Below are 225,563 nucleotides of genomic sequence, written 5' to 3' on the forward strand. Positions count from 1 at the left end.
GCCCCACTGAAGGGCCGGTTGGGCGAGCGTGCTGAACCACAGGTTTGGGGCAGGCGGCTCGGATGGTGTCGGCAGGACGGTTGCCGCGCGGGTGATGTCGTCGGCAGCGAGTACGGCGATGTCGATGTCGCCCGGGACGATCGCGACTCCGCGAAGTGCCGTCGCCGCGCTGCCGATGAGCATCCAGTCGACGTGGACGTTGTTCAGCCGCGCGGCGACGGTCGCCAACGTTGTCGTCCACATGCTTGGCGAAGCTAGCTGCCGCCACCGACATTCTCGGGCCGGGCGGACATCGACGTACCTGCCGACAGGATCGACGACGTGCGTGCTGCCCGCCAGCACCCAGGTCCCATCGAGCCCCGCCCGTTCCTTCGTCGTGGGGTGGTGTGCTCGGTAGCCTCGCGGGGTGAACAGTCGTTGGTGGTGGCTGGTGAGGGGCGGGTGGTTGCGGGTTCGGGGGTTGACGGGGGACTTCAGGCGCGCGGAGGACAGTGAGCGGGCTCGGCGGTTCAGTGCGGAGTGGGAGCGGGTTTGGCCGGGGTGTCAGCCGATGGTGGAGTCGTTTCGAGGGTGGGAGCGGTTTTACAGCTTGCCTCGGGGGAAGCGGTATGCGGATACGGCTGAGGAGTACGACGAGATTGTTCGGCGGCACCGCGCCGTACTGGAGGCTGTTTCGGGTGGGCTGCGGAGTGAGCAGTTGGTGGTGATCGGGCGGGACTACGGGCCGCGGGATCTGGCGACCGGGTGGACGCGGCGGTATCTGCCGGGGGCCTGGCCGTGGCGGCGGTGGTTTGGGGGCGAGAGTTGGAGCTTCTTCTGGGTGAAATCCGGGCTGACGGATGCCGAGTTGGATCGGCTGCTCGTCGCGACTGCGGATGACCAGACCGATCTGATCGTGGTCGGGCCGGGGCTCGGGTGGATCTACGCGCCGTACGACGGCGGTGGTGATGTGCTCGCGCCTGATCAGGACGTGCTGCGGGAGAGGTTCTCCGAGTGGCTGCCGGATTGATAGATGGCGAGCGCGGCTTCGTGGACCAGCGTGATTAGTTCGGGTGGGTCTAGGACGATGGCGGCGCCGGCTTGGGCTAGGACGGCGGCGCGGGCTTCGTGGGGGGATTCCAGGTCGGTGTGGAGGATCCACCAGCCGTTGTCGGCGGGGACCATTGGGTGGGTGGGGCGGAAGCGGCGTACTGCGTGGTCGCGGACTTTGAGGGTGATGGGGTAGGAGGGGCGGGAGGCCTGGAGTTCCCGTTGGGATTGGGTCCAGTAGGTGGCCAGGTCGAAGTCGGCTGGTCTGGTGAAGGGGGTGTTGGTGAGGGTTGCCGACGTGAGGCGGGAGAGGCGGTAGGTGCGGAGGCGTCCGTCGGTGCGGGCTGCGACCAGGTACCAGGTGCGGGCCTTCGCGACCAGGCCTAAGGGCGAGACCTCGAATGCGTCGGTGCCGTCCGCGTAGATGATCGCCAGCCGCCGTTCTTCCCACAGGGCCTCGCGGCACAGGTCCAGCCAGCGTGGGGTTTCGCGGCGGTCGTCCCAGCCGGCGTGGTCGATGAGGAGGCGCTGGCGGGCGTACTCGGCTTCGCGGCGCGTCCCTTCGGGAAGTGACGCGATCAGCTTGGTGACGGCCTGATCGCTGGAGGCGTCGAGGCCGAGGTCGGCCAGTACGTGCGCGGTCGCGCCGACGAAGACGGACATGACTTCCGACGGCGTGAGCCCGGTGATCCGCGTGCGGTAGTCGGGCAGGAGCGTCCATCCACCACCACGCCCGCGGATCGAATACACGGGAACGCCGGCGAGACTCAGTACTTCGAGATCGCGCTGGATCGTGCGCGGCGAGACTCCCAGCGCGGCGGAGAGTTGCGCGACCGTCGACTGCCCGCGGGTCTGCAGGTGCAGGAGCAGGCGAAGGAGCCGTTCGGCACGCATGCACCGATCATCGCAGGAAAATAAGCCATCAATGGGCGTCTTTTCTTCCTACCGTCAGGTTCATGTCTGCCGTCGAAGTCGAAAACCTCTCGATGTCCTACCGGGCTCCGGTTCGCAAAGGCGGTCTCCGCGCCGCGCTCGGCTCGCTGGTCAAGCGCGAGTACAAGACCGTCCAGGCCCTAGACCAGATCTCGTTCACGATCGCGCCGGGCCAGGTGTCCGGCTTCATCGGCCCGAACGGCGCCGGCAAGACCACGACGATGAAGATCCTCTCCGGGATCCTGCACCCGACCGGCGGGGACGTCCGGGTCCTCGGCACGATCCCGTGGCAACGCCGCTCAACCTTCCTCAAGCGGATCGCGTTCGTCCGCGGCAGCCAACCCGTTGGCGGATCGCAGGAGCTGACCGTGATGGACTCCCTCGAATACCAGCGCCTGCTGTACGACGTCCCGCGCCCCACGTTCCGTCGTACGCTCGCCGACCTCGAAGCCCTCCTCGACCTCGAACCCCTGCTGGAACGACAACTCCGCGCGCTCAGCCTCGGCGAACGCATGCGCGTCGGCCTGGCGATGGCGCTGATCTACCGCCCCGAGGTCTTGTTCCTCGACGAGCCGACGATCGGCCTCGACGTCAGCGCCGCGAGCCAGATCCGCGAGTTCGTCTCGGAGTACGTTGAGCAGACCGGCGCGACCGTACTCCTGACCAGCCACTACATGGCCGACGTCGCCTCCCTCTGCCCGCGCCTGATCCTGATCGACCACGGCAACGTCCAGTACGACGGACCGCTCGCCGAACTGTCCGCCCGGTTGTCGCCGTACAAGCTGATCCGGATCTCCACCCAAGGCGATCCGACCGCGTTCGGCGAGGTGATCGAGAAGGCCGACGGGCAATGGGTACTGCGGGTGCCGCGGGACGAGGTGGCGGCGACGACAGGACGGTTGCTGCAGGCAATGGAAATCATGGATCTCGCCGTCGAGGAGCCGCCGTTGGAGAAGGTCATCGACCAGGCGTACCGCGAGGGGCTGCGATGAGAACCGCGGTACTACTGGGATTCCGGCTTCGCCAAGAGGTGCTGGAGTGGTCCGGCGCGTGGTGGTTCCTGCTGACGCTCGTGGTACAGGCGGTGGTCGCGCCGCTGATCGGGTTGTTCGTGTGGTCGGCCGTCTACCCTGACGATCCGTCCATTGGGCGGTACTACGTGGCAGTCATCCTGGTGACGTTGATGACGGAGTCGTTCGAGCAGCACACGTTCTCCGAGCGGATCTACGACGGGACGCTGAGCCACGAACTGCTCCGTCCGCAGCCGGTCGTGATCGGCGTCATCGGAATGAACCTCGCCATCCGCGCGTGGCTGACGTTGCTCGGGGCACCGATCGTGCTGCTCGCCGGGATCGCGCTGCAGGTCGGCTTCGACTGGTCGGCGGTGTTGCGCAGTACGCCGTACGTCGCGCTCGCCGCGGTCCTGGTTTTCCTGTGGACGTTCCTGCTCGCGCTGACCGCGTTCTGGACCGATCGCGTGCATGCGATCGTCGGCTTCGGCGGTCAGCTGACGTTCCTGCTCGGCGGTACGGCGGCGCCGATCGCGCTGCTGCCGGATACGTGGCGCCGGGTCGCCGAGGTGCTGCCGTTCTACGGCATGAACGGTCTGCCCGCGGAGATCGCCTCTGGGGGCAAGGGTTCGCTGGGATATCAACTGGTCTGGGTGGTGGTGCTGGTGGCTGTGGTGACGGTCGTGTGGCGGATCGGCGTACGGCGGTACACGGCGGTGGGATCGTGAAGCTGCTCCGACTGGTGGGTGTCGGTTTCTCGATGGCGTTGCGGCGGAGCGTGGCGTTCCGGGTCAACCTGCTGTTCGACGTACTGCTGGCATTCACAGGCCTCGGTACGGCCGTGGCGGCCGTGCTGATCGTGTTCACGCGTGCGGACAGTCTGGCGGGTTGGTCGAAGGCGGAGTTCCTGGTGTTGATCGGGACGTATCAGCTGATCACCGGATTGCGGGCGACGTTCATCGATCCGAACCTGTCGTGGTTCCCGGAGACCGGCATCCGGAACGGGAAGCTCGATGGGTATTTGCTGCAGCCGGCCTCGAGTCTGTTCCTGGCCAGCCTGTCGTTGTCCTCGCCGCTCGCGCTGATCCAGTTCGTGCTGGGCCTCGGGGTGCTCGGGTGGGGGATCGCTGGACAGTCGCTGAGCGTCGCTGGGGTGCTCAGTTGGTTGGTGCTCGTCGTCGCGGGGCTGGTCGTGACGTGGGCCCTGAGTGTGCTGCTCGCGTGCCTGGCGTTCTGGGCGCCGAAGCTGCAGTTGGACGTGTTCTTCCACTCCGCGTGGCAGCTGGGCCGCTACCCGACCGACGTCTTCGCGCGTCCGATTCGCGTCATCCTCACCTATGTGTTCCCGATGGCGCTGATCGCCTCGGTCCCATCGGCCGCGTTGCTGCGCGGGCCGCGGCTGGGAGTGCTGGTGGGTGGGGTGTTGGCGGCGGTCGCCGCAGCCGGGTTGGCGGGATTGGCGTGGCAACGGGGGCTGCGGCGCTATACCGGTGCGACGTCGTGAGCGTGCCTAAGAACAGGTAGTGGTCCCTCGCCGGCAGCGATTCTGCCGCGGCTCACGCGGGGATTGGCCTATACGTAGATATCTACGTCCTGTCGTTAGGTACGCGAAATGCGGTCGCCGGGCAGCGGCTGGTCGGGTTAGCGTCGCGGGCATGGTTGATGCCTTGTTCGGGGTGCCTCGGTTGGTGGCGATGTACGACGTGCTGGAATCCGGGCGGGGCGATCTGGAGCATTACGTCGCGATGGTGGGGGAGTTCGAGGCGCGGCAAGTGCTGGATGTGGGGTGCGGGACGGGGGAGCTGGCGTGTTGGCTGGCTCGCATCGGCGTGGAGGTCGTCGGGGTGGATCCAGCCGAGGCCTCGCTGGAGGTTGCTCGGGGCAAGGAGTTTGCGGACCGGGTGCGGTGGATCCACGGGGATGCGACGACGTTGCCCCCGCTGCAGGTGGATCTGGCAGTGATGACGGGGAACGTGGCGCAGGTGTTCCTGACCGATGAGGAGTGGGCCGCGACGCTCGACGGCGTCCATGCGGCGCTCAAGCCGGACGGACGGTTCGTGTTCGAGACGCGGGATCCGGCGCGGCGGCAGTGGGAGGAGTGGACGCGGGAGCCCACGCATCAGGTGCGGCCGGTCCCGGGCGGTGGGACGGTGGAGTGCTGGAGCGAGCTGGTCAGCGTCGAGCTGCCGTTCGTGACGTTCCGGGGGACGTACGTGTTCTCGTCGGATGGCGCCGTGCTCACATCTGACTCGACGTTGCGGTTCCGGGAGCGGGCCGAGGTCGAGGATTCGCTGGCCGCGGCCGGGTTCGCGGTGGACGACATACGAGAGGCTCCGGACCGGCCGGGCAAGGAGTGGGTCTTCGTGGCTAGGCGGCGGTGAGCAGCGCCGTCAGGGTGTGGTGAGCGGTACGGGACATGACCGGGTTGGTCTCGACGTAGTACCACAGGCAACCGATGGCCTGCGCGAACGACCAGCCCATCCCCCGACGCCATTCGTCATCGTCACTGCCCAGCGCGGTACGGAAGGCGGCGCGCGCCGTCGGGTCGAGCAGGTTCCACGCTGGCTGGAGATCCATCGCGGGGTCGGAGACCGTGAACGTGCCGACATCGATCACGCCCGCGAGCCGGCCGTCCTTGACCAGGAGGTTGCCCGGCATCAGATCGCGATGCGTCCAGGCGTCAGGCTCGGTGCGGGGCGTCGTACGGAGGTCGGCCCACAACCGGGCGAGTGCGTCGACGTCGATCAGGCCGCGGCTGCGCTCCAGCCCATCTGCGACGTACTCGTCCTGCGAGGTGAGTACGCCGCCACGCCACGAGCTGGCGAAGACCCGCCCCTCGGTCGGCTCCGCGCGCAACGCCAGTACGAATCGCGCCAGATCCTCGGCGAAGGCAGCCGATCCGGCGACGTCCGCGTCGTACGCGATCGTCCCGTCGATCCAGCTGTAGACGCTCCAGGGCTGCGGATAGTCGAGGCCCGGCGCACCGATCGCGATCGGCTCCGGCGTCGGGTACGGCGAGATGCGGCGCAACCGCCGCGCTGCCTCGGCCTCGTCCTCGAGCTCAGCACGCATCGTCGCGACGTCACCGGGCAGGATCGGTAGTCGCGCCACGAGGTCGTCGCCGATGCGGAAGAGCGCGTTCACCGTCCCGTGTGAGGACACCGAGCGGACCGCGAGCCCGCTCCACTCCGGGAACTGTTCGCGTACCAGTCCCTCGACCAGCTCGACTGTCACGCTCAGCTGACCCGCATGCATCACCACGCGCAGCAGTATCCGGGACGCCTCCTGCTACTGCACATCAATTAGCAAGGCCGGTGCCACCCGTGCCGATCCGATCCCGCGGTCCGGTCTACCGAGCCGGAATCGCACCTTGCCCTTCAACACCGTCCCGGACTCGGCCTGCCCGTCGACCAACTCCTCGCCGGGGAACAGCGTGAACGTCCACCGCTCGTTGTGCTCACAGTCCGGCGGCGTCGCACCACACTGCAACACGCGCGCACCCCACACCTGCCGAGTCATCCACTGTCGCGTGTCTTGCCCGAGTACGACGAAGTCCTCGGAGGCAATCACGTCGTTGTAGCTACCGACCGAGGGCCCGTAAGCCCCGATGACGGTCACGACCAGCTGCCACGGCCGCTTCGCCGGCAGCGCGACGCCCGCTGGTAGACGCTCATCGAAGACGTCGCCGGTGGCTACGCCGATCCGTGCCTCGATCGGGAGCGGGCGGCGGGTGTCGAGCAAGCGCGGGTCCGGCACGAGCAGTACGCCGTACTCGACCTCGTCGGCGAAGCGGGCGCCGGCGAAGTGCTCGGTGAGCGCGTGCGTTGCCTGTTCGGCACGCTTCCAGGTGTCAGGTGGGAACTCCGCAAGCAAGAACTCGCGGGTGATCGCGGGCAGGCCGCGGTTGTGGACGAGGTCGGCACTTTGGGCGGACGAGTTCCAGGCTGCGACCAGCCGATCGATGTTCATCCCGGGTCACGCTAACGGCCGGGTCGGACAGTCGTCAGTGCGAGGCGAGTGGCCGGGCGCGATCGGTGGCCAGGCGGACGGCGAAGACGGCGAGCGCGGTGCCCGTGACGTACCGGTGGATGCGCATCCAGGTCGGGCGGCGGGAGAGGAACACGGCGACGGAGCCGGCGGTGATCACGAAGACGGCGTTCATGACGACGCCGACCGTGAGTTGCGTGAGGCCGAGGACCAGGCTCTGCAGACCGAGATGCCCGCGGGAAGGGTCGAGGAACTGCGGGAGCAGCGAGATGTAGAGGATCGCGATCTTCGGGTTGAGCAGGCAGGTCAGCAGACCCATGCCGAACAGCTTGCGCGGACGGTCGGGCTCCAGCTCCTGGGTAGCGAAAACCGACGTACCGCCGGGGCGGAGTGCGTTCCAGGCGAGCCAGAGCAGGTACGCCGCGCCGGCGAGCTTCAGCGTCAGGTAGATCTCGGGGACGAGCGCGAACAGTGTGGCGAGCCCGGCGCTCGCGGCGAGCAGGTACACGAGGAAGCCGATTCCGACCCCGGCGAGCGAGATCAGACCGGCGCGGCGGCCCTGGGCGATCGAGCGGGACACCAGGTAGATCATGTTCGGCCCAGGCACGATCACCAGGCCGAGCTCGACCAGCGCGATCCCCAGCAATGCCTCGTTGCTCACCAGCATTCCGTGTCCCTCCGTCGGCGTACACCGAACCTAACAGCGGGGCTCGGAGCGCGGCCGGAGTTTTCCACAGGTGAGATCGCCGGTATTCCACTCGCGGTTCGTCTTCACCCTCGGTTAGCGTGGGGTGCGTACGCCTGACGGTTTGTGAAGGAGACGGTATGAGCGACAAGTCCAGCGAGCCGGCGGACGATCTGCAGAAGAAGTTCCGGGAAGCGCTCGAGAAGAAGAACGCCGGGAAGCACTCGCATCCGGGATCCGGGGTGCGCGGGCAGGGCGTCGGCGACGCGCACAACGACAAGCAGAAGCGCCAGTTCAGGCGCAAGTCCGGCAGCTGAAGACCGCCACTGTCCATCCATCCTCATGAGCCCCGGGTTGCCGCCCGGGGCTCGACCTTTGTCACGGCCGGGAGTGGAACTGGAGCTCGACTACAGTCGGTTGGGTGAGTGTTCCGCTGCATTACGTGGTGAAGACCCGGCTGGTTGAAGTGGTCGAGGGTCTGGGCGAGGGGGCGGCATTGCCGCCGGAGCGGGTGCTTGCGAAGGAGTTCGGGGTCTCCCGGTGGACGATGCGGCAGGCGATCCGCGAGCTGATCGCGGACGGGCGGCTGCGGGCTCGGCAGGGGCAGGGCACGTTCGTCGCGACACCGAAGCTCGTGCAGCCGCTCGCGCTGGTGAGCTACACGGAGGCGCTCCGGGCTCAGGGTCACACACCGGCGCGTGAGGTCGTGGAGTTCGATGAGCTCCCCGCCGACGCCGTACTCGCGGACCGGCTCGGCATCGCCGAGGGGGAGCCGGTTCACCGGCTGGAGCGGGTTCTGTTCGCGGACGGGCAGCCGATCGGGCTCGAGACGACGTATCTCGCCGTTGAACGCTTCCCGACCTTGAAAGCGGTGCTGGACCCGACCGGCTCGCTGTACCGGTGCCTGACCGATCAGCTCGGTGTGCGGTTCGGCGAAGGTGAGGAGCTCGTCGAGACCGTGATCGCCACCCCACGCGAAGCCGAACTCCTGAAGGCCACCCAGTCCCTCCCCATGCTCCTGCTCCACCGCACCAGCCGAGACACCGCCGGTCGCCCCATTGAAGCCGTCCGCTCCCTCTACCGAGGCGACCGAGTAGGCTTCCGCGCCACCCTCCGCCCCTAACCCACCGGCGCCCGGCCGCCCGGGTGATGCGGATCTCCAGGCCATCACAATCGCAATCCGGGCCGGCCACAGGCGGTGGACCGGCGCGTCAGGCGGATTGTGATGGCCCGGGGATCCGGATAGCTGTTCGCCGACGATTCACCGGATTGTTGATCTCCCCGCACGCGCTCTTCATTGGTCCGGACCAATCTGTGACCCGACGAGAGGAGCGGGTGTGCGGGTGGTTGTGGTCGGTGGAGGTGTCCTGGGCACGTTTCACGCCTGGGAAGCGGTACGGAGGGGCCACGAGGTGGTCCAGGTAGAGCGCGAGCTCGAGGCCCGCGGTGCCAGCGTGCGGAACTTCGGGCTGGTCTGGGTCAGCGGACGGGCTGACGGCGCCGAGGTGGAGTTGGCACAGCGGGCGCGGGATCTGTGGGCGGAGCTGCCGGCGATCGGCGTACGGGCGTCCGGCTCGCTGACCGTCTGCCGGAGCAAGGCCGAGCTGGCGGTTGCCAAGGAGGCGGCGGCCCGGCCGGATGCTGCGGCGCGCGGGTTTCAGGTGCTCGACGCGGAACAGACCCGCGAACGCAACCCGGCGTTGAAGGGCGACCTGCAAGGTGCGCTGTGGTGCGCGCGGGATGCGATCGTCGAGCCGCGTGAGGTGTTGCCGGCGCTGCGTACCGAGCTGATGAAGTCGAACCGCTACCAGTTCCTCGGGGGACGGGAAGTGCGCAACGTCCAGGACGGCCGGATCGTCGACGACCACGGTGCGACGCATGAGGGCGACCTCGTCTTCCTCTGCACCGGCGCGTGGCACCGCGGGCTGATCCGCGAGCTGACCGACGACCTTCCGGTACGCCGGGTGCGCCTGCAGATGATGCAGACGGCTCCACTCGACGACACGCTCACCACCGCGGTCGCCGACGCAGACAGTTTCCGCTACTACCCGGCGTACAAGGCCGACGAGCTGCCGCCGCAGGCTCCCGTTGCCGAGGAGCACAAGATGCAGCTGTTGATGGTCCAGCGCGCCCACGGTGGCCTGACCATTGGCGACACCCATGAGTACGACGAGCCGTTCTCGTTCGATGTGCGCAGCGAGCCGTACGAGTACCTGCGGGACACGGTCGAAAGCATTCTCGGGCGCGAGCTGCCTGCGATCACCCAGCGATGGGCAGGGGTGTATTCGCAGGCCACCAGTGACGAGGTGGTTGTACGGCGGGAAGTTGCTCGCGGCGTGCACCTGGTGACGGGACCGGGCGGGCGCGGGATGACGATGTCGCCGGCGATCGCCGAGGCGAGTTTCGAAGGGATCGGCGCATGATCCAGCTCGCGGTACTCGACATGGCTGGTACGACGGTCGCGGACGACGGCATGGTGGAACAGGCGTTCACCGCCGCGATCGGTGCCCAGGGCATCCAGCCCGGGACACCGCAGTACGAACGGATGATCGAGCATGTCCGGGCGACGATGGGTGAATCGAAGATCACCGTCTTCCGCGCACTACTCGAGCGCGAGGACGTCGCGCAGGAAGCGAACAAGGCGTTCGAGGATGCCTACAGCAACCTGATTGACGGGCTCGAGCCGATCGCCGGGGCTGAAGAGGCGATCCGGCAACTCCAGGACGCCGGGGTCAAGGTCTGCCTGACCACCGGCTTTGCCGAGACCACTCAACACCGAATCCTGACCGCACTCGGCTGGCAGACGCTGGCCGACCTCACTCTCTGTCCGGCTCAGGCGGGCCGTGGCAGACCGTATCCCGACATGGTGCTCAAGGCGCTGCTCGAGCTGAAGGCCGACAGCGTGACGAACGTTGCCGTGGCCGGAGACACCGCCTACGACATGACGACGGGGATCCGGGCCGGTGCCGGGATCGTGGCCGGCGTCCTGACAGGTGCCCACGGCAAACAACAGCTCGATGCCGCGGGTGCGACCCACGTACTCGAGTCGGTCCGGGAACTGCCCGGCCTGCTCCTCGATCGAAGGCTGGACAAGTGAAGGCACTCAAGACCCTGCTCGCCGCCACTGTGTTGCTCACGGCAACCATAAACCTGACAGCTTGTGGCGGAACCGGAGTCGCGTCGACCGGTGACGGCGCCAAGAAGACTGTCACCGTGTACACCGCGGACGGCTTGGCCGACTGGTACAAGACCCGGTTCGCCGCGTTCACCCAGAAGACCGGGATCAAGGTGCAGACCGTCGAGGCCGGCTCCGGTGAGGTGGTGTCGCGGCTGCAGAAGGAGAAGTCGAACCCGCAGGCCGACGTCGTCGTGACGCTGCCGCCGTTCATCCAGAAGGCGTCGAAGGACGGTCTGCTGCAGAAGTACGACGTACCCGGCGCCGACCAGGTGAAGGGCGTCAAGGGCGACGACTACGTCGCCGTGGTCGACAACGACCTGTGCTTCATCGCGAACCAGCAGGCGGGGACGCCGAAGACGTTCGACGATCTGCTCGACCCGAAGTTCAAGGGCAAGCTGCAGTACTCGACGCCGGGGCAGGCCGGTGACGGCACCGCCGTACTGCTGCTGCTCCAGCACCTGCTCGGCAGGCAGGGCGCGCTCGACTACCTGAAGAAGCTCGAGGCGAACAACGTCGGCCCGTCCGCATCAACCGGGAAGCTGCAGCCGAAGGTCAGCAAGGGCGAGCTGCTGGTCGCGAACGGCGACGTACAGATGAACGCGGCGTCGATCGCGAACGACAAGTCAGCGTTCAGCATCTTCTTCCCGGCGGGTGCCGACGGGAAGCGGACCACGCTCGCGCTGCCGTACGTCATGGGTCTCGGGGCTGGTGCGCCGAACGCGGACGGCGGGAAGCAGTTGATGGACTACCTGCTCTCGACAGACGCGCAGCAGACGGTCTCGAAGGACGCCTTCGGGATTCCGGCGCGGGACGACGTGAAGCCGACCGACGCGAACTTCCAGACGGTCGAGAAGGTGACGGACGGTGTCGAGGTCTGGCAGCCCGACTGGTCCACCGTGCTGAGCGACCTGGACGGCGACGTCGCGGCGTACACCAAGGCTGTGGGATGACGGTTCAGCTCGAGGACGTCACGGTTCACTTCGGCCGGACGTGCGCGCTGGAGGGGTTCGACCTGAGCGTCGCGGCCCGTGAAACGGTCGCGCTGCTCGGGCCGTCCGGGTCGGGGAAGTCGACCGCGTTGAAGGCGGTGGCCGGGTTCGTCCGGCCGACGCGCGGGCGGATCCGGCTGGGTGGGAACGACGTCACCGATCTTCCGCCTGCTCGGCGGGGGATCGGGGTGGTCGTGCAGCAGTACGCGTTGTTCCCGCATCTGCGGGTTGCGGACAACGTGGCGTTCGGGCTGCGCGCTGCACGCAAGCCGAAGGCCGAAGTGACGCGGCGGGTCGGCGAGATGCTCGAGATGGTCGGGATGGCGTCGTACGGGCGTCGGTTTCCGCGCGAGTTGTCCGGTGGGCAGCAACAGCGGGTTGCCATCGCGCGGGCGCTGGCGATCCAGCCGTCGGTGTTGCTGCTGGACGAGCCGCTTGCGGCGCTTGACGCGCAGTTGCGTGCGGACATGCTCGGCGAGCTGCAGAAGTTGCGTCGTGAGGTGCCGGAGATTGCGATCGTTTACGTCACCCACGATCAGTCGGAGGCGTTGGCGCTGGCCGACCGGATCGCGGTGATGCGCGATGCTCGACTTGTCGACATTGCGCCGGCCGCCGAGTTGTACGCCGCTCCGCCGTCGGCCTTCACCGCGTCGTTCCTGGGCGGGGCGAACCTGCTGCCCGTGGCGATGGACGAAGGCGGCGTGACGGTGGCAGGCGCCGTGATCCCGGGCCTGAAACCAGAGGAGGGCAAGAGCCTGCTGTGCATCCGGCCGCATGCAATCCGCCTGGAGCCGCCGGCGGCCGCTAGCGCGGCCGCGGCGGGTGGTGAGGGCGTGCTGGGTAGCGAAGCCCTGGGTGGTGCGGGCGCGCTGGGTGGTGCAGAGCTGGGTGGTGCGGAGCTGGGTAGCGAAGCGCTGGGTGGTGCGGCGATGGGGGGTGCGGGGGCGCGGGGGGCGGTGGAGGACGCGGTGGAGGATGCGGTGAGGTTGGTGGGGCGGGTTGTGGCGGCGCAGTGGCGCGGGGCTTCCAGTCAGGTGACCTGTTTGGTTGACGGGCTTGCGGAGGTGTCGGTGCGGGTTGATGTGCCGGCTGGTCGGCGGGTGCCGGAGTTCGGGGCGGGTGTGGTGATGGTGTTGCCGGTCGAGGCGTGCAGTTTGGTGCCGGCGGGGGTGGGCTGATGGCTGTCGAGGCGTTGGGAGCCACCGTTGTCGTGAGCACTCCGAGGCGGCGGGATGGTCGGTGGTTGTGGGTGTTGCCGCCGTTGGTGCTGATTGGCGTACTCGTCGTCTATCCGCTGGTGTTGGTGGCGATCGAGTCGATTCCCGCGTGGGGTGATGTGGTCGGGTCGGCGGAGTTCCGGGATGCGCTGGTGCGGACCGTGCAGATCGCCGTGAGTTCGACGGTTGGGTGCCTCGTCGTCGGAACGTTCCTCGCTGTGGTGATCAGCTTCGTGCCGTTCCCGGGCGCGCGCGTGGTTGCCGGACTTGTCGACACCATGCTTGCGTTGCCGTCGTTCCTGGTCGCGTTGTCGTTCACGTTCATCTACGGCACGACGGGGATCCTCCGCGCGGGCGGGTTCCTTACCTCGCCGTGGGCCGTCGTACTGGCCGAGGTCACGTTCTACACCCCGTTCGTGATGCGGCCGTTGCTGGCAGCAATGAGTCGGTTGCCGCGGGCACAGCTCGACGTGGCGGCCAGTCTCGGTGCCGGCCCGTGGCGGGTACTGCGCCAGGTCGTGCTGCCCGAAGTACGCCCGGCGCTCGTCGCGGGGGGCGGCCTGACCTTGCTGCTGACGCTGAACGAGTTCGGCATCGTCCTGTTCCTCGGTGCGAAGGGCACGACGACGTTGCCGATGCTCGTGCACACCAAGGGCATCGTGATGTTCGACTATCCCGGCGCGTGCGCGATCGCGGTCGTCCAGATCGCCTTGTCGCTCGGGCTGTACGCCGTACTGCGGATGGCACTGGGAGGTCGTCGTGCTCGTCTGGACTAGAAGTGGGAAGGCAATCGTCTGGACGGCGTTTGCCGTCGTGTTCGGGCTGCTCGTGCTGCTGCCGTTCCTGGTGGTGATCGCGGCCGCGTTCGCCGGCTCGTGGAACGGCGTACTGCCGTCGGACCTGACCGGCGAGCATCTGCGTCAGGCGTTGTCGGGCGACGAGCTGGCCTCGTTGTCCGTGAGCTTGCAGACCGCGTTCATGGGTGGATTGCTCGCGGTGCTCTTCGGGACCTGGGGTGCGATGGCGGCTCACGGGTCCCGGTTCGCCCGGGCCGCGGATGCGATGCATCATCTGCCCATTGCAGTGCCCTCGGTGGTGGTCGGGCTCGGCCTGCTGGTCGCGTTCTCGCGGCAGCCTGTGCTGCTCAACGGGACCAAATGGATCGTGGTGATCGCGCACCTCGTGCTGATGGTTGCCTTCAGCTACGGAACGGTTGCCGCGGCGCTGCAACGGGTCGATCCGTCGTACGCCGACGTCGCCGCGTCGCTCGGTGCGTCGCCGGCCCGGGTGCTGTGGCGGGTCCGGCTGCCGATGCTGCTGCCCGCGATCTCCTCGGCGGCCGGACTGTCCGTCGCGTTGTCGATGGGTGAGGTCGGCGCCACGATCATGGTGTACCCGGCGTCGTGGCGGACGTTGCCGGTGAGCATCTTCGCACTGACCGACCGCGGTCAGACGTTCGTCGCCGCGGCCGAGGCCGTGGTGCTGCTCGCGACGACCGTCGTCCTCGTCCTCATCCTCGATCGGCTGCGGGGTCGGGCTGCCGAGCGGTAACCGGCTCGAGCAGCTCGGCCAGGCGGCGCAGCTCAGGCGCCCAGGCCAGCTGGTGGTTGGCGGCGTCCTCGGCGTCGGCGAAGCCGGTGTGGCTGAGCACCATCCGGGTGCCATCGGCAACTTCCGTCAGTTCTACTTCGACCCGGGTCGGCTCGTCCTCGGTGCCGTCCCATTTCCAGCTGAAGACCAGGCGGCGCGGCGGCTGCACCTCGAGGTAACTCCCGCGCACCACGTGCGGTCCCATCTCGACGACGTACTCGCCACCGACGCGGACGTCGGCCTGGACCTTCAGGTCGAGCTCGGGATTCGGGCAGTACCACCGGGCCAGCAGTTCGACCCGCGTCCAGGCGTCGTACACCCGGCCGATCGTTGCCGGAAGCACCCTTTCGATCCGGATCTCAGCGTCCATCGTCGTCCCCTCGCAGGAGTTCTTCCAACCGGTCAACGGTGCTGTTCCAGTACGTCGTGAGGTCGCCGAGCCACTGCTCCACCTCGGAGAGCGCCTCCGGCCGGAGCGTGCACACCACCGTCCGCCCGACCCGGCGCCGACGCACCAGACCCGCGTCCACCAGCACGCCGACGTGCTTGGTGATCGCGGGTGGGGTGATCCGGTGCGGCTCGGCGAGCTCGCCCATAGTCGCGTCACCCCGACTCAGCCGGCTCACGATCGCCAGCCGAGTCGGGTCCGCGAGCGCTCCGAACGTCTTCGCCAACACACCTGACACTTCACCAGATGGTGAACTAATCCGTCAAGGGCGCACCTCGAACACCAGGTTGAACGGCGTCTGCGCCACCGTCCGGAACCGGTTGAACCCGGCCGCCTTCGTCACGTCCTTGATCCGGGCCGGACCGGCCTGCGTACCGAGCGCGAGCCCCACCGGCTGGGACAGCGATGCCGGCGTGCAGAGCAACGTGGAGAAGCCGTAGTACGCCCGCCCGACCGGGTTGAGGTTGTCCTCGACGTGGTCGCCGGCCATCGGCTCGACCAGCATCCAGGTGCCGTCGGGCGCCAGCGCCTCCCGTACATGCCGGGCCGCGCCGACCGGATCACCCATGTCGTGCAGAGCATCGAACGTCGTCACCAGGTCGAACCCGGACCCGCTGAAGCTGTCGGCCGGTGAGACCTCGAACGACACCCGGTCGGCGACACCTGCCTCCGCCGCACGCAGCCGGGCCGTCTCGATCGATGCCTGGTGGTAGTCCGAGCCGATGAACGTCGACCGCGGGAATGCCTCGGCCATCAGGATGGTCGACGAGCCGTGCCCGCAGCCGATGTCGGCCACCGTCGCGCCCCGCTGCAGCTTCTCCACCACGCCGTCGAGCGCAGGCAGCCAGCTGGGCAGGAGGTTGGCGTTGTACGACGGCCGGAAGAACCGCTCACACCCGACGTGCACGTCCGTCGTGTGCTCGTGCCACCCGACCCCAGCACCGCTGCGTGCGGCCTCGATGGTGTCCGTGGTGTGCTGCAGCGTGCCCAGTGCGATCTGGAAGAACCCAGGCAGGTACGCCGGGCTGCTCGGATCGGTCATGGCGACGGCGTGCTCTGGTGGCAACGTGTAGCGACCGGTGCTCGCGTCGTACTCGACGATTCCGCCCGCGGCCTGGGCGTTCAGCCACTCGCGGGTGTAGTGCTCGTCGGTGCTGGTCCACTCGGCGAGCTCGGACGGTGTGGCCGGGCCTTGATCGCTGAGCGCCTGGTAGTACCCGAGGCGATCGCCCATCACCACCAGCGCCGCGTTCAGCGTCGCCCCTACCTCGTCCACGGCCTTGAACACGAAGCCCATCAGTTTGTCGGCGTCGATTGCAACAGTCATTTGCTTTGCCCCCTAGTGGTTTGCGTACCCGAGAGAACGTAGGCAGCGCGGACAGCACGTCGCATCAGGTGGGGTTACTGGTGCACACTGCGAGACATGCTCATCGGGCGGGAGGCGGAGCGCCGGGTGATCGAGCAACTGGTCGCGGGGGCGCGGGTCGGAGCCGCTGGGGTGCTGCTCGTCACCGGCGAGCCCGGCATCGGCAAAACCAGCCTGCTGGACGAAGCCGCCGCGCTGGCAGGCGGACTACGCATCCTGCGCGCTCGCGGCGCCGAAGCCGAACGTGAGGTGCCCTTCGCGGCACTGCTCCAGCTACTACGGCCAGCCCTCTCCAGCCTCGACCGCATCCCCGGTCCGCAGCAGTCCGCACTCGCATCGGCGCTGGCGTTAAGGCCTGACACCGGTACTCCGGCGGATCGCTTCGCGGTCGGCGCCGCAACCCTCAGTCTGATCTGCCGGTACGCCGAAGACGCCCCGCTCGCACTGATCATCGACGACGCCCACCTGCTCGATCGTCCGTCCGCAGAAGCGTTGCTGTTCGCCGCCCGACGCCTGGTGGCCGATCCGATCGTCATGCTGATCGCAGCCCGCGCCCACGAACCGCATCCGCTAGAGGCCGACCTCCCGAGGCTGCACCTGGACGGCATCACGCTCGAGGCCGCGCAGCAACTCGTGCAGCACCTGCCGGGCGATCTCGTCGAGCAGCTCTACCAAACCGTGGCAGGTAACCCGCTAGCCCTGCTCGAGCTCGCAGACGACCCGGATCGCCTGCACCGTACGCCGCCCGGCCTACCACTCGCAGTGCCGACGATGCTCGCAGAAGCCTTCGTCAGCAGGGCAAACCGACTCAGCCCGGATGCACGCACCGCACTGCTGGTCTCCGCGATCGACGACTGTGAACTCGGATCCGTGGCGCGAGCCTGCGCAGAGCTGGGCGTCGATGTTGCGGCACTTGAGGAAGCCGAAGCGGCCGGGCTGGTCGCGATCCGCGACGGTGAGGTCGTCTGGCGGCATCCCCTGGTCCGCTCCGCCATCTACACGAGTGCTGACCCAGCAGAGCGACGTACTGCGCATCGAGCAGTCGCCCGCACCACACCGGACGAGGACCGGCGTGCCTGGCATCTGTCAGAGGCAGTACTAGGCGCTGACGATGACGTGGCGGCCGGCCTGGTCGCCGCGGCCGAGCACGCTGCTGCTCGTGGGGCGCACGCCGTCGCTGCGACCGCCTACGAACGTGCTGGGCGACTGAGTCGTGGGCTCCAGGACCGTGCACTGAGGTTGGTGTCAGCTGGGGAGGCGGCGTGGTCGGCTGGACTTGCTGAGCGGGCAGACGCGTTGCTCGCTGACGCCTTGATGCTGCAGCCACCGCTGTCGGTGAAGCTCCGGGCACAGGAGATTCGTGGTGACGTCGAGGTGAAGTGTGGCTCGCCACGCCGGGCGCGCGACATCCTCGTGGCTGCGGCGGCCGAGTGCACAGATCCGGAGGTCGCCACCGGGATGCTGGCCGATGCTGTCGCCGCGTGCTTTCGCCTCTGTGACGCCGCAGCAGGGCTGGAGGTCGCGCACGAGCTGGATCGCCTCCGCCCGGCACTCGAGCGGCCCGGGCCACGGATCATGGGCATGCTGGCGAGCGGTGTGGCGAAGGTGCTCGCCGGGGACGGCGGAATGGATCAGATCCGGGCGGCGATCGGGTTGGAGCCGTCGGACGAGCTGGACCGCGACCGCCGCCGCCAGGTCTGGATGGTGCTCGCCGCGCTGTTCCTCCGCGAGACCGGTACCGGCCGGGCGATGCTGCAGCAGGCGATGCTCGAACGGCGGGAGCAGGTCGCTCTCGGGACCCTGCCCGGCCTCCTGTTCGTCCTGGCCCGCGATGACGCGACGACAGATCGCTGGGCCGACGCGGAGACGTCGTACGACGAGGGGATCCGGCTGTCGCGTGAGACCGGGCAGACGACCGAACTGGCGATGAACCTGGCCGGTCTGGCGTGGCTGTGGTCGCACGAGGGGAGAGCGGAGTGTCAGGAGGTCGCTGCGGAGTGCCTGCGGATCTGTGCGGAGCATGAGATCCACCTGGGCACGCTGTGGTCCTTGTTCGCACTGGGCGACCTGGAGCTCGGGCGCGGTGATCCGGCGGCGGCATTGCCGCAGTACGAGCGACTGGTCGACGTACTGGCCGAGTATGGGTTGAAGGACCCGGACCTGTCGCCGGCGCCGGAGTTGGTCGAGGTGTATCTGCGGCTGGGGCGTGTTGACGATGCGCAGCGGCTGGCTGAGGAGCACTCCGCTCTGGCTGAGGCGAAGGGGCAGCCGTGGTCGTTGGCCCGCGCAGCGCGGGCGCGTGGTGTGGCCGGTGACAGCGAGGGGGACTTCCTGCTGGCGCTCAGTCGGCACGAGGTGACGCTGGACGCCTTCGAGCTCGCCAGGACGCGTCTTGCGTACGGTGCGTGGCTGCGGCGAATACGGCGGCGTGTCGACGCACGTACGCAGCTCCGGCTCGCAGTGGAGGGCTTTGATGCGCTCGGTGCGCGCGGGTGGGCTGACCAGGCCGCTGCGGAGCTCAAGGCGACCGGTGAGACCGCACGGCGTCGCGTGCCGAGCACGGCCGACGACTTGACTCCGCAAGAGCGGCAGATCGCCGTACTGCTCGCGGACGGGCACAGCATCCGGGAGGCGGCGGCCCGGCTCTTCCTGAGTCCGAAGACCGTCGAGTACCACCTCCGCAAGGTCTACACGAAGCTGGGCATCCACTCCCGCACCGAACTCGCTGAGCATCTGGAACGGCGAACGTAGGCTGGCCCGCATGAGGCAGCCGTTCACGGAGACCAGCGGAATCGCCCGGCACTGGGGCTTCGAGGATCTCGCGGCCGAAGGACCCGTGCAGCGGCTCACGCTGTTCACCGGCGTCCCGGTCTGCCTGATCACCGGGTACGCCGAGACGCGCGAGCTGCTCGCTCATCCGGACGTGGTGCGCTCCCCGCTCGACGGGCCGCACCGCGACACGATGATGGACGACCTGATCAACCGCACCGAGCGGCACATGCTCGGTGCGAACCCGCCCGACCACACCCGGCTCCGCAAACTCGTCACGGCCGCGTTCACCCGCCGCCGGATCGACGCGCTGGAGCCGCGGATCCGCGAGATCGCGACCGGCCTGCTCGACGAGATGGCCGCTGCGGGAGATCGCGTCGATCTGGTCGATGCGTACAGCTACCCGCTGCCGATCACGGTGATCTGCGAGCTGATCGGCATCCCCGCGGTCCGCCGCGAGGACTTCCGCCAGTGGTCATCGGTGTTCGTGAACGCGACCATGCACACTGCCGAGGAGTACATCGAGGCGACGACGCTGATGCTCGACTTCGTGCACGAGCTGATCGTGCAGAAGCAGGCTGCGCCGACCGACGACCTGCTGTCCGGCCTGATCGCGGCCCGCGACGGCGGCGACCGGCTGAGCGAGGACGAACTGACCTCGATGATCTTCCTGCTGCTCGCGGCCGGCCACGAGACCACGGTCAGCCTGATCACGAACGGCGTACACGCCTTGCTCCGGCACCCTGACCAGCTGGAGCTGTTGAAGGCCGAGCCGGACCGGCTGCCGGCGGCGGTCGAGGAGCTACTCAGGTACGACGGCCCGCTGCAGGCGGCGATCCCGTACATCGCCCAGGCGCCGATCGACATCGCCGGGAGCCGGATCGAGGCCGGCGAGGTGATCGTGTTCGCGCTGCTGCCGGCGAACCGCGACCCGCGGAAGGTCGAGCGGCCGGACGAGCTGGACATCACCCGGCCGGACTCCGCGCACCTGGCCTTCGGGCACGGGATCCACCACTGTCTCGGCGCGCCCCTGGCCCGGCTCGAGGGCCGGATCGCGCTCGGCCTGCTGTTCGAGCGCTTCCCCGGCCTTCGCCTGGCCGAGCCGGAACGCGACCCGGTCCGCACGCCCGGACTGCTGATGAATGCGATCCGCGAACTGCCCGTACAGCTCTGAACATCGGGTGAACCGCAGCTGAATCACATCGATGGGATTGCGGCGATGTTGGCAAGGGATGGCATCCTTTCCGGGTGACAGAGTTGATGGAGGTTGCGCGACACCTGCTCGGCATCGCGATGGCCTCGCACTGGCTGCTGCTCATCCTGTTCATCGCCGCGGCGGTCGACGCGGTGTTCCCGGTAGTTCCGAGCGAGGGCATGGTCATCACCGCCGGCATGGCCGCGGCCGCCGGCCACCAGAACCTGCTGCTCGTCATCGCGGTCGCGATGGTGGGCTCGGTCATCGGTGAGTCCACCTGCTATCTGATGGGCCGTGGTTCCGGTCCCGCGCTGCATCGCTGGATGAAGCGCCAGGAGCGCCGACAGCAGGTCTACGAGCGAGTCTCGTCCGCTCTGCACTCGCGCGGCGGACTGATCCTGATGACGGTCCGCTACATCCCCGGCGCCCGGATGGTCGCCACGCTGACCGCGGGCGCGACGCGGTACTCGTTCAAGAAGTTCATCGTGTTCACGTTCTTCGGCGTCACGATCGCCTACACGTACGTGGCCCTGCTCGGCTACCTGGGCGGTGACGCGTTCGCGCACGACCAGTTGAAGGGCCTCGCGTTCAGCCTCGGCCTGGCCGCCACGGTCGGCCTGGTCGTCGAGACGACGCGCCGGATCGTGGTGAAGCGCCGCGCCGTGAAGATCACGAGCGCTTAACGATCCCTGCCCCGGTTTCCCGCCGGGCGCGTGTCCCGGACCAACCTTGAGGGCGTCGTATGCGTCAGTAGAGGCGTGGTGAGGCCTGGGGCGAACCTCGTGGGCGTCGCGCTCGTTGTCGCGGCGGTCCTGGCCGGATGCGCCGACGTACCGCTGGAAGGTGCTCCATCGACCAGTACGTCGCCCTCGCACAGGCCGAGGCCGAAGCCCACGGCGAGGCCCACGCCGACCGCCAAGCCAACGCCTACACCCAAGCCAACGCCGAGCGGTAGGCCGACCTCGACGTTGCCGGCCGCGGCGCCCGTTCTTCGGTCGTTCCCCGCGCGCCTGCCGAACGGCAAGCCGCCACTCTTCGTGGTTGTCTCGTTCGACGGCGCCGGCGACCTGGCCCTCTGGGCTCGGTGGCGCGCCGTAGCGAAGCAGGTCAACGCGCGGATGACCTTCTTCCTCTCCGGCCCGTACCTCTACCCGGGAGATCACCGCGCCGACTACAGGCCGCCGTACCACCAGCCCGGAGCCTCGGAGATCGGCTGGGGCGACGCCGCCAACGTGCTCGCTCGTACGAAGGTACTGCGGGAGGCGATCGCCGAGGGCCACGAGATCGGCACCCACGCGAACGGTCACTTCTGCGGCAAGAACGGCATCGGCCGCTGGACCACCGCGCAGTGGACCGCCGAGCTGAGCGCGTTCGATCGGATGGTGCGGACAGGGCCCACGCTGGCAGCAGGAAAGACCGTGGCACCGCCGTTCGACCCATCGACGATCAAAGGCATGCGGACACCCTGCCTGGAGGGCAACCGGCCGGCGTACCGGCAGGCGATGGTCCAGCGCGGCATGTTGTACGACGCCTCCGCGCCCGGCTACATCTCTTGGCCGAAGAAGCAGAACGGCCTGTGGGACTTCCCGCTCGAGTCGGTGACCCTGGCCGGCACCAGTAAGAAGACTCTGACGATGGACTACAACCTGTGGTTCGCGCAGACCCAGGCGCGCAAGGCTCCGCTCGCCCAGGCGCCCACGCTGAAAGCACAGGTGCTGGCGACGTACCAGCAGGCGCTGGCGAAGTCCCGAGCGAGCGGCAACCCGCCATTGTTCCTCGGCAACCACTTCAACCGCTGGAACAACAGCGTGTACTCCGATGCCTTGACCGACTTCGTCAAACAGACGTGCACGCAGCCCGACGTACGGTGCGTGTCCAACATGGAGCTGGCGAGCTGGCTGGCGAAGTACGGCGTACCGAGCAACCAGACCCGGCCGTCATAACTTCAGGTAGCCGTAGGCGCTCTGCCAGGTGCCGCCGTCCTTGATGCGGCCGACGACGAGCCGCTGCAGGCGGGTGTCCTGCGGGAGCTCGTCGAGGTGGTCGGTGCCGTGGGTGCGGAAGGTGAAGAAGATCGCGCTGTCCTGGCTGTCGTTCGGCGTCCCGTACGGCGTGAAGCGGCGGCCGAACTTCACGATGTTCGAGTCCTGCGGCAGGTTGTCAAGCAGGTACGGGTCGAGCAACCAGGACCACAGGTTCGCAGTCTTGACCGGGTACTCCGGGAAGTACTGCGGGAAGAACTCACGCGCCTGCTGGAGACTGTCGTCGACCAGCTCCGGGGTCAGTGGGCCGGTCTCCGGGATGTGTACGCCGATGATCCACTCACCGGTCTCGGTGCCTGGGACGGGCTGGTCGGCCGTGACCTGGAACAGCATGTACTGCAGCCGTCCCAGCGTGTAGAGGTTGCCGACCCAGAAGTTCGTCAGCCACCAATGCGTCTCCAGGCTGTACTCGCCGTGGGTACGGCGGCTGACCTTGAGCTGTTGTCCGAGGTCGGCCAGCGAGGCCCAGCTGATGTCGTCGGGGATGCCGCGGCCGGAGTGGTACGCGCGGATGTCCGGCACGGTGTCCAGGAACGCCTGGACCGAGTTCCGCGGGTCCTCCGGCATCCGGAACTCGGGCTCACTCCCGAGCTTCCCGATCGCGGCCCGGATCTGGTCGGCCAGGTCCTTCACCACCGCCGCATCCGGCGTGAACGCCTCGGCCGCCTCCCGGTCGGCATCGGCGAAACCCAGCAGGCGGTACTCCTCGGCAGTCGTCACTTCTCAACGGTAACCGATGTAAACGGGCCAGAGACTTACGCGTCGCGTCGTGAGCAGGAGGGGCGCGCGGGCGGCGCGTGATGTCGTGCGCGGTCCGTCGGTGCGAGACGGTGGGGTATGGCGTACGAGCGGTTCTCTCCGGCTGGGTACCTGCGTGAGGTGATCGACCATGTGTGGCTGGTCGACTCCGGGGTGTTGCCGGAGGTTCGTCGGGAGATTCTGATTCCCAATGGGCGGGCCGGTCTGGCGGTTGCGTTAGGTGATGCGGGGACTCGGCATGATCCGGTGAGTGGGGCCGAGTGGCCGAACGCGGCGTCGGTGTTCGGCATCATGACCCGGCCGCAGGTGATCGGCCAGGTTGGTGTGTCGAGTTATGCCGGCGTCGAGTTCACGCCCTGGGGGCTTGCCGCGCTGGGTCTGCCCGCTCTCGTTGACGAGGTGCGGCAGCTCGCGGACTGGGTCGGGCGGGAGACCACTGCTGGGCTGGTGGCGGAGTTGCGATCGGAGCCGTTCGGCCAGGCACGGGCTGACCGGTTGGCGGGCTTCCTCGCCGCGAGGATGACGACCGCGGCCGCTCCGCCGATCGTCGCCGAGGCGGTACGGGCGATCGACGAGTTACGCGGCCAGGTCGCCGTCGCCGACGTCGTACGCCGGTGCGCGACGTCGTACAGCACCTTGTACCGGGTGTTCCGGCAGAACGTCGGAATCGGGCCGAAGCAGTACGCCGAGATCATCCGGTACTACCACTTCGTCGGCGGGCTGCTCGGTGGTCCCGCGGATGCGGCCGCGACGTTGTCGGCGCTGCACGGGTACTACGACCAGGCGCACGCGGCACGTGATTTCAAGCGGTACACCGGCGTGAGCGCGACGTCGTTCCTCGCCGTACAGAACGGGATCGCCGCGTTGATGCACGGAAGATCTGTCCAAGACGCGGCCGATCCCGATGCGTGAGGATCGCAGGCATGGGACGCATAGTGCATGTCGAGATCGTTGCCGAGGACCACAATCGGGCCGCGGAGTTCTACAGCAAGGTGTTCGGCTGGCAGGTGACACCGGCGCCGATGCCGGACGGCTACCTGCTCGCGGAGACCGGGCCCGGGGAGGGAATCGACGGCGCGATCATGAGCCGCCGGTACCAATCGCAGCCGACGATCGCGTGGATCGAGGTCGACGATCTCGAGGCGACACTCGAGGCCGCCCGCGGCGCTGGCGGCGCGCCCGCGGGTGAGATCCAGGAGCTACCCGGCATCGGCCGCCTCAGCTACCTCCGGGACAGCGAAGGAGTGCTGATCGGCCTCCGCCAAAGCTCTTCCGCCACCCCCAGGTAGAGACGGCGGTGCTTTCGTTCGATCGGGTGTGCGAGGCCATCGGTCCGTGCTAAATTCATCCGAAAGCGCGAGGGCTGGTCTCCAGTCCGGGGCGCAGCGGCGTACGACGCCGAAAGGGCAAGGCCCACCACTCCAGCTCAACCCTGGGAGGGTCGCTATGCCCACACTCGAAACGTACAAGAAGCAAGCCAAGCAACTCCAGCGCTGGCAGCGCGACGGCAACCACTCGGTCGGTGGCCGGATCCGCCAGCTGCCGCGATACCGCGATGTGACGGATCCCGAACTGCTCGCGCTGAACTTCAAGCTTGCGGAGGCGCAGGAGATCATTGCGCTAGAGGCGGGCTACGAGAGTTGGGCCGCGCTGAGGGCGGCCGTCGAGGATGCCTCGCCGCGACCACCAGAGGCTCCGAAGCCCGCCCTGCTCGACGCCGCGCGGCCGGTCCTGTTCGTTCGCGATGTCCGGGCGGCCGCCGAGTTCTATCGCGATCGCCTCGGATTCGGTGTCGACTTTCTGCACGGGCACCCGCCGTTCTACGGCTCGGTGTCGCGCGACGACGCGACCTTGCACTTGCGGCTCGTGCATGAGCCGGTGCTCGTTGCAGACGCCGCGCGCGAGGAAGGGCTCATCATGGCCTTCATAGAAACTCGAAACGTCAAGGAGTTGTACGCCGAGTATCTCGCGGCAGGCGTGGAGCCGGCCCAGAAGCTCACCAAACAAGCCTGGGGCGGCACGGACTTCATCGTGCGCGACCTGGACGGCAACACAGTCGCCTTCGTCGGCTGAGCTTTCCTCTTCGTTGAATTCGGTCGGTCAGCGGCGTACCTGGTAGCGCAGGTGAAGCACTCGGTTGCCTTGGATCAGCTCGGCCGGATCGTCCAACAGGTGTTGCGCGGCGACCGAGCCGAAGTAGCGCTTGCCGGAACCGAACACCACGGGGACGACGTCCATGCGCACCTCGTCGACCAGGCCCGCGGCAAGGGCCTGGGCGCCGACGTCGCCGGCGGCGACCTCGACGACGCGGTCACCGGCAAGCTCCTGCGCCTTGGCCACGGCAGCCTCGACGCCCTCGACGAAGTGGAACGGAGCCCGGGGGTCCCAGCCCTCGGGCTCCGGCCGGTGCGTCACGACGACCACGTGGTCGATCCCGCTCGGAGGTTTCCCGTCCCAGCCGTCGGTCAGGTCGAAGACGCGGCGGCCGACGACGGTCACCCCGATCTGGTCCCAGTACGGCCGGGTGTAGTCGTACGACGTCTGTGACACCTTCAGCACGCCGCTGTCGTCCAACGGGACGTCACCGCTGGTCAGCCAGTCGAACAGCGGTCCGGGCTGGTCGTTCTCGTCCGCGACGAAGCCGTCCACCGACACCGAGCTGTACATGACCACCTTGCCCACTGGGCCCTCCTCTGCTTTTGGGTGGCCTCAAATTAGCGTGTCGTGAGCTGTCGGTCTTGTAAGAAATCAATCGGCCGGCAGCGACCAACCGTCCAGCACGCTGCCGGGATGTTCGCGCAGGAACCGCTGCCGGACTTCGATGTACCGGGTCGGCGTGAGCCCGGTGAACTCCCGGAACTCATGGCCGAAGTGGGCCTGGTCGAAGTAGCCTGCGCGAGCGGTGACGTCGCCCCAGTCGATCGGTTCGGCGGGGTCGATCGCAAGCATGGTCGAGGCAAAGCGTTGGGAGCGGGCCAGCCGTTTCGGCGTGACGCCGATGAGCGCCTTGAACTGCTGTGCCAGATGAGTGTTGCTGACACCGGCTGCCGCGCTCAGATCGCCGACCGGCACCGCACCGCTGGTAGCCGTGATGACGCTGCTCGTGCGGCGGACCAGCCCCAGGCCGGCGGTCTCGCGCAGCCGTCGCATCAGCTCCTCTTCGAACAGCGTCAGCATCTCGTGCGGTCCGTCCGCCGTGGCCAGCCGGTCTCGCAGCCCAGCAACGGCGGCCCGGCCCCACACCTGCTCTACCGTCACCGGCCGGTCACACAGCTCGGCCGCGGGCATCGGCAGGAACGGCGCCAGCCCCCACGGCTTGGCGTGCACGCCGACGGACCGGGTCCGCAGTGGGTAGCCGAACTCCCACGCGCGGGTGGGCACGGTGACCACGCAGCCGTCGGCGTACTCGGCCGTCTCGATGCCGGCGCCGGCGCGAATGCGGAACGGCGCCCCGAGGTTGACGATGAGCAGCGCCGCCGGCGCCGGCGGCAGCATCAACCGGGCGTACGGCGGCGCACCCTCCAGGTAGTAGAGGTCGTCGATCAGCCCGTCCAGCGGCGGCCGCGGCACTCTGGACACATACTCCACGCCCACAGCATCGCCGACCTCCCGCCCGCATCGCACGCCGGGACGCTGGTTTTGCTGAAGATCGTGTCAGCGTTCTTCCGCGAGGCCGAGGTAGAGGATCTTCGGGTCGGAGGGGTTGAAGGCCAGGGACGGGATGCCGTCGTGGCGGTTGTGGTGTTTGGTGAGTTCGCCGGTGGACGGACGGAAGCGGTAGAGGTCGGCGCCGAAGTTGGCGAAGGACGTGCCGTAGCTGAAGTAGATGAGGTCCGGGTCAACCGGCGACGCCCACATCTTGTTGCCGTTGATCAGATCGGCCCGGCTCTGGTCCAGGACCTCGCGGAACTTCAGTCCGCCATCGGTCGATTCCCAGATGAACCGCGTCGCTCGGTCCCCGTCATATCCCTCCATCCAGACCTTCGACGGATCCGCCGGCGAGATCGTCAGACTGAACGCATTCACCTGCTCCAGCGCGCGCGGCCGGCTCCAGCTGCGCCCGCCGGCGTACGTGACATAGACGCCGTCGGACATCACGCCGATGACGATGTGGTCCGGGTTCCGCGGGTCCACGACAGCGTCGTACACGAAGAGATCGCGAGCAGGCAGTACGCCGGTGCGCTGCCACGTCACGCCGTCGTCCGACGAGTCGTACAGCTGGCCGTCGCCGGCAACGACGCGCAGCCGACCGGCCCGTGCGTCCAGCGCAGCCAGACCGCCTCCGTCGACCGGTCCGAGCACGGTGCTGACCTTCGACCCGTGCACGCGATGGATCGGCTGGTCGTTGACGCTGTAGATGTACGCCGAGTCGCCCGGCCCGGGCTGTACGTCGTACGTGCTGAGGTCGTCGGGGGCCTTGTCGAGCAGCTGCCAGCTGCAGCCGGCGTCGCTGGAGCGCTGGATGGACTTCTGGCCGATGGTGATCAGCGTGTTCGGCTCTTCGAGGGTGGCGACCTTCGCGTACGTGACGGCGCGCAGCTTGCCGGTGGTCGGCGCGAGGGTCTCGCCGTCGGACTGGGTGATCGTCACGGAGCCGTCGCCGTACACGGTGTCGCAGTGCGGAGCGTTCCAGAACCAGCCGGGGTCCGCCTGGGACGGGACGAGTGCAAGCAGGACGGTGAGAGCACTACCTAGGGCGGTCATGCCTTAGATTGAAGGCGTTTCCAGGCATGCCGGACCAGCGCTTGTCCTGGCGGACAAGCGTCATGACGGGAACAAGTCAGCCGGCGGCGGTGTCGATGTGCCGGGCCAGCACCAGGTCGTCGTCGGTGATGCCACCCGCGTCGTGGGTGGTGACCCGGAACGTGATCGTCGTGTAGCGGATGTCGATGTCCGGGTGGTGGTTCATCGACTCGGCCAACTGCGCGACGGTCGCCACCAGCCGGATGCCGTCGAGAAAGGCAGGCGCCTTGACCTCGCGGACCAGTTCCTTGTCCACGACCTTCCACTGCGGCAGGTGGTCGCGGATCGCCAGATCGATCTGGTCGTCGGTCAGGAGCTCAGCCATGCGCTCACTCTAGCCCTGCCCGACCGCACTGGAACTGCTGGACTCCAGGGCTCGGTCGCGGCGGCACCGCGGCGCAGCCAGGAAGCCGAGCAGCGCCAGTACGCCGCCGGCGGTGACGATCGAGCCGAAGACCCACGGGCGCGGGTTGTCGGAGTTGAACGCCAGCAGCGTCCCGCTGATGGCCAGTCCGGTCGCGATGCTCATCGTCGCGGCCATCTGGCCGGCACTGCTGTTGCGGCCTGAATTGCTGTGGTCGGACAGGTCCAGCGTGAGGACGGACAGGCTGGACGAGCTGAGGCCCATGCCGATGCCCGCGAGTCCCCAGCCGATCAGACCGATCCAGGTCGTCCCGTCCGTCCAGGCCAGCAACGAGGTGACGAGCAGTCCGATCGCCATGAAGGCCAGTCCGGTCCGCAGTACGGTGACTCGCTCGATCCCATGCTCACGACCCTGCAGCCACGAACCGAATGCCCAGCACACTCCGGTGATCGACAACGTCACGCCGGCCTTGGATGGGCTGAAGTGGTGCTGCAGCGTCAGCAACAGCGGAAGATACGCGCCGGAGACGGCGAAGGCGGCCCCTCCCAGTGCGCGTACTGCGACCACGGCAGGGAACCCGCGCCGCGCGACGAACGTGCCCGCGGGCATCACGCGGACGGCGGCTCGTGCGAGAACGGCGAGCGCTACGACGACCGTCGTACCGCAAATGATCGGATGGGCTTGCAGGTGGTCACCGGCCAGCGTCATGGAGAAGAGCGCAACGGACGCGGCGAGCGCCCAGGGGAGAGCGGCCCGCCACGCTTCGAGCTCGGCGACGTCCTCGGCGCTGCGTTCGGGTGCCTCTGCGGTCGCCGACTGGCGCATGGCCGGGCCGAGCAGCAACCAGCTCGGAACGAGCAGGACGATCGCGCCGAGGAAGACCCACCGCCAACCGAACTGCTCCGTGACCACGCCGGTCAGCACAGGTCCGAGCACGGACGGCAGGATCCACATCGCGGCGAACAACGAGAACATGCGCGGCCGCAGTACGGCGGGAAGCGCGCGGGCCACGAGCACGACCAGCGACACGTCGAGCAGCCCCTCGGCCAGGCCGCTGAGCAGCCGGCCGGCGATGACCATCGGCATCGCGGTCGCGGTCCCGACCAGGATCTGGGCGAGCGCGAACGAGATCGCGCCGGCGCGCAGGGTCGGGATCGGTCCGCGACGGTCGGACCAGAGACCTGCGATCGCGAGCGAGATCAGGTAGCTCGCGTTCGGCGCCGCGTTCGCGAGACCGAAGCTGCCGAGCGCATCGAACTCGCGAACCATCGTCGGCAGCGCCGTGCCGACGGCGCGGTTCTCGAACGCGCCGAGCGTGACCAGTCCGATCACGCCGAGCACCAACGGCAGGTGCTGTCCGGTGAACAGCCTGGGGCGGGACGCAGTGGTGGAGGGCATGAAGGATATGGTCGAAGTTCAAGTTTGGTTTAAGTCAAGTGGCGAGGCAGGCGGAAGATCAGCACCAGCACGCGGAGCACGAGGACCGCACAGATCACCAGCAGGTTGTAGCCGATGAGTTGGTAGAGCGTCATCGACGCCGTGACCTGCGGCCCGCCCGGCGTACCGAGCAGCAGCACCGCCATCAGACCGGCAGTCGCGCCGAGGATCGCCAGCAGGGCCTGGTGGAGCAGGCCGGTGATGTGCCGGCGGTCGCGGTCGTCGGCGAGGAGCCGGACATTCACGCCCAGCCGTCCGCTCTCCGCGGCGGCCGCGATCCGGTCGATCCGTCGCGGCAGCCGTCGCAACATCGGCAACAACGTCGCCAGCTCCTCGGTCGCCGTACGCCGCAATGCGTCCGGCGCAAGCCGGTCCGTGACGTGGGCCGCGGCGAACTGGCGCGACGCGGCAACCAGATCGAACCCGGGCGAGATGCGCGAGATCGTCCCCTCGATCGTCGCCAGCGCCCGGAACACGGCGGCGACCTCAGGCGGTACGCCGAGATCGTGCGACGTGATGATCCTGAACAGGTCGTTGAACATGGCCGGCCCGAGCGTGACCCCGGCCGCGAGGTGCCGAGTCATGAACTGGCCGACGGCACGCTCGAGTGCGCGCTCGTCGATGACGTCGGGCCGGTAGACGATCTCCAGCAGCGCATCGGTCGCGGAGACCGGGTCGCCGTGGTCGATCGCCAGCAGGAAGCGCTGCAAGGCATCGCGCGTGGCAGGGTCGAGACGGCCGACCGAGCCGAGATCGAGCATGCCGATCCGGCCGTCGGTGAGCAGCAGGAAGTTGCCGGGGTGCGGGTCGGCGTGGAAGACACCGTCGATCGCCACCTGCCCGAGCAGGCAGTCGAAGAGCGCGCGGCCGAGACGGACCGGATCGAGACCACGATCCGCGATCGCCTGCCGGGCGTTGCCGAGACCGATACCGTCCAGCCGCTCCATCGTGAGGACGCGCCGGGTCGACCGGTCGGGGTACAACTGCGGTACGACGAGGTCGTTGCTAGATGCAACGGAACGACCGGCCGCGACCGTCGTCATGTTGCCGGCCTCGACGGTGAAGTCGAGCTCCTCGCGCATCGCATCGGCGAACCCGTCGGCGAGAGCGCGGACGCCCATCGAACGGCCCCAGTCGGTGTTCCGCTCGAGCAGGCGGGCCAGGCGGCGGACGATGTCGAGATCCCGGTCGACGATGCCGGCGATGCCGGGGCGCTGGACCTTCACCACCACGCGCGGGCCGTCAGGTAGGCGTGCGGTGTAGACCTGCGCGACCGACGCGGCGGCCAGCGGTTCGCTGTCGAAGTCGGCGTACAACTGGCGCGGTGGGGCGCCGAGCTCCTCGGTGAGGACCTGCTCGATCTCCGGCCAGGGAGCAGGGGAGACCTGGTCCTGAAGCCGGCTGAGCTCGGTGGCGACCGCGCTGGGAATGATGTCGCTGCGGGTGGACAGCACCTGGCCGAGCTTCACGAACGTGACGCCGGCCTCGTCGAGCGCCAGCCGCAGCGAACGGGCCAGATCGGCCTGCCCGGCGGCGTTCCCGGCCGGGGCGCCGGCGGCCACGGAGGTACGGCGCGAGGCCGTGCTTGATCGCGATCCGCAGGATCTGCAGGTAGCGCCGGGTGCGGGCGATCCGGCCGCTCGGGTCCCGGCGCAGATCGCGGGCGCGAGGCAACGACCCGGTCGGCACCAGCGCTTCTGCCAGGACCAGGAACACCAGCCCGGCCAGCATCGAGAACAGCGTCGTCAACACCAGGAACGCGATCGCCACCCCGTTCGAGCCGGTGTACGGCGGTTTGCCGACCAGCGCGTTGGCGATCGGGCTGAACAGGCTCAACGTGATGGCGGCGGCCAGCACCATCCGCACCACCCCGAACCGCACCCCCAGCAACCGCTGTGCGACCGGCACGAAGATCACCAGGAACACACCCAGGCTGAACAACCCCGCAACCACAACGTCCATGCCGGGAACGATAGGGGCTGGACCAGGGCGCCCGGCTCCCCCGCACGAGTGACCCACCCCCGACCCACGGCGGACGTCTCAGGGGTCAACCCCTGACGTTGCCGGTTATCCCGGGTGTAGGACGCCGGCTAACCGGCAAGGTCAGGGGTTGACCCCTGAAACGTCCAGCGCGAACGGGCGAGCCCCTGGCTCCGGGGGAGGGGCCAGGGGCTCGGGTGCTGCGGATGTTGCCCGTACTGCGGGTCAGGCCGGGCGGCGGCGGATCTTGTTGCCGAGCCAGACGATCGGGTCGTACTTGCGGTCGGCGACGCGCTCCTTCATCGGGATCAGCGCGTTGTCGGTGATCTTGATGTGCTCGGGGCACACCTCGGTGCAGCACTTGGTGATGTTGCAGAAGCCGAGGCCGTGCTGGTCCTGGGCCGCGTGCTGCCGGTCGGCCGCGTCAAGCGGGTGCATGTCCAGCTCGGCGACCCTCATCAGGAACCGGGGACCGGAGAACGACTCCTTGTTCTCCTCGTGGTCCCGGATCACGTGGCAGGTGTCCTGGCACAGGAAGCACTCGATGCACTTGCGGAACTCCTGCGAGCGCTCCACGTCGACCTGCTGCATCCGGTACTCGCCCGGCTTCAGGTCCGCCGGCGGCTTGAAGGCCGGGACTTCCCGGGCCTTCTGGTAGTTGAACGAGACGTCGGTGACCAGGTCCCGGATCACCGGGAACGTGCGCATCGGCGTGACCGTGACGACCTCGTCCTCGGCGAACGTGTTCATCCGGCACATGCACATCAGCTTCGGCATGCCGTTGATCTCGGCGCTGCAGGAGCCGCACTTGCCGGCCTTGCAGTTCCACCGGACCGCCATGTCCGGCGTCTGGGTCGCCTGCAGCCGGTGGATGACGTCGAGGACGACCTCGCCCTCGTTCACCTCGACCTCGTAGTCCTTGAGCTCGCCGCCCTCGGAGTCCCCGCGCCAGACGCGGAATTTGCCCTGGTAACTCATGCGGTCGGCAGCTCCTCATCCGTCAGGTACTTCTTCAGTTCGTCGATCTCGAACAGCTCGAGCAGGTCCTCGCGCATCGGGATCTGCTGCTTCTCGGTCACGTTCACATGGCCCTCGGCGTCGAGCTTGCAGACCAGCAGCTTCTTGCGCCACTCCGGCGACATCTCCGGGAAGTCGTCGCGGGTGTGACCGCCGCGCGACTCCTGCCGCAGCAGCGCCGCACCGGCCACGCACTCGGACACGGTCAGCATGTTCCGCAGGTCGAGCGCCAGGTGCCAGCCCGGGTTGAACTGCCGGTGACCCTCCACCGTCATCTTCGCGATCCGGCCGCGGAACTCGGCCAGCCGGCCGAGCGCGCGCTCCATCTCTTCTTCCTTGCGGATGATGCCGACCAGGTCGTTCATCGACTGCTGCAGGTCCTGGTGGATCGAGTACGGGTTCTCGCCGCCCTCGAGCTCGAACGGCGCCAGCGCCTCGGTCGCGGCCGCGTCCACGTCGGCCTCGTCGACCTTCGGCCGCTCCTGCAGCTGGTCGACGTACGTCGCGGCGCCCATGCCGGCCCGGCGTCCGAACACGAGCAGGTCGGACAGCGAGTTGCCGCCGAGCCGGTTCGAGCCGTGCATGCCGCCGGCCACCTCACCGGCCGCGAACAGACCGGGAACCGTCGACGACGCGGTGTCCGGGTCGACCTCGACGCCGCCCATCACGTAGTGGCAGGTCGGACCGACCTCCATCGGCTCCTTGGTGATGTCGACGTCGGCCAGCTCCTTGAACTGGTGGTGCATCGACGGCAGCCGCCGGGTGATCTCCTCGGCCGGCAGCCGGGACGACACGTCCAGGAACACGCCGCCGTGCGGCGTACCCCGACCGGCCTTGACCTCGGAGTTGATCGCGCGCGCGACCTCGTCCCGCGGCAGCAGCTCCGGTGGGCGCCGGTTGTTGTCGGCGTCCTTGTACCAGCGGTCGGCCTCTTCCTCGTTGTCCGCGTACTGCGCCCGGAACACGTCCGGCACGTAGTCGAACATGAACCGCTTGCCCTCGGAGTTCTTCAGTACGCCGCCGTCGCCGCGGACCGACTCCGTGACCAGGATCCCCTTCACCGACGGCGGCCAGACCATGCCGGTCGGGTGGAACTGGATGAACTCCATGTTGATCAGCGTCGCGCCGGCCCGCATCGCCAGCGCGTGCCCGTCACCGGTGTACTCCCAGGAGTTCGAGGTGACCTTGAAGGACTTGCCGACACCGCCGGTCGCCAGGACGACGGCCGGCGCGTCGAACAGGATGAACCGGCCGGACTCACGCCAGTACCCGAAGGCACCGGAGATCGCATCGCCGTCCTTCATCAGCTCGGTGATCGTGCACTCGGCGTACACCTTGAGGTTGGCCTCGTAGTCGCCGGTGGCCTCGAAGTCCTCCTGCTGCAGCGAGACGATCTTCTGCTGCAGGGTGCGGATCAGTTCCAGGCCGGTGCGGTCGCCGACGTGCGCGAGTCGCGGGTAGGTGTGGCCGCCGAAGTTGCGCTGGCTGATCCGGCCGTCCGGCGTGCGGTCGAACAGCGCGCCGTAGGTCTCCAGCTCCCAGACCCGGTCGGGAGCCTCCTGCGCGTGCAGCTCGGCCATCCGCCAGTTGTTCAGGAACTTCCCGCCGCGCATCGTGTCGCGGTAGTGGACCTGCCAGTTGTCGTTGGAGTTCGCGTTGCCCATCGCGGCCGCGCAACCGCCCTCGGCCATCACCGTGTGCGCCTTGCCGAACAGCGACTTGCAGATGATCGCGGTCTTCTTGCCCTGTTCACGGGCCTCGATCGCCGCGCGCAGGCCGGCGCCGCCGGCCCCGATCACGACGACGTCGTAGGAGTGTCGTTCCAGCTCAGTCATATCCAGAAATCCCGGTCAGTTGATGATGCGCAGGTCGGAGAACCATCCGGCCGCGAGGGCCATGATGTAGAAGTCGGTCAGGATCACGGTGAACAGCGACGTCATCGCGAACGTGCCGTGCTTCGGGTTCAGCTTGGACACGAAGGTCCAGTACCGGTACCGCATCGGGTGCTTGGAGAAGTTCTTCAGGCGTCCGCCGACGATGTGCCGGCAGGCGTGGCAGGACAGCGTGTACAGCCACAGGCAGACCAGGTTGACCCAGATGATCACGGTGCCGAGGCCGATACCGAAACCGCCGTCCTTGCCGTGGAAGGCCTGGACGCCGTCGTAGACGTTGAGCAGGCCGAAGACCAGCGCGCCGTAGAAGAAGTAGCGGTGCAGGTTCAGCGCGACCAGCGGGAACTTGGTCTCACCGGTGTAGGTCTTGTGCGGCTCGGGCACCGCGCACGCGGCCGGCGCGAAGAACAGCGACCGGTAGCCCGCCTTGCGGTAGTAGTAGCAGGTGCCGCGGAAGCCGGCCAGGATCACGAACGTGATCAGGCTGAACGGCAGGAACCGCGGGAAGGCGCCGAACCAGGTGCCGAGATGGCTGGAGCCTTCGACACAGCTGCTGGTGAGACAGGGCGAGTACAGCGGTGTCAGGTAGTGGAACTCACCGACCCAGTACCACTTGTTCATGAAGATCCGGATCGTCGCGTAGACGATGAAGAACACCAGGATCACGCCGATGCGCAACGGCGCGAGCCACCATCGATCCGATCTCGCGGTCTTGAGGCCGATCTGTGCGCGGCCAGGGCTGTCTACTCCGGTAGCCATCAGGGAGCGTGCCTGTCGGGCGCGCCGAAGCCTTCATGCTCCGCGTCTGTCCACATGGACGCGTCATACTCCACGTCGGGAATCTCCTCGAGTTCCTCCGGAACGGGTCCGGGCCTGTGCCTGGGGTCGGGCGGGCCGAGCTCTGCGAGATCGTCGTTCAGCCGGGCCACGTCGGACACCAGGCGGCGAATGCCGAGGGTGTCACCGTACTCCTGGCTCAATTTGCCGACGGCACCGTGTAGCCCCTCGAGCGCGCGAGCGACTGCGGCGGTAGCATCACGGCCGCTGTTGCCTTCACTCATGCCGACTCCAGTGATGGTTATGTAGCTGTCAGTATGGGCACACTTTGCCCCCGCGAAGCGCCCAACGGAAGACCCATCGGTACGGCGTGTTTCCGGTTAGGGTCACCTCAGTTGCGACCGTGCCGACGGGTGGAGTAATGGAGCGAATCCGGCCTTCAGCACAAGAAGATTCGCCGGGGGAGTAAGCGTCTCGACCTGCGCCAGTCCAGCTGGTCGCCGCGGCTGTTCGTACCCCTCCCAGGTCCACGGCAGCACGTGCTGCTCGAGCACCAGCGCCGGGCGGCCGTCGAACCGGACCATTGCCCCGTCCGGCAGCTCGGCGAGGTCTTGGACGGTGGTTCGCTGCCGCCGGGTCCGCGATTCGACCCGTTCGCTGTGCAGTACTGCGTCCAGCTCCGCAGCCCGTGGACGCTCGGGCAGGTCGCGTCCGCGCGCCCACGCTCCGGCGTACAGCAGGAAATCCCTGCGTCGGCAGTAATGACATGGTCGATGCCCGGCGGCGAGAGCGACGGCTTCGTCGAAGAAGAACAGTGCGGTCCAGCGTCCCGGCGGCATCGGATCGCGCCGGATCCCCTTCCAGTCAAGGACGCAGCAGATCCACGCCTTCGAGCGCCAGCGGGTGGTGCCCAGGCGGCGATCGGGCGAGTGCAGGCTGCCGCGGTTGCCCATCAGCAGACCGCGGCCCGGGTCGGCGACGATCTCCTGGGTGGGCAGAACCCTGTTCTGCAACGGCATACGGGCATCATGTCGGACTCGGCGGACAGTTTCTGGCAGAGTCGCGACAATGCAGACAGTTGTTGGAGTCGCGGTCGTACGGGACGGTCTGGTGCTGGCGGCGTACCGGGTGGGTGGCGGCTGGGAGTTCCCGGGCGGGAAGGTCGAGCCGGGGGAGACCGACGAACAGGCGGCGGTGCGGGAGATCCGCGAGGAGCTCGACCTGGAGATCAAGGTCGGCGACTCGCTCGGGCCGGGCGTGGACATCTCGCCGGACTACCGGCTGCACGTCTATCTGGCCACGGCTGTCGCCGGAGATCCGGTCCTGCGGGAGCACTCGGAACTGCGCTGGTTCGGGCCGGCCGAGCTCGACGAGAAGGACTGGCTGGAGCCGGATCGACCGTTCGTCCGGGCGCTGCGCGACCGATTCTGAGTGGCAGAAGTCACACCGCTGTCCGCCACCGGAGCCTCACGCACCGGAACTGTATGGGTGGTTTGTATGGGTTGTACCTGGTGAGTGGTCTGATCCGGCAACGAGAATCCTTCCCTGAGGACTTCTGGGGAGGAGTGACGTATGTCGGTGTTTCCGGCAGTTCCGGTGGTGCGGAGAGAGGACATCTTCGATCCATCCGGCGCGCCCGAGGTCGTGTGCGAGGTGTACGAGCTCGGGTCGCACCGGCGGACGCCGGTGGTCGTCAGGGAGCTGACCAGCCGGCAGGTCACGATCGGCCGGATGATGTCGACCGGGGCGAAGGACGCCGCGATCGCCCGCGACCTGGGTCTGTCGCTGCGGACGGTGCGCGCCGAGATCAGCTCACTGATCGCCGGGCTCGGCGCGAAGTCCCGTTTCCAGGCGGGTTGCCTGCTCGTCCGCCGGTTCGGCTGACCGAACTGACCGAACTGTCCGAGGGCCGACGTAGGCTTTCGGCATGGTTGAGCTTGCTGAGCGCCGGCTGATGCTGGTGCACGCGCACCCGGACGACGAAACCATCAACAACGGTGCCACGATGGCGCGCTACGTGGCCGAAGGCGCCCACGTCACGCTGATCACGTGCACGCTCGGTGAGGAGGGTGAGGTCCTCGTCCCCGAGCTCGCCCACCTGGCCTCCGACCAGGACGACGCCCTCGGCGAGCACCGGATCGGTGAGCTCGCCAACGCGATGGCCGAGCTCGGAGTCACCGACCACCGCTTCCTCGGCGGCGCGGGCAAGTACCGCGACACCGGCATGATCTACAACGACGAGGGCAACGCCGACGTCCCGCACGAGACCCGCAAGGACAGCTTCTGGCAGGCCGACCTGGTCACCGCGGCGAACGATCTGGTCCCGCTGATCCGTGAGCTCCGTCCGCAGGTCCTGGTGACCTACGACCAGTGGGGCAACTACGGCCACCCCGATCACATCAAGGCACACCGCGTCGCGACGTACGCCGCCGACCTCGCCGCCGCGCGCTCGTACCGGGAGGACTTCGGCCCGGCCTGGGACATCCCGAAGATCTACTGGACCGCGATGGCCGAGTCCCGGATGCGCTCGCAGCTGCGGCTGCTCCGCGAAGCCGGCGACACCACCACGTTCGAGGGGATGGACCCCGACGGGCCGATGCCGCCGATGATCACCCCCGACCGGCTGATCGACTGCATCATCGACGGCGAGCAGTTCGTCGACCGCAAGATGAACGCGATGAAGGCGCACGCCACCCAGATCACCGTCGACGGGCCGTTCTTCGCCCTGTCGAACAACGTCGGCAACCAGATCTGGAGCTCCGAGCCGTACCGCCTGGTCAAGGGCACTCCCGCTCCGGACGCCGACGGTCTGGAGCACGACCTGTTCGCCGGCCTCTGAGCCGGTTCCCGGAGAGATACGCGCCGACCAGGATCAGCACGCACCCCGACAGTTGGAGCAAGGTCGGCCGCTCGTGCAGCACCACAGAGCTCAGCACGAGCGCGCCGACCGGCGTCAGCATCAACAGTGCGGCGCCGACGTGGCTCGGCAGGTGCGGTGAGTACGTCGCCACCAGCAGCCAGCCCACCACCGTCCCCGCGAGAGCAACTCCGATCAGCCATCCGATCACGCGGAACCCGGGCGCGAGGTCGACCCCTCGCCACAGCCAGCCGGCGATGAGCGAGACGACGCCGGCCGAGGCGATCACGACGAAGTAGTTCTGGAGCGGTCGCCCGCCCATCCCTGTCCGGCGGAGCAGGTAGAGGAACACCGAGTAGCAAGCAGCCGCCAGGACAGCGTGGATGGTGCCCCAGACGGGATCCGTGCCGGCCGCACCGCCGTCGACCAGGCCCGCGGTCAGCGCGACGCCGAGGATCATCACCGGCACCCAGGCGAGGAAGCGCCGTGGGACGGTCTCACGGTCGATTGCCCAGGCCAGCAGCGGGACGCCGATGACCTGCACGTTCACCACCACCGTCGAAAGCCCGGCGCCTACCTCCTCGATCGCCCGCGTCCACAGCAGCATGTCGCCGGCGAAGAACGCTCCGGCCAGCAGACCGAGGAGGAGTTCGTCCCGCCGCAAGGTGCGGCGACGGCGGCGCTCGAGGTAGGCGGCGACGGCGAGAAACGGGACGGAGAGCACGCAGCGGTAGAAGCTCGCGGTGCCGGGCGTCGTACCCGCGAGGTCGAGGAGGACCGAGGAGACCGAGACGAACAGGGCTCCGGCCGCGAGCCAGGCGGCCGCTCTGGGTGGCGCGTTGTCAGCTGTCATCGGCCGTCCGGTACCCAGCAGCGTGACGGGACCCACACGCTCGGTTGAGGCATCAACCTTGCCGCAGGCATAACCTGCTGAGGTGTCCTCATCCGAGCCGAGTGGGAGCGTCCCGCCTGCGGAGTTCCGTACTGCGCTCGGCCGGTTCGCGTCGGGGATCACGATCATGAGCACGCTGCAGGACGGCGTGGCGCATGCGATGACCGCGAACGCGTTCACCTCGGTGTCGCTCGATCCGCCGCTGGTGCTGGTCTGCGTGGACAAGGGTGTGCGGATGCATGCCGCCGTACTCGACTGCGGGTATTGGGCGGCGTCGGTGCTGTCCGGCGCGCAGCGGGAGATCGCGGAGCGGTTCGCGCGGTCCGGCCGGGACCTCTACAGCCAGTTCGACGGCATCGGTACGACGGCCGGCCCGAAGACGGGATGCCCGGTGGTCGACGACGCGCTGTCCTGGCTCGAGTGCCGCACCTGGGCGACGTACGACGGAGGCGACCACACGATCGTGGTGGGTGAGGTGCTGAGCCTCGGCGTCGGCGAGCCGGCCGACCCGAGCGCGCTGATCTACCACTCCGGTCACTACCGGAATCTCCCGGGAAACTGAGCGTTACCGCGGGGCATTCAGGGGCTGCCCCGGCGGTCGGAAGACCCTTCCGCGTCCCGTAAGATGTGCGCTTGTGCCTTGACCACGGCTCGAGCAGGAGGACTCTGTCCGGTGGGGAGAAAGCAGCTCGCGGGGATCATCGCCGCCGCGGGGCTCGGTGTGCTCGTCGTGGGGTACGGAGCGGCGTTCGCGTTCGCCGGAGACAAGATTCCCGGTGACACGACCGTGCTCGGGATCCCGATCGGCGGTCTCTCGAAGGACGACGCGAAGTCCAAGCTGGACGCCGGTCTCAAGGACCGGATCGCGGCCCCGATCGCGCTGAAGGCGGGCGAGTCGAAGTTCACCGTGGCGCCGGCCGATGCCGGGCTGACGATCGACGTGGATGCCACCGTCGCCGCCGCGGGAGCGGGCCGCAGCCTGTCCCCGGCGCGGATCTGGCACGCGCTCACCGGTGGGGACGCGGTCAAGCCGGTCGTCGAGAAGGACGACGCGAGACTCAAGGCCGCCATCGACAAGCTTTCCGCCCAGGTGAACCGGCCGGCCACCGAGGGCACGATCACGTTCAAGGGCACCACGCCGGTCACGCATCAGCCGGCCCCCGGGCTGCAGCTGGACGCCGCGAAGGCGCCGGCGGCCGTGATCGCGGCGTACCCCTCGGACGGGAACCCGAAGGACCTTCCGGTCGGCGTGACCCAGCCGAAGGCCGGGACCGACGCGATCAAGAAGGCGCTCACGGACTTCGCCGAGCCGGCCATGTCCGGCCCGGTCCGGCTCTCGGTCGGCTCCAAGTCGGTCGAGCTGGAGCCCGCCGAGATCGCCCCGGCGCTGACGCTGACCGCCCAGGAGGGCCAGGTCATCCCGAGCCTGCGGACGAAGTCGCTGGAGCCGTTGTTCCAGCAGCGGTTCAAGACCCTCGAGACGCTGCCCAAGGACGCGACGGTGCAGATCGTCGGCGCCGGGCCGAAGGTGATACCGGCGATCGACGGCATGGTCGTCGACAGGGCGAAGGTCGGGGCGGCGATCCTGGAGATCCTGCCGAAGCCGACCGGTGAGCGGCGGGCCGCCGTACCGCTGACGCCGGTCAAGGCGGCGTTCACCACCGAGCAGGCGACGGCGCTCGGGATCACCGAGAAGATGGGCGATTTCAGCACCCAGTTCCCGCACGCGCCGTACCGCAACACCAACATCGGGACGGCCGCGCGCAAGATCAACGGGACGCTGCTGAAGCCGAACGAGACGTTCAGCCTGAACAAGATCGTCGGCGAGCGGACCAAGGAGAACGGCTTCACCGAGGGCTACATCATCAGCGGCGGGAAGTTCGAGAAGGACCTCGGCGGCGGTGTCTCGCAGTCGGCGACCACCACCTTCAACGCGGCCTTCTTCGCCGGACTGAAGATCCTCGAGCACAAGGCGCACAGCGTCTACATCTCGCGCTACCCGGTCGGGCGGGAGGCGACGGTCGCGTGGCCGAGCGTCGACCTGAAGTTCCTGAACGACTCGGGCCACGGCGTACTGGTGCAGACGATCTTCAAGCCGTCCACCCCGGGAAACTCGGGCAGCATCAGGGTGATCATCTGGGGCACCAAGGTCTGGGACGTCACCGCCGGGCAGTCGGAGAAGTCGAACTTCAAGCAGCCGGTCGTCCAGTACAACCCGGCCCCGGGCTGCGAGGCCCAGGCGCCGACCCCCGGCTTCGACATCACCATCTACCGGTACTTCGCGAAGAACGGCGCACGGGTCAAGACCGAGCAGTTCACCACGAAGTACAACGCCGCCAACGACATCCGCTGCGGCCCGAAGCCCGGCACCACCCCCACGCCACCTCCGGGCGGCACGACGACTCCACCGGGCCGCGTGAAGCCCCCGACCCGCCCGGCGAGCTAGCTCCGGTGCAGTTGGTGGAGCTCGGCGGCCACTTGGTTGAAGAGCTCCTCGTCGATCGCGGCGCCTTCGCGGCGTACCTGGTGCGGGTCGATGCGTAGCACCCGGTCGAGACGGACCTCGCTGCGCCGGTGCTCCTTGTCCCAGGATCCGCTGCCGATGTCCAGCCAGACCCGGCCCCAGCGCGCCTCGTCGGCGGCGTCGCGGTCGTGGTCCTTGCTGGTCAGGATCAGCGCCAGCAGGTAGGCATCGTCGGAGCCGACCACGAGCACGGGCCGGTCCTTGCCCCGGTGGTAGTCCTCCTCGAACGGCACCCAGGTCCAGACGATCTCACCCGGGTCAGCCACCCCGTCGTCCGGGTGCGGCTTGTACTCCACGTGCACGGTCCCCTCGAAGTCCCCGGGGTACTCCGGACGCTCCACCACGTGATCCGCCATGGCACGGGAGCCTAGAGCATGCCTCCCTCACATCACGGTGGTCTCGCAGCGTTCCAGCATCGTGCTCACCACAGAGACCCGAACCGTCAACCGCGGCGCGATCCTCGCCGTGCTGCTCACCGGCCAGTTCATGGCCAATATCGACACTGCGGTCGCTAACGTCGCCGGACCGTCGATCGGCGCCGATCTGCACGCGTCCGAGGGCGCGGTCGGCCTGGTCGTCTCCGGGTACGTCGTCGCGTTCGCCGTACTGCTGATCACCGGTGCGCGCCTCGGCTCGTCGCTCGGGTACCGGCGGACGTTCCTGCTCGGCCTGACCGTCTTCACCGTGGCATCGGCTCTGTGCGGCCTCGCTCCCGGCATCGCGACGTTGGTGGTTGCTCGCTTCGTCCAGGGGGCCGGTGCGGCGCTGATGGTGCCGCAGGTGCTCAGCGGCATCCAGCTGCATTTCCAGGGCCGCGATCGGCTCAAGGCGCTCGGCTACTTCTCGATCGCGTTGTCCGGTGGCGCAGTGGCCGGCCAGCTGCTCGGCGGTGTGCTGATCGCCGCGGACATCCTCGGCACTGGCTGGCGGCCGATCTTCCTGGTCAACGTGCCCATCGGCATCGCTCTGGCTGTGGCAGGTCGTCGCCTGCTGCCTGCCGATTCTGTTGCTCGCCGCGACCGCTTGGACCTGTCCGGCGTACTCGCGTTGTCCACAACGGTTCTGCTTGTCATCGTGCCGCTCCTGCTCGGCTCCGAGCGCGGCTGGCCCACGTGGTCCTGGCTGTGCCTCCTGCTCAGCCTGCCTGCTCTAGGGCTCTTCGAGTACGGCGAACGGCGTACGGCTGCTCGTGGCGGCCGGCCGCTCGTCGCGCGACAGGTACTGGCCGATCGCTCCGTCCGCGCCGGCCTGCTCGCCCACGGGTGCACCAGCGGCACGTACTTCGCTCTGCTATTCGTGCTGGCCCTCTACCTCCAGGGCGGTCTGCACAAGGGTCCGGCGTACTCCGGCTTCGCCATGGTGGTCTGGGTCGCTGCGTTCGGTCTGGCCGGACCGATCCTGCCGAGGCTGCGCAGGGGAGTGCGCTGGATGCCAGTGGTCGGCTGCCTCGTACTGACTGCCGGCTACGTGTCTGTGCTGGCCTACCTATTCCTGGGCGGCCACACCGGTCCGCTCCTGTTCGCTCTGCTGGGAATTGGCGGGCTAGGGCTCGGTATCAGCGCCAACACGCTCATCGGTGCCGTCACGTCGCGCATGTCCTCGGAGTACGCCGCTGATCTGTCCGGAGTGGTCGCGACGAACGCACAGCTCTCCGGGGCGCTAGGTGTCGCGCTGGCCGGCTCTACCTACGCCGCGCTGGCTGCGGACCCCAGCCGGGCGCTGGAGGTTGTGCTGGCAGGTTTCGTCGTACTGACGCTCATCGGGGGCACTGCGGCTCATCGACTGGTCAGATAGCGGTACCGGTACGCCTCGCGGTACCCGAGCCGCGTGTACGTCGCCATGGCGGCGGCGTTCTCGAGTAGCACCTCGAGGTAGGTACGCCGCCCGCCGTCCGGCCCCGCCCAGCGTGCGAGCCCCTGCACGATCGCCGTACCGAGTCCTCGGCGCCGATAGCCTTCGCAGACGCGGATCGCGTCCACACCGAGCCAGTGTCCTGTCATGGACCCGCGCCCGACCGCCACGACCTGTCCATCGAGCGTGACCGATGCAAACCTCGCCTTCGCGGCTCCCTCGAGAACCTTCGGGGCTACCTCCGGCACCGGGCCGTCGAACGCAGCCGCATACCACTGGGCGTTCGGCCGCTCAGCCAGCTCTACGGCGTATCGGGGCTCGGGGTTCACGTGATCGAGCGTGGTGTGCATGACCAGGACGTCGGACTGCTCCGGCCGGGCGTCGACCCACCCGCAGGCACGAATCTCCTCGTCTTCTGGACTGCCGAGGCGGACTTGAGCCTGTGGGGGAAGGCCGCGTTCGTCGTAGAAGTTCTCCGCTTGTCTGAGGACATCGGAGACGGGCATCCCGGGGCTTCCCGTCGGGAGAAGCGAATTGGCCCGGCCGGTCCAGCCCGAGGATGCCCGCAGCAACCAGTGACCGACGTACGCGGTCTCCGCCGCCGGGCGACCCAGCGCCGCGGTCAGGAATAGCTGGTCGACGTCCACCGGGCGCAGCGGCATCTCAGGGATGGTCTTGGCCGCCGTGATGTCGCCGGTGGCGATCTCGTGCACGGTGCTGTCCACGTGCCGGACGGCCAGCCCGTGAGGGTCCCAGGCCTGCAGTACGCCGATCACATCGGTCAGGCCGCCCGGTATCCGGTGCCGGACGACGACACGGTGGCCGATATCACGGGCGCCGAGGCCTGACACGATCCGGACTCCTGGCAAAGTGGGCGAAGTACTACCGTGATACTAGAGACACGAGCATCACCGCATCGCAGCACCCCGAATCCGACGCTGCGCTTGCCTGCCATAGGAGGAGTAGCAGTGACCTACGTCATCGCGCAGCCGTGTGTTGACCTGAAGGACCTCGCGTGTGTCGAGGAGTGCCCCGTCGACTGCATCTACGAGGGCAACCGGATGCTGTACATCCACCCCGACGAGTGCGTCGACTGCGGAGCCTGCGAGCCGGTCTGCCCGGTAGAGGCGATCTACTACGAAGACGACACCCCGGAGCAGTGGAAGGACTACTACACCGCGAACGTCGACTTCTTCAACGACCTCGGCTCGCCCGGCGGTGCGTCCAAGCTCGGCAAGATCGACAAGGACCACCCGTTCATCGCCGCCCTGCCGCCGCAGGAACACGACGAGTAAAGCGAAAAGAAGAAGCGGGAGTGGTCGCCGCGCTGCGCCCGCGGGAACACGACGAGTGATCAGCTGAATACGGAAAAGGGACGTCCCGAGCGGGGCGTCCCCTTTCTATTGGTCCAGCACGTCCACGTGGACGTGGTCGAGGTGGCGGAGGATCTTGGGGTCGCCGGAGCGCTCCGGTGGCGTGTAGTCCCGCCAGCCGCTGTCCGACCGCCCGCCGGCGGTCCAGATCTTGTCACTGAAGATCACCGTCTCGATCTTCAGCAGATCGGCCCGCGCGACCAGGTACTGCGCCATCGCCCAGCCCTTGGTCGTGTTCGCCGTCGAGATCGGCCGGACGAACACGTCCACGGCCCGCCCGTCGTAGTGCGCCGACCCCTCCATGTGCCCGGTCGAGACCCCGCCCGCGGCGTACCCACCGGTCGACAGCTTCCCGAACGTCCGCACCAGATCCTTCCGTACGGCGTCCGCGCGCGGCGTCAGCCCGTTGGCGCCGATCTTCTCCGCAGGCACCGAGTCGGTGTTCACAGTGCAGCTGAACACGCTCTTCGACTGCCCGGTCAGCGCGGACGCCAGGACGCGAGCGTCCGCCTCGTGATCGGCGTACGCGGTCGGGAACGCGCTGCGCTGCACCTTGTCCGCGGCGACCGTGATCGCGAGCTTCTGGTAGTTCTTGATCTTCACCAGCGCGTCGTAGAACTTCCCGGTCGCGTAGTACGGGTCCTGGACCTGCGTCGCCGTACCCCAGCCCTGGGACGGACGCTGCTGGAACAGTCCGAGCGAGTCGCGGTCGCCGTGCGCCAGGTTGCGCAGGTCCGACTCCTGGTACGCCGTAGCCAGCGCGATCGTCGCCGCGCGTGCCGGCAGACCGCGCCGTACGGCGGTGCCCGCGATGATCGCCGCCGACTCGGCTTGCTCGAAGTCGAGCACGACCATCTGGCCGTTCACCGTGGCCGTGCACTGCTCGCGCGGCGGCAGGAGGTTGCCCACGTGCTTGCCGCCGAGCCAGGCGATGCCGACGCCGATGGCAAGGCTGAGCACGCCAATGGCGCCCACGGCCACGAGGGCACCACGCTTCACCGGCATACCGCTCCCAACGTCCGAGGGCGGGGGACAGGTTCCAGTTCGCCCATCACGAACTGGTTGACGTGTGCAGCCTCACGTTTGTTGGCAAAGTCATACTTTCGTACAGGTCAGGCGTTGGCGTGCAGCGCCTCGTTGAGCGTGATGCCCTCGCCCTTGCGCGGCCGGGCCTCGACGGCGCCGGTGACCGAGTTGCGGATGAAGAGCAGACCGGGCTGGCCGGACAGGTCGCGGGCCTTCACCGTGCTGCCGTCCGGGAGCGTGACCTTGGTGCCGGCGGTCACGTACAGACCTGCCTCGACCACGCAGTCGTCGCCGAGCGAGATGCCGGTCCCGCCGTTCGCGCCGAGCAGGCAGCGCTTGCCGATCGAGATGACCTGCTTGCCGCCGCCGGACAGCGTGCCCATGATCGACGCACCCGCACCGATGTCGCTGCCGTCGTCGACCACGACCCCGGCCACGATCCGGCCCTCGACCATCGACGTACCGAGCGTGCCGGCGTTGAAGTTCACGAAGCCCTCGTGCATGACCGTGGTGCCTTCCGCGAGGTGTGCACCCAGCCGGACGCGGTCCGCGTCGCCGATCCGGACACCGGACGGTACGACGTAGTCCGTCATCCGCGGGAACTTGTCCACGCTGGTCACGCCGAGGTGCTGGCCCGCGGCGCGCGCCCGCAGCCGGACGTTCTCGATCTCGTCGACCGGGACCGGGCCGAGAGACGTCCAGGCGTTGTTGGGGAGGGCCGCGAAGATGCCGTCCAGGTTGACGCCGTGCGGGCGGACCAGGCGGTGGCTGAGCAGGTGCAGGCGGAGATACGCGTCCGCAGTACCGTTCGGTGCCTCGTCCAGGACGATCTGGATCGCCACGACCTCACGCCGCACCTGGCGCAGGTCGTCGTGGCCCTCGGCGGCGATCAGCTCGGCCGGCGCCTTGGTGTCCTCGGGCCGCGCTCCCAGCGCGGGCGCCGGATACCAGACGTCGAGGACGTCTCCAGCAGTCGTCACGGTCGCAAGGCCGTAGCCCCAGGCATGCACGGCGTTCTCGGTCATGGCTACACCCTAATTCGGCGGCGGCCTGGCGCGTGGCGTGGTCTACTCTTCGGATGCTTCCAGACTGGCTTGAGGTCGTGTCGGATCCGGTTCTCGAGGCTACGAAGGCGCCTGGCACCGGCGAGCTGCACGGCGAGTTGCTGCGGCAGTGGGGGTCGTCCGAGGTGTGGCGGTTGTCGTACGGGCTTCGCAGCGTGATCGTGAAGAGAGGGACCGACGGGCAGGCCGACGAGGCAGCGGCGTACGAGCGATTCGTCGTACCGCTGGAGTTGCCGGCGCCTGCGTTGCTGCACCGGTATCGCTCGGCAGAGGCAGGTGTGCTGGTCCTGGCCGACGTCGGGAGGGTGACGTTGGAGCAGGAGCCGAGTGCTTCCGGTTTCCTTGCCGCCGCTGAGTTGGCTGCGGCGATCCGGTCGCGAGAGGTGTCGCAAGGCAGTGAGTTCCCGCCGGAGCGCGTGAAGGAGATGGCGGACCGAATCGGACGGATCGACTTCGATCTGAGCCCGCTGACGGAGGCCCTGGCCGCACTGCATCGGGACGCTCCAGTGGGGGTCGTACATGGTGACTTCGTGCCGAAGAACCTGGTCACCGATGGGGTGCGCTGGACCGCGATCGACTGGCCTGGGGCTTATCTGGCACCGCATCTCAGCGACCTCTACACACTGCTCCGCGACGCCGAGTCCCTCGGTCACGACCGCGCTCCGATCGTTGCCCACTACATCGATGCTGCAGGCACCAATCTGGCGTTGGTCGAACGTCAGCTCCTCGTCGGCGGAGGATGCTTCTACCTGGTGGCGTTGCGGTTCATCGTCGAGGAGGGTTTGCGGACGATCCCTGACTCGGTGAACTGGATCGACGGTCTGCTCGCCGAACTCGCGGACATCGTCGGAGGCTTGTCGTGAAACTCCTCGTCCTGGGTGGCACGAAGAACCTCGGCCGCCACGTCGTTGAGGCAGCCCTTGCCTCCGGCCACGAGGTGACGCTGTTCAACCGCGGTCGGACGAATCCGGAACTGTTTCCTTCTGTACGCCGCCTGGTCGGCGAACGCGCGGCGCCCGGTGTGCTGGCGACGGGCGAGTGGGACGGCGTGATCGACATGTCCGGCTTCCTGGTCCGCGCCGTTTCACTGAGCGCTTCGGTACTGCGGGATCGCTGCGGTTTCTACACGTTCATGTCGTCGATCGCGGTCTATGCCAGCAAGACGACGGCCGGGATGACGGAGTACGCCGACCTGTTGCCGTGGCCGGAGGGTGCGCCGGAGGACGAGTTCACGATGGATCTTTACGGTCCGTCGAAGGTCCGCTGCGAATCGTTGCTCACAGCCACCTTCGGCGACCGGACGGCCGCAGTACGCTCCGGCTTCGTCGTCGGTCCCTACAACCCCGACTTCGGCAACTGGGGCTGGGCGCTCGCCCACGGACTTCCGATGGAATGCGCGGCCCGCCCCGACCAGCCCATCCAGTACATCGACGCCCGCGACCTGGCCGCGTTCCTCCTCCACCTCACCATCTCCCGCTCGAGCGGCCCGTACAACGCGGTCGGCCCCACCCACACGATGACGGACCTCGCCGACACCTGGCGCTCCGCCGTACCCACGCGCCCACCCGTCAATTGGCACCCCACCGAAGACCACTTCCACCTCCCCCACGACGGCACCAACGACGGCACCTTCCAACTAACCAACACCCGAGCCCTAACCGCCGGCCTCCACCTCCGCCCACCCATCGAAACCGCCCGCGACTACATCACCTGGGTCCACAATGGAAACGTTCCTCCCGCGCCGCCGCACTGATACGGGGCATCCAGGGGCATCCGGGGGCAGATATCCACAGGCTCGAGTCGGAGCCCTCCGCGACGGTTTTACGGCACCTAAGGTGTCGCTCCATGTACTTCGAGCGACCGCTGGTGCGTGCCTACGTGGACGAAACCGGCGACCGCGGTCTCACACCGAGATCGTCGCGGTACTTCGGCATGGTTGCGCTGCTCCTCGCCGACGAGGATGACGCGGGTATGCGGCGTGCGATCGCCGAGTGCCGCCGGCGACTATCCGTGCCCGCGAACCTTGGCGTGGTTCGAGAAGCTGCGGGTGAGTGGCTCGGCCGACCGGCCCTGGGAGCTCCCGCGAGGTAGACCTGCGTTCCTAGGACCGGGCCAGCTCGATGGTCTGCAGGCGGCGGATCAGTACTGCGGCATGCTGCGCGCTGCCCTGGAAGCCGACGAATTCGGTGGGTTCGAGGCTCATCGCCTGCTGGCGGTGCGGCCGCAGATCCGGTACCCCGACGGGTTCGAAGGGATCGTGCTCCCCGGCACGATGGCGGCGTACCCGTGGTGGCCGAAGGACGGGTTGTGATAGCAACGAGGCCTTCGATGGTCCGGAGCGCCGCACCTGACAGGCGGGTCTGACAGCAGACCTGGCGTTCTCTCCGCGGCCATCGAAGGCCTCGTGCTGACGAGAATAGCAGGTGGTCCACGATGGAAACATGTCGTCAGACGGGCGCACCTGGTCCGTAACATTGCGCCGTGATCATTGAGACCGGTGATGGACCAGGTGGACCTACCAGTGTGCGGGCTGGGTTCAGCAGTGTGGAGGGGACTCGGTACTCCGGGACTTCCGGCGGGAGGCTGGAGGTCGGGCTGCCGGGGGTTGGGGGAGTGGTCCAGGCCGGTGATCGGTTGCGGTACAAGGTTTATCCGGAGCTTGATGCGGGGCTGAGCTACTCGGCTACGTATGTGGCGGTGGAGCTGGTTTTCTCTGACGATGCGCGGTCGGCGGGGGTTGATCAGTACGGGAAGCCGGCCGATGCGGCGGGGCAGGGTGCGGCGAAGATTCTGTACGCCGACCAGTGGAACGACGTCCAGGTCGATCTGACCGCGTACGCGGGGAAGACGATTGCGGACGTCCTGCTCGTGGTGGACGCGCCTGACGCGGGACATGCGTTCGTCGGGTGGATCGACGACGTGGAGGTCGGCCCGGCCCCGGCGGAGCCGGACGGCTCGGACCTCGCGGCGTACGTCGACACCCGTCGCGGTACGAACGCCAGCCACGACTTCTCGCGCGGTAACACGCTGCCCATCACCGCCTGGCCGAACGGGTTCAACTTCCTCACCCCGGTGACCAACGCGTCGACGTACCGCTGGCCGTACGAGTACCACCGCGCCAACAACGCGGACAACCGCCCCGAGCTGCAGGGTCTCACGTTCTCGCACCAGCCGAGTCCGTGGATGGGCGATCGCGATCAGCTGACGATCATGCCGGTCGCGGCGGCCTCGCCGCTGGGGGATCCGGCTGAGCGCGCGGTTGCCTTCAGCCATGACGACGAGGTCGCGCGGCCCGATCTCTATGCGGTTGCGCTCGCGAACGGCGTACGCGCGGAGCTCGCTCCGACCGACCACGGCGCGATCTTCCGCTTCACATTCCCGGCAGACGCTGCAGGCCGGCACCTGGTCTTCGACACGATCGACGAGAACGGAGCCTTCTCGTACGACGGGACCGCGCTCACGGGCTGGGTCGAGAACGGGGCCGAGTTCGGGCGGACGCGGATGTTCTGCTACGGCGAGTTCTCGGCTGCACCGATCGGTTTCGGTCCTGCGTCCGGTGGTCGCGAGAACGCGCGGGCGGCGAGCTTCGACGTACCTGAGGTGACGTTGCGGATGGCAACGTCCTTCATCGGGGTCGACCAGGCGCGGCACAACCTGTCGCTGGAGCTGGGCGGGACGTTCGAGGAGATCCAGGCCGCGGCCAACGCCGCGTGGAACGAGCGCCTCGCGGTCATCCGGCCGGAAGGCGCGACGCCGCCGCAGCTGCGGACCGTGTACGGCAACCTCTACCGGCTCAACCTCTACCCGAACTCGCACTTCGAGAACGCGGGGACCGCCGCCGAGCCGTCGTACGTGTATGCGAGCCCGGTGCTTCCTGTGGACGGTGAAGCGACCGACAGCCTGACCAACGCGGTCGTGAAGCCGGGGAAGATGTACGTGAACAGTGGGTTCTGGGACACGTACCGGACCGCGTGGCCGGCGTACGCGTTCTTCTATCCCGCGTTGACCGGCGAGCTGATCGACGGGTTCGTGCAGCAGTACCGCGACGGCGGCTGGATCGCGCGGTGGTCCTCGCCGGGGTACGCCGACTGCATGACCGGGACGAGCTCGGACGTGTCGTTCGCCGATGCCTATCTGAAGGGCGTCGAGCTGCCGGACCCGCTGGCGACGTACGACGCCGGGCTCCGGAACGCGACCGTCGCACCAGAGGCGACCGAGGTCGGGCGGAAGGGCGTGGAGACTGGGTTCTTCGCCGGGTACGTGAGCACGGACACCGAGGAGAGCGTGTCGTGGTCACTCGAGGCGTATCTGAACGACTTCGGGCTCGCGGCGATGGCTACGCAGCTGGCCTCTGCGGCTTCGGGGGAACGTCGGGCGCAGCTGCTGGAGGAGGCGGAGTACCTGCGCCGGCGCTCACTGAACTATGTCCTGCTCTTCGACCCAGCGGTCAACTTCTTCCAGGGTCGATTGGCGGATGGGACCTTCGCCAAGCGGCCTGCCGAGTTCGACCCGGAGGAGTGGGGCGGCGACTTCACCGAGACCGACGGGTGGAACTTCGCGTTCCACGTCGCCCACGATCCACGCGGTCTGGCCAACCTGTATGGCGGTCCGGGCGGCCTCGAGGCCAAACTCGACGCGTTCTTCTCCACGCCCGAGCTGGCTGTGAAAAAGGGCACGTACTCGATCGTCATTCACGAGATGCTCGAGGCGCAGGCGGTCCGGATGGGCCAGTTCGGCTTCAGCAACCAGCCCGCCCACCACATCGCCTGGATGTACAACTACGCCGGCGCCCCGCACAAGACTCAAGCCATCGTGCGCGAGGTGCTGGAACGGTTGTACGTCGGCGAACAGATCGGCCAGGGCTATCCCGGCGACGAGGACAACGGCGAGATGTCCGCCTGGTACCTCTTCGCTGCCCTAGGCATCTATCCGCTGCGCGTCGGCGCTCCGGAGTACGCCATCGGCTCACCGCTCTTCCCCCGCGTCGTCGTCACGCCTCTGGGTGGGGAGCCGCTGGTGGTGACCGCCTCAGACGTTGGTCACCCCTACGTTCAGGATGTTCTCGTCGATGGCAAACCGTTGCCTACAGCATCCATAACCGCTGCCGACCTTCGCGCTGCCCACCAACTCGACTTCACCCTCGGCGCGGAACCATCCGACTGGGCCACCCTCGACTCCCCACCCGCCCTGACCCTCGACGACGCCGTCCCCACCCCGCTCGTCGACCTGATCCCACGCCAACCCGACAACCCCCTCTTCGACGACACCTCCACCACCGAGACCGTCGTACACGGCGCAGTCACGTGGTCCCTCCCGACCCCGGCCACCCCAACCCTCTACACCCTCACCTCCTCCCGCTCCGAACCCGGCCCCACCTCCTGGCGCCTCGAAGGCTCGACCGACGGCTCCACCTGGACCCTCCTCGACGAACGCACCGACCAGACCTTCCGCTGGCCCCGCCAAACCCGCCCCTTCACGATCCCAACCCCAACAGCCTTCCAGCACTACCGCCTGACTCTCGCCCAAGAAGCCACCCTCGCCCAGGTCGAACTCCTGTCCTAACCCGGCCACCCATTCGCCGAGTCGTGGAATGTGGCTCCCAAAATCGACCCCGTTCCACGACTGGCGATTCAAGCGCCGAGCCATTTGCCACGACTCGATGCGCGCGGACGTCGGATCCAGCCGCTGGCCGCGGGGTCCGCCTGATGGTGCGGTCCTGCGCGCCAAATGGGCGGCCGCCGCGAAGCGGTGTCAGATCCGTGGTTCTCGCGTCACCACAGATTGCTAGCGGCGGGGGCCGAGGCCCGGGGTGTGATCCCGTACGCCGCCGGAGGCGGCCAAAAGGACAGTCGCCGCGAAGCGGTGTCCGATCTGGGTCGTCGCGTCACCACGGTCGCTGGCCACGGGGGTCCGGCCCGTGGTGCGGTCCTGCGCGCGCCGAAGGTGCCAAATGGGCAGTCGCTGCGAAGCGGTGTCCGATTTGTGGGTGCTCGTTCGCCGCTGGTGTGGGCGGCAGGGCATTCGCTCGATGGGCGATCCTGCACGCCGCCGGAGGCGGCCGGAAGAGCGGTCGCCGCGAAGCGGTGTCCTTTGGGTGGTGTCCGCTACTTCTTCTTGGGGGCTGAGGTGGCGCGGATGTGGAGTTCGGTGCGGAGGGTGACTGTGGAGGGTGGGCGGCCGGGGGAGGTGGTGCGGTCTTTGAGGAGTTGGCCGGCGGTGCGGCCTAGTTCGTAGGTGGGTTGGGCGACGGTGGTGAGGCTGGGGACTACGAGGTCGGCCCAGGGGATGTCGTCGAAGCCGACGACGGCGATGTCGTCGGGGGCTCGGAGGCCTTTGCGGGCCAGGCATTCGAGGGCGCCGACGGTCATCAGGTTGTTGGTGGCGAAGAGCGCCTCGGGTGGGTCGGCCAGTTCGAGAAGGCTCTCCATAGCGGCGTACCCGCCGGCCTCGCGGAAGTCCGCGTGCCGCACAAGATCCTTGTCGTACCGGATCCCGCCGGCACGCAGCGCCGACCGATACCCAGCAAGCCGATCCATAGCAGTCGATACCTTGCGCGGACCGGTGATGCACGCAATCCGCTGATACCCGCCGTCGATCAAGTGTTTGACGCCCTCAAAGGCACCATGCTCGTTGTCGACCAGAACGGTATCCGCCTCGACCCCCTCGACCCGACGGTCGATCATCACCAGCGGGATCTTCGCGTCCGCGAGCAACTGCACGCCCTCGGCCGTCGACGTCGGCGAGATCACCACCCCGGCCATCTGATCGGTCAGCACGGCCGACGCGTACGCCGCTTCCTTCGCCGGGTCCTCGTCCGAATTGCACAGTACGACGTGATACCCCTCGGTCTGCGCCACATCCTCCAGCCCGCGGACCAAGGACGTGAAGAACGGGTTCTCGATGTCGGAGATGACGACGGCCCACAGGTTCGTGGAGGATTTGCGCAGGTTGCGGGCGACGCCGTTCGGGCGGTAGCCGAGCTCGGCGACCGCGGCGCGGACCTTCTCGGACAGCTCGGGGTCGACGTTGCGCCGGCCGCTCAGGACCCGCGACACCGTCGCCGGAGATACCCCCGACCTACGCGCGACGTCGTAGATCGTCGTCATACCCGCTCCCCGCTGGAGATCCGATGGTCGTCTGGATCGCACTCTAACTCCGATCCCCACAGTTGCGTCCACGGACCACCGAGCAACGGCGTCCCGCGGACCCAAAGGATCTCATGATGCGGCTGACTCCAGCAGCGCCAAGGCAGCGGCGCGGGCCGGGGCCGAATCGGCGGCCCCATTCATAGTGGTCGAGAGCGCTCCGGCGGCATTCGCGAGGCGCACGGCGTCCACCAATCCAGCTCCGCCGGCCAGCGAAGCGGCCAGTGTGCCGCAGAAGGCGTCGCCCGCGCCGACGGTGTCGACCGTCGCAACTTGATGAGCATCCACACGTTCCTCGTAGCCCGCGGCCCGGTCCAGGACGAAAGCACCCCGCGAGCCGAGCGTGACCACGCAACCACGCAGATCCCACTCCTCGGCCAGCTTGCGAGCGACCATCGGCACCCCCGAGTCGTCGCAGTCCAGCCCGGTGAGCGCCGCCGCTTCGACCTCGTTCGGCACCAGGATGTCGACGTACGCCGCCAGCGAGTGATCGATCGGGCCGACCGGTGCAGGCGTGAGGATCGTGGTGACGCCCGCGGTCGAGGCGAGCCGGAGGGCGGTGTGGCTCGCCTCGACCGGGAGCTCGAGCTGGACGCTGAGCACCTTGCTGGAAACGAGCACGTCCCCCGCGGCCTCGACATCCGCAGCGGTGATCGCAGCATTGGCACGCGACACGATGATGATCGAGTTGCCACCGTCCGGCAGCACCAGCGGCAATCCGACGCCAGTCCCTAATGACGGATGCCGCACGATCCACGACGTGTCGACACCGTTCGACGACAGCAGTTCGAGGAACTCTTCGCCGTACCGGTCCTCACCGATCGTGCCGACGATCGCCGTCCGCGCGCCCATCCGCGCTGCCGCGATCGCCTGGTTCACGCCCTTGCCGCCGAGGAACTCCGCGAACCCGGTGCCGTGCAAGGTCTCACCCGGCAACGGCCGCCGTTCCGCTGAGGCGACCAGATCCTTCATGAACGAACCCAGCACGCACACATCGTTCATGCCTGGTCCTCGGCCAGACGCTTGCCCAAGGCACCAGATGGATGGAACTGCGCGAAGTCGTGATGACTGAAGGACCGCAGTACGACGAGCGCGCACGCCAACGCATCGCCCATTGCCAGCGAGGCCGTCGTCGACGCGGTCGGTGCCAAGTTCAACGGATCCGCCTCGCGCAGCACCATCGTGTCGAGCGTGTACGTCGCCAACTGGGCCAGCGTCGACTCCTCCCGTCCGGTCATCGCGATCACCGGGATCGTCCGCTCCCGCAGCATCCGCGCGAACGCGCACACCTCAGCGGTCTCGCCGGATGCAGAGAGCGCCAGGACGATGTCGCGCGACGTCACCGCACCGGAGTCGCCGTGCAGCGCATCGCCGGAGTGGATGAACGTGGCCGGCGTACCCGTGCTGGCAAGAGTGGCGGCGATCTTCCGGCCGACCAGACCGGACTTCCCGAGACCGGTCACCACCAGATGGCCTTCGCACTGGGCGACCGCGAGCAGCACCTCCAGGAAGACTCCGTCCAGGCGGTCCGCGAGTGCCGAGACAGCTGCGGCCTCGGTCTCGATGGCATCGCGCGCCGCCTGTAGTCCTCGGGCGACCAGGTCCCTGGACAGCTCGTCGGCCGTGCGGTGGGCGGACGCACGGTTCGGCACAACTGGCATCCCAGTGCCTCTCATGTCAGAAATCGATTTCCGCAGATTAGGCAGCGTGGCTGATCCGTGTCAACGCCGCCATGCAGGTCGAAACCCTTGCCAGCACGTGGGAAACCGGCACGGTTGATCACATCGTCATCCGGTCGGCTCTTGACCGACCACGCCGCCGATCGTAGATTGCGAGAAATCGATTGCCCCTCGGCCGCCCGAACACCCGCCCGAAACTCACCACCCTGGAGCACCTGATGGCCGCAACACCCTTCCCTGCCAGGCAGCTCAGCCGCCGGTCCGTCCTGCGCGGCGGTCTGGGCGCGTTCGCCGCGACAGCTGCCGGCGTACCGCTGCTGTCCGCCTGCGGCGGCAACGAATCCGGCGGCAACGCCAAGGAGATGTCGTTCTGGAACTTCTACGGCCCGTCCGACGATCAGGGACCGCAGAGCAAGTGGTTCGTCGACACCGTCGCGGAGTGGAACAAGAACAACGACGTCAAGGTCAAGCTGCGCTACATCCCCGGCAAGGACTACCTGAACGGGACGACCCTGCAGACTGCGTTCCAGTCGGGCCAGGGCCCCGACATCTTCCTGATCAGCCCCGGCGACTTCCTCCGCTACTACAACGGCGGCGTGCTGCAGGATCTCGGCTCCGCGTTGCCGGACGAGTCCAAGAAGGACTACCTGCCCGGTCTGCTCGAGGCGCGCAGCGTGGACGGCAAGGTGTACGGCCTGCCGATGGAGATCGAGCCGCTCGCGATGTACTACAGCGAGGCCGCGTTCGAGTCGGCCGGGCTGTCCGAGGCCGACCTGCCCAAGACGTGGGACCAGACGATCGCGGTCGCGCAGAAGCTGACCAACAGCAAGCGGTACGGCGTGATGTTCGAGACGCTGCCCGGCTACTACCAGAACTTCACCTGGTACCCGTTCATGTGGCAGGGGGACGGCAACGCCATCAAGGACGGCAAGTCCGCGTTCGACTCGCCCGCCGCCGTACAGGCGCTGAAGTTCTGGGGCGATACGATCAAGAACAAAGTTGCCCCGCGCAAAGCCCTCGGTGACGGCGGCGGTGACGTGGTCTCGAACCTCGGCTCCGGCGCGGCCGCGATGCAGCAGAGCGGCATCTGGGCGGTCGCGGACATGCGGACCAAGGCGAAGACCTTCAAGTACGGCATCATTCCGCTGCCTACTCCGGCCGGCGGCTCGGCGGCCACCGACCTCGGCGGCTGGGCGTTCGTCGCCAACTCGAAGGGCAAGAATCCCGAGGCCGCGGCGAAGTTCATCGCGTGGGCGCTCGGTTCGACTGACGCCGCCGGCGTCGAGCGGCAGCGGCAGTGGAACACCGAGGTGAAGACCAACCTGCCGCCGCGGAAGTCCGTGCAGCAGGCCGCGGATGCCAAGGGTGCGTTCGCCGACGGCGCGCTGAAGAAGTTCGTCAGCGAGATCGCGCCGACCGGCAAGCCCGAGCCGCGGTTCCCACCGGAGGTATACCAGCCGATCGCCGACGCGATCCAGGCCTGCCAGTTGAACGCGGCCGATCCGGCCAAGGCGGCGGCCGACGCGGCGGAGAAGATCGACACGTTCCTGAAGACCTACCAGGGCGCGCCGATCAGCTGATGGTGACGACAACAGCCGCTCCCTCCAAGCCGCTGGTGAAGGCTTCGGGGAAACCCAGGGCAGGTATGACGAGAAAACGGCGCGAGGCGTTGGCGGCGTACGCCTTCCTCGCGCCGGACACGATCGGTCTGCTGACCTTCGTCGCGATCCCGATGGTGCTGGCCTTCGGTGTCGCGTTCTTCAAGGTCGATGGCTTCGGCAACTATCAGTACGTCGGCCTGGCGAACTACAAGCTGATGGCCGGGGACGATCAACTCTGGGCCTCGCTGAGGGTCACCGCGATCTACGTGGTCACGTTCGTGCCGATCGCGTTCGTGGTGAGCTTCGCGCTGGCGATGTTGGTCCGCAACCATTTCAAGGGCATCGGCTGGGTCCGATCGGCGTTCTTCCTGCCGAACGTCGTCAGCCTGGTCGTGGTCGGTCTGATCTGGCAGTTCCTGCTGGTCGACAAGCGCGGGGCGCTCTCGAAGATCCTGGCGCCGTTCGGCCTCGGCGACGTGTCCTTCCTCGGTACGCCGTCCCTTGCGCTAGGCACCTATGTGGTGATCAGCGTGTGGTTCCTGATGGGATACCAGATGCTGGTGTTCCTGGCCGGCCTGAAGGACGTGCCGAAGGAACTCGAGGACGCCGCGCAGATCGACGGTGCGGGCTCCTGGCAACGATTCCGGTACGTGATCTGGCCGCTGCTCCGGCCGACCAGCTTCTTCGTCGTGGTGAACTCGACGATCGGCGCGGTCACCGGTCTGCAGGCGTTCGACCTGGTCTTTGTGCTCACCAAGGGCGGTCCGGCGCGGGCGACCAGCACGGTCGTGCTCTACATCTACGAGCAGGCGTTCACCTTCAACAACATGGGGTACGCCGCCGCGCTGACCACCGTGGTCGTGGCGATTCTGGTCATCTGTACCGGACTGATGTTCGGCGTCACCCGAGGAGGACGTTTTGACGAGGATTAGAGTCCTCCCGATCCTGGCCCATGTCCTCGCGATCATCGCGGTCGCTCCGCTGCTGTGGATCCTGATCAGTGCGTTGAAGCCGGCCGAGGACGTGTTCAACTTCGGTTGGCCCTCGACGTGGACGTTGGACAACCTGCAGTACGTGCTGCTGAAGATCCCGATGCCGCGGTTCATGCTGAACTCCGCGATCGTGTCGGTGACGGTCACCGTGATCGCGCTGTTCTTCCACAGCATGGCGGCGTACGCGCTGGCCCGGCTGCGATTCCCGGGGCGCGGGATCATCTTCTCCGGGATCATGTCGACGCTGCTGGTGTCGCTGCCGGTGATACTAGTTCCCTTGTTTCTAGTGGCAAAGCAACTAGGTCTGCTCGACAGCTACGCCGGGTTGATCGTGCCGAGCATCTTCCACGCGTTCGGCATCTTCCTGCTCCGGCAGTACTACCTGAACATCCCGCGTGAGCTCGAGGAAGCGGCCGATCTGGACGGCTGCGGCTACTGGCGGCGGTACTGGAGCGTCATCCTGCCGCTCAGCCGGCCGGTGCTGGCGTCGCTGTCGGTGCTGTTCTTCCTGGCCAACTGGAACGCGTTCCTCTGGCCGCTCACCATCACCCGGAACCCGGATCTTCGCGTCATCCAACTCGGCGTCTCCGGCATGCAGGGGCAGTACGCCTCGGCCTGGAACCTCATTCTCGCGGCCGCTGTGATCGCGGCCATTCCCACGGTCGTGGTGTTCGTCGCGGGCCAGCGCCGCCTGGTCGACGCGATGAAGACGACCGGCCTCAAGTGAAGGAACCACTATGAAACGTGGGGCACTGCTTGCCGTCCTGCCGCTGGTCTTCGGAACGGCGACCCTCCTGACCCAGTCCACCGCCTCAACCGGCCATACCAAACCGTATGGTACGGCGGCTTCGATCGAGCATACCAAACCGTATGGTATGGCGGGATCGGGATCGGGATCGGGATCCGTCGGCACCGCGCAGGTGGAGTCGAAGGGCGCGCCTAGCAAGAGCGACGGTGACCTCTGGCCGTCCTGCTGGGCGGATAACGACAAGCTGTACGCCGCCAACGGTGACGGCAAAGGGTTCAGTACCGACGGGGACTTCGCCGACATCGCGGTCAGCGAGATCAACGGCACACCGGGAAACTTGTCTGGGGCAACGATCTCCAAGGGCGATCAGGTCGGTTCGGTCTGGAGCGGCGCCGGGTACAACCGCAAGCCGACCGGGATGGTATGCGTCGGGGACACGTTGTACCTGGCGGTCCAGGACCTCGCCCTGGACTTCAACGACGTACCGGCTGCAACGATCCTGAAGTCGACGGACCACGGGAAGACGTGGACCTGGGACAAGGCGAAGCCGATGTTCTCGGACCATGTCTTCACGACGATCTGGTTCGCGGACTTCGGCAAGGGCGGTGCGCTGGCGCCGGACGGCTACGTGTACGCGTACGGGCTGGACGGGAACTGGCGGGACTCGTTCGACGACACGGTTGCCGATCCGCAGAGCGTGTTCCTGGCACGGGTCCCCAAGAACAAGGTGCAGGACCGCGGCGCGTGGAAGTTCTACACCGGCACTGGGTGGTCGTCGAAGATCGCCGATCGTAAGCCGGTGCTGACCGACACGCGACGGTTGTACGCGCAGACGTACGGCACGAATGCGTCCAACCTGAGCGTGATCAGCCAGGGCGGCGTCACGTACCTCGCGAAGCAGAAGCGGTACGTATACACGTCCTGGACGGAGTACACCTTCGAGTTCTACGAGTCGCCGACGCCGTGGGGACCGTGGAAACACTTCATGAGCAAGGACTTCGGCGGGTACCCGTGGTCGACGTCGAAGTACGGCGGGTACGGCGTGACGATCCCGTCGAAGTTCGTCCAGCCGGACGGCAACACGATGTACATCCAGGCGAACGTCTGCCCGTGCGGAGGCGGCGGGATCGGTACGTCGGTCTACAACTTCAACCTGCGCAAGCTGGTGCTCACGCCGTCGGTCGAGACGCCGGCCTCGAACCTCCCCGGGTCCGACAACCTCGCGGTGCCGACGACCGGCGCGGTTGCGATCTCCAAGTCAACGAACTCCGGCAGTCTCGCACTGATGAACGACAGTGCGAAGATGGGCACCGAGTCGGACTTCGACGACGAGGTCAAGGGTGCGACGTGGTGGGGGTATGAGTGGCCGGCCCCGCACAAGGTCAACACCGTCGAGTTCACGTCGGGCGCGGTGTCGGCGGAGGGCGGGTATTTCACCGGCCGGCCGCGCGTGCAGGTCAAGCAGAACGGTGCATGGGTGGAGGTCGGCTCGCAGACCGTCTCACCCGCGTACCCGGGTGATGCCTCGGCCGGGGCGAACGCGACGTACACGATCACGTTCCCGGTGCAGGAGACCGATGGGGTGCGGGTGATCGGGTTGTCAGGCGGGACCCGCTCCTACACGACTGTGTCCGAGCTCGTGGTCCGGTACGTCTCGCAGCTGGCAGATGGTGGCTTCGAGGGCACCGGTGGCGGAAAGCCTGCTTGGCTGTTCGAAGGTACTGCGGCCAACGGCGTCGACCGCGGTCTCGGCTTCGCGCATTCCGGCGCCAACAACGGCTGGATCCGCTGTACCTGCACGGGTTTCAGCGACCTGTACCAGACGGTCCCGGTCACACCGGGTACGACGTACACGTTCGGCTCGTGGATCAACGCCTCCGCCAACCTCCCAACAGACCAAGGCCGCTTCGGGGTGCGCGCCGGTACGACAGACCTGGCCAGCACCACGTTCGGCTCCGGCACCGGCTATGTCCACCACGAGGTGACGGTGAAGGTCCCGGCCGACGTACACGAGCTAACCGTCTACGCCGGCTTCAACGGCCCCAACCTCGACACCTGGCTCCAGGTCGACGACTTCACCGTCAGCTGAACAGGTGGACGCCCCTCACTGACCAACCACGCCCCACGCGGGGCCTGCGGTCGCAGCCCCGCCTGCGGAGCTCCTCGCGTCGAGGTTGGTCAGTGCAGGGCGCCCGGTTCACGGCCAGGGGAGGAGATCGGGCGCGGGGCCGGTGACCGGGCCGGGGGTGGGCCGGCCGGCGTACCAGGCGGTTAGGTCGGTGAGGGCACCGGTCAGCGTCACCTCTTCGCCGGTGCCGGTCTCCCAGGTGGTGTCGTCGGCTTGGAGGATCAGGTGGATGCCGTCGGGTGTGCGCGGACGGAGGAAGTCCAGCAGGTGCAGACAGAACGAGGAGGACCAGCTCGCGGGAGTGACGCCCAGGTTGAGGTCCGAGGTGTGGATGGTCAGTTCTCGCCAGGTGGCTTGCAGGCCGGCGGACAGGTTGCTGTTGCGGTGGAGGATGGGAAGGGGCCAGTCGGTGGGGCTGACCTTGTCCCAGGAGGCGAGCAGCGTGGTGACGGCCTGGGTGAGGTGGGCGCGGAGGTCGGCCGCGGAACGGTCGGCGCCGGATTCGATGGCGGCGTCGCGAGCGGGCCGGCCACCGTCGTACATCTCGATCACGCGGCCTTCGAGCGCCTCGTCGACCTGACGGGTCATCGCCTCGGAGAAGTTCGCGATGTGCGTGACGACATGGCCGCGGGACCAACCGGGCAGGTTCGAATCGCCGCGGGCGCTCGCGTCGTCCAGGTCCGCGACGAGCGCGAGCAACTGGTCGGCGATGGCGCCTACTTCGTTCAGGGCCACAGCAGCTCCTTCGTCCATTGGTCCTCGAGCCGGTACCGCAAGCGCGTGTGCCGGCGATCCGGATCGGCCTGCCAGAATTCGACCTCTTCGGCGCGCAACGTGTACAGCGTCCAGTTCGGCGCGATCAGCCCAGGCTCGGCGGCGATCCGCTCCGCCTGCTCCTTCACCGCGACGTCGATGTCCGCAGGATCCGCGAGTACGGCGCTCTGCCGCCCGACCAACGCCTCCGCCCGCGCCGCCTCGGGCCGCATCAGGAAGTCCCGTGCCGAATCCTCCGCCGAAGCGGCCTCGACGGTCCCGAGCACGCGGACCTGCCGGCCCAGCGGGATCCAGTAGAACGTGAGAGCGGCGTACGGCGAGGTGGCGAGCTCGTCGCCCTTCCGGCTGGTCGACGTCGACGCGAACTGCCAACCGTCGTCAGTCACGTCTTTGAGGATCAGGACCCGCCCGTTCGGCCGGCCGTCGGCGCGGACCGTGGACAGGGTCATCGCGCACGGCTCGGGCACCTGCTCGTCGATCGCGCTCAGCAGCCACTCGACGAACAGCGGATGCGGCGTCTCGGGAGCAAGTGCGGGATCCCAGGCCGGTGGGGTCCCGGTCAGCGTCGGTACGGCGCGCAGCCGGGTGCGGAGGTCGGTCACGCTTCGAGACCCTAGGCGACGTATTCACATGGCAGCAACCAGATTTCCCATTAGGATTGCTGGATGAGCACGCTGGCCTTCGCCCTCGCCGCGACCATCAAGCACGACGGCCGTGGCGGCGTCGCGGATCTGCTGGCCACCCCCGCGGAGGCAGCCGCGTGGCTGGCCGATAACCAGCACCTGGTCACGGAGGTGCTCGGGCGACCGCCGGCCGGTCCCGAATCGGCGGGGGGCGCGATTTCCGGAACAAAACTCGCAACTGGCGTCGAATTCCTTCCGGAAACCCGGAGAGTCGGCAAGGACGAGGCCCTGTGGCGGGAGTTGGTGGAGGTCCGGCGGGCGGTGCGAGCGTTGTTCGCGCGGGCGGTGGCGCCCGGTGCGCCGAGCAAGGCGGATGCGGACCGGTTGATGGATGCGGACGTGGCAGTGCGGGCGGTGAACCGCGCGGCCGAGCGCTTGGGGGCGAGGGAGCTCGAGTGGCCGGCGGGTGGTGAGCCGGTATTGCGGTGGGCGGGCCGGACCGACGACCTCATCGCCGCGGTCGGGCGCTCGACGATCGAGTTTCTGACCGGACCGGATCGGGGGCGGCTGCGGGCGTGTCCAGCGGCTCGGTGTGTGAAGTACTTCCTGCAGGACGATCCGCGGCAGACGTGGTGCTCGGCGTCCTGCGGTAACCGCGAGCGGGTGAACCGTCACTACCGCAAACGGCACGCCGGATAGCCTGTCGGTCATGACCATCGCGCGTTTCAAAGACTTGTGTGTCGACGTCACGTCGCCGAGCGAGATGGCCGCGTTCTGGGGCCGGGTGATCGGCCTGACCGCGCCCGCCGACAACCCGAACGTGCTCGTCGGCGACGCCCCGGAGAAGACGATCTGGATGTGCAAGGTCCCGGAGACGAAGACGGTCAAGAACCGGGTCCACCTCGACCTCATCACCGGTGCGATCGAGGATCTCGAGCGCGAGGGTGCGAAGGTACTGACGCCGGCCACCGAAGAACAGCAGTGGACAGTGATGACGGACCCCGAGGGCGGCGAGTTCTGCGGGTTCGTCCGCGGCACGGTCCCGGCGTACCGGCTGATGGAGTTGATCGTCGACTCGGCCGAGCCGGAGAAGCAGGCGCGTTGGTGGGCGGACGTGGTCGGCGGCGACTTCATGAGCCGGCCGGGTACGCCGTACTGCTGGCTCGAGAACGTGCCCGGCCTGCCGTTCCGGTACTGGGTCTTCGTGCCGGTGCCCGAGCCCAAGACGGTGAAGAACCGGGTGCACTGGGATGTCACCGCGCCCGCGCTGCAGCCGGTGCTCGACGCGGGTGCGACACTGCTGCGGCCCAAGGACGACGAGATCGGCTGGAACGTCTGCGCCGACCCCGAGGGCAACGAGTTCTGCGTGTTCCTGCCGCCGGAGGAGTCTTCATGACAGTACTGATGCCGCGACTCCGTTGGGAGGCCCCATGACCAAGCTCGACCTGACCGTGTCCGGTCCAGACCTGACCGAGGCGCTGGTGAACATTTCGTCGGTCAGCGGGACCGAGGAGAAGCTCGCGGACAAGGTCGAGAAGGCCTTGTCGGCGTACGGGCATCTGAAGGTGTTCCGGCACGGCAACACCGTGGTCGCGCGGACCGACCTCGGGCGCGACGAGCGGGTCGTGATCGCCGGTCATCTCGACACCGTCCCGCTCAACGACAACCTCCCGGCGCGCCGCGCCGACGGGCTGATCCACGGTCTCGGCGCCTGCGACATGAAGGGCGGCGTCGCGGTCGCGCTCCGGCTCGCGGCGGGCCTCGACGAGCCGGTCCGGGACGTCACCTATGTCTTCTACGATTGCGAGGAGATCGAGGCCGAGCGCAACGGTCTCTTCAAGCTGACCCGCTCCAACCCCGAGCTGCTCGAGGGCGTGTTCGCGGTCGTGATGGAGCCGTCGAACGCCGTCGTCGAGGCCGGCTGCCAGGGCACTATGCGGATCGAGGTCACCACCCACGGCGAGCGTGCGCACTCGGCCCGTTCGTGGATGGGGTCGAACGCGATCCACGCCGCGGGCGACGTGCTCGCGCGGCTTGCGGCGTACGAACCGCGGCGAGTGCCGATCGACGGGCTGGTGTACCGCGAGGGGCTGAACGCGGTCGCGATCACCGGCGGCGTCGCGGGGAACGTCGTACCGGATCTGTGCACGGTGGCGATCAACTACCGCTTCGCGCCCAGCCGGTCCGAGGCAGAGGCCGAGGCGCACCTGCGCGAGGTGTTCGAGGGGTACGACGTCGTGGTGACGGACTCGGCTCCGGGCGGGCTGCCGGGGCTGGAGCGGCCGGCCGCGGCGGCGTTCCTGCAGGTGGTCGGGGGTGAGCCGCAGCCGAAGTTCGGGTGGACGGACGTGGCGCGGTTCACGCTGCTCGGCGTACCGGCGGTGAACTACGGGCCCGGCGATCCGCTGTACGCGCACAAGCAGGACGAATTCGTGCCCGAGGCCGAGATCGAGCTGTGTGAACAGCGGTTGAGGAGTTGGTTGACGGGCCGCGCCTGAGCCGCCCGCGTTACCGGTCAGGCCATAATCTGGACGTATGTCAGAACCATCGATCCACCCCGACAGACCGGTCGGCCCGGTCGGCCAGCAGCAGCGCGGGCCGATCATGATGCGGCGCAAGCAGGTGCAGCACTCCACGTCCGAGCAGCGGCTGCTGGACAGCCGCGGACCGTCGGACTGGGTGCACACCGACCCGTGGCGGGTGCTGCGGATCCAGTCGGAGTTCATCGAGGGGTTCGGCATGCTGGCCGAGCTCGGCGCCGCGATCAGCGTCTTCGGCTCGGCGCGGACCAAGCCTGACGACCCGATGTACGCCGCGGCCGAGGAGTTCGGGCGGAAGCTGGTCGCGGCCGGGTACGCCGTCATTACCGGCGGCGGACCGGGGGTGATGGAGGCCGCGAACAAGGGGGCGTCCGAGGCCGGCGGTGTCTCGGTCGGGCTCGGCATCGAGCTGCCTTTCGAGAACGGCCTGAACGAGTGGGTCGACATCGGGATGAACTTCCGGTACTTCTTCACCCGCAAGACGATGTTCGTGAAGTATGCGCAGGGGTTCGTGGTGATGCCGGGCGGGTTCGGCACGCTGGATGAGCTGTTCGAGGCGCTCACGCTGGCGCAGACGCGGAAGGTCACGTCGTTCCCGGTCGTGCTGTTCGGTACGGCGTACTGGGGCGGGCTGGTCGACTGGCTGCGGAACACGAGCCTCGAGGACGGGAAGATCTCGGCCGCCGATCTGGACATGTTCGTGGTCACCGACGACGTCGACGAGGCGATCAGCTACATCATGAAGGCGGGCGAGCTGGCCGACGCCGCGGCCGAGGAAGCCGCCGAGGTGGCCGCACGGGAGGTCGAGAGCTCGTCCGAGAAGGCGCGCCGGCTGGGGTCCGACGGGAGCTGAAATCCCGGGTGATGGTTCGGTTGACTCGGACGGCATGGCACGATCGGACCCGTGATGTGGTTCTTCGGGCTGATCGTCGTGCTGTTGATCGGGGCTGTCGCGGTAGTCGCCTCGGGTCGTTGGGGTGCCATGAGCACGGCGTACGACGACCGGCCCGACATGACCGTGCCCGCACGGCAGGCGCTGACGTCGACGGATATCGAGTCGGCGCGGTTCGCCGTCGGGGTGCGCGGCTACCGGATGGACGAGGTCGACACGCTCCTCGAACGGGTCGCGAAAGAGGTCGCTGAGCGCGACCGACGGATCGCGGACCTGGAGCGCGCGGTCGCGCCGATCGTCGAGGCGCCGGACGGTGCCGGCTTCTCGTCGAAGTCGCCGTACGACGCGTCGGAGTTCGAGGACACCGGTCCCCACCAGCCGATCCTCGTCGGCGGCGATTTCCCCGTCGCCAAGCCCGCGGCCGACGAGCCTGGGGCGAAGGATTCCCCTGCTGAGGTCCCGCAGGTCGCCACGCCGGCAGCTCCCACCGAGACGCCGCCGACTGCCGAAGCGCAGGCCGGGTCTGGGGCCGGGTCCGGGGCTGGACCTGGGGCTGAGTCCGAGGCTGAGTCCGGGGCACGTTCCGGGACTGAGTCCGGGGCTGGACCTGGGGCTGAGTCCGAGGCTGAGTCCGCGGCAGGTGCCGGGGCTGCTTCCGGGGTTGAGTCCCGGGCGGCCTCCGGGGCGTCGTACGGGGTGGCGCACGGGGCAGCTGCCGAGGGTGCGGACGACCACGAGCCGGAGACTTCTGAACTGCCGCGGACGAGGCACGAAGCAGCCGCCGACGAGTACGAACGGCTCCAAGCCGAGGCTCGCGCCCTCCTGGAGGCACAGTCCCAGCCGGTCACTCCCCGCCGCACTCCCGCCACACCCCACTCAGCACCCCCACAGCAGCAGCCGCAAGACGAGCAGCCGCCCCTGGCGTCCGGCGAGCACTCGCCGGACCGGCAGTCGCCACAGGCTGCCGCCCAGCAGTCACCACAGGCTGCCGCCGAGCAGTGGCCGGATCGACAGTCGCCACAGGCTGCCGCCCAGCAGTCACCACAGGCTGCCGCCGAGCAGTGGCCGGATCGACAGTCGCCACAGGCTGCCGCGCAGCAGTCGCTGCAGGCTGCTGCCGAGCAGTGGCCGGATCGACAGTCGCAGGCTGCCGATCAGCAGTCGCCGGAGGAGCAGGCTCCGTCGGCCCGTGCGCAGCAGTCAGCACAGCAGCCGCCGCTCCACGCCTCCAGCCAGCAGTCAGCCAACACACAGCCAGCCGCGGCCGAGCAGCCCGCTCCCGCGGCGCACTGGACCCAGGCGCCTGAGCCGCAGCAGCAGGTGCTGCCGCAACAGTCGGCTGACGTGCAGCACCCCCAGGCCGAGCAGGCCGCCCCGGTGACGCACTGGACGCAGGCAGCGGTTCCACCGCAGTCGGCTGACGGCCAGCAGGCGGCGGGCGAGCAGGCCGCTCCGGCAACGCACTGGACGCAGGCGCAGGACTCGCAGTACGTAGTGCAGGAGCAGCAGTCGTCTGCGCCTCAGCAGCAGTCCTACCCGCAGCAGGCGGCTGATGGAGAGCAGGCGGCGGGCGAGCAGGCCGCTCCGGCAACGCACTGGACGCAAGCGCAGGAGTCGCAGTACGTAGTGCAGGAGCAGCAGCTGCCCGCGCCTCAGCAGCAGTCCTACCCGCAGCAGGCGGCTGATGGGGAGCAAGCGGTGGGCGAGCAGGGGGCTCCCGGGCGGCACTGGACGCAAGCGCAGGACTCGCAGTACGTCGTGCGCGAGCAGGAGGCCGCCGCCCAGCAGCAGCTCAACCCGCAGCAGCAGGTGTCCAGCCCGCAGCAGTCCAGCCCGCAGCAGGCCAACACTCAGCAGTCCAGCCGCCAGCAGGAGGATGGGCAGCAGGGTGAGGGGGAGGGGTGGCGGTTCTGGCCGCCGGCGGGGCAGGACGATGAAGGCGCTTATCAGCGGCCCAGCTGATGGACGGGACGGGGAGTTGTCACGCGGAGGCGTCGGTCGTACTGCGGCTGTCGCCGGAGGCCGCCTGGGACGTCGTGATGGACTGGGACCGCCAGTCCCGCTGGATGCTGCTTACCCGCGTCTGGGGGACTGAGAACGACGGGATCGGCGTCGGCGGCGGGGTCGCGGCGCGGACTTCTGTCGGTGGCATCGGGTTCACTGACGACATGGTCATCACACACTGGGATCCGCCGCGCGAGTGCACGGTGAAGCATCTCGGCAAGATCGTCCGCGGCACGGGAACGTTCACGATCGCGCCCGTCTCCAGCGGCAGTGTCTTCACCTGGGAAGAGGATGTCGACCCGCCGCTCGGCCGGCTCGGGTGGATCGTCGCGCGACCGGCGTTCGAGCTGATGATGCGGGTCTCGCTGCGGCGACTGCTCCGAGAGGTGCAGGCATGACGCCACTGATGCCACGCCTCCGCCGCGGCGGGTCGTCGCGCTTCACCGCCCGTCCTTCCCTCGTCGCTCCGGTCGCTTGGGTCGGTTCGGTCGCTCCGGTCCCTAGTCAGGCGCGGGAGATCCGATGACCGTGATTGGGCCGGATGGGCAGCCGCGCTGTGGGTGGGCGACGTCCGCACCGGAGTACGTGGAGTATCACGACAACGAGTGGGGCAAGGAGATCCGCACCGATGTCGGGTTGTTCGAGCGGATGACGCTCGAAGGGTTCCAGTCCGGTCTGTCGTGGATCACGATCCTTCGCAAACGCGAGAACTTCCGTACGGCGTTCGCGCATTTCGACCCGGAGACGATCGCGAAGTTCGACGACGCCGACTTCGACCGCCTGATGGCCGACCCCGGCATCGTCCGCAACCGGCTGAAGATCAACGCGACGATCAACAACGCCCGTGCGTTGCTGGAGCTCGACGACGGCGAGTTCACCGAGCTGCTCTGGTCGTTCAAGCCGGCCAAGCACAAGGCACCCAGGACACTCGGCGACGTGCCCGCCACGACGCCCGAGTCCGTGGCCATGTCGAAGGCCCTCAAGAAGAAGGGTTTCGTCTTCGTCGGACCCACCACGGCGTACGCGTTGATGCAGGCGACAGGCATCGTGAACGACCACTTGAAGACCTGTATCGCGCGCTGAATCTCGTGCACGTGCAGCTGCCTTCTGCATCTGCAAAAGGCTCTTTGGCAAAACGCAAACACAAACGGCTGAACGAGTTGTGCACCGGGCACTGAACGTGATGAGGTGTTCAGCGGGCTCCCCGACTGTCAGGTGGTTGTCCGGCCGTGACTCGCCCGGCCGGAACGCGGTCTGGGAGCCCACCAAACGTTCTACGGCAAGGTGTTGGAGCCGTCCGAGGTGAAGGCTGTTCGGAACACATCCGTTCCGGACAGCCCACTCAACTGCGTGCCCGTCGGTGTGACGGTGAGGTAGAGATTGGCTTCGGCGAAGGCATCCGCAGCATCGTCGTCCGCCGTACCGAACTGGCGGGTCCAGCTGCGGGTGTGGTCAGGTGAGTACTTCGTCAGCACGCCGTCGAACTTGCCGAGCGGCGTCTCCAACGAGCCATCGGTGAAGCCTGCAACGTAGAGATTGCCCGCGGGGTCGACCGCCACCGCGGCGGCCTTGTCGTTGGTGGACGTGCCGAGCTGGTCGCGCCAGGTCAAGTTGCCGTCGGAATCGGCGCGGGCGATCAGGAAATCCTTGTCGCCGTTGAGTGTTCCGGCGAAGTCGCCCGCGGTGTAACCGGCGAGGTAGACGCCGCCGTCGGGGTCTGCGGTGATTGCCCACACCTCATCCGCTGCGGGAGTGCCGAGCTGCTTCACCCACATCGGAGCTCCGTCGGTTGAGTAGCGAGCGAGGAGGCCGTCGACGCCGCCGTCGCCGGCCATCATTCCGCCCAGGTACACCGAACCGTCGGAGACCGCGACAGCCATCCCCTTGTCCTCGCCTGCAGTTCCGGTCTGCCGCAACCACACCAGTCGCCCGTCACCGTCAAGCCGCGCAACGAATACATCCTTGTCGCCCTGATTCGCCCCGTCCAACGCGCCCTTCGTGTAGCCGCCGACATAGACATCGGTCCCGGACACCGTCACCGAGTAGCTGCGATCCGCCACGCCTGGTACGCCGAACTGCGTCAGCCACCGTCGATTCCCATCAGCGTCGTACTGCGCCACGAACCCATCGTCCGTAGCGTTTCCGGTATGCGTGCCGTCCAGATCGCCGTTCGTGTACCCGGTCACCACAACGCGCCCGTCCGCGTCCACAGCAACGCCGTACGCGCGTTCGGTCCCGCTCGTCCCGAGTGACCGCGTCCACTCCCGCGAACCGTCCGCCCGGTACTTGATCAGCGCCACATCCGTCCCGCCCGCGTACGGCTGCCCGTCGAGCGAGCCGGCCACCGCGACCGCCTGATAAACGTTGCCTGAGGCATCAGTCGCGATCCCGCCGGCGCGGTCGTCGCCCGCCGTACCCGTCATGGCGGCGTGCATCGGGACGGCCGGCGGCTTGCCGATGTAGCGGAAGATGTACCTCGCGCCTTCGGCGAACGTCGGTCCCCACACGTCCCAGTCGTGCCCGCCGTCGACGACGCGGAACTCCGACGTGAGGTTCGGCACCCGCGAGGCCTGGTTGAACACGACGTGGGCCTCGAAGTCGAGGTCGTGGGTGGCGTCGATCGCCTTGGGGTTCTTGTACTCGTCGTCGCCGACCGCGATGTACAGATGCGACTTCAGCCCGGTCGCCGAGAACGACTTCAGCGCGGCCGGCCAGTTCAGTTTCAGGTAGGTCGCCTCGACGAACGGGTCCTTACCCTTGCCGAAGGCACCGAAATCGCGGGTGCTCGAATCGGCCGGCGGCAACGGGAAGTACACCGCCGGACTCAGCGCGATCGCCGCGCCGAAGACCTCCGGATGCGCCAGCGAGTACCGCAGCGCACCCGCGCCGCCCATGGAGTAGCCGGCGATCGCCCGCCCGCTGCGGTCCGCGATCGTCCGGTACGTCGCATCGATCTGCGGCACGAAATCCCGGAAGAACGCGGTCTCCACCGGCCGCGCCGGGTCGCTGCCCGTGTATGCCGAGTCGACGTACCAGCTGGCCCGGCTGCTCCACGGCGCGTCGGGCATGACCGCGATCGTCGGCGGGATCTCGCCGACGCCGATCAGCTCGTCGAGCCGGCTCTTCACCTGCGTCCAGGCACTCATCGAGTCGCCGCGCCCGTGCAGCAGGTAGACGACGGGGTATCGGCGCGCGGACGCGTCGTACCCGGCCGGCAGGTAGACGTTGTAGTTGATGTCCTCGCCGAGCGTTGCGGACCGCACAGCGGCGGACTTGATCACTCCCGGCTCGACAGCAGGCACAGGGGACCCGGCGGACCCAGCAGGCATGGCAGCGGACCCGGGCACGACGAAGCTCCCGACCAGCGTGGCGGCGGTCAGGGCAGGCAGCAGCAGTTTCCTCACAGCTCAGGTTGTAATCGCTTACGTAAACGATTACAAGAGGCGGCGCGCAGCTAGTGCCAGAAGGGCGCGCGCAGCTAACGACAGGATGTAGTGCCGATCACGACGATCCGCTCCGCGGGGCGGAGGCGCGAGTTGTCCGATGGAGGCCACTACCTCCCGTCGTTAGCGACCGGTGAACGTGGGCTTCTCTTTCGCGACGAACGAGGCAACGGCGTTGTGGTGGTCTTCGGTGGCGCCGGTGAGCTGCATCTGCCCCGCCTCGAAGGCGAGTGACTCGGCCAGCGTGTGAGTCGCCGAGTAGTTGACCGACTGGCGCACCGCGCCGTAGGCGACCGTCGGTCCCTTGGCGAGCTTGCCGGCCAGCTCGGCGATCGACGACTCCAGCTCAGCGGCGGGTACGACGGACGTCGCCAGCCCGAGGTCGAGCGACTCGGCGGCGGGGATGGTCCGCGGGAAGTACAGCAACTCGAGTGCCTTGGCGCGACCGATCAGCCGGGGCAGCGTCCACGAGATCCCCGTGTCGCACGACAACGCGATCCCGGTGAAGGCGAGATTGAAACCGGCGGTGTCGGCCACCACCCGGAAGTCGCACGCGAAGGCCATCGACGCGCCGGCGCCCGCCGCCACGCCGTTGACCGCCGCAACGACCGGCTTCGGCATCTCGGCCAGGGCCAGCGCGATCGGCGCGTAGTGGTCCGGCACCGTGCTCCACAGCGCCGCCTGGTCGTTGGCCTGCAGCAGCCCGATGTGCTCCTTGAGGTCCTGTCCGACGCAGAACGCCCGCCCGGTCCCGGTCAGTACGACGACGCGGACGGCCGGATCCTCGGCGGCGGTCTGGATCGTGTCCCGGAGCAGAACCTTCGTCGGCGTGTCGAGCGAGTTCATCGCGTCCGGCCGGTTCAGGGTGATGGTGGCCACGCCGTCGGCGACGGCGTAGACAACGGAGTCACTCATCGTGGTCAGCTCCTTGACTGTCGGTGAGAATTTCAGTGCAGTGTCAGGCAGTTGTCGACGAAACGCCCGGCCGCGGGGCCCAGTCGTTCGGCGTGGAAATCGAAGAACTCGGCCGCCCTGGTCCCGGCCCAGTCGGCGGGCAGCAGCTCGTCCGGCAGCCCCGGATCGCGGAACAGGAACTTGCGCCACTCGTGCACCAGTTCCGACCGTACGGCGAACGCGTGCTCGTCGCCGTTGCCGTCGGCCGACTCCCGCCCCGCCTGGTCGACCAGCGCCTTCGCCTCGATCAGCCAGGCGTCGTACGACGCGCCGAGCTCGTCGAGTTTCCAGACCCGCCGGGCGAACTCGACGGCGCCGTCGTCGACCGGCGCGCGGAACCGGTCCGCAGCGATCCCTTCCATGCCGAGAATCTGGTCGACCTCGGCGTCGTTGCGCAGTCCGACCCAGGCGCCGTCGGACAGCGGAGCCCAACCCAGGAAGGCGAGTTGGCTCGCCAGCTGCTCGCGGCGGCGTGCGTTCGGGACCTCGCGCAGGATGCCCAGATGCCAGTGCCGGTCCCAGTCGCCGGGGCCTTCGGAACCGGTGACCACCGGCGTGCCGTCCGGCGCGGTCCGGTAGATCCGGGCGGCGGCGTCGTCGAGCCTGCGACGCGCCCGGGACGTCAGCGCGTATCCGGGCTGTCCTTCGATCCTGACCGGCTCCAGCCAGCCCTGCCGGACCATCCGCGACACGGCGGTGCGTACCGCCGGCGGATGGACGCCGAGCGGCGCGAGCAGCTGGACCAGGGCCGCGACCGGGGCCCGCGCGCCACGCGCGCGCAGGTGGTCGCCGTACAGGTCGAAGAGGGCTGAACGGGCGTGCACAAGACTCGAGTCTGCCGTATGGTGCACGGCTCTGGCCTGGGATCGGGAATAATGGGGTCTGATACACACTGCGATACGCGCCGACGGCGCATCACCGCAACGGCGCCGGCGACGGTCCCCGCGCGGTGTCGTCGCTCAACACCGACACTGGGAAGGGGTGCGCGCATGGCGGCGATGAAGCCGCGGACGGGCGATGGTCCGCTCGAGGTCACCAAGGAGGGCCGGGGGATCGTGATGCGGGTTCCGCTCGAGGGCGGCGGCCGGCTCGTCGTCGAGCTCAACGCGGACGAAGCGACCGAGCTCGGGAACGCGCTCAAGGCTGTCGTCGGTTGACCGGGTTCTCCCCGGGGTGCCTTGGGGCCGGCTCCGAATCCCACGCACCTCTGACAAATCCTGCGACCCCGGTGGGTGCCGTTTCCGGCACCGGCCGGGGTCGTTACGGTTGCACCCTCCTTTGATCAAACGTCAGTGAGGTCCTCCTAGTGGCTCGCCGCAGCAGCAGTTCGTCCCCTTTCCCCAGCCTTCCGGGCGTTGCCTGGCAGCCCGGTCTGCCGGTGCACGGTTCCCCGACCTGGGTGATCGTCGTCGGTGACGACAGCGGTCTGCCGGCCGCCGCGAAGGAGGCCGGCGAGCGACTCGGCGTCGACCTCGACCGGTTGCTCGAAGTACAGCAGGAGACCGGCTTCAGTGCGTCCGCCGGCGCGGTCGCGGCGTACCCGCTGCTGGCCGGTGAGGTGGCCGAGATCGTGCTGGTCGGAGCCGGCGACGGTAGTCCGAAGGACCTGCGACACGCCGGTGCGGCGATCGCGCGGTTCGGCCGCGGCAAGGACGAGCTCACCACGGTTGTTGCCGAGGGCATCGATGACGCGGCGCTGCAGGCGTTCGCGGAGGGCGTGGTCCTCGGCTCGTTCTCGTACACGCTGAAGACGGTCGACCCGGGCAAGCCGGCCGTCGGCAAGGTCACCCTGACCGACGGTACGGCGGATGCGCGCCAGCCGGCCGTCGACCGCGGCATCGTCGTCGGCCGGACCGGCTGGCTCGCGCGGCAGCTGGCGATCACACCGTCCAACGAGAAGGACCCGGCCTGGATGGCCGCGCGAGCGACCGAGGTGGCCGCCGCGACCGGTCTCGAGGTGACGGTCTGGGACGAGAAGCAGCTTGCCGAAGAAGGCTTCGGCGGCATCCTCGCGGTCGGTCAAGGCTCCACTCGGCCGCCGCGGTTCATCCGCCTCGACTACGTCCCGGCGGGCGCGACCAAGAAGACGCCGTACGTCGTGCTGGTCGGCAAGGGCATCACGTACGACACCGGCGGCCTGTCGCTGAAGCCGCGCGAAGGCATGGTGTCGATGAAGCGCGACATGACCGGCGGCGGTTCGGTGATCGCGACGATGTCGGCGCTGCGTGAACTCGGCGCGAACGTTCGGGTGACGGGGCTCATCTGCTCCGCGGAGAACATGCCGTCCGGTTCGTCGTACCGCCCGGACGACGTGATCCGGCACTACGGCGGCCGCACCACCGAGGTCAAGAACACCGACGCCGAGGGCCGGCTGGTGATGGCCGACGGTCTCGCGTACGCCGTCAAGGAGCTGAAGCCGGACGTGCTGGTCGACGTCGCCACGCTGACCGGCGCGATCAAGGTATCGCTCGGCGCGATGCTGTACGGCGGGATGTTCGCGACCGACGACGCGCTGGCCGACAACCTCGCCGACGCCGGCCGGATCTCCGGCGAGGAGGTCTGGCGGATGCCGCTGCCGCCGGAGTACGAGGACCTGATCGCGACCCCGATCGCCGACTCGGTCAACAGCTCGAAGGGCCCCGGCTCCATCACCGCCGCCCTGTTCCTGAAGGCCTTCGCCGGTGACATCCCCTGGGCTCACCTCGACCTCTCGTCGATCGCCGAGTCCCCGGCCGACCGGTTCGAATACTCCGTCGGCGCGACCGGCGCCGGCGCCCGCCTCCTCACCACCTGGCTGACGGCCGAAGCGCCCACCGCCGGCATCGGCTGACCCCGGGTTTGGTGGGTACACCCACCTGCCTGTGGGTTGGCCAACCGGAATCCGGTTGGCCAACCCACACTCGCCTGGGTATACCCACGAGCGGCTATCCACAGATTGGTGGAGCGGGCCGTGAGGGAGCGGGATTTGGGCGATGCTGGGTCGGTGAATCGTGCGTTGAAGCGGGTTGCGGACCTGCAAGGCGGCGTCGTCAGCACTGCACAGGCGACGGCCGCCGGGTACACCCTCGAGCAGATCCGTGAACGCCTTGCCGACGGCCGCTGGGAGCGGGTCCGATATGGCCAGTACGCCGAGCGGATCGAGCTGAGCGGTCTCACGCCGTGGGAGCGGCAAGACATCGGCCACCGGCGACTCGTCCATGCGGCGATGAACTCGATGCGTCCGCAATCCGCGGTCGCGAGCCATTACTCCGCGCTGCTCCTGCACGGCGTACCGGTGTGGGGTGTCGACCTGGCCGAGGTCCAACTGACCAGGACGACTGGTCGCACCGGGCTGAAAGCTGGGGTCAGGCACCACCGTGGGCTGCTCGAGCAGTCGGAGATCGCTGTGGTCGACGGACGGGCAGTCACCTCGATAGCCCGCGCCGTGGTCGAGACGGCCAGTCGGACATCGTTCGAAGCCGCCGTGATCAGCGCCGACGCCGCGCTGCGCCGGCCGGACGTGAGTCGCGACGAGCTTCGCCGACTGATCGATGTCACCGAACACTGGCCCGGCGGTCCCGCGATTCGCTCGGCTCTGGCGTTCGCCGATGCGAGATCCGAGTCGGTCGGCGAGACGCGTCTTCGGGTGTTGATGCACAACGAAGGACTGCCGACACCCGAGCTGCAGGTGTCCTTCGACGACGAAGACGGCTTCGTCGCCCGCGTCGACTTCTTCTTTGCCGACCAGAACACTGTGGTGGAGTTCGATGGCCGCCTGAAGTACGCCGGTGGGTCCCCGGACGTGCTCATCCGGGAGAAGGACAGGGAGGATCGGCTCCGCTGCATGGGATTCGAGTTCGTCCGGACCGGCTGGGCCGATTTCGCTCGCCCACACCGCACCGCCGGCCGTATCCGGGATGCGTTCGCCCGCTCCCGCAGTACTCGCCTGGCCGGCTGACCCGCCGCCAGCCAGCGCCACGCCTCATCGCGGTCTGCCCCAACTCTGGTTGGTTCACCCACCAGGCTGTGGGTTGGCCAATCGGATTCTGGTTGGCCAACCCACAGACGGATGGGTTTACCCACCAGACGGCGGCGCGCGGCAGGGCGGGGGAGGGCCGGGGGAGGTGAACGCAGTGGCGATCGACTCCGTCGCTGGCGCCGTCGTGGGCGGGGTGCGGAGGTTGACCACGTCGAGTACGTCGAGGCCCAGGCGCTCGAGGTTCTCGTGGACCTGCACTGCAAGCATCCTGGAGCTGATCGGGGGGCTGGGCAACAATCCGGCGTACGTGGAGAACAAGTACACCGACTGCCTTGCGGTCAACCCGCTCTGCGTGGCGTTCTCCCCGAACTACAAGGTCGGGGTCAACCTGCTCAGTGCAGTACCGCTCGATCCCCGCCGTCGTCAGCTGCGCAGCGACTGCGACGACCTGACCGAGGAGGGCGTCGCGATCCTCCGCACGGAGCTCGGACCGAACGTGGACGACCCGCGCCCGAAGGACTAAGACTTCTCCGGGTCCGGTACGCCGGGCTCAGGCCCACCGGCTGAACGCGCGGATGATTCCCGGGTACGCCGCGAACGCCGTACCCGTGTGATCGACCGGACCCATGGAGTGGACTGTCGCGTCGGCGCCGTGTGCTCGCAAAGACGCCGCACAGGCGTCGGCGTTGGCGGCCACCACGTCGGTGTCCTTCGTGCCGCTGTAGAGATGCACCGGCACCCGCGGCGTCCAGTCGCGACACACCTGGTCGGCTGCACGGACCGCCCGGAGCAGCTTGCCGGTCGGGTGCTGCAGCTGCTTGATGAACGCCGGCGTGAACAGCTTCTGCGGCGCGTCCGGGAGCGCGGCAACGATGTCCTCGTCGGAGTGCGTGCCGTCGAACAGCCCTTCGACCGTCGCGGCGTACGGCGCCTGGAACGCCTCGCGCGGATCGTCGTACAGCCCGACGGTCCGGTTCCACGCGGTGATCAGGTAGCCGAGGTAGAAGGTCGCCGTCGGGGGCAGCACGCCACCCGTGAAGACCGCCGGCAACTCGCTGCCGAGCAGGTCGTACGGACCGGCGACGGCCTGGATCGCGCCCAGGCGGAACGAGCCCACCTCACCGCGGCTCAACGCCCGGCCGAAGGCCATCGACGCGCGCCCGCCCTGCGAGAAGCCGGTCACCAGCACGTCCCGCTTCAGCGCGATCCCGTGCTTGGCCGCGAAGGTCCGTGCGGCGAGCAACAGATCGCCCGAGGAGGTCGTCTCGGTCTTGGTGTCGAGGTACGGCGGCTTGCCTGGACCGAGCCCGAGTCCGAGGTAGTCCGGCGCGACACCGACCAGCCCCTGACCAGCGAACAGAGCCGTGACCAGCCGATCGGTCGAGGTGTCGTCCACCGAGGCCGCCGCGGTCTTCGTGGGGTTGGTCCCGTGCAGGTACTCCGCCACCGTCAGCGCGCCGCGACGCCCGTCCGGAAGTACGACGATCCCGCTCGCGGTCGTCGGCCGCCCGTCGTGGTCGATCGTCCGATAGATCAAGCGGTACGCCGTGACGCCGTACGCCGCAGGTGGTGTGCCGGGGAAGTCGGCGGACATCGCGTTGAGTTGTGCCGCGGTCAACTGAGCGACTGGTACCGCCGAGATCACCGATCCGCGCCGGGCATGCACGCTGGAGACGGCGGCCTCGGACAGCGTCGGCTGACTGACGGCGCCGAATGCCGACAGCGGGAACGTGAGCAGAGCGGCGGTCGCCAGCGTGGCGGCGACGGTCCGTGTCAGGCGAGAAGTCATACCTCAAGCCAACCGCCGCAGCGCCACCCGAAGAATGGTGCGAAGACCCGTCCCGAGGGTGGGGTTTCTCCTACCCGAGCAGGCTCGTGTACAGCTGGACCGTCCGGTCCGCGACGGCGTCCCAGCCGAACTGCGAGACCGCCCGCTCACGCCCTGCCTTGCCCATCGCCTCGGCCTTCGCCGGGTTGTCGACGAGCTCGTTGATCCCGTCCGCGAGGCCGCGTTCGAACGCGTCGATGTCGTTCTCGTCGTACGGGACCAGGGTGCCGGTCACGCCGTCGTCGACGACCTCGGGGATGCCGCCGACCGCGCTCGCGACGACGGCGGTCTCGCAGGCCATCGCCTCCAGGTTGACGATGCCCAGCGGCTCGTAGATCGACGGGCAGCAGAACGCGAGTGCGTGCGTGAGGACCTGCCGGACCTCCTCGCGCGGCAGCATCTCGGAGACCACGAACACGCCGTCCCGAGCCATCTTCAGGTCGTCGATCAGCGCGTCGGTCTCGGCCTTCAGCTCGACCGTGTCGGCCGCCCCGGCCAGCAGCACGAGCTGCACGGACGGGTCGAGGCGCAGGCCGGCGCGGAGCAGGTGCGGCACGCCCTTCTGCCGGGTGATCCGGCCGACGAACGTCACGTACGGACGATTCAGGTCGACCCCGAGCCGCTCGAGCACGTGGGTCGACGGGTCCGGGTGGTAGAAGTCCGCGTCGATCCCGTTCGAGATCACGTGCACCTTCGACGGGTCGATCGAGGGGTAGCAGTCGAGTACGTCGTCCCGCATCCCGCGGCTCACCGCGACGACCGCGTCGGCCGCCTCGTACGCCGTCTTCTCGGCCCAGCTGGACAGCCGGTACCCGCCGCCGAGCTGCTCGGCCTTCCACGGGCGACGCGGCTCCAGCGAGTGCGCGGTCACCACGTGCGGTACGCCGTACAGCAGCTTCGCCCAGTGACCGGCCATGTTCGCGTACCAGGTGTGCGAGTGCACGAGCTGCGAGTCCCCGACGGCAGCCGTCATCGTGAGGTCCGTGGACAGGATGCGCAGCGCCGCGTTCGCACCCGGCATCCGCGGGTCGTCCTCGGAGTGCGCGGTCGCGCCCGGCCTGGGCTCGCCCATGCACTGCACGTCCACGTCGATCAGCCGGCGGAGCTCGCGGACCAGGAAGTCCACATGCACCCCCGCCCCGCCGTACACATCCGGTGGGTACTCACGCGTCAGGATGGCGACCTTCATGGGCCCGACGATAAGTCATCAGGCGACGTGTGTCGGCACCCAGAACCTCAGCTTTCCGTGTCGTTCGTCTTCCAGTTCGCCGCCGGCTGCCTCGATCACCTTGCGCGAACCGACGTTCCCGGCGTCGCAGGTGACGAGCGCCGGCTCGATGTCCAGGGCGGCCGCGATCGGCAGCGACTGGGTCAGCATCTGGGTCGCGTACCCCTTGCGCCGCGCGGACGGGCGGACGCAGTACCCGATGTGGCCGGCCACCTCGAGCAAAGCCGGGGTTAGCCAGTGCCGGATCGACAGCCGGCCGAGGAACTCGATGCCGTCGACGAACCACAGCACGGTCTGGTGCACGAGTCCCGGCGGCAGCTCGGTCGCGGGGTCCGCCTCGGCCTTGATCGCCTCGACCAGCCGGTGGAACTCCGCCGGGTCGGCCGCCTGCTGCCGGGTCCACTCCTCGTCGTCGGCGGCGATCGACCGCGCACCCATCCACCGCTCCCCGTCCGGACCGAGCTCGTCCCAGGCCGCGAGGAACGATCGGTGAACGGCAGTGGTCGGTACGACGAGGATCGGCATCTTTACAGTGTCGCGACACTCGCAAGCGCTTATGCCTTCGGGCTCTCGGAGCTAAGGTGCGGACATGGCAAAGGCGCCCAGAGTTCTCGGAATCGTGCTGGCCGGTGGTGAGGGGAAGCGGCTGATGCCGCTGACGGCGGACCGGGCCAAACCGGCCGTGCCGTTCGGCGGGAGTTATCGGCTGATCGACTTCGTCCTGTCGAATTTGGTCAACGCCGGCTATCGAAATCTCTGTGTGCTCACGCAGTACAAATCGCATTCGCTCGACCGGCACGTCACGCTGACCTGGCGGATGTCCACCCTGCTGGGCAACTACGTGACCTGCGTCCCGGCGCAGCAGCGGCTCGGCCCGCAGTGGTACCAGGGCAGCGCGGACGCGATCTACCAGTCGATGAACCTGATCAGGGACGCCGATCCCGAGTACATCGTCGTCTTCGGCGCCGACCACGTGTACCGGATGGACGCGTCGCAGATGGTCGCCGCGCATATCGAGCGCGGGAACGGCGTGACCGTGGCCGGCATCCGGGTGCCGCGGGTCGAGGCGAGCGAGTTCGGCGTGATCAAGACCGGTGCGGACGGGCACGTGATCGACGAGTTCCTGGAGAAGCCGGCCGATCCGCCGGGGCTGCCGGACTCGCCGGACGAGACATTCGCCTCGATGGGCAACTACGTCTTCACCCGCGAGGTCCTGGTCGAGGCGCTGCGCAAGGACGCCGCCAACCCGGCCTCGCGGCACGACATGGGCGGCGACATCGTCCCAATGCTCGTTGCCGAGGGCAAGGCCGGGGTGTACGACTTCCAGGAGAACGACGTACCGGGCGCTCTGGACCGGGACCGGTCGTACTGGCGTGACGTCGGGTCCCTGGACTCGTACCACGAGGCGCACATGGACCTGGTCTCGATCCAGCCGGTGTTCAACCTGTACAACTCCGACTGGCCGATCTTCACCTCGCACCCGCAGCTGCCCGGCGCGAAGTTCACCGACGACGCGACCGTCGGCGAGTCGATCGTCTGCCAGGGCTCGATCGTCACCGGCGCGCACGTGGACCACTCGGTGATCGGTTCGAACGTGATCGTCAGCGCGGGTGCGGACATCCAGCGCTGCGTGATCATGGACAACTGCAAGATCGGCAAGGACGTCGTCCTCAAGAACGTCATCCTGGACAAGAACATCGTGGTGCCGGACGGCGTCGAGATCGGCGTCGACCCGGACTACGACCGGGAGCGCGGATTCGTCGTGTCCAAGGGCGGCGTGACGGTGCTCGGCAAGGGCCAGGTGATCGAGGCGCCCAAGGCAGCCGGCACCGGCGAAGCTGACGAGGTTGCCGAGGGGTGACGACCGAGGCTGACGCTCTGGCTCTCGATGCCACCGACGCCGGGCACCGGGATCTGTTCGACGTGCCGCCCGCCCAGGGCGGGGACTACGCCGAGGTGGCGTACTTCGCCGGCAACTCACTCGGCCTGCGACCCAAGGCGACGCGCGCCGAGCTGCTCGAGGACCTCGACGCGTGGGCCGCGCTCGGGGTCGAGGGCCACCTGGACGCCGCCAGACCCTGGTTGCCGTACCACGAGCTGCTGACCGGTCCCGCGTCCCGGCTCGTCGGGGCATTGCCGAGCGAGACCGTGGTGATGAACTCGCTGACCGTCAATCTGCACCTGTTGATGGTGTCGTTCTACCGGCCGACGACTTCCCGGCACCGGATCGTCATCGAGGACGCCGCGTTCCCCTCCGACAGCTACGCCGTACGGTCGCAGGTCGCGTTCCACGGGTACGACGCCGAGGACGCGGTGATCAGGCTCCGTCCACGACCGGGCGAGGACAGTCTGCGTACGGCGGATGTCGTCGAGCAGCTCGGTGGCGACGTGGCGCTCGTATTGCTCGGCGGCGTGAACTACCTGACCGGCGAGCTGATGGACATCCCCATGATCACCAAGGCCGGTCATGCGGCCGGCGCGGTCGTCGGGTGGGACCTCGCGCACGCTGCCGGGAACGTGCCGTTGGCCTTGCACGACTGGGACGTGGACTTCGCGGCGTGGTGCTCCTACAAGTACCTCAACTCCGGGCCCGGCGCCCTGGCCGGTGCATTCGTGCATGAACGACACCTCGGCACGGACCTGCCGCGGTTCGAAGGCTGGTGGAGCACGGAGGCGGCGACGCGGTTCGAGATGACGCCCGAGTCGCGGCCGCCCGCCAGCGCTGACGCGTGGCAGGTGTCGAACCCACCGATCTTCTCGATGGGTCCGGTCCGGACGTCGCTGGAGCTCTTCGACAAGATCGGTATCGACGTACTGCGGGAGCGGAGTCTGCGATTGACGGCGTACTTGGAGAACCTTCTGGCCGACGTGCCGTTGCAGGTGATCACGCCGGCGGATCCCGCCCGGCGGGGCGCCCAGTTGTCGTTGCGGGTCACGGGGATGCGGGCCGGTGAGCTGTCGCGGCGCCTGCGGTTCGAGTACGGCGTGATCGCGGACGCGCGGGAGCCCGACGTACTGCGATTGGCGCCGGTGCCGCTGTATTCGACGTACCACGACTGCTGGCGGGCCGCCGCGGCGCTGGCCGAGGTGATGGCATGAGAGTCGCGATCGTCGGCGCCGGTCTGACGGGTTCGTTGCTGGCGTGCTTCCTCGCGCGGCGAGGGTTGACGGTGACGCTGTACGAGCGGCGGCCGGACCCGCGGGTTGCGCAGGTCGAGCGTGGGCGGTCGATCAACCTGGCGATCTCCGAACGCGGCCTGGACGCGTTGCGGCGGATCGGGCTGGTCGACGAGGTGATGGCGGATGCGCTGCCGATGAAGGGCCGGATGATTCATCCGGTGACCGGGCCGCTGGACTTCCAGGCGTACTCGGCGTCGGGAGATCGCGCGATCAATTCGATCAGCCGCGGTGCGTTGAACAACGCTCTGCTGACGGCGGCGTCGGCGGCCGAGGGTGTCTCGGTCGAGTTCGAGCACCGGCTGGTGGAGCTGGATTCTGCTGCCGGCCGGATGGTGTTCGCGACGCCGGCCGGGAAGGTGTCGGTGACCGCCGATGTCGTCCTCGGGGCCGATGGTGCCGGGTCCGCGGTGCGCGAGCAGTTGCTTGCCGAGGGCATCGTCGCGGAGAACGTCGACTTCCTTGACTACGGATACAAGGAGCTGTCGATTCCGGCCGCTTCCGGGGAGTTCGCGCTCGATCCGGGCGCGTTGCACATCTGGCCGCGTGGTACGTCGATGATGATCGCGCTGCCGAACCCGGACAAGTCGTTCACCTGCACGCTGTTCTGGCCGGCCGGATCGTTCGACGCGCTCACGTCGCCGTCCGGGATCGAGGACCACTTCAGGATCAACTACCCCGATCTGTTGCCGCTGGCACCGAACTTGGTGGACGACTACCTGAACAATCCGGTCGGTGTGCTCGGGACCGTGCACACGCTGCCGTGGCAGGCACACGGCCGTACTGCGTTGGTCGGCGATGCCGCGCACGCGATCGTGCCGTTCTACGGCCAGGGCGCCAACTGTGCCTTCGAGGACGTGGTCGAACTCGACCGCTGCCTCGACGACACCGGCGGCTCGTGGGCGCGGGCGCTTCCCCTCTTCGAAGCCCGCCGGCGCGAGAACACCGAAGCGATCGCCGAGATGGCCCTCGCCAACTTCGTCGAAATGCGTGACAAGGTCGCGTCCCCGGTCTTCCGCCTGCAGAAGCGCGTGGAGCACGGGTTGGAGCGACTCCTGCCCGGGACGTATGTCTCCCGCTACGAGCTGGTCTCGTTCTCGACCACGCCGTACGCCGAGGTCCAGCAACGGGTCCGACGCCAGCATCAGTTCCTGGGTGCCGGAGTCCTGGCCGGGCTCGGCATCCTCACGACTCTTGCCCGCACGAGGAAACGCCGATGAGCACGCCGTGCCCGCACGGCGACCATTCCATACGGTTTGGTATGGAAGCCCTGGGAGGTGCCCGCGCATGAGCCTGTGGTCGCCCGAGTTGCTGACCGGACAGCCCTCGTCCGTCGGGTTGCTCCGGCACTTCGTCGACGGTGAGTTCGTCGAGAGCGCTTCGCGGTTCGCGAAGGTTTCGCCGGTGACGGGCGAGCAGATCTTCGACGTGTGTGAGGCCGACGAGTCCACCGTGGACGCCGCGGTGGAGGCAGCGCGGGCGGCCCTGCACGGGCCGTGGGGGCGGATGAGCGAGCAGGAACGGGCCGCCGTACTGCGTCGGGTCGCGGACGAGCTGGAGCGGCGGTTCGAGGACCTGGTCGCGGCGGAGGTGGGCGACACCGGGAAGTCGATCAGCCAGGCGCGGACGCTCGACATTCCACGCGGGGCGGCCAACTTCCGGGCGTTCGCGGACTTCGCGACGACGATCCCGACCGAGTCGTACACGACGATGCTGCCGGACGGGCGACGGGCGTTGAACTATGCCGTACGCAAACCGGTCGGTGTGGTGGCAATCGTCGTACCGTGGAATCTTCCGTTGCTCCTGCTGACGTGGAAGGTCGCACCGGCGCTTGCCTGTGGCAACGCGGTGGTGGTGAAGCCGTCCGAGGAGACGCCGTCGTCGGCGACCGTACTGGCCGAGGTGATGGCCGACGCCGGGGTACCTGCCGGGGTCTTCAATCTGGTCCACGGCTTCGGGCCGTCGTCGGCGGGGGAGTACCTGACCCGGCACCCCGGGGTGGACGCGATCACGTTCACGGGCGAGTCCGCCACCGGTACGTCGATCGCCAAGGTGGCCGCTGATCGCGTGAAGGCGGTGTCGTTCGAGCTCGGTGGGAAGAACGCCGGCCTGATCTTCGCCGACGCCGACCTTGACGCCGCTGTCGAGGGCTCGGTCCGCTCGGTCTTCACCAACGGCGGGCAGGTGTGTTTGTGCACCGAACGCCTGTACGTCCAGCGATCGGTGTTCGACGAGTTCACCGAACGGTTGGCGGCGCGCGCCGCCGAGCTGACCTACGGCTGGCCCGCCGACGAGGCCACTATGAACATGCCACTGATCTCCAAACAGCACCGCGACAAGGTCCTCTCGTACTACGACCTCGCCCGGCTCGAAGGCGCCGACGTCGTGACCGGCGGCGGCGTACCGACATTCGGCGATGCGCGCGACGGTGGTTGCTACGTCCAGCCAACGGTCGTCACCGGCCTGGGGGCCGACGCTCGTACCAATCGCGAGGAGATCTTCGGCCCGATCTGTCACGTCGCGCCGTTCGACACCGAAGAAGAGGCCGTCGCGTTGGCCAACGACAGCGACTACGGCCTCGCAGCGACAGTCTGGACCCGCGACGTCGGCCGCGCGCACCGGGCCGGCGCAGCGCTCGACGTCGGGTTGTGCTGGGTCAACACCTGGTTCCTCCGCGACCTTCGCACGCCCTTCGGCGGCGTGAAGTTGTCAGGCGTCGGGCGAGAGGGCGGACGGCATTCGGTGGACTTCTACACCGAGACGACGAATGTCTGCGTGGAGCTGTCATGACCGTTGTGCCGGGGAAGGCGGTGCCGCGGGGGCGGTTTCCGCACGTCAAGGTGTCTCAGGGCTTCGCGTTCGTGTCGGGTACGTCGAGTCGGCGGCCGGACAACTCGATCGCCGGCGCGTCGGTGGACCCGCTGGGGACCGTGGCGCTGGACATCCGGGTGCAGACGCGGGCGGTGCTGGAGAACATCCGGGACGTTCTCGGCGCGGTCGGAGCCGGGCTCGAGGACCTGGTCAGCGTGACGACGTACCTGGTGTCGATGAACGACTTCGGCGGGTACAACGAGGTCTATGGTGAGTTTTTCGACGAGTCGGGACCGGCTCGGACGACTGTCGCAGTACATCAGCTGCCGCATCCCCAGCTGCTGATCGAGATATCCGCTGTTGCGGCCATCCCACAAGGACACAGCCCGCAGGAGGACTGAGACATGGCGAATCTGGAGTCGACGAACTTTCCGCAGTGGATCGAGGAGAACAAGCACCTGCTGAAGCCGCCGGTCGGCAACAAGCAGATGTTCCCGACCGGGGACGACTTCATCACGATGGTCGTCGGCGGCCCGAACCAGCGCACCGACTTCCACGTCGACCCGTACGAGGAGTTCTTCTACCAGATCAAGGGCACGATGCACGTCGACGTGATGACCGACGACGGCCCCGGCCGGGTGGACATCAACGAGGGGGAGATGTGGGTGCTACCGCGCAGCATGCCGCACTCGCCGCAGCGCGACGCGGACTCGATCGGCCTGGTGATCGAGCGGGTCCGCGAGCCCGGCACGCTGGAGAAGTTCCGCTGGTACTGCGCGAACTGCAACGGGATCGTGCACGAGGTCGAGCTGCAGGTGACCGACATCGTCGCCGACCTGCCTCCGGTGTTCAAGGCGTTCTACGAGAGCGAGGACGCGCGGACCTGCCCCAACTGCGGCACGCTGCACCCGGGTAAATGACGGTCGACGTCCACACCCACCTGGTCCCGCACGGCTGGCCGGATCTCGCGGTGGCGTGCGGCGGCGACGGCTGGCCGTGGCTGCGGATCGACTCCGAACGGGCCGCGATGATCATGATCGGCGAGACCGAGTTCCGCCCGATCGGCCCGCAGGCCTGGGATCGCGGCGTACGGCGTGCCGATATGGATGCCGACGGCATCGATCTGCAGGTGGTTTCGCCGACGCCGGTGTTCTTCGGGTACGAGCGTCCGGCGGCGCAGGCGGTGAAGCTCGCCGAGATCTTCAACGACCTCACGCTGGAGACACTGGCGGGCGACGAGCGGTTCGTGCCGTTCTGCCAGGTGCCGTTGCAGGATCCGGACCTGGCCTGCGCCGAGCTGGATCGCGCCCGCGCGGCCGGCCACGCCGGGGTCGAGATCGGGAACCATGTCGGCGACAAGGATCTCGACGACGCCGGGATTGTTGCCTTCCTCAACCATTGCGCCGAGACCGGTACGCCGGTGCTCGTCCATCCATGGGACATGCCGGGCGGCCCGCGGCTGGATCGCTGGATGGCGCGCTGGCTGACCGGGATGCCCGCCGAGACGCATCTGTCGTTGCTGGCGATGATCCTGGGCGGGGCGTTCGACCGGTTGCCGCCGTCGCTGAAGATCTGTTTCGCCCACGGGGGTGGCAGTTTCGCGTTCTGGCTGGGACGCCTGGAGAACGCCTGGCACCGGCGCGGCGACATCGTCCGTGGTTGCTCGCAGCACCCACCGTCGGCGTACCTGGACCGGATCCTGGTCGACACGGTGGTGTTCGAATCAGCGCCTTTGCGGCTACTTGTCGATACCTTGGGGGAAGACCGCGTTCTGGTCGGCAGTGACTATCCCTATCCATTGGGTGAGCGGCCGGTCGGGGAGGTGGTACGGAAGGCCGGCTTCCTGACCGCGGAGCAGCAGCACAAGCTGCTGACGGCGAATGCCCTGCGCTATCTCGGGAGGTCTGAATGACCGAGGACCGATCCGTCCTGACGCGCGAAGCGCGCGAGCCGGACGAGCAGCTGCGGTACGGCGACCACGCGGACCAGGTGATCGACTACTGGCACGCGAAGGAGTACCGCCCGCTGATCGTCTTCATCCACGGCGGTTTCTGGCGGCCCGACTACGACCGCAAACACGCCCGTCCCCTCGGCGAGGCCCTCTCCGACCTCGGCTGGCCGGTCGTCTCCCTGGAGTACCGCCGCGTGCCGGGGGATCCCGATGCGACGACGTCAGACATCCGTACGGCGCTGGACGCCCTACCCGACCTGGTCGACGTACACGCCGGCTACATCCTCGTAGGCCACTCCGCCGGCGGCCAGCTGGCACTCTGGCTGGCCGCCACCACCAACCCCGTCCGCCTCCGCGGCCTGATCGCCCTGGCCCCCGTAGCCGACCTGTTGATGGCAGACCGCCTGGAACTCGACGAAGGCGCCGTACAAGCCTTCATAGGCAGCGGCGTCCGCAACGACCTCGACCCGGTCCACCTGCCCGCCCCGATCGCCTCGGTAACCCTCATCCACGGCATGGACGACACGAGAGTCCCCCTCAGCATCACCGAGTCCTACTTCGCCGCCCACCCCACCGCCCGCCTGGTCCGCGTCCCCCACTGCGCCCACTACGAGCTGATAGACCCCCTCTCCACCGCCTGGCACGAACTAACCACCGAACTAACCCGCCTAACCGGCTAGTCCGGGATGCGCCGCCAGACAGCGCCACGGCCGGTTCCCTGGGGACTGACCTTCTGCTCGTTCTTCAGCTCCTCGAGGACGAGCCGGATGGTCTGGTCGCTGATCCCCGGCAGGGCTGTCCGGACGTCAGCCAGCCGGAACACCGGCGCAGCATGCTTCAGCACGTGAGTCCTGACCCGGTCCTGTTTCGTCCCTCCGCTGCGATCTGCCGCGGCTCTGCGCGCGAAGACCTGGTACGCCGACGCGAGCACGTTCACGAAGTACGACAGCCAGGGCCAGGGGTCTGCCTGATCGTCGTGCCAGTCGTCGGTGGAGCGGAGAAGCGCCGCGTAGTACTCGTCGGCGATGAGCGCACCGCATCCGCGAAAGAAGCCAACAAACATACTAATTGGAGATCATCTTAGTAGGTTTGTTGCTTTTCTTAGGGCGTTTCCTGTGTGCTTCGCTACCTTCAGTGGCGCGATACCACTGACTGTCACCGTCAGTTGATGCGTTTGGCGGCGGTGAGGAGGCCTTCGGAGGTGGGGAGGAGGGCTGAGACCAGGTTGTCGTCGTCGCGGACGGCTCGGATGAGGTCCCGGAGGGCCATGGTGTCGGGGTCGCGGTGGGCGGGGTCGGCTACCCGGCCGCCGGTGAGGACGCCGGCGAAGGCGACGACGCCGCCGGGGCGGAGCAGGCGGAGGGCTTCGTGCAGGTACGCCGTGTTCTCGCGGCGGTCCGCGTCGCAGAAGACCAGGTCGTAGTGGCCGTCGGTGAGGCGGGTGACGACGTCGAGCCCGGCGCCCGCGATCAGCCGGAAGCGGTTGGAGGCGACGCCGGCGTCCAGGAAGGTCTTGCGGGCCAGGCGCTGGTTCTCCGCGTCGATGTCGACCGTGGTCAGTGTCCCGTCGGCGCGCATCCCGCGCAGCAGGGCGAGGCCGGAGACGCCGGTCCCGGTGCCGATCTCCACGACCGCCTTCGCGCCCGCACCGGCGGCGAGCATGCTCAGGGCGGCCGCGGCGCCAGGGCCGATCGGGGCGACACCGCTGTCCGCGGCGCTCGCCCGCGCACCGGTGACGACTTCGTCCTCGCCGGTGTAGTCCTCGGCGTACGCCCAGGACGTCGGGTCGATGCCGGTGGCGATGGCGTCCTCCCAGTGGTCGGCGGAGTGTTCTGCGGCTGCGGTACCCATGCTGAACCAGAGCCTAGCGGTTGGAGGTCCGCTTTCCGTGCTGCACGCGCGGAGGCTGCGCACTCTTGCTCATAACAACGGCCCCCCAATCAGATATGATCGTCATCTGGAGGATGTGAGGGGAGGTGGTGAGGAGTGCGGTCAGGCGCGGATGACGTCGATACCGGCTTCCTTGAAGACGGTCAGCTGGCTCTCGTCGGCCTGGGCGTCGGTGACGAGCGTGTCGATCTCGCTCAGCTCGCAGATCCGGGCGAAGGCGCGCTGCCCGAGCTTGGACGAGTCGGCCACCACGACCACCTTCGCGGCGCGGCTGACGATCAGCTGGTTGATGTTCGCCTCGCCCTCGTGATGGGCGGTGGCGCCGGTCTCGTCGATCCCGTCGACGCCGATGAAGGCGATGTCCAGCGACAGGTCGGACAGGATCCGGTGCGACAGCGGGCCGATCATCTCGTAGGACTGCGGCCGGGCCACGCCGCCGGTCAGCACCATCTTCACGTGCGGCCGGACGATCAGCTCGTTGGCGATGTTCAGCGCGTTGGTGACGAGCGTGAACGCGGGCTCGCCGTGCTCCGCGGACAGCTCCGGGCGGGTCGCCAAGGTGCGCGCCACCTCGGAGATCGTCGTACCGCCGTTCATCCCGATCACCATGCCGCGGCGCACCAACGTGGCCGCCGCTTGCGCGATCCGCTGCTTCTCGGACGCGAAACGCGCAGTCTTGTAGCGCAACGGCAGGTCGTACGACACCGCGTTGGCTACCGCGCCGCCGCGGGTCCGGGTGAGGAGCTGCTGCTTGCCGAGATGGTCCAGGTCGCGCCTGATCGTGGCTGCCGAGACGTGCAACTGCTCGGCGAGCTCGTCGACGTCGATGGCGCCCTTCTCGGCGAGCGACTCGAGCAAGGTGTTGAGGCGTTCATAACGCTTCACCCGGGGCTCCTCCTTCACACAATCGGTCAGCCGGGTGGCGGCTGGTTGGCACCATTCGATCACGTTCGAGCAGTTTCGACCATGACAAGTGCGGAGACGACATGACGCAAACGCCATTTGTGAGCACTGAGATCGCCACTCAGCCGGACCTCTGGCGACAGGTCGCGGGCGGTTTCGCGCAGTACGGCGGTGCACTTCCGAAGGCCGGCCAGCGGGTCGCGGCGGTCGGCTGCGGGACGTCCTGGTTCATGGCGATGGCGTACGCCGCGCTGCGCGAGGACCTGGGCCAGGGCGAGACCGACGCGTTCGCCGGCTCGGAGTTCCCGGCCGATCGCGCGTACGACGCCATCGTGGTGATCAGCCGGTCCGGTACGACGACCGAAGTACTCGAGCTGATCCGTGCGACCGACCTGCCGACGATCGCGATCACGGCCACGCCGGGCTCGCCGATCGTCGAGCTGGCCGATCACACGATCATGCTGGACTTCGCGGATGAACAGTCCGTTGTGCAGACCCGGTTCGCCACCACCACGCTGGCGCTGCTGCGCGCGTCGCTGGGGCAGGACCTGACCAAGGCCGCTGCGGACGCTCAGACCGCACTGACCATCGACGTCGACGACCTCGCCAAGCTCGAGCAGGTCACCTACCTCGGCACGCGCTGGACGGTCGGCCTGGCCCACGAGGCCGCGCTGAAGCAGCGTGAGGCCGCGTCGGCGTGGACCGAGGCGTACCCGGCGATGGACTACCGGCACGGTCCGATCGCGATCGCGCAGCCCGGGCGTGGCGTGTGGATCTTCGGCGAGCCGCCGGCGGGCCTGCTCGACGACGTCGCCGCGACCGGCGCCACCGTCGTACACCACGACCTGGACCCGCTGGCATCGCTCGTCGTCGCACAGCGCGTCGCAGTGGCCAAGTCGCTCGCTCTCGGACTGAACCCGGACCAGCCACGGAGCCTGACCCGCTCAGTCATCCTCGGCTGACCCACACCAACCACACGAGGGGATATCCCCTGGAGTTGCTCCTTCTCCACCCTCACAAGACGGGAGAAGGCGCAACACGAGCGGATATCCTCTGGTGTCGTGCTTCGCCGGGGTGCCGGGTCGGGGCTAGGTGGGGTTGGTGAGGTAGCCGAGGGTGGAGGCGGCGAGGAGGCCCAGGCCGGCGGTTGTCAGTGCGGCGGCGGTGCCGGCGTGCGGTACGAGGACGCCTGCGGCGGCCTGGCCGACGGCGGAGGCGCCGACTCGGAGGCTGGCGGCCGAGGTGCTCACGCGGCCCTGGAGTGCGGGCGGGCTGTACTGCTGGCGAGCCGCGAACATGGCTGGTAGCGCAGGTCCTTCGGCCAGGCCTGCTACGACTGCCAGCAGGAGGAGTACGGCGAACGTCGTGGCCAGCGGCCAGGTGGTCAGCAGGAGACCGTAGGCGGCCACCGACACCATCACGACGTACTCCGGACGCCGGCGCGACTGCAGTCGGCTCAGGAGTAGCGCCGTGGTGACGCTGCCGATCTCGACGGCGGTCCACAAATAGCCCGCCGCGGACTTCGGCATGCCGAGTGACGTCATGTGCAGCGGCAATGCGATCAGCAAGATGCCGGTGAAACCCATCAGCAGTGTCGTCGTGACAGTCGATGCTCGCAGCCGCGGCGTCCGGGCGAGGTGCACGAGGCCGCCGACGACCGAGCCGAAGAACGGCTCGCCGTCCGCGCCGACCGGCGGGAGTGCGGGCAGCCGGCTGATCGCGAGGATGCTGAGGACGGCCGCGACCACGATCACGACCGCAGCCGCATCGACCGAGACGACTGCCGCGACAGTTGCCGCGGTCGACGGTCCGGCGATGGTCGCGCTGCTGAAGCTGACTGACTCGAATGCGTTCGCCCGCGCCAGCCGCTCCGGCCGGAACAGGCTCGGCAGCATGCTCGTGAATCCGCCGCTCACCATCGGCAACGTCGCACCGGCCACCGCCGCGAGTGCCGGCGGCAGCCAGCCCGGGCCGTGCCCGACAACCATCAGCAGTCCGACCATGACCGCGCCCAGCGTGGCCTGATTGACCGCGAGCGCGCTGCGCCGGTACGCCGTCCGGTCGAGCCACGCTCCGAGCAACGGGCCGGTGACGATGGCCGGCAGCGCGTAGGCGGCGCCGGTGATGCCGGCGAGCGTCGGGCTGTCGGTGCGATCCAGCACGAGCAGCACGAGCGTGAACGCGACCATCTCGTCGGCGAACCGGGCCAGCGTCGCCGCGAGATAGTAGCTGGGCACGCCGAGCCTCCTGTAACGTAGACCTGTCTGTTACGCGTTACACTAACAAACGCGTTACGGGAGGAGTCCAGTGGAAATTCAGTCCCCGGATCGGCTGATCCGGCTCGCCGTCGACCTGGTGAACACGCGGACCCGCGATCCCGAACAGCTGACCTCGCCGGCCGCGCTGCGTTCGTTCCTGCTCGAGCACGGCGAGTCCGAGCCGATCGAGGTGACCGAAGAGGACCTGATCGCTGTCCGCGCAGTACGGGAGCAAGTGCGGCCGGTCTTCCACGACGGCGGGGCCGAGGCGATCAACGGGTTGCTCGCGGAGTACGCCGTCCGTCCGTATCTCTCGGATCACGACGGATCGCCGTGGCATCTGCACGTCGCGGAGCCGGACGCGTCGTGGGCCGAGTGGCTCGCGGCGACGACCGCGCTGGGGGTGGCGACGTTCGTGGCAGGCCATGGGTTCGAGGCGCTCGGTGTGTGTGCCGCGGTCGACTGCGAGCGGGTCTTCGCGAACCCGGCCGAGCGCCGCCCGCGCAGATTCTGTACGCCGAAATGCTCGAGCCGGACACGCGTGGCAGCGTACCGCGCCCGGCGAGGCTGACCCCTGAACCAGCAGATGCGAAACCAGTTTCGCTGAGGTCTAGTATTTGCGAAAGCGCTTGCGCTACTCTGCGGAACGGTCGGCTCGCCGATCGCCATCCCCGCAGAGGAGCTTTGATGAACAGATTCGCAATCCGTTGTGCGGCAGGGCTTTCAGTGCCGTTCTTGCTGGTGGCCTGCTCCAGTGCGCCGTCCTCGACCGGCTCCACCGGCTCCGACGCGCAGGTGACGATCACGGTCGGTGACCGTCCTAGTAGTTCCGACGCCGCCAACCGGGCGTCGTTCGACAAGCGGGTCGCAGACTTCGAGAAGGCGAACCCCGACATCAAGCTGAACCCGGTCGAGACGATCTGGGACGCGACGACGTTCCAGGCGCAAGCGGCCGGCGGTCAGTTGCCGGACGTGCTCAACGTGCCGTTCACCGAACCGCAGGGCCTGATCGCCCGCAAGCAGGTCGCTGACCTGACCAAGGTGCTCAAGGACGACGGCCTGATGAGCGAGCTGAACCCGAACGTGCTCAAGATCGCCCAGGACCAGTCGGGCAACGTGTTCGCGGTCCCGACCGCGGCGTACTCCGTCGGCCTGGTCTACAACCGGGAGCTGTTCACCAAGGCCGGTCTCGACCCGAACAAGCCGCCGACGACCTGGGACGAGGTCCGGCAGGACGCGAAGCAGATCGCGCAGAAGACCGGGCAGGCCGGCTACGCGCAGATGACCACGAACAACACCGGCGGCTGGATGTTCGCCACCCAGACCTACGCCTTCGGCGGTTCGATCGAGAACGAGGACGGCAGCCAGGCGACGTTCAACGACGGGCCGTCCAAGGACGCGCTGCAGTTGCTGCACGACATGAAGTGGGTCGACAAGTCCATGGGCCAGGCCGTGCTCTACGACATCGACGGCATCTCCAAGGCGTTCGCGGCCGGCAAGATCGGCATGTTCATGTCCGCGCCGGACGCGTACCGCACGCTGGTCAACGTGAACGGCCTGAAGTCGTCGGCCTTCGGCATCGGCCCGATGCCGCAGCAGGGCGGGGACCACGGCACGCTCAGTGGCGGCAGCGTCCAGATCGTCAGCCCGAACGCGACCGACGCCGAGAAGACGGCCGCGATCAAGTGGATCAAGTTCAACTACCTGAACAAGTACGTGAACCAGGACGCCGCGGTGACGAGCGCCAAGGCCGGCGTGGCCGGGAAGCTGCCGGTCGGAACCCCGGGCCTTCCGGTGGTCGCGGCTGACCAGTGGGCGACGTACCAGGGCTGGATCAAGCCGTACGTCAACGTGCCGCTGGACCAGTTCGCGCCGTACACCAAGGTGGCGGCGGACCAGAAGATCATCCCTGAGCCGCCGGTGAAGGCTCAGGAGGTGTACGCCGCGCTCGACCCGGTCGTGCAGACCGTACTGGGCAATGCGAAGGCCGACATCCCGGCGCTGCTGACCAAGGCGGCCGGCACTGTGAATGCCAAGCTCGGGCGCTGACTTGCTCCGCCGTCTGCGCAACGGAGTACCGGCGGTGCTGTTCGCACTGCCGGTGCTCCTGGTCTTCGTGGTGTTCTCCTGGGGCCCGATCGTCAAGGGCCTGGTGATGAGCGTCCAGCAGACCAACCTGATCGATCCGGTCAAGTGGGTCGGGCTGGAGAACTTCCGGTACGTGTTGTCGGACCCTGGTGTCGGTCAGGCAGCGCTGAACACGATCTGGTTCACCTTGCTGGCTTTGCTGTTCGGCTTCCCGGTGCCGGTGCTGCTGGCGATGTTCCTGTCCGAACTGCGGGGTAGGTCCTGGCTGTACTCGACGCTGGCGTACCTGCCGGTGATCACGCCGCCCGTGGTCGCCATCCTGCTCTGGCGGTTCTTCTACGACCCGTCGCCGAGCGGGATGTTCAACACCATCCTCGGCACCGTCGGGCTCGGACCGTACCCATGGCTGGACAGTCCGTCGTCCGCGATGCCCTCGATCGTGCTGGAAGCGACGTGGGCCGGTGCGGGCAACGCAGTCATCATCTATCTGGCCGCACTGACTTCCGTACGTGCGGATCTCTACGAGGCTGCCGAGCTGGACGGAGCGGGCGTCGTACGGCGGGTGTGGCATGTGATGTTGCCGCATCTGCGCGGTGTCCTGCTGCTGATGCTGCTCTTGCAGGTGATCGGCACGATGCAACTGTTCACCGAGCCGCTGTTGTTCACCGGCGGCGGACCGCAGGGGTCGACCATGACGATTCTGCTGCTCATCTACAACTACGCCTTCGTCAACGGTGACTACGGCGCTGCTACGGCGTTGAGCGTGCTGCTGGCGCTGGCGCTCGCTGTACTGTCGGCTGTCTTCCAGTTCGCGACGCGTGGCTGGAGTACGGAGTGAGCGGCGAGCGGGGTGCGCTGTCGGACGCCGACCGCCGGCTCGGCCGGGTCCGGGTCCCGTTCGTCGTCGGACAGGTCGTCGTACTGATCGGACTGCTGATCGCCGGGCTCGGTCCGCTGCTTTGGTTGCTCAAGGCAGCGATCTCGCCGACGCAGGACAGCATCCGTTCACCACTCGCCTGGTTCCCGTCCGGGCAGGTGCAGTGGGGCAACCTCTCCACTGCGTGGCAACAGGCGCACATCGGCTACTACCTCGGCAACACCGCCATGATCGCGGCAGGTACGGCGCTGGCGTCGCTGATCGTCTGTACGACGGCCGGCTACGTATTGAGCGTGCTCCGCCCGCGGTGGGGCGCACTGTTGTCCGCGGGCATCCTGGCCACATTGTTCGTGCCGCACATCGTCTCGCTGGTCCCGCTGTATCTGACCGTGCTGAAAGTGCCGGTGGTACACGCCAATCTGACCAACACGTTCTGGGCGGTCTGGCTGCCACCTGCCGCCAGTGCGTTCAACGTGCTGATCGTGAAGCGGTTCTTCGACGGCATCCCGCGCGAGTACTTCGAAGCGGCCCGCATCGACGGCGCCGGCTCGATCCGCGTGTTCACCTCGCTCGTGCTCCCGCTGTCGCGGCCGATCCTCGGCGTGGTCGCGCTGCTCAGCATCATCTCTTCCTGGAAGGACTACCTGTGGCCTCTGCTGGTGCTGACGAATCCGGATCTGCAGCCGGTCTCGGTGGCGTTGCCCAAGATCGCCAAGGTGACGGAGCTCAACATCCAGTTGGCGGGTCTGTTCCTGGCCCTGCTGATCCCGGTGCTGCTGTTCCTGGTTTTCCAGCGAGCATTTCTACGTGGTGTGGGCCTGTCTGGGGGAATCAAGGCGTGAAGCGTGTTCTGGTCACCGGTGCGGACGGCTCGATCGGCCGTGCCGCAGTCGACGGCCTGCAAGCCGCCGGGTACGACGTGACCGGTCTGTCGTTGCGCTACGACCACAGCAGTACCGCGGACCGTCCGCTGGTCGGCGATGCGCGGTCCTCCGAGGACGTGACGGCTGCACTCGACGGTGTGGACGCCGTACTCCATCTGGCTGCGATTCCGCATCCCAGTCTGGGTACGCCGGAGGAGGTGTTCGAGAACAACGTTGCCGCGACGTTCAACGTGCTGGCGCAAGCAGGGCAGCAGGGGATCGAGCGGGTGGTGATCGCGAGCAGCATCAACGCGTTCGGCGTACCGATGAACGTGAACGACGTGGAGCCGGCGTACTACCCGCTCGACGAGGAGGTGGAGGCGGACATCGCCGATGCGTACTCCTTGTCCAAAAGTGTCGACGAGCAGAGTGCACGGATGGCGTGGCGACGTTGGGGGACCAACGTGATCGCACTGCGCTTCCCGCTGGTGAAGACTCGCGAGGAACTGGTCAAGTTCGCAGCCAGGACAGAGAACGACCCGTCGGTGATGGCCCGGGAAGGCTGGGCCTACCTGGACCTGCGGGACGGTGTGCGAGCGATCATCGCCGCACTGGAGTCAACGGCCCCCGGTGCGCATGTGCTCGGTCTGGCGGCCGACGACATCCTCATCGACCGGAAGACCGATGAGCTACTGCGCGAGTTCGCGCCGAGCGTCCCGCTGCGGCGACCTGTGCAGGGGCGGGAGTCGCTGGTCGACACCACGCGGGCGCGGGAGCTCCTGGGCTTCAGGCCGCAGTACTCGATCCACGATCAGGCGGTATCCGCAATGACCACATGAGGTTCGACGTACTGCGTGCCGGGCTCGAGGTCGCCTTCCAGAAGCCGGTTGGCGACCCGGCGGCCGATCTCCTCGAGACCGACGTCGATCGTGGTCAGATGCCGGGTGCCGCGCTGGTCGTGCATCAGGCTCTCCCAGTTGTCAACGCCGATCAGGGCGATGTCGCCGGGCACCTGCCGGCCGGCGGCCCGGACGACCCGCTCCACACCGCGGCCGATCGCATCGCTGCCGCAGAAGATCGCGTCCACATCGGGCACCTCGGCCAGCAGCTCGGTCGCGGCCTGCTCGCCCCACTCCTCGCGCCAGCGCCCGAACCGGACCGGTGCCGCCCACTGGAGTCCGGCCTCGGCGAGCAGCTGACCGGCGCCCTCGGCCCGCCGCTGCGCGGCCATGTCGTGCGGCTCCGCGGTGAGGTGCGCGATCCGGCGCCGGCCGGTCGACAGCAGATGGCTGATCGCGAGCCGCCCGATGGCGTAGTCGTCGGCCGTGATCGTGGTGTCCTGCGGATCCTCGGGGACCGTGAAGGCATTGATCACCGGGACGTCGAACCGGCTGGTGAACGACGGGGTCCGGAAGGACGTGCTGGTCCCGATCACGATCACACCGTCGATCCGGCGGGCCCGGAGCTGCAGGATGCTCTCGGTGACGTCGTGCTGCTCCTCCATCCGGGCGTCGTACAGCAGGATCGCCCGCTCCTTGGCGCCGAGCTCGGTCGCGGCGGTGGCCAGGACCACGCGGGTGAACGGGTTCGACGCGCGGTGCGTGAGGACGCCGATGGTCTGGCTGCGGCCGCGGGCGAACGAGCGGGCCAATGCGTTGTGGCGGAAGCCCAGCCGGTCCGCGGTGACGCGGACGTGTTCCCGGGTGGCTTCGGAGATCCGGTCGGTGCCGTTCAGCGCCTTGGAGGCCGTCGAGAGCGACACCCCGGCCGCAGCGGCCACGTCGGACAGGGTGATCACGGAATCGGCCATATGCACATCGTAGTCAGCTGCGAGCCGTTGACAGCGGGCGCGGTGCGTATCAGGGTGTGATTTGCGAAACCGCTTTCGCTTCCCCTGGGAGGAGCTCTTGATGACCCGTCGCCGCTCCGGCGCAGTCAGTCTTCTCACGGCCGGCTTGCTGCTGGCCGCCGTACTCCAGTCACCTGCCCGCGCTGCGACCACCGCGGCGCCGACCCTGACCATCACGCCGACCACGGTCGGCAACACCTTCACCGTCGGGCAGCAGGTGAAGCTGGGGTTCAGCACCGACGCCACCACCGTCACCTGGACGGTCCGCGACGCCGGCGGCACCGAAGTCGCCAAGGGCTCCGCATCGGCCGCCTCGCTCAACGGACAGCTCCCGCTGTCGATCAGTACGCCGGGCTGGTACCAGACCGATCTCACAGCGGTCGGGTCCGACGGCACGACCACGCTGGGCGGCACGGACTTCGCCGTACTGACTCCGCACGACTTCTCCACGTCGACCGACACTCGGATCGGTGTCGCCGGGGCGCTCGGGTTCGGCAGCACCGCCAATCCCGGTCTGGAAGCCGTGCCGCTGATGGCGAACGGCGGTATCTCCACCGACCGCGACGAGGCGTTCTGGGCCGCGGCGGAGACCACCAAGGGCGTCATCCAGTTCCCGCAGCGCTACAAGGACTACAAGGCCGCGCTGGATGCCAACAACGTCGACTTCCTGAACATCCTCGACTACGGCAACACGCTCTACTACCCGGACGAGGCCCCGTCGACCGACGAGCAGCGTGCGGCTTTCACGCGGTACGCCGTTGCCGCCGTGGACCAGTGGGGCACCGAGCACACGACGTACGAGCTGTGGAACGAATGGAACCTGCGCGACCCGAACGGCGCGGCGAAGGCTAGCCCGGAGAACTACGTCGCACTGCTCAAGATGGTGAGCGCTGCGGTACGGGCGAAGCACCCGGACGTGAAGCTGACCGGTCCGTCGCTGGCGGTCATCAACGACTGGCAGGGCTGGTTCACCAAGTTCGCCGACCTCGGTGGACTGGACTACGTCGACGCGGTGACCATTCACCCGTACGTGCAGCCACTGGACCCAGAGGCCTCGGTCACCTACGTCAACACGATCCGCAGCATCATGGCGGCGCACGGCTCGACCAAGCCGATCTACATCAGCGAGCAGGGCTGGGCCACCGGTACCAACCCCAGTGCGGTGTCGGAGCCCGCTCAGGCGCGTGACCTGGTGCGTGGCAACCTGCTGGCGTACGGGAACGGTGTGGCCCGCTACAGCTCGTACAACTTCATGGACTCGGGCACTGACCCGTCGAACGTCGAGAACCGGTTCGGCCTGGTGCGCAACCGGCTCGACACCCGCGGCGCGCTCGTTCCGAAGCCGTCGTACGTCGCTACCGCGGTCCTGGCTCGTCAGATCGATGAGCTCCCGCTGATCGGCCAGACCCGCTTCGGCACGAACGGATACGACGTTGCCTTCAACGCCGGGGGCGGACAGTCGGTCCACGCGGTCTGGTCGACCACCCCCGGAGTTGTCGCGGCGACTGCGCCCACGGGGTCGACCGTCGAGGTGACAAACCTGTACGGCGTGACGACGACGCTGACTGCTGATGCAGGTGGACACGTCTGGGTGACTGCCGGGCCGGACCCGGTCTACCTGCGTGGTGCAATCAGCGGGCCGATGCTCCCATCGAGTCGCTTCTCGCTCTCCGTAAACCCAGAGATCGCGGGTGACCCCGCGACCGGCACTCTGACCTTCACTAACCCGGACGCGGTCACCCATGCGTTCACTGTGTCCGCGGGCGGCGCTGACACCACGGGTTCCGTGGCAGCAGGCGCGACAGCCACCGCAGCGGTCACCTACCCGGCGCAGGACTCGACCGGAGCACGCACGTACTCGGCCAAGGTCACCGTCGACGGCCAAGCGGTCGCGCTGGTGTCCGCGACGGGCACCGCGACTCCGCCGTTGTCCGTGACTGCTTCTCATGTGGTGAACGGCAGTGGGAAGGACCTGCTGCGGTTCCGTGTCACCAACGCCTCATCGCAGGCGCTTCCGGTGGCCGGGCTGGACTGGGTGTCCGGTACGGCGTCGGGGACCTTGCTGGCGGGCTGCACGATCGGTGCGAACGCCACGCGAGAGGTTGATGTGCCGATCACCCTGTCTGCTCCTTCGACATGGTCCGCGAGCCTTCGGCGTACCGGCGAGGCGGATATCAAGGCGTCCGGGACGCTGGTGCCGGTCAGCACGCCGACAGTCGCCAAGCGGCACACGGTGCAGCTGGACGGCGTCATCGACCCAGCGGTTGCGCGGCAGCCGGCGATTGCGTTGGAGGGGACCGGTACGCCGCCAGTGACCGGGTGGGGTGGGCCGAGCGACCTGTCCGGGTCACTGTGGCTCAACCACGACGACAACAACCTGTACCTGTCCGCCAAGGTCACCGATGACGTGTTCTCGCAGCCGAACCGGGCCGGCAACATCTGGGGCGGTGACGGTCTGCAGCTCGGGATGACGGCAGGTGCGCCGGGCGAGACCACCCAGACCCAGGAGATCGGCGCTGCTCTCACCGACGCCGGTCCGGTGGACACCTGGCGCTGGACACCGACGACCCAGACCGGTGTGCCGCCGGGCGTGCAGGCCAAGGTGGTGCGCGACGAGACCGCGCACACCACGACGTACGAGATCGCGATCCCGTGGAGCACGCTCGGGTTCGCGGCCGAGGACCGACTGCTCTCGACGACCGTCGTGATCAACGAGAACGACGGCACCGGGCGGCGTGGCTGGCTGACCTGGGGCAAGGGCGTCGCGGAGACGAAGAACCCGGCGCTGTTCAACGCGGTCCGGCTGGCACCGGAGGCGGCGCACTAGCGGCTCGGTAGCCGCCCACTGACTCGGCGTAGGTGCCCTGGTCCGCTGCCCGAGGGGCACCTACGCCGAACCCTTGTGCCCCGCCTAGGATCGAGCCATGAGTCACACCGTGCTGGCCGAGCTGGTGGCCAATGTGCTGAAGGTCACCGCCAAGGCCGGCGACACGGTAGGTCCGGACGACACTCTGGTCATCCTGGAGTCGATGAAGATGGAGATCCCGGTGTTGGCCGAGGTGGCCGGCACCATCATCCAACTGAAGGTCACCGAGGGCGAAGTCGTCCGCGACGGCGACCCGATCGCGGTCATAGAAGAGAAGTCAGGGGGTGTCTGATGGTTCCACCAGACACCCCCTCTTCAACCGAAATGGCCTCCAGCGCGTCTTGTCCAGTGAGAGGTCTGGTCGGGAACTTCCGGCCGGGGCGCCGCGTTGAGCCGTCGTACGAGCGACTCAGGGTTGAACCCGGGTCTTCCCGACGTGCGCAGAGGACGGTGACCGCGGCACCATGGCCTTCACGCTTATTGCCGAGAGGACCCAGGGAGGCGTCGCGGTGAAACCCGCCGACACCAGGACCGCGCCCGCGCCGCAGGTGGCGCCGGAGGTGCTGCCCTCGTGGGACGAGATCGTCCGCACCCACTCCGCCAGGGTCTACCGGCTCGCGTATCGCCTGACCGGCAACAAGCACGACGCCGAGGACCTGACCCAGGAAGTCTTCGTCCGGGTCTTCCGCTCGCTGTCGTCGTACACGCCGGGCACCTTCGAGGGCTGGCTGTACCGGATCACCACGAACCTGTTCCTGGACGGAGCCCGCCGCAAGCAGCGGATCCGCTTCGACGGACTGCCCGAGGACGCCCACGACCGGCTGCCGGCCAAGGGCGAGGGCCCGGCCGAGAAGCTGGACTCCGACCTGTTCGACCACGACGTGCAGGACGCGCTCGACGCGCTGCCCGAGGACTTCCGCGCCGCCGTCGTGCTGTGCGACATCGAGGGCATGACGTACGACGAGATCGCGGACGTCCTGGACGTGAAGCTCGGCACCGTCCGCAGCCGCATCCACCGCGGCCGGTCGATGCTGCGCAAGCACCTGGAGCACCGGGCCCCGCGGTCCGGCCAGACCCGGGTCGGCGGTCCACCGGCCGACGGTGGCCTGTTCAGTGACGGAGGCGACCTCCGATGAGTCTGCAGCACCCGCTCGACAAGCTGAGCGCTGTGGTCGACGGTGAGCTCGACCACGACTCCCGCGACAAGGTTCTGAGCCATCTGGTCGGCTGCGACACCTGTCGCGCCGAGGTGGACGCACAGCGCCGGCTGAAGGCACGGATGGCCGGCCTGGACTCGCAGGACCCGTCGACCGACCTCATGCAGCGCCTGATGGGCGTCTCCTCGTTCTCGACCGAGGCGCGCGAAGAGGTGCGCCCGGTGCTCACCCCGGCCGTCAGCCTGTTCCCGCAGCGGTCCGCGTTCCCCGCCGGCCGCACCGGTGGCACCCGGCCCGGCGCTGCCCGCCGCACCAGGTCCCGCCGCCGTGCCGGCGTGCTGGGCGCAGCCGGCTCAGCTGCCGCTGTCGCCTCCCTGCTCGGTACTGCGTTCGTCGTCGGCGACCCGGCCCGGTCGGAGCAGCCGCCGGCGTTGCAGCCGCCTGTCGCGAGCTTCACGTCCGACCACGCGACCACGAGCGGCGGAGCCCCGTTCGCGGATCCGGTCGCCGTGCTCAACTCCTACAACGGTTCTGGGTACGCCGGGCTCACCTCGACGCTCCAGCCGGTGGCCCTGACAGGGCGCTGACCGGTGAGCCTCTCCCGGCTCGCCGTCCTGGTCAGCACTGCCCTGATCGGATTAGGCCTGCCCGCGTCCGCGGCCGCCGTACCGGCGCTGTCGAAGGCGGACTCGCCGACCGCGGTGAGCTGGCTGCAGCGCGCAGCCGCCGCACCGAACCGGATCTCGTACCACGGCACGCAGATCATCACGGCCTGGGGACCGCAGGGCGCGAGCTCGGCGATGTTCGACATCACCCACGCGGCATCGCAGGGCTCCGAGATCAGTGTGCTCGGTTCGTCGTCCGCTCCGGGCGCGAAGGCGTTCGTCCAGCGCGCCACGACCGCCGGTGTTGCGGTCGACGGCGGACCGCTGGCGCTGCTGCAGGCGACGTACCAACTGGTCGACAAGTGCTGCACCGACCTCATCGGACGGACTGCGGTGCTCGTCGAGGCCCTCCGGGACGACCAGACGCTGGCTGCGCGGTTCTGGATCGACAAGGCGACCGGACTGCTCCTGCAGCGTCAGCTGTTCAGTGCGGACGGCAAGACGATGGTCCGGGCCACGGTCTTCACGGAGCTTGAGATCGAAAACTCCGAGTTCCTCGGCCACCTGCCGCCGATGCTGCCCAGCGGCGTCGAGGCCGTCGGCATGGGCAAGGTCGACAACCTGCGCTCCCAGGGCTGGGTGTGCGCCCCGGAGCTGCCCGCATCGCTCAAGCTGTACGACGTCCACCGGGACACCGCCAACGGCTCCCTGCAGTTCTCGTACTCCGACGGGCTGTTCAACGTCTCGGTGTTCGAGCAGCGCGGCACGCTCGACCCGGCCGCCGTCGCGGGCTTCAGCACCACGGACAGCCCGGGCGTCTACCAGCGGTACGGAATGCCGTCGTACGTCGTCTGGTCGTCCGGCGGGATCGTCTACACGCTGATCGGGGACCTGCCTCCGGACCAGCTCGGACAGGTGGTCCGGGCGTTCGGCCACGACGTGCCGATCAAGCTCACGGCCATCGAACGGCTGGGCACCGGGCTGGCCAAAATCGCAACCTGGCTCACTCCGATGGGTGCACTCTCGCCGAAGCTGGGATAATCGAATGTGGACGGTCCTCCGGTTACCCCCGGCAGGGCCTCCGACCGACGACCACGACGACGACGTGAGGCGGGGACCGTGACGAGCGACGACGCCGAGCCGACAGTTCCTAACCCGGCGACTGCGGACCCCACCGCGGCCACGCCCACCACCCCTGAGCCGTTCGCCGGTCCTCCTCCTGCAGCTCCTGCCTCGCCCCAGCAGTCGCCGTTGAGCGCCTTGACCCCGCCGCCGCTCGGAGCCGGAGCGATGCCGCTGCGCACGCCCGGTTCGGACGCGGCGTACCGACAGACCAACGGCGGCGGGCCGACGAACGGCGGCCGTCCGTCGAACGGCGGCCGGTCCACCACCCAGCGCAGCTTCGGACAGCCGGAGCCGCAGGAGCCCCGCTTCACGCCGCTGTACCCGGGTCAGGCCTGGCCGACCGAGCAGCCGCAGTACCGGCCGACGTACGTCCCGCCGCCGCCCGCCGACTGGCATGCGCAGCAGGCCCGCTCGTACACGACCGAGCCGCCGAAGGTGAACCGCATCGTCACGATCGCGGCGCTGATCGCGGTCATCATCGGTGTGATCGCGGGGGCCGGGGCGGCGACCGTCGTCGTCGCGCTCGGCGGTGGCAACAATGCCCCGATCGCCGATCAGCCCAACCCGCCGGTCGGCAACGGCGCAGACCCGAAGATCCGCACCGGCTCGGTCTCCGCCGTCGCCGCCGCATTGCTTCCGAGCGTCGTCCAACTGAAGGTCGACGGCGCGGACAACTCCGAGGCGACCGGCTCCGGCTTCGTCATCGACAACGTCGGGCACATCCTGACCAACAACCACGTCGTCGCGGCCGCGGCGACCGGCGGCTCGATCCAGGTCGTGACCAACGGCAACAAGACCGCGACCGCACGGCTCGTCGGCCGCTCCCCGGCGTACGACCTGGCCGTGGTGCAGGTCGTCGGCATCGACGCGCCGTCGGTGCAGTTCGGCCGGTCCGACCAGGCGGTCGTCGGGCAGGACGTGGTGGCGATCGGTTCGCCGCTCGGCCTGGCCGGCACGGTCACCTCGGGCATCATCTCGGCAAAGAACAGGCCGGTGACGACCGGCGACGACACCGGCCAGGCGTCGTCGTACATCAGCGCGCTGCAGACCGACGCGGCGATCAACCCGGGCAACTCCGGCGGGCCGCTCGTCGACATGAACGCACGGGTGATCGGCGTGAACTCCGCGATCGCGACCGTTCCGGGTGCCGGCGAGGGGCAGAGCGGCAGCATCGGGCTCGGATTCGCGATCCCGATCGACCAGGCCCGGCGGACGGCGCAGCAGCTGATCGCGAACGGCAAGGCGTCGTACCCCGTCATCGGAGCGAGCGTGGACATGTCGTTCGAGGGCGGCGGCCGGGTCAGCGCGGTGGCCGCCAAATCGCCGGCGGCGCGGGCCGGATTGCGGGTCGGCGACGTGATCACCTCGATCAACAACGAGCCGGTGGACAGCGCGGAGGTGCTGATCGTCGCGATCCGCACCCACCAGCCGGGCGAGGCCGTGCAGCTCGCGTACGAGCGCGGCGGGCGGTCCCGTACGGTGACCCTGACTCTCGCGCAGCAGATCGGCTGACCACCCATGACCGGGCTCGATATAGGCTGGTCGACGTCCGTGGAAAGAAGTGAGGTGGGGACATGTTCGGCATCGGGCCACTCGAGCTGGTCGTGATCGCGATCGTCGCCGTGCTCGTCTTCGGACCGGACCGGCTGCCGGAGTTCGCGCGGACGGCCGGACGCCTGCTGCGGCAGGTCCGTCAGATGGTGAACAACGCGCAGAACGATCTCCGCAGCGAGCTCGGCCCGGAGTTCGCCGACCTGGAACTCCAGGACCTGAACCCGAAGAACTTCGTCCGCAAGCACCTGCTCGACCCGATGGACGAGGACGAGAAGCCGGTCACCGAGTTCACCGACTCCGTGCCCGAGCGCCTCCCGGCCGGCCAGCGCCCGCCGTACGACCCCGAATCCACCTGAGGATCACTTCCGGCGGAAGAGCAGGACAGTCGCGACAGCACCGGCTGCCGCGGGCAGGAGCGCGAGGACTCCCCAGAGCGACGTGTAGGGATGCACGCCGTACTCCGACGCAAGCAGGAGCGTCAAGCCCAGGGACGCCGTGATCAGTGTGGCGACGACGCCCAGGACGGCCGCGATCAGGCGGTGTGAGCGAGCCAGGGCGGCGACCCCCAGCCAGAGCAGGACGTCAAGAACGGCAACGCCGTACAGCAGGCCATAGAGCGCCGCGGCGGACGCTTGTTTGCCGTGCGACGCATACGCCGACGTTGCGTGGTCGAGCAGGCTGTGGCTACCCGCCTGGTCGACGATCGTGACCACCGCCAGCAGGACCGAGAGCCCCACCGCGATGAGGGCCGTTCGCTTTTCAGAAAGTGACTGTCTCATGCAAGTGACTGTACGAACGTCGGCCGGCGGCCGTCAACCGGTTTAGATAGTGACTTGCTGAAGCGTGTGACTTTCTCGTACGGTGCCGGTATGGCTACCGGTCTGCGGGAACGATGGCGGGTCAAGGCGCGGCGGACGATCCAGGAGCGCGCGCTCGACCTGTTCGACGAGCGCGGGTTCGACGCGGTGACGATCGAGGAGATCGCCGCCGCGGCCGAGGTGTCGCCGTCGTCGGTCTACCGGTACTTCGGCACCAAGGAGGGCCTGATCGTCGCCGACGAGTTCGACACGATGAGCCAGGAGGCGCTCGAGGAGCTCCTCGATGTCGACGACCCAGTCGGCAGCATGATCCAGATCGTCCGCAACTACGAGGCGGCGCCCGAGGGCTCCGAGCCGATCCCGTGGCGTCGGATCAGGTACTTCTTCAAAGAGCCCTCGGTCCGCACGGCGTTCTGCGCCTCACTCGACCGCGCGAGCCAGCGGATCGCGCCGATGATGGCGGGCGGACAGCTCACCGAGACCCAGTCCCGTGTCGCCGCGAATGCGTTGGTCTTCGGCTACTTCGCCGCCTTGGAGCAGTGGTACGTCGACGGCGGAGTCCGACCCGTCGCGCAGTACGTCGAAGAAGGCCTCGAACCGCTCCGCCCGATCTGGTCAGTCGGTCGCGAGTAGGTCGTAGGTGACCTTGTCGTCGACGTGGCTGGAGATGTGGAAGGCGGCGCGTTCGGTGCCGACGTGGCGGAAGCCGGCCTTCTCTGCGGTACGGCGGGCCGACGCGTTCGTGCCTGCCGTCCGGATGAAGAGCCGGCGTCCGCCGAACCCTTCCGCGTCGAAGTACCACTGCGCCACTCGCTGGATCGCTTCGGTCATCACGCCGCGGCCTTGCGCGTCGGGGTGCATCCAGTACCCGAGCTCGGCGTCGCGGACCTCGTCGCGGTGGATGCCGAACATGGTGAGATTCCCCAGCCCCTGGTCGGTCTCGGCGTCCGCGACGCACCAGTTGAACCGGCGTCCGGCGGCAGCCTGCTCGGCCATGTCCCTCAGCCAGAAGCGTGCGTCCTCCGCGGTGAACGGCTGCGGGATGAACGGCAGGAAGTGCGCGGTCGCCTGATTCGTCCGTGCTGTGGTGATGCGTGGGATCTCGTCCTCGCGCCACGTCCGCAGCCGCAACCGCGGCGTCTCCAGGATCGGATGCTCGAGCCATGGGTGGCGTGGCTTTCGCTCGTCGTCCGGCCCGATCCATCCGGTCCACGCGTCGACCCGCTCGCCGCCTTCCTCTGCCATGTCCGGGATCGTCTCACCCAGCCGGAATCCGGTCGCCCAGGCGACCCGGCGCGACGGCCAGTTCCCGACCCGCGCCCACCAGCGGATGACGTGGAAACCGCAGGTGGAGAAGCCGAACTCGAGGATCAGTCGCACCGCCCGGCTCATCACCCCGGCGCCGCGGGCCCAGGCCGAGAGGCCGTAGTGCACGCGGGCGTTGTCGTCGGCATCGGGCTCCAGGGCGACGGTTCCGGCGTACCGGCCCTGGTACTCGATCACGAACATCAGCCGCTCGCGTCGCTTCCAGGCGTCGGTGATGCCGAAGGTCATCCACCGCCGGGCGTCCTCGGCGGTGCGGTACTGGCCGCCTTCGCGGTTGCGCTCGGCCTGCCCTTCGATGTCGTCGAGTCGGGGCGCGCGAAGCGTCACCACCCCGTCGGTCAGGACCGGATGCTCAGCAGGAATCGGCACCCGGCCAAGTCAACACCAACCGATGGCCACGTTCAGCCGGATTACCGCGCCGGTTATCGCCCGGCGGGGGAGAGGCCGAGTTGGCGCCCGAGCAGGCCGCGGGGCTTGCCGCCGAGGGTTGCCGCGATCTTGTCGAGCACCTGGGCTGCCGGGGTGTCGGGGTCGGCGCCGACGAGCGGCTGGCCGAGGTCGCCGCCGGCGCGGAGCCGCTCGTCCAGGGGGATCTCGCCCAGGAGCGGGATCGCGTACCCGAGCCGGGCAGACAGCGTCTCGGCGACACGAGCACCGCCGCCGGAGCCGAAGATCTCGATGCGGTGCTCAGGACCGCAGTGCGGGCACGGCAGGAACGACATGTTCTCGACCACGCCGGCCACTCGCTGGTGGACCATCTGCGCCATCGTCCCGGCGCGCTCGGCGACCTCCGCGGCAGCTTCCTGCGGCGTCGTCACCACGATCACCTCGGCGCTGGTCAGCCGCTGGCCGACCGAGATCGCGATGTCACCGGTGCCCGGCGGCAGGTCGAGGAGCAGTACGTCGAGGTCGCCCCAGTACACATCCGCCAGCATCTGCACAAGCGCCCGGTCCAGGATCGGCCCGCGCCACGCGACGACCTGGTCGCGCTTCGGCTTCAGCATGCCGATCGAGATCACCTTCACGCCGTGCGCGGGCACCGGCATGATCATGTCGTCCACCGCGGTCGGCCGCTCGTCGGCGACGCCGAACATCGCCGGCACCGAGTGCCCGTAGATGTCTGCGTCCAGTACGCCGACCGACAGGCCCTGCCGCGCCATCGCGACCGCCAGGTTGACCGTGACCGAGGACTTGCCGACCCCGCCCTTGCCGGACGCGATCGCGAACACCTTGGTCAGCGAATCCGGCCGCGAGAACGGGATCTCCTTCTCGGCCACACCACCGCGCAACTGCGTCTGCAGGGCCGCCCGCTGCTCGGCCGACATCACGCCGAGGTCGATCTCGACCCCGGTGACGCCCTCGAGTTTGCTCACCGCGGCCGTGACATCGCGGCGGAGCGTGTCCTTCATCGGACAGCCCGCGACGGTCAGCAGAACACGTACGGCGACGACGCCGTCGTCGCGGACGACGACGGACTCGACCATGCCCAGATCCGTGATCGGTTTCTTGATCTCCGGATCCAGCACGCCACCGAGCGCCGTGGTGACCTGATCAGCAGTGGGAGCCATGCCCCAAGGCTACGTGCTCACTCCACCCCGCCCGACCGCGGTCCATGTGACGTAGGCCCGGCAAGGCAATCCTTACTTCACAGGCCGGGGGCGCCGTAGATCGGGAACCAGCGGGAGAGGTCCTGTTCGAAGTTGAGGTCGGCGCCGATGACGGACTTGATCTGGAGTTCGGTCGCGTTGTCACGGCGGTCGGTGCCGGCGGGGACGAACGGGTACCAGGTGCCGCGCTTGTAGAGATAGACGAGGCCTACCGACTGGGTGCCGTTGCTGAAGGCGACCAACGTGCACAGCAGCGCCGAGCCGAAGCCCGCATCGACGAGCGACGTGTTGACCGCATGCAGGTCGGTGACCAGGGTCTCCAGGTCGTCCGGTGCCGTCTGCCGGACCAACCAGGTGAAGCCGTACGAGTCCGTCGTGCTGGTGAGCTTGCCGTTGTCGAGCGCGAGGAGCTTGTCGACCTCGTCCCGCAGGGCGGAGAAGCCGCCGCCTTCGGCTGCCTTGAAGCAGACGGAGCCGCTGCCGGTGGGACGGTAGCCGGCCGCGGTCTCCAAGGTGATCGCGGCCGACGGAACGGAGAACAACTGGTCGAGGTTCGGCGGGACGGCTTTGCTCCGGCCGAGCAAGATATCGAGAAGACCCATGGGCCTAAGCTTGCTCGCCCAGCTCACGGGACAGGACACCGAGGCGGTCGAGGCGCTTCTCGAGCGACGGGTGGGTCGAGAACAGCGACGACAGGCTGGCGCCGGCCTTGCCGGAGATCGCCGGGGCGAAGAAGAAAGCGTTGAACGGCTCGGCCTGGCGCAGGTCGCGTGACGGTATCCGCGCGATGTCCCCGCTGATCTTCGTCAACGCCGAGGCCAGTGCGGACGGTCGTCCGGTCAGCATCGCGCCGGCCCGGTCGGCCGCCAGTTCGCGATACCGCGACAGTGCGCGGGTCAGCAGGAACGAGATCGCGTAGACGGCGATCGACACCGCGATGACCGTGAGCACGATCACTGCCGTGTTCTGGTCGCGGTTGCGACCCAGCCCGCCGTACAGCCCGAAGCGGGTGATGAGGCCGGCCAGTACGCCGAGGAACGACGCGATCGTCATCACGGCGACATCGCGGTGGGCGACGTGGGAGAGCTCGTGCGACAGCACGCCCTCGAGCTCGTCCTGGTCGAGCCGGCGCATGATGCCGGTGGTCACGCAGACCACCGCGTTCTTCGGGTTGCGGCCGGTCGCGAAGGCGTTCGGCAGGTCGACGTCGGCGATCGCGACGCGCGGCTTCGGCATGTCGGCCAGCGCGCAGAGCCGGTCGATCGTGCCGTGCAGCTCCGGAGCCTCCTCCGGCGTGACGATCCGGCCGTGCATCGCGTACAACGCGATCCGGTCGGAGAACCAGTACTGCACGAACAGCGCACCGCCCGCGATGACGACCGCCAGCACGGCGCTCTTCGTCAGCGCGATCAGCAGTGCGACGAAACCGACGTACAGCAGACCGAGCAGGAAGCTGGTGATCAGCATCCGGCTGGACAGCCCGCGGTCAGGCGCGAATCGAGTCTTCATCCCACGTCCTTCCTCACCTGATAGTGAGGGTAGCTCGGGGTCAAACCCGGTCGTCCTCGCGGCTCTTCAGGTCCAGGTCGGCGAGCAGCGAGCGGAGCTCGGAGCGGAGGAAGTCGCGGGTGGCGACCTCGCCGACGGCCATCCGCAGCGACGCCATCTCACGGGCCAGGAACTCCATGTCCGCGCGGGTCCGGGCGTCGACGTCGCGGTCGCGCTCGTACTGCACCCGGTCGCGGGCCTCCTGCCGGTTCTGGGCGAGCAAGATCAGCGGAGCGGCGTACGACGCCTGCAGGCTGAGCGCCAGCGTGAGGAAGATGAACGGGTACTGGTCGAACCGCAGGTTCGCCGGGGCGAAGATGTTCCAGCCGACCCAGAACAGGATCGTCGCGGTCATGTAGACCAGGAACTGCCCGGTGCCGAGGAAGCGGGCGATCCGCTCGGACAGGCGCCCGAACGCGTCCGCGTCGTACGTCGGCCGCGGCACGAACGTCCGCCGCCAGTCCCGCGGTATGTCGAGCCGCGTCGTCGTACCGCGGAACAGCCGGCGCTCGTCAGAGGACCGGCGGTCGTCACGAGGCATCGTGGTCCTCCTCCTGCTGCTCGCCATGGTCATTGAGGTCAGGGTGGTCGGTGCGGTCCTGCTCCCGCCAGTCGTCCGGGAGCAAATGGTCCAGCACGTCGTCGACGGTCACCGCACCGAGCAAGCGACCGTCGTCGTCCAGCACCGGCGCGGCGACCAGGTTGTAGGTCGCCAAGTACTTGCTGACCGTCTGCAGGCTGTCGTCAGGACGCAGCCCGTCGAGGTCCGTGTCCAGTACTGCGGACACCAGCTCCGACGGCGGCTCGCGCAGCAGCCGCTGGATGTGGCCGATCCCGATGAACCGTCCGGTCGGCGTCTCCAGCGGTGGACGGCAGACGTAGATCATCGCCGCCAGCGCCGGACTGAGATCCGCGTTGCGCACATGGGCGAGCGCATCGGCGACGGTGGCGTCCACCGGCAGGATGACCGGCTCGGACGTCATCAGGCCGCCGGCAGTGTGCTCCTCGTAGGTCAGCAGCCGTCGTACGTCCTCTGCTTCGTCCGGCTCCATCAGCGTCAGCAGGCGCTCGGCGGTCTCGGTCGGCAGCTCCGCGATCAGGTCGGCCGCGTCGTCCGGGGACATCTCCTCCAGTACGTCGGCGGCTCGCTCGGTGTCCAGAGCATCGAGGATCTCGACCTGGATGTCCTCGGGCAGCTCCTCGAGCACATCGGCCAGTCGCTCGTCGTTCAGCGCGGTCGCGATCTCCTTGCGCCGCTTGGCGGACAGATCGTGCAGTACGCCGGCCAGGTCCGCGGCTCGCATCGAGTCGAACGCGGCCAGGATGTGCGTGGCGCCCTGACCCTCCTCGTCCTGGGTGAACCCGGAGACGTCTCTCCAGTCGAGCACGTAGGTCTGTCCGCGCCGCCGGAACCGCTTGGAGCCCTCCCGCACCGCCACCTTGGTCAGCAGCCAGTCGCGGGTCCGCCACTGCTCCATCGCCATGTCGAACACCACCGCGGTCGCACCCGTGTCCGTGATGGTGACGGTCCGGTCGAGCAGCTCTCCCAGTACGAGTACTTCGGTCGGCCGCTGCTCGAAGCGTCGTACGTTGAGCAGGCCGGTCGTGATGACGTGGCCGACGTCCACAGAGGTGACACGGGTCATCGGAAGGAAGATGCGGCGCCGGGTGAACACCTCGACGACGAGGCCGAGCACGCGGGGCGGTTGGTCGCCCTGGCGCATCATCGCCACCACGTCGCGGACCTTACCGACCTGGTCCCCGTTCGGGTCGTAGACCGGCAACCCCGCCAACCGGGCGACGTACACACGTGACGGTGATCCGGTCATGTCCGAAGGCTAACCCGCGGAGCGTGCGTCTCAGCTGAGGACGCTTCGTAGACTTCTTACCTCGGGCGACGGCGAAGTGGGGACTGACATGCAAGGATCGACCGGGCTCGGGACCGAGAGCGAGGCGGCGTACCTGGACCTGATCCGGTGGGGCGCTGCTTCACCGGTGGAGCTGGCCGCGCGGCTCGGGTGGCCGGTGGAGGAGGTTCAGCGAGCCGTCGAAGTACTGCAGGCCGAAGGGTTCGTGCACCGTACGCCGGCTCCGGGCGAGCTGATCGTTCCGGTGCCGCCGGAGCTTGCCGTGGAGCAGTTGGTGCAGCGGCAGGAGGAGGAGTTCGAGCGGATCCGCAAGGCCGCGTATCGGCTGGCTGCTGAGGCGACCAGGCAGGGAGGCGCGCGGCGGACCGAGGAACTCATCGAGATCGTGACTGGTGCGGCCGCAGTGGGGCTGGCGTTCGATCGGGTGCAGCGGACGGCTCGGGTCGAGATGCGTGAGCTGGTTGCACCGCCGTACGTCGTGTCGGCCGAGGTCAACAGCACGCAGTTGGCGAGGCAGGGCGCCGGCGTGACGTATCGCGTGGTCTATGACAGCTCGGCGCTTGGTGACGCCGTACTGGCGGCCAGCGCGGTCAGCCACGTGCGAGCGGGGGAGCAGGCGCGTATTGCGGATGTGTTGCCGACCAAGCTCGCCGTAGCGGACCGGGAGCTGGCGTTGCTGCCACTGGACTGGGCTACGCCGGCGCAGGACGCTGCTCTGCTGGTGCATCCGTGCAGTCTGCTCGACGCACTCGTTGCGCTGTTCGAAACCGTATGGAACCGCGCCAGCCCGCTCTCGGTGACCGAAACGAACAGTCTGGAGGCCGAGGAGGCGATGTCGGCCGAGGACCGGCACTTGCTGTCCCTACTGGTCGCAGGTCTGACGGACGACGCAGCCGGTGCGAGGCTCGGGATCAGTCGGCGCACGGTGGCGCGCCGCGTGCAGCAGTTGATGGAGCAGACGCACTCCCGCTCGCGTCTGCAGCTCGGCTGGCACGCCCGGGACCGCGGCTGGCTGTAGTCAGCCCATGAGTCAGCCCATGAGTCAGCCCATGAGTCAGCCCAGGAGTCAGCCCACGAGTCAGCCCACGAGTCAGCCCAGGAGTCAGCTGAGCTTGGGGCGACGGCGGATCGGGCGGTGCAGGGTCCTGGGTGGCTTGCCGCGGGTGGTCGCACTGGTCGGGATCGGGGCCTCGGCGCGCGGAGTGGCGTCGTAGCGTCCCGGTGTCTCGGTGATCTCGCCGGTCGGCTCCAGTACGAGGATGTCGGCCTCGGTCTGCCAGCGGTCGAGCTGCGTGTCCAGTCCGGCCGCGTTGAGGCGCTCGGTCCGCAGTACCTGGGCTGCTGCCGTCCACTCATCGGTCCCGGGCTCCAGCCGCCGTACGGTCGCGGTCCAGGCCGCCAGGCGGTTAGTCGCCGGTTTGGCCGGTACGACGACCTCCGCCGTCCCGGCCGTGGCGAGTCCGGGCAGTGGCTGCTCCGCGCTCTCGCCTGCGTCCGCGAGTACGACGTACTGCCCGTCGACGGTTGCGAACCACGCCGGTGCGGGGCGTCCGCCGTTCCAGGACAGCCAGACGAGACCGGCCTTCTTCATCACTCCGGCGATCTCCGTCACAGCGTCGGCGTTCTCCACGGGCCAAGAGTGTCACAGTGAGCGATGTCACCGGGCAGGTCGCGTGCGTTTCGCCGTACGCTGCCGGTGACCGGTGGGTAACCGAGTGGAGGTCAGATGTCGGAGCAGGTTCTACGCAGTCGGCGGTCGTGTCTGGCCACGCCCGGGTCCAACCCGCGGTTCCTGGCCAAGGCGAAGGGGCTGGATGCGGACCAGGTGTTCCTGGACCTCGAGGACTCGGTCGCGCCGATCGCGAAGGCGGACGCCCGGAAGAACATCGTCGCCGCGCTGAACGAGGGCGGCTGGGGCACCAAGCTCCGCGTGGTCCGGGTGAACGACTGGACCACCGAGTGGACGTACGCCGATGTGATCGAGGTCGTCGCCGGCGCCGGCGCGAACCTCGACTGCATCATGCTGCCGAAGGTGCAGACCGCCGAGCAGGTGGTCGCGCTCGACCTGCTGCTCAGCCAACTGGAGAAGGTGCACGGCTACGAGCCGGGCCGGATCGGCATCGAGGCGCAGATCGAGAACGCACTCGGCCTGACCAACGTGAACGCGATCGCGCAGGCCTCGCCGCGGGTCGAGACGATCATCTTCGGCCCGGCCGACTTCATGGCGTCGATCAACATGAAGTCCCTGGTGGTCGGCGAGCAGCCGCCCGGGTACGACGTCGGCGACGCGTACCACTACATCCTGATGCAGATCCTGATGGCCGCGCGGGCGCACGGCAAGCAGGCGATCGACGGCCCGTACCTGCAGATCAAGGACGTCGACGGCTTCCGCCGCGTCGCGGGCCGCTCGGCCGCCCTCGGCTTCGACGGCAAGTGGGTCCTGCACCCCGACCAGATCGCCGCCGCCAACGAGGTCTACTCGCCCCGCCAGGACGACTACGACCACGCCGAGAACATCCTCGACGCGTACGACCACTACACGTCGGCCGCAGGCGGCGCCCGCGGCGCAGTGATGCTCGGCGACGAAATGATCGACGAGGCCTCCCGCAAAATGGCCCTGGTCATCTCCGCCAAGGGCCGCGCCGCCGGCCTCGCCCGCACCGACGTCTGGCAAGCGCCGGCGGACTAGCGGCCGGATTTCTCGAGTAGTTCCTGTATGGCGGCCGCGAGCTGCCCGTCGTCGGCAGGGCTGCTCCAGGACACCGACAGCCAGAGCTTTCCGTCCCCGTCGTACCGGACTCCACCAGCCAACGGCTGGTTGATGACGATCAGACCCAACTCGGTGGAACTGTAAGTTGCGGTCAGTTGGAGCAGTTCGGTGAGCTCGGTGGCGGGGACAGGACGGGACCGTCGCTTGATCTCGATCCCGATCGCCTGGCCGCCGTCCGTTCGCAGCAGCAGATCCCAGTCCTGCGGCGGTCGGCCCAGTTCGGCTCGTGCCGCGATGTCGCCGCCAGCCACCCGCTCCACCGCGGCCGTCACCGCCAAGCGGTATTCCTCGGCAAGCATCTGCGCGCGCCGCACCTCGTCCACGGCCCGCTGCGTCCCGGCCGGTAGCGCGACGTCGTCCAGTCGCTCGGCAACCTCGGCCTTCGCAGCGTCGGACATGCTGGGGTCCCGCAGGATGCGCCCGATGAACGACGCCTCGTTGCCTCCGACCTTCACCTGACTGAGCCGCTGGCCGGACACGGCAAGATAACCGAAGAGCGCACCGACGCCGATCAGGAGCGGTACGCCGCCGATGTTGCTTCCGTCGACGAAAACGGCAACGCCTCCCGCACCTGCGGCGGCGATGCCGACGAGGGCACAGACGCTACGTTCGATCCGGCTCAGGCTGCCACCATCGCTGTCCTCGATCACCAGGCGATCATGCCGGATCCGGGGTTCCCACCTGGGCCATGATCGCGAGGAGGTGGCCGTCGGGGTCGGGGAAGAAGGCCATCCACTCTTCGACGCCGTTGTCGTGTTTGTGGATCAGGTGGGGGGCCTGCTCGAACTCGACGCCGCGGGCGGAGAGGTCGTCGTACGCGGTCTGGATGTTGTCGACGCGGAAGTAGATGATCGACGGCTCGCCGGCAGTTTCGGTGGTGCTGAGGAACAGACGGGTGCCGCCGCAGTCGAAGAACGCCAGGTCTCCGAAGGTGTAGAGGTGGGGGAGCCCCAGTACGTCGCCGTAGAACGCCACCGCTTTCTCGATATCGGTGACCGGGCGGGAGATCTGTCCAATTGCGCCCAGTTGCATCATGTCGACGCCTCCTTGTCCTTGTAGGGCACTGTCGGCGGGCACACCGCGCCAGCTGCGAAGCTCGGCCCGGCGGTGCAGGCCGAGCTTCAGCAAGGCGTTCGCGACGTGGAACTTGACCGCGTCGACGCTGACCCCGCGGCGCTGCGCGATCTCGCGGTTCGACATCCCGTGGCGCACCAGGTGCACCACCCGCCACTCGGCAGGCGTCAGTACGTCGGGATGTCTCGGTCGTCCGCGGGTGCCCACACGCCACGGTAAGGCCGGGAGGCGGGGAATTACCCTCCCCCTCAGCGGCTCCAGACCTTGTAGATGCGGATCGGCTTCACCGGCGGGCCGTCCTGGTCGGGGTCGGCGATACCGGCGGCGACCATGCGGTCGAACGTCGACATGCCGGCGATCACGTGCCCGAGGACGGTGTAGTTCGGCGCGATGTTCGCGAACGAATGCACGACGAAGAACTCGGAGCCGTTGGTGCCCGGGCCTTGGTTGCCGTAAGCAACAGTGCCGCGCGGGTACGTCTCCTGACCGGTCACCTCGTCCGGGAACTTGTACCCCGGTCCGCCTTCCTCCTGGCGGTAGATGTCGCCGCACTGCAGTACGCCGAGCCGCGCCGAGTTCGTCAGCCGGAAGCACTGCGTCGAGTCGTAGAACCGGCTCTTCACCAGGTGCACGAAGTTGTGCACCCCGCACGGCGCGTTGGCCCGGTCCATCCGGACGACGAACGGTCCGTAATTCGTCACGAAGAACACGTCGACCGTGCCCTTCGCGCGCGCCTTCGCGGACGGGATCCGCACCGGTTTGGCGGCCGGGTTCTCGGGTGTGGGCGTGAACTCGCACGTCACCACCGGCTTCGGGTGCCGGACGGGCGTTGCGGACGCCGTCGAAGTGGTCAGCGTCGCGGCGACGAGGGCGGCCGCGACCAGGGCGGGTATCGATCGCTTCATGCGACACACCGTAGTACTCCGATCGCAGTCTGCAGAGGTTCCGGAAGGCTTGCTCAAGGTTTCGGCCGCGGACTCGATCATCCCGCGCTTCCCGCCTAAGGTGTTGCGGTCCACTGCGGAAGGTGTGGTTTGTGAACGGCGAGGTACTGGCAGGTCGGTACCGGTTGGTGTCTCTGCTCGGCAGGGGCGGTGCAGGTGAGGTCTGGCAGGCCGAGGACACCGTCCTCGCCCGGCAGGTAGCGGTCAAACTCCTGAGGAGTCTCGACGGCGACCCTATGGACGCGGTGCAGCGCTTCCAGGCGGAGGCACAGGCTGCAGCGCGGCTGTCCCATCCGAACGTGGTTGCGACGTACGACGTAGGCGCTGCCGGCGACCACGTGTTCCTGGTGATGGAGCTGGTCCAGGGGCCCGACCTCCAGAAGCTCATGCGTACTGCGGGGCTCCCGACAGCCGATCTGGTCACCGACATCGCCACCCAGGGCGCCCGCGCGCTGGACGCCGCGCACGAGGCCGGGATCGTCCACCGCGACGTGAAGCCGGGCAACCTCCTGCTGGCCCCCGACGGCACGCTCAAGATGACCGACTTCGGCATCGCCAAGCGCGCCGGCAACGAGACGACCGGACTGGGCGTTCTGCTCGGTACGGCGTCGTACGTGTCGCCGGAGCAGGTCCGTGGCGAACCAGCCACGCCCGCCAGCGACTGGTACTCGTTCGGCTGCGTCCTGCATGAGCTCCTGACCGGTACGCCGCCGTTCACCGGGCCGACCGTCGACGTGGTGATGCGCCAGCACCTCGACGCACCCCCGCCGCCGATCACGCGTACCGACGTACCGCCGGAGCTGTCGAACCTCGTCACGCACCTGCTGGCGAAGAGCCCGGCAGACCGCCCGTCGTCGGCCGCTGACGTGGCTGCACTCCTCGCACCGGCCAACCAGACCCAGGTGCTGGCGTTCACACCGCCTGCAGCAGAGGACGTTCTCGGCGTCGGCAGGTGGGAGGACGACGACGACCAGGCTGCTGCGAGCGGACACCGAGCACCGCGACGTACGCTCCCACTGGCAAAGATCGGTGTAGCGGCCGCTGTCGTCGTTGCTGGTGTGGTAGCCGCTCTGCTGCTTCGGTCCGGTGTGACGACCGATCCGCCGGCGCAGGCCGGTGGTACGCCGTCAGCGCCCGTGGTGAAGGCGACCAGCGCACCAAAGACCACACCGAAGCCCGAGCCGACGCCTTCGAAGACTCCGTCGAAGAAGCCCTCCCCCAAGCAGACTCCCAAGCCGACGCAGCAGAACCCGCAGGCGGCTCTGCTGCAAAACCTGCGCACGCTGGCCGCCCAGGTCCGCGCGACGCAGCAGGGCAGCCACAGCAAGGCACCACGCGACGCGGCGCAGCAGCTGGACCGGGCTGCGGAGGCGATCGACCACGGCGACATGGGCGCGGCTGCCCGGAACTTCTACGAAGCCCGGCAGCGGCTGTTCGAGGCGCAGCAGCGCCACCGCTGGCAGGCGACCCCGCAGATCGCTGCTCTGTTCCAGTCCATCGGGCAGGCGCTCCCACGCCCGGGCCACGACAACAACGAGTGAGCCACGCGACCTCCCTCAGGTGGTCGATGTCACAGCGGGTGTCACCCTCGTGCCGGGATGCTGAAAGCCGCGATACTCACGGGTAAGCCGGCCGAAGGAGACGCACGATGAGCAGGTTGCAGCAGACCGAGGGCCTGACCGACATCCAGGAGGAGATCCTGAAGACGGTCCGCGCGTTCGTCGAGGCGGAGATCCTCCCGGTCGCCACCGAGCTCGAGCACCGCGACGAGTACCCGACCGAGATCGTCGAGGGCCTCAAGGAGCTCGGCCTGTTCGGGCTGATGATCCCCGAGGAGTACGGCGGCCTGGGCGAATCGCTGCTCACGTACGCACTCTGCGTCGAGGAGATCGCCCGCGGCTGGATGAGCGTCTCCGGCATCATCAACACGCACTTCATCGTCGCGTACATTCTGCTGCAGCACGGCACCGACGAGCAGAAGCAGAAGTACCTGCCGCGGATGGCGACCGGTGAGGTCCGCGGCGCGTTCTCGATGTCCGAACCAGGCTGCGGTTCCGACGTCGCCGCGATCAAGACCAAGGCCACCCGCGAGGGCGACGGCTACGTGATCAACGGCCAGAAGATGTGGCTGACCAACGGCGGCTCGTCGAACCTGGTCGCGGTCCTGGTGAAGACCGACGAGGGGCAGGACTCGGTCTACAAGAACATGACCACGTTCTTGGTCGAGAAGGAGCCCGGGTTCGGTGAGGTCGACAAGGGCCTCACGATTCCCGGCAAGATCGAGAAGATGGGCTACAAGGGCGTCGACACCACCGAACTGGTCTTCGACGGCTACCGGATCGACGGCGCGCAGATCCTCGGTGGCGTACCGGGCAAGGGTTTCTACCAGATGATGGACGGCGTCGAGGTCGGCCGGGTGAACGTCGCGGCGCGTGGTTGCGGTGTGGCGCGGCGGGCGTTCGAGCTTGGTATCTCGTACGCGCAGCAGCGGGAGACGTTCGGCAAGAAGATCGCCGACCACCAGGCGGTGCTGTTCCGGCTGGCCGACATGGCGGTCAAGGTCGAGGCGGCACACGAGCTGATGGTGAAAGCGGCCCGGAAGAAGGACAGCGGCTCCCGCAACGACTTCGAGGCCGGCGTGGCGAAGTACCTGGCGAGTGAGTACTGCGCCCAGGTGGTGGAGGACTCGTTCCGCATCCACGGCGGGTACGGCTTCTCCAAGGAGTACGAGATCGAGCGCCTCTACCGGGAAGCGCCCATGCTCCTGATCGGAGAGGGCACGGCCGACATCCAGCGCATGATCATCGGCCGCCGCCTGCTCGAGGACTACAAGCTCTGACGGCCGCACGCTGGGTCGACAGGCGGGGCGGTGCCGGTCGGCCCAGCGTGCGGCGGGGCAGGGGATCAGGTGGCTAGACGGGTGTCCGCGCCGGAGGCCGGGAGTGACCGGAGCCGTAGCCGGACAGCAGCCAGATGCCCAGCTGGGTGATCTCGTGGCGCACCGACGCGCCGTCCCTGCGGGTCGTGATCAGGCCGGCCTCCCGCAGTACCGTCGCCTGGTGGCTGGCCGCGGCCGGGGAGATGCTGCAGCACTTCGCCAGCTCCGTCGTCGTACAGCCGCTGACGGTCGCCTCCAGGGCGACCGCGCGGGTCGAGCCGAGCAGTGAGCCCAGCGGGTCACTCGACGGCGCAGACTCGGCAGCCTCCGCCGACGCCTGCCGCAGGATCCCCGGCGCGTGCTGGATCGGGTACACCAGGATCGGTTTGAGGTCCGGGTCCCGCAGCTTGGTCGGTACCTGCCAGCAGAACGCCGAGGGCTGCAACTCGATTCCCCTGCCATCGAGATACAGATCGCGGTCGTTCATGTCCAGCACCTGCAGGACCGGCGCCACCCACCGGACCCGCGGGTGCAGCGACGACAGCAGCCGGTCCACCCCGTGCCGGGCCAGCGCCTCGCCACGATGGGCGTGGTCCGCGGACACATGCGTGCCGATCGACTTCCAGTACGGCGCGATGGCCGCGTCGTGGTATGTCCGGATGGCCCGGCCGAGCTTGTGCATCGACATCCGGCTGCCCTGCGCCAGCTCTCTGGTCCACGGCGATGCCGGCCGGTACGTCCCGAGCAGGTCGAGCTGGCTGCGGAGCTGTTGCCGGGGCGTCGCCAGCGCCTGCTCCAGCGCGGAGTCGAAGTCCGGTGCGGCCTCCGCGGGTGTCAGGAAGTCGGGGGAGTAGCCCTTCGAGGGGGTCAGCTCCAGCAGCAGCCGCATCTGGTCCGGCGCGACCCTGGCTCGCACCTGGCGGCGCCAGTCCTCGAAGATCAGCCGGCCGTCGGAGTGCTGCAGCATGTGCAGGCTGAGCAGCACCTCCCAGAGCGGCGCCGGCTTGGTCGCGACGGTGACGCGGGCGAGATCCCGTGGCGTGAAGTGGATTCGAAGCACCGCAGGTCCCTCCCCTTGGTCGCAGAACGTGCTCGATTCCTGACCGAACGCGACGGCAGAATTCAATCAAGGCAGCGGATCGGTCCACAACCGTTTGAACATTCCAATCCGCAGGTACTCCCGGCCATGGCAAAAGGTTGCCAAGTCGCCTATCGGACGGCAGAGAACCCTTGGATCACAGCCAGTGGTTCCGCTTGAACAAGCGGTAAAGGACGAAACACGCGGACGCCATGACTCCCAGGACGACGAAGTACGCGTACTTGAGGCGCAGTTCGGGCATGTAGTCGAAGTTCATGCCGTAGATTCCCGCGATCATCGTGGGGACCGCGAGGATGGCGACCCAGGCCGAGATCCGCCTCATATCCTCGTTCTCGGCCACCTGCAGCTGCGCCAGCCCGGCCTGCAGGATCGAGCTGAGCAGCTCGTCGAACGAGATCACCTGCTCCTTCACTCGCTGCAGGTGGTCGTCGACGTCGCGGAAGTAGTTCCTGGTCTCCTCGGCGATCAGCGGATTCCGCAGGGTCGACAGTGCGCGCATAGGACCGGTCAGCGGCGCCACGGCCCGCTTCAGCTCCAGGACCTCGCGCTTCAGCTGGTAGACCTTGTCGATGTTCCGCCAGCCACGCGGTGTGAACATGCCGGTCTCGATCGAGTCGATGTCGGCCTGCACGGCATCCGCGACCTCCAGGTACCGGTCTACGACGTGGTCGGCGATCGCGTGCAGTACTGCGCCTGGACCGGCGGCCAGCCGTTTCGGTTCCTTCTCCAGCTCCTGGCGCAGTCCGGTCAGCTCACTGTGCTCACCGTGCCGGACCGTGACGACGAACCCGGCGCCGCAGAAGACCATGACCTCGCCAGTCGCTACCACCTCGCTCGTAGCGGTCAGATCCCGGTGCGGGACGTACGTGACCGTCTTGAAGACCGCGAAGAGCGTGTCGGCGTACCGCTCGAGCTTGGGGCGCTGGTGTGCCTCCGACGCGTCCTCGAGCGCCAGCGGGTGCAGACCGAACTCCTGGCCGATGATGGCGAGCTGGTGTTCGGTCGGCTCGAACAAGCCGATCCAGACGAACCCCTGGCCGTGCCGGGCCCGGTCCAGCGCGTCGGTGTACGAATTGACCCGCTGGTCGCGTACGCCGTCGCGGTAGAGACCCCAGTCGATCAGGGCGCCCTCGAGCTTGCCGGTGACGACCTCGTCCGGCATACGGCCGTCAGCGCCACTGCGGCGGGCGAAGGCCCGTCCTACTCGGCGTGTCGCGCCCATGTCCCACCGTCGCCCGGCCATCACGGCGAGGCTATCAAGACGCGGTAACCAGCTGTCGGCAATGATGGGGGTGGACGCACGTGGAGAGGAACGACGATGACCACGCAGGGCATGCCCTCGATGGACCCCAGACCGACCGGTCTGACGATCGGGACGTACGACACCTACCGGGAGGCGCAGCGAGCTGTCGACTATCTCTCGGACGAGAAGTTCCCGGTGCAGCACACGACCATCGTCGGCAACAACCTGCGCCAGGTGGAGAAGATCACCGGCCGGCTCACATGGGGCCGCGCGCTGACGGCAGGTCTGGCCAGCGGCGCCTGGTTCGGTCTGTTCGTCGGTCTGTTGCTGGGGCTGTTCACGACGGGCAACTGGCTCGCCGCGCTGCTCACCGGTGTGGTGCTCGGTGCGTTCTTCGGATTGGTGTTCGGCGGCCTGAGCTATGCGCAGTCCGCGGGCCGGCGTGACTTCACCTCGCGGACTGCCGTGGTGGCCACGACGTACGACGTACTGTGCGACTTCAAGTTGGCTGAAGAGGCCCGGAACCACCTGGCCAAGCTGGCGCTGAAGGGTGAGGTCCACCCGGTCATGCCCGACCAGCCTGTGCAGCAGCCGACCCAGGACTGAGCGGGTGACGTATCTCTCGCCTCGGTGAGAGCCAGACCACGGTCCGGATGCGCCTGGACCCGGCAGCATGGGGAATCCAGGACCGAGGAGGAACCGCGATGCAGTTCGGGCGCAGCTACGAGGAGTTCGAGGTCGGTGCCGTCTACAAGCACTGGCCGGGCAAGACGGTGACGGAGTACGACGACCACCTGTTCTGCCTGCTGACGATGAACCATCATCCGCTGCACCTGGACACGCACTACGCCGAGCAGACCACCCAGTTCGGCAAGAACGTTGTGGTCGGCAACTACATCTACTCGATCCTGCTCGGCATGTCGGTCCCTGACGTCAGTGGCAAGGCGATCGCGAACCTCGAGATCGAGTCCCTCCGCCACGTCGCCCCCACCTTCCACGGCGACACCATCTACGGCGAGACCGTAGTACTGGACAAGTGGGAGTCGAAGTCGAAGGACGACCGCGGCATAGTCCACGTAGAAACCAAGGGCTACAAACAGGACGGCACCGTAGTCTGCCTCTTCCGCCGCAAGGTAATGGTCCCGAAAAACAGCTACCTGGAAAGCCGGGGCGGCGAACAGCCCGCCCGCCCCACCCCAGCATCCTGACCTCACCACCCCGTCTGGTGGGTATACCCATGCCCCGGTGGGTTGGCCAACCGGAATCCCGTTGGCCAACCCACCGTCTGGTGGGTATACCCACCAGACGGTGGAGGGTGAGGGGTCAGCTCAGGAAGAGCTCGATCACCGGGACCTCGACGTTTGGGCGTTGGATGGGGAGTTTGAGGGTTAGCGTGTCGGGGGAGACGCCGCCCATGCGCGTGTTCTGGGCGGTTTGGTTCGGGTCGTTGGGGATTCGCTTGATCTCCGAGGCGTCGTTCAGGAGTTGGGCGTACTTGACCTTTCCGCCCAGGCCGGGGAGGTGGACGTGGCCCATCGGCCAGGAGAACAGGTGCAGGTAGAGGCGGTTGCCCTTCTGGGTGTAGCGGGCGTCGGTGGGCGGTGTGTACTCCGAGGGCCGCGCGCCGCGGATCGACCGCTCGTGCAACCGCATCCATTCACCGATCGACGCCAGCGTCGCGAGCGCTCGTGGGTCGAACTCGCCGCGCCCGGTCGGACCGACGTTGAGCAGCAGGTTGCCGTCCTTGGAGACCGAGTCGACCAGCATCTTCACCAGCGTCTCCGGTGACTTCCAGTCCAGGTTGTCCCGGTCATAGCCCCAGCTGCCGTTGAGCGTCTGGCAGGCCTCCCACAGCACCGGTACGCCGTCGCGCTCCATCGGACCGTCCGGCTGGTACTGCTCCGGCGTCACGAAGTCCCCGGGGATGTCCAGCCGGTCGTTGATCAGGATGTCCGGCTGCAGCTCGCGGACCATCGCCATCAGCTCGACGGAGCGCCACTCGTCCTTGCCCTTGCCGTTGCCCGGTCCGGGGAGACCGTCCTCGCGGTTCCGGTTCGGGTACGAGAAGTCGAACCACATGATGTCGATCGGCCCGTAGTTCGTCAGCAGTTCACGCGTCTGCGCATGCAGGTAGTCGGCGTACACCTGGATGTCCCGGCCGGCCGCCTTCGCCTGCGCTTCCTCGTCGTACCGCTGCGGGTGGAGGACGTCGATCGGGAACTCCGGGTGGTGCCAGTCGATCAGCGAGTGGTAGAACCCGACCCCGAGCCCCTCGGCCCGGCACGCCTCGACGAACTGCTTCACGAGATCCTTGCCTGCACCCCAGGCGGTGTGCGCGACCGTGTAGTCGGACACCTCGGAGTCCCACAGGCAGAAGCCCTCGTGGTGCTTGGTCGTGAGTACGGCGTACTTCATCCCGGCGCCACGGGCGGCAGCGGCCCACTTGCGCGGGTCGTAGAGGTCCGGCTCGAAGTGGTCGAAGTACGGCTGGTAGTCCTCGTCGGTCAGCCGTTCACGGTTCTTCACCCACTCGTGCCGGGCCGGCAACGAGTACAGGCCCCAGTGGACGAACAGGCCGAACCGCCAGTCGCGGAACTTCTCGACAGAAGCCGCGGGAGGCGCATCAGTCATCAGAACTCCTAATGAAGGAAGGAAAGAAGGGGAGGGGCGGGGTTCAACGGCCGCCGAGCCCGGTGACGAGCAGGCCGCGGACAAGGTGTTTCTGCAGCATGATGACGAGCAGCACGGTCGGGATCATCGCCATCACCGACGCCGCCATCATCAGGTTCCACTGCGTGCCCTGCTGGCCGACGAACTGCGCCAGGCCCAACGGCACCGTGCCCTTGTCCTCGACACTGTTGATGATGATCAACGGCCACAGGAAGCTGCCCCAGAAACTGATGAAGGTGAAGACGGTGAGTACGGCGATGGCCGGCCGCGCGAGCGGGAGCATGATCCGGAAGAATGAGCCGAACGGACCGCACCCGTCCACCCGGGCCGCCTCCTCGAGCTCGGCCGGGACGGTGAGGAAGAACTGCCGCAGCAGGAACGTGCCGAACGCCGTGAACGCCCAGGGCAGGATCAGCGCCCAGTAGCTGTCCACCCAGCCGAGCGACTGCATCAACCAGTACATCGGCACGATCAGAACTTCCTGCGGCACCATCAGCGTGCCGAGGAACAGTACGAACAGTTGCTCACGGCCCCTGAATTTCAGCCGCGCGAAGGCGTACGCCGACATGCTCGAGGCAACGACCACCACCAGCGTGCCGGCCACCGCCACGAACAGGCTGTTGAGGAAGTAGCGGTCGAACGGCGCGAAGGTGAACGCGTCCGCGTAGTTCTGCCAGCGGATCTCGGAGCCGAACAGGTGCGGTGTCGGCGTGAACACCTCGTCGGCGGGTTTCAGCGACGTCGACTCGGCGTACACCAACGGGCCGAGGAAGACGATCGCGACGATGATCAGCAGGGTGTGCGAGACGCCGCTGCGGACCTTGCGGACGGCGCTGTTGGTCTCAGACGTCATAGTTCACCCACCGCTTCTGGCCGAGGAACTGGATCGCGGTGATGCCCATGATGATCACGAACAGCACCCAGCCGGCCGCCGAGGCCAGCCCCATCGTGAGGAACTGCCAGCCCTGGTTGTAGACGTACATGACGATGGTCTGGGTGGCCACGCCCGGGCCGCCCTGGGTCAGGATGAACGGCTGCGCGAACACCTGGAACGAGGTGATCAGCGTCATCGTGGTGGCGAAGAACATCGACGGGGTGATCATCGGCCAGGTGATGTAGCGGAACCGCTGCAACGGCCCGGCGCCGTCGATCTGCGCGGACTCCAGCTGTGACTGCGGCACCTGGTCGAGCGCGGCCGAGAAGACCAGGAAGTTGTACCCGAAGCCCTGCCAGATCGACATCGTCACGATCGCCGGCATGGCCCAGGTCGACGAGCCGAGGAAGTTCGGCGCGTCGATGCCGAACCAGCTCTGCAGGCCGCCGTCGATCAGCCCGCCGGGCTGGAACAGCAGCCGCCAGACCATCACGTTGGCGACCATCGGCGTCATCACCGGGATGAAGAACAGCACCCGGAAGATCTGCCGGCCCTTGATCTGCGGGCCGAGCCAGACCGCGAGCCCGAGCGAGACGACCACGTTCAGCGGCACGTACAGCACCACGAACAGCACGGTGTTGAGCACCACCCGGCGGAACACCGGGTCGTGCAGCAGATGCGAGTAGTTGTCGAGGCCGAGGAACGAGCGGGTGCCGAACACCGGCCAGTCGAACAGGCTGATGCCGAGCGCCATCGCGGTCGGGAACAGTGTGAACAGGGCCAGCCCGCCGAGGCTTGGAGCCAGGAAGACCGACGCGTACCGCCCGTCCCGTCGCAACGCGGGCCGGCGCCCCGGCCGGTCGTCGCGCGCAGGCGACGTACCGGTCGGGGCGACCGTTGTGTTGACGGCGGCCATCAGGAACCAGCGCCCGCCTGGTCCTGGATGGTCTTCAGCGCCTGGTCCGGCGGGATCTCGCCGTTCAGCGCCTGCGTCCCGAACCGGTTGAGCAGATCGGCCACCTGGACCCAGTTCTTCGAGGTGACCAGCGGGATCGAGTGCTCGGAGGCGTAGTCGATCGTCTCCTTCGCGCCGGCGATGTTCGCGGCGGTGAACCAGACCGGATGCGCCACGGTACGCGCCGGGTACGCGCGGCCGGCCTGGGCCAGCACCGTCAGCGGCTTCTCACTCGTCATCGACATGATGGCCTGGAAGGCCGCGTCGGGCGTCTTGCAGGACCGGGCGATACCGAAGCCCGAGCCGGCGGTGTAGGTCTTGGAGCCGTCCGGACCGGCCGGGATCGGCGCGATCCCGAGGTTGAACTTGACCTTGCCCTTGGTGTCGATCAGCGACCACGGACCGTTCAGCTGCATTGCCGCCTTGCCGCCGGTGAACTGCTGGGTCTCGAAGTCCGGGTTGCCACCCGGCACCTGCGGGGCGATCTTGTCGGTCTTGACGAAGTCGGCGTACTGCGAGAAGCCCTGCTCGAACTTCGAGTCGGTCAGGTTGAGCTTGCCGTCGGCCAGCGGCTCCGCGCCGGTCATCGTCCGCACCCAGGACATCGTGCCGAGGTCGCCGGGGGTCGTCACCAGGCCGGTCTTACCGGCGGCGGTCAGCTTCTTCGCGGCGGCCTTGAAATCGTCCATCGTCCAGCCCGGCTTCGGGTCCGCGACGCCGGCGGCCTTGAACATGTCCTTGTTGTAGAAGATCACCATCGGGCCCGAGTCGTACGGGATCGCGATCTGTTTCCCGTCCGCCTTCAGGCCGTCCATGATCGGCTTGTCGAAGTCTTCGGCCTTCAGGCCGTACTTCTTCATCAGGTCGTCCAACGGCAGCATCGCATTGGCGTAGGACGCCATCCGCAGACTCTGCATGCCGATGATGCAGGGAGCTTTGCCGCCGGCCAGCGTGGTCCCGATCTTCGACCAGTAACTGTCCCAGGGAGCGCCTTGGAGCTTGACGGTGATCCCGGCGTGATCGGTATGGGCCTGGTCGGCGACCTTCTGCCAGGCAGCCTGGTCCTCGCTGCCCGCGACCCAGAACGCCCAGGTCAGGTCTGCCTTGTCGGCCGATCCCGAACTACTGCCGCTACTGCCGTTGTTGCCCCCGCAGGCGGTCACGGCGGTCAGGGCCAGAACCGACAGAGCGGCGGTGACCCAGCGGCGTGTCCGCGCCGGTGTTGCTTTCATCGCTGACCTCCAGGGACAGTGCTTGAAATTCAAGAAAGGTGCTGATTCATCCGATCTATAGTCGGAGGCATTTGGTGCAGTCAACACCTCAGAGCCATAATTCACGACCTGAACCGGCAATCCCGCCCTAGACATCCGATGTATGGTGCAGGAACATCGGATGTCTCAGCAGATTCAGGAGGTGGGGCGATGCGCGTCACCGACGAGGCGATCGATCGGATCAAGCAGATGATCGTGGCCGGGGAGCTGCGGCCCGGCGATCGCTTGCCGCGCGAGGCCGACCTGGCCGCGCGGCTCGGCCTGTCCCGGAACTCGTTGCGCGAGGCGGTGAAGGCGCTCGCGCTGATCCGGGTGCTGGAGGTCCGGCAGGGCGACGGCACGTTCGTCACCAGTCTCGATCCGTCGCTGCTGATGGAGACGATGGGTTTCGTCCTCGACCTGCATCAGGACGCGTCGGTGCTGGAGTTCTTCGAGGTACGGCGGATTCTCGAGCCGGCCGCGGCGGCCCGGGCGGCGTTGCGGATGGCCGACGACGACATCGCGGCACTCCGCAAGATGCTCGACGAGTTGGGGCCGGAGCCGGCGGTCGAGGATCTGCTGACCAGCGACGTGGAGTTCCACAAGGTGGTGGCGCTGGGGAGCGGCAATCGCGCGTTGGCCTCGATCATCGACAGTCTGCGGCAACCGACGTACCGGGCGCGGATCTGGCGGGGACTGACGCAGAGCGATGCTGTCGCCCGGACGCTGGCCGAGCATCGCGCCATCCTCGATGCGATCGAGGGGCGCGAGCCGGAGGTGGCCAGGTCCTGGGCGACGGTGCACATCGCGGGGGTGGAGCGGTGGATCCAGGAGGCCGTCAACCTCGACGAAGACGAAGCTCCACCAGAACTGCGGAAGGCATCGGGAGGGACAGTTCGACCGTTCCGTCGTGCAACTCCAGTGGAGTACTGACGAGCTTGGTCTGTTGGGCCAGCTCGGCGAGCTGGTCGTCTGTCGGCCAGTCCGGCAGACCCTGCGCCGCCGTCGCTACATCAGCTGCGCCGACCGCGAGCGTGGTTGCAGTCGCCTGCCAGGACGGATCAACGCCGGGTAGCTCTAGACGGATGTTTCGCGTCAGCTCCGATGCGCCGTTCGCCTTCGTCTGATCAAGCGTGAGGTTCCACAGCAGTACGGCGACGCGGTCGCGATCGCGGGACGCCCAGGCCTCGATGAGGCTGTCGGCCCCGTCGCCGGTGAGGGTGACGGGGAGCTCGACCGGGCCGAGTCGGCTCAGGAGAGTCATCGCGTGGTAGCGCGGTTTCGCCAACCCGCCAACGGTTTGCAGGCCGAATCCGCCGTGCAGCAGACGCGGTGGACGACCGAGCTCTTCGAAGTGGTCCGACGCGACCCAGTACGAGAGTGCGTCGATCCGGCCGGCCGCGGACTTCATCCCGCGGAGCAGGAACACCCCGGAGAACACCGAGTCGTTGATCGGGTTGAAGTGCGTCGGCGTCACGCCCCACTCGGTCCACAGGATCCGCAGGTCACCGTACCCGTGCCGCTCCAACGACGCCCGTACGTCGAGCGGTGGCGAGCCGTAGGTGTGCGTGGAGACGAAGTCGATCGGCGTACCATACCGTTTGGTATGGTCGAGCAGGTCGTCGACCCAGCCCGCCGCGGCGGAGGACGGGCCGCCGACCGCGAGGCGGGGATCGACCGACTTCACGGCCGCCGCGGATACGTCGTAGAGCTGCAGCCATTCGGTCTTCGTGCCGGACCAGAAGACCTCGAGGTTCGCCTCGTTCCAGACCTCGAAGTCCCAGGTCAGCACCTCGTCCAGGCCGTACCTGTCGACGAGATGCTGGACCAGTGCGCGGACCAGGTCGTACCACGCGTCGTACGACGCCGGCGGCGAGATGATCGCGCCGTACTCGAAGACCGTCTTCGACGGGTCGGACGCCAGCTCGCGGGGCATGAAGCCGAGCTCGACCACCGGCCGCAACCCGATCGCGAGCAGCTTGTCGTAGATCGTGTCCACGACCGAGAAGTCGTAACCGGAGCCGGTGATCACGTGCGTGTCGTCGTGAAAGATCGCGTGCGCGCGAACCGTGCGTACGCCGATCTCGTCGTGCATCCTGCGCAGCGCGTCCTCGAGCTCCACCCCGATCTCGTGCCCGCCGGTCCGATCGGTGCAGAGCAGCTGGCTGAGTCGTTCGCTGCCGATCATCGGCACCCACGGCTTGGCCAACTCGGTGCCGGCGGCTACCACATCCACGGTCACCTCGACCGTCGGAACGATGCCATCGGCAACGAGGGGTACGGCGCCGACGGTCTGGCTCGGCCGCCCGTCCAGCACCGTCACCTCGGGAACGCTCGCCACCGCATAGCGGTACGGCGTCCCCGCGGTGACGGTCGTGTCGACGTACGGCGGCGACGGGACCGACAGCACGTCGCCGCTGTGATGGTCGACCGGCTGCAGCGGACCGCGCTCACCGATGCCCCGAAGGATCAGGTACCCGGCGGCGCCGTCGACCGGGGTCCAGTCGATCGTCACCTGACCGACACCGCCGACCGCACGGACCTCCTTGGGTGGATCGAGGTCCGGGAAGGCGAACTCGCGCTCCTCGTCGCTGCGGAGCGCGATCCGCTCGTCCCAGTCCGTCCGTGCCGATCTCTGGGCGTCGTTCTGCATGAAGGAGGTCTCCTATTCGAGGCCGGATTCGAACTGTTCCATCCCGATCAGCGGCCGGATCCGGCTCTCCACCGTCGGGCTGCCGAAGCTCCGCCGGATCAGGTCGTTGCCGAACACGTTGCCGATAGCACCCATCACCATGGCCTGGTCGAGGGACAGGTACCGCTTCGCGATCAGCCCTGACTTCACCGCGACCGAGTCGTAGAAACCGCCGCCGCCGTACGCGTGCAGGTTCGTCTCGATCTTGTGCAGGTTGTCGATCGCCTGCCGCGGTGCGTATGCCATCGCGAGGAAGGCCGCGTGCGGCGTGACGACGCCGTCGCCGTACGTCGGGTTCGGGTTGGTGCCCTCACGACAGCCCTCGAAGCCGCCGTCGTAGTTGGTGCCTTCGAGGTCGGACGGATAGCCGCCGGGATCCATCCCGAGCGGCTCGACGCCGTAGACGGAATACCCGCCCTTGGGGTTCGACGCAGGCGAAAAACCCCAGTAGCCGTAGCGAGCGTCGTCGAGGCCGTGCTCGATCTGCGCGCGGACCGTGAGCGGGTGGTTGATGCCCCAGCTGCGCGGCGCCCAGGTCGCCTCCGGGACGAACAGGTCGGGCATCAGCGACTCGAACATGTCGCCACCCCACGACGGGACGATCCGCATGCCGCGGTACGAGTAGGTGCCTTCGAAGACGTCGAGCCCGAGGTACGTGCGGTGCACGCCCTTCGGCTTCTGCTCCACCCACGACCAGTCGCACGTGTCCGGGAAGGTGCGGTACGTCGCGAAGTACTGCGTGTGCGGGACCTGACCGAGTGCGAAGCCCATGTAGCCGGCGATCCGCGCCTCGGTGTTGCAGGTGTCGTAGTGGAACTTGCGGTAGTAAACGTCCGGGCCGACGCCGGCGTGGTTGCCCTTGTCGGTCTCCTCGTCCGGCGGCGGCGTCTCGAAGAATCCGCCGCGCATCAGGCCGCCGGGCCGGGCGTCGGGGTTGTAGTAGAACTTGAAGTTCATCCGGCCGAGCACGGAGTCTGCCAGGGCGCGAGCGCGCGGCTCGGCGTTGCGGACGACCATCAGCGCGCAGGCGAACCACGCGTTGTCGACACTCGAGACGAACGGCGTGATCGGCTTGGTGCCGTCCGGATCGACGTACCGCACTGCGCCGGTGGCCTCGTCGTACCAGTTGAAGTACATCCCGCTCGGCTCGTGATGGACGGCGTTCTTCATCGTCGTCAGCGTCTGCGTGATCCGCCGCAACGACTCCTGCGGCGAGATGATGCCGAGGTGCTTGGCGACAACCGTGCTCCACAAGTAGCCGCCGATGTTGGTGGGTGAGGTGTAGTTGCTCCGCACCGGGCTGGTCACGGACTCACCGATGTTGTCGGCCGGCAGGCCGGTGTGCTCGTCCGTCATCGCGACGAGGCTGCGCCAGGTGTCACGGGCCCACCGCCCGACCAGGGCCTTGTCTTCGCGGCTCGGCTTCCATCCGCCTTTGAGCAGGGTGGCGGGATCGGGCGTTCCCCCGAAGGCGGGTGACGCGGCTCCGGCAAGCGCAAGCGCCCCGGTCGATGCGAGTAAGGTCCGGCGACTGATGGTGGCGGTCATCAGAGTTCTCCTATTTGAGTCCGGTAATGGCGATGCCCTTGGTGACGTGGCGCTGGAAGGCCAGGAACATCACCAGCACCGGCAGCACGACGACGACCGCGCCGGCCATCAGCAGGCCGTAGTTCTGCGCGTTCTGTCCGGTCGAGTACAGCGCCAGGGCAACGGGAAGGGTGTACTTGTCCTCGGTCTGGGCGATCACCAGCGGCCAGAGGAAGTTGTTCCAGGAGCCGAGGAAGGTGAGGATGCCGAGCGTGGCCAGCGCGGGCCTGGTCAGCGGCAGCATGATCCGGGCGAAGATGCCCAGCTCGCCGCTGCCGTCGACGCGGCCGGCGTCCATCAGGTCGTCCGGCAGCCCGAGGAAGAACTGCCGCATCAGGAAGACGCCGAACGGCGAGACCAGGAACGGCAGGATCAGGCCGGGGTAGCTGTTCGCCAGCCCGGCGTTGGTGACGAGCACGAACAACGGGACGAACGTGACCATGCCCGGGATCATCAACGTGGCCATCACCAGCACGAACAGCGCGTTGCGGCCCTTGAACCGCAGCTTGGCCAGCGCGTACCCGATCATCGAGCAGAAGGTCAGGTTCCCGGCCGTCACGACCAGCGCGACCAGTGTCGAGTTGACGAAGTACCGCGGGAAGTTCGCCTTGCTGAACAGGTCGTTGTAGTTCTGCGTGGTCGCGTCCTGCGGCCACCACGTCGGTGGGACGCGGAGCAGTTCGCCCTGCGTCTTGAAGCTGCCGAGCACCATCCAGAGGAACGGCGCGGCCACGGCCACCAGGCCGAGCACCCCGATCAGGTAGATCCACCAGGTACGGCGCATCACTTCTCCCTCAGCAGCCGGAACTGGATGAACGTGATCACCGCGATCACGACGAACAGGATGTACGCCATCGCCGTGGCCAACCCGTAGTTGCCGAAGCCGAACTGGTTGTAGGTGTACATCGAGACCGAGATCGTGCTGTCCAACGGGCCGCCCTGGGTCATCACGAACGGTTCCTCGAAGAACTGCAGGTAGCCGATGCCGGTGGTCACGCTGGTGAACAGGATCGTTGGCCTGAGCAACGGCATGATCAGGTACCGGAATCGTTGCCAGGAGCTCGCACCGTCGATCTGGCCGGCCTCCTCGACCGACTGCGGGATGCCTTGCAGACCGGCCAGGAAGATGATCATCGCGGAGCCGAAGTTCCGCCAGACCGCCATCGCGATCAGCGACGGCATCGCCCACGTCTTCGACGCCAGCCAGTTGGGTCCGTCGATCCCGACCCAGCCGAGCACGGTGTTGAGGAGGCCGGAGTCGGGCGCCAGCACGAACCGCCAGATCACCGCGATCGCGACGATCGACGTCACCACGGGCAGGTAGTACCCGACCTTGAACAGCGCCTGGAACCGCTTGACCCCGCGGTCCAGCAGCACCGCGGCCGCCAGCGCCACCACCAGTGTCAACGGCACGCCGATCACGACGAAGTACGCCGTGTTGAACGCCGCCTTGCGGAACGTCTCGTCCTGGAACGCCTTGACGTAGTTCCCGAACCCGACCCCGTTCACCGAGAACGGCGTCCGCAGATCCCGCTGCCGGATATCGGTAAAACTCATCCCCAACGACCCAAGCACCGGCCCAGCCGTAAACGCCAGAAACAACAGCACAAACGGCAGGATCAGCACCCAAGCCGCCGCGGTCTGGCGATCGAGCCGCCCGGCACGGCGAGGGGCGGCGGCGCCGCCCGATCCAGCCGCCCGCGAGCGCCCCGCCCCAGCCGACGGCCGGGGTCCCGGGCCGCCTGCTAAGGCCTCCGGCCGGGCTCCCGGCTCCGCCGTTGCTCCGGCTTCTTCTCCCGCCCGCCCGCCGGGCCGCAGGCCCGGCGGGCGGGCGGTTTCTTTGGAGCTCATCAGCTACCGCCAGCGCCGATCTGCGTTGCTTTCGTCTGGATAGCTTTTGCGGTGTCGGCGGGGGACTGGCCGGCCTTGGTCATCTTTTCGATCTCGGAGTCGAACTGGGCCGCGATCTGCTCCCAGTTGACGATGGCCGGCGGCGCCTTCGCGTCGTCGAGTTGCTTGCCGAAGACCGGCAGCAGCGGGTCGGACGCGATGCTCGGGTCCTGCCACGCGCTCTTCACGGCCGGCAGGTCCGACGACATCTTGAACCACGAAGCCTGCGTCTTCGCGTCCGACAGCCACTTGACCAGCTTCCAGGCGCTGTCCTTGTTCTTCGACGACTTGAACACGACGAAGTCCGACCCGCCGACGAACGACGTCGCGGTCTTGTTCTTCGGCAGCTGGAACACGCCGATGTTCGGCTTGATCGCGTCCCCGCCCGCCTTCGCCACGGACCCGGCCATCCACGGACCGGAGATGAACATCGGCACCTGCCCGTTCACGAACTGCGCCTCGGTCTGGTTCGGCGGCAGGTCCGTCCCGGCGAGCTTGTCGGTGAAGAAGCTCTGGTAGTACTTGAGCCCCTCCTGCATCTCCGGCGTGTCGAACGTGAACGACTTCTGGTCGTCACTGGTGATGTTCGCCCCGGCGGACCACGCGAACGGCATCACGGTCTGCCAGGACCCGGTGCCGCCCGGCTGCAGGTTGATCCCGTACTTCGCGCCGGCCTTGTCCTTCATTGCCTTCGCCATCGCCTTCAGCCCGTCCCAGTCCGTCGGAGGAGTGCTGAAACCGGCCTTCGCGGCGAGATCCTTGCGGTAGAAGACCAGCCGCGTCTCGACGTACCAGGGAACGCCGTACTGCGTCCCGCCGACCTTCGTCGTGTCCAGCGCGCCCGGGTAGAAGCCCGAGTTATCGAAGCCCTGCGGGGTCGGGTCGAGCGCGCCGAGGTCGGCGAACTCACCCATCCAGGTGGTGCCGACCATCGCGGCGTCCGGCAGCGTGTTCGCGGTGATCGCGGTGGTGAACTTGCTGTGCGCCGCGTCCCACGGGATCGGCGTGACGGTCACGTTCACGCCCGGGTTGGCCTGTTTGAACTGCTCCATCAGTTTGGGCAGGTTCTCGCCCTCGGTGCCCATCGCCCAGATGGTCAGGTTCCCGGTCGCGGGTCCTTGGCTGACGGTCGTCGTAGCCTGTGAGCCCGCGTCGGGGGAGTCGCTCGACCGGCCGCAACCGGCAAGCGCCAGCGCGGTGGCGGTGAGTGCAGCGCTGCCGATCACCAGCCGGCGGCGGATGCTGTGGGTGAACATCTGTTGTCTCCTCACTCGGTTACATCCCCCGGTTCGTGCCGCAGCTGTCCCGCAGCACGAGTTGTGTCGCCAGTACGTCGTTCCGTGCGCGCGACCGTTCTCCGGTCACCCGCTCATGCAGGCGCTGCGCCGCCAGCCGCCCCAGTTCGGCCATCGGCTGCCGCACCGTCGTCAACCCAGGCGACACGTACCGAGCCGCCATCACGTCGTCCCATCCCGTCACCACAACCTCCTCGGGGACCCTGACCCCGTTGGCCGCCAGTACACTCATCGCGGCCAGCGCCAACTCGTCGTTCGCACACACCAGCCCGTCGGGCCGCGAACCGCTTGCCTGTAGCAACTGTTCGGCCACTGCCCGCCCGGACTCCTCAGTCAGCGGAACCTGGACCGGCTTCGGCACCTGCAGCCCGCGGGCCTCGAGTGCCTTCGCGAATCCGGCGTACCGCTCGGTGACGTCGTACCCGCTGGACGGATCGCCGACGAAGATCAGGTTGGTGCGGCCGTGGTCCAGCAGTCGGGTGGTCAGGGCCCGGGCGCTTCCCGCCGACTCGGTGCGGACCGAGTCGCAGCTGCGGAGGGGAGGATGGGCGATCAGCACCAACGGCACGCCGGCCTTCTGCAGCGCCTGGATCGTCGGCAGTTCGAGAGCGTTGCCGTGGACAACTATCCCGTCGACCCGGCCGGCCAGGTCCATCACACTGCGTCGCGGATCCGGGTTGCCGTGCGTCACGGTGATGATGACGCTCTGACCGTGCTCGCCGACCCAGCGCTCGTACCCCATCAGCAGATCCCCGTAGAACGGACCGGCGAGGTCCGGCAGCACGAGCCCGTGCGCCTCGTGCCGTTGTACGGCGAGACTCCGCGCGGCACGCAACGGTACGTAGTTGAGCTCCTGCGCCGCCTGGTCCACCCGCGCCCGCGCCTTCGCCGAAACCGGTCCGGTCCCTTGCAGGACACGCGAAACCGTCGCGATCGACAGCTTCGCGAGGGCCGCGACGTCGTAGATCGTCGCCGGCCGGCCGGTGGGTCCGGATGCCACGGTGCTCACTCCTGGAGGGAAAGTGGAAGCGCTTACAGTTTCGATACCCTGCCCTGGATCGTTCAAACGGTCAAGGGCTCACGCATCGTCGGCCGACGGTCTGCGAGGATGCAGGCGTGACCACACAGGAGCGGGACGACCGGGTCTTCCTGGTTCGGCACGGCGAGACCGAATGGAGCAGATCGGGTCGGCACACGTCCGTCACCGATCTCCCGCTGACACCCGAGGGCGAGCGTGTCGCGGCGGGGCTGAAGGAGCGCCTCGCGGGGGAGTCGTTCGACCTGGTGCTGACCTCACCGCGGCAGCGCGCGCGGCGTACGGCGGAACTGGCCGGCTACCCCGACGCCGAGGTCGACGACGACCTGGTCGAGTGGAACTACGGCGATTACGAAGGCATCACCACCGCGGAGATCCGCAAGACCGTCCCGGGCTGGACGGTATGGGACGATCCGGTACCCCACGGCGAAACGCCCGCCGAGATCACCGCGCGCCTCGACCGCGTCGTCGCCCGCATCGCCGCCGTACCGGGAGATGTCCTGGTCTTCGGCCACTCACACGCACTGCGCGGCCTCACCGCACGCTGGCTGGAACTCGACGTCACCGAAGGCCGTCACTTCGTCCTCAACACCGCCACCCTCTCCACCCTCGGCTGGGAACGAGGCTCCCCCGCCATCCTCCAGTGGAACAGCTAGGCACTTCGCGGAACCTTTCCCGCACTACCTGGCAGAAATGTTCCGGAGATCCACGACGGGACAAGTTGGGGAGCATGGGGTGGCGGTGAGAAACGGATTCGTCCGGCGGAGCACCCGAAGGACCTGTACGGCGGCCTCGCACGGGCGATCGGTGACGTCGAACCAGCCGTAGCGCAGCGTCGCCTCGGCGCGCAACGTTGCGCGGTTGTCCCGGTCCAGGTCCCGCCACCGTTGCCGCGGCACGAGGTGAAGGCGCCCATCGAGCTCCACCACCAGATTGAATCCGGCGTAGAAGACGTCGGTGAACTCGCCGTCCACGGCGCGCTGCCGTTGCCCGCGCGGCAGCATGTGCCGGCGTTCGACGTCCCGCAGGTAGCGGATCTCCAGCAGCGAGTGTGATCCGGCAACCACATCGGCGATGATCGGCCGCAGCTTGCCGCGGTGCCGCAGCCGCGGGCGATCGGCCAGCGAGTTCAGAATGTCCGCCGGAACCACCCGGCCGCTCTGGCACGCCTCGGCGATCACCGCGGCGGCGTGGTCGAGCGATGGACTGATACCCACGATGTCGAGGACGGCGTCGGCTGGGGTACGCCGGGGTGGGGCGACCGGCGCGAGTCGGTCGGCCCAGTGCGGGTCGCGGTGCACGACGATCCCGGACCGCGGCCGGACCTTCCGGCGCTCCGGAACAGTCACGAAGACGGGCCGATGGGCGTCCGGTTTCAGCAGACCGAGTTGCTCCGCGGCGGTGTAGTGGCTCCACGCTGCCTCCGGTCCGGCGTACAGCAGCGCGGCCAGCAAGCGTTCGCTGTATCCGATCGGTCCGGTGTGGGTGACGTAGACGCCGGGATGAACGGTCCGCCAGCGCCTGTTCCGCAGCGGTCTGCGAATGCGGTGGTCCGGCCAGGCAGCAGCGAGCAGCTGGGCTCGCGAGACGATCTGCCCTTGCTCGTGGATCAACTCGTCGATCCCCTTGTCGCGCAACGGCCCGCTCCACCACCACTCCACCCGCCCCAGGATGACGGATTCCGCGCGCTCTCGCCGTACGCCCTGTGGACAACCTCGCCGACGGTTGATTCCCGGAAGTTTTTCGGCAGCGGCCGGCTATTTGTTTCCGATGAAACGGCTGACGAGGGTTTCGAGGCGCGCCTGGTGGTGGGTGGAGCGGAGGCGGCGGCCGTGGGTGAGGGTGGCGATGCCGTGGAGGGCGCTCCAGAAGACCTCGGTGAGGCTTTCCGGGTCGTCAGTCGCGAAAGGTTCCACCACGGCGCGGATCTCGTTGAATGCGTCGGTGAGTGACGCCGGCGTCTCCGACCGGCCGAACTGCAGGTCGGTTCGGCGGACGAACATCGCTTCGTAGACGGCCGGGTGCTGGTCGGCATATTCGAGATAGGCCTGCGCCAGCGCGCGCAGCCCGGCCGTGTCGTCCGTCGCGCTCGAGCGGGCGGCGCGGAAGACCTCGGTCAGCTCCGCGATGCCTTCCAGGGCGACCGCGTCGGCGATCGCGTCCATGTTCTTGAAGTGGCCGTACAGGACGGGCTGGCTGTAGTCGACGGCTTCGGCCAGCCGGCGGGTGGTGACGGCGTCCCAGCCCTCGGACTCGGCGAGGTCGCGGGCGGCGCGGAGGATCAGCGTACGGCGCTCCTCGCGAGCCCGCTCGCGGCGTGTCTGGGTTGGCATGCTCTGAATCCTAGCACTGCTAGACAATCTAGCAACGGCAATGTTAGCGTTGCTAGGAAAATTAGCAACGCTAGATCAAGGAGAATCCCATGCGCCGCTTCACCACCGTCCTCACTGTTCTCATCGGCCTCTTCCCGCTCACCTTCGGCACGCAGTTCCTGTTCGACGGGCCTGCCGCCGGAGCCGGGTACGGGATCACGGCCGCCGCCGGCGGCTTCTTCGTGGCCAAGGGCATCCGCGACATCGTGCTCGGCCTCAACCTGCTCGCGCTGTTCGCGCTCAAGCAGCGCCGCGCCACCGGCGTACTGATGGCGATCAGCACGCTCGTCCCGATCGTGGACATGATCACGGTCCTGAGCCACGGCGGTACAGTCGCTACCGCGCTCGGCATCCACGGCCTGACCGCGCTGGTGATGCTCTTCGACGCGTCCCTCCTGCTCCGCGAGCGCCGCACCGTCGAGACTCCTCAGCCCGTCGGGGCCCACTCGTAGAGCTCGATCGTGCAGTACTCCCGGAACCCGAGCCGCTCGTACACCGACCGCCCGGCCGGCGAAGATCCCAGTACGGCGTACTCCGCGCTCGCGTCGCGGAGTGCGCCGTACGTGATCGCGGCCCCGATCCCGCGACGGCGTACCTCCGGAACTGTCATCACGAAGTACAGCCCGGCCACACCCGCTCCGAGGAAGACTGTCGCGGTAGCAACCGCCTCACCGTCGAGCCACCCGATGTAGTGCTGCCAAGGGTCGTCGTACCCGAGCTTCTGGTAGACCGACGCCACCCATCGGGCCTCGCGCTCACCCTCGCCGAATCCGCGGCCGAGCGTCGCCTCCCACACCGCCAAAGCGTCGTCATCACCAACCCGCGTGAGCGACAACCCAGGCACTTCGGCCGGAACCAGCTCGTCGATCCGCACCGCCATCCCCGGCTCCGAGCCGGCCGCCACAAAGCCTGCCGTCTGGATTGCTTCACGCGGGATCTGCATCGACGGACCGGCATGCCAACAGCCCGGCACCCCGTGTTTCCTCAACAAGGCAAGGGATTCCGCGGCTGCGCGTACGTCGGACGCCGCCACGACCGCGTTGTGGTAATCGATGGGCGACCCACCGATCGTCCATCGCGCGACGGCGTCGTCCCGCTGCTCGCCGCCACCGGCACCGCCCATCGCCATCAGCAAGTCGGCCGCGTTGTCCTCGATCGCCCGCACCAGCTCAGCGTCGTCCATCCGCCAAGTCTGGCCTGTCAGGCGAAGGCGGCGCGATTGGTTTCCACCCACCCGCGAAACGTCCCCGCCGGCCGCCCGAGCACCCGCTCGACGTCATCCGTCACCGTCCGCGCCCCGCCATCGCGAACCAACTCCGCACCCCGGAGCGCAACCGAGACGAACGCCTCGTCCAACCCCGCGGCCCGCAGTTGCTCCGCATAAGCCTCCAGCGGTACGTCGACCACGCGCAACGCCTGTCCGAGTACGTCGGACATCACCGCGACCTGATCCGGAACGCTCAGCAACTCCGGCCCGGTCAACGTGTAGGTCTGCCCGTCGTGATCGCCGGATACCAGTGCTGCCGCGGCAACAGCCGCGACATCACGTGGATCGACGAACGCATGCTCGCCGTCCCCGGTCTGGTTGGGGACCGGCTGCCCGGCGCGCATCGCCGGCAACCACCGCAGTACGTTCGACGCGAACCCGGCCGGCCGCAGGATCGTCCACGCCAACCCGCTCTCGCGGACCGCACGTTCCCCGTCTGCGTGCCAGTTCCCCGGCAGCTCGTCGTCAGTACTCCCGATCGCCGACAGCTTGACGAGCTTGCTCACACCGGCGTCGACGGCGGCCGCGACCATGGCCCGGTCGTGCTCCGGAACCCGAGGCCCTGGCGCACTGAGCATGAACAGCGTGCCTGCGCCATCGATTGCCTTCCGCAACGAATCGGGATCGTCGAAATCCCCTCGTACGAAACCGGGCAGCTCCCTGCGCGTCATCCCGAAAGCCGGGATGCCGGCGGCAACCAGTTGACGGAGGAGCTCAGTGCCGATGGTGCCGGTCGCACCCGTAACCAGGATCATGACGCCACCCTGCCCAGCCCGGACCTCCGCTGGATAGGAACTTTCGGTACTACGGTCCGCCCGGCCGACTGGCTACGCTCTAAGTGTGCACGACCCGTGGATCGAGACCGTTACGCTGAAGCCAGCGACCACCCCGGTCACCGTCCTGCCGCCCGACCCGGCGACCACGGTGGTCTGGCGGATGACACGCGCGGGGGACAGCGACGTACTCATCGCAGGACCGCGGACGAAGGCGTCGTACCATCGCACGAAGGAACTGCCGGTATGCGTGCGCCTCCGGATCCGCCCGGGACGCGTGATGACCCTGCTCGCCACGGCCGCGGACGAGCTGGTCGACCGGACCGTCCCGCTGGAGGACGTCATCGGCCCGTCGAACCTTGCCGAGCAGCTGATCTGCTATCGCGACCGGCCGGCCGAGGCGGTCGAGGTTCTCCGCGGCTTCCTGGTGGACCAGTTGCCGTCCCGGCTGCCCGGCCGGCTGGAGCTTGTGACCAATGCGGTCGCCGAGCTGTCTGGCAAGATCCAGCCGCGGGTCGCCGAGACGGCGGCCGGGCTCGGGGTGAGCGAGCGCTACCTGCGACGCGTGTTCCGTCAGGACGTCGGCGTCTCACCCAAGCATTTCGCTCGAATCACCCGCGTGCGCGGCCTGATCGATCAGGCTCGCCGGCCGTGGGCCGACACCGCGGCGTACGCCGGATACACCGACCAGTCGCACCTGATCGCGGACTTCCGCTCGTTGATGGGCGTCACGCCGAAAGCGTTCGCCGCCGGCCACGTCCCGCTCAGCACCTGCTGAGTCAGCCCGGCAACGCGTTCCACTGTTCCAACGTGGAAACGAGTAGCGTTGCGGTGGACAACGCCAGGAACTCGGACCGCGTGACGTAGCGAGCGTCCGAGGCGTCGTCACCCGCGGTGAGCGTCCCGCCGACAGCCGTGGCCTCGTAGTCGCGGATCACGTAGAGCTTTCCCCGTGGACCGGGCCGTTCGACCTCGCCGACCAGGTCCCCGACCTCAACGGTCAGACCGGTCTCCTCGGCGACCTCGCGGGCGACCGCGGTGGGGTCGTCCTCACCGGGTTCGACCCGGCCGCCCGGAATCGACCACAGCCCCCGGCCCGGCTCGTGCGCCCGCTTCACCACGAGCAGCCGGCGCTCCTCGTCGTACACGAGGGCTCCCACACAGTCGACGCGCTCCATGCACCCGAAGGATAGGTGTTCTGTGCATAAGTGCCAGGGCTCATCGGTGAACGCCTATAGCATCAGCGGTGACAACTGACCGGCGAAGGGACCCGTAGACCTCGTGCGCATCGACCTGCACACCCACTCGAACCGCTCGGACGGCACCGATCCGGTGCCCGTTCTGATGACGCACGCGCAGCAGGCGGGGCTCGATGTGATCGCGCTCACCGACCACGACACGGCCGACGGCTGGGTCGAGGCCCGGCAGGCCGCGGAGGAGCTGGGGATCGGGTTCGTGCCGGGGCTCGAGATCTCGTGCAAGCTCACCGGGATCAGCGTCCACCTGCTCGCGTACCTGCCCGACCCGTCCTACCCGCCGTTGGCGAAGGACCTGCAGGTGATCCGCGACGGCCGCACCGAGCGGATCCCGACGATCGTGGCCCGGTTGAACAGCATCGGCGTACCGCTGACCGTGGAGGAAGTGCTGGCCCAGGCGACCGGTACGCCGTCGGTCGGCCGGCCGCATGTCGCCGACGCGCTGGTCGCCAACGGCACGGTCGCGAACCGCACCGAGGCCTTCGACCTGTATCTGGCCGACGGCCGCGCCGGGCACGTCTCGCACTACGCCCTCGAGCCCGGCCACGCGATCGATCTGGTTCGCGAGGCCGGCGGCGTACCGGTGATCGCGCATCCGTGGGGCCGGTCCAGCTACAAGGTGATGACCGAGGAGAACCTGGCAAAGCTGGTCGATGACCACGGTCTGGCCGGTATCGAGGTCGACCACCAGGACCACTCGCCCGAATCCCGGACGGCGTTGCGTGCGATCGCCCGCAACCTGGGCATCTTCTACACCGGCTCCAGCGATCACCACGGCGCCGGGAAGATCGACCACGAGCTGGGCGTCAACAGCACCGAGCCGGAGCAGCTGGAGCGGCTCCTCGAAACTGCGAAGAACAACGCGGCCGCCTCCGGTGCACAGGTTCCCGAGGCCTACCTTCCGTGAACAGCGTCATCAACGCGGGTCTGTTCAGCTCGGTCTTCGTCACGTTGTTCGTGATCATGGACCCGCCGGGCACCGTGCCGGTCTTCATCTCGCTCACCGCCGGTCAGTCCCGGGCGGCCCGGAAGAAGGCAGCGTGGCAGGCGGTGCTGGTCGCGTTCGGCGTGATCGTCGTGTTCGCGGCGTTCGGTCAGCAGATCCTGCAGCACCTCGGCATCACGCTGCCCGCGCTGCAGTGTGCCGGCGGCCTGCTGCTCCTGCTGATCGCGCTGCAGTTGCTGACCGACACCGCCGAGGACCCGGTCCAGACCAAGAACGTGAACATCGCCTTCGTCCCACTCGGTACGCCGTTGCTCGCCGGACCGGGTGCGATCGTCGCGACGATGGTGTTCGTGCAGCGCGCGAACGGATCGCTGCCGGACGTGGTCGCGATCTCGGTCGGCATCGTCGCGATCCACATCGTGATGTGGCTGACGCTGCGGTTCTCCGGCGTCATCATGCGGATCCTCGGCGAGAACGGCGTCCTGCTCGTCACCCGGATCGCCGGTCTGCTGCTGAGCGCGATCGCCGTACAGCTCGTGGCCGACGCCGTCGCGGACTTCATCAAGGCGGGCTGACGTGAACGACATGCTTCCCGGGATGCCGACGCGGCTGTTCGTGGCGACGCCGACCAAGCTGCTGACGTTCGCGGACTGCAAGCGCAGGTACCGCTACACCTACCTCGAGACCCCGCGCCCGCCGAAGGGTCCGCCCTGGGCGCACAACACCGTCGGTGCGATCGTCCACGAGGTGCTCGCCGACTTCTTCGGGCGCTGGCCGGCCGCCCGTCGTACGCCGGACGAGGTCGTCGCGAAGATGCGATCGAGCTGGCGGAGCGAGGGCTTCCGCGACGAGCAGCAGTCACTGGACTGGCGCGATCGCTCGACCGAGATGGTCCTCGGCTACCTGCGGGACACCGACCCGTACTACGAGCCACGCGGAGTGGAGCGCACCGTTGCCTTCACCACCGAAAGGGCGTCGTTGCGCGGCCGGGTCGACCGGATCGACGAGCGCCCGGCCCGCGACGGCAGCGGCGGGACCGAGCTGGCGATCGTCGACTACAAGACCGGCCGGCGGCCGCTGACCGCTGTCGATGCGCGGTCGTCGTTGGCGATGGCTCTCTACGTCCTCGGAGCCCGCCGCGTCTTGCACAAACCCTGCACTCGCGTAGAGCTCCACCACCTCCCGACCAACACCGTCGCCGCTGCCGACCACGACGAGGCGTCCCTCGGCCGCCATCAGCGCCGCGCCGAGTCCATGGCCGACGACGCCGCAGCCGCCGAGGCCCGGTGGCGCGAAGGCCTGACCCCCGCCGAGGCCGACGAGGCCTTCCCGCCCGAGCCGTCCGCGCTCTGCGGCTGGTGCGACTTCGCCCGGATCTGCCCCCAAGGCCGCCGCGAATCCCCACCCCGCGACCCCTGGTCCGGCCTCGACGAAGGCAACGAGCTCCCGATCGCCGACGCCGGCTGATCCCCTCCCTGGCTGATCCTCTCCCTGGCTGATCCTCTCCCTGGCTGCACCTCTCAGGGGTCAACCCCTCAGATTGCCGGTTGCGGACGCGGATTCTCCTTCCGCAACCGGCGTTTTCGGGGGTTGACCCCCGAGCGTGACATCGGACGAGAGTCGCGTGCCAGCGCCGTGTGCGGCCGGTGCCAGCGTTGCGCTGGACCCTGAGGGTGGATGAAAGGGGTTCGCGTGATGGGTGCGAAGACTGTGAACAAGCTCGTGGTGCCGGGGGCAACGCTGCATTACGAGGTCACCGGCTCGGGGCCGGTGCTGCTGCTGATCGCCGGCGACGGAGCCGATGCCGGCGTGTTCACGGGGATGGTCGGGCAGCTCGCGGCGGAGTACACGGTCGTGACGTACGACCCGCGGGGCAACTCCCGCAGCCGGTACGACGGTGACGCGACGGACGAGCGCGTCCGGCAGTCGGCCGAGGATGCGCTCGCTCTGATCGACGTGGTCGGCGACGGCGCTGCGGGCGAACCGGCGTACGTGTTCGGTAGCAGTTCGGGAGCGATCACCGGCCTCGAGCTGATCACGCGGTTCCCGGACCGGGTCCGCATGCTCGTGGCGCACGAGCCGCCGTGCACCGAGGTGCTGCCGGACGCGGACGACGCGAGGGCGTTCTTCGGCGAGGTGTACGAGACCTACCGTACGGACGGGCTGACGGCGGCCGACGTGGTGTTCATGATGGGCACCGGGATGGACGGCGACGCGATGCCGCCGCTGGAGGACCTGCTGCCGGAGTACCGCGAGCTCGCCGAGCGGATGCAGGCGAACGCGGCCAACTTCTACGAGCACAAGCTGTTGCCGTTCACCCGCTACGAGCCCGATCTGGATGCGCTGAAGCGGGTCGCGGACCGGATCGTCCCGGCGGCCGGGCTGGATTCGCACGCGCACCTGCCGGGGCGGCCGATAGAGGTCATCGCGAACCACCTCGGCTGGCCCGTGGTGCTGTTCCCCGGCGGGCACGGCGGCTACTCGAGCCACCCGGGTCCGTTCGCCACCCACCTGGCTCATCTGCTCAAGACCGACACGGTTTAACCTGCGGCCACCGGTCCGGGTGCGAGTCTGAGGGGTCTCGGACCCGGACCGGTTATTTGTATTGACGCCTCCGCGGACCGCGGCGTAGCGTCCCTTCCCTGCCTTGACAATCGGCGTGGTTCAACCATGCCTTCACAGTGGTGTCCGTACCCCCGGGTCCTGACGGATCCGGGGCGGTTTCGCGTGCCGCTGTGCCCTCGGACACCACCAGGAGTGCGAGAGGAGGTCTGCAATGGGCGTGTATTGGGCGATCGCAGTGCGGTCCTTCCGGCGGTTCGCGACGTACCGGATCGCCACCGTGTCCGGCACGTTCACGAACTCGGTGTTCGGATTCATCCTGTGCGGCATCTACCTGACGCTGTGGCACGAGCGCCCCGGCCTCGGCGGGTACGACGTCGACGACGCGCTGACGTTCGTGTGGCTTCAGCAAGGACTGCTGATGTCGGTCGGGATCTGGGGCGCCACGACGACGAGTGAACTGGGGGAGCGGGTCCGCAGCGGTGAGATCGCGGTGGATCTGTACCGGCCGACGCACCTGCTGCTCTGGTGGCTGTCGGTCGACCTCGGGCGGGCGTTGTTCCAGTTGCTGGCGCGTGGCGGGGTGCCGTTGCTGGTCGGAGCGCTGGTGTTCGACCTCAAGTTCCCGTCGACACCGATGGCGTGGCTCGCGGTCGCGGCCGGTGTGTTCCTGGCGATCCTGATCAGCTTCGCGATCCGTTACCTGGTGGCGCTGTCCGGGTTCTGGATCACCGACACGCGGGGTATGGAGCAGTTGGCCCTGGTGCTGGCGACCTTCTTCTCGGGGATGGTCCTGCCGCTGGTGGTGTTCCCGGGCTGGATCGGACAAGTCGCCCGGGCGACGCCATGGGCCGCGACGATGCAGGTGCCGATCGACATCTGGCTCGGCCGGAGCCCCGGCGGGACGGGTTCGGCGCTGCTGTTCCAGCTGGGCTGGATCGCGGTGCTGTTCCTGTTCGCGCTGCTGGTGACGTCGGTGGCGACCCGGAAGGTGGTGATCCAGGGTGGTTGAGCGCGTGCTCCAGGCGCCGTCGCAGTACTGGATGCTGATCATGATGTGGGTGCGGTCCTCGATGGCGTACCCGGCGTCGTTCTTCCTGATGCTGTTCAGCTCGATGGTGCTGACGGTGATGGACTTCGTCGCGATCGTGCTGATGTTCAGCCACATCTCGTCGTTCGGCGGGTTCTCGCTGCCGGAGATGGGGTTGCTCTACGCAACGGCCTCGATGACGCTCGGGATCGCGGACCTGTTCACCGGGTCGATCGAGCGGGTCGGGGAGCGGATCCGGACCGGGACGTTCGACGCGTACCTGATCCGGCCGGTGCCCGCGTTCCTGCAGACCGCGGCCGACGGGTTCGCGCTGCGGCGGCTCGGCCGGCCGGTGCAGGCGCTGGTCGTGATGGTGTTCGCCTTCAGCCGGCTCGACGTCGACTGGACAGTTGCCCGCGGCATCATGTTGGGGGTGTCGATCGTGGCCGGATCGGTGATCTTCGGCGCGATCTTCGTGCTCGGCGCCGCGTTCCAGTTCGTGTCGGTGGATTCCGCGGAGCTGGCCAACTCGTTCACGTACGGCGGGCAGACGCTGACGCAGTACCCGCTGGCGGTCTTCGGGAAGGAGATCGTGCGGGCGGTGACGTTCGTCGTACCGCTTGCCTTTGTCAACTACTACCCGGTGCTGTTCCTGCTGGGTAAGCCGGCCCCGCTGGGGTTGCCGTCCTGGATCGGATTGCTGTCGCCGCTGGTCGCGGTCGTCATGGTCGCGCTCGCGTCGCTGGCCTGGCGCGGCGGTCTTCGTCGCTATCGCAGTACAGGGAGCTGAGATGTCTGTCATCGAGTTGTCGGATGTGTCGCGGGCGTTCACGGTCACGTCGCGGGCCGGGTTGCGGCGTACCAGACGCGAGGTGCGCGCGGTCGACGGGATGTCGTTCACCGTCGAGCCGGGGGAGGTGATGGGCTACATCGGCCCGAACGGCGCCGGGAAGTCCACCACGATCAAGATGCTGACCGGGATCCTGGTGCCGTCCGGCGGCTCGATCCGGGTCGCCGGCGTGGATCCGTCCCGGAACCGGCTGAAGCTGGCGAAGCGGATCGGAGTGGTGTTCGGGCAGCGTACGACGTTGTGGTGGGACCTGCCGTTGAAGGATTCGTTCGCGGTCCTGCAGAAGATGTACGGCGTTCCGTTGGCTCGTCATAAGGAGAACCTGGCGACCTTCGTGGAGCTGCTGGATCTGGGCGATCTGCTCGACGTACCCGTTCGTCAGCTGTCGCTGGGTCAACGGATGCGCGGCGACATCGCGGCCGCGCTGCTGCATGATCCCGAGATCGTCTACCTCGACGAGCCCACCATCGGCCTGGACGTGATCAGCAAGGCCCGGCTCCGCGAGTTCCTGGCCGAGATCAACGCCGCCCGCCGTACGACGATCATCCTCACCACCCACGACCTGGACGACATCGAGGCCCTCTGCACCAGGGTCATGGTCATCGACCACGGCCACCAGATCTTCGACGGCACCCTCGACGGCCTGAAGTCCAGCCAGTCCGCCCCTCGCACCCTGGTCGTCGACCTCGCGACCTCGCTCCCACCGATCGCCGTAGAAGGCGCCACCGTCACCAAGGTCGACGGCCCCCGCCAGCACCTGACCTTCCCACCCACTACCAGCGCCGCCCCCCTCCTGGCCCAGATCGCCGCCAACTACCCCTTGGTCGACCTCTCCGTAGCCGAACCCACCATCGAATCCGTCATCACCCAGCTCTACGCCCCAGCATCCTCGTAGCCTGCGGCTAGGCGAGGTCCGCGGCCATCGAGGCGAAGACGACCTCGGGATCCATGCCCTTCGGATCTTCACGCCACCGCTGAACCGGTCCCGGCAACTCCGCTTCGTCGACCGTCCCCACCCCGGCCTGGATGAGCCGCTTGGCCTCAGCGATCCCGATATCGACGTACTGCAGCTCATTCAGAAAGTAGTAGTCGTGCCGAGCGCCCTCGTTGTAGTGGAACTTCCCGGTGTTCCCGACGTACGTCCACACATCCTCGTCCACCAGGGCCGCCACCCACAGCTCCTTCTCCCCGTCCTTGACCAAGAACAACCGCGTCATCGTGAAGTCCCATTCTGTCGATGCCGGCAGCCGCTACTACTCGGTGTACCCGGCGGCGATGGAGAGTACGTCGGCGGGGTCGAGGGGGTTCGGGTCGGCGCGCCAGTCGACGAGGGAGTCGCTGTGTTCGTCCTCGTCGAGGGTGCCGACGCCCTGGCTGATCAACCGGCGCGCGTCAGCTGGACCGATCGGCTCGTAGGTGAACCAGCGCTCCATGTAGTAGTCGTTGCGCAGGGCATTGTTGTTGTGGAACTTCCCGGTGTTCGCGACGTACGAGTACATGTGCTCATGCGCCAACGCGGCCACCCACACCAGCCGGTCGTCCTCTTTCACCAGGTAGAGCTTCATCGCGCGATCCCCTCGCCTCGGTCCTGATCTGTCCTCGGTCGTCTTCCCGGTCCGGTCGCGGCGGGTCGTCGGTTGGTCACCATTTGTCTGGAGTCACTGTAGTTGTGAACCTTGACGCGTCTTCCGCCCAGCTCGGTGAGGGCGTCGATCCCGGGCGGCGTCGGGAGCTGAGCGGATGCGTCCACGCACTTCTGACGTGCGGCGGTCCGCTCGTCGTCGGAGGTGGTGAGACTGCGTTCGACCTCGTACCAGCGGGTTGTGAGCTCCTTGACCTCGGCGGACCTGACGGAGTGCCATTGCACCTCGAGCCGATCGATATCCGGCGTGCGGAAGTGGGCGTGGATGCCTTTGTACCGCGAGCCGTCCGTGTAGGAATGCATCGCGTACAGAACCCGCCACCCCTGAGCCGTCAGAGCCTCGGTCGTACTGCGCGTCGACGCGACAAGCTCGTCGGGCGACTGGGTCAGCACGGTGTACCGGAGGAGATCCTCGACCGGGTTCCGGTTGTTCGCGTCGGACCAGGTTCGGAGCTTGCGAGCCAGCGACTCCGGGGATTTCACCCGGCGGCTGAGCTGGTACGGCGAGCTGCCGGCGGGAATCGAGCCGAGGAACTGGGCGGTGACTCGTGGTTCGATCTCAGCTGTTTGCCGGAGCAGTTCGATGCTCTTCGTCGCCGCCTTCGTGCCGTAGCGCCTTGCCATGTCAGCCGGGGCGAGCGGGTCGTCCCCCCAGTCGAGTGGGCGGCCGGCCTCGAAGACCCGACGGAGGGCAGCGAGGTCCGGCGGATGATCCGGCCCGCATGGCATCTGGTTCCCCCTTGGTCTGTGTGGCTTTCTTTGACCGTAGGGAATTGGGTGGGGGCTGTGGGGTGGGTTTGGGGATCTGTGGATAACTCGGGTGGGTTACAGAAGGGGGTGGGGGGTGACGTCGGGGGTGGTGGGGTCGTTGGAATGCGGGTAAGGACCCAACCGGGCGGGTGATTCGGGGGTAGAGAAGGTATGCCGACGATGACGGGTGGGCCTGTGGCCGGTGTGACGGTGCCTCCGGGGGACGGGCCGGGGTTCGCACAGTGGGTGCGGCCGCATCTGGTCGCGATGGCTCGGCTGGCGGCGCGGCTGGCAGTTGGGGCGGATCGGGACGACATCGTGCAGGAGGCGCTCGCGCGGGCGTGGTCCAAGCGCTCGCAGTACGACGCGAGCCGCGGCACCCCGTCGGCCTGGCTGCTCGCGATCACCGCCGACCAGGCCCGCAAAGCGGTACGCCGGATGCGCACCGGCCCGTCCTTGTCGCTGATCGACGCGCCCGACGCTGCACCGGTGTCCCGTCCGGATCTCGACGCGCGGATGGATGTCGACCACGCCATCATGTCGCTGTCCGAGCGGCAGCGGCTCGCGGTCGACTGTTACTACTTCGCCGACCTGTCGATCGCCGACACGGCAGCCGTGATGGGCTGCTCCGAAGGCACCGTCAAGTCGACCCTCTCGGACGCCCGCTCGCGGCTCCGCACCTTGCTGGAGGTCACAGAATGAAGCCGACCGACGAGATCGACGACCTGCTGACGCGGGCGGGCGCTCGGTGGCGGGCCGATCAGGAGGCGCCGCCCGAGCCCGATCTCGAGTACATGCTGAGCGGCGGTCGTAAGCCCCGCCGCTGGGTCCCGGCACTCGCCGCCGCCAGTGTGGCGGTCGTTGCCGCTGGCATCATCGCCGTACTCCCGAACCATCAGGACCAGCCGCAGAGTCCGCCGCAGTCGATTGCCCAAGGCAACCACCAGCCGAACGACGAGCAGCTGGTCAAGCCCGGCGACAAGGTGCAGGTGAGCGGCCGGATCGTCGCAGCCCCGGGCAAGCTGCCGGTCTTCTGTCTGCCGCTGCCGGAGACGTTGATCGGCTACTTGCCCGGCAAGGAGCCGGCGCCGAACTGCCCCGACGACGCCGCGGTCAAGCTCAAGGGCCTCAAGCTCGACCAGATCGGCGGCCTGACCACAACCAAGGGCGTCAGCGTCGGCCACGCAACGGTCACCGGTGTCTGGCGCGACGGCACGATCGACGTACAGACGCAGTCGCCCACGGTCGAGCCAGAGCCTTCCGATCTGCCGAAGCTCCCATGCGCCGCGCCGGCCGGAGGCTGGCCGTCGAAGCCGAGCAACATCGCCTCCGCCGCGGTGAAGGCGTTCCTCGCCGCGAACGCCGCTCAGGCGTACGGCCCCGTCGCCTATTACCCGAACGGAACGTCGCGCAACGCGCCTGTCGTGATGATGGTCGGCGTGGCGCACGGGGATGTCGCCGCGTTCCGTGCCGCCTTCGAGAAGGTCTACAGCGGGAACCTCTGCGTGACGCCTGTCCTGATGAGCAACGCAGACAGTGACAGGGTCAGGACCGAGCTGGACACGATCTTGAGCAAGCAGCACCTGGGCGTCTACATGAGTGGCGGCGCCGACGGGATGACTGGCGGCCCCGCACCGATTCACCTGCTTGTGTACACCGAGCAGGTGAAGGCCGCCCTCGCCCCGGTCGGCCTGGACCTGCTCGACATCGAGCCGCAGGTGCGGCCGGTGGGCTAGGCCTGGGTCGCCAGGCTCGGGTAGTCGTGGAAGAAGTCGACCAGCAGGCGGGCGGTCGCGGCCGGCTGATCGATGGCCGGTGAGTGACCGGCGTCGGGGACGACCTCCGCCTTGACTCCGAGCGCCGCGGCCATCGCCTGCTGCACACGGATCGGCCAGCCGTCGTCGGTCTCGCCGTGCAGGACCTGTGTGCGTACGCCGGACTTGGCGAGCTGATCGGTCTTGTCCTCGGCGTCCGTCAGCCGGCGGGTGATCTCGGCGAGGCTGAGCGGCACGTTGCTGGTGAAGCGCGTCCGCAGGAAGGCGGCGACGTCCTCCGGCGGAGCGACGTACCCGGGGGCCTCGCGGTCGTGTCCGAGCTTCAGGTCGTACACCTGCTCGATCGGCAGGTTCTCCAGCCCGAACGCCAGCATCTGCAGACTCTGCACCGTCTGCTCATCGGTGAACGCGGCCGGCCCGGAGCAGAGCAGTGTGATCGTGGAGAACACGGACGGGTCGGTCAGCACGGCCTCTCGCGCAACCAGTCCACCGAACGAGTGCCCGACCAGTTGGCTGTAGCCGCCGAGTGCCTTGCTCATCGCCACCACGTCCGCGCCGAGCTCAGCCAGCGAGTACGCCGACTTGTCCGCCGGACCGGCCGTCTCGTACTGACCGCGCTGGTCGACTGCCACAGTCCGCCACCCGTACCGGCAGAGGTGGTCGACCAGAGGGGTGAAGTCCTCTTTGCTCCCGGTCCACCCCGGCACCAGCAGGACAGTGCCGAGCGGCGTACCGATCTGCGGTACCGCGGTGAGCGTGGCGAACGAGCCACGATCGGTCTCGAGCGTCTCGGGGTGCACCCCGTCGGGCAGCGTCAGCGTACGCGGCGTACTCACAAGTCAAGAGGGTAACCGCTGCGTTGGTCCGCCCCTGTAGGAGGCCGTTCCGCAGTGCGGCACAATGGCCGGGTGCCTCGCACTCTCGCGGTTGCCAATCAGAAGGGCGGCGTGGCCAAGACGACCACCGTCGCCACCCTCGGCGCAGCCCTGGGCGAGCTCGGCCAACGGGTACTGCTCGTCGACCTGGACCCGCAGGCGTGCCTGACGTTCTCGGTCGGCATCGACCCAGAGGACCTGGACAAGTCGATCCACCACGTGCTGCGCGGCGGCGTGAAGGCGCGGGACGTGCTGGTCGAGTTCGACGACGCGCCGGACCTGGTGCCGGCCACGATCGAGCTGGCTCACGCCGAGGTGCAGCTGGCCCGCGAGACCAGCCCGGAGCAGGTACTGCGGACCGCGCTGCGGCCGCTGCGTTCGTCGTACGACTGGATCATCGTGGACTGCCCGCCGACGCTCGGCCTGCTCACCGTGAACGGGCTGTCGGCGGCGTCCGACGTACTGATTCCCTTGCAGTGCGAGACCTTGGCACATCGTGGCGTAGGGCAACTACTTGACACCGTGTACGACGTCCAACGGCTGACCAACCCCGGCCTGCACGTCCTCGGCGTGCTCCCGACGCTGTACGACGGACGCACGACGCATGCCCGCGCGGTGCTGGACACGATCGCGGACACTTACTCGCTCGAAGTACTGCAGCCGGCGATCCCGAAGTCGATCCGGTTCGCGGAGGCTCCGGCGCTCGGCGAGACCATCCTCAGTACGGCGCCGGCCTCGCCCGGTGCCAAGGCCTACCGGGCGTTGGCCGGCGCGCTGCTTCACTGACCTGCGGTTGGCTGCTTGCGCTGCAGCCGGTGCCGGAACCGCCACAGCGGTACGGCGATGATCGCGAGCAGCACGAGGAAGGGCAGCATGGCGCCGACCGCGGTCGCGAGCGCCGAGAAAACGGCGGTGAACGCGTTCCAGCCGCCCTTCAGACCGGCCAGGAAACCCTTGTCCTGCGTGGGTTCGGTCTGCACCGGCGGCTTGCCCTTCTCAGTCAGCGTCAACGTCAGCGTCGCGAGATCGGTCTGCAGGGACAGGTTCTTCTGCTTGGCCAGGAGCGCTTCGAGGTCGGACTCGCGCCGGGTGAGTTCGCTCTCGACCGAGACGATCTCGGCGATCGTGTTCGCCTTCGTCATCAGCGCGCGCATCCGCTCGAGGCTGGCGCGCTGGGACTCGATCCGGCTGGCGACGTCGACGACCTGCTCGGTGACGTCGGTGGACTCCTGGTGGATCTGCAGGCGTTTGCCCAGGTCGGAGAGCCGCTGGACCGCGGTCTCGAACGACTTGGTCGGGACCTTGAGGACGAGGTTCGCCCGGGTGACCTTGCCGTCGGGGTCGCTGCCGGTGTCCTCGGACGAGACCTGACCGTCCAGGCCCGCGATCGCGAGGACCGCCTTCTGGCGCATGTCCGCGACGTCGTCACCCTCGACGGTCAACGAACCGGTCTTGATGATCGCCCGCGTGAGCGTCGGGTCGTCGGTGCCACTCGCCTGGGACTTCCCGGCCTGTGGCTGCGCGGGGGCCTGCGGCTTCGCATTGCTCGCGCTGCCGTCGCTTGCCTCGGCGCCCTGCTTCTGCGCGGGCGCGGCTTCGCTCGTCCCGCTGTCGTTGCCGCTGGCTCCACAGCCGGACAGCAGCACGATCCCCGCTGTGGCCAGCACGGCTGTTACCGCTCTGATCCGCCCCATCACCCAGCCCCTCTCTCGTGGTTACCGCCCTAGGACGGCCCACGCGGGGCTGGGTGTTGCAGCCTCAGATCACTGTTCGGAAACAGTCACTCCGGCGCGCTGAAGATCGGCGTCGTCGCCGGTCCGGCAGCCTTCTTCGCAGGCGCCTTCCGAGCCCGCTTGACCGGCTTCTCGCCGGCGGTCGCCTCAGTGGTCGGCTCGGTTGCGCTCGCTTCAGTCGCCGGCGCAGCGGTCTTCGCCGCGGCGGTCTTCCGGGGCCGCGTCCGCTTGGCCGGCTTGTCGCCGGCATCCGCCTCGGTCGCCGGTTCGGCTACCTTCGCTGCCGCGGTCTTCCGCGTGCGCGTCCGCTTCACCGGCTTCTCGGCCGCGCCCGCTGCCTCGCCGGCGGCTGACTCTGTTGCGTTGGCTTCAGCACCCGGCTCAGCTGCCTTCACGGCAGCGGTCTTCCGCGTGCGCGTCCGCTTCGCGGGCTTGTCGCCCGCATCGCCCGCCTCGGCGGGGGCCTGACCGGTCGGCTCAGCTACCTGGACGTCGGACGCCTGCTCCTGCTTCGCCTCGGCTGCCTTCTCCGGCTTCGCCTCGGCAGCCTGGGTGTCGGCTTCCGGCTCCGCCGCGGCGGTCTTGCGGGTGCGGGTCCGCTTGGCCGGCTTCTTCTCGGCCGGTGCCTCGGTCACCTCGACCTCAGCTGCCGACCCGACGGCCTGCGCCTGCGGTGCATCCTGTGCATCAGCCGACTCGACAGCCTGCGCCTGCGGGGCGTCCTGTGCCTGAGCCGACTCGACGGTCTGCGCCTGTGGTGCCTCGGCCGACTTCCGGGTGCGGGCGCGCTTGCGGGGCTTGCGGTCCTCGTCCTGCACGGCCTCGGTGGCCGGCGGGACCTCGGTCCTGGTGGTGACGTCGGCGAGCTCCTCGACCGGCTGCCCGGCCCGGGTGCGCTTCCGCGTCCGGTTCCGCTTCCGCCCCGAGCGCGCTCCGTCCCCGCCAGACCGGCCCTCGGACCGATTGTCGGAACGACCCTCGGACCTGTTCTCCGCGCGCCCCTCGGAGCGGCCCTCGGAGCGGCCCTCGGAGCGACCGCCGGAGCGACCCTCGGACCGTTCCGACGTACCGCCGCGACGACCGCGCGGTGCGTCCTCGCGCGACTCACGGGCCTCGCGGGCCTGCGGTGCGCGGATCCGGCCCTTGGCGTCCGACGGGATGCCCAGGTCGTGGTACAGCTCCGGCGACGTGGAGTAGATCTCCTGCGGGTCCTCGTACGGCAGGTCGAGCGCCTTGTTGATCACCTTCCACCGGGTCACGTCCGGCCAGTCGACGAAGGTGACGGCAATGCCGCTCGCCCCCGCGCGCCCGGTCCGCCCGATCCGGTGGATGTAGGTCTTCTCGTCCTCGGGGCAGGTGTTGTTGATGACGTGCGTGACGCCCTCGACATCGATCCCGCGCGCCGCGACGTCAGTACAGACCAGTACGTCGATCTTGTCGCCGCGGAACCGGGTCAGCGCCCGCTCGCGCGCCTGCTGGTTCAGGTCACCGTGGATCGCGGCCGCCTTGAACCCGCGGTCCTGCAGGTCGTCGGTGAGCCGGGAGGCCTCGCGCTTGGTCCGGCAGAAGATCATCACCCGGCCGCGGTCCTCGGCCTGCAGGATCCGCGCCACCACCTCGGGCTTGTCCAGATCGTGCGCCCGGTAGACGAACTGTGCCGTGGTCGGCACCATCTGGGTGTCTTCGTGCGACTCGGCGCGGATGTTCAGCGGGTGCCGCATGTGCGTCCTGGCCAGCCCGATGACGGCCGACGGCATCGTTGCCGAGAACAACATCGTCTGCCGCAGCTCGGGAGTCTTGCGCAGAATGCGTTCCACGTCGGGCAGGAAGCCCAGGTCGAGCATCTCGTCGGCCTCGTCGAGGACGAGCACCTTGATGTGGCCGAGGTCGAGAACGCCCCGGTTCGCCAGGTCGAGCAGGCGTCCCGGCGTACCGACGACGACGTCGACGCCGCTCTTCAGCGCGTCCAGCTGCGGCTCGTACGCAACGCCGCCGTAGATGGTCAGCACGCGCACCGTGCGCACGGTGGACGCGGTCGTCAGGTCCTTGGCGACCTGGATGGTCAGCTCGCGGGTCGGGGTGACGACCAGCGCCTGCGGCTTGCCGGGAGCGGCGAGCTCCTCGTAGTCGGCCTCGCCGGGGGAGATCGTGCGCTGCAGCAGCGGAATCCCGAAGCCGAGCGTCTTGCCGGTCCCGGTGCGGGCCTGGCCGATCAGGTCGGTGCCCATCAGGGCGACGGGGAGTGTCATTTCCTGGATCGGAAACGGCTCCACGATGTTGACGCGGTCGAGCGCGTCGCAGATCTCGGGCAGCACGCCGAGCTCTCGGAAGGTGGTCAGGCTGATCGCCTCTCACATGCTTGTGCGGACAGATTGCTCAGGGGCCGGGCGCCTTGTTACCTGAGGCGCGGGGACACTGTGCAAGCACCTCGCACCAGCTTGCCCATCTGGGCGCGTCACCGGCGAATCGCCCACCAGTGTAACCGCTCAACCTGTCAACGCCGCTTCGTGTGGTTTGCGCCACTCGCAGCGCCGGCCGGACGGCGGACCGGGCATCCTCCCACTCGGCCCTTCTTTTGCTCTTTTGTCCTTGGTCTCCGCCTCCAGCCCGATAAGGTGCCGGGCATGGAGCAGACGGCCTTTGATGATCCCGCCTACCGGGCCGCGGCGGTGGATCTGCTGGGAGTGCTCGCGTACGGCGAGTTGACGGCGTTCGAGCGGATGGCCGAGGACGCGAAACTGGCGTCGAACCTGAACGACAAGGCGGAGCTGGCGGCGCTGGCGACCACCGAGTTCGGCCACTTCCAGCGACTGCGGGACCGGCTGGTGGAGCTCGGCGTGGACCCGATGGACGCGATGCAGCCGTTCGTCACGCCGCTGGACGCGTTCCACGACCACACCGCGCCGTCGGACTGGCTCGAGGGCCTGGTCAAGGCGTACGTCGGGGACGGCCTGGCGAACGACTTCTACCGGGAGATCGCCTCGTTCGTCGACGCGGAGACCCGGGCCCTGGTGCTGGACGTGTTCGGCGATTCCGGCCAGGCCGAGTTCGTCGTCGACCGCGTCCGCGCGGCTATCGAGGAGGACCCGAAGGTGGGCGGCCGGCTCGCGCTCTGGGGCCGCCGGCTGGTCGGTGAAGCTCTCAGCCAGGCCCAGCGCATCGCCGCCGACCGGGACTCCCTGACCGCGCTGCTGGCCGGCAGCGTCGACCGACCCGGCCTCGACCTGGCCGCCATCGGCCGCATGTTCACTCGTTTGACCGAGGCCCACACCGCCCGGATGACGGCGCTCGGCCTGCAGGCCTGAAGCCCGATTTGCCTGGCTGACCCAGCAAATCCGGGGTTCGTCACCTTGCACCCTCGTGGTCAACCCCGCATTTGCCTGGCTGACCCACCAAATCCGGGGTTCGTCACCCTGAACCCGGGTGTGCAACCCCGCACTTGGTGGGTCTACCAGGCAAATTGGGGAGGGTGGGCGGGCTGGAGACGGCAACGGCCGCCTGCCCCCTGGTGGGGGCGGCGGCCGTTGGGTGGCGCCTGGACTAGGCGGTTCTGGCCTTGCTGTTGCGCGACGAGATGATCGCGATCACGATCGCGGCGCAGATGACCTGGATCAGGTACTGGATCCAGTCCGGGCCCGATGTGTCCTTGACGCCGAGGAAGTAGGCGATCAGACCACCGATGAAGGCGCCGATGCCGCCGCCGAGGATGGTCCAGCCGAGGCTGATGTTCTGCTTGCCGGGGAGCACCAGCCGGGCCAACGGCCCGAAGATGATGCCCGCGATGAGACTGACGATGATCATCCAGACCCAGTACACGGTTCCTCCTTGTGAGGGATGGCGGACCTGCACGTACCTGGTGCCCCGTGACAACCAGACCAATCACGCGGCAGGTCTTACCGCCATCGTGCCCCCTCGACCGCCCTCCGCAACCCGGACACGCTCTACTGTGTCCGGACCGCGATCAGATCGCGCCGAACCCGACCTTGCGGGTCGACACCTCACCGATCTCGACGTACGCCAGCCGGTCGGCCGGGATCAGCACCCGGCGGCCCTTCTCGTCGGTCAGCTGCAGCAGACCGGTCTTGCCGGCGAGGGCCTCAGCCACCAGTTCCTGGACCTCTTCCGGGCTCTGCTCGCTCTCCAGCACCAACTCACGATTGGCGTGCTGGACGCCGATCTTGACCTCCACGAAACCCTCCGGGCACGTTCCGACCGGCGGCTCTCGCCGGTAACGCTTTCGAGCCTATCCGCTGCCGCCGCCGAGCTCTCACCCGTCCGCCCAGAGCAGAACCTCGGGCCTGTCCTCAGCTGTCGGTCCGGGGGAAGCCCCGGATGCCGCGCCAGGCCAGCGAAGCGACCAGGTCGGCGGCGTGCTCCTGCGGGATCGACGGGTTGCCCTCACCGAGCCAGTACCGCGCGCTGACCTGCGCCATACCGACCAGGCTGACCGCCAGCACCATCGACTGTTCACGGCTCAGGCCAGCGTCCGCGCTGATCACCTCGGACACCGCCTCGGCGCAGGCCTGCGTGACCCGGTCGACCCGCTCGCGCACGGCGGGCTCATTGGTCAGGTCGGACTCGAACACCAGCCGGAAGGCGCCCTGGGCGTTCGCGACGTAGTCGTAGAACGCGTGCATGGTCGCCGCGACCCGGAGCTTGTTGTCCTCGGTCGACTTCAGCGCGTCCTGCACCGAGGCGACGATCGCGTCGCAGGAGGTGTCCAGGAGCGCCAGGTAGAGCTCGAGCTTGCCTGGGAAGTGCTGGTACAGGACCGGCTTGGAGACGCCGGCCCGGTCGGCGATGTCGTCCATCGCGGCGGCGTGGTAGCCGTTCGCGACGAACACCTCCTGGGCCGCCTCGAGCAATTGCGCGCGCCGAGCCAGCCGGGGCAGGCGGCTCCCACGCTTGGGTGCTGTCTCCGGAGTGGTCGACACGGTGGCGCTCCTTCAGGTGGTGTTCACCGAATCCTACCCAGCAGTCCTCCTGACCAGTAGCTTCCCCGCCGAACCAGGTCCCATCGCTGTTCGGCCGTGGGAGCTGTCAGCGGTAATCGTCTTCCTCGTCGTCACCCACCTCGCGGCGTTGTTCCTCCACGTCCGCGGGGTTGGCGTCGGCGGGCACGTCCTCCTCGACGACCTCATCCAGCGGGTCCTGCTCGGTGTCGTACTCGGCGTCGAAGGCCGGGTCGTAGTCCGGACCTTCGAAGTCGGTCTCTGACATGTCGCCTCCTGGCTCAGGTAGGTAGCGGCTGCGGATCGTCGTACAGGCCCTCGAGCACGTCGCCGTACTCCTCGATCCGGGCCAGTACGTCGTGCGGGAGGAACCGGAGGTCGTCCGGCGACGTGGCCGACGCCACCTCGTCCCAGTCGATCGGTGTGGAGACCCGTGGCTCGTCGGAGCCGCGAAGCGAGTACGGCGCCAGCGTGGTCTTCGCGCTGGCGTTCTGACTCCAGTCGATGAAAACTTTGCCGGGCCGGAGCGCCTTGGTCATGTTGGCGGTCACATTCTCCGGCAGGGCCTCCGCCAGCTGCTCTGCCAGCTGTTTGGCGAACGCACTGGTCAGGCGGGACGACGCAGGCTCGATCGGCACGTACAGGTGCATGCCCTTGTTCCCGGACGTCTTCGGCCAGCCCTCGAGACCGAAATGCCCCAACAGCTCCCGGAGTGCCAATGCCACGTCGCAGCACTCGACAATGGTCGCTCCCGGGCCTGGGTCGAGGTCGAACACGATCAGATCGGCCTTCGGGTCCTTGCCGCCGTTCGACAGACCGATCCGCCACTGCGGCACGTGCAGCTCGAGTGCGGCCAGGTTCGCCAGCCACACCACGGTCTGTACGTCGTCACACACCACGAACTCCGCCTCGTCGCGACCGGTCGAACTCCCGGGCGTAGGCAGCGTCTCGGTGCGCACCCAGTCCGGCGTACCGCGGGGTGCGTTCTTCTCGAAGAAGTACGCCGCCTCGGTGCCGTCGGGCCACCGTTTGCGGGTCAGGGGCCGATCGCTCAGGTGGGGGAGCAGGAGCTCGGCCACCTGGTGGTAGTAGTCGATCACTTCGGCCTTGGTGAACCCGGTCTGTGGATACAGCACCTTGCCGAGGTTGGTGAGCTTCATGGTCTGCCCGTCCACCTCGGTCGTCAGCTGCTGCTGCGCGCCCGCCATGCGTCCCAGTCTCCACCTACGGGGCGTCCTAGCATGGGTGCCGTGGATAGTTACGGGCCAGTAACCGAGGATGGCGTGCCCCCGGAGCTGAAACGGTGGCCGGAGCGGCGGGTGCCGGTCGCGGGCGTGGATCTGCTGGTCAGGGACCTGCCTGGCGCGGCGCCGGAGCTCCCGCCCGCACTGTTCGTGCACGGCCTCGGCGGATCGTCACTGAACTGGACCGCCCTGGGCCTGATGCTCAACGACACGATCCGCGGCATCGCCCCCGACCTCCCCGGATTCGGTCGTACGCCGCTGTCGGGCGCGGCCGGGATCTCGGAGCAGGCCGCGGTCCTGGTCGAGCTGCTGGAGCGTGAGTACGACCAGCCGGTGCACGTGTTCGGGAACTCGATGGGTGGGGCGTCGTCGGTCGCGCTGGCTGCGCTACGTCCTGATCTGGTGGCCTCGTTGACGTTGGTCTCGCCTGCGCTACCGCATCCGCGGGTGTCGGCCAGCGCGTTGTGGTTCACGGCGCTGGCTACGCCCCGGCTCGGTCCCGCCGTACTGGAGAGGTCGGCGCGGCTGCCGTTCGAGCGGCGCTTCCAGGCCTCGCTGGCGATGGTGTTCGGCGATCCGCGGTCGCTGGCGCCAGAGGTGCGGGCGGCGTACGAGGCGGAGTTGCACCGGCGCGACACCGACCCGTGGGGCCGGCAGGCGACGCTGGACGGCGCACGGAGCATTCTGCGGTCGTCGCTGGCCAGACCGCGCCGGTCGCTGTGGGCAGACGCCGCCAAGGTGGAGTGCCCGGTCCTCTTGATCTACGGCGGCAGGGACCGACTGGTCGACGCAAGGATCCGCACCAAGGCCCAGCGCACGTTCCCGAACGCGCGACTGCTCTATCTGCCACAGTCCGGGCACGTCGCGCAGATGGAGCATCCGGCTGAGGTCGCTCGGGCTTTCCGGCAGTTGATCGAGTCGAATCCGACGTCCGACTGAGACACGACTGAGCGACGGCTTCGGTCAACTTTCCTCTCGCCTGACAAGTACTACAGATGACTTGTCGAACGAACGAGAGGACCACTGTGCGAGTGATCGGCAGAACCGCCCGAAGTCTGTCGCTGGGGATGGTCGCACTGCTCGGTGTGGGGACACTCACTGCCACCGCCGCACCGCCAACGCTCCCATCAGTTGCTAAAGGCAATCAATGGGACGTGCGGCCGGTGACCGGCGGTTACCAGCTCACGCTGCACCTGGACACACCTGCGCCGATGCGCGCGTCGCTTCCGCTCCTGGAGGTTGACGGCAAGCCACTGGGCGTCGCGAAGCAGTCGCCGGACCGCAAGTCGCTGACGCTGGTCAGCGCTGACCCGGCCATGCTGCAGGCCCACGACGTACGCCTGGTCTGGTCCGGCGACCTGGGTAAGCAATCCGGCCTGAGCCGGGGCATCGCCGCGGCCGGCCCTACCGACGCCTACTGGTTAAAGGCGCGGCGTGGTCCGCTCTTGCCGGTAGACCCCGGCGCAGTGGGCAAGTACAAGGTCGACACAGCGGAGTACAACCTCGGCAACGAGGCCGTCTTCCTGCCAGGCCTCGGCCATCGCTCGGAGCTGCTCGGCAAGGTGTACTCGCCGCGTGGTGCGAGCGGTCCGCGGCCACTGGTTGTCTTCCTGCACGGCCGGCACGAGGTCTGCTACGGCGATCCGACCCACCCGTCCGATGACGCCAGACCGTGGCCGTGCCCGCCTGGCATGAAGGCGATCCCGAGCTACCGCGGGTACGACGGACCGGCGACCGCGCTGGCCAGTAACGGCTACCAGGTCGTGTCGATCAGCGCCAACGCGATCAACGCCTGGGACAGCGATGCGTACGACGCGGGCGCCCAGGCGCGGGCCGAGCTGATCCTCGACCACCTCGCCTTGTGGCGGAAGTGGTCGACGATCGGCGGCGGACCGTTCGGCACCAGGTACGTCGGCAAGATCGACCTGCGGAACGTCGGTCTGATGGGCCACTCCCGAGGCGGTGAGGGTGTCGCGCGTGCCGCCGTGCTCAACGCGGACCGCGGCGGTCAGTACGGCATCCGTGCGGTGCTACCGCTCGCGCCGACCGATTTCGCGCGCGCAACCGTTCCAGGTGTGGCGATGAGCGTCGTACTGCCGTACTGCGACGGTGACGTGTCCGACCTGCAGGGACAGAAGTTCTACGACGACACCCGGTACTCCGTCGGGGGTGACACCGCACCGCGCTCGACTGTCACGGTCATGGGCGCCAACCACAACTTCTTCAACACCGAGTGGACGCCGGGGCAGTCCGTCGCGCCGTCGAACGACGACTGGTTCGGCGACGAAAAGGCGTCACCGTGCGGTGCGAAGTACCCGGGCCGGTTGACGCCGAAGGAGCAGCAGGCCGTCGGTACGGCGTACGTCGCCGGGTTCTTCCGCTTGCAGTTGGGACATGAGAAGCAGTTCCTGCCGCAGTTCGACGGATCGGACTCGCGAGCAGCGTCCGCGGGCAACGCCGTCGTACGGGTGGTGTCGCAGGGACGGGTTCTGAACCCTCTCGACAGGGCACTGCCGGCCGGAGCGGTCGCGGGGAAGGTGTCTGCGACAGTCTGCGCCGGTGTGACCACTACTGCTCTCCGAGCATCGACACCGACCTGCATGTCGACGGATGACTGGTCCAACGCACCGCACTGGGGCGCAGCGTGGTTCGCGGCGAAGACGCCGACCACTGCGGTCACCAAGCTGAAGTGGTCCGGGACAAACGGTGTAGTGCGAGTCAACGTGCCGGCAGGGGAGCGCGACGTACGGCGGGTTGCCGCGCTGACGTTCCGTGCCGCACCGGACCCGGCTGGCGCGCCCAAGACCGACCTGAGCGTTCACGTCGTCGACGGGCACGGACGGGCGGCCGTCGTACCGGTGTCTGCGGTCAGTGATGCGCTGGTGCGGATGCCGGGCAGCAACGACGGCGGTCTACCGAAGAACCTGCTCCGGACGGTCCGCATCCCGGTGTCCTCGTTGAAGGGCATCGACCTGCGCGATGTGCGTGCTGTGGAGCTGCGTACGGACAGGGTGGCCAGCGGGTCGGCGTACGTGAGCGATCTGGCCTTCTCGTCGCCCGGGCTGGGTCTGCCGGTGCCTGCGACGCTGCTGCCGAAGCTGTCCGCGTCGAGCGTCACTGTGAAGGAAGGCGACAAGGGCACGCACGCAGTCGACTTCTGGGTGACCATGTCGCGGCCCAGTATCCGGCCGGTCAGCGTGTACGTCGAGACGAACGGCGAGCTGGGCGAGAGCGTCGGCGACGTCAGCCAGCAGCTGGTCTTCAAGCCGGGACAGATGCGGCAGAAGGTGACTGTGCCGATCACCGGCAACACGCGGGACAGCTACGACCTGCCGTTCAGCCTGGTGCTGTCGGCGCCGCACGACGCGCTGCTGAATGAGTCCTTCGGCCACGGTCTGGTCCTGGACGACGACCCGACGCCGACGCTGACCCTGAGCAACCTGACGACGGTCGAGAAGACCGGCCTGGTCAACTTCGGAGTCAAGCTGTCCGCTCCGAGCGACAAGTACGTGTCGTTCAGCGGAGTGCTCAAGGACGGTACGGCGGTCATCCGCAAGGACTACACGTCCGCCAACGACGAGGGCACCGGCCCGGTCGACCGCTCCATCGACGGGTACGTCGAGCCGGGGCAGACCACCGGCGAGCTGTCCGTGAAGATCCTCGACGACAAGGTCAAGGAACCGGCCGAAACGTTCAGCGCGGTCGTCCAGCAGGTCGACGGCGCCGAGTTGAAGGTCCCGATGACCCTCACAGGAACGATCATCGACAACGACTAGTACCACCGACGTGCCGGGCACCCTGGGGGCGCCCGGCACGTCTCGTTCCCGAGACACCCGGCCCGGGATGTGGACTCCGCGAGGGGTCGCTTGGGATGTGCGGGAACATTGGGGGTGGGAGAGATGGTTGAAAACCGGAGATCCCGTCCGACGTCTTCCTGAGGAGCCGACAACGTGTCACTGCCACCGCTGGTCGAACCAGCCGATGAGCTCACGATCGACGAGGTGCGACGGTACTCGCGGCACCTGATCATCCCCGAGGTCGGGATGGCCGGGCAGAAGCGGCTGAAGAACGCCAAGGTGCTGGTGATCGGCGCCGGCGGCCTCGGCAGCCCCGCGCTGCTGTACCTGGCTGCCGCCGGTGTAGGCACTCTCGGCATCGTCGAGTTCGACACCGTCGACGAGTCCAACCTGCAGCGCCAGATCATCCACGGCCAGTCCGACGTGGGCAAGTCCAAGGCCCAGTCGGCCAAGGAGTCCATCCTCGAGGCCAACCCGTACACGAACGTCGTCCTGCACGAGACCCGGCTGGACAACGACAACGTGTTCGAGATCTTCGAGCAGTACGACCTGATCGTGGACGGCACCGACAACTTCGCCACCCGCTACCTGGTCAACGACGCCGCCGTACTGCTGCACAAGCCGTACGTCTGGGGTTCGATCTTCCGCTTCGACGGCCAGGTCAGCGTCTTCTGGGCCGACAACGGCCCGTGCTACCGCTGCCTCTACCCGGAGCCGCCGCCACCCGGCATGGTCCCGTCCTGCGCCGAGGGCGGTGTGCTCGGCGTGCTGTGCGCGTCCGTCGGCGCGGCCCAGGTGACCGAGGCGATCAAGCTGCTCACCGGCATCGGCGACCCGTCGCTCGGCCGGCTGAACATCTACGAGGCGCTCGACCTCAACTGGCGTTCGCTGAAGGTCCGCAAGGACCCGAACTGCGCGATCTGCGGTGAGAACCCGACCGTCACCGAGCTGATCGACTACGAGAGCTTCTGCGGCGCGATCACCGAGGAGGCGGCCGACGCGGCCGTCGGCTCGACGATCTCGGTGAAGCAGCTGAGCGAGTGGATCAAGCTCAAGGACAACGGCGAGAAGGACTTCGTGCTGATCGACGTCCGCGAGCCGAACGAGTACGAGATCAACCGGATCCCGGGCTCGGTGCTGATCCCGAAGGCCGACTTCCAGACCGGTGTCGCGCTGGAGAAGCTGCCGCAGGACAAGCAGCTGGTCTTCCACTGCAAGTCCGGCGTCCGCTCGGCCGAGGTCCTCGCGATCGCCAAGGGCGCCGGCTTCTCCGACGCCGTCCACGTCGGCGGCGGCGTGGTCGCCTGGGTCGACCAGATCGACCCGAGCCAGCCCTCGTACTAGAACGGCATCCGGCACGACGCGACCGCCTCGGCGGCGACGGGATCACCCGTCACCGCCGGGGCGTCGTCGCGTCCGGAGAGCGCTCGCATGTACGCGACTGCGCCCACCGCCGCACGACCCACCGGCGTACCCCTCCCGAGCTGGTAGGTCCCGCCCCCTGGTCCGGTGAGCTCGACCTCGACTGCCGGCCGGTCTCCCCACCAGGGGCCGTCGATGACGTCGTACATCACCTGCGCGACGAGCTCACCGGCGTACGGCCCGGCGTCGAACCGGCGGCCGAGCGCCTGGCAGACGTCGTCGCGGTGCGTCCACAGGTCGCGCGCGAGCAGGATGTCGTGGATGTAGCCGAGGCTCATCCGGACGCCGTTGAACGTCATCGACATCCGCCGCATCAGCGCCGGGCCGGTGGCGATCCTTTCCGTCGCCCTGGCCCACACCTGGTCGAACGTGGTGCGCAGCTCGGCCGGCGGCGTACCGCGGTGCTCGTCGGCCTGGACCATCATGTGCGCGTCGATCCGCGGTACGCCGGGGTAGGCCCGCTTGGCCTTCGCGTACCGGCGCGGGAACGACAGCAGGTGGTTCACGTCCTCGGCCTGCCCGATCAGGTGGCCGGCGATGTCCGCGACGTCCCACTCCTCGCAGACGGTACGGCGCTGCCACTCGTCACCCTCGATCGACGCGAGCAAGTCGTGCCACGCCCGCAGCTCGGCGTCCCGATGGACCCGGCACCGCGGCCGGTCGGCCCGCCCGATCTGTTCCGCGAGTACTGCGTTCATGTTGTCCCCCTGGCTGGTGCATAGCGTTGGTAGAACATCTCGAGGACGACGGGCAGCAGCTTGATGAAGCGTCCGTCGTCGAACGACGCGTCCGGCTCGTTCGCGATCTGTTGCGAGAGCAGGCCGGCGGTCAAGGAGGTGTAGAGAGCGATGCCCTCCTCGCTCGTCGCGTCCGGGTGCAGGCGGCCGGCGTCCACCGCCGCCGTGAGGTGGTCCCGGAGGTCGTGCAGGGTGTCCTGGGCCGGGGCGAACGCCTCCGGGCTCGGCTCGAAGCCCGGGATCGTCCGCCAGAACAGGATCTGCGAGTAGATCTGGTGCTCCATGCACCAACGGCAGAACGCGCTGACCGCGATCAGGTCGTTCGCGAACGGTTCGGGCCCGGTGGCCGTCGCCAGCGCGGCCCGATGAGCGTCCCTGAGCTGCCGGGCTCCACGCTCGAAGAGCGCGTCGTAGATCGCCATCTTCGACGGGAAGTACTGGTAGAGCGAGGGCGGCTGCATGCCCAGCCGCCGAGCAACCGCAGACAAACTCAGCGCCGCAACACCCTCGACCTCCATCAGCTCGACGGCGACGTCAAGAATCTCGCCCATCGTCTCCCGCCGACGACGCATCCGCCGATCCGGCGCAGCAGTACTCACACCTTGAGGAAAACCTAACGCCATTAGGAAAGTCAATACCTCGTAGGTTTCGGGACTCTTGTCCCCGGCTGCACGTACTGTCGTGGCATGTGCAGAAACATCACCGTGCTCCGGGGACTCGAGCCGTCCGCGACCTCTGACGAGATTTACGCGGCGGCGCTGCAGTACGTGCGGAAGGTGACCGGCGTCGGCTCGCTGAGTGCGACCACGCGCGGCCCGATCGAGCGCGCGGCCGCCGAGGTCGCGAAGATCACCGAACAACTGCTGGAGGAGATGCCGGCCCGCCGGACCCCGCCGCAGACCGTCCCACCGTTGCGGCGCCCGGAAGTTCGCGCGCGCCTCGGTCTCGACTAGAAGCCTCCCATGGGGGAGGAGGCTGAGGGCCGTCCGGCCCGCCGGCACCAGGGGGTGGTGTTCGGCCTGATCGTGGCCGGCGTGCTGATGTCACTGACGAGCGCCAACGCCGAGACCGAGTTGTCCCGCCGCCGGCATGCTGCCTGCGACGGCACGCTGCCGCTGCCGACGGGTGCTTTCGTGCTCAGCTTCACCGGCGTGGCGGTGGGCGCGGTGGCGCTGTTCCTGCTGCTGCGGTGGTTCGGGCGCAGCCGGCAGACGATCGTGCTGATCCTGTTCTGGACGGCGGTGGCCGCGGTCGTCTCCGAGGTCTTCACGCTGGTGACGGTCCTTCAGCAGAGCCGTCCGATCACATCCCTGTGCGTCGGCTAGTTGGTAATGTCGCATCCGGGAAACGGTTCCCCTTTAGGGAGGCGCGGGATGCGGTTCGCGATCAAGACCAGGCCGGAACACACCACCTGGCAGCAGATGCGGGACGTGTGGGTCGCGGCGGACCAGTTCGAGATCTTCGAGTCCGCTTGGCACTGGGATCACTTCTACCCGCTCACCGGTGACATGCAGGGCCCCAACCTGGAGGCCTGGACGACGCTCGCCGCGCTGGCGCAGGCGACGTCGCGGATCCGCGTCGGCTGCCAGGTGACCGGGATGATCTACCGGCATCCCGCCGTTCTCGCGAACATGGCGGCGACCACGGACATCATCAGCAACGGCCGGCTCGAGCTCGGCATCGGCGCGGGCTGGAACGAGATGGAGACCGCGGCGTACGGCATCGACCTGTACCCGTTGAAGGAGCGTTTCGACCGTTTCGACGAGGGCACCGAGGCGATGATCGCGCTGCTCACCGAGAAGGTCGCGAACTTCGACGGCAAGTACATCAAGCTGACCGAGGCGTACTGCAACCCGAAGCCGGTGCAGACCCCGCACCCGCCGATCACCATCGGCGGCAAGGGCCCGAAGCGGACACTCCGCGCGGTCGCCCGGTGGGCCCAGCAGTGGAACGTGATCGTCGCGAACCCGGAGGAGTGGAAGTCCCTCAAGGACGTCCTGGTCCAGCGCTGCGAGGAGGTCGGCCGCGACGTCAACGAGATCACCTGCTCGGTGAACGTCCGCATCGACCCGGACAGCCCACTCGACAAGGCGGTCGCCGAGGCAGCGGCGTACGGCGAGGCCGGCGTCGACCTGGTGATCATGAACCTGCCGCTGGACGCGCACCCGTCGGTCCTGGAGCCACTCGCGAAGGCGCTCGCGCCTCTCGCCTAGGTTTGGATCCGTGGACAGGGAGCAGTACGTCGAGGCCGTTCTGCAGGCGGTCGAGTCGATTCCGGAGGGCAGCGTCGCGACGTACGGCGACATCGCCGAGTACGTCGGACAGGGCGGACCGCGTCAGGTCGGCGCGATAATGCGCGAGTACGGCGCGAGCGTGCCGTGGTGGCGGGTGATCCGCGCGTCCGGCGTACCGGCTGACGAGGTCGGCGACGAGCAGCTCCACCGCCTGCGTTCGGACGGTGTGCGGATCACCAACGGGCGCGTGAACCTGCGCGACGCCCGTTGGGATCCACCGAACTGACTGACCCTTACTCGCCGTTGAGCGGCGTGCCTGCCTGCGAGGTGCGCAGGAAGTAGACCGGGTCGTTGAACGTGCCCGGGACCTTGCCCAGGCTCTGGATGGCGGTGGCCGTACCGTTGGCGTGGCCAATGGCGTACAGGTACGCCGATCCGCTGTCGGTGTCGATCGCGGCGAGCAGCGTGGACTGCGTGCCGCACTTCTCCGCGACGATCGCCTCGAAGCCCTGCCAGGTCGACGACCGGACGACCTTCACGACCGGCGTCAGCGGCGACGTGGTCGGGATGTGGATCGTGTAGAGCGCGCCGGCCTTGGTGGTGGCGAGGAAGGTGTCGTACGTCGACGTCGTGCTGATCAGCGTCATCGTCTTCACGGCCGAGAAGCCGGCGTACGTGCCGAGCGGGTGGAACCCTTCCTTGTCGAGCTTCCAGCGCACCAGCGATCCGTCGTTGCGCAGCGCGTAGAAGTACTGCCGCGTCGGCGAGTCGCCCTTCGGGTACGCCGCTCGTGCGATCGAGGTGTACGCGCTCATGTCTTCCATCGCCAGCCCGCGGCCCCACCACGGACCGCCCGGCACGTTGTTGATGACAGTGCTGTAGAGCGTGTCGCCGTACAGCGCGTAGCCGCTGTCCGAGCTGCCGCCCTCGGGTTCGGGCTTGAACTCCCAGGTCGCGCTCGCCCGCGTCTCGCCCGGCTGGGCGATCTGCGGACCGACCCGGCGTTCGCTCGCGACCGGCGGGCTCGCGGCGGACACCACCTGGTCGACATAGTTGCCGTTCGCGGTGATCGAGCCGAGATCCAGCGAACAGATCGACTGGATCTTCGGGTTCGCCGTCGCCGGTTTACCCAGCTTCGCCGCGGAGGCAGTGGCGGTCCCCAGACCTGCCAGCAGAACAGCCGCCCCCAGGAGGGCGGCAGTGCGACGCATCGTCCTCATTCGGTGCTCCTCATAGTCGGTGTTGCTTCCGAGGTACTCGATGCGCGGCGGGTGCGGAAAGTTATGGTCCGGCTACGTTGCTGTGGTCCCCGTTGTCCGGTTTCCGGCTATCGTGCCGGGGCTCGGGGTGGCTCGTCGCAGATTGTCGGTGGGGTCTGTTGGGATGGGGCGATGGTCAGCAGACAGGGGTCCCGGTATCGATTGGTCCGGGCCGAAGGACGAAGCGCGGCGGCGCCTGTCCTGGACGCTGATCAGCAGGCGGTCGTGAATCATCCCGGCGGCCCGTTGCTGGTCCTCGCCGGTCCGGGGACCGGGAAGACGACGACGTTGGTCGAGGCCGTCGTCGACCGGGTGCGCAATCGCGGGCTGAGTCCCGACGAGGTGCTCGTGCTGACGTTCGGGCGGAAGGCGGCGACCGAGCTCCGGGACCGCATCACCGGCCGGCTCGGGCGGACGACCCGGGTGATGCCGTCGATGACCTTCCATTCCTTCTGCTATGCGCTGCTTCGACGGTTCACCCCGGCCGACGCGTTCGACGTACCGCTGCGGTTGCCGTCCGGGCCGGAGCAGTCGTTGCGGTTGACCGAGGCGTTGTCGGGCAGCCGTGAGGTCGGTGCGGTGCACTGGCCGGGCAGTCTGCATCCGGCGTTGAAGACGCGCGGTTTCACCGACGAGGTGCAGGCAGTGATCGGCAAGGCGCGGCAGCTCGGCCTCGACCCGGAGGACCTGTCGGAGATCGGGCGGTCGGCGGAGCGGGCCGAGTGGGTCGCGGTCGGCGACTTCTTCGAGGAGTACCTACAGGTTCTCGATGCCGAGCAGGTGCTGGACTACTCCGAGCTCATTCACCGCGCGGTGATCCTGGCGCAGCAGCCGTCGGTGCAAGCGAAGTTGCGGGCGGAGTTCAAAGCGGTGTTCGTCGACGAGTATCAGGACACCGATCCGGGTCAGACCAAGCTTTTGCAGGCGATCGCGGGCGACGGCCGGGACCTGGTCGTCGTGGGCGATCCGGACCAGTCGATCTACACCTTCCGCGGTGCCGACGTCCGTGGTCTGCTGCGTTTCGCCGACGAGTTCCGGACCAGGGACGGCGCCGAGGCCGCCCAGATCGCCTTGGGTACGACGCGGCGCTTCGGTACGACGCTGCAGCGGGTCTCGCGCAACGTCGTCAACCGGCTCGGCGTGCCGGGATCGCTCGACCGGGAGACCTTCGAGCGGTTCCGCAACCCGGATGCCTCGTCGTGCGTCTTCGGTCCGGGGAAGGTCGAGGCGAACCTGTACTCGACGAGCGGCGCCGAGCTCGAACACATTGCGGATCTGCTGCGTCGGGCGCATGTGCAGGACGGCGTCGGGTGGCATGAGATGGCTGTGCTGGTCCGGTCCGGCAGCCGTTCGATCCCGCCGCTGCGGCGTGCGCTGGCCGCGGCCGGGATCCCGGTCGACGTCGCGGGCGACGAGTTGCCGCTGTCGCGTGAGCCGGCCGTTCGGCCAATGCTGCTGGCGTTGCGGGCGGTGGCTGATCCCGAGACGCTGACCGTCGACGTTGTGCGCGCCCTGGCGTTGTCGCCGTTGGGGGCGATGGACGCTGGGCAGTTGCGGCGGCTCGCCCGGGTGCTGCGCCGCCGCGACCGGGACGCTGCAGGCGGTCAGCGGTTGCCCCGCTCGTCGGACGAGCTGCTGCGGGAAGCGTTGATGAATCCGCTGTTGCTTGACGAGGAAGCGTCACCGGCCGAGGCGCGGTTCGCGGCACTCGGCGAGCGGTTGCTCAAGGCAAGGAACATCGTGACCGCGGGCGCCGCGCCGGACGAGGTGATGTGGTCGCTGTGGTCCGAGTCGCCGTGGTTGCGGCGGCTGCGCGGCCAGGCGCATTCCGGTGGCGAGCAGGCGCGGACGGCGAACCGGGATCTGGATTCGTTGTGCGCGTTGTTCGACGCCGCCGGCCGGGCTGAGGAACAGGTCGGGTTCAAAGGGGTTTCGGCCTTCCTGTCCGAGCTGGAGTCGCTGGACATCGCGGCGGACAACCGGTTCGACGGGACGTACCGCGAGGCCGGCGTGCAGCTGATGACGGCACACCGGTCGAAGGGTTTGCAGTGGCGGCTCGTCGTGGTCGCCTCTGTGCAGGAAGGGCAGTGGCCTGACCTGCGGCGGCGTGGGTCGTTGCTCGAGCCGGACCGGTTGGGCCCCGACGGACTGATCGATCCGTTGTCGGCCGGTGCGTTGCTGGCCGAGGAGAGACGGTTGTTCTACGTCGCGATCACCCGGGCTCGGGAGCGGTTGATCGTGACGGCCGTGCAGGCGCCTGAGGCCGACGGCGACCAACCGTCCCGATTCCTTGCCGAGCTGGACATTCCTTTGAAACTGGTCGCGGGACGGCCGCGGCGGCCGTTGTCGTTGCCGGGGCTGGTCGCCGATCTGAGGTGCGTGCTCGCGGATCCTTCGTCGTCACCTGCGTTGAAGCGGGTGGCGGCCGATCGGCTGGCCCAGTTGGCCGATGCCGTTGACGACCGTGAGTATCAGTTGGTGCCGACAGCCGATCCCTCGCGGTGGTGGGGTGTGCGGGAGCGGACCCGGTCGGAGCGTCCGATCGCGGATCCTTCGCTACCAGTGCCGTTGTCGGGGAGCGCGTTGACGACGATCGTGGACTGTCCGTTGCGATGGTTCCTGACGCGGCGGGCCGGTGGAGAGACACCGAGCACGTCGGCGATCGGCTTCGGGATGGTGCTGCACACGCTGGCCGATGCCGTGGCGACCGGGACGTTGCCGCCGTCGATCGACGAGCTCAACGGCTGGCTGGACAAGGTGTGGACGCAGCTCGACTTCGAGTCCGCGTGGATCTCGGACCGGGAGCGCGCCGAGGCGGAGCAGGCGTTGCGACGGTTTGTCGCGTGGCACCAGGGACGGCCCGACCGGACGCTGGTGGGGACCGAGGTCGACTTCGACGTACTGCTGCCTGACGAGGACAAGCCCGCCGTTCGGGTGAAGGGCCGGATGGACCGGGTCGAGAAGGATGCCGAAGGGACAGTGCGAGTGGTCGACCTGAAGACCGGCCGTTCGATCCCGACCAAGCCGGCGTTGGCGCGGCATGTGCAGCTCGCGATCTACCAGCGGGCGATCAACTCGCGCCAGGTGAAGAAGCTCGGCGAGGACGCGGTCGCCGGTGGCGCCGAGCTGGTCCAGCTGCGTCATGACGACAACGGCGGCTTCCCGAAGGTGCAGCATCAGGGCCCGTTGGAAGCCGACGACGACGGCCGCACCTGGCTCGACGAAGCCGTCGACGACGCCGAGTCGATGATCCGCAACGAGCAGTTCACCGCCCAACGCAACGACGGCTGCACCCGCTGCGAAGCCCGAGCCCTCTGCCCGATCCAGCCCGAAGGCCGGGAGATCGTCTGATGCCCCTGCGCCCCACCCCGCACCACTCGCCCTCGCCTACCCTCCACACCCGATCCACCACTCACCGCCCGCCCCAGCCCACCACCCACCCGTGGTCCGGGCCCACCACCCAGCCGACCACCCAGCCGACCACCCAGCCGTGGTCCCGGCCCACCACCCAGCCGTGGTCCCGGCCAACCGCCCTGCGGTGGTCCCGGCCCACGACCCAGCCGTGGTCCGGGCCCACCACCCAGCCGACCACCCAGCCGACCACCCAGCCGTGGTCCCGGCCCACCACCCAGCCGTGGTCCCGGCCAACCGCCCTGCGGTGGTCCCGGCCCACGACCCAGCCGTGGTCCGGGCCCACCACCCAGCCGACCACCCAGCCGACCACCCAGCCGTGGTCCCGGCCAACCGCCCTGCGGTGGTCCCGGCCCACCACCCAGCCGTCGGGGGGTTGGACAGGGTCTGGGGGGCGGAGACATGAAATAACCTGTTCCTGCTCACCAGTTCCTGTTCCAGGCCCCGACAGTCTGGCCGCCGGAGAGGAGCTGTGCTGATGCCTGCTCAACTTCGGACCACCGCAGACCTGTGTGACCTCCTCGGGATCCCGTTCTCCGACCAGCAGCTGGCCGCGATCACGGCGCCGCTCGCGCCGGGCGTGATCGTGGCCGGTGCCGGGTCCGGCAAGACGACGGCCATGGCCGCGCGCGTGGTGTGGCTGATCTGCACGGGCCAGGTGAAGCCGGAGGAAGTGCTCGGTCTGACGTTCACGAAGAAGGCCGCGAACGAGCTCGACGTACGGATTCGTGACGACCTGACGAAGGCCGGCGTCCTCGGATCGACCTTGCCGAAGGATCAGCATCCGCTGCTGGCGGCGCACCTGCGGAGCAATATCCCGAACTGGGAGCCCGAAGAGCCGGGCGAGCCGGTGGTGTCGACGTACCACGCGTTCGCCGGCACGTTGATCGCGGAGCACGGGCTGCGGCTCGGCCTCGAGCCGGACTCGCGGGTGCTTGCGGATGCGACGCGTTTCCAGCTCGCCGGTCGGGTCGTACGGCGGTCCGCGGGTCCGATCCGGTTTGCGTCGCACCACGTGCCGACTCTGGTCAACAGTCTGCTCTCGCTGGATGGCGAGCTTGCGGATCATCTGCTGCGTGCGGACGACATCCGCGACCACGACGAAGCCGTGCGACTCGAGGTCGCCGCCGCGCGTAAGCAGACCGTGGAGGTCCGCAAGCTGGCTGAGACCGCGTTGAAGCGTGGCGAGATCTTGCAGCTCGTTGAGGAGTACCAGGCTTACAAGGCCGAGCGTGGTGTCGTCGACTTCGCCGATCAGATGGCGCTTGGGGCACGGCTGGCGGAGGAGTGTCCGGAGGTCGCAGCCGTCGAGCGCGCGCGGTACAAGGTCGTGCTCCTCGACGAGTATCAGGACACTTCGGTCTCGCAGCGCCGGATGTTGACGGCTCTGTTCGCCGGGCCGGATCCGGCGCACGGTCGGGGCCACCCGGTCACGGCCGTCGGCGACCCGTGTCAGGCGATCTACGGGTGGCGCGGCGCGTCGGTCGCGAACCTCGACGAGTTCCCTGAGCACTTCCCGCAGGCCGACGGCACGCCCGCCCAGCGGTATGTGCTGAGCATCAACCGCCGCTGCGGCAGTCGTATCCTCGCGGCAGCCAACCAGCACGCCGCCGAGCTGTACGAACAGCATCCCGGCGTCATCCCGCTCGAGGCCCCGGCGGACGCTCCGGAGGGTGCGATCACCGTCGGGCTGTTCGAGACGCGCTCGCAGGAGATCGAGTGGGTCGCCGACGCCATCGTCGCCGCGCACCGCACCCGGAACCGCCGTTGGAAAGACATCGGCATCCTGATGCGGACGAACGTCGACCTCAGCGCGGTCCACGAAGCGTTGATCGCCCGGAAGGTCCCGGTCGAGGTCGTCGGTCTCGGCGGACTGCTCGCGCTCCCGGAGGTCGTCGACGTTGTCGCCACGCTGCAAGCCGTCAACGACCTCACCGCGAACGCCGCGATGCTCCGCATCCTCACCGGCCCCCGGTACAGGATCGGCCACCGCGACCTCGCGCTGCTCGCCAACCGAGCCCGCGCCCTGGCCGACGCGGGCGAACGACCCGCCGCCGACGATCTGGTCGCTGCTCTGGACGCGGCCGTTGCCGGGATGGACTCGACCGAGGTCATCTCGCTCGCCGAAGCGGTCGACGATCCGGGCCGGGCGGAGTACGCGCCGGAAGCATTGGTCCGGTTCAAGGAACTGTCGGCGGAGCTCCGCGAACTGCGCACGCACGCCAGTGAGCCGCTGCTCGATCTGGTCCGGCGAGTGATCAGCACGATCGGTCTGGACGTCGAGCTGACCGCGACGCCCGACCACGTCGACGCCGGCCGCCGCGACCACCTCGCCGCGTTCTTGGATGCTGTCGGCAACTTTGTCTCGACCGAGTCGGACGGGTCGCTCGACGGCCTGCTGGCTTACCTTGCCGCCGAAGAGGAGTACGCCGCCGGCCTCGATCTCGCCGTACCGAGTGAGGCCGACTCGGTGAAGCTGCTGACCACGCACCGGTCGAAGGGTCTGGAGTGGCCGGTCGTCTTCGTGCCGACCCTGGTTTCCAAGGTGTTCCCGTCGGATCGCGGCCGGGACAAGTGGACGACGAACGCGAAGGTGCTGCCGTGGCCGCTGCGCGGTGACGCGGACACGCTGCCGGACATCCACGACCTGTCGAACGCGGGGCTGAAGTCGTTCGCGGACGAGTGCAAGGACATGAACGCGCTGGAGGAGCGGCGACTCGGGTACGTCGCCTTCACGCGGGCGAAGGAGCTGCTCGTAGCGACCGGGCACTGGTGGGGTCCGACGCAGAAGCGTCCGCGCGGCCCGTCGTCGTACCTCTCGATGCTGAAGAAGCACGCCGGTGAGCGCGTGATCGAGTGGGCCGAGCAGCCGGAGCTGACCGCGGAGAATCCCGAGCTCGCAGAGCAGACGCAGGCGCCGTGGCCGACGGCGTACGACCTGGAGTCGTACCAGCGGCGGCTCGACGCGGCGGCGCTCGTGGAGTTGTCGCGGACGGAGGGTCCGTCGATCGAGGCCGAGGAGTCGTTGCTGCTCGACGAGCAGGCGACGGTCGCGCGCTGGGATTCGGAGATCGAGCGGTTGTTGTCAGAGGCAAGGGAAAGTCGGAGCCGCAAGGCGTACGACGTCGCGCTCCCGGCAGCGCTGTCCGCGACGCAGGTGATGCGACTGGCGAAGGACCCGGATGGCCTGGCCGCTGAGCTGGCCCGCCCGATGCCTCGCAAACCCAACCGGGCGGCGCGTTTCGGCACCCGCTTCCACGCCTGGGTGGAGAGCTACTTCGGCCAGCAACTGCTGCTCGACCCGGACGACCTCCCCGGCGCCGCGGACGAGGACATCGTCGACGACACGGACCTCACCGACCTGATGGACGCGTTCCGCGACGGCCCGTTCGGCGAAACCACGCCGTACGAGATCGAGGCGCCCTTTGCCCTGGCCCTCGACGGGCGCGTCATTCGCGGCCGGATCGACGCCGTCTACCAGGTGGTCCGCGAAGACGGCTCCCGCGGGTACGACGTCATCGACTGGAAAACCACCCGCTCCGAGACCGCGGACCCCCTCCAACTGGCCATCTACCGGGTCGCTTGGTCAGAGCTGATGAACATCCCCCTCAACCAGGTGACCGCCGCCTTCTACTACGTCCGCACCGGCGACATCATCCGCCCGGAGAACCTTCCGGGCAAGGCAGAGCTCGTCCGCCTCCTCAACGGATGAGGTCACGGCGCGGCGGCCTCGTCCAGCGCCGTCAGCAGGGCTGCGATCGCGGGTGGGTCGGGTGGTTCGCCGTACGTTGCGGCGTAGACGTGCCGGCGCGAGTCGGGGATCTCGGTTGCGAAGATGCCGTCGATCTGGTGGCTGCGTAGTGCGAGGCCGGGCATGGTCGTCACTCCGAGACCTGACCTGACCAGCGCCTGCATCACCACCATGTCGTCGGACGTGTAGCCGATCCGCGGTTCGTAGCCCTCCACGGCGCACAACGAAGTGAGGTGACTGCGGCAACGATCGCAGCCGGCGATCCAGGTCGCGTCGGCGAGCTCGGCGAGCGTCACCGGCCGGTCTTTCGACAGCAAGTACAGCGGGTCGTCCAGCAGGTGGTGCAGCCGTACGCCGCTCGGCTCCGGCTCGGTCTCGTCGTACCGGAAGACGATCGCGACGTCGATCTCGCCGGTACGCAGGAGCTCGAGTGCCTCGGGCGGATGCAGATCTGTCAGGCTCACCTCGAGTCCCGGGTGCTTGCCGGCCAGCGCAGCAACGGCTGCCGGTACGAGCGATCCGATCGCCGACGAGAATCCCGCCAGACGAACCCGACCCACCCGCAGGCCGACGTGCGCGGCGAGCTCCGCGTCGGCGGCGTCGATCCGGCCGATGATCTCCGCGGCACGAGTGGCGAGCATCCGGCCGGCTTCGGTCAGGCGGATGCCGCGGCCGGCCCGTTGCACCAACTGCGCGCCGGTCTCGGCCTCCAGGCGGGACAGGTGATGAGTGACCGACGGCTGCGAATAGTGCAGTTCGCGCGCGGCCGCGGTGACCGATCCGTGGCGCGCGACGGCGTCGATGACGCGCAACTTCGTGACATCGAGCATGTATCAAACCCGTCTATGGGTGAGAACGAAACTTGGCATTAGACGCTATGGGTTGGGTGGCGCAGGCTCAAGACATGACGACGACAACGAACTCCACCAGCCAACTGACCGACCTCGCCGCGGGCGTTCGTACCGCGATCGACCAGCACGCCGACTGGCACGGCACCGCACAGCTGGTCGCCGAGCAACTGCGCTGCCACCTGCCGACTCCCGACGTACTCACAGCCGAGCAGCGCCTCGGATCGGCGGACCGGTACCAGAGCCACACGCTGCACGTCGAGCCTGACGGCTCGTTCTCGATCATCGCGCTGGTCTGGCGACCCGGTCAGCTGACCCGGATCCACGACCACGTGACCTGGTGCGTCTTCGGCGTGATCCAGGGCGTCGAGCACGAGGACCTGTACGACGCGGACCTCCAGCTCGTCGGCCAGAGCGACAACCGCGTTGGCGACGTGAGCGGCTTCGCACCTCCTGGCGACATCCACCGAGTCAACAACACGTCCGACAGTACGGCGATCTCCATCCACATCTACGGCACCGACGTCACCCGCATCGGCTCAAGCGCCCGCCGCTACTACAACTGACAGCTGTCAGCGCTCCCGGAACAGCTCGGACGGGACGATCTGCACGGGGAACGGCAGCGCCGCCTCGAAGACCTTTTCACCGGTCACGACATCTCGCTCGACGTACACAGCGTCGACGAGCTCGAGCACAGTCAGACTCTCCGCGTCGGGGTCCAGGATCCAGTAGGACTGCACGCCGGCTTGTTCGTAGACCCCACGCTTGAGCAGGAGATCCAGCATCTTGGTGCTGGGCGACAGGATTTCGACGGCGAGGGCCAGCGGCTTCCTTGCGTGTTTCGAGCCAACCTCGTCCGGGGTGCACACCAGCACGTCGGGCTGCACCGAGCGCTTCGACGTCGGACGATAGTCGAACGGCGCGACAAGAACCTCGAATCCGGCAGGGCACGCGATGTTGAGTTTGGTGCCGAGCTGGACAACCGCTCGCTGGTGGATCCGTGAAGGTGATGGCGTCACGAACAGACCGCCGTCAATGATCTCCCGCCGTCTCCCGTCGTCGGGTGCAGTGTCGAGGTAGGCCAAGGTGTAGGGCCCTGACTCAAGTGTTTCCACGGACACAATGGTGCCTCCTTCTCGGTCACCGCACCAGCATGGTGGGCTCCGGCGGGTGATTGGCGCCGTCTTGGCGATCTGCCCCGGGTTGCCCCGAATGCGCGGCAATTTGCCCCTGATGCCCCGGGATGCCCTGTTAGCGGGTGAGGGCGGTTGGGGTCAGGTCCACGGGGAACGGGAGGGTTGCGTGGAAGGTCTCTTCGGCCTGGACTACGGCTTGGCAGGTGTAGCCGGTGGGGGTGAGGTCCAGGATTGTCAGTTCTTGGGTCGTGGGGTCCAGGAGCCAGTAGGACGGGACGTGGTGGGTTTCGTAGAGGGCTCGTTTGAGGACTACGTCGGTGGTGCGGGTGGAGGGAGAGAGGACCTCGACGGCGAGGGCAGGTGGCTGCGTGGCTGTGTAGTTGCGGGGGCAGACCAGGAGGTCGGAGCGGAGGGTGGTGTGGGGAGTGGGGCGGAAGGCTAGCGAGCCGACCGAGACGAGTAGGTCGGGCGGGCAGGCCTGTTTCAGGACGACCATCAAGGCGATGACGGCCGCGTGGTGTGCGGGCGGCTGGGCGCCGGTAATGAGGAGACGGCCGTTGACTACTTCATATCTTCGGCCGTCCCGGGTGGCTTCGAGGGTGGTCACGCAGACAGCTTGACCGAATTCGTCGTCGTGCCGTTGGAGTTATCCACAGGCGAGTGGGTTCTCCAGTGTGCCGGCGAACTGGAGAGAGCCGGCGACGTCGGTGAGGTCGACCATCTGCTGGTTGTTGCGGAGCTGCAGCCGGTTCAGGCACGACAGGGCAAACGACGGCGTGAACATGTCGTACTTCGCGAACGCCTCAGCCAACTCCGGTGTCGCCGCCTGGTAATCGCGCACCGCCTCCGCCACCACCGACCAGAACTCGTCAGGCGTCAGCAGACCCTCGCGATCCAGCAACGGCGACAGGAACCGGAAGATGCAGTCGAAGATGTCGGTGAAGATCGACAGCAGCTTCTCGTCGTCGGGAACCTCGGCGCGCACCCGCTCCGCGTCCGCCGGGATCGGCGTCGACGGGCTCAGTACGGCGATCTCCTCCGCGATGTCCTTCATGATCACGCGGATCGGGATCGCGTCCCGAAGTACCAGGATCAGGTTCTCGCCGTGCGGCATGAACACCAGCTCGTACGCGTAGAAGCTGTGCAGCAACGGGATCAGGTACGCGTCGACGTACGCCCGCAGCCAGTCCGCCGGCGCGAGACCCGACGCCCGTACGAGCGCGGCGGCCAGCGATGCACCGTGTCGATCGACGTGCAGCAATGACGCCATCGTCGCGAGCCGCTCCCCGGGCTCCAGCGAAGGGACCGGGCTCTCACGCCACAGTGCCGACAACATCTTCCGGTACGGCGACGTCTTGTCCGTCGCGTTCTCGTAGTAGCGGTTGTGATACCCGGCCGCTGCGATCTCGCGCAGCACGCTGAAGCCGTAGCGCTTGAGCACAACGTCGTTCGAGACCACCGAGTGGACCCAGTCGTTGATCGCCGGCGTCGCGGCCATGTACGACGGCGACAACCCGCGCATGAACCCCATGTTGAGCACGGACAACGCCGTCTTCACGTAGCACCGCGCCGGCTGCGACCGGTTGAAGAACGTCCGGATCGACTGCTGCGGCTGGTAGACATCGTCGGTCGACCCGACGTAGATGATGTGCCGCTGCGCGATGTCCGCCGCGAACGTGATCGACGTCTTGTTCTCCCACTGCCAGGGATGCACCGGCAGGTAGACATAGTCCGCGGGATCGGCGCCCACAGCAACAATCTCCGCCGCGAACCGCTTCAGCACCTCATCGCCCAACTCGACGCGGAGCAGCTCCTTGTAAGTCAGTGTGTTGCTGTGCGCAACCGTCGTCCGGTCCCGCCGCGTAGCGATCCAGGTCAGCTGCATCGCCGCACCGGTCTCCGGCGCATAGGCCAGATAGTCGGTCACCCCGAAACCGAGCCGCCCGTTGTTCGCGACGAAGCACGGATGCCCCTCGGTCATCGCGGCCTCGATCACCTGGAAGTCCGCGGTGACCAGGTCCGTCGCCGTCAGCTCCGGCTTCGACAGCTTGTACGCCGCCGACGCCAGCGTGCTGCTGATCTCCTCGAGGTACACCGGCAGCATCTCCGCGCCGATCCCCAACCGCTGATGGAACGAGGTGATGAAGTCGAGCGCGTCGATCGGCCCGCCGTCGTCCCGGACGATGCTCGAGGCATCGATCTCCCAATGGTTCAAGGGATACAACCGAGCAGCGAACCGGTATCCGTCGACCGCGAACCCGTTGTCGACAGCAACAGGTGTGAGAATGCGCTCGTGCGCGAACTCGGCCAGCGCCTTCCGTACCAGGGCGCGGTTGACCACGGCCCAGACGTCCGGGGTCAAGTGCGAGATCATCAGCCTGCCTCGTTCATTCGGTGGGCGTCGGCGTACTGGTCGCGCGTGCAGAAGCTCAACCACGCCCGCTTGTCGGGCAGCTGTACGACGCTGTGCTTGCGGAACCCCATCCGGTCGTTCAGCGCCTGGATCTTCACGTTCCGTACGTCGGGCTCGACCACGACCCGGTCGACCAGCGGATCGCTGAACAAGCTGTCCATGATCGTCTCGAACACCGCCGCGGTGAACCCGGCGATCGGCGTGACCGCCGGTCCGACCAGTACGTGCATGCCGATATCACCCGGCGCGACGTCGTACACCTGGCCGACCGCGTCGTACGCCGGCTCGTAGCGCTCCAGCAGGAACGCCGGCCGGCCGTCGTGCTCGCCGAGAAAGGCACGGTGATGCGCGCTCTGCGAGATCCGGAGGTACTCCGCGTGCACGTCGGCGACCGACGCGTTCAGGAGGCCCCAGTACCGCGCGTACGGCTGGGTGACCCAGCTGTGCAGCGTGGTCACGTCCTCGGTCAGGTCGAACGGCCGGAGGCTGAGGGCGCCGAGGCCGGCAACGAAGCGCCGGTACGTCGGCTCGGGCAGTGCTCTGGTCATGGGCGGACCCTGCTTTCGAGGTGGCGGACCTGTTAGCTAAGGCTTACCTTACTATGCGCTCGGCCTCACGAAGAACCGGGTCCGTATCCTGAGGACCGCCTCATCCGTCCAGACTGGTATGACCATGACCGACGCACTCGACCTTCCGGAACTGAAGGCGACCAGGCAGGCGCGGCGGGAGTTTCTCGACCGCCTCGAGCCGCTGCGCTCCGACCTGTACAAGTACTGCCGCCGGTTGACCGGCAACGCGTTCGACGCCGAGGACCTCGTCCAGGAGTCGCTGGCGCGCGCGTTCACGCAGGCGGCGCAGGCGCACAGCCCGATCGCTAATCCGCGCGCCTGGTTGTTTCGGGTCGCCACCAACGCGTACGTCGACAGCTACCGCCGTCAGTCGCCCGTGCTCGTCGACGCGCCGGAGCAGGCCGCACCGGACACAGCTGACCCCGCAGAGGTCCGTGACGCCTGGGCTGAGCTCGTGACCCTCCTCCCGCCGCAGGAGCGCGCTGCACTCGCGCTGAAGGACCTCTTCGGCTTCACGCTCACCGAGGTCGCCGACGTGCTGCGTACCTCGGTGGGAGCCGTCAAAGCAGCACTCCACCGCGGACGCGGGCGCCTGGCCGACCCCGAGCGCTCCCTGAAGAACCGTGAGGCGCCGGACCGCCGTCTGCTCGACGCGGTCGCCGACGCGTTCACGGCATACGACGTACCTCGGCTGACCGCACTGCTGCTGGAGGACGCGGACAGCGAGATCCTCGGCGTGCTGACGGAGTACGGCGCCGACAACATCCGCCGGGGCTCGATCGAACACACTCTGGACCCGTCCAAGCCCTACCACTACACGGCCGACGTCGTAGACCTCTGGGGTGAGTCCGTCCTGGCGATCCACATAGTTCGCGACGGCCACGCCGCTCTGAACGACCTGATGCGCCTCACCACCGAGGACGGCAAGGTCTGGTCAATCCGCTGGTACTACTTCTCACCCGACTTCCTCACCGAGGCAGCCGCCACCCTGAACGAACCTGTCGAGCTCAACGGCCATCACTACTGACTACCGTGGGAGCGTGTCGCCGAGGACCTGCTATTGCTCAGGTACGAAGGCTCAGGTAGTAGCTAGGCGGGCCTTGATCTCCGGCTTGACCACCTTGCCGACCTTGGAGCGCGGCAGGTCGTGCCAGACGAGCACCTGCTTCGGTGCCTTCACACTGCCGATCCGTGCCTTCGCGAACGCGATCAGCTCCTCCGGCCCGACCAGACTGCCCGGCTGCAGCTGTACGACGGCAACAACCCTCTCGCCCCACTTCTCGTCAGGCTGGCCGACCACTGCGCAGTCCTGGACGTCGGTGTGCGCCATCAGGGCCTGCTCGACCTCGGTGGAGTACACGTTGAAGCCGCCGGTGATGATCATGTCCTTCGCCCGGTCGACGATGTACAGGTAGCCGTCGCCGTCCAGGTAGCCGATGTCACCGGTGTGGTGCCACCCGTACGCCGACGCCGCCGCGGTCGCGTCCGGATTGCGGTAGTACCCCCGCATCACCAGAGAGCCGCGGACGACGATCTCACCTCGCTCGCCCGAGGGAAGGAGACCGCCGTCCGGGCTCATGATCGCCACCGTGACCAACGGTGACGGCCGCCCGGCCGACGACAGCCGGCTCCGCGCAATGTTGCCTGCGGCATCGAAATGCGCGGCGGGCGGCAGGATCGAGATCATCATCGGCGCCTCGGTCTGCCCGAACAGCTGCGCCATCACCGGACCGATCCGTTGCAGCGCCTCCTCGAGCCGGGCGACCGACATCGGCGCCGCGCCGTACCAGAAGCACCGCAGCGACGACAGGTCCGTGGAGTCCAGCTCCGGCGCTGCCAGCACCATGTAGATCAGCGTCGGCGGCAAGAACGTGTGCGTCACCCCGTGTCGCGGTATCAGCTCCAGGAAGGCGTGGACGTCGGGGACACGCATGATCACGATCTCCCCGCCGGACGCGAGCACCGGGAAGCACAGCACCCCGGCCGCGTGCGTCAGCGGCGCCAGCGCGAGGTAGACCGGCCGCTCGCCGAACGGGTACCCCATCAGCGTCAGCGCGGTCATCGTCTCGAGGTTGGCGTTGCCGAGCATGACTCCTTTCGGACGGCCCGTCGTACCGCCGGTCCCGACGATCATCGCGAGGTCGTCCGGATCGGTCAGATCGGGTGCCGGTTGGGACGCGCCCCCGCAGAACGCGTCCCAACCGACGATTCTCCGGCCGCTGGGGTGGGGGTCTGGGCCGGAGTCAGCGGGCTCCCCGTCGAGGCACACGAACGTGTGCACCTTCGGCAGTGATTCCCGGATGCGGTCCACCAGCGGCGTGAAAGCCGACTGGTAGATGAGTACTTCGCAGTCGAACTGGTCGAGCAGTTCGCGGTTCTCCGCCGCTTCGTTGCGCGGATTGATCGGGCACCAGATCGCACCGGCGCGGCTGATCCCGAACACGCAGCTGAACGCGATCGGGTCGTTCGCTGACAGGATCGCGACCTTCCCACCCGGCCGTACGCCGGTCGCCTCCAGTGCGCCGGCGACCCGGTACGACAGCTGCTGCACCTCGGCGTACGAGAGGGTCTCGCCGTCCGTGGTGAGGCAGGCCGCATCCGGGCCCAGCGAGGCGCCCTTGTCCAGGTAGTCGACCAGTCGCACAGGAACTCCTTTAATGCTGCACGGTCAGCTGCGGCTCGGACACCAGCCCGAAGCTCCGCAGTACGCCGAGCAGCTCGCGGTGACCGAACGCCTGGCAGCCACTCGCGAAACCGACCCGCTTCGGCGGCGTCTGCAGCAGCGAGTACGCCGCGTACGCCTGGAGCAAACCGGTCTGCTGGTAGTTGCTGTTGCCGTGGATGACACAGTGCGCCCGACCGAGCGGGCCGGAGGCGTGCACCGAGTCGAGAGTCTTGTTGACCCGTGGGTTCTCCCGCGGCGGCATCTCGTTCATCACCTGGCGCGCGGTCGCTGTCAGTGCCTCGTTGCGCTCGTCCGGCGCCATGTCCTTGGTCGCCTCGAGCGCCGCGGCAACGATCTGCGGTACGCCGTTCATCAACGCCGCGTTGAAGACACCGCCTTGCGCCTTGCAGTTGGCGACGCGTGGATCGCGCTTGAACCACACCGGGTGCGACATACCGCCCCAGGGCAGCGACAGGGCCAGCTCGTGCTGTCCGGGAACGACCAGCTGCACCAGTCCCTGAGTCGGGAACTCGGTGTACTGGTTGTTCTCCAGGTAGTGCGCTTTCGACGTCGCTGCGTTCACCAGGATCGTGCGCGTCGAGGCAATCGTCGGGCTGCCGCCCCAGAACACGGCGATATCCAGGGTGTCCAGCCCCGGCTGCTCGAGACAGAGCTGCGCTGCGATCTCGCTGGTCGTGTACATCTGCGCGATGCCGGGTGCCAGTACCAGACCGGCATCGGCGAACTGCTGACCGTACTTCTCGTCGCAGGTCATCAGCCAGTCCTGCTCGCCGGTCGTGTCGGTGTAGTGCGCACCTGCCGCCAGCGCTGCCTCCACAGCGGCCGGACCGAGCTCGCTGAAAGGCCCCACGGTGTTCAGGACGACCGATGCGCCCTTGAACAGATCGGTCAGCGAGGCGGTGTCGTGGTCGACCGTGGCGATCTCGTAGTCGGCTGTCTCGATGCCGGGGACGTGCGCGTCCATCGAGGCCTTCAGCTTGGCCTCGTCACGGCCGGCGGCGACGAACGGGACGTGGTACTGCCGGAGGTACTCACACACCAGGCGCCCGGTGTAGCCAGAAGCGCCGTAGACGACGACAGGCTTGCTGCTCATGCGATCACATCCCCATTCCGCCGTCGACCGGCAGGCCGATGCCGGTGATGAACCGGGCCTCGTCCGATGCCAGGAAGACGACCGCGTCGGCCATGTCGGCGACCTCGCCGAGCCGGCCGGCCGGGGTCAGTGCGATGACAGCGCCGACCGCGGCCTCGGGGGACTCGAACAGTCCGAGCTGCGCGCAGTCGTTGGCCAGGCCCATCCCCATCTCGGTCGGGACCAGACCGGGGTACAGGCAGTTCACGCGGACGCCGTAGCCGAGCTTGCCGGACTCCATCGCGGCGACCTTGGTGAGGCGGTCGACCGCGGACTTGGTCGCGGAGTAGACCGCGATCCCCGGGAACGCGATGGTCGCGGCGACCGACGCGATGTTGATGATCGCGCCGCCCTGACCGGCCAGGCCCTCGGGACGCATCGTGCGCAGACCCCACTTGACGCCGAGCGTGGTGCCGAGGACGTTGACCTCGAGCATCTTGCGGATGTCGTCGGCGGCGACCTCGGTGAGCAGGCTGGTGATCTCGACCCCCGCGTTGTTCACCAGGATGTCGAGGCCGCCCATGATGTCGTTGGCCGCGACGACCGCGTTCTCCCACTGGGCGTCGTCGGTGATGTCGTGCGCGACGAACCCGTTGCCCGCCCCGTACTCGCTGTCCAGCGCGTCGGCGACCTTCTCGCCGGCGTCCTTCTGCAGGTCGCTGATCACGACTTTCGCGCCGGCTGCCGCGAGGGCCTTGGCCATGCCCTCACCCAGCCCCTGGGCGCCGCCGGTGACGAGGGCCTTGCGGCCGGAGAGATCGAGTGAACCCATCTGTAGCTCCTTTGCTGACAGGCTGGCTGTGGCTGGCTGTGGCTGAATGTGGCCGGCTGTGGCTGGCCGGACGGGCTGGCTGTTTCACACTCTGGCCAGGCTTTTGACAGTCGTCAAGACTTTGTTTGACACTTGTCAAGAAATCTCCCCGCACCGGGACGCGCCTGGCCCGGGGCGGGGTACTCTGACGCAACGACCCGATGAGGAGGGGTGGTGGTGGCAGTGACGTCGGCGAGTGCGGCTGAGCAGGAGCGGCCCGCCCGGGTCTCCGGGATCGACAAGATCGAGCGACGCCGGGTGGCGCTGGCGGAGTCCGCGCTGAAGACCCTCGGCGAGCTCGGGTATGCGCGGACCAGCCTGCGGGAGATCGCGAACAACTCCGAGTTCACCCACGGCGTCGTGCACTACTACTTCCGCGACAAGATCGACCTGATCAGCTACTGCGTGCGCTACTACAAGACCAAGTGCGCCCGGCGGTACGACGAGGTCGTCGAGACCGCGACGTCGGGGGAGGAGCTGGTCACCGGGTTCCTGGCGAAGATGACGCAGACCCTGGTCGACGAGACCCCGATGCACAAGCTCTGGTATGACCTGCGCGCGCAGAGCATGTTCGAGGAGCAGTTGCGTCCGGACGTCGAGGCGATCGACAAGCTGCTCGAGGAGATGATCTGGCGGATCCTCGGGCGGTACGCCGATCTCACCGCGTCCATGCCGACCGTCGACGCGCCCACGGCGTACGCGCTGGTCGACGGACTGTTCGAGCAGGCCGTGGTCGGCTACGCGGCGAACCCGGACAAGACCCCGGACCTGCTGACGGATCGGCTCCTGCAGGTCCTGCCCAAGCTCGTCGCGCCGTAACGGCTCGACGCCGCCGTAACTACTCGACGCCGCGGTACTACTCGGCTCCGCAGTCGACCTTGCAGAGCTTGTCGGTCAGCGTGAGGATCGCTCCGGGCTGATCGGTGTCCGCCTCGGTCGAGAACTCGACGGTCCAGTCGCCGACGGTGGTCGTCGCGGACGGCTTGCTCTGCTGCTGCTTGAGCCAGTCGGCGATCTGGCCGCGTGGGTTCACGTGGGCCAGCTCCAGTGCCTGCGGCGTGAAGTCGGACAGCTTCGTCGCCGCCTCCGCAGCAACGCCCGTCGCCTGCAGGGAGATCACCGGTGGGCGCGGGTGCTTGCCGATCAGCACCTGGATCGACGTGACGCCCTGCGCGCAGGTCTCGTACGCCTCGTCGGTGCTGCACCGGTAGCCCTTGCCGACAAAGGCTGTGACGACCTGTGCGGCGGTGAGGTCCGGCAGCTTCTCCTCCGGACCCGACGACGCATTGCTGCTGGTGGTGGTGCCCGGCACGGTGGAGCTACTGGAGCTACTGGAGCTGCTGGAGCTGCCCGCCGCGTTCGGCTTGGTGTCGTCGGACTTGCTGCCCGAGCACGCCGCCGTACCGAGAGCCATCACGGCGCAGGCCAGGACGGCGGCGCCGTACCGCGGGTTCAGACCGGCACCTCGATCGCCGCGTCGAGGGCGATCGTGATCATCTCCGAGAATGTCGTCTGACGCTCCTCGGCGGTCGTCTCCTCCTTGGTGATGAGGTGGTCCGACACCGTCATGATGCCGAGCGCCCGGCGGCCGAACTTCGCCGCCAGCGTGTAGAGCGCCGACGCCTCCATCTCGATGCCCAGTACGCCGTACTCCGCGGTCCGGGAGACCAGGTCGGCCCGGTCGTTGTAGAACAGGTCGCCGGAGAACACCTGGCCGACATGCACGTTCAGCCCGGCCGCCTCGGCCGCGTCCACCGCCGCGCGGAGCAGCTGGTAGTCCGCGGTCGGTGCGTAGTCGATGCCGTGGAAGCGCAGCCGGTTCATCTGCGAGTCGGTGCTCGCGGACATCGCCACGATCACGTCGCGGACCCGGACCGCCTCGGTCAGCGCCCCGCACGTCCCGACCCGGATCAGGGTCTGTACGTCGTACTCCGCGAACAGCTCGTTCGCGTAGATGGACGCGGACGGCTGGCCCATGCCCGAGCCCTGCACGGAGATCCGCTCACCCTTGTAGGTGCCGGTGAACCCGAACATGTTCCGGATCTCGGTGTAGCAGATCACGTCGTCCAGATAGGTCTCGGCGATCCATTTGGCCCGCAGCGGATCCCCCGGGAACAGCACCCGCGGTGCGATCTGCCCCTTCTCGGCGGCGATGTGAATACTCATGCGGGGATGCTCTCACGATGCACTGTCGTGGTGCCGGGGTAGGTTGAGGCACGTGGCCTACTCCATTACCCCTGGTTCGCTAGCACTGTCCCGTTCGGTCCTGGACCGCGCCGCCGACCGCCGCCGTGACGACGACTGGCTGGAGAAGGCGTGGGCCGCCGATGACACCCAGGTGGTCGTCGTGAGCGGTGACAAGATCCAGGTCAACGAGGACCGCTCCGGACTGCGATTCGTCCCCCCGTCCGCCGCGCCCGAGGGCATCCGGATCTTCCTGGGCATCGACAGGGAGTCCGGCGCCGGCATGACCGCGGAGGGTCGGGCTGTCTTCGGCGTGCTGGTGAAGGACGAGGCAGACGAGTCGTACGGCGGTCTGCGCGAGCTCGGCGCGCTGCTGAACGACCGCGAGGCCGGCATCGCGGTCAACGTGATCGGCCTGTCCAACTGGCACGCCGTCCACACCCACTGCGCGAACTGCGGTGAGCACACCGAGGTGGTGGAGGCAGGCCACGTCCGGCGCTGTCCCAACTGTGGTCTGTCGCACTTCCCGCGCAGCGACCCGGCGATCATCGTTCTGGTCACCGACGACCAGGACCGCGCTCTGCTCGGCCGCAACGAGGCCTGGCCGGCCGGTCGGTACTCCACGCTGGCCGGTTTCGTCGAGCCGGGCGAGTCGCTCGAGGCCGCCGTACGGCGTGAGGTTCTCGAAGAGACCGGCGTGATCGTCGGAGAAGACATCGAGTACGCGGGCAGCCAGCCGTGGCCCCTGCCCGCGAGCCTCATGCTCGGGTTCTACGCGAAGGCGACGGGCTTCGACATCGAGGTGGACGAGGACGAGATCGCCGAGGCCAAGTGGTTCACCCGGGAGGACGTCCGCGCGCTGGTCGAAGCCGGCACGATGGCCCTCCCGGGTGCGATCTCGATCTCCCGCCGCCTGATCGAAGGCTGGTACGGCGAGAGCCTCACCGGCAGCTGGTGATCACCGCCCCACGTTGGACCGGGCAGCGGCGAGCCGGATCAGGACACCTTCCCAGCGCTCGACCGAACCGGACTGCTCGAGCTGGCGGAGCTTCCGGTCGACCGCGAGGACGTATGCCGCGTGACTCGGCCAGTCCGCTTTGGCGCTTGGCAGCGTGTCGGTCAGCGTGCAGCCGTAGGTCAGGAAGCGGTTCGACACGTGGCTGTCGATGTTGCCGGTCCACACTGTCGGCCTGACGTCGGACTGCGGACACGAGTCGACCGGTGGGGTGTACGACGCCAGGTTGGTCGGGTTGGTGAAGCCGTCCGGCCGCAGCAGCGTGTAGTAGGTACCGTCCGGCGTTTGCGTGAGCCGGTTGAGCCCGTGGTCGCGCAGAACAGTGGTGTGACCGCTGAGGCTGTCCACGACGAACAGCCGCCCGCCAGTCACGCCGTACAGGTAGCCGTCCCGCCAGGACAGTGCGCCGTCCTGTGAACCGGTGACTGCGCTGAACACCGGCAGCAGACGCAGTACCTCACCGGTCGACGAATCGACGACGAAGACGATGCCGTCGGCCAGACCCCAGATGTTGCCGTCCGGTCCGTAGGTCAGCTCGTTGATGCTGGCCGCACCCGGCACCGGGACGATGTCGGAGAGCACTGTGCCCGTCGACGGGTCCACCTTGATCAGGTGAGCCTCGGTGGCCTTCGGATCGGTGCCCTGACCGCCCTCGATGCTGGAGCCGGCCCACACGTTCGCACCCGCGGGCAGGATGGACGCGATCGTCTGGTCGGTCACGAGGTTGCGGTAGACCGTGTGGCTGCCTGTCGGTACGTCGTACACGGTCAGCGCGCCGCCGTACTCGCCGTAGGCCGGCGTGGTTCCGACGTACACGTGGTTGCCGTCGGGGACGACTGACACCGGCCTGTTCTGGTGGTCGCTGTCGACCAGGCTCAACAGTTCCTTCGGGTTGGTCGTGCTGTCCGGCAGCGCCGGATCCCAGAGCGACAAGCGGCCGTACGGGTAGATACCGACGTACATCTTGCCGGTGCCGTCCCAGGCCCAGCCCTCGACCTGTCCCTGGCGGGTGGTGACCGTGGACTTGCCGGTCGCCGGGTCGTAGATGGCGGTCGAGCCGTTCAGATAGACGTTGACGAACACCTTGCCCGTAACGGGGTCGGCCAGCTCGTGCATCAGCGGCGACGGCACGTACTGGAACGGTGAACTCCACTGCGCCAGCGTCCCGTCAGCCGGGTTGTAGCGGAACGTCCCACCGGAGTAGTTGCCGGCCAGGCCATAGAGAACCGGTACGCCGTTCTCGGTCACCCAGCCGTAGCCGATGGATGCGCCACGCGTCAGCGTCCGCGGCGGCGAGACCGGACCGACCGTGTTGGTGTCCAAGTCGTAGTGGGTGAGGGCCAGGGTGTTGTTGGTGAAGTAGACGCCACCGGGTCCGGCTGCGGACACGCCGCGGGCAGCGATCGGGTAGTCCATCACCTGCTGGCCGGTCGTGGCGTCGGTGTACTTGAGCTGCTCACCGGTGACCGCGTCGACCACCACGAGCCGGCTGCTGGCGTTCGCGAACACCCGGCCGCCGGCGTAGTCCAGGTCGATGAAGTCCTTGGCCGTAGTGCCCGGGGGAGTGATGTCCTCGACCGCCTTGGTGTCGACGTCGATCCGAAGCAGGCGGGCATTCGGAGTCGAGACGCCGACGAACAGCTTGCGGTGGTCGGGGTCGTAGACCGTGGACCGCGCGTACTGCTGCACCGGGTCGAGCGAGCCGTAGTCGGTGACCTGGCCGTTCGACGGGTCGTACTTGAACGCGTGCGCCGTCGGGTACGTCCCGGCGTACACATTGCCCTCCGCGTCGGCGGTGAGGCCGTAGATCTGGGACTCACCCGGGATCGGCTGGCCCAGGTCGGTCACCTCACCCGTGGCCGGGCTGTAGCGGTAGAGGTGCGCGTAGGGATACGTGCCGAGGTAGACGTCCCCGTTCGGCGTCACCACGATCGCCCAGCCGCCGGCGGCTCCCGGCAGCGGTACGGCGCGGATCAGCTCGCGGGTGTGCAGGTCCACGACGTTGAGGCGGGCGTTCTCCCCGGCGGGCACGGCGTACACGACGTCGCGTCCGTCGGGGGTGCGGCCGACCGCACCCTCCATGACGGTGAGCGAGCTGACCGGCGAGCCGAGGTCCTTGATGACGTCGTCGGCCGGCGCGAACGGCTTCGTCGGCGGACCGAGCGGCCAGGTCTCGGACGGGAACGGATCAGGTAACGGCGGTGCCGCTGTGGCGTGCGGTCCACCCGCGGCGAGCAGACCGACGGCGACGACCAAGGTCGTCAAGGCATGACCGAATTGACGGCGCGAGAACATGGGCGGACTCCCTGCGACGTAGTTCATCGCAAGGTATAACGGTCATGACCGTAAAGTCCATAACTCAGGCGATATGACCTGAGCCGGGGTGGTTCAGGCGGCGAGCTTCTCCGCGACCTGCGCCAGCGACGGGTTGGTCATCGCGGTGCCGTCGGGGAACACCACGGTCGGGACCGTCTGGTTGCCGTTGTTGATCTTCTCGACCAGCTCGGCGGCGTCCGGGACCTGCTCGATGTCGACCTCGGTGAACTCGATGCCGGCTCGCTTGAGCTGGCCCTTGAGTCGGTGGCAGTAGCCGCACCAGGGGGTCGAGTACATGGTGAAAGCCGACATCGGCGGACTCCTTGAGGAGTGGGAGGGGTTTATGTCGGGCCGCCCGTCTAGGGTGGCCTTCGACGTATTCGAACCATGCCGTAGGTGGTGCTGTTCCCGCGTGTCTCAACCCGTGAGCGACCTCACACGATCTGCTTCTGCCGAGGGCCTGCTGGAGGCTCTCGATCCGGAGCAGCGGGCCGTCGCGTCCGCGCTGCACGGGCCGGTCGTGGTGATGGCCGGCGCCGGGACGGGCAAGACGCGGGCGATCACCCACCGGATCGCGTACGGCGTGCAGACCGGGACGTTCGACCCCGTCCGCGTGCTCGCGGTGACGTTCACCCAGCGGGCGGCGGGGGAGATGCGCGGGCGGCTGGCGCAGCTCGGCGTCCAGGGCGTCCAGGCCCGCACGTTCCACTCCGCCGCCCTCCGGCAGGCCCGCTTCTTCTGGCCGAAGGTGTACGGCGGGGAGCTGCCGCCGATCGCGGACCGGAAGTTCCCGCTGCTGACCGAGGCCGCGTCCCGCTGCCGGGTCCGGGTGGACACCCCCGCGCTGCGCGACCTGGCCGGTGAGGTCGAGTGGGCCAAGGTGAGCAACGTCCGGCCGGACGACTACGCCCGCCTGGCGCCGAAGTCGTCCCGCACGCTGGCTGCGTTCGACCCGCCGACGATCGCGCGCATCTTCGCGGCGTACGAGGACGTGAAGCTGGAGCGCGGGCGGATCGACCTGGAGGACGTGCTGCTCTGTGCGGTCGCGCTGCTGGCCGAGGACGAGCGGGTGGCCGCGGAGATCCGGCGGCAGTACCGGACGTTCGTCGTGGACGAGTACCAGGACGTCTCGCCGCTGCAGCAGAGTCTGCTCGACCTGTGGCTGGGCGGCCGCGAGGACGTGTGCGTGGTCGGTGATCCGGCGCAGACGATCTACTCGTGGGCCGGCGCCGAGCCGGAGAACCTCGTGCGCTTCGCATCCCGGCATCCGTCCGCCACGGTGATCAAGCTGGTCCGCGACTACCGCTCGACGCCACAGATCGTCGACGTGGCGAACAAGATCCTCGACGCGGCCGGTCCGACCGGCCTGCCCGGCCGGGTGACGCTGCGATCGCAGAAGGAGGCCGGTCCGGCTCCGGTCTACCGCGAGTACTCCGACGAGGTCGCGGAGGCGGACGCGGTGGCACGAGCGGTCCTGAAGCTGCGGGACGAGGGCGTGGCGCTGCGCGACATCGCCGTACTGTTCCGGACCAATGCGCAGTCGGAGAACTTCGAGCAGGCGCTGGCCGAGCGGAAGATCCCGACCGTGCTGAAGGGCGCGGAGCGGTTCTTCGAGCGGGCCGAGATCCGCCAGGCCGCCGTACTGCTGCGGGGGCAGGCCAAGGCGGGGGACCTGTCGGACGACCTGGTGACGACGGTCACCGGCGTACTGGCCGGAGCTGGGTGGACGCAGGAGCCGCCGACCGGGACAGGCGCGGTCCGGGACCGGTGGGAGTCGCTGAGTGCGCTGGTGACGATGACCTCCGACTTCGCGGCCGAGCATCCGTCCGCCGGGCTGGCCGACCTGATGGCCGAGCTGGACCGGCGGGCGTCGATCCAGCACGCGCCGCTGGCCGAGGGGGTCACACTGGCGACCCTGCACGCGGCCAAGGGGCTGGAGTGGGAGTGCGTCTTCATCGTCGGGGCGCACGAGGGGACGCTGCCGATCACCTACGCCCAGACCCCAGCACAGGTGGAGGAGGAGCGTCGGCTGTTCTATGTCGGTGTGACGCGGGCGAAGCAGCAGCTGTCGATCAGTTGGTCCACGTCCCGCTCACCGGGCGGCCGCGGGACCCGCGGTCCGACCCGCTTCCTCGACCCGATCGGCGTCCGTACGGCGCGCACCGAGTGGACGCCGTCGTCGCCCACCAGCTGGGAGCGCTCGTCGAGCGCGCCACGCTCCAGCCGCCCGATCCCGAAGTGCCGGGTCTGCGGCCGCGGCCTGCTCGACCCGGGCGCTCGCAAGCTCGGCCGCTGCGAGGACTGCCCGTCCAAGATCGACCAGAAGCTGTACGACGCCCTGATCGAGTGGCGCACCGAGCAGGCCGAGTCCGAGCGGATGCCGGCGTTCGTGATCCTCACCGACGCCACGCTGACCGCCATCGCCGAGACGCGCCCGGAGGACGCGCAGGCGCTCCGCCAGATCCCCGGCATCGGCCACACCAAGCTGGCCAAGTACGGCGAGAAGATCCTCAACCTCTGCACCCGCTAGTCCGGGACCGAGTCGGCCTTCACCGCGCCGCGCTGTCCCAGCGGCTGCGGCTCACCGGTCGTACTGTCGCGGATCGTCTGCTGCTCGGACTCCGCGTTGATCTCCGCGCCGAGGAGTATTGCGTACGCCGTGAGCCACAACCACAGCATCAGGACAACCACGGCCGCCAGGCTGCCGTAGGTCTTCGCGTAGTTTCCGAACGTCTGGACGTACAGCGAGAAACCGACCGATGCGATCAGCCAGATGACGGTCGCGACCGTCGCGCCGACCGACACCCAGCGCAGCCTCGGTGCGTCACGGTCGGGGGCCACGCGATAGATGATCGCCAACGCGACGCTGATCAGCGCCAGCGCGAGAACGAAGCGAACCGCCACCAAGGCGTATCTGATCGGCGTCGCCACGTCGTCCCCGATCGCGGCGCCGGCGGCGAACAGGGTGACGGCGAGCAGCACGAAGACGATGGCGCCCAGGGTCAGGCCGAGCGCGAGCAGCTTCCGGCGGACGAACCCGCGGCTGTCCTCCTCGTCGTACGCGAGATTGACCGCGGTAACGAGGTAGCCGACGCCGCCGGAGGCACTCCACAACGCCACCACGATCGCGATCGCGAACCCGATGCCGAGGCTCCGGGGCGGCGCGGACGTCAGGGTGTCGATCTGTTGGAGCAGAAGATCCCGCCCGGACGCCGGCATGGCCGCGGCCAGGTCTTCGGCCTGGTTCCGGATCTGCACCGGGTCGGCGATCAATCCGTACGCAAGGACGGCGGCGACCATCGCCGGGAACACCGAGAGGAAGGCGAAGAACGCCACTCCGGCAGCAAGCAAAGGCACCTGGTCGGCCTTCGCCTCGGCCCACGCCCGCCGGAGGATCTGCCACCACCCGCGCGCCGGAATCTCCCTCGGCCTCTCGGCCTCGCCGCCTGGGACTGCTGCGCTCTGTTCCTTCGCCACGCCACCCCTCACTCGCTCCCCAGGTCGCCCCTGCGGGTACCCGGTGGCCAGGGCAGGAACACCCGGCCGCCGGCATCCGCTTGAGCGCAGGACTAAATCTCTTGCCAGGCACGGGATCCGGGGCGCACCCTGGAGGACGTGCCGCGTTCTGCTCCTGGCAGACGTGGCAGTTAGGTGACAGAGGCAACGATCCCGGAGCGTGCGGATGGCGTCCCGGAGCGTGCCGGAAGGCTGTGCCGGCAGCTAGATCCGGTCGTCGCAGCGGCAACTTCCGGCCAACTTCGCGAACTGGCGATAAATAGTTTGCGGGCTCCGACGCGGACGGCGTACTGTTCTTTCTGCGGTCGAAGCCTGGCCGAAAACTTCAAACAACCATAGCGATCGAGCTAACCGCCCGCTTCGCAACAACGAGAGGAGGTGCCCTGGAAATGATCACCAACACGGTCAAGAAGCCGTTCAGCGACGCTGCCGCGCTGCCGTGCGCCCCGATTCAGGGTGCCTCGCCGCGTCTGCACGTCGCGACCGTTGTGCTCATGGCTTCCGGCTTTGCCCAGATCAAGGGCGGAGCTGTCGGCGATGTGAAGTTCGGCGGTTCGGGTTCTCGAGCATGGAGTCCACCGGTCTGACAAGCGTCAGAGCCGGCACCTCCAGGCCGCGGAACCCACCAAAGGGTCCCGCGGCCCTTTTGTTTGTCCACAGATTTGGCGATTACCAACCGGTAATCGTCACCGACGACAAGAGACCAGCATCCAAAAGTCACTGGGAGGTGACCGGAATGAGCGTTAGCTTCCTCGATGTCTTCACCGAGGTTGCAACGTCGCAGGACCTGCCCTGTCGGTCCTACGCGCCAGAACTCTTCTTCGCCGAATCGCCGGCGGACGTCGAGTACGCAAAGTCTCTCTGCACGACCTGCCCGCTGAAGGCCGAGTGCCTGGCCGGAGCGCTCGAGCGTTCCGAGCCGTGGGGAGTGTGGGGTGGCGAGCTGTTCGTCCAAGGTGTGGTGGTTCCGCGCAAGCGGCCCCGTGGGCGTCCCCGCAAGAGCGACACCGTTACCGCAGCCTGAACGACACCCAACCATCCGAAACGAGTCCGAACGATGACGACCCAGACTTTCTCTAGGAGCACCGAAATGCATTTACTCAATGAAGATCTCGCCCGTGCTCACTGTCGGGCTTCACTGAAGGCCGCAGAGCAGAACCGGCGCTTCCGCCTCGCTCACCAGATCGAGAAGGCGCAGAAGCAGGCCGAGCGGGCAGGCCGGCGAGCTGAGAGGGCCAGCGCACGTGCGCGCCTCGCACTCGCCCGCCTCGTCTGATCCACCCAGCATCACCAGCCTGACCAGCTGAAACCGAGGGGCGGCACCCACAGGGGTGCCGCCCCTTCAGCGTTCCTGGATCAGCAGCTGCTGCAGCCCGACCAGCGTGATTCCGCTGACGATCTCGTGTCGCGCGATCATCCCGGGTACGTCGTCCAGCGGGATCCACTCGATCCGGTCCGACTCGTTCCGCTCGGTCGGCTCCCCGATCCGAACCGCCGTACGGGCACGGAACACGAAGTGCCGGGAGTCCATGATCCCGGCGGCGGGCTCCGACCGGATCAGCTCGGTGAGCCCGTCCGCCCGCCACCCGGTCTCCTCCTCGAGTTCCCGCGCCGCCGCGGCCTCCGGGCTCTCACCGGCCTCGATGATCCCCATCGGCAGCTCCCAGGCCCACGTGTCGGTCAGGAACCGATGCCGCCACATCAGCAGCACGTGTTCATCCCGGGTGACGACCGCGGCGGCGATGTCCTTCAGCCGTACGGCGTGATAGTCGAACCGCCTCCCGTCGGGTTGCTGGACGTCCAAGCGCCGTACGCTCAGCCATCGATTACCCCAGACCTCGGCCTCGCCGTGAATCAGCCATCGCACCCGGTGCAGACTAGTGCCATGGCGAGTGCTACCTGTGCGTTGTGTGGTCAGCAGGCGGAGTCGGAGGACGTGCCGCTGACCTGGATGACCTCGATCGAGGACGGCCGCAAGCTGTTGTACTGCGACCGCTGTGCCCGGGAGAACGTCCGCAGCATCGAGGGCAAACTCGACTCGGTCTACTGGTGAATCAGTACTGATCGGGGACCCGCATCGCGGGTCCGCCGACGTGCAGCCCGAGCGGCTCCGCGCGTCCCTTCGGCTCCTCCCACGCCTCCTGCCGGCCGAGAACGGTCAGATCGAGGTACCGGTAGCAGTTGTGGAAATCCTCGATGCCACGTCCGAACGTCGAGTACGTGTGGAACACCTCGTCGTCGACCCGCAGGAACGTGCTGATCCCGGGCAGCTCCTCGCCGTTCATATCGGCGGTCCAGGGCCCGCCTGACCACGGCGTACCCTTCTCGTTCGCCAGTTGCTCCTGCGTGCGGAAGTGCAGCAGCACCGGCGCGACCCGGTCGTCCAGCGTGGCGTGGAAGTCGTAGTTGAAGTCGCTCCCGTACGACGAGAACCACGGGAACGTCCAGCCCAGCCGCTCCTTGAACGCCGCGATCTTCGGGTACGGCGCCCGCGACACCGCCACGAGCGACGTGTTGCGCACGTACAGCTGGCGAAGGTTGCCGATCTCGTCGGCGGCGGACGAGCAGCTCGGGCATCCCTCGTCCCAGTCCGGGCCGAACATGAAGTGGTGGATCACCAGCTGGTCCCGCCCGTCGAACAGGTCCAGCAGCCCGACCTCGCCGTTCGGCCCCTCGAAGACGTACGGCTTGTCCATCCGGACCATCGGGAGCCGCCGGCGCACGGCGTTCAGACGGTCGCGCGCCCGCGTGACCTCCTTCTCCAGCCTCAGCAGCTCCAGACGGGCGGCGAGCCAGTCCTCCGGCGCAACGATCTCGGGCAGGTTTCCGAACGTCGTCATCGTTCGAAGATAGTCCCGGTCGGTGTCGATACCAGACCGGTCCACTCGACGCAGTAAGTGACAGCACCCCTGCGGAAGGACCGGATCATGACCATCGAGGCCGACATGGTGGCGACCAGCAGACGGCAGTGGATCGCGCTGGGTGTCCTGTGCCTCGCCACGCTGCTGGTGTCACTGGACCTGTTCGTGATGCTGCTCGCGGTCCCGGCCGTGACCAAAGCCCTCGGCGCCACGAGCAGCCAGCAGCTGTGGATCCTGGACGTGTACGGGTTCATGGTGGCCGGCCTGATGATCACGATGGGCACCCTCGGTGACCGGCTCGGTCGCCGTCGGCTGCTGCTGATCGCGGCTGCCGTGTTCGGGATCGCCTCGGTCGTCGCGGCGTACTCGGTCAATCCCGGCATGCTGATCGGGGCTCGCGCGGTGCTCGGCATCGCCGGCGCGGCGATCGCGCCCTGCACGCTGTCCCTGATCTCCACGCTGTTCCCGGACGAGCGTCAGCGGGCGAAGGCGCTCGGCGTCTGGGCCGGCTGCTTCACGGTCGGTGCGGTGGTCGGCCCGATCGTCGGCGGCGTCCTGCTCAACCACTTCTGGTGGGGCTCGGCGTTCCTCATCGGCGTACCGGCGATGGTCGTGCTGCTGGTCGTAGGGCCGTTCCTGCTCCCGGAGTACCGCAACGAGAAGGCGGGGCGGATCGACATACCGAGTGTGCTGCTGTCGCTGGCGGCGATCCTGCCGGCGATCCACGGTCTGAAGCACCTCGCCTCGCACGGCGCCGGTGTGCAGTCGATCGGCGCGCTGGTGGTCGGTGTGGTGTTCGGCTGGATCTTCGTACGGCGGCAGCGTCGCCTGGACGACCCGCTGGTCGACGTACGGCTGTTCACGCGGCGGACGTTCAGCGTGACGCTCGGGAGCATGCTGGCGTTCTCGATGCTGTCCGGTGGCGTGATGGTGTTCGTGGCGCAGTATTTCCAGCTGGTCCAGGGGATGACCCCGCTGGCCGCCGGGCTCGCACTGGTCCCGGGCATGCTGACGACGACCGTCGCCTTCCAGGTGGCGCCCCGGCTGGCCCAGCGGATCCGGCCGAGCGTGCTGATCCCGGCGGGGATCGCGTTCACGGTCCTCGGCATGGTCATGATGTCGCAGGCGACGTCCACGACGGTTCTGGCGATCGCCTTCGCGATCCAGTGCGTCGGCCCGGCGCCGCTCGTCACGCTCGGCACGAACCTGGTCATCGGCTCGGTGCCGCCGGAGAAGGCCGGCTCGGCCGGTGCTCTGACGCAGACCAGCAACGAGTTCGGCTACTCGCTCGGCATCGCAGTACTGGGCAGTGTGGTGACTGCGGCGTACCGCGGCCACATGGACGGCCGCGGCGGCAACTCACTGGGCGAGGCGATCGCCCAGGGCGCCACGGGGGACCTGCTGGACCAGGCGCGCGACGCCTTCACCAGCGGTCTCCACCTCGCCGCAGGCATCACCGCAGTGGCTCTGGCGGCCGTCGCGGTCCTGCTGGCCGTCACGCTGCGCGCGATCCCGGCCCTCAGTCGTCGGTGAAGCCGGGCAGGAGCTCCTCCAGCACGGTGCGGAACGGGGCTTCCGCCTCGAGCTGCGACAGTACGGCGATGCCGCCGATCCAGACGCGGTGGATCAGCAGGTACGACGGGGGCAGGTTGAGGCGAAGAGCGAGCGACGCGTTGGGAGACCGGAAGTCACCGGTCCGGTTCGCCTGCGCGCGCATCCAGGCCCGGCTGAACTGGAACGTTTCCTCGCGCGCCGGCTCCGCGAACGGCGCCAGGTAGTCCATCAGCTGCTCCGGGTCGATCTCCATCCGCGGCTTGATGAAGCCCTCGGCCTTGAGCCCGTCCCGGACCGCCTCGCCGTCGCCCTTCAGCGAGATCCGCAGCAACCGCCCGATCGCTGGCGGCAGGCCGTCCGGGAGCCGCGCGCACAGCCCGAAATCGACCACGCCGAGCCGCCCGTCGGCCATCACCCGGAAGTTCCCCGGATGCGGATCCGAGTGCAGCAGACCGGCGTACTTCGGCCCGCTGAACATGAACCGGACGTACTTCAGGCCGATCGCGTCCCGCTCCTCCTTGGTGCCGTCGGTGATGTACGACGACAGCGGGCGGCCCTCGATCCACTCGGACACGATGACCGTGGGGGAGTGCTTGATGACCCGCGGTACGACGAACTCCGGGTGGTCCTTGAACGCATCCGCGTACTGCTGCTGGGCCTGTGCCTCGCGGTCGTAGTCGAGCTCCTCGCCGATCCGCTCCTGGAGCTCCGCGACGAGCGGCTTCACCTCGAGACCAGGGACCACCGCGCCGATCGTCCGCGCGAACCGTCCGAGCTGCCTGAGGTCCGACCGGAGCGCTTCCGCGGCGCCCGGGTACTGCAGTTTGACCGCGACCTCGCGGCCGTCCTTGAGCCGGCCGCGGTGCACCTGACCGATCGACGCGGCCGCCGCGGGCAGGTCGTCGAACTCCTCGAACCGGTCCCGCCAGCGCTTGCCCAGCTCCCGCGACAGGATCGTGTGCACGGTCGAGGCCGGCATCGGCGGGGCGGAGTCCTGCAACTTGGTCAGGGTCGCCCGGTACGGCGCCGCGAGCTCCTCCGGCATCGCGGACTCCATCAGGCTGAGCATCTGCCCGAACTTCATCGCGCCGCCCTTGAGCTCACCCAGGACGGCGAACAACTGATCGGCCGTCCGCCGCTGGAACTCGGCGAACACGGCCTCGGCGGGAGCGCCGCCGATGCGCTTGCCCAGGCCGACCGTCGCCCGCCCGGCGGCACCGAGGGGGAGGCTGGCAAGTTTCGCGGTCCGGCTCAGCGCTTTGCGAGGAAGGTCCGACACACCTCCATTCTGTCCGGTCGCCCAAGCCGGGACGCACCAGGGGCGGTGCCCGGCACAGACAGCGTGCCGGGCACCGCCCCTACGACGTGGTGCGTCAGGCCTTGCCGAGGATCCGGTTCAGGTTCGTACCGCACTCGGGGCACTTGGCCTTCGCCATGCGCGTGCCCTTGTCGTTGACCTTGACCTCGCCGTCGGCGGTGCGCTTGGCCTTGCACTTGACGCAGTAGAACTCGCCGCTCCAGGTCTCTGCCATGAGGGCCCTCTCCTTGCTTGAATTCCAGCCCGGGGTCTCGCCCCGGGCAGTCGTTGGATGCTGAACGGCAGACCGTCCTGCCGTAGGCCGTGCGGCCCAGTCGGGATTCACCCTACGGCCTCCTGGCGCAGGCTCAAGCGCACCTCACGGTCAGCGCGCCGCCTGAATCCCGGGGGGAAAGCCCTTACCGAAACTTTCGCCGGCACGGAACAGGCTCCCGGTGATCCGCCTCCGGAGCAGCTCGGCTTCCCCTCCGAGCGGCCCCGGAGGCGGTCCGGGAGCCTGTTGCAGATGACGCTAGGAGGCGACGGCCGTGCAGGCAAGCCCGCGTTGTCCACGCCTGTGGATAACTCTGTGCGCAACCTGTGGGGCGCGCCGCCCGACGCTGTGGACGGGCGGGGGAACAGGATGTGAACAACGCGGGTCAGCAGGTTCAAGATCTGGCACCTGACCTGCGGAAACGCCGATGCACAGGATGTGGACCGAAGAAAGTTGTCGGATTCGGGGGGTACATTTTTGAGCCATGGCCGACTCCCCACCGCGCCCGATCCCGCCGTACGTGGATATCCGGCGCAGCAAGCGCCGCAAGCGCACGGTCAGTGCGTACCGCGACGGTGAGCGGGTGGTCGTGCTGATGCCCGACCGGTTGTCCGCCGCCGAGGAGGCGCGCTGGGTCGAGACCATGCTGGCGCGGCTCGAGAAGCAGCGCAGCCGGTCGCGCGTGTCGGACGAAAAATTGTTGGCCAGAGCACACGAACTCGCGTGTCGTCACCTCCCAGAAGTGCCCGAACCTGCGTCTGTGAGGTGGGTTTCGAACCAAAACAGACGGTGGGGATCCTGCACTCCGGCGGACAGATCCATCCGTTTGTCGACCAGATTGCAGTCGATGCCGGCCTGGGTCGTCGACTACGTGCTGGTCCACGAGCTCGCTCATCTGATCGAGCCGACCCACAACGCCACCTTCTGGGACCTCGTCCACCGATACCCGAAGGCCGAGCGCGCCGAGGGATACCTCGAGGGCATCTCCGCCGCCTCCTCCCTAAACCTCGACGACTTCTAACCCCACCACCCCACCAACGCCCCACCCCGCGCCCCGCCCCCGCGCCCCGCCCCCGCGCCCCGCCCCCCGCGCCCCGCCCCCCGCGCCCCGCCCCCCGCGCCCCACCCCCCGCGCCCCGCCCCCCGCGCCCCGCCCCCCGCGCCCCACCCCCCGCGCCCCACCCCCCGCGCCCCCCCCCCGCGCCCCACCCCCCGCCCCCGTCGCGCCCCGTCGCGCCCCCGCCCCGCCCCCGTCGCGCCTCGGGCGGCGCTCGCCGGCGACTTTGAGCACCGGCCAACCGTTTGTGCGTCCCCGAAGTGGTTGGTGGGTGCTCAAAGTGGGGTTCCGGAGGGGCGATCCGCGCGCTCGTACGGCGTACGGGAAAGGGTGGGGTAGGGCTAGCCCCAGGGTCGACTGGGTGGCTTCCTCCATGGCCGGGACCGGTCCCGGCCGGTCAGGCTTTTGCCCGTAGCCAGCGTCACGCCAGGAGCGCTGGGTGGGGTGCCCGAGGGGGCGCAGAGGGGCAGGGAAGCATGGCCAGGGGACAGATCACGGTACGGGCGGCGCGCTGGAGTGCCACCCATCCGTGGCGGGCGATCGCGATGTGGGTTGTCGTCGTGGTCGCGTGTTTCGCGCTCGGCTCGATCACCGGAACCAAGGAGTCGAAGAACGAGGGCGATATCGGTGAGGTGACCCGGGCGGACAACATCGTCAAGTCCGGCAACTTCGACGACCCGGACGTGGAGAGCGTGCTGATCACGGCGCCGTCCGGACAGCTCGACCAGACCGCGGCGACCAAGGCCGCCGGCGTCGTGATCCAGCGCATGCGCGCCCTCGGTGGGGTCGCGGAAGTGGCGCAGCCGATGCCGTCGCCGAAGAAGGAGGCGGTGATCGTCAGGGTCACCCTGAAGGACGCCGCCGAAGGGGCCGACGCCGATGCGCGGGTGCAGCCGTTGCTCGACACCACCGCCCAGGTGCAGAAGCAGTATCCGGATCTCCGGATCGAAGAGGTCGGTGGACTGTCCATCGACAAGGCGCTCAACGAGACGCTGGGCAAGGACTTCAAGCGGGCGGAGATGTTCAGCCTGCCGGTGACGCTGGCGATCCTCTTGATCGCGTTCGGCGCACTGATCGCCGCGTCGGTGCCGTTGCTGCTCGCGCTGTCCGCAGTAGCAGCAGCGATCGGCTTGGCGGCCGCGGCATCACAGCTCGTACCCGCGGTCGACGCGGTCAACAGCGTCATCCTGCTGATCGGTATGGCGGTCGGCGTCGACTACTCGCTGTTCTATCTCCGGCGTGAGCGCGAGGAGCGCGCCAAGGGTCGTGGTCACGTCGACGCGGTCGAGATCGCCGCGGCGACGTCGGGACATGCGGTCGTCGTCTCGGGTACGGCGGTCATCATCTCGATGGCGGGGCTGTTCCTCGCTCGCGATGCGGTCTTCTCGTCCTTCGCGGTCGGCTCGATCCTCGTCGTCGCGGTTGCCGTCGTCGGTTCGCTCACCGTGCTCCCCGCCGTACTGGCGAAGCTCGGTCGGTGGGTCGATCGGCCGCGGATCCCGCTCGTGTGGCGGTTGACGGCATCGAAGGGCCAGCCGCGGTTCTGGCCGACAGTGCTGAAGCCGGCGCTGAAGCACCCGGTCGCCACGCTGCTCATCGCCGTCACCGCGCTGCTCGCGGTTGCCTCGCCGGCGCTGGGGATGCAGTTGAAGTTCCCGGGCACCGAGGATCTACCCCGGACGACGTCGGTGATGAAGGCGTACGACCGGCTCACCGCGGCGTTCCCGAGCACGGGCACGAGCCACGAGGTCGCCGTACGGGCGCCGGCCAATCAGGCGCCTGCGGTCAAGGCGGCGCTGGCCGACCTGATGCAGCGCACGAAGGACGACAAGCTGTTCGCGGCGGACGGTCTTGAGGAGCCGCGGGTCTCCAAGGACGGCACGGTGACGACGCTCGAGGTCGCCACGCCGTACGAGGGTGGCAGCCAGCAGGCTCGGGACTCGCTGACCAAGCTGCGCAAGGAACTGATGCCGGAGACGGTCGGCAAGGTGCCGGGCGTGGAGTACGCCGTCGGCGGGTTCGTGGCCGCGGACGTCGACTATGCGGCGCACACGCGGGAGAAGTTGCCGCTGGTGATCGGGTTCGTGCTGCTGCTGACGCTGATCGTGATGATGGTGACGTTCCGCTCGGTGGTCGTCGCTGTGACCGCGATCGGGCTCAACCTGCTGAGCGCGGGAGCGGCGTACGGCGTCGTCACCGCGGTCTTCCAGAACACTTGGGCCGAAGGGCTGCTGCACTTCCGGTCGAACGGCGCGGTCGTCAGTTGGCTGCCATTGTTCCTCTTCGTGGTGCTGTTCGGTCTGTCGATGGACTACCACGTGTTCGTCGTCAGCCGGATCCGTGAGGCCGTACTGCGGGGCGTTCCGACCAGGCAGGCTGTTGCCGAGGGCATCACCGGCTCGGCCGGCGTGGTGACCAGCGCGGCGGCGGTGATGATCGGGGTGTTCGCGGTCTTCGCCACGCTGAGCACGCTGGACATGAAGCAGCTCGGAGTCGGTCTGGCGGTCGCGATCCTGATCGATGCGACGATCATCCGCGCAGTCATCCTGCCAAGCGCGATGATCCTCCTCGGTGACACCAACTGGTGGGCCCCGAAGTGGCTACGGGGCAAGCGCCCCAAGCACGGCTCGCCACTCCCGCCGGCACCGGAGGAGGAACGCGAACTGACTCCCGTCGGCTGACGACAACTCAGCTGCGGGCCCGACGCCCCACCCGAAACGCTTCGGGTGGGGCGTCCGCGTCGTGGAGGATGGGTCCAGGCGAGCCCAGGTCCTGGGGAATTGGCGTCCGACGCACTTGCGGTCCGGCGATCGCACCGTCCGGATGGCGATCGACGACTGTTCCGCGGCCGGCACAGACTGCGACGCCCCGACGCGTTGCGCAGTCGGATATGCGGGGGGGGGGGACACGTTCTCGCGGGTCGAAACAGCTAATTGCCTGTTCAAGGCCCCCATTTCCTGTTCAAGCCCCGGCGCTCCCTCTTCAGACCTGGCTATTCGGGGGCGGAGCGGCGGGCTCGGTGGGCGGCGGCTTTGACGCGGCTTTGGCATTGGGGGGAGCAGAAGCGGCGTTGGCCGTTTTTGGAGACGTCTACGAAGACGCGGTCGCATTGGGGGGCTGCGCAGACGCCTAGACGGCCGGCTAGGTCACTGCCGACGGCAAGGGCCAGGCCGGCGGCGCAGCCGGCTGCCCAGCCGTTGGCCAGTTGTTCGTCGGGGCCGTGGAAGTGGAGGCTCCAGGGGCGGTCACGGCCGCGATCGAGCTGAGGACGGGCGTTGGTGTCCACGAGAAGCGCGTTGATCTCCGTCGCGGCGGTGTCCAGGTCGTCGGCTGCGGCGGCTTCGAAGATCAGCCGCATCCGGCCGGCCAGCTGCTTGAGGCGACGGGCGTCGTCCACCGGTACCGACTTCGGGGGATGACCGATCGCGGTCAGGGCCTGTGCCACGGCTTCGGTGATCGCTGCGGGGTCGTCGGCGGGCGCGGCGTACGCGACGCCGCCGGAGTACCCCGGGGTCAGCCGGTTCACGTACTCGACCGACGCCGCCAGCACACTCCTGGCGTGACTATCAAAAGACACTTGACCGGTCATGGGTCCTCTCCGTAGGCTCTCGCGTGACCGATCATATCCGTTTAGACAGTCATGGAGTCGTGATGAGCGCTGTTGCCACGCTGACCGGACCCTGGCGAGGGCTGTCCCGGACTGTCTGGATCCTGGTCGTCGCCCGCGCGGTGAACCGGATCGGCGCGTTCACGCTCCCGTTCCTCGGCGTGGTGCTCACGGTCGAGTTCGGCGCCTCGCTCGGTCAGACCGGCCTGATCCTCGCGGTCTTCGGCGCCGCGACGATCCCGTCCCGGCTGCTCGGCGGCCAGTTGGCCGACCGACTCGGTCGGCGCCTGACGATCGTGCTCGGCCTGAGCGGCTGCGCGATCGCCCAACTCTGGATCGCGCTGAGCCACACGTTGTGGTCGGCGGTGCTCGCCACGATCCTGCTCGGCCTCGCGTTCGAGATCTACGAGCCGCCGAGCCAGGCGATGATCGCCGACGTCACCGAGCCGTCCGACCGCCCCGCAGCCTACGGTCTCTACAGCGCCGCACTCGCCGCGGCCGGTGTCCTGGCCGGCCTGCTCGCGGCTGCGATCAGCCATGGCGACCTCCGCTGGCTCTTCGTCGCAGACGCGATCACCTGTCTGTCTTGCGCCGCGCTGGTCGCACTCGCCCTCCAGAGCGACGCACGGCTGGGAACCGACAAGGCGACGGCGGCTGGTCCGGCGGTCCCAGTGCCGCCGGACGAGCGGCAGCAGGTGGTCTCGGTGTGGCGTGATCGCCGGCTGCTGCTTCTCCTCGCCGGCGGCACGATCTTTGCGACCATCTACATGCAGATCATCATCGGTTTGCCGCTGACGCTGCTCGAACAAGGTCTCCCGAAGTCCGGCATCGGAATCATCCTGGCCATCTCCGCGATCACCCTGATCGCCGCGCAACGACTGCTCCGGGTGCAGAACCTGGACGACTTCCGATCGATCTCCATCGGCTACGTCCTACTCGCCGCAGGCTTGGTTGTCTGCGCAGTCGCCGGCTCCTTGGCAGTCTTCGTGATCGCCGCGATCCTCTGGAGCCTCGGCGACCTGTTCCTCCTGACCCGCTACCTCACGCAGGCCTCGGGCCTCGCGCCCGATCAGGCCCGCGGCCGCTACCTGGCCGTCTTCGGACTGAGCTGGGGGATCGCGACCACGATCGCCCCGCTCACAGTCACCCAACTTCTGGAGAGCGCCGGCCCGAGAGGGCTCTGGCTGACAAGCGCAGCGGTCGCGGTCGCACTCGCAGTACTCCAGCCGTGGTTCAGGAAGAGACTGGCTCCAGCCTGACGGTCAGGCCCTTCGCGACGGGCGTGTTGCTGCCCTTCGCGACGTCGTCGGCCGACATCAGCACGTTGGTCTCCGGGTAGTACGCCGCTACGCAGCCTCGAGCCGTCGGGTAGGACACCAGCCGGTAGTTCGAGGCGCGCCGTTCGACCCCTTGGAACTCGCTCACGATGTCGACGTACGCTCCGTCCTCGAGACCGAGCTCGGCCAGGTCGTGCGGGTTCACGAAGACGACCTCGCGTGTCCCGTTGACGCCGCGGTAGCGGTCCTGGAGGCCGTAGATCGTGGTGTTGAACTGGTCGTGACTGCGCATGGTCTGCAGCAACAGCCGGCCCGGCTCAGTCGGCAACCAGGTGAGGTCGTTGGCGGTGAACTGCGCCCGCGCGTCGGACGTCTTGAACTCACGCTTGTCCCGCGCCGCGTGCGCCAGCAGGAACCCGCCGCCGTTCGCCCGCAAGCGGTCCTCGAAGTCCTCGTACCCGTCGGCGACCCGCCCGATCCGCTGCCGGATCAGGCTGTAGTCGTCCGCGAAGTCGGCCCACGGGATCTGGCCGACCTCCGGCACCACGGCCCGCGCCAGCCCGCAGATGATGCCGATCTCCGACTTCATCTCCGGACCCGGAGGAATCAGGTTGCCGGTCGAGAGGTGTACGGCGCCTTGTGAGTCCTCGACGGTGACCGACTGCGGACCGGCTGCCGTGTGGTCGTGGTCGGTGCGTCCGAGCGTCGGCAGGATCAGCGCCTCGCGACCGATGACCGTGTGCGACCGGTTGAGCTTCGTCGACACGTGCACGGTCAGATCGCAGGCACGCAGCCCGCGATGCACGACCTCGGTGTCCGGCGTCGCGGAGGCGAAGTTCCCGCCCATCCCGAAGAACACGCGGACGGCGCCGTCCCGCAGCCGCTTCACCGTCTCCGCCGCGTCGATGCCGTGCTCGCGCGGCGAGGTGAAGGAGAACTCGGAGTCGAGCTTGTCCAGGAACACGTCCGGCATCTTCTCCCAGATGCCCATGCTGCGGTCGCCCTGCACGTTCGAGTGACCGCGCACCGGGCACGGGCCGGCGCCCGGCTTGCCAATATTGCCCTGCAGGAGAAGGACGTTGACGATCTCGCTGATCGTCGCGACAGCCTCGCGGTGCTGCGTCAGGCCCATCGCCCAGCAGATCACCGTCGCCTTGGACTTGATGAACCGCTGGGTGAGCTCCTCGATCTCGGCGCGCCGCAGTCCGGTCGCCTGCTCGACCGCCGGCCAGTCGATCTCGGTGTTGTGCTTGGCGTAGAGCTCGAACCCGCTGGTGTGGGAGTCGATGAAGGACTTGTCCAGAACGGTGCCCGGGTCGGCCGCCTCGGCCTGGAGCAGAAGGTGGCCGATGGCAAGGAAGAGCGCCTGGTCACCGCCGAGCCGGATCTGCAGGTGCTGGTCGGCGAGCTTCGTGCCCTTGCCGATCCAGCCGCGCGCGGCCTGCGGGTTCTTGAAGTTCATCAGGCCGGGCTCGGGCAGCGGGTTGACCGAGACGATATCGCCGCCGTTGCGCTTGGCGATCTCGAGGTGGCTGAGCATCCGCGGTGCGTTGGTGCCCGGGTTCTGGCCGACGACGACGATCAGCTCGGCCTCTTCCAGCATCTCCAGCGTGACGGCACCCTTACCGCTGCCGATCACCTTCGACAGCGCCGTACCCGAGGATTCGTGGCACATGTTCGAGCAGTCGGGCAGGTTGTTCGTGCCGTAGGCGCGGACGAAGAGCTGGTAGAGGAACGCGGCCTCGTTGCTGGTCCGACCGGAGGTGTAGAACACGGCGTCGTTCGGGTCGACGAGGGCCTTCAGATGCCGCGCAACGACCTGGAACGCCTCGTCCCAGCCGACCGGCTCGTAGTTGGTCGCACCGGCCCGGAGCAGCATCGGCTCGGTGATCCGGCCGAGCTTGCCGAGCTCGAACTCCGAGATCTCGTTCATCGCCTCGACCGAGTGCTCTGCGAAGAACTCCCGGGGAACCCGCTTGCGGGTCGCCTCCCAGGCCACCGCCTTGGCGCCGTTCTCGCAGAACTCGGCCGCGTGCTTGCGTTTGTGGTCGGGATCGGGCCAGGCGCAGGACGGGCAGTCGAACCCGCCGTCCTGGTTCATCTTCAGGAACACCTTGCCGGTCCGCGCGGGACCCATCTCCCGGAAACCGAACTTGAACGATGAGAGCACCGCGGGGACGCCCGCGGCCTTCTTCTTCGGGTGCTCGATATCGACCATGTTTCAACCATAGGTCCACCTATCGGCAGCCGCAGGTCTGATAGGCACACTTGTGGATAAATGGCGTGTCCCGCCATACAGCCCCCGTGGGTTGTGTGTCCCTATCCCATAGTGCGCGGTGGCCTGGATTTCTACAGTCATCAGCCATGGAGACCCGTCGAGCCCTCGTCACCGGTGCCGCGTCAGGCATCGGCGCCGCCTGCGCCCAACGCCTGGCCGCGGACGGCGTCCACGTGATCGCCGTGGACTTCGACCAGGCCGGTCTGGACGGCGTCGAGACGATTCTGACTGACCTGTCCGACCTGGAGCGACTGTCGGAGCTGCCGGCCGACGTCGACATCCTGGTGAACAACGCCGGCGTACAGCAGGTCGCACCGGTCGAGCAGTTCCCGCCGGAGCGGTTCAGCTACATCATCCGGCTCATGCTCGAGGCGCCGTTCCGGCTGATCCGGCAGACGCTTCCGCACATGTACGGCGCCGGCTGGGGCCGCGTGGTGAACATCAGCTCGGTCCACGGCCTCCGGGCCAGCCCGTTCAAGGCGGCGTACGTCGCGGCGAAGCATGGGCTGGAGGGCCTGAGCAAGGTCGTCGCACTGGAGGGCGCGGCGCATGGAGTGACCAGCAACTGCGTCAACCCGGCCTACGTCCGCACGCCGCTGGTCACCGCGCAGTTGGCGGACCAGGCCGCGACGCACGGCCTGTCCGAGGCAGAGGTGCTGGACAAGGTCCTGCTCGAACCGGTCGCGGTGAAGCGGCTGATCGAACCGGCCGAAGTGGCGGAGCTCGTGGCCATGCTGTGCGGCCCGGCATCCGCCTCCATCACGGGGAGCTCGTTCGTACTCGACGGCGGCTGGACCGCCCACTAGCTAGGAGCCCGCCCAATGACAGCTACAGAACCGGTCCGCACCCGTACGTCGATCGTGCGGGTGGTGGGAGCGAGTCTCGTCGGTACGACGGTCGAGTGGTACGACTTCTTCCTCTACGGCGTCGCCGCATCGGTGGTGTTCGGCGACCTGTTCTTCCCGAAGGGCGAGGAGCTCAGCGGGACGTTGCTGAGCTTCGCCACCTTCGCAGTCGGCTTCTTCGCGCGGCCGATCGGCGGCGTGGTGTTCGGGCACTTCGGTGACCGGCTCGGACGCAAGCAGCTGCTTGTGCTGTCACTGCTGATGATGGGGTTCGCCACCTTCGCCATCGGCCTGCTGCCGACGTACGCGCAGGTCGGCTCGCTCGCACCGATCCTGCTGACGGTACTGCGGCTCATCCAGGGCTTCGCGCTCGGCGGCGAGTGGGGTGGCGCCGTACTGATCGTGTCCGAGCACGGTGACCCGGCCAGGCGCGGTTTCTGGGCGTCGTGGCCCCAGGCCGGTGCCCCCGCGGGTCAGTTGATCGCGAACGGCGTGCTGGCGGGACTGGCTGCGTTCCAGTCGGACGCTGACTTCAATGCGTGGGGTTGGCGCATTCCGTTCCTGCTGTCCGCAGTACTGGTGCTGGTCGGGCTGTGGGTACGGCTGCGGATCGAGGAGTCGCCTGTGTTCCAGGAGGCCCGGGCCAAGCAAGAGCCTGCGGACAAGCTGCCTTTGCTTGAGGTGCTCACGCGGTACCCACGTGAGGTGCTGACGGCGATGGGTGCGCGGATGGCGGAGAACGTCAGCTACTACATCTTCACGATCGTCATCGCGACGTACGCGAAGGAACAGCTGGGGATGGGCAAGTCGTTCGCTCTCAATGCAGTACTGATCGGTGCTGCCATCCACTTCTTCGCAATCCCGGCGTGGGGCGCTCTGTCGGACCGCATCGGTCGCCGGCCGGTCTATCTGATCGGCGCTGTCGGAGTGGGAGTTTGGGTGTTCGTCTTCATTGCGCTGGTCGACACTCGCAACTTCGCATTGGCCACGCTGGCGGTGACAGTGGGTCTGATCCTGCACGGCGCGATGTACGGACCGCAGGCGTCGTTCTTCACCGAGTTGTTCGGCACGAGGGTGCGGTACTCCGGTGTCTCGGTCGGCTACCAGCTCGCGTCGATCATCGCGGGCGGTCTGGCGCCGTTCATCGCGGTGGCGCTGCTCAAGGCGTACGACTCGGGCTATGCGATCGCCGTGTACGTCGCAGCGTGTGCAGTGGTCTCGGTGGTCGCAGTGACGTCGTACTCCGAAACGCACCGCCGGGATCTCACTACTCTGTAGAACCATGGAGGAGCTTCTGCGGCTGCTGGCCGAGGATGCGCCCGGGAGTGAGTTGGCCCGGGCGGCGGGCGAGGACGCGGTGGCACGCGACCTCGCCCTGCGCATCCGGGCCGGCATGGACGCGAGCAAGAAGCGTGAGGCCGAGCTGTCCGCACTGGTCGACGTAGCGCGCGAATTGGCGTCGGCGCGCGACCCAGGCGGCGTACTCGACACGATCGTGCACCGCGCCCGCACTCTGATCGGCACGGACGTCGCATACCTGACGCTGTATGACGAGACGCGTGGTGACACGTACATGCGTGCCACTGACGGCTCGGTGTCGGCTGCCTTCCAGCAACTGCGACTGCCTCTGGGCGCTGGACTCGGCGGACTGGTCGCGGAGACGTACAAGCCGTACTGGACCGCGGACTACCCATCCGATCGACGCTTCCGCCACACCATGCCGATCGACGATGCGGTCGGCGAGGAGGGGCTCGTGGCGATCTGCGGTACGCCGCTGATCGTCGACGGCGCTTTCGTTGGCGTGTTGTTCGCGTCCAACCGGACAGCGCGGCCTTTCAGTCGCGATGAGGTGTCGCTGCTCGGTTCACTCGCCACGCTGGCTGCGGTGACGATCGTCCAAGTACGTGCGGCCGCCGAGACAGCTGCTGCGCTGGATCAGCTGTCTGCCGCGCATGCCGGTGTCGAACACGCTGCAGCCGCACATGACCGCTTCGCCGACATCGTGTTGTCCGGCGGCGATGTGGACGCCATCGCCGCCGCGCTGGCCGAGCTGCTCGACGTGTGGGTAGTGCTGGTCGATGCCGCGGGCAACGAACTTGCCGCCGCCGGAGCAGTTCCTGAAGCAGTGCCCTGGCAGGAGTCCGAGTCCGGCCGTTTGACCCGCATCGGTGATTGCTGGGTCGTCGCGGCGACCGCCAAGGGTGAACGGCTCGGTGCGCTCGTGATCGGAGGCGCTGACGACCTGTCCGGCGCAGATCGTCGCATCGTCGAACGCGCTGCCGTTGTCACCGCACTGGTTCTGCTCTTCCGACGGCAGTCCGCTGAGCAATCCCAACGTGCACAGGCCGATCTCCTGGCCGACGTACTCAGTGGGAGCGCCGATCCACGCACGCTGACCGATCGACGCCGACTGCTCGCACCGAACCATCGCCACGACCGCTTCGTCATCGCAGTCTGCCGCGGCGACCACACCGCCGTACGCGCACGACTCTCTGCACCGCTGGAAGACAGACTCGTACTTTCGGGTCCGTACGGCGGGGACCTGGTGCTCCTGTTCGCCCGTACGACGCCTACTAGCGCGGCCCGTGATCTGGCCGAGGTGGCCAAGCGTGGTGGCGTCACGATCGCTGTGACCGGCCCTGCGGCCTGGGGCGAGCCCCTGATCGAAGCCCACCGCCAGGGCGTCAGGCTGGTCACCACCATGCTCCGGCTAGGCCGCACGAGCGAGTCGGCTACACCTGACGATCTAGGCGTTGCCGGTCTGGTCGGTGCTTCCGATGTAGATGTTCGCAGCCACGTGCACCACGTGCTGGGCAAGGTCATTGACTACGACACGCAGCGCGGCACCGACCTGATCGGCACCCTCCAGGCTTACTTCGCCGCCGGCCAGAGCCCGACCCGCGCCGGCACCTCCCTGCACATCCACCCCAACACCGTCCAGCAACGACTGGACCGCGTCACCGCCCTACTCGGCGACGGCTGGCTGTCTGCAGACCGGTCACTGGACGTCCAGGTAGCACTCCGCCTCCACTCCGCCCTCGGCTGACCCACGGGAGCACGGCGCCCGTCCGTGCGCGGTACGCGGCGTACGTCGGCAGTGTCATCAGGAGGATCCGTTCCTCGTGGTGGGCTCGGTAGAGCTGCAGGCTGACGAGGAGGATCCACGCACCGGCGGCGCCGGCGGTTCCGGCCGCGACGGCCAGGCCGAGCGACGAGACGATCTCACCTGTGTACAGCGGATGCCGGATCCAGCGGTACGGGCCGTCGTCGACGACGTCGCGGGCCTGAGCGATAACCGAGAGGTTCTTGCCCAAGCTGCGAAGCGACCAGACCGACCATGCCGTGCTGGCGACCAGGAGTACGTCGGTGGCCACCTGCCGTCCTGTGCCCGAGCGATCGCCGGTCAGCAACGGGAACGCGAACGGGAGCAGGGTGGCTACCACGGCCGCCACCTGTGCGGTGTGCGACGTAGTGGTGGCCTTGGCCGGCCCACGCCGGACGTACGCCCAGATGATCAGCGCATAGAACACGGCAACGAGCGCGTTCCCGATCCACGGCAGTACGTCGGCCGAGCGCGTGAGGATGACTGCGTCGGCGGACAGCATCAGCACCGCGCCGGGCACCATCACCAGCCGGCCGATGTCCATCGGGCGATTCGCCATGGCTGTCACTTCCCGAAGAAGACGTGGACGATGCTGATCACGCCTGGCCCGATGATGACGATGAACATCGACGGGAACAGGCAGAACACCAGCGGGAACAGGATCTTCACCGGCACCTTCTGCGCCTTCTCCTCGGCCCGCTGCCTCCTGCGCAGACGCATCTCCTTCGCCTGCTCACGCAGTACGTCGGCGATGGTGATGCCCAGCTCGCCCGCTTGGACCAACGCGGACACGAACGATCGCAGCTCCGGCACCGTCGTCCGCTCGGTCAGCGCACGCAACGCCTGCGATCGGGACTTGCCGATCTGGACCTCCTGCAGCACCCGCGAGAGTTCGGCCGCCAGCGGACCGGTCGTATTGCGTGCCACCTGCGCCAGCGCGGCGTCGAAGCCGAGCCCGGCCTCCACACAGACGGTCAGCATGTCGAGCGCGTCCGGCAAGGCCTTCTGGATCTTCTCCTGCCGCTTGATCCCCGCGTTGTACAGCAGCATGTCCGGCAGGAAGAAACCTGCGGTCGCCGCCACAGCGGCGCCGACGATCAGCAGACCGATCGTCCGCAGCCCGTACAGGCCACCCAGTCCACCGAGGATGAACAGTCCCAGGCCTTTCGCGGCCAGGACCCGGTCCGGGGTCCACGCAGACGGATTACCGGCCAGGTCGAGGCGGCGCTGCAGCGTCGCGCTGATCCCCGACGGCGACAGGCGTACGGCGAGTCCGCGCAGCCAGCCCGGTAGGGCGGCGAACGGATCCGTTGCCGTCTCGGCGGCCGTCGGAGCATGGCGGGTGTAGTGGCTGTCGATCGCCGCGAGCGCCCGCGCCACGCCGCCGTCCGCGGCGCGCGCGGTGATACCGATGACGGCCAGCACGATGCCGGCGCCGAGCGCGGCAACGCCCACGATCAAGAACACGGTCGGGGTCATCTCACGCCTCCACCTTGATCAGCGCGCGGATCCAGAATCCGCCGACGATGATGAGCCCGACGCCGGCGGCGACCATCATCACGCCGAGCGGCGTGGTGAACAGAGGGCTCATGTACTGCGGTTTGCTGAACGTCAGCCATCCACCGAGCACGATCGGCAGCCCGACGATGATGTAGCCGGACAGCCGCCCCTCGGCGCTCAGGGCCCGCACGTGCCGGCGCGTCTGCGCCCGTTCGCGCATCGTGTCGACGGTGTTCGTCAGGACCTCCGCCAGGTTGCCGCCGACCTCACGCTGGATCCGGGTGGCCATCACCACCCATCGCAGGTCCTCGCACTGCATGCGGTCCGCGACATGGTTGAGCCCGTCCTCCAACGGGACTCCGATCCTGGTCTCGGCGAGCGCTCGCGAGAACTCGCCGGCAGCCGGCTGCGTGCCGTCGCGGACGACAGCGTCGACCGCCTGTGCGAATGAGAACCCGGATCGTAACGAGCCGACGATCAGCTGCAGTACGTCGGGTAGCTGCTCGCCGAACGCTGCCCGGCGACGCCCGATGCGGACACTGAGGAAGATCCGTTGCGCCATCCACCCTGCGACGAGCCCGATCGGCAGACACAGCAGCCGATCGACCCCGAGGAGCAGGAGAGCGACCGCGAGCGCTGTGCCGCCGCAAAACACCAGCAAGGCCCATTCGGCCGGCTTTCGCTTCACATCCGCCAGATCGAGCCGTAGGGCAAGGCCCTGCTCGGCACCGGTCGATCGCAGTACCTGCTCGACCAGTCCGACCGCGGTGCGCGCGGCAGCGCCTTCTTCGGCAGTCGGCTGGTGTTCATCGCGCCGTGGCCCGTATCGGCCGACCTGCTGCACCAAACGACGTGCAGTGTCTTCGCGCGAGCCCTGCCATCGCAGCAACACGACAGCCAGTACGACGATCAGGAACACGCCGGCGAGCAAGGCGAGGAGCTGCCAGGACGTCACGGGCTGCCGGACCGGTACTGCGGGAACCTGCCCAGGTGCTGGAGGCGGTTTGATCGCAGCCAGTGTCACAGGAACCGCCGTACTGACAGAGCCGACCTTGACCAGCAAGGTCACGCGCCGGCCGGCCAGTGCGTCGGGCACGGTGACGTCGACCTTGGCCCGAGCCGTGAAGTTACGGGCCACGGCTGCGAACGCCGCTGTCAGTTGGCCCGAGCTCTGCGCGGCCAACGTCCGGCCGCCCGCCGCCGATGCGATCTGCTGTGCCGCGGACGCGTCGCCGTTGCCGTACCGGAAGGCGACGACGTCAGCGGGCACCCGGCTCGTAGCGAGTGCTCTGGTGACCGCCAGGAGGTTGGCCTTGCTCGAGGTGTCGACTCCGTCGGACAGCACGACCAGCCTGCGCTGCGCCGACGGACCGAGCCGAGCGGCGTACAGCGTCGCGACCGCTGTGCGTACGGCGTCGTACAGCGCGGTGTTTCCGGTCGCCCGCACTCGGGCCAAGGCGTTACGAACCAGAGCACGGTTCGTCGTCGGCCCGACCGCAAGCTGTGGCTTGTCGGAGAAGGTGACCAGACCGGCCTGCACATCGGCAGGCAGACTGGCCAGGTAGGTCAGCGCAGCCTGTCGCGCAGCGGCAATCCCCGAACCCGCCATCGAGCCGCTGGTGTCGAGCACGATGACCACCGCTCGCGGGGGCGCTGTCGTCGCTGTCGAGCGGCCTACCTGGGTCATGCGTGCCGCCAGTGCAGTGCGGCCTGCCACGACGCGCACCGTCTTCGTGGCAGGCGTTCCCGTCAGGTTGGCTGTCGTGAGGACGAAGCTGACATGGCCAGGGCTGACCTGCACCGAGTCGACGTTCGCCGACGGACCGCCGCCGGCGAACGCGACACCTGGCAGGACAGCCGTGGCGATCCCCAGCAAAGCGCCCAGTAAGCGGGTCCTCATCGGTAGACCTCTTCCACGCCGAACATCCGTGGTGGCAGGGAGACGCCTCGATCGGCCAGCCGGTCGAGGAATCCCGGCCGCAGCCCGGTCGACCGCAACGTGCCGCGGAACCAGCCCCGCTCGTCGACGCCGGCATGGAAGTCGAACTGGAACAGGTCCTGCAACGTGACGACCTCACCCTCCATGCCTGTCACCTCGGTGATGTGCGTGATCCGGCGGGTCCCGTCCTTGAGCCGGGACTGGTGCACGATCAGGTCGATCGCGGAAGCCATCTGCTCGCGGATCGCGCGCTGCGGCAGGTCGACGCCGGCCATCAGCACCATCGTCTCGAGCCGGGACAGTGAGTCGCGCGGGGCATTGGAGTGCACGGTCGTGATCGAGCCGTCGTGGCCGGTGTTCATCGCCTGCAACATGTCCAGCGCCGCACCGTCGCGGACCTCGCCGATGATGATGCGGTCCGGGCGCATCCGCAGCGCGTTGCGGACCAGGTCGCGGATCGCGATCTCGCCGCGTTTCTCGACGTTCGCCGGCCGCGACTCGAGCCGCAGGACGTGGTCCTGCCTCAGTTGCAGCTCGGCGGCGTCCTCGATCGTGACGATGCGCTCGTCGTCGGGCAGGAACGACGACAGCACGTTCAGCGTCGTCGTCTTGCCGGAGCCGGTGCCGCCGCCGATCAGGATGTTCAGCCGGCCGCGCACACAGGCCCGCAGCAGATCCGCGACCGGCCCGGTGAGCGTGCCGAACGAGATCAGGTCGTCGACCGTGAACGGATCGGCGGCGAACTTCCGGATCGTGAGCAGTGACCCGTCCAGGGCGATCGGCGGTACGACGGCGTTCACCCGGCTGCCGTCCGGGAGCCGGGCATCCACCATCGGGCTGGCATCGTCGACCCGGCGGCCGATCCGCGAGACGATCTTGTCGATCGTGCGGCGGAGGTGGTTCTCGTCGGTGAAGGCCGCGTCGACCCCGAGCAGGCGTCCCTCCCGCTCGACGTAGATCTGGTCGTGGCCGTTGACCATGATCTCGGACACGCCCGGGTCGCGCAGATACGGCTCGAGCGGTCCGTGGCCGAGGATCTCGTCGAGGACCTCCTGGGCGACCCGGGCGCGATCGGCCGCGGTCATCGGGGTGTCGTCGCGCTGGAGGACCGCTTGCAGCGTCTGGGTGACCTGCTGTTCCAGTTCGCGCTGGTCCAGGTGAGCGTCGTACAGCTTCGGACCGAGGCTCTCCAGCAGTCCTTGGTGCACGCTGCGTTTCACCCCGGCGAACGGGTCGGCGTTCCGGGCGGCGCGACGCGGTACGTCGGCGGATGTGTGCGGTGCGCTCGAGGACTGCGGGTCGCGACTTGGTTGCCGCTGAGCCAGGCGCTCGGAGAGATTCATCATCGCCTCCCGGCCCCACGACGTGCGAACGCCTTGGTCTTCGCCGTCGCGGGCCTGCTGAGCAGGCGTTCGTGGGCGAACTTCACGATCGCATGGCTGACCGGATGGTTCGGTGTACCGATCACGATCGGAGTGCCCTGGTTGATCGAGATCGGGACGCTGCGGCTGGACGGCACCTGGACGTCGAGGGGACTGCGCACGACGCGCTCGACATCGCCCGTCGACAGTCCCACCTTCGAGTCCGAGCGGTTGACCACAACCGAGCGGATGTCGCGTGAGTAGGAGAGCAGGTCGAGCATGTCCAGCGTGATCCGCAGGTTCTTCAGCGCCGGCGTGTCCGGCGTGGTCAGCAGCACGTGGTGGTCGGACAGGTCCATCGCCGTCAGCACGTGCTCGCTGAACTGTGCCGGGGTGTCCACGACGACGAAGTCGAACATCCCGCGCAGAACGGTGAGCAGCTCGCCGACCAGGCCGGCCGGGATCTTCTCCGCGTCGCCCGGGGTGACCGGTGCGAGGAGCATCTCCAGACCAGGCCGGAAGGTCGTCAGCAGGGACGCCGCACCGGTCGTGTCCAGGTGGCCGGACATCGGTAACGCATCGCTGATCGTGCGGACGGGATCGAGTTGGACGCTGATCGCGACGTCACCGAAGGCGAGGTCCATATCGACCAGGCAGACCTGCTGGTCCTCGACTGTGGACAGCGCTGCCGCGAGGTTGACCGCGATCGTCGTCTTGCCGCAGCCACCCTTGGCCGCGAACACAGTGACGACCTTGCCGCGCTGTGCCGGGTCGGCGTCGTCCGCGGATCGCAGCTCGGATCGCGCACGCTCCGACAGGGCACGCGACCGTTCGCAGGCCGCGACGAGCGAGGCGATGTCACCCGCGCTCACCACCTCCCGTACGCCTGCTCGGAGCGCCTCGGTCAGCAGCGCGACATCCACGTGCTCACGGACCAGGATCACGCCAGTGGTCGGCCGCTCGAGCCGCAGGTGGGCGGCGAATCCCAGCGCCTCGTCCGCGGCGATCCGTGGTCCCACCACGACCAGATCCTCCGCCGGGTCGTCCATCAGGGCGCGATGAGCGTCGTCGAGCCGGTCGACCGGCAGTACGTCGTCGCCGAGGACCGCGATCAGCTCGTCGCCCGGCCGGCACACAATGGTCATCTCGGTCCTCACTTCTTCTTCGGCGCCGGCGGGAACTGCGGCACCGCGTGGTCGTCGGGCTTGACCTGCGCGGAAGGACCGAGCAGTGCCAGGTAGGGCAGACCGGTCTGGGTGAGCAGGATCAGCCGCTCGGCGTCGTCCTGTTTGACCGCTACCGTGAGCAGCGTCAGGTCGTTCTGCGGACCCGATTGCTGCGAGAACGCGCTGTCCGTCGTCTTGGCGTCGCTCGCAACCGGGGACGACGCCGGGCCGATCGCGATCACCCGCACCTTGGGTACGACGACGCGCGTGTTGCCGATGCCCTTGCCGAGCTGCTGCTTGTGCTGACCGGTGCAGTTCGGCTGAGCGCTGACGTCACCGTTGCTGCCAGCAACTACCGTGCCGAACACCGCGACCTCGGACCCGACGTGGACGTTGCCGGCCACCATCTCCGCGCTGCAGAGGGTGATCGTCACCGCCAGGTTGCCTTCGGCAATCGTCAGGCCGCCGGTCGCTTGGGCGGTGGTCACCAGCATCGACTTGAGCAGCAGCTCGCCTGGGCTCAGGTCCGCGGTGGTGACGAGGTCCTCCTGCGCCGCGGTGATGTCCGCGACGGCGTCGGCCGAGACCGACGACGCGGGCAGCGTCTCCTTGTGCAGCGACGCTTTCGCTTCGCGTGCCGTCGTGCCCTGCGGGATCGCCTTGCCGGCCACGAGAACGGTTACCGCTTGCTGGCCGGCCACCGCGCGGGCATCCGCGTTGTTGACGTAGACCAGGACCGCGAACGTTCCGAGCACGGCCAGCACGACCGCGAGCACGATGGTCAAAACTCGACGTTTCATGGTGTTCTCTCTTCTGCTGACGGTGCTAGCCGGCGAGCTTGATGGTCGCCGCGCCGAAGTACGTTCCGGTGCCGACGGTGGTGGTGACAGGCACCAAGGCCTGCGTGAAGCGCCCGAAGATGCAGGACGGGGTCGTGCCGCCGCTCGGGCAGTCGGACTTGGAGAACGGCGCAGGAATGACATCCTTGAGCGGGTTCATGTTCGCGTAGCCGGTGAGCACGAAGGCGGCCAGTCCGACCAGGTGATAGGTGGCGCCGCTGCCGGTGCCGCTGGTGGTGTCGAAGATCGGGATGAAGATCGGAGTCCCACTCGCGAGGTACGACGTCAGCGCGTCCTGACACGGCTTGGAGATGTTCTTGCCGGGGTCGCTGCCGGCGATGATGCCGGTCTTGGTCAGGTCGATCGAGGCACTACAGCCGCCACTGTCGACGAGCCAGCCGAATTCGCCGGGCGCGCTCAATCCGGCGCAGGTGGGTGCGCTGGGCGCGTCCCGCACGAAGATCCGTACCGTCTTGCCGAAGGCCGGGGGAGTCCCGCCGGTCGCCTGGTTCCAGGCGCAGAGCGACAGCGTCATCGCGATCGACTGCGAGCTCTTCACGGCGGGTCCCCACAGCGCACGGGCGCAGGCGAGCACCGTGGTGCCCGCGTAGCCGGCGTTGCCGGTCAGTGCGCGCGCGAATGCCGGGGGCAGCAGCGACGAACCACCTGACGTGCGGGTGGCCGTGTGTACGTCGACGTAGTTCGTCCCCGAAGCAGGTGCCGCGGGGCAGTCCACCCTCGTCCCACTGGAACCCGGGCATCCGGGTAGACCACCCTTGACGTCGTGGCCGCAGACCAGCGTCACGGCCGACGCACCGTCCTTCGCGTTGAGGTTCGCGTAGGTGGCCGCGGTGCCGGATGTGCAGGAAGTCCCGGTGACGCAACTCTTGGCGACAGCGATCGATCCGGCGTCGGCACCGTTCTGCAGTTCGGCCCGCTCCTGGTACAGGCTGCCGACGTCGATGGTCAGCGCCGCCATGCCGAGCAGTACGCCGGTACCGAACAGCATCCCGACCAGGACGCCGAACGCTCCACGGTCGTCGCGGCCGAGCCGGCGCAGCAGGGGCCGGAACAGGGGCCGGATCAGGTCTCGCATGGCATGACTCCCTGGGCGGTGAGGGTGGTCTGGCCGCTCAGACCGCTGCCACCGAAGAGGCCGACGAGATAACCGAGGCCGGGCGTGAACTGGAACGTGTAGCTGGTCTGGACGCCGCCGTTGGATCCCGGGCCGGCGCCGGTCGGACAGCTCGACTGGATCGCGACGCCCACCGGGCTCAACCCGGTGGCGGCGGCCTGCGTACGGCTTGCGACGTTCGGCTGGCCAAGGGCGACCAGCCGGGCGCCTTCGCGAGCCGCGTTCGTCAGCGTCTCCTGGGCGTTGAGCATCCGGCCGAAGTCGACGATGCCCATCACGACCAGCAGCAACAGCGGAAGCAGCAGCGCGAACTCGACTGCGGCCGCGCCGCGGTCCGCACCGGCGCGGCTGCTTCGTCTCGGTTTCATGAGTTCTCCTGGATCAGAAGGCGCCGATGACGCCGGCGAACAAGGCGGCGACGGCGGGGCCGAGGAGGATGAGGGTGGGTACGACCACCAGCGCGAGCAGCGTCGCGATCAGGCCGTACTCGATCAGGTTCGCGCCGCGGTCGTCGTGCACCAGGCGACGGAGGATCTCGGGCGTTCGCATCGGGTCTCCAACCTGAGCTGGGCAGCGGCGGCCCGGCCGTCCGGCCGGGCCGCACCACCCGCGAATCGAGCAGAGTGGATCAGCAGATCCGGACCGTCAGAGGTTGCCCGCGATGCCGGTGAACAGCGCGACGATGGCCGGACCCAGGATCAGCAGGGCGGGCACCACGACAACGGCGATCAGCGCGACCAGCAGGCCGTACTCGATCATGGTGGCGCCGCGCTCGTCGCGACGCGTCTGCTCGATGGCGTTCCGTACGTTGGTGAGCAGGGTGTTGAGCATCTCGAACTCCTTAGCTGGTGGCGGGTACCAGGACCCCCCCCGGTGGCGGAGCGGCGAGCTGCCGTTCCGGTATCCGCAACGGTGCAGGACCGCCCACCACCCCCGGCATCGGCCAACCGGTCAGAAGCACACGTCGACCGGCCGACAACGGTCCGTGGCCGGACGACAGCCGATGCGGCCGGCGTCAGTCGATCGGTGGACACCGTCGGCTGATCGTTCGGCTTCCGGCGGCGGTCGGCCACTTCTGCGACACGGTCGTTCCACGGCGCGCAGGCCCGCCGTACCTTCACGGCATGGACATCGCATGGTCAGTTGCCGGAGGCATCATCGGATTCGTCGCCGGATTGCTCTTGCGCAGCAAGGTTTTCCGGCTCTCGGTCGCGTACGGCGAGCCCGACCGCACGACATGCGCGCGATGCGACGCACCGATCGCCGGCCGCTTCCGGTGCCGGCAGTGCCACGGCTGGTACGGCGCTCCGCTCGTGCTCGAGCTGGTGACGGCGGCTGTGCTCGCCTTGCTGCTGGGGCGCTTCGCGGGGCTTGCCGATGCAGCGGCGTACGCATTCGTCGGGGCGCTGGGTGTCGCACTGGCAGCCATCGACCTCGCGGTGCAGCGATTGCCCAACCAACTGACGTTGCCGCTGTATCCCGGACTGCTCGGGTTGTTCGGCATCTCCGCTCTGACCGAGGGAGATCCGGACAAGCTGCTGCGTGCAGCCGCCGGCGGCGTGGTCCTCGGCGGGTGCTACCTCGTGCTGGCTCTCGCGAGCCGGGGGCAGCTCGGCATCGGGGACGTCAAGCTGGCGGGTGGGCTCGGGATCGCACTCGGCTGGCTGGGCTGGCCGACGCTGCTCGCGGGAGCGTCCTTCGGCTTCTTGCTCATGTCGGTGGTGAGTCTGGCGCTGTTGCTGGTCCGTCGCGTGACACTGCAGCAAAGCTTGAGCTTCGGGCCGTTCATGCTCGGCGGTGCCTTGATCGCCGTCCTCGCGGCGGGATGAGTTGGCCCGAAGGTTTCTGACGAAAATTGGTAACCAAGCGTTCAACCATCGCGACCGAAAGCACCTGTTTGAATTCCGTAACGGGGTGTAGGTGAAGCGCGATGATCGTTACGGAAGGTGACAAACACCGTCTCTGCTGGGGGAGCAAGGAAAGGTTCTACGGGGGAGAGACCATGCGAAACTCGATCACAGTCGTCGTTGTCGACGGCCACACCTTGACCAGGTACGGCCTGGTCAGCCTTGTCGGGGCCGACGCCGACATCACGATCGTCGGTGAGTGCGGCCGCGCGGACGAGGCGCCGGCGCTGATCGCGTCGTCCCGTCCGGACGTCGTGGTCCTGGACGTCGCACTGCCGGACGCGGATGGTCTGCAGCTGGCCCGGGAACTCCGGGATCGGCACAGCGAGCTCGGCATCGTCGTACTCACGGCCCAGGCAGAGGACGACGTCCTGTTCCGGGCGCTCGAGACCGGTGTGTCCGCCTTCGTCGGCAAGACCGCGCCGACCGCCGAGGTCCTCTGCGCGATCCGCCATGCCGCGGTCGCCGCCTCCTCGTTCACCGCGACCGGGCTCGGTGCGGCTCTGGCTCGCCGTACGGTCGTCATGCCGCTGGCTCCGGCGGTCCCGGCGGTCGAGTCGGACATCACGCTGAGCCCCCGTGAGCTCGAGGTGCTCTCGCTGCTGTCGACCGGCCTTTCCGTACCGGCGATGGCGACCACGATGTTCGTCAGCCTGTCGACGGCGAAGACCTACGTCTCCCGCCTGTACGAGAAGCTCGGTGCCACCAATCGCGCCAACGCGATCATGACCGCGATGCGCCTCGGACTGATCGAACTCGAGCTCGGAGTCCCGGCCTAGGGCGTCAGGACCAGCCGTCCGCGCACGCCGCCCCCGGCAAGCCGCTTGTAGGCGACGGCCGCCTGCTCCAGCGCATAGCTGTCGGCCACGCGCGTCGACAAAGCGCCCACCTCGACCAGGCGGACCAGCTCGTTGAGGTCCTGCTGGTTGGTGTGAATGAAGTGTTGTTCCACGGTGATGTCGCGGAGATGAGGCGGTCGTGGGCCTCCTTCCAGGTGTACGTGGCGGCCGCCGTTGCGTACTGCCTCTTGTGCTCCGATTCCGACCACGGCGGCGTCGATCAGGCCGTCCACGCCGGCCGGCACGATCCGTCGCACCGCTGCAGCCAGGTCGGCGTCACGGTCGATGAAATAGTCCGCGCCTAGGTCTTCTACCTGTTGTTTGTCGTGTGAGCGGGCGCTGGCGATCACTGTCAGACCACGGTGCTTGGCCAGCTCAACGGCGTACCCGCCGACGCCCCCTGCCGCTCCGGTGACGAGCACCGTCTGTCCCTTCAGCGCGTTGACGGCGTGCAGAGCGGTCAAACCGTTGAGGCCGAACGTTGAGGCATTGGCCAGGTCGACACCTTCTGGTGCTCGCACCACGGCGTCT

Annotated in this window: 231 protein-coding genes (2 of these 231 only partly in view); 117 read left to right on the forward strand and 114 right to left on the reverse strand. The window is 68.1% G+C overall.

Annotated elements, in window-relative coordinates:
* Positions 1-243: the start of a hypothetical protein gene (locus EV653_RS31920; protein WP_134108369.1), read on the reverse strand. The gene continues 345 nt to the left of window position 1, outside the view; only the first 243 of its 588 coding nucleotides appear in the window; it begins with the start codon at positions 241-243; the stop codon falls past the left edge of the window.
* Between the two features lie 307 nt (positions 244-550).
* Between EV653_RS31920 and EV653_RS31925 the strand changes: the two genes are divergently transcribed.
* Complete coding sequence (locus EV653_RS31925; RefSeq protein ID WP_134108370.1) at positions 551-1,009, forward strand: DUF3885 domain-containing protein; 459 nt, start codon at positions 551-553, stop codon at positions 1,007-1,009.
* On the opposite strand, the gene EV653_RS31930 is transcribed toward EV653_RS31925, so the two are convergent.
* Positions 964-1,923: a helix-turn-helix transcriptional regulator gene (locus EV653_RS31930; protein WP_134108372.1), complete on the reverse strand. Its 960-nt coding sequence runs from the start codon at positions 1,921-1,923 to the stop codon at positions 964-966. The genes EV653_RS31925 and EV653_RS31930 overlap by 46 nt on opposite strands.
* A gap of 62 nt (positions 1,924-1,985) precedes the next feature.
* Between EV653_RS31930 and EV653_RS31935 the strand changes: the two genes are divergently transcribed.
* The 4 genes from EV653_RS31935 (at position 1,986) to EV653_RS31950 (ending at position 5,353) form a co-directional block, all read left to right on the forward strand.
* On the forward strand, positions 1,986-2,954 hold the full coding sequence (locus tag EV653_RS31935) for an ABC transporter ATP-binding protein (protein ID WP_134108374.1): 969 nt from the start codon (positions 1,986-1,988) through the stop codon (positions 2,952-2,954).
* On the forward strand, positions 2,951-3,700 hold the full coding sequence (locus tag EV653_RS31940) for an ABC-2 family transporter protein (RefSeq protein ID WP_134108376.1): 750 nt from the start codon (positions 2,951-2,953) through the stop codon (positions 3,698-3,700). The genes EV653_RS31935 and EV653_RS31940 overlap by 4 nt, the downstream gene beginning before the upstream one ends.
* The gene (locus EV653_RS31945; RefSeq protein WP_134108378.1) at positions 3,697-4,476 is read left to right on the forward strand and encodes an ABC-2 family transporter protein; all 780 of its coding nucleotides are present in this window, start codon (positions 3,697-3,699) and stop codon (positions 4,474-4,476) included. Before EV653_RS31940 ends, EV653_RS31945 begins: the two co-directional genes overlap by 4 nt.
* A 151-nt stretch (positions 4,477-4,627) precedes the next feature.
* The gene (locus tag EV653_RS31950) at positions 4,628-5,353 is read left to right on the forward strand and encodes a class I SAM-dependent methyltransferase (protein ID WP_134108380.1); all 726 of its coding nucleotides are present in this window, start codon (positions 4,628-4,630) and stop codon (positions 5,351-5,353) included.
* On the opposite strand, the gene EV653_RS31955 is transcribed toward EV653_RS31950, so the two are convergent.
* Genes EV653_RS31955 through EV653_RS31965 form a run of 3 tightly spaced genes read right to left on the reverse strand, consistent with a single transcriptional unit; the run spans position 5,340 to position 7,626 of the window.
* The gene (locus EV653_RS31955; protein ID WP_238160647.1) at positions 5,340-6,227 is read right to left on the reverse strand and encodes an aminoglycoside phosphotransferase family protein; all 888 of its coding nucleotides are present in this window, start codon (positions 6,225-6,227) and stop codon (positions 5,340-5,342) included. The two genes, EV653_RS31950 and EV653_RS31955, sit on opposite strands and share 14 nt — an antisense overlap.
* Before the next feature lie 33 nt (positions 6,228-6,260).
* Entirely contained in the window at positions 6,261-6,941 is a 681-nt protein-coding gene (locus tag EV653_RS31960; protein ID WP_134108384.1) for a hypothetical protein, read from the reverse strand.
* A 34-nt stretch (positions 6,942-6,975) separates the two neighbouring features.
* Positions 6,976-7,626, reverse strand: coding sequence for a LysE family translocator (locus EV653_RS31965; RefSeq protein ID WP_202871923.1), 651 nt, complete (start codon positions 7,624-7,626; stop codon positions 6,976-6,978).
* A 158-nt stretch (positions 7,627-7,784) separates the two neighbouring features.
* On the opposite strand from EV653_RS31965, the gene EV653_RS41405 reads away from it, so the two are divergent.
* From EV653_RS41405 to EV653_RS32000, 8 genes are all read left to right on the forward strand, one after another.
* On the forward strand, positions 7,785-7,961 hold the full coding sequence (locus EV653_RS41405) for a DUF5302 domain-containing protein (RefSeq protein WP_157996243.1): 177 nt from the start codon (positions 7,785-7,787) through the stop codon (positions 7,959-7,961).
* Positions 7,962-8,065: 104 nt separating this feature from the next.
* Positions 8,066-8,767: a GntR family transcriptional regulator gene (locus EV653_RS31970; RefSeq protein ID WP_134108386.1), complete on the forward strand. Its 702-nt coding sequence runs from the start codon at positions 8,066-8,068 to the stop codon at positions 8,765-8,767.
* A 214-nt stretch (positions 8,768-8,981) separates the two neighbouring features.
* Positions 8,982-10,067: a TIGR03364 family FAD-dependent oxidoreductase gene (locus EV653_RS31975; RefSeq protein WP_134108388.1), complete on the forward strand. Its 1,086-nt coding sequence runs from the start codon at positions 8,982-8,984 to the stop codon at positions 10,065-10,067.
* On the forward strand, positions 10,064-10,741 hold the full coding sequence (locus EV653_RS31980) for a phosphonatase-like hydrolase (RefSeq protein ID WP_134108390.1): 678 nt from the start codon (positions 10,064-10,066) through the stop codon (positions 10,739-10,741). The genes EV653_RS31975 and EV653_RS31980 overlap by 4 nt, the downstream gene beginning before the upstream one ends.
* Complete coding sequence (locus EV653_RS31985) at positions 10,738-11,772, forward strand: 2-aminoethylphosphonate ABC transporter substrate-binding protein (protein WP_134108392.1); 1,035 nt, start codon at positions 10,738-10,740, stop codon at positions 11,770-11,772. The genes EV653_RS31980 and EV653_RS31985 overlap by 4 nt, the downstream gene beginning before the upstream one ends.
* Positions 11,769-12,989: an ABC transporter ATP-binding protein gene (locus tag EV653_RS31990; protein WP_134108394.1), complete on the forward strand. Its 1,221-nt coding sequence runs from the start codon at positions 11,769-11,771 to the stop codon at positions 12,987-12,989. Before EV653_RS31985 ends, EV653_RS31990 begins: the two co-directional genes overlap by 4 nt.
* A gap of 32 nt (positions 12,990-13,021) precedes the next feature.
* Positions 13,022-13,804, forward strand: a complete 783-nt coding sequence (locus EV653_RS31995) for a 2-aminoethylphosphonate ABC transporter permease subunit (protein ID WP_238160567.1) — start codon at positions 13,022-13,024, stop codon at positions 13,802-13,804.
* A complete protein-coding gene (locus tag EV653_RS32000; protein WP_134108398.1) occupies positions 13,788-14,579 on the forward strand; it encodes an ABC transporter permease in 792 nt (263 codons plus the stop codon). The genes EV653_RS31995 and EV653_RS32000 overlap by 17 nt, the downstream gene beginning before the upstream one ends.
* On the opposite strand, the gene EV653_RS32005 is transcribed toward EV653_RS32000, so the two are convergent.
* From EV653_RS32005 to EV653_RS32015, 3 genes are read right to left on the reverse strand one after another with little or no spacing between them, the layout of a single operon-like run.
* Positions 14,539-14,988: an SRPBCC family protein gene (locus EV653_RS32005; RefSeq protein WP_134108400.1), complete on the reverse strand. Its 450-nt coding sequence runs from the start codon at positions 14,986-14,988 to the stop codon at positions 14,539-14,541. The two genes, EV653_RS32000 and EV653_RS32005, sit on opposite strands and share 41 nt — an antisense overlap.
* Positions 14,978-15,304, reverse strand: a complete 327-nt coding sequence (locus tag EV653_RS32010) for an ArsR/SmtB family transcription factor (protein WP_238160568.1) — start codon at positions 15,302-15,304, stop codon at positions 14,978-14,980. The genes EV653_RS32005 and EV653_RS32010 overlap by 11 nt, the downstream gene beginning before the upstream one ends.
* Before the next feature lie 24 nt (positions 15,305-15,328).
* Positions 15,329-16,393, reverse strand: coding sequence for a class I SAM-dependent methyltransferase (locus tag EV653_RS32015; protein ID WP_134108402.1), 1,065 nt, complete (start codon positions 16,391-16,393; stop codon positions 15,329-15,331).
* A gap of 96 nt (positions 16,394-16,489) precedes the next feature.
* On the opposite strand from EV653_RS32015, the gene EV653_RS32020 reads away from it, so the two are divergent.
* From EV653_RS32020 to EV653_RS32035, 5 genes are all read left to right on the forward strand, one after another.
* On the forward strand, positions 16,490-19,183 hold the full coding sequence (locus tag EV653_RS32020; RefSeq protein WP_134108404.1) for a helix-turn-helix transcriptional regulator: 2,694 nt from the start codon (positions 16,490-16,492) through the stop codon (positions 19,181-19,183).
* 10 nt (positions 19,184-19,193) lie between these two features.
* Entirely contained in the window at positions 19,194-20,375 is a 1,182-nt protein-coding gene (locus tag EV653_RS32025) for a cytochrome P450 family protein (protein WP_134108406.1), read from the forward strand.
* A gap of 74 nt (positions 20,376-20,449) precedes the next feature.
* Entirely contained in the window at positions 20,450-21,079 is a 630-nt protein-coding gene (locus EV653_RS32030) for a DedA family protein (protein ID WP_134108408.1), read from the forward strand.
* A 137-nt stretch (positions 21,080-21,216) separates the two neighbouring features.
* A complete protein-coding gene (locus EV653_RS42535; RefSeq protein ID WP_255511163.1) occupies positions 21,217-21,351 on the forward strand; it encodes a hypothetical protein in 135 nt (44 codons plus the stop codon).
* Positions 21,352-21,433: 82 nt separating this feature from the next.
* On the forward strand, positions 21,434-22,339 hold the full coding sequence (locus EV653_RS32035; RefSeq protein ID WP_134108410.1) for a hypothetical protein: 906 nt from the start codon (positions 21,434-21,436) through the stop codon (positions 22,337-22,339).
* Here EV653_RS32035 and EV653_RS32040 read toward each other — a convergent pair.
* Positions 22,334-23,158: an acyltransferase domain-containing protein gene (locus EV653_RS32040; protein ID WP_134108412.1), complete on the reverse strand. Its 825-nt coding sequence runs from the start codon at positions 23,156-23,158 to the stop codon at positions 22,334-22,336. The two genes, EV653_RS32035 and EV653_RS32040, sit on opposite strands and share 6 nt — an antisense overlap.
* Positions 23,159-23,275: 117 nt before the next feature.
* On the opposite strand from EV653_RS32040, the gene EV653_RS32045 reads away from it, so the two are divergent.
* The 3 genes from EV653_RS32045 to EV653_RS32055 all read left to right on the forward strand — a co-directional run bounded on the left by EV653_RS32045 (position 23,276) and on the right by EV653_RS32055 (position 25,270).
* Positions 23,276-24,109, forward strand: a complete 834-nt coding sequence (locus tag EV653_RS32045) for a helix-turn-helix domain-containing protein (protein WP_134108414.1) — start codon at positions 23,276-23,278, stop codon at positions 24,107-24,109.
* A gap of 11 nt (positions 24,110-24,120) precedes the next feature.
* Entirely contained in the window at positions 24,121-24,486 is a 366-nt protein-coding gene (locus EV653_RS32050; protein WP_134108416.1) for a VOC family protein, read from the forward strand.
* Positions 24,487-24,643: 157 nt separating this feature from the next.
* Complete coding sequence (locus tag EV653_RS32055; RefSeq protein ID WP_134108418.1) at positions 24,644-25,270, forward strand: glyoxalase superfamily protein; 627 nt, start codon at positions 24,644-24,646, stop codon at positions 25,268-25,270.
* Positions 25,271-25,297: 27 nt separating this feature from the next.
* Here the strand turns inward: EV653_RS32055 and EV653_RS32060 are convergent, their stop codons facing one another.
* The 6 genes from EV653_RS32060 to EV653_RS32085 all read right to left on the reverse strand — a co-directional run bounded on the left by EV653_RS32060 (position 25,298) and on the right by EV653_RS32085 (position 31,303).
* Complete coding sequence (locus EV653_RS32060; RefSeq protein ID WP_134108420.1) at positions 25,298-25,879, reverse strand: dihydrofolate reductase family protein; 582 nt, start codon at positions 25,877-25,879, stop codon at positions 25,298-25,300.
* 66 nt (positions 25,880-25,945) lie between these two features.
* Positions 25,946-26,785 carry a helix-turn-helix domain-containing protein gene (locus EV653_RS32065; protein ID WP_238160569.1) on the reverse strand — a complete coding sequence of 280 codons (840 nt, stop codon included), beginning with the start codon at positions 26,783-26,785 and terminating at the stop codon, positions 25,946-25,948.
* 66 nt (positions 26,786-26,851) lie between these two features.
* Entirely contained in the window at positions 26,852-27,901 is a 1,050-nt protein-coding gene (locus EV653_RS32070; protein ID WP_134108422.1) for a WD40/YVTN/BNR-like repeat-containing protein, read from the reverse strand.
* A 76-nt stretch (positions 27,902-27,977) separates the two neighbouring features.
* A complete protein-coding gene (locus EV653_RS32075) occupies positions 27,978-28,265 on the reverse strand; it encodes a 4a-hydroxytetrahydrobiopterin dehydratase (RefSeq protein ID WP_130440185.1) in 288 nt (95 codons plus the stop codon).
* A gap of 9 nt (positions 28,266-28,274) precedes the next feature.
* Positions 28,275-29,702 carry an MFS transporter gene (locus tag EV653_RS32080; RefSeq protein ID WP_134108423.1) on the reverse strand — a complete coding sequence of 476 codons (1,428 nt, stop codon included), beginning with the start codon at positions 29,700-29,702 and terminating at the stop codon, positions 28,275-28,277.
* Between the two features lie 29 nt (positions 29,703-29,731).
* Positions 29,732-31,303 (reverse strand): ABC1 kinase family protein, encoded by a 1,572-nt coding sequence (locus tag EV653_RS32085; protein WP_238160570.1) that lies wholly within the window; start codon positions 31,301-31,303, stop codon positions 29,732-29,734.
* Between the two features lie 59 nt (positions 31,304-31,362).
* On the opposite strand from EV653_RS32085, the gene EV653_RS42360 reads away from it, so the two are divergent.
* On the forward strand, positions 31,363-31,755 hold the full coding sequence (locus EV653_RS42360) for a hypothetical protein (RefSeq protein ID WP_238160571.1): 393 nt from the start codon (positions 31,363-31,365) through the stop codon (positions 31,753-31,755).
* Between the two features lie 191 nt (positions 31,756-31,946).
* On the opposite strand, the gene EV653_RS32090 is transcribed toward EV653_RS42360, so the two are convergent.
* The 5 genes from EV653_RS32090 to EV653_RS32110 all read right to left on the reverse strand — a co-directional run bounded on the left by EV653_RS32090 (position 31,947) and on the right by EV653_RS32110 (position 36,426).
* Positions 31,947-32,699, reverse strand: coding sequence for a succinate dehydrogenase/fumarate reductase iron-sulfur subunit (locus EV653_RS32090; protein WP_134108425.1), 753 nt, complete (start codon positions 32,697-32,699; stop codon positions 31,947-31,949).
* On the reverse strand, positions 32,696-34,573 hold the full coding sequence (locus tag EV653_RS32095) for a fumarate reductase/succinate dehydrogenase flavoprotein subunit (RefSeq protein WP_134108427.1): 1,878 nt from the start codon (positions 34,571-34,573) through the stop codon (positions 32,696-32,698). Before EV653_RS32095 ends, EV653_RS32090 begins: the two co-directional genes overlap by 4 nt.
* Before the next feature lie 15 nt (positions 34,574-34,588).
* The gene (locus tag EV653_RS32100; RefSeq protein WP_134108430.1) at positions 34,589-35,389 is read right to left on the reverse strand and encodes a hypothetical protein; all 801 of its coding nucleotides are present in this window, start codon (positions 35,387-35,389) and stop codon (positions 34,589-34,591) included.
* The gene (locus tag EV653_RS32105) at positions 35,389-35,691 is read right to left on the reverse strand and encodes a hypothetical protein (protein WP_134108432.1); all 303 of its coding nucleotides are present in this window, start codon (positions 35,689-35,691) and stop codon (positions 35,389-35,391) included. The genes EV653_RS32100 and EV653_RS32105 overlap by 1 nt, the downstream gene beginning before the upstream one ends.
* 102 nt (positions 35,692-35,793) lie before the next feature.
* The gene (locus tag EV653_RS32110) at positions 35,794-36,426 is read right to left on the reverse strand and encodes a hypothetical protein (protein WP_134108434.1); all 633 of its coding nucleotides are present in this window, start codon (positions 36,424-36,426) and stop codon (positions 35,794-35,796) included.
* A 49-nt stretch (positions 36,427-36,475) separates the two neighbouring features.
* On the opposite strand from EV653_RS32110, the gene EV653_RS32115 reads away from it, so the two are divergent.
* The 3 genes from EV653_RS32115 (at position 36,476) to mshB (ending at position 38,246) form a co-directional block, all read left to right on the forward strand.
* Entirely contained in the window at positions 36,476-36,838 is a 363-nt protein-coding gene (locus tag EV653_RS32115) for a (deoxy)nucleoside triphosphate pyrophosphohydrolase (protein ID WP_134108436.1), read from the forward strand.
* 141 nt (positions 36,839-36,979) lie between these two features.
* On the forward strand, positions 36,980-37,291 hold the full coding sequence (locus EV653_RS32120; RefSeq protein ID WP_134108438.1) for a response regulator transcription factor: 312 nt from the start codon (positions 36,980-36,982) through the stop codon (positions 37,289-37,291).
* 43 nt (positions 37,292-37,334) lie between these two features.
* Positions 37,335-38,246, forward strand: coding sequence for an N-acetyl-1-D-myo-inositol-2-amino-2-deoxy-alpha-D-glucopyranoside deacetylase (mshB, locus tag EV653_RS32125; protein ID WP_134108440.1), 912 nt, complete (start codon positions 37,335-37,337; stop codon positions 38,244-38,246).
* On the opposite strand, the gene EV653_RS32130 is transcribed toward mshB, so the two are convergent.
* Positions 38,185-39,117, reverse strand: coding sequence for a DMT family transporter (locus EV653_RS32130; RefSeq protein WP_134108442.1), 933 nt, complete (start codon positions 39,115-39,117; stop codon positions 38,185-38,187). The two genes, mshB and EV653_RS32130, sit on opposite strands and share 62 nt — an antisense overlap.
* An 82-nt stretch (positions 39,118-39,199) precedes the next feature.
* Here EV653_RS32130 and EV653_RS32135 point away from each other — a divergent pair, with 82 nt between their 5' ends.
* Both EV653_RS32135 and EV653_RS32140 read left to right on the forward strand, forming a co-directional pair.
* The gene (locus EV653_RS32135; protein WP_238160572.1) at positions 39,200-39,718 is read left to right on the forward strand and encodes a flavin reductase family protein; all 519 of its coding nucleotides are present in this window, start codon (positions 39,200-39,202) and stop codon (positions 39,716-39,718) included.
* 111 nt (positions 39,719-39,829) lie between these two features.
* The gene (locus tag EV653_RS32140) at positions 39,830-41,602 is read left to right on the forward strand and encodes a VanW family protein (protein WP_134108444.1); all 1,773 of its coding nucleotides are present in this window, start codon (positions 39,830-39,832) and stop codon (positions 41,600-41,602) included.
* Here the strand turns inward: EV653_RS32140 and EV653_RS32145 are convergent.
* A complete protein-coding gene (locus EV653_RS32145) occupies positions 41,599-42,036 on the reverse strand; it encodes a type II toxin-antitoxin system PemK/MazF family toxin (RefSeq protein WP_134108446.1) in 438 nt (145 codons plus the stop codon). The two genes, EV653_RS32140 and EV653_RS32145, sit on opposite strands and share 4 nt — an antisense overlap.
* Positions 42,037-42,097: 61 nt before the next feature.
* On the opposite strand from EV653_RS32145, the gene EV653_RS32150 reads away from it, so the two are divergent.
* Positions 42,098-43,474 (forward strand): MFS transporter, encoded by a 1,377-nt coding sequence (locus EV653_RS32150; protein ID WP_238160573.1) that lies wholly within the window; start codon positions 42,098-42,100, stop codon positions 43,472-43,474.
* On the opposite strand, the gene EV653_RS32155 is transcribed toward EV653_RS32150, so the two are convergent.
* Positions 43,456-44,382, reverse strand: a complete 927-nt coding sequence (locus EV653_RS32155; protein WP_134108448.1) for a GNAT family N-acetyltransferase — start codon at positions 44,380-44,382, stop codon at positions 43,456-43,458. The two genes, EV653_RS32150 and EV653_RS32155, sit on opposite strands and share 19 nt — an antisense overlap.
* A 117-nt stretch (positions 44,383-44,499) precedes the next feature.
* Here EV653_RS32155 and fdxA point away from each other — a divergent pair, with 117 nt between their 5' ends.
* A complete protein-coding gene (gene fdxA / locus EV653_RS32160) occupies positions 44,500-44,826 on the forward strand; it encodes a ferredoxin (protein WP_012923087.1) in 327 nt (108 codons plus the stop codon).
* 105 nt (positions 44,827-44,931) lie between these two features.
* Here the strand turns inward: fdxA and EV653_RS32165 are convergent, their stop codons facing one another.
* The gene (locus EV653_RS32165) at positions 44,932-45,909 is read right to left on the reverse strand and encodes a hypothetical protein (protein WP_134108450.1); all 978 of its coding nucleotides are present in this window, start codon (positions 45,907-45,909) and stop codon (positions 44,932-44,934) included.
* Between the two features lie 107 nt (positions 45,910-46,016).
* Positions 46,017-46,955: a 2,3,4,5-tetrahydropyridine-2,6-dicarboxylate N-succinyltransferase gene (dapD, locus tag EV653_RS32170; RefSeq protein WP_134108452.1), complete on the reverse strand. Its 939-nt coding sequence runs from the start codon at positions 46,953-46,955 to the stop codon at positions 46,017-46,019.
* A gap of 53 nt (positions 46,956-47,008) precedes the next feature.
* Here dapD and EV653_RS32175 point away from each other — a divergent pair, with 53 nt between their 5' ends.
* The 4 genes from EV653_RS32175 (at position 47,009) to EV653_RS32190 (ending at position 52,556) form a co-directional block, all read left to right on the forward strand.
* Positions 47,009-47,857 carry a phosphotransferase gene (locus EV653_RS32175; RefSeq protein WP_134108454.1) on the forward strand — a complete coding sequence of 283 codons (849 nt, stop codon included), beginning with the start codon at positions 47,009-47,011 and terminating at the stop codon, positions 47,855-47,857.
* A complete protein-coding gene (locus EV653_RS32180; protein WP_134108456.1) occupies positions 47,854-48,747 on the forward strand; it encodes an NAD-dependent dehydratase in 894 nt (297 codons plus the stop codon). Before EV653_RS32175 ends, EV653_RS32180 begins: the two co-directional genes overlap by 4 nt.
* Before the next feature lie 225 nt (positions 48,748-48,972).
* Positions 48,973-49,305: a hypothetical protein gene (locus EV653_RS32185; protein ID WP_134108458.1), complete on the forward strand. Its 333-nt coding sequence runs from the start codon at positions 48,973-48,975 to the stop codon at positions 49,303-49,305.
* A gap of 386 nt (positions 49,306-49,691) precedes the next feature.
* The gene (locus tag EV653_RS32190) at positions 49,692-52,556 is read left to right on the forward strand and encodes a GH92 family glycosyl hydrolase (RefSeq protein ID WP_202871924.1); all 2,865 of its coding nucleotides are present in this window, start codon (positions 49,692-49,694) and stop codon (positions 52,554-52,556) included.
* Positions 52,557-53,098: 542 nt separating this feature from the next.
* Here the strand turns inward: EV653_RS32190 and EV653_RS32195 are convergent.
* From EV653_RS32195 to EV653_RS32205, 3 genes are all read right to left on the reverse strand, one after another.
* Positions 53,099-54,100 carry a LacI family DNA-binding transcriptional regulator gene (locus tag EV653_RS32195; protein WP_134108462.1) on the reverse strand — a complete coding sequence of 334 codons (1,002 nt, stop codon included), beginning with the start codon at positions 54,098-54,100 and terminating at the stop codon, positions 53,099-53,101.
* Positions 54,101-54,211: 111 nt separating this feature from the next.
* Entirely contained in the window at positions 54,212-55,141 is a 930-nt protein-coding gene (locus EV653_RS32200) for a ribokinase (RefSeq protein ID WP_134108464.1), read from the reverse strand.
* A complete protein-coding gene (locus tag EV653_RS32205) occupies positions 55,138-55,791 on the reverse strand; it encodes a KpsF/GutQ family sugar-phosphate isomerase (RefSeq protein WP_134108466.1) in 654 nt (217 codons plus the stop codon). The genes EV653_RS32200 and EV653_RS32205 overlap by 4 nt, the downstream gene beginning before the upstream one ends.
* 245 nt (positions 55,792-56,036) lie before the next feature.
* Between EV653_RS32205 and EV653_RS32210 the strand changes: the two genes are divergently transcribed.
* The 4 genes from EV653_RS32210 (at position 56,037) to EV653_RS32225 (ending at position 61,248) form a co-directional block, all read left to right on the forward strand.
* Positions 56,037-57,398, forward strand: coding sequence for an ABC transporter substrate-binding protein (locus tag EV653_RS32210; RefSeq protein ID WP_134108468.1), 1,362 nt, complete (start codon positions 56,037-56,039; stop codon positions 57,396-57,398).
* A 65-nt stretch (positions 57,399-57,463) separates the two neighbouring features.
* Positions 57,464-58,351, forward strand: a complete 888-nt coding sequence (locus tag EV653_RS32215; protein ID WP_202871925.1) for a carbohydrate ABC transporter permease — start codon at positions 57,464-57,466, stop codon at positions 58,349-58,351.
* The gene (locus EV653_RS32220) at positions 58,338-59,138 is read left to right on the forward strand and encodes a carbohydrate ABC transporter permease (protein ID WP_166679637.1); all 801 of its coding nucleotides are present in this window, start codon (positions 58,338-58,340) and stop codon (positions 59,136-59,138) included. The genes EV653_RS32215 and EV653_RS32220 overlap by 14 nt, the downstream gene beginning before the upstream one ends.
* Positions 59,139-59,286: 148 nt before the next feature.
* Positions 59,287-61,248, forward strand: a complete 1,962-nt coding sequence (locus EV653_RS32225) for a DUF4185 domain-containing protein (protein ID WP_134108472.1) — start codon at positions 59,287-59,289, stop codon at positions 61,246-61,248.
* Positions 61,249-61,356: 108 nt separating this feature from the next.
* Here the strand turns inward: EV653_RS32225 and EV653_RS32230 are convergent, their stop codons facing one another.
* The gene (locus tag EV653_RS32230) at positions 61,357-62,022 is read right to left on the reverse strand and encodes a maleylpyruvate isomerase family mycothiol-dependent enzyme (protein WP_238160574.1); all 666 of its coding nucleotides are present in this window, start codon (positions 62,020-62,022) and stop codon (positions 61,357-61,359) included.
* The gene (locus EV653_RS32235) at positions 62,013-62,663 is read right to left on the reverse strand and encodes a pyridoxine/pyridoxamine 5'-phosphate oxidase (protein ID WP_134108476.1); all 651 of its coding nucleotides are present in this window, start codon (positions 62,661-62,663) and stop codon (positions 62,013-62,015) included. Before EV653_RS32235 ends, EV653_RS32230 begins: the two co-directional genes overlap by 10 nt.
* Positions 62,664-62,726: 63 nt before the next feature.
* Here EV653_RS32235 and EV653_RS32240 point away from each other — a divergent pair, with 63 nt between their 5' ends.
* The 7 genes from EV653_RS32240 (at position 62,727) to EV653_RS32270 (ending at position 69,203) form a co-directional block, all read left to right on the forward strand.
* On the forward strand, positions 62,727-63,383 hold the full coding sequence (locus EV653_RS32240) for an ABATE domain-containing protein (protein WP_134108478.1): 657 nt from the start codon (positions 62,727-62,729) through the stop codon (positions 63,381-63,383).
* Between the two features lie 10 nt (positions 63,384-63,393).
* Entirely contained in the window at positions 63,394-64,080 is a 687-nt protein-coding gene (locus tag EV653_RS32245) for a VOC family protein (protein WP_134108480.1), read from the forward strand.
* A 34-nt stretch (positions 64,081-64,114) separates the two neighbouring features.
* The gene (dapE, locus tag EV653_RS32250; RefSeq protein WP_134108482.1) at positions 64,115-65,182 is read left to right on the forward strand and encodes a succinyl-diaminopimelate desuccinylase; all 1,068 of its coding nucleotides are present in this window, start codon (positions 64,115-64,117) and stop codon (positions 65,180-65,182) included.
* Between the two features lie 109 nt (positions 65,183-65,291).
* Positions 65,292-66,077, forward strand: coding sequence for a TIGR00730 family Rossman fold protein (locus EV653_RS32255; RefSeq protein ID WP_441294984.1), 786 nt, complete (start codon positions 65,292-65,294; stop codon positions 66,075-66,077).
* Between the two features lie 54 nt (positions 66,078-66,131).
* Entirely contained in the window at positions 66,132-68,078 is a 1,947-nt protein-coding gene (locus EV653_RS32260; protein ID WP_238160648.1) for a DivIVA domain-containing protein, read from the forward strand.
* On the forward strand, positions 68,078-68,518 hold the full coding sequence (locus EV653_RS32265) for an SRPBCC family protein (RefSeq protein ID WP_134108488.1): 441 nt from the start codon (positions 68,078-68,080) through the stop codon (positions 68,516-68,518). The genes EV653_RS32260 and EV653_RS32265 overlap by 1 nt, the downstream gene beginning before the upstream one ends.
* A gap of 124 nt (positions 68,519-68,642) precedes the next feature.
* Positions 68,643-69,203 carry a DNA-3-methyladenine glycosylase I gene (locus EV653_RS32270; protein WP_134108490.1) on the forward strand — a complete coding sequence of 187 codons (561 nt, stop codon included), beginning with the start codon at positions 68,643-68,645 and terminating at the stop codon, positions 69,201-69,203.
* Between the two features lie 191 nt (positions 69,204-69,394).
* Here the strand turns inward: EV653_RS32270 and EV653_RS32275 are convergent, their stop codons facing one another.
* The 3 genes from EV653_RS32275 to EV653_RS32285 form a co-directional block, all read right to left on the reverse strand.
* The gene (locus EV653_RS32275) at positions 69,395-71,524 is read right to left on the reverse strand and encodes an alpha/beta hydrolase-fold protein (protein ID WP_134108492.1); all 2,130 of its coding nucleotides are present in this window, start codon (positions 71,522-71,524) and stop codon (positions 69,395-69,397) included.
* Positions 71,525-71,686: 162 nt separating this feature from the next.
* Positions 71,687-72,478: an enoyl-CoA hydratase/isomerase family protein gene (locus EV653_RS32280; RefSeq protein ID WP_134108494.1), complete on the reverse strand. Its 792-nt coding sequence runs from the start codon at positions 72,476-72,478 to the stop codon at positions 71,687-71,689.
* Between the two features lie 32 nt (positions 72,479-72,510).
* Positions 72,511-73,341 carry a PaaX family transcriptional regulator gene (locus EV653_RS32285; protein WP_134108496.1) on the reverse strand — a complete coding sequence of 277 codons (831 nt, stop codon included), beginning with the start codon at positions 73,339-73,341 and terminating at the stop codon, positions 72,511-72,513.
* A gap of 165 nt (positions 73,342-73,506) precedes the next feature.
* Between EV653_RS32285 and EV653_RS32290 the strand changes: the two genes are divergently transcribed.
* The 4 genes from EV653_RS32290 to EV653_RS32305 all read left to right on the forward strand — a co-directional run bounded on the left by EV653_RS32290 (position 73,507) and on the right by EV653_RS32305 (position 76,998).
* Positions 73,507-73,674, forward strand: coding sequence for a DUF3117 domain-containing protein (locus EV653_RS32290; RefSeq protein ID WP_012923066.1), 168 nt, complete (start codon positions 73,507-73,509; stop codon positions 73,672-73,674).
* 221 nt (positions 73,675-73,895) lie between these two features.
* Positions 73,896-75,347 (forward strand): leucyl aminopeptidase family protein, encoded by a 1,452-nt coding sequence (locus tag EV653_RS32295; protein WP_238160575.1) that lies wholly within the window; start codon positions 73,896-73,898, stop codon positions 75,345-75,347.
* A gap of 153 nt (positions 75,348-75,500) precedes the next feature.
* On the forward strand, positions 75,501-76,454 hold the full coding sequence (locus EV653_RS32300) for a type IV toxin-antitoxin system AbiEi family antitoxin domain-containing protein (protein ID WP_134108500.1): 954 nt from the start codon (positions 75,501-75,503) through the stop codon (positions 76,452-76,454).
* 175 nt (positions 76,455-76,629) lie between these two features.
* Positions 76,630-76,998, forward strand: coding sequence for an MmyB family transcriptional regulator (locus tag EV653_RS32305; protein ID WP_134108502.1), 369 nt, complete (start codon positions 76,630-76,632; stop codon positions 76,996-76,998).
* A 27-nt stretch (positions 76,999-77,025) separates the two neighbouring features.
* Here EV653_RS32305 and EV653_RS32310 read toward each other — a convergent pair whose 3' ends face one another.
* The 3 genes from EV653_RS32310 to EV653_RS32320 all read right to left on the reverse strand — a co-directional run bounded on the left by EV653_RS32310 (position 77,026) and on the right by EV653_RS32320 (position 80,056).
* On the reverse strand, positions 77,026-78,264 hold the full coding sequence (locus EV653_RS32310) for a hypothetical protein (protein WP_134108504.1): 1,239 nt from the start codon (positions 78,262-78,264) through the stop codon (positions 77,026-77,028).
* A 70-nt stretch (positions 78,265-78,334) separates the two neighbouring features.
* Entirely contained in the window at positions 78,335-79,492 is a 1,158-nt protein-coding gene (gene glgA / locus EV653_RS32315; protein ID WP_134108506.1) for a glycogen synthase, read from the reverse strand.
* An 18-nt stretch (positions 79,493-79,510) separates the two neighbouring features.
* Positions 79,511-80,056: a GNAT family N-acetyltransferase gene (locus tag EV653_RS32320; RefSeq protein ID WP_134108508.1), complete on the reverse strand. Its 546-nt coding sequence runs from the start codon at positions 80,054-80,056 to the stop codon at positions 79,511-79,513.
* A 64-nt stretch (positions 80,057-80,120) separates the two neighbouring features.
* Between EV653_RS32320 and glgC the strand changes: the two genes are divergently transcribed.
* The 8 genes from glgC to EV653_RS32360 all read left to right on the forward strand — a co-directional run bounded on the left by glgC (position 80,121) and on the right by EV653_RS32360 (position 88,150).
* Positions 80,121-81,392 (forward strand): glucose-1-phosphate adenylyltransferase, encoded by a 1,272-nt coding sequence (gene glgC, locus EV653_RS32325; RefSeq protein ID WP_134108510.1) that lies wholly within the window; start codon positions 80,121-80,123, stop codon positions 81,390-81,392.
* On the forward strand, positions 81,389-82,630 hold the full coding sequence (gene kynU, locus EV653_RS32330) for a kynureninase (RefSeq protein ID WP_134108512.1): 1,242 nt from the start codon (positions 81,389-81,391) through the stop codon (positions 82,628-82,630). Before glgC ends, kynU begins: the two co-directional genes overlap by 4 nt.
* Positions 82,627-83,928, forward strand: a complete 1,302-nt coding sequence (locus tag EV653_RS32335) for an FAD-dependent oxidoreductase (RefSeq protein ID WP_134108514.1) — start codon at positions 82,627-82,629, stop codon at positions 83,926-83,928. Before kynU ends, EV653_RS32335 begins: the two co-directional genes overlap by 4 nt.
* 67 nt (positions 83,929-83,995) lie before the next feature.
* On the forward strand, positions 83,996-85,498 hold the full coding sequence (locus EV653_RS32340; RefSeq protein ID WP_134108516.1) for a 2-hydroxymuconic semialdehyde dehydrogenase: 1,503 nt from the start codon (positions 83,996-83,998) through the stop codon (positions 85,496-85,498).
* Positions 85,495-85,920: a RidA family protein gene (locus tag EV653_RS32345; RefSeq protein WP_134108518.1), complete on the forward strand. Its 426-nt coding sequence runs from the start codon at positions 85,495-85,497 to the stop codon at positions 85,918-85,920. Before EV653_RS32340 ends, EV653_RS32345 begins: the two co-directional genes overlap by 4 nt.
* Before the next feature lie 3 nt (positions 85,921-85,923).
* Complete coding sequence (locus tag EV653_RS32350) at positions 85,924-86,439, forward strand: 3-hydroxyanthranilate 3,4-dioxygenase (RefSeq protein WP_134108520.1); 516 nt, start codon at positions 85,924-85,926, stop codon at positions 86,437-86,439.
* Positions 86,436-87,431, forward strand: coding sequence for an amidohydrolase family protein (locus tag EV653_RS32355; RefSeq protein ID WP_134108522.1), 996 nt, complete (start codon positions 86,436-86,438; stop codon positions 87,429-87,431). The genes EV653_RS32350 and EV653_RS32355 overlap by 4 nt, the downstream gene beginning before the upstream one ends.
* Positions 87,428-88,150, forward strand: coding sequence for an alpha/beta hydrolase family protein (locus EV653_RS32360; RefSeq protein WP_134108524.1), 723 nt, complete (start codon positions 87,428-87,430; stop codon positions 88,148-88,150). The genes EV653_RS32355 and EV653_RS32360 overlap by 4 nt, the downstream gene beginning before the upstream one ends.
* On the opposite strand, the gene EV653_RS32365 is transcribed toward EV653_RS32360, so the two are convergent.
* The 3 genes from EV653_RS32365 to EV653_RS32375 form a co-directional block, all read right to left on the reverse strand.
* The gene (locus EV653_RS32365) at positions 88,147-88,533 is read right to left on the reverse strand and encodes a hypothetical protein (RefSeq protein ID WP_134108526.1); all 387 of its coding nucleotides are present in this window, start codon (positions 88,531-88,533) and stop codon (positions 88,147-88,149) included. The genes EV653_RS32360 and EV653_RS32365 overlap by 4 nt on opposite strands.
* Positions 88,534-88,631: 98 nt before the next feature.
* Positions 88,632-89,321 (reverse strand): O-methyltransferase, encoded by a 690-nt coding sequence (locus EV653_RS32370; RefSeq protein WP_134108528.1) that lies wholly within the window; start codon positions 89,319-89,321, stop codon positions 88,632-88,634.
* A 141-nt stretch (positions 89,322-89,462) separates the two neighbouring features.
* Entirely contained in the window at positions 89,463-90,245 is a 783-nt protein-coding gene (locus EV653_RS32375; RefSeq protein WP_134108530.1) for a DeoR/GlpR family DNA-binding transcription regulator, read from the reverse strand.
* A gap of 119 nt (positions 90,246-90,364) precedes the next feature.
* Between EV653_RS32375 and EV653_RS32380 the strand changes: the two genes are divergently transcribed.
* On the forward strand, positions 90,365-91,225 hold the full coding sequence (locus EV653_RS32380) for an SIS domain-containing protein (RefSeq protein ID WP_238160576.1): 861 nt from the start codon (positions 90,365-90,367) through the stop codon (positions 91,223-91,225).
* 126 nt (positions 91,226-91,351) lie between these two features.
* On the opposite strand, the gene EV653_RS32385 is transcribed toward EV653_RS32380, so the two are convergent.
* Positions 91,352-92,500, reverse strand: a complete 1,149-nt coding sequence (locus EV653_RS32385) for an MFS transporter (RefSeq protein ID WP_134108534.1) — start codon at positions 92,498-92,500, stop codon at positions 91,352-91,354.
* Positions 92,501-92,570: 70 nt separating this feature from the next.
* Between EV653_RS32385 and EV653_RS32390 the strand changes: the two genes are divergently transcribed.
* The 5 genes from EV653_RS32390 to EV653_RS32410 all read left to right on the forward strand — a co-directional run bounded on the left by EV653_RS32390 (position 92,571) and on the right by EV653_RS32410 (position 97,188).
* Positions 92,571-93,092 (forward strand): CGNR zinc finger domain-containing protein, encoded by a 522-nt coding sequence (locus EV653_RS32390; protein ID WP_134108536.1) that lies wholly within the window; start codon positions 92,571-92,573, stop codon positions 93,090-93,092.
* Between the two features lie 116 nt (positions 93,093-93,208).
* Complete coding sequence (locus EV653_RS32395) at positions 93,209-94,570, forward strand: extracellular solute-binding protein (protein ID WP_166679639.1); 1,362 nt, start codon at positions 93,209-93,211, stop codon at positions 94,568-94,570.
* A gap of 34 nt (positions 94,571-94,604) precedes the next feature.
* Entirely contained in the window at positions 94,605-95,447 is an 843-nt protein-coding gene (locus EV653_RS32400; protein ID WP_238160577.1) for a carbohydrate ABC transporter permease, read from the forward strand.
* On the forward strand, positions 95,444-96,328 hold the full coding sequence (locus EV653_RS32405) for a carbohydrate ABC transporter permease (RefSeq protein ID WP_202871926.1): 885 nt from the start codon (positions 95,444-95,446) through the stop codon (positions 96,326-96,328). The genes EV653_RS32400 and EV653_RS32405 overlap by 4 nt, the downstream gene beginning before the upstream one ends.
* Entirely contained in the window at positions 96,325-97,188 is an 864-nt protein-coding gene (locus EV653_RS32410) for an NAD-dependent epimerase/dehydratase family protein (RefSeq protein WP_202871927.1), read from the forward strand. Before EV653_RS32405 ends, EV653_RS32410 begins: the two co-directional genes overlap by 4 nt.
* Here the strand turns inward: EV653_RS32410 and EV653_RS32415 are convergent.
* Positions 97,161-98,159, reverse strand: a complete 999-nt coding sequence (locus EV653_RS32415) for a LacI family DNA-binding transcriptional regulator (RefSeq protein WP_134108544.1) — start codon at positions 98,157-98,159, stop codon at positions 97,161-97,163. The two genes, EV653_RS32410 and EV653_RS32415, sit on opposite strands and share 28 nt — an antisense overlap.
* A 100-nt stretch (positions 98,160-98,259) precedes the next feature.
* Between EV653_RS32415 and EV653_RS32420 the strand changes: the two genes are divergently transcribed.
* From EV653_RS32420 to EV653_RS32450, 7 genes are all read left to right on the forward strand, one after another.
* Positions 98,260-101,025 (forward strand): sugar-binding protein, encoded by a 2,766-nt coding sequence (locus EV653_RS32420; protein ID WP_134108546.1) that lies wholly within the window; start codon positions 98,260-98,262, stop codon positions 101,023-101,025.
* Between the two features lie 97 nt (positions 101,026-101,122).
* Positions 101,123-101,356 carry a biotin/lipoyl-binding carrier protein gene (locus tag EV653_RS32425; RefSeq protein WP_134108548.1) on the forward strand — a complete coding sequence of 78 codons (234 nt, stop codon included), beginning with the start codon at positions 101,123-101,125 and terminating at the stop codon, positions 101,354-101,356.
* 172 nt (positions 101,357-101,528) lie between these two features.
* A complete protein-coding gene (gene sigE, locus EV653_RS32430; protein ID WP_134108550.1) occupies positions 101,529-102,200 on the forward strand; it encodes an RNA polymerase sigma factor SigE in 672 nt (223 codons plus the stop codon).
* Entirely contained in the window at positions 102,197-102,808 is a 612-nt protein-coding gene (locus tag EV653_RS32435) for an anti-sigma factor family protein (protein ID WP_134108552.1), read from the forward strand. The genes sigE and EV653_RS32435 overlap by 4 nt, the downstream gene beginning before the upstream one ends.
* A 3-nt stretch (positions 102,809-102,811) precedes the next feature.
* Positions 102,812-103,867 (forward strand): sigma-E factor regulatory protein RseB domain-containing protein, encoded by a 1,056-nt coding sequence (locus tag EV653_RS32440; RefSeq protein ID WP_134108554.1) that lies wholly within the window; start codon positions 102,812-102,814, stop codon positions 103,865-103,867.
* Between the two features lie 210 nt (positions 103,868-104,077).
* The gene (locus EV653_RS32445) at positions 104,078-105,463 is read left to right on the forward strand and encodes a S1C family serine protease (RefSeq protein WP_238160578.1); all 1,386 of its coding nucleotides are present in this window, start codon (positions 104,078-104,080) and stop codon (positions 105,461-105,463) included.
* A gap of 62 nt (positions 105,464-105,525) precedes the next feature.
* On the forward strand, positions 105,526-105,861 hold the full coding sequence (locus EV653_RS32450; RefSeq protein WP_134108558.1) for a sec-independent translocase: 336 nt from the start codon (positions 105,526-105,528) through the stop codon (positions 105,859-105,861).
* A gap of 3 nt (positions 105,862-105,864) precedes the next feature.
* Here EV653_RS32450 and EV653_RS32455 read toward each other — a convergent pair whose 3' ends face one another.
* The gene (locus EV653_RS32455) at positions 105,865-106,284 is read right to left on the reverse strand and encodes a hypothetical protein (RefSeq protein ID WP_134108560.1); all 420 of its coding nucleotides are present in this window, start codon (positions 106,282-106,284) and stop codon (positions 105,865-105,867) included.
* Positions 106,285-106,374: 90 nt separating this feature from the next.
* On the opposite strand from EV653_RS32455, the gene EV653_RS32460 reads away from it, so the two are divergent.
* Positions 106,375-106,956: a TetR/AcrR family transcriptional regulator gene (locus EV653_RS32460; RefSeq protein ID WP_134108562.1), complete on the forward strand. Its 582-nt coding sequence runs from the start codon at positions 106,375-106,377 to the stop codon at positions 106,954-106,956.
* On the opposite strand, the gene EV653_RS32465 is transcribed toward EV653_RS32460, so the two are convergent.
* The 6 genes from EV653_RS32465 to EV653_RS32490 form a co-directional block, all read right to left on the reverse strand.
* On the reverse strand, positions 106,939-108,018 hold the full coding sequence (locus EV653_RS32465) for a GNAT family N-acetyltransferase (protein ID WP_134108564.1): 1,080 nt from the start codon (positions 108,016-108,018) through the stop codon (positions 106,939-106,941). The genes EV653_RS32460 and EV653_RS32465 overlap by 18 nt on opposite strands.
* 53 nt (positions 108,019-108,071) lie before the next feature.
* Positions 108,072-109,217, reverse strand: coding sequence for an Mrp/NBP35 family ATP-binding protein (locus EV653_RS32470; protein ID WP_134108566.1), 1,146 nt, complete (start codon positions 109,215-109,217; stop codon positions 108,072-108,074).
* Positions 109,218-109,294: 77 nt separating this feature from the next.
* Positions 109,295-109,858, reverse strand: a complete 564-nt coding sequence (pspAB, locus tag EV653_RS32475; RefSeq protein WP_134108568.1) for a PspA-associated protein PspAB — start codon at positions 109,856-109,858, stop codon at positions 109,295-109,297.
* Between the two features lie 4 nt (positions 109,859-109,862).
* Positions 109,863-110,765 carry a zinc metalloprotease HtpX gene (htpX, locus tag EV653_RS32480; protein WP_134108570.1) on the reverse strand — a complete coding sequence of 301 codons (903 nt, stop codon included), beginning with the start codon at positions 110,763-110,765 and terminating at the stop codon, positions 109,863-109,865.
* Positions 110,766-110,805: 40 nt separating this feature from the next.
* The gene (locus tag EV653_RS32485) at positions 110,806-111,345 is read right to left on the reverse strand and encodes a DUF1003 domain-containing protein (RefSeq protein ID WP_134108572.1); all 540 of its coding nucleotides are present in this window, start codon (positions 111,343-111,345) and stop codon (positions 110,806-110,808) included.
* A complete protein-coding gene (locus EV653_RS32490) occupies positions 111,335-112,633 on the reverse strand; it encodes a magnesium transporter MgtE N-terminal domain-containing protein (RefSeq protein WP_134108574.1) in 1,299 nt (432 codons plus the stop codon). The genes EV653_RS32485 and EV653_RS32490 overlap by 11 nt, the downstream gene beginning before the upstream one ends.
* Positions 112,634-112,721: 88 nt before the next feature.
* Here EV653_RS32490 and EV653_RS32495 point away from each other — a divergent pair, with 88 nt between their 5' ends.
* Entirely contained in the window at positions 112,722-113,690 is a 969-nt protein-coding gene (locus tag EV653_RS32495) for a transcriptional regulator TrmB (RefSeq protein WP_134108576.1), read from the forward strand.
* A gap of 84 nt (positions 113,691-113,774) precedes the next feature.
* On the opposite strand, the gene EV653_RS32500 is transcribed toward EV653_RS32495, so the two are convergent.
* Positions 113,775-114,302 carry a hypothetical protein gene (locus EV653_RS32500; RefSeq protein WP_134108578.1) on the reverse strand — a complete coding sequence of 176 codons (528 nt, stop codon included), beginning with the start codon at positions 114,300-114,302 and terminating at the stop codon, positions 113,775-113,777.
* A 96-nt stretch (positions 114,303-114,398) separates the two neighbouring features.
* Here EV653_RS32500 and EV653_RS32505 point away from each other — a divergent pair, with 96 nt between their 5' ends.
* Positions 114,399-115,361, forward strand: a complete 963-nt coding sequence (locus EV653_RS32505) for an HpcH/HpaI aldolase/citrate lyase family protein (RefSeq protein WP_134108580.1) — start codon at positions 114,399-114,401, stop codon at positions 115,359-115,361.
* Here the strand turns inward: EV653_RS32505 and EV653_RS32510 are convergent.
* Genes EV653_RS32510 through EV653_RS32520 form a run of 3 tightly spaced genes read right to left on the reverse strand, consistent with a single transcriptional unit; the run spans position 115,358 to position 117,421 of the window.
* Positions 115,358-116,092, reverse strand: coding sequence for a hypothetical protein (locus EV653_RS32510; RefSeq protein ID WP_134108582.1), 735 nt, complete (start codon positions 116,090-116,092; stop codon positions 115,358-115,360). The two genes, EV653_RS32505 and EV653_RS32510, sit on opposite strands and share 4 nt — an antisense overlap.
* Before the next feature lie 7 nt (positions 116,093-116,099).
* Positions 116,100-116,723, reverse strand: coding sequence for a VOC family protein (locus tag EV653_RS41410; RefSeq protein WP_166679640.1), 624 nt, complete (start codon positions 116,721-116,723; stop codon positions 116,100-116,102).
* A gap of 41 nt (positions 116,724-116,764) precedes the next feature.
* Positions 116,765-117,421, reverse strand: coding sequence for a peptidylprolyl isomerase (locus tag EV653_RS32520; RefSeq protein WP_134108586.1), 657 nt, complete (start codon positions 117,419-117,421; stop codon positions 116,765-116,767).
* A 131-nt stretch (positions 117,422-117,552) separates the two neighbouring features.
* Between EV653_RS32520 and EV653_RS32525 the strand changes: the two genes are divergently transcribed.
* A complete protein-coding gene (locus tag EV653_RS32525) occupies positions 117,553-119,001 on the forward strand; it encodes a serine/threonine-protein kinase (RefSeq protein ID WP_134108588.1) in 1,449 nt (482 codons plus the stop codon).
* Between the two features lie 107 nt (positions 119,002-119,108).
* Positions 119,109-120,299: an acyl-CoA dehydrogenase family protein gene (locus EV653_RS32530; protein WP_134108590.1), complete on the forward strand. Its 1,191-nt coding sequence runs from the start codon at positions 119,109-119,111 to the stop codon at positions 120,297-120,299.
* A gap of 73 nt (positions 120,300-120,372) precedes the next feature.
* On the opposite strand, the gene EV653_RS32535 is transcribed toward EV653_RS32530, so the two are convergent.
* Entirely contained in the window at positions 120,373-121,398 is a 1,026-nt protein-coding gene (locus tag EV653_RS32535; protein ID WP_134108592.1) for an ArsR/SmtB family transcription factor, read from the reverse strand.
* Positions 121,399-121,573: 175 nt separating this feature from the next.
* On the reverse strand, positions 121,574-122,680 hold the full coding sequence (locus EV653_RS32540; protein ID WP_238160579.1) for a magnesium and cobalt transport protein CorA: 1,107 nt from the start codon (positions 122,678-122,680) through the stop codon (positions 121,574-121,576).
* Positions 122,681-122,755: 75 nt separating this feature from the next.
* Here EV653_RS32540 and EV653_RS32545 point away from each other — a divergent pair, with 75 nt between their 5' ends.
* Entirely contained in the window at positions 122,756-123,286 is a 531-nt protein-coding gene (locus tag EV653_RS32545; RefSeq protein ID WP_134108594.1) for a general stress protein, read from the forward strand.
* Between the two features lie 47 nt (positions 123,287-123,333).
* On the forward strand, positions 123,334-123,888 hold the full coding sequence (locus EV653_RS32550) for a MaoC family dehydratase (RefSeq protein ID WP_370359028.1): 555 nt from the start codon (positions 123,334-123,336) through the stop codon (positions 123,886-123,888).
* 115 nt (positions 123,889-124,003) lie between these two features.
* Here the strand turns inward: EV653_RS32550 and EV653_RS32555 are convergent, their stop codons facing one another.
* Genes EV653_RS32555 through EV653_RS32570 form a run of 4 tightly spaced genes read right to left on the reverse strand, consistent with a single transcriptional unit; the run spans position 124,004 to position 128,411 of the window.
* Positions 124,004-125,311 carry an alpha-L-fucosidase gene (locus EV653_RS32555; protein WP_134108598.1) on the reverse strand — a complete coding sequence of 436 codons (1,308 nt, stop codon included), beginning with the start codon at positions 125,309-125,311 and terminating at the stop codon, positions 124,004-124,006.
* Positions 125,312-125,354: 43 nt separating this feature from the next.
* The gene (locus EV653_RS32560) at positions 125,355-126,203 is read right to left on the reverse strand and encodes a carbohydrate ABC transporter permease (RefSeq protein WP_134108600.1); all 849 of its coding nucleotides are present in this window, start codon (positions 126,201-126,203) and stop codon (positions 125,355-125,357) included.
* Positions 126,193-127,140: a carbohydrate ABC transporter permease gene (locus EV653_RS32565; protein WP_238160580.1), complete on the reverse strand. Its 948-nt coding sequence runs from the start codon at positions 127,138-127,140 to the stop codon at positions 126,193-126,195. The genes EV653_RS32560 and EV653_RS32565 overlap by 11 nt, the downstream gene beginning before the upstream one ends.
* Complete coding sequence (locus tag EV653_RS32570; protein WP_166679641.1) at positions 127,140-128,411, reverse strand: ABC transporter substrate-binding protein; 1,272 nt, start codon at positions 128,409-128,411, stop codon at positions 127,140-127,142. Before EV653_RS32570 ends, EV653_RS32565 begins: the two co-directional genes overlap by 1 nt.
* Before the next feature lie 189 nt (positions 128,412-128,600).
* On the opposite strand from EV653_RS32570, the gene EV653_RS32575 reads away from it, so the two are divergent.
* The gene (locus EV653_RS32575) at positions 128,601-129,362 is read left to right on the forward strand and encodes a FadR/GntR family transcriptional regulator (protein WP_134108604.1); all 762 of its coding nucleotides are present in this window, start codon (positions 128,601-128,603) and stop codon (positions 129,360-129,362) included.
* Here EV653_RS32575 and EV653_RS32580 read toward each other — a convergent pair.
* From EV653_RS32580 to EV653_RS32605, 6 genes are all read right to left on the reverse strand, one after another.
* Entirely contained in the window at positions 129,268-131,082 is a 1,815-nt protein-coding gene (locus EV653_RS32580) for a GH39 family glycosyl hydrolase (protein ID WP_134108606.1), read from the reverse strand. The genes EV653_RS32575 and EV653_RS32580 overlap by 95 nt on opposite strands.
* A gap of 12 nt (positions 131,083-131,094) precedes the next feature.
* Positions 131,095-132,669 (reverse strand): glucoamylase family protein, encoded by a 1,575-nt coding sequence (locus EV653_RS32585; RefSeq protein ID WP_134108608.1) that lies wholly within the window; start codon positions 132,667-132,669, stop codon positions 131,095-131,097.
* A 10-nt stretch (positions 132,670-132,679) separates the two neighbouring features.
* Positions 132,680-133,492: a carbohydrate ABC transporter permease gene (locus EV653_RS32590; protein WP_134108610.1), complete on the reverse strand. Its 813-nt coding sequence runs from the start codon at positions 133,490-133,492 to the stop codon at positions 132,680-132,682.
* Complete coding sequence (locus EV653_RS32595) at positions 133,492-134,265, reverse strand: carbohydrate ABC transporter permease (protein ID WP_238160581.1); 774 nt, start codon at positions 134,263-134,265, stop codon at positions 133,492-133,494. The genes EV653_RS32590 and EV653_RS32595 overlap by 1 nt, the downstream gene beginning before the upstream one ends.
* Positions 134,266-134,558: 293 nt before the next feature.
* Positions 134,559-135,854, reverse strand: coding sequence for a sugar ABC transporter substrate-binding protein (locus EV653_RS32600; protein ID WP_134108614.1), 1,296 nt, complete (start codon positions 135,852-135,854; stop codon positions 134,559-134,561).
* Positions 135,855-135,873: 19 nt separating this feature from the next.
* The gene (locus EV653_RS32605) at positions 135,874-136,902 is read right to left on the reverse strand and encodes a LacI family DNA-binding transcriptional regulator (protein ID WP_238160582.1); all 1,029 of its coding nucleotides are present in this window, start codon (positions 136,900-136,902) and stop codon (positions 135,874-135,876) included.
* A 107-nt stretch (positions 136,903-137,009) separates the two neighbouring features.
* Here EV653_RS32605 and EV653_RS32610 point away from each other — a divergent pair, with 107 nt between their 5' ends.
* Positions 137,010-137,585: a histidine phosphatase family protein gene (locus EV653_RS32610; RefSeq protein ID WP_238160583.1), complete on the forward strand. Its 576-nt coding sequence runs from the start codon at positions 137,010-137,012 to the stop codon at positions 137,583-137,585.
* Positions 137,586-137,609: 24 nt separating this feature from the next.
* Here EV653_RS32610 and EV653_RS32615 read toward each other — a convergent pair whose 3' ends face one another.
* Both EV653_RS32615 and EV653_RS32620 read right to left on the reverse strand, forming a co-directional pair.
* Positions 137,610-138,590: a hypothetical protein gene (locus tag EV653_RS32615; RefSeq protein ID WP_134108620.1), complete on the reverse strand. Its 981-nt coding sequence runs from the start codon at positions 138,588-138,590 to the stop codon at positions 137,610-137,612.
* A 96-nt stretch (positions 138,591-138,686) separates the two neighbouring features.
* Positions 138,687-139,262: a TetR/AcrR family transcriptional regulator gene (locus EV653_RS32620; RefSeq protein WP_134108622.1), complete on the reverse strand. Its 576-nt coding sequence runs from the start codon at positions 139,260-139,262 to the stop codon at positions 138,687-138,689.
* A gap of 89 nt (positions 139,263-139,351) precedes the next feature.
* Here EV653_RS32620 and EV653_RS32625 point away from each other — a divergent pair, with 89 nt between their 5' ends.
* Complete coding sequence (locus tag EV653_RS32625; RefSeq protein ID WP_134108624.1) at positions 139,352-139,753, forward strand: DUF4267 domain-containing protein; 402 nt, start codon at positions 139,352-139,354, stop codon at positions 139,751-139,753.
* Here EV653_RS32625 and EV653_RS32630 read toward each other — a convergent pair.
* Together EV653_RS32630 and EV653_RS32635 are read right to left on the reverse strand one after the other, a co-directional pair.
* Positions 139,729-140,484, reverse strand: a complete 756-nt coding sequence (locus EV653_RS32630) for a GNAT family N-acetyltransferase (protein ID WP_134108626.1) — start codon at positions 140,482-140,484, stop codon at positions 139,729-139,731. The genes EV653_RS32625 and EV653_RS32630 overlap by 25 nt on opposite strands.
* A gap of 17 nt (positions 140,485-140,501) precedes the next feature.
* Positions 140,502-141,323: an NAD(P)H-binding protein gene (locus EV653_RS32635; RefSeq protein ID WP_134108628.1), complete on the reverse strand. Its 822-nt coding sequence runs from the start codon at positions 141,321-141,323 to the stop codon at positions 140,502-140,504.
* 85 nt (positions 141,324-141,408) lie between these two features.
* Here EV653_RS32635 and EV653_RS32640 point away from each other — a divergent pair, with 85 nt between their 5' ends.
* Positions 141,409-142,119, forward strand: a complete 711-nt coding sequence (locus tag EV653_RS32640; protein ID WP_134108630.1) for a helix-turn-helix domain-containing protein — start codon at positions 141,409-141,411, stop codon at positions 142,117-142,119.
* Position 142,120: 1 nt separating this feature from the next.
* On the opposite strand, the gene EV653_RS32645 is transcribed toward EV653_RS32640, so the two are convergent.
* The gene (locus EV653_RS32645; protein ID WP_134108632.1) at positions 142,121-142,519 is read right to left on the reverse strand and encodes an NUDIX hydrolase; all 399 of its coding nucleotides are present in this window, start codon (positions 142,517-142,519) and stop codon (positions 142,121-142,123) included.
* A 103-nt stretch (positions 142,520-142,622) separates the two neighbouring features.
* Between EV653_RS32645 and EV653_RS32650 the strand changes: the two genes are divergently transcribed.
* The 7 genes from EV653_RS32650 to EV653_RS32680 all read left to right on the forward strand — a co-directional run bounded on the left by EV653_RS32650 (position 142,623) and on the right by EV653_RS32680 (position 148,880).
* The gene (locus EV653_RS32650; protein ID WP_134108634.1) at positions 142,623-143,504 is read left to right on the forward strand and encodes a PHP domain-containing protein; all 882 of its coding nucleotides are present in this window, start codon (positions 142,623-142,625) and stop codon (positions 143,502-143,504) included.
* Positions 143,501-144,118 (forward strand): MarC family protein, encoded by a 618-nt coding sequence (locus EV653_RS32655; protein WP_134108636.1) that lies wholly within the window; start codon positions 143,501-143,503, stop codon positions 144,116-144,118. Before EV653_RS32650 ends, EV653_RS32655 begins: the two co-directional genes overlap by 4 nt.
* Before the next feature lie 10 nt (positions 144,119-144,128).
* Positions 144,129-145,010: a RecB family exonuclease gene (locus EV653_RS32660; RefSeq protein WP_238160649.1), complete on the forward strand. Its 882-nt coding sequence runs from the start codon at positions 144,129-144,131 to the stop codon at positions 145,008-145,010.
* Between the two features lie 228 nt (positions 145,011-145,238).
* Positions 145,239-146,087: an alpha/beta fold hydrolase gene (locus tag EV653_RS32665; protein WP_134108640.1), complete on the forward strand. Its 849-nt coding sequence runs from the start codon at positions 145,239-145,241 to the stop codon at positions 146,085-146,087.
* Positions 146,088-146,319: 232 nt separating this feature from the next.
* Positions 146,320-147,117 (forward strand): ABC transporter permease, encoded by a 798-nt coding sequence (locus EV653_RS32670; RefSeq protein WP_134108642.1) that lies wholly within the window; start codon positions 146,320-146,322, stop codon positions 147,115-147,117.
* The gene (locus EV653_RS32675) at positions 147,110-147,925 is read left to right on the forward strand and encodes an ABC transporter permease (protein ID WP_238160584.1); all 816 of its coding nucleotides are present in this window, start codon (positions 147,110-147,112) and stop codon (positions 147,923-147,925) included. The genes EV653_RS32670 and EV653_RS32675 overlap by 8 nt, the downstream gene beginning before the upstream one ends.
* 1 nt (position 147,926) lies before the next feature.
* Positions 147,927-148,880, forward strand: coding sequence for an ABC transporter ATP-binding protein (locus tag EV653_RS32680; RefSeq protein ID WP_134108644.1), 954 nt, complete (start codon positions 147,927-147,929; stop codon positions 148,878-148,880).
* A 7-nt stretch (positions 148,881-148,887) separates the two neighbouring features.
* Here EV653_RS32680 and EV653_RS32685 read toward each other — a convergent pair whose 3' ends face one another.
* Genes EV653_RS32685 through EV653_RS32695 form a run of 3 tightly spaced genes read right to left on the reverse strand, consistent with a single transcriptional unit; the run spans position 148,888 to position 150,356 of the window.
* Entirely contained in the window at positions 148,888-149,202 is a 315-nt protein-coding gene (locus EV653_RS32685; protein WP_134108646.1) for a hypothetical protein, read from the reverse strand.
* 36 nt (positions 149,203-149,238) lie between these two features.
* Positions 149,239-149,550, reverse strand: a complete 312-nt coding sequence (locus EV653_RS32690; protein WP_134108648.1) for a hypothetical protein — start codon at positions 149,548-149,550, stop codon at positions 149,239-149,241.
* Entirely contained in the window at positions 149,547-150,356 is an 810-nt protein-coding gene (locus EV653_RS32695) for a hypothetical protein (protein WP_134108650.1), read from the reverse strand. The genes EV653_RS32690 and EV653_RS32695 overlap by 4 nt, the downstream gene beginning before the upstream one ends.
* Before the next feature lie 201 nt (positions 150,357-150,557).
* Here EV653_RS32695 and EV653_RS32700 point away from each other — a divergent pair, with 201 nt between their 5' ends.
* The gene (locus EV653_RS32700) at positions 150,558-151,079 is read left to right on the forward strand and encodes an RNA polymerase sigma factor (protein ID WP_134108652.1); all 522 of its coding nucleotides are present in this window, start codon (positions 150,558-150,560) and stop codon (positions 151,077-151,079) included.
* Entirely contained in the window at positions 151,076-152,113 is a 1,038-nt protein-coding gene (locus EV653_RS32705; RefSeq protein WP_134108654.1) for a hypothetical protein, read from the forward strand. The genes EV653_RS32700 and EV653_RS32705 overlap by 4 nt, the downstream gene beginning before the upstream one ends.
* Here the strand turns inward: EV653_RS32705 and EV653_RS32710 are convergent.
* Complete coding sequence (locus tag EV653_RS32710) at positions 152,110-152,988, reverse strand: alpha/beta fold hydrolase (RefSeq protein ID WP_134108657.1); 879 nt, start codon at positions 152,986-152,988, stop codon at positions 152,110-152,112. The genes EV653_RS32705 and EV653_RS32710 overlap by 4 nt on opposite strands.
* Positions 152,989-153,060: 72 nt before the next feature.
* Here EV653_RS32710 and EV653_RS32715 point away from each other — a divergent pair, with 72 nt between their 5' ends.
* Complete coding sequence (locus tag EV653_RS32715) at positions 153,061-153,813, forward strand: ParA family protein (RefSeq protein WP_134108659.1); 753 nt, start codon at positions 153,061-153,063, stop codon at positions 153,811-153,813.
* Here EV653_RS32715 and EV653_RS32720 read toward each other — a convergent pair.
* Positions 153,807-154,721, reverse strand: a complete 915-nt coding sequence (locus tag EV653_RS32720; RefSeq protein ID WP_134108661.1) for a DUF4349 domain-containing protein — start codon at positions 154,719-154,721, stop codon at positions 153,807-153,809. The genes EV653_RS32715 and EV653_RS32720 overlap by 7 nt on opposite strands.
* A gap of 86 nt (positions 154,722-154,807) precedes the next feature.
* Positions 154,808-157,075 carry a DEAD/DEAH box helicase gene (locus EV653_RS32725; RefSeq protein WP_202871928.1) on the reverse strand — a complete coding sequence of 756 codons (2,268 nt, stop codon included), beginning with the start codon at positions 157,073-157,075 and terminating at the stop codon, positions 154,808-154,810.
* A gap of 309 nt (positions 157,076-157,384) precedes the next feature.
* Here EV653_RS32725 and EV653_RS32730 point away from each other — a divergent pair, with 309 nt between their 5' ends.
* Positions 157,385-158,065 (forward strand): ferritin-like fold-containing protein, encoded by a 681-nt coding sequence (locus tag EV653_RS32730; RefSeq protein ID WP_134108663.1) that lies wholly within the window; start codon positions 157,385-157,387, stop codon positions 158,063-158,065.
* Positions 158,066-158,300: 235 nt separating this feature from the next.
* Here EV653_RS32730 and EV653_RS32735 read toward each other — a convergent pair whose 3' ends face one another.
* From EV653_RS32735 to ligD, 5 genes are all read right to left on the reverse strand, one after another.
* Entirely contained in the window at positions 158,301-158,576 is a 276-nt protein-coding gene (locus EV653_RS32735) for a GlsB/YeaQ/YmgE family stress response membrane protein (protein WP_134108665.1), read from the reverse strand.
* Positions 158,577-158,721: 145 nt separating this feature from the next.
* A complete protein-coding gene (locus tag EV653_RS32740) occupies positions 158,722-158,949 on the reverse strand; it encodes a DUF3107 domain-containing protein (protein WP_130439935.1) in 228 nt (75 codons plus the stop codon).
* Positions 158,950-159,064: 115 nt separating this feature from the next.
* Entirely contained in the window at positions 159,065-159,694 is a 630-nt protein-coding gene (locus EV653_RS32745; protein ID WP_134108667.1) for a TetR/AcrR family transcriptional regulator, read from the reverse strand.
* Between the two features lie 106 nt (positions 159,695-159,800).
* On the reverse strand, positions 159,801-159,980 hold the full coding sequence (locus EV653_RS32750) for a hypothetical protein (protein ID WP_134108669.1): 180 nt from the start codon (positions 159,978-159,980) through the stop codon (positions 159,801-159,803).
* 13 nt (positions 159,981-159,993) lie between these two features.
* A complete protein-coding gene (ligD, locus tag EV653_RS32755) occupies positions 159,994-160,920 on the reverse strand; it encodes a non-homologous end-joining DNA ligase (RefSeq protein WP_134108671.1) in 927 nt (308 codons plus the stop codon).
* A gap of 42 nt (positions 160,921-160,962) precedes the next feature.
* On the opposite strand from ligD, the gene EV653_RS32760 reads away from it, so the two are divergent.
* From EV653_RS32760 to moeZ, 3 genes are all read left to right on the forward strand, one after another.
* Complete coding sequence (locus EV653_RS32760) at positions 160,963-161,895, forward strand: alpha/beta fold hydrolase (protein ID WP_134108673.1); 933 nt, start codon at positions 160,963-160,965, stop codon at positions 161,893-161,895.
* Positions 161,896-162,119: 224 nt separating this feature from the next.
* Entirely contained in the window at positions 162,120-164,732 is a 2,613-nt protein-coding gene (locus tag EV653_RS32765; protein WP_238160585.1) for a Calx-beta domain-containing protein, read from the forward strand.
* A gap of 174 nt (positions 164,733-164,906) precedes the next feature.
* Complete coding sequence (gene moeZ, locus EV653_RS32770; RefSeq protein WP_134108677.1) at positions 164,907-166,097, forward strand: adenylyltransferase/sulfurtransferase MoeZ; 1,191 nt, start codon at positions 164,907-164,909, stop codon at positions 166,095-166,097.
* Here the strand turns inward: moeZ and EV653_RS32775 are convergent.
* Both EV653_RS32775 and EV653_RS32780 read right to left on the reverse strand, forming a co-directional pair.
* Positions 166,094-166,873, reverse strand: a complete 780-nt coding sequence (locus EV653_RS32775; protein WP_134108679.1) for a maleylpyruvate isomerase family mycothiol-dependent enzyme — start codon at positions 166,871-166,873, stop codon at positions 166,094-166,096. The two genes, moeZ and EV653_RS32775, sit on opposite strands and share 4 nt — an antisense overlap.
* Positions 166,870-167,511: a TetR/AcrR family transcriptional regulator gene (locus EV653_RS32780; RefSeq protein ID WP_166679642.1), complete on the reverse strand. Its 642-nt coding sequence runs from the start codon at positions 167,509-167,511 to the stop codon at positions 166,870-166,872. The genes EV653_RS32775 and EV653_RS32780 overlap by 4 nt, the downstream gene beginning before the upstream one ends.
* Before the next feature lie 87 nt (positions 167,512-167,598).
* Here EV653_RS32780 and EV653_RS32785 point away from each other — a divergent pair, with 87 nt between their 5' ends.
* From EV653_RS32785 to EV653_RS32800, 4 genes are read left to right on the forward strand one after another with little or no spacing between them, the layout of a single operon-like run.
* The gene (locus tag EV653_RS32785) at positions 167,599-167,865 is read left to right on the forward strand and encodes a DUF2277 domain-containing protein (RefSeq protein WP_134108683.1); all 267 of its coding nucleotides are present in this window, start codon (positions 167,599-167,601) and stop codon (positions 167,863-167,865) included.
* Between the two features lie 9 nt (positions 167,866-167,874).
* Entirely contained in the window at positions 167,875-168,237 is a 363-nt protein-coding gene (locus tag EV653_RS32790; protein WP_134108685.1) for a hypothetical protein, read from the forward strand.
* Between the two features lie 48 nt (positions 168,238-168,285).
* On the forward strand, positions 168,286-169,125 hold the full coding sequence (locus EV653_RS32795) for an LLM class F420-dependent oxidoreductase (protein WP_134108686.1): 840 nt from the start codon (positions 168,286-168,288) through the stop codon (positions 169,123-169,125).
* 10 nt (positions 169,126-169,135) lie between these two features.
* Positions 169,136-169,432, forward strand: coding sequence for an MGMT family protein (locus EV653_RS32800; protein ID WP_134108688.1), 297 nt, complete (start codon positions 169,136-169,138; stop codon positions 169,430-169,432).
* A 7-nt stretch (positions 169,433-169,439) separates the two neighbouring features.
* Here EV653_RS32800 and EV653_RS32805 read toward each other — a convergent pair whose 3' ends face one another.
* Positions 169,440-170,366: a hypothetical protein gene (locus EV653_RS32805; RefSeq protein ID WP_238160586.1), complete on the reverse strand. Its 927-nt coding sequence runs from the start codon at positions 170,364-170,366 to the stop codon at positions 169,440-169,442.
* 171 nt (positions 170,367-170,537) lie between these two features.
* On the opposite strand from EV653_RS32805, the gene EV653_RS32810 reads away from it, so the two are divergent.
* Positions 170,538-173,756, forward strand: coding sequence for an ATP-dependent helicase (locus EV653_RS32810; protein ID WP_134108690.1), 3,219 nt, complete (start codon positions 170,538-170,540; stop codon positions 173,754-173,756).
* 61 nt (positions 173,757-173,817) lie between these two features.
* Here the strand turns inward: EV653_RS32810 and EV653_RS32815 are convergent, their stop codons facing one another.
* Complete coding sequence (locus EV653_RS32815; protein WP_134108692.1) at positions 173,818-174,129, reverse strand: hypothetical protein; 312 nt, start codon at positions 174,127-174,129, stop codon at positions 173,818-173,820.
* A 165-nt stretch (positions 174,130-174,294) separates the two neighbouring features.
* Here EV653_RS32815 and EV653_RS32820 point away from each other — a divergent pair, with 165 nt between their 5' ends.
* Positions 174,295-177,528: an ATP-dependent DNA helicase gene (locus EV653_RS32820; RefSeq protein WP_134108694.1), complete on the forward strand. Its 3,234-nt coding sequence runs from the start codon at positions 174,295-174,297 to the stop codon at positions 177,526-177,528.
* Between the two features lie 2 nt (positions 177,529-177,530).
* Here the strand turns inward: EV653_RS32820 and EV653_RS32825 are convergent, their stop codons facing one another.
* The gene (locus tag EV653_RS32825) at positions 177,531-178,397 is read right to left on the reverse strand and encodes a LysR family transcriptional regulator (RefSeq protein WP_134108696.1); all 867 of its coding nucleotides are present in this window, start codon (positions 178,395-178,397) and stop codon (positions 177,531-177,533) included.
* Positions 178,398-178,471: 74 nt separating this feature from the next.
* Between EV653_RS32825 and EV653_RS32830 the strand changes: the two genes are divergently transcribed.
* Complete coding sequence (locus EV653_RS32830; protein WP_134108698.1) at positions 178,472-178,981, forward strand: cysteine dioxygenase family protein; 510 nt, start codon at positions 178,472-178,474, stop codon at positions 178,979-178,981.
* 6 nt (positions 178,982-178,987) lie between these two features.
* Here the strand turns inward: EV653_RS32830 and EV653_RS32835 are convergent, their stop codons facing one another.
* From EV653_RS32835 to EV653_RS32850, 4 genes are all read right to left on the reverse strand, one after another.
* Positions 178,988-179,530, reverse strand: coding sequence for a Uma2 family endonuclease (locus tag EV653_RS32835; protein ID WP_238160587.1), 543 nt, complete (start codon positions 179,528-179,530; stop codon positions 178,988-178,990).
* A 136-nt stretch (positions 179,531-179,666) separates the two neighbouring features.
* A complete protein-coding gene (locus tag EV653_RS32840) occupies positions 179,667-180,158 on the reverse strand; it encodes a Uma2 family endonuclease (RefSeq protein WP_134108700.1) in 492 nt (163 codons plus the stop codon).
* 39 nt (positions 180,159-180,197) lie between these two features.
* Complete coding sequence (locus EV653_RS32845; protein WP_134108702.1) at positions 180,198-181,925, reverse strand: IucA/IucC family protein; 1,728 nt, start codon at positions 181,923-181,925, stop codon at positions 180,198-180,200.
* Positions 181,925-182,512 (reverse strand): GNAT family N-acetyltransferase, encoded by a 588-nt coding sequence (locus tag EV653_RS32850; RefSeq protein ID WP_134108704.1) that lies wholly within the window; start codon positions 182,510-182,512, stop codon positions 181,925-181,927. The genes EV653_RS32845 and EV653_RS32850 overlap by 1 nt, the downstream gene beginning before the upstream one ends.
* 124 nt (positions 182,513-182,636) lie before the next feature.
* Between EV653_RS32850 and EV653_RS32855 the strand changes: the two genes are divergently transcribed.
* Entirely contained in the window at positions 182,637-183,560 is a 924-nt protein-coding gene (locus EV653_RS32855; RefSeq protein WP_166679643.1) for a sigma-70 family RNA polymerase sigma factor, read from the forward strand.
* Positions 183,561-183,611: 51 nt separating this feature from the next.
* Here EV653_RS32855 and EV653_RS32860 read toward each other — a convergent pair whose 3' ends face one another.
* From EV653_RS32860 to EV653_RS32870, 3 genes are read right to left on the reverse strand one after another with little or no spacing between them, the layout of a single operon-like run.
* Positions 183,612-185,177: an acyl-CoA synthetase gene (locus EV653_RS32860; RefSeq protein ID WP_134108708.1), complete on the reverse strand. Its 1,566-nt coding sequence runs from the start codon at positions 185,175-185,177 to the stop codon at positions 183,612-183,614.
* A 10-nt stretch (positions 185,178-185,187) separates the two neighbouring features.
* Positions 185,188-186,312, reverse strand: a complete 1,125-nt coding sequence (locus EV653_RS32865; protein WP_134108710.1) for a DUF5938 domain-containing protein — start codon at positions 186,310-186,312, stop codon at positions 185,188-185,190.
* Between the two features lie 4 nt (positions 186,313-186,316).
* Positions 186,317-187,123 (reverse strand): SDR family NAD(P)-dependent oxidoreductase, encoded by an 807-nt coding sequence (locus tag EV653_RS32870; protein WP_134108712.1) that lies wholly within the window; start codon positions 187,121-187,123, stop codon positions 186,317-186,319.
* 216 nt (positions 187,124-187,339) lie between these two features.
* Here EV653_RS32870 and EV653_RS32875 point away from each other — a divergent pair, with 216 nt between their 5' ends.
* The gene (locus tag EV653_RS32875; protein WP_238160588.1) at positions 187,340-187,981 is read left to right on the forward strand and encodes a TetR/AcrR family transcriptional regulator; all 642 of its coding nucleotides are present in this window, start codon (positions 187,340-187,342) and stop codon (positions 187,979-187,981) included.
* Between the two features lie 37 nt (positions 187,982-188,018).
* Here EV653_RS32875 and EV653_RS32880 read toward each other — a convergent pair whose 3' ends face one another.
* Together EV653_RS32880 and deoD are read right to left on the reverse strand one after the other, a co-directional pair.
* Complete coding sequence (locus tag EV653_RS32880) at positions 188,019-188,576, reverse strand: hypothetical protein (RefSeq protein ID WP_134108714.1); 558 nt, start codon at positions 188,574-188,576, stop codon at positions 188,019-188,021.
* A gap of 38 nt (positions 188,577-188,614) precedes the next feature.
* Complete coding sequence (deoD, locus tag EV653_RS32885; RefSeq protein ID WP_130439886.1) at positions 188,615-189,328, reverse strand: purine-nucleoside phosphorylase; 714 nt, start codon at positions 189,326-189,328, stop codon at positions 188,615-188,617.
* Between the two features lie 52 nt (positions 189,329-189,380).
* Between deoD and nudC the strand changes: the two genes are divergently transcribed.
* Entirely contained in the window at positions 189,381-190,304 is a 924-nt protein-coding gene (gene nudC, locus EV653_RS32890) for an NAD(+) diphosphatase (RefSeq protein ID WP_238160589.1), read from the forward strand.
* Here nudC and EV653_RS32895 read toward each other — a convergent pair whose 3' ends face one another.
* Both EV653_RS32895 and EV653_RS32900 read right to left on the reverse strand, forming a co-directional pair.
* Positions 190,305-192,656: a hypothetical protein gene (locus tag EV653_RS32895; RefSeq protein ID WP_238160590.1), complete on the reverse strand. Its 2,352-nt coding sequence runs from the start codon at positions 192,654-192,656 to the stop codon at positions 190,305-190,307.
* Positions 192,657-192,749: 93 nt separating this feature from the next.
* Positions 192,750-192,989: a mycoredoxin gene (locus EV653_RS32900; protein WP_134108718.1), complete on the reverse strand. Its 240-nt coding sequence runs from the start codon at positions 192,987-192,989 to the stop codon at positions 192,750-192,752.
* A 100-nt stretch (positions 192,990-193,089) separates the two neighbouring features.
* Here EV653_RS32900 and EV653_RS32905 point away from each other — a divergent pair, with 100 nt between their 5' ends.
* Complete coding sequence (locus tag EV653_RS32905; RefSeq protein ID WP_202871929.1) at positions 193,090-195,207, forward strand: ATP-dependent DNA helicase UvrD2; 2,118 nt, start codon at positions 193,090-193,092, stop codon at positions 195,205-195,207.
* On the opposite strand, the gene EV653_RS32910 is transcribed toward EV653_RS32905, so the two are convergent.
* On the reverse strand, positions 195,204-196,154 hold the full coding sequence (locus EV653_RS32910; protein WP_166679644.1) for a YihY/virulence factor BrkB family protein: 951 nt from the start codon (positions 196,152-196,154) through the stop codon (positions 195,204-195,206). The genes EV653_RS32905 and EV653_RS32910 overlap by 4 nt on opposite strands.
* 428 nt (positions 196,155-196,582) lie before the next feature.
* On the opposite strand from EV653_RS32910, the gene EV653_RS32915 reads away from it, so the two are divergent.
* Positions 196,583-196,780, forward strand: a complete 198-nt coding sequence (locus EV653_RS32915; RefSeq protein WP_134108721.1) for a hypothetical protein — start codon at positions 196,583-196,585, stop codon at positions 196,778-196,780.
* Positions 196,781-196,929: 149 nt separating this feature from the next.
* Complete coding sequence (locus EV653_RS32920) at positions 196,930-197,217, forward strand: WhiB family transcriptional regulator (RefSeq protein ID WP_131285495.1); 288 nt, start codon at positions 196,930-196,932, stop codon at positions 197,215-197,217.
* A 318-nt stretch (positions 197,218-197,535) separates the two neighbouring features.
* On the opposite strand, the gene EV653_RS32930 is transcribed toward EV653_RS32920, so the two are convergent.
* Entirely contained in the window at positions 197,536-198,060 is a 525-nt protein-coding gene (locus tag EV653_RS32930; protein WP_134108723.1) for an NUDIX hydrolase, read from the reverse strand.
* Between the two features lie 18 nt (positions 198,061-198,078).
* Here EV653_RS32930 and EV653_RS41415 point away from each other — a divergent pair, with 18 nt between their 5' ends.
* On the forward strand, positions 198,079-198,246 hold the full coding sequence (locus tag EV653_RS41415) for a hypothetical protein (RefSeq protein WP_166679645.1): 168 nt from the start codon (positions 198,079-198,081) through the stop codon (positions 198,244-198,246).
* A gap of 1 nt (position 198,247) precedes the next feature.
* On the opposite strand, the gene EV653_RS32935 is transcribed toward EV653_RS41415, so the two are convergent.
* On the reverse strand, positions 198,248-199,033 hold the full coding sequence (locus tag EV653_RS32935; RefSeq protein ID WP_134108725.1) for a DUF899 domain-containing protein: 786 nt from the start codon (positions 199,031-199,033) through the stop codon (positions 198,248-198,250).
* An 87-nt stretch (positions 199,034-199,120) separates the two neighbouring features.
* Here EV653_RS32935 and EV653_RS32940 point away from each other — a divergent pair, with 87 nt between their 5' ends.
* Positions 199,121-200,587 carry an MFS transporter gene (locus EV653_RS32940; RefSeq protein WP_134108727.1) on the forward strand — a complete coding sequence of 489 codons (1,467 nt, stop codon included), beginning with the start codon at positions 199,121-199,123 and terminating at the stop codon, positions 200,585-200,587.
* Here EV653_RS32940 and EV653_RS32945 read toward each other — a convergent pair.
* Positions 200,574-201,887, reverse strand: coding sequence for an ABC1 kinase family protein (locus EV653_RS32945; RefSeq protein WP_134108729.1), 1,314 nt, complete (start codon positions 201,885-201,887; stop codon positions 200,574-200,576). The genes EV653_RS32940 and EV653_RS32945 overlap by 14 nt on opposite strands.
* A gap of 94 nt (positions 201,888-201,981) precedes the next feature.
* Positions 201,982-202,140, reverse strand: coding sequence for a DUF5679 domain-containing protein (locus EV653_RS41420; protein ID WP_012922897.1), 159 nt, complete (start codon positions 202,138-202,140; stop codon positions 201,982-201,984).
* Positions 202,141-202,663: 523 nt separating this feature from the next.
* Between EV653_RS41420 and EV653_RS32950 the strand changes: the two genes are divergently transcribed.
* Together EV653_RS32950 and EV653_RS32960 are read left to right on the forward strand one after the other, a co-directional pair.
* Entirely contained in the window at positions 202,664-203,200 is a 537-nt protein-coding gene (locus EV653_RS32950; RefSeq protein WP_134108731.1) for a M48 family metallopeptidase, read from the forward strand.
* Between the two features lie 512 nt (positions 203,201-203,712).
* A complete protein-coding gene (locus tag EV653_RS32960) occupies positions 203,713-205,917 on the forward strand; it encodes an MMPL family transporter (protein ID WP_134108733.1) in 2,205 nt (734 codons plus the stop codon).
* A 311-nt stretch (positions 205,918-206,228) separates the two neighbouring features.
* Here the strand turns inward: EV653_RS32960 and EV653_RS32965 are convergent, their stop codons facing one another.
* Positions 206,229-206,825, reverse strand: a complete 597-nt coding sequence (locus tag EV653_RS32965; RefSeq protein WP_134108734.1) for a CGNR zinc finger domain-containing protein — start codon at positions 206,823-206,825, stop codon at positions 206,229-206,231.
* A gap of 62 nt (positions 206,826-206,887) precedes the next feature.
* Between EV653_RS32965 and EV653_RS32970 the strand changes: the two genes are divergently transcribed.
* Positions 206,888-208,102, forward strand: coding sequence for an MFS transporter (locus EV653_RS32970; protein ID WP_134108736.1), 1,215 nt, complete (start codon positions 206,888-206,890; stop codon positions 208,100-208,102).
* Here EV653_RS32970 and EV653_RS32975 read toward each other — a convergent pair.
* Complete coding sequence (locus tag EV653_RS32975) at positions 208,077-210,338, reverse strand: FdhF/YdeP family oxidoreductase (protein ID WP_134108738.1); 2,262 nt, start codon at positions 210,336-210,338, stop codon at positions 208,077-208,079. The two genes, EV653_RS32970 and EV653_RS32975, sit on opposite strands and share 26 nt — an antisense overlap.
* Before the next feature lie 146 nt (positions 210,339-210,484).
* Here EV653_RS32975 and EV653_RS32980 point away from each other — a divergent pair, with 146 nt between their 5' ends.
* From EV653_RS32980 to EV653_RS32990, 3 genes are read left to right on the forward strand one after another with little or no spacing between them, the layout of a single operon-like run.
* Complete coding sequence (locus EV653_RS32980) at positions 210,485-211,204, forward strand: SDR family NAD(P)-dependent oxidoreductase (protein ID WP_134108740.1); 720 nt, start codon at positions 210,485-210,487, stop codon at positions 211,202-211,204.
* A gap of 15 nt (positions 211,205-211,219) precedes the next feature.
* Complete coding sequence (locus EV653_RS32985) at positions 211,220-212,521, forward strand: MFS transporter (protein WP_134108742.1); 1,302 nt, start codon at positions 211,220-211,222, stop codon at positions 212,519-212,521.
* Between the two features lie 4 nt (positions 212,522-212,525).
* Positions 212,526-214,289: a helix-turn-helix domain-containing protein gene (locus tag EV653_RS32990; protein WP_134108744.1), complete on the forward strand. Its 1,764-nt coding sequence runs from the start codon at positions 212,526-212,528 to the stop codon at positions 214,287-214,289.
* Here the strand turns inward: EV653_RS32990 and EV653_RS32995 are convergent.
* The 10 genes from EV653_RS32995 to EV653_RS33040 all read right to left on the reverse strand — a co-directional run bounded on the left by EV653_RS32995 (position 214,201) and on the right by EV653_RS33040 (position 223,117).
* On the reverse strand, positions 214,201-214,905 hold the full coding sequence (locus EV653_RS32995) for a methyltransferase family protein (RefSeq protein WP_134108746.1): 705 nt from the start codon (positions 214,903-214,905) through the stop codon (positions 214,201-214,203). The two genes, EV653_RS32990 and EV653_RS32995, sit on opposite strands and share 89 nt — an antisense overlap.
* Positions 214,906-214,910: 5 nt before the next feature.
* Positions 214,911-215,825, reverse strand: a complete 915-nt coding sequence (locus EV653_RS33000) for a type II secretion system F family protein (RefSeq protein ID WP_134108748.1) — start codon at positions 215,823-215,825, stop codon at positions 214,911-214,913.
* Between the two features lies 1 nt (position 215,826).
* Positions 215,827-217,746, reverse strand: coding sequence for a VWA domain-containing protein (locus EV653_RS33005; RefSeq protein ID WP_134108749.1), 1,920 nt, complete (start codon positions 217,744-217,746; stop codon positions 215,827-215,829).
* A complete protein-coding gene (locus EV653_RS33010) occupies positions 217,743-219,128 on the reverse strand; it encodes a CpaF family protein (RefSeq protein ID WP_202871930.1) in 1,386 nt (461 codons plus the stop codon). The genes EV653_RS33005 and EV653_RS33010 overlap by 4 nt, the downstream gene beginning before the upstream one ends.
* Positions 219,128-220,291 (reverse strand): AAA family ATPase, encoded by a 1,164-nt coding sequence (locus EV653_RS33015; protein WP_134108753.1) that lies wholly within the window; start codon positions 220,289-220,291, stop codon positions 219,128-219,130. The genes EV653_RS33010 and EV653_RS33015 overlap by 1 nt, the downstream gene beginning before the upstream one ends.
* Positions 220,292-220,299: 8 nt before the next feature.
* On the reverse strand, positions 220,300-221,112 hold the full coding sequence (gene cpaB / locus EV653_RS33020) for a Flp pilus assembly protein CpaB (protein ID WP_166679646.1): 813 nt from the start codon (positions 221,110-221,112) through the stop codon (positions 220,300-220,302).
* 25 nt (positions 221,113-221,137) lie between these two features.
* Complete coding sequence (locus tag EV653_RS33025) at positions 221,138-222,247, reverse strand: TadE/TadG family type IV pilus assembly protein (protein ID WP_134108757.1); 1,110 nt, start codon at positions 222,245-222,247, stop codon at positions 221,138-221,140.
* Positions 222,235-222,654, reverse strand: coding sequence for a TadE/TadG family type IV pilus assembly protein (locus tag EV653_RS33030; RefSeq protein ID WP_134108759.1), 420 nt, complete (start codon positions 222,652-222,654; stop codon positions 222,235-222,237). The genes EV653_RS33025 and EV653_RS33030 overlap by 13 nt, the downstream gene beginning before the upstream one ends.
* A gap of 13 nt (positions 222,655-222,667) precedes the next feature.
* On the reverse strand, positions 222,668-222,835 hold the full coding sequence (locus EV653_RS33035; protein ID WP_202871931.1) for a Flp family type IVb pilin: 168 nt from the start codon (positions 222,833-222,835) through the stop codon (positions 222,668-222,670).
* A 96-nt stretch (positions 222,836-222,931) separates the two neighbouring features.
* Positions 222,932-223,117, reverse strand: coding sequence for a Flp family type IVb pilin (locus EV653_RS33040; protein ID WP_134108761.1), 186 nt, complete (start codon positions 223,115-223,117; stop codon positions 222,932-222,934).
* A 293-nt stretch (positions 223,118-223,410) separates the two neighbouring features.
* Here EV653_RS33040 and EV653_RS33045 point away from each other — a divergent pair, with 293 nt between their 5' ends.
* Both EV653_RS33045 and EV653_RS33050 read left to right on the forward strand, forming a co-directional pair.
* Positions 223,411-224,115: a prepilin peptidase gene (locus EV653_RS33045; protein WP_134108763.1), complete on the forward strand. Its 705-nt coding sequence runs from the start codon at positions 223,411-223,413 to the stop codon at positions 224,113-224,115.
* A gap of 173 nt (positions 224,116-224,288) precedes the next feature.
* Positions 224,289-224,972 carry a response regulator transcription factor gene (locus EV653_RS33050; protein ID WP_134108765.1) on the forward strand — a complete coding sequence of 228 codons (684 nt, stop codon included), beginning with the start codon at positions 224,289-224,291 and terminating at the stop codon, positions 224,970-224,972.
* On the opposite strand, the gene EV653_RS33055 is transcribed toward EV653_RS33050, so the two are convergent.
* Positions 224,969-225,563, reverse strand: the 3' portion of a protein-coding gene (locus tag EV653_RS33055; protein ID WP_134108767.1) for an NADP-dependent oxidoreductase. The gene runs 326 nt beyond the window's last position; 595 of the gene's 921 nt are visible here — the last part of the coding sequence; its start codon lies off the right edge, out of view; it ends in the stop codon at positions 224,969-224,971. The genes EV653_RS33050 and EV653_RS33055 overlap by 4 nt on opposite strands.

The sequence above is a fragment of the Kribbella pratensis genome (assembly GCF_004365355.1).
In the GTDB taxonomy this organism is placed as follows: domain Bacteria; phylum Actinomycetota; class Actinomycetes; order Propionibacteriales; family Kribbellaceae; genus Kribbella.

Bases quoted from the DNA above. Each gene is read 5' to 3' on its own strand.
- EV653_RS31925 (WP_134108370.1), top strand. From the start codon at position 551: ATGGTGGAGTCGTTTCGAGGGTGGGAGCGGTTTTACAGCTTGCCTCGG.
- EV653_RS31930 (WP_134108372.1), bottom strand. From the start codon at position 1,923: ATGCGTGCCGAACGGCTCCTTCGCCTGCTCCTGCACCTGCAGACCCGC.
- EV653_RS31935 (WP_134108374.1), top strand. From the start codon at position 1,986: ATGTCTGCCGTCGAAGTCGAAAACCTCTCGATGTCCTACCGGGCTCCG.
- EV653_RS31940 (WP_134108376.1), top strand. From the start codon at position 2,951: ATGAGAACCGCGGTACTACTGGGATTCCGGCTTCGCCAAGAGGTGCTG.
- EV653_RS31950 (WP_134108380.1), top strand. From the start codon at position 4,628: ATGGTTGATGCCTTGTTCGGGGTGCCTCGGTTGGTGGCGATGTACGAC.
- EV653_RS31955 (WP_238160647.1), bottom strand. From the start codon at position 6,227: ATGCATGCGGGTCAGCTGAGCGTGACAGTCGAGCTGGTCGAGGGACTG.
- EV653_RS31960 (WP_134108384.1), bottom strand. From the start codon at position 6,941: ATGAACATCGATCGGCTGGTCGCAGCCTGGAACTCGTCCGCCCAAAGT.
- EV653_RS31965 (WP_202871923.1), bottom strand. From the start codon at position 7,626: ATGCTGGTGAGCAACGAGGCATTGCTGGGGATCGCGCTGGTCGAGCTC.
- EV653_RS41405 (WP_157996243.1), top strand. From the start codon at position 7,785: ATGAGCGACAAGTCCAGCGAGCCGGCGGACGATCTGCAGAAGAAGTTC.
- EV653_RS31980 (WP_134108390.1), top strand. From the start codon at position 10,064: ATGATCCAGCTCGCGGTACTCGACATGGCTGGTACGACGGTCGCGGAC.
- EV653_RS31990 (WP_134108394.1), top strand. From the start codon at position 11,769: ATGACGGTTCAGCTCGAGGACGTCACGGTTCACTTCGGCCGGACGTGC.
- EV653_RS32005 (WP_134108400.1), bottom strand. From the start codon at position 14,988: ATGGACGCTGAGATCCGGATCGAAAGGGTGCTTCCGGCAACGATCGGC.
- EV653_RS32015 (WP_134108402.1), bottom strand. From the start codon at position 16,393: ATGACTGTTGCAATCGACGCCGACAAACTGATGGGCTTCGTGTTCAAG.
- EV653_RS32020 (WP_134108404.1), top strand. From the start codon at position 16,490: ATGCTCATCGGGCGGGAGGCGGAGCGCCGGGTGATCGAGCAACTGGTC.
- EV653_RS32025 (WP_134108406.1), top strand. From the start codon at position 19,194: ATGAGGCAGCCGTTCACGGAGACCAGCGGAATCGCCCGGCACTGGGGC.
- EV653_RS42535 (WP_255511163.1), top strand. From the start codon at position 21,217: ATGCGCCGACGTACCGCTGGAAGGTGCTCCATCGACCAGTACGTCGCC.
- EV653_RS32045 (WP_134108414.1), top strand. From the start codon at position 23,276: ATGGCGTACGAGCGGTTCTCTCCGGCTGGGTACCTGCGTGAGGTGATC.
- EV653_RS32050 (WP_134108416.1), top strand. From the start codon at position 24,121: ATGGGACGCATAGTGCATGTCGAGATCGTTGCCGAGGACCACAATCGG.
- EV653_RS32055 (WP_134108418.1), top strand. From the start codon at position 24,644: ATGCCCACACTCGAAACGTACAAGAAGCAAGCCAAGCAACTCCAGCGC.
- EV653_RS32070 (WP_134108422.1), bottom strand. From the start codon at position 27,901: ATGACCGCCCTAGGTAGTGCTCTCACCGTCCTGCTTGCACTCGTCCCG.
- EV653_RS32075 (WP_130440185.1), bottom strand. From the start codon at position 28,265: ATGGCTGAGCTCCTGACCGACGACCAGATCGATCTGGCGATCCGCGAC.
- EV653_RS32080 (WP_134108423.1), bottom strand. From the start codon at position 29,702: ATGCCCTCCACCACTGCGTCCCGCCCCAGGCTGTTCACCGGACAGCAC.
- EV653_RS32090 (WP_134108425.1), bottom strand. From the start codon at position 32,699: ATGAGTTACCAGGGCAAATTCCGCGTCTGGCGCGGGGACTCCGAGGGC.
- EV653_RS32095 (WP_134108427.1), bottom strand. From the start codon at position 34,573: ATGACTGAGCTGGAACGACACTCCTACGACGTCGTCGTGATCGGGGCC.
- EV653_RS32100 (WP_134108430.1), bottom strand. From the start codon at position 35,389: ATGGCTACCGGAGTAGACAGCCCTGGCCGCGCACAGATCGGCCTCAAG.
- EV653_RS32105 (WP_134108432.1), bottom strand. From the start codon at position 35,691: ATGAGTGAAGGCAACAGCGGCCGTGATGCTACCGCCGCAGTCGCTCGC.
- EV653_RS32110 (WP_134108434.1), bottom strand. From the start codon at position 36,426: ATGCCGTTGCAGAACAGGGTTCTGCCCACCCAGGAGATCGTCGCCGAC.
- EV653_RS32115 (WP_134108436.1), top strand. From the start codon at position 36,476: ATGCAGACAGTTGTTGGAGTCGCGGTCGTACGGGACGGTCTGGTGCTG.
- EV653_RS32120 (WP_134108438.1), top strand. From the start codon at position 36,980: ATGTCGGTGTTTCCGGCAGTTCCGGTGGTGCGGAGAGAGGACATCTTC.
- mshB (WP_134108440.1), top strand. From the start codon at position 37,335: ATGGTTGAGCTTGCTGAGCGCCGGCTGATGCTGGTGCACGCGCACCCG.
- EV653_RS32130 (WP_134108442.1), bottom strand. From the start codon at position 39,117: ATGACAGCTGACAACGCGCCACCCAGAGCGGCCGCCTGGCTCGCGGCC.
- EV653_RS32145 (WP_134108446.1), bottom strand. From the start codon at position 42,036: ATGGCGGATCACGTGGTGGAGCGTCCGGAGTACCCCGGGGACTTCGAG.
- EV653_RS32165 (WP_134108450.1), bottom strand. From the start codon at position 45,909: ATGCCGGTGAAGCGTGGTGCCCTCGTGGCCGTGGGCGCCATTGGCGTG.
- dapD (WP_134108452.1), bottom strand. From the start codon at position 46,955: ATGACCGAGAACGCCGTGCATGCCTGGGGCTACGGCCTTGCGACCGTG.
- EV653_RS32175 (WP_134108454.1), top strand. From the start codon at position 47,009: ATGCTTCCAGACTGGCTTGAGGTCGTGTCGGATCCGGTTCTCGAGGCT.
- EV653_RS32195 (WP_134108462.1), bottom strand. From the start codon at position 54,100: ATGACGACGATCTACGACGTCGCGCGTAGGTCGGGGGTATCTCCGGCG.
- EV653_RS32200 (WP_134108464.1), bottom strand. From the start codon at position 55,141: ATGAACGATGTGTGCGTGCTGGGTTCGTTCATGAAGGATCTGGTCGCC.
- EV653_RS32210 (WP_134108468.1), top strand. From the start codon at position 56,037: ATGGCCGCAACACCCTTCCCTGCCAGGCAGCTCAGCCGCCGGTCCGTC.
- EV653_RS32215 (WP_202871925.1), top strand. From the start codon at position 57,464: ATGACGAGAAAACGGCGCGAGGCGTTGGCGGCGTACGCCTTCCTCGCG.
- EV653_RS32225 (WP_134108472.1), top strand. From the start codon at position 59,287: ATGGCGGGATCGGGATCGGGATCGGGATCCGTCGGCACCGCGCAGGTG.
- EV653_RS32240 (WP_134108478.1), top strand. From the start codon at position 62,727: ATGAGCACGCTGGCCTTCGCCCTCGCCGCGACCATCAAGCACGACGGC.
- EV653_RS32245 (WP_134108480.1), top strand. From the start codon at position 63,394: ATGACCATCGCGCGTTTCAAAGACTTGTGTGTCGACGTCACGTCGCCG.
- dapE (WP_134108482.1), top strand. From the start codon at position 64,115: ATGACCAAGCTCGACCTGACCGTGTCCGGTCCAGACCTGACCGAGGCG.
- EV653_RS32255 (WP_441294984.1), top strand. From the start codon at position 65,292: ATGCGGCGCAAGCAGGTGCAGCACTCCACGTCCGAGCAGCGGCTGCTG.
- EV653_RS32260 (WP_238160648.1), top strand. From the start codon at position 66,132: ATGTGGTTCTTCGGGCTGATCGTCGTGCTGTTGATCGGGGCTGTCGCG.
- EV653_RS32265 (WP_134108488.1), top strand. From the start codon at position 68,078: ATGGACGGGACGGGGAGTTGTCACGCGGAGGCGTCGGTCGTACTGCGG.
- EV653_RS32270 (WP_134108490.1), top strand. From the start codon at position 68,643: ATGACCGTGATTGGGCCGGATGGGCAGCCGCGCTGTGGGTGGGCGACG.
- EV653_RS32280 (WP_134108494.1), bottom strand. From the start codon at position 72,478: ATGAGTGACTCCGTTGTCTACGCCGTCGCCGACGGCGTGGCCACCATC.
- EV653_RS32290 (WP_012923066.1), top strand. From the start codon at position 73,507: ATGGCGGCGATGAAGCCGCGGACGGGCGATGGTCCGCTCGAGGTCACC.
- EV653_RS32310 (WP_134108504.1), bottom strand. From the start codon at position 78,264: ATGACTTCTCGCCTGACACGGACCGTCGCCGCCACGCTGGCGACCGCC.
- glgA (WP_134108506.1), bottom strand. From the start codon at position 79,492: ATGAAGGTCGCCATCCTGACGCGTGAGTACCCACCGGATGTGTACGGC.
- EV653_RS32320 (WP_134108508.1), bottom strand. From the start codon at position 80,056: ATGCCGATCCTCGTCGTACCGACCACTGCCGTTCACCGATCGTTCCTC.
- glgC (WP_134108510.1), top strand. From the start codon at position 80,121: ATGGCAAAGGCGCCCAGAGTTCTCGGAATCGTGCTGGCCGGTGGTGAG.
- EV653_RS32335 (WP_134108514.1), top strand. From the start codon at position 82,627: ATGAGAGTCGCGATCGTCGGCGCCGGTCTGACGGGTTCGTTGCTGGCG.
- EV653_RS32340 (WP_134108516.1), top strand. From the start codon at position 83,996: ATGAGCCTGTGGTCGCCCGAGTTGCTGACCGGACAGCCCTCGTCCGTC.
- EV653_RS32345 (WP_134108518.1), top strand. From the start codon at position 85,495: ATGACCGTTGTGCCGGGGAAGGCGGTGCCGCGGGGGCGGTTTCCGCAC.
- EV653_RS32350 (WP_134108520.1), top strand. From the start codon at position 85,924: ATGGCGAATCTGGAGTCGACGAACTTTCCGCAGTGGATCGAGGAGAAC.
- EV653_RS32355 (WP_134108522.1), top strand. From the start codon at position 86,436: ATGACGGTCGACGTCCACACCCACCTGGTCCCGCACGGCTGGCCGGAT.
- EV653_RS32360 (WP_134108524.1), top strand. From the start codon at position 87,428: ATGACCGAGGACCGATCCGTCCTGACGCGCGAAGCGCGCGAGCCGGAC.
- EV653_RS32365 (WP_134108526.1), bottom strand. From the start codon at position 88,533: ATGTTTGTTGGCTTCTTTCGCGGATGCGGTGCGCTCATCGCCGACGAG.
- EV653_RS32370 (WP_134108528.1), bottom strand. From the start codon at position 89,321: ATGGGTACCGCAGCCGCAGAACACTCCGCCGACCACTGGGAGGACGCC.
- EV653_RS32395 (WP_166679639.1), top strand. From the start codon at position 93,209: ATGAACAGATTCGCAATCCGTTGTGCGGCAGGGCTTTCAGTGCCGTTC.
- EV653_RS32415 (WP_134108544.1), bottom strand. From the start codon at position 98,159: ATGGCCGATTCCGTGATCACCCTGTCCGACGTGGCCGCTGCGGCCGGG.
- EV653_RS32420 (WP_134108546.1), top strand. From the start codon at position 98,260: ATGACCCGTCGCCGCTCCGGCGCAGTCAGTCTTCTCACGGCCGGCTTG.
- EV653_RS32425 (WP_134108548.1), top strand. From the start codon at position 101,123: ATGAGTCACACCGTGCTGGCCGAGCTGGTGGCCAATGTGCTGAAGGTC.
- sigE (WP_134108550.1), top strand. From the start codon at position 101,529: ATGGCCTTCACGCTTATTGCCGAGAGGACCCAGGGAGGCGTCGCGGTG.
- EV653_RS32435 (WP_134108552.1), top strand. From the start codon at position 102,197: ATGAGTCTGCAGCACCCGCTCGACAAGCTGAGCGCTGTGGTCGACGGT.
- EV653_RS32450 (WP_134108558.1), top strand. From the start codon at position 105,526: ATGTTCGGCATCGGGCCACTCGAGCTGGTCGTGATCGCGATCGTCGCC.
- EV653_RS32455 (WP_134108560.1), bottom strand. From the start codon at position 106,284: ATGAGACAGTCACTTTCTGAAAAGCGAACGGCCCTCATCGCGGTGGGG.
- EV653_RS32460 (WP_134108562.1), top strand. From the start codon at position 106,375: ATGGCTACCGGTCTGCGGGAACGATGGCGGGTCAAGGCGCGGCGGACG.
- EV653_RS32470 (WP_134108566.1), bottom strand. From the start codon at position 109,217: ATGGCTCCCACTGCTGATCAGGTCACCACGGCGCTCGGTGGCGTGCTG.
- pspAB (WP_134108568.1), bottom strand. From the start codon at position 109,858: ATGGGTCTTCTCGATATCTTGCTCGGCCGGAGCAAAGCCGTCCCGCCG.
- htpX (WP_134108570.1), bottom strand. From the start codon at position 110,765: ATGAAGACTCGATTCGCGCCTGACCGCGGGCTGTCCAGCCGGATGCTG.
- EV653_RS32485 (WP_134108572.1), bottom strand. From the start codon at position 111,345: ATGCCTCGTGACGACCGCCGGTCCTCTGACGAGCGCCGGCTGTTCCGC.
- EV653_RS32490 (WP_134108574.1), bottom strand. From the start codon at position 112,633: ATGACCGGATCACCGTCACGTGTGTACGTCGCCCGGTTGGCGGGGTTG.
- EV653_RS32495 (WP_134108576.1), top strand. From the start codon at position 112,722: ATGCAAGGATCGACCGGGCTCGGGACCGAGAGCGAGGCGGCGTACCTG.
- EV653_RS32505 (WP_134108580.1), top strand. From the start codon at position 114,399: ATGTCGGAGCAGGTTCTACGCAGTCGGCGGTCGTGTCTGGCCACGCCC.
- EV653_RS32520 (WP_134108586.1), bottom strand. From the start codon at position 117,421: ATGAAGCGATCGATACCCGCCCTGGTCGCGGCCGCCCTCGTCGCCGCG.
- EV653_RS32530 (WP_134108590.1), top strand. From the start codon at position 119,109: ATGAGCAGGTTGCAGCAGACCGAGGGCCTGACCGACATCCAGGAGGAG.
- EV653_RS32540 (WP_238160579.1), bottom strand. From the start codon at position 122,680: ATGGCCGGGCGACGGTGGGACATGGGCGCGACACGCCGAGTAGGACGG.
- EV653_RS32545 (WP_134108594.1), top strand. From the start codon at position 122,756: ATGACCACGCAGGGCATGCCCTCGATGGACCCCAGACCGACCGGTCTG.
- EV653_RS32550 (WP_370359028.1), top strand. From the start codon at position 123,334: ATGCGCCTGGACCCGGCAGCATGGGGAATCCAGGACCGAGGAGGAACC.
- EV653_RS32555 (WP_134108598.1), bottom strand. From the start codon at position 125,311: ATGACTGATGCGCCTCCCGCGGCTTCTGTCGAGAAGTTCCGCGACTGG.
- EV653_RS32560 (WP_134108600.1), bottom strand. From the start codon at position 126,203: ATGACGTCTGAGACCAACAGCGCCGTCCGCAAGGTCCGCAGCGGCGTC.
- EV653_RS32565 (WP_238160580.1), bottom strand. From the start codon at position 127,140: ATGGCCGCCGTCAACACAACGGTCGCCCCGACCGGTACGTCGCCTGCG.
- EV653_RS32570 (WP_166679641.1), bottom strand. From the start codon at position 128,411: ATGAAAGCAACACCGGCGCGGACACGCCGCTGGGTCACCGCCGCTCTG.
- EV653_RS32575 (WP_134108604.1), top strand. From the start codon at position 128,601: ATGCGCGTCACCGACGAGGCGATCGATCGGATCAAGCAGATGATCGTG.
- EV653_RS32580 (WP_134108606.1), bottom strand. From the start codon at position 131,082: ATGCAGAACGACGCCCAGAGATCGGCACGGACGGACTGGGACGAGCGG.
- EV653_RS32585 (WP_134108608.1), bottom strand. From the start codon at position 132,669: ATGACCGCCACCATCAGTCGCCGGACCTTACTCGCATCGACCGGGGCG.
- EV653_RS32590 (WP_134108610.1), bottom strand. From the start codon at position 133,492: ATGCGCCGTACCTGGTGGATCTACCTGATCGGGGTGCTCGGCCTGGTG.
- EV653_RS32595 (WP_238160581.1), bottom strand. From the start codon at position 134,265: ATGAGTTTTACCGATATCCGGCAGCGGGATCTGCGGACGCCGTTCTCG.
- EV653_RS32600 (WP_134108614.1), bottom strand. From the start codon at position 135,854: ATGTTCACCCACAGCATCCGCCGCCGGCTGGTGATCGGCAGCGCTGCA.
- EV653_RS32620 (WP_134108622.1), bottom strand. From the start codon at position 139,262: ATGCCAACCCAGACACGCCGCGAGCGGGCTCGCGAGGAGCGCCGTACG.
- EV653_RS32625 (WP_134108624.1), top strand. From the start codon at position 139,352: ATGCGCCGCTTCACCACCGTCCTCACTGTTCTCATCGGCCTCTTCCCG.
- EV653_RS32630 (WP_134108626.1), bottom strand. From the start codon at position 140,484: ATGGACGACGCTGAGCTGGTGCGGGCGATCGAGGACAACGCGGCCGAC.
- EV653_RS32635 (WP_134108628.1), bottom strand. From the start codon at position 141,323: ATGATCCTGGTTACGGGTGCGACCGGCACCATCGGCACTGAGCTCCTC.
- EV653_RS32645 (WP_134108632.1), bottom strand. From the start codon at position 142,519: ATGGAGCGCGTCGACTGTGTGGGAGCCCTCGTGTACGACGAGGAGCGC.
- EV653_RS32660 (WP_238160649.1), top strand. From the start codon at position 144,129: ATGCTTCCCGGGATGCCGACGCGGCTGTTCGTGGCGACGCCGACCAAG.
- EV653_RS32665 (WP_134108640.1), top strand. From the start codon at position 145,239: ATGGGTGCGAAGACTGTGAACAAGCTCGTGGTGCCGGGGGCAACGCTG.
- EV653_RS32670 (WP_134108642.1), top strand. From the start codon at position 146,320: ATGGGCGTGTATTGGGCGATCGCAGTGCGGTCCTTCCGGCGGTTCGCG.
- EV653_RS32680 (WP_134108644.1), top strand. From the start codon at position 147,927: ATGTCTGTCATCGAGTTGTCGGATGTGTCGCGGGCGTTCACGGTCACG.
- EV653_RS32685 (WP_134108646.1), bottom strand. From the start codon at position 149,202: ATGACGCGGTTGTTCTTGGTCAAGGACGGGGAGAAGGAGCTGTGGGTG.
- EV653_RS32690 (WP_134108648.1), bottom strand. From the start codon at position 149,550: ATGAAGCTCTACCTGGTGAAAGAGGACGACCGGCTGGTGTGGGTGGCC.
- EV653_RS32695 (WP_134108650.1), bottom strand. From the start codon at position 150,356: ATGCCATGCGGGCCGGATCATCCGCCGGACCTCGCTGCCCTCCGTCGG.
- EV653_RS32700 (WP_134108652.1), top strand. From the start codon at position 150,558: ATGACGGGTGGGCCTGTGGCCGGTGTGACGGTGCCTCCGGGGGACGGG.
- EV653_RS32705 (WP_134108654.1), top strand. From the start codon at position 151,076: ATGAAGCCGACCGACGAGATCGACGACCTGCTGACGCGGGCGGGCGCT.
- EV653_RS32720 (WP_134108661.1), bottom strand. From the start codon at position 154,721: ATGGGGCGGATCAGAGCGGTAACAGCCGTGCTGGCCACAGCGGGGATC.
- EV653_RS32730 (WP_134108663.1), top strand. From the start codon at position 157,385: ATGGAGCAGACGGCCTTTGATGATCCCGCCTACCGGGCCGCGGCGGTG.
- EV653_RS32750 (WP_134108669.1), bottom strand. From the start codon at position 159,980: ATGTCAGAGACCGACTTCGAAGGTCCGGACTACGACCCGGCCTTCGAC.
- ligD (WP_134108671.1), bottom strand. From the start codon at position 160,920: ATGGCGGGCGCGCAGCAGCAGCTGACGACCGAGGTGGACGGGCAGACC.
- EV653_RS32775 (WP_134108679.1), bottom strand. From the start codon at position 166,873: ATGAACGCAGTACTCGCGGAACAGATCGGGCGGGCCGACCGGCCGCGG.
- EV653_RS32785 (WP_134108683.1), top strand. From the start codon at position 167,599: ATGTGCAGAAACATCACCGTGCTCCGGGGACTCGAGCCGTCCGCGACC.
- EV653_RS32790 (WP_134108685.1), top strand. From the start codon at position 167,875: ATGGGGGAGGAGGCTGAGGGCCGTCCGGCCCGCCGGCACCAGGGGGTG.
- EV653_RS32795 (WP_134108686.1), top strand. From the start codon at position 168,286: ATGCGGTTCGCGATCAAGACCAGGCCGGAACACACCACCTGGCAGCAG.
- EV653_RS32805 (WP_238160586.1), bottom strand. From the start codon at position 170,366: ATGAGGACGATGCGTCGCACTGCCGCCCTCCTGGGGGCGGCTGTTCTG.
- EV653_RS32810 (WP_134108690.1), top strand. From the start codon at position 170,538: ATGGTCAGCAGACAGGGGTCCCGGTATCGATTGGTCCGGGCCGAAGGA.
- EV653_RS32820 (WP_134108694.1), top strand. From the start codon at position 174,295: ATGCCTGCTCAACTTCGGACCACCGCAGACCTGTGTGACCTCCTCGGG.
- EV653_RS32825 (WP_134108696.1), bottom strand. From the start codon at position 178,397: ATGCTCGATGTCACGAAGTTGCGCGTCATCGACGCCGTCGCGCGCCAC.
- EV653_RS32830 (WP_134108698.1), top strand. From the start codon at position 178,472: ATGACGACGACAACGAACTCCACCAGCCAACTGACCGACCTCGCCGCG.
- EV653_RS32845 (WP_134108702.1), bottom strand. From the start codon at position 181,925: ATGATCTCGCACTTGACCCCGGACGTCTGGGCCGTGGTCAACCGCGCC.
- EV653_RS32850 (WP_134108704.1), bottom strand. From the start codon at position 182,512: ATGACCAGAGCACTGCCCGAGCCGACGTACCGGCGCTTCGTTGCCGGC.
- EV653_RS32855 (WP_166679643.1), top strand. From the start codon at position 182,637: ATGACCGACGCACTCGACCTTCCGGAACTGAAGGCGACCAGGCAGGCG.
- EV653_RS32865 (WP_134108710.1), bottom strand. From the start codon at position 186,312: ATGAGCAGCAAGCCTGTCGTCGTCTACGGCGCTTCTGGCTACACCGGG.
- EV653_RS32870 (WP_134108712.1), bottom strand. From the start codon at position 187,123: ATGGGTTCACTCGATCTCTCCGGCCGCAAGGCCCTCGTCACCGGCGGC.
- EV653_RS32880 (WP_134108714.1), bottom strand. From the start codon at position 188,576: ATGGCTCTCGGTACGGCGGCGTGCTCGGGCAGCAAGTCCGACGACACC.
- deoD (WP_130439886.1), bottom strand. From the start codon at position 189,328: ATGAGTATTCACATCGCCGCCGAGAAGGGGCAGATCGCACCGCGGGTG.
- EV653_RS32895 (WP_238160590.1), bottom strand. From the start codon at position 192,656: ATGTTCTCGCGCCGTCAATTCGGTCATGCCTTGACGACCTTGGTCGTC.
- EV653_RS32900 (WP_134108718.1), bottom strand. From the start codon at position 192,989: ATGTCGGCTTTCACCATGTACTCGACCCCCTGGTGCGGCTACTGCCAC.
- EV653_RS32915 (WP_134108721.1), top strand. From the start codon at position 196,583: ATGATCACCAACACGGTCAAGAAGCCGTTCAGCGACGCTGCCGCGCTG.
- EV653_RS32920 (WP_131285495.1), top strand. From the start codon at position 196,930: ATGAGCGTTAGCTTCCTCGATGTCTTCACCGAGGTTGCAACGTCGCAG.
- EV653_RS41415 (WP_166679645.1), top strand. From the start codon at position 198,079: ATGGCGAGTGCTACCTGTGCGTTGTGTGGTCAGCAGGCGGAGTCGGAG.
- EV653_RS32935 (WP_134108725.1), bottom strand. From the start codon at position 199,033: ATGACGACGTTCGGAAACCTGCCCGAGATCGTTGCGCCGGAGGACTGG.
- EV653_RS32940 (WP_134108727.1), top strand. From the start codon at position 199,121: ATGACCATCGAGGCCGACATGGTGGCGACCAGCAGACGGCAGTGGATC.
- EV653_RS41420 (WP_012922897.1), bottom strand. From the start codon at position 202,140: ATGGCAGAGACCTGGAGCGGCGAGTTCTACTGCGTCAAGTGCAAGGCC.
- EV653_RS32950 (WP_134108731.1), top strand. From the start codon at position 202,664: ATGGCCGACTCCCCACCGCGCCCGATCCCGCCGTACGTGGATATCCGG.
- EV653_RS32960 (WP_134108733.1), top strand. From the start codon at position 203,713: ATGGCCAGGGGACAGATCACGGTACGGGCGGCGCGCTGGAGTGCCACC.
- EV653_RS32965 (WP_134108734.1), bottom strand. From the start codon at position 206,825: ATGACCGGTCAAGTGTCTTTTGATAGTCACGCCAGGAGTGTGCTGGCG.
- EV653_RS32970 (WP_134108736.1), top strand. From the start codon at position 206,888: ATGAGCGCTGTTGCCACGCTGACCGGACCCTGGCGAGGGCTGTCCCGG.
- EV653_RS32975 (WP_134108738.1), bottom strand. From the start codon at position 210,338: ATGGTCGATATCGAGCACCCGAAGAAGAAGGCCGCGGGCGTCCCCGCG.
- EV653_RS32980 (WP_134108740.1), top strand. From the start codon at position 210,485: ATGGAGACCCGTCGAGCCCTCGTCACCGGTGCCGCGTCAGGCATCGGC.
- EV653_RS32985 (WP_134108742.1), top strand. From the start codon at position 211,220: ATGACAGCTACAGAACCGGTCCGCACCCGTACGTCGATCGTGCGGGTG.
- EV653_RS32990 (WP_134108744.1), top strand. From the start codon at position 212,526: ATGGAGGAGCTTCTGCGGCTGCTGGCCGAGGATGCGCCCGGGAGTGAG.
- EV653_RS32995 (WP_134108746.1), bottom strand. From the start codon at position 214,905: ATGGCGAATCGCCCGATGGACATCGGCCGGCTGGTGATGGTGCCCGGC.
- EV653_RS33000 (WP_134108748.1), bottom strand. From the start codon at position 215,825: ATGACCCCGACCGTGTTCTTGATCGTGGGCGTTGCCGCGCTCGGCGCC.
- EV653_RS33005 (WP_134108749.1), bottom strand. From the start codon at position 217,746: ATGAGGACCCGCTTACTGGGCGCTTTGCTGGGGATCGCCACGGCTGTC.
- EV653_RS33010 (WP_202871930.1), bottom strand. From the start codon at position 219,128: ATGAATCTCTCCGAGCGCCTGGCTCAGCGGCAACCAAGTCGCGACCCG.
- EV653_RS33015 (WP_134108753.1), bottom strand. From the start codon at position 220,291: ATGACCATTGTGTGCCGGCCGGGCGACGAGCTGATCGCGGTCCTCGGC.
- cpaB (WP_166679646.1), bottom strand. From the start codon at position 221,112: ATGAAACGTCGAGTTTTGACCATCGTGCTCGCGGTCGTGCTGGCCGTG.
- EV653_RS33025 (WP_134108757.1), bottom strand. From the start codon at position 222,247: ATGCGAGACCTGATCCGGCCCCTGTTCCGGCCCCTGCTGCGCCGGCTC.
- EV653_RS33030 (WP_134108759.1), bottom strand. From the start codon at position 222,654: ATGAAACCGAGACGAAGCAGCCGCGCCGGTGCGGACCGCGGCGCGGCC.
- EV653_RS33035 (WP_202871931.1), bottom strand. From the start codon at position 222,835: ATGCGAACGCCCGAGATCCTCCGTCGCCTGGTGCACGACGACCGCGGC.
- EV653_RS33040 (WP_134108761.1), bottom strand. From the start codon at position 223,117: ATGCTCAACACCCTGCTCACCAACGTACGGAACGCCATCGAGCAGACG.
- EV653_RS33045 (WP_134108763.1), top strand. From the start codon at position 223,411: ATGGACATCGCATGGTCAGTTGCCGGAGGCATCATCGGATTCGTCGCC.
- EV653_RS33050 (WP_134108765.1), top strand. From the start codon at position 224,289: ATGCGAAACTCGATCACAGTCGTCGTTGTCGACGGCCACACCTTGACC.